Here is a 230,686-nt window from a genome sequence, read left to right as displayed (position 1 = left end):
AAGCTTTGTTACTCCTCTTCCTAGCCGGTCAGAAAGTGCTTGGGCAATTTCTTCATATTCATCCGAAATAACCATCGCAGCTTTTGTATCATCAAATCCTTGAATAACCGCATCAATTGCTTTACTTGCAATATAATAGGTAAGAATTGAAAACATTGCTTGTTCCCAACCTAAAACAAAACCAGCCCAAGAGAAAATGAAGACATTAATAAACATCACAAATTCTCCAACAGAAAAGGGGATTTTTTTAGTAAGCAGGATGCCTAATATTTCTGTACCGTCTAATGCACCTGAATTTCTAATGACAATGCCAACACCTGCACCTAGCAATAACCCTCCAAAAACTGTAGCAAGTAGCGGCTGGGTGGTAATTGGTTCAAAGTGTTCAAGCAAAAACTCAATGATTGCGAGCATAATGATTGAATAAAGGGAAGAAATACAGAAGTTTTTCCCAATATATTTATAGCCAGCAAATAAAAAAGGTAGGTTGATAATAAAGACAAGGATTCCGAAGTTTAAGCCATAACTATATTTAAGAATCAGTGAAATTCCAATAACTCCACCATCAATAATTGTATTTGGAGCTAAAAATAAATCAATTGCGATTGCTGCAAAACCTGCACCTATTGTTAGCATCAAATATCGAATGATTAAGTGGGCGGTACTTTCTTTTTTATGGGTTTTTACCATGAGTAGATCACCTTTCAACAAACTTTATTAAAAAAATTATCTCATTCTTAACGGACAGTTAGACTCCCCCTCAAGCTTAGGAGAATGCGAGGAAGATAGGTGGGAGATCAACTAACTGCCCGTTAAGATCCGATTGGTTCAACTAACCATCAGTGGGGGATGACGGAAAAAAAACACTGATGGAAGTTTCACTTTATCATTTTATATAGTATCAGAAAAAAAACGATAAAAAAAATTTAGAAGAACAAATAGTATTTAATATTGCATAATAACAATTCGAACGATACAATATTAACATAGTACATTTTAATTCTAGGTAGGTGAAATTATGTTTAACAGAGAGTTAGTAAAAGGTAGTACATCCTTAATACTTCTTCAGTTATTAGCAGAAAAGGAAATGTATGGATATGAACTAGTAAAAGAGATGGAGAAAAGAAGTGACTATTCCTTGCAAGTCAAAGAAGGGACATTATACCCAGCGCTACATAAATTAGAAAAACAAGAATATGTGAAATCTTTCTGGAAGGAATCAGAAAAGGGGCCAGCGAGAAAGTATTACCAAATTACAGTGGCTGGTGAGCAAATATTAGAGCAAAAAACAGCGGAATGGAAAAACTTTGTGCAAACGATTGATAAAGTCATTGGGAGAAAAGGCGTATGATTGCTTCAAAAGAATCCTACATGCAACAGCTGCGGGATTTACTAAAAGAGCATGAACAATCAGAAGAAATATGTAGGGAATATGAACTTCATCTAGCGGATATGTTAGAAGATATTGTTTTAGAAAAACAATATACAGAACAAGAAGCAATCACCATCGCAATAGAAAGATTAGGATTCCCAAAGGAAATTGCTGCATTGTATCAAGAAGAGCTAACGATGACTGCCAAAAAAACGCAATGGAACTTCTTTTTTGCAAATTTGTTTTTCTTTGTAGGAGGTATTGGGTTGACGGTAATTTATCATCACCTATCTAATCCAACAATCAGCAAATTATGGTTATTCCTAACAAGTATTCCGTTTTTTCTTATTATGCTTTATTTATTCTTTTGGCTTTTGCTTGGATATGAAGTGGGCAAGGAATTTGGACTTGGCGGAAAAAAACTATTAATGAAGACCTTTTGCATTTCGTTAGTTCCTAATCTTTTACTTATGTGTTCCGTTGTCTTTAAGATCATTCCGTCAACAATATTTGATCCATTATTAACACCAGAATTTATCCTTATCTGTATTTCTTTTACGATTATGTTATATCCAATATGTTTTCTCGCATTTCGCTATGGAACAACGAGATCGGTATAAGTTGTTCTTTTGCATCCTACCTAGTATTACTGTGCAATGAAATTCTATTTATTTTTTATTTGACTATATAGAATAACTATGTAAGGGGAGAATAAAATGAACAAGAAAAATTTTATTTATTTCATAGGTTGTTTTTTACTTGCAATTATTGCTGAAGTGACATTGTTTACAGAGACAATCGGTATTTCTCTTAGTATTTTTGTTGTTGTCTTTTATGTTTTTTATTTTTATCTAACGAGGAAACAAACACATACACATCGTCTAATAGGCATTTACATATTCGTATGCATATGGTTACTAACATTATCATTTGTTTTTATTGGTAATCCTTATTTTTATCCCTTAAATCTTTTAGTTGTTTTTATTTTAATTGGATTTCACACTGTGTTAATTACAAGTCCCGCTTTTCTTCATTGGAGTAATATAGACGCCTTTCTTTATATTCAAAAGAAAGTATCTTCCTTTTTTAAATTAGGAAAATATTTAACCTTTCTTGTTCGAAAATCGGTAAAAAGACGTGCCAATGAAAGGGATTATGTAGCAATGAAAAGAATATTATTAGGAATTGTTATTGTTATGCCAATTTTGATAATACTGATTTTCCTGCTCAGTATGTCAGATCAGCATTTTAGTACGATGGTCGAAACAATAATTACCTGGCTTGTTTCTTTTAAAGTAGATGAAATAAGTACGTTAATACGAATTGGTTTTATCTTTGTTTTTCTATTACTATTAATGAAAACAATTAGTAAGAAGTCGATTATCATCCCAAAAGAGAGAAAGGTTAAACAAGGAAGATGGGAACAAGCAACTTTATTAACAATTTTACTTTCTATTAATGGACTGTATATATTTTATACCGTCATACAATTTCAATATTTCTTCAATGATGTATTAATAAATGGTTTCACCTATGCAACCTATGCGAGAAGGGGGTTCTTTGAACTTATTATCGTAACAGTTATTAATATATCCATTATTTTATTAGTAAACAGATTTGCTAAAAACCGTACTCTTTTCTTAAAAATAGTTTTATCCTCTTTAATTGTTTTTAGCTTTATCATTCTTTTGTCTGCTCATTTACGATTGTCTTTATATGAACAGGCGTATGGCTATACGTATTTACGTTTGTTTTCTCATTCTTTCATTATCTTTTTAGCGGTATTTTTCTCGTTTACACTAATAAAAATTTGGGTGGAGAAACTTCAACTTATACGCTTTTTCTTATTGTTGTCCCTATTATATTATTGTGGACTAAATGTAATGGATATCGATCGATTAATCGTCAGCAAGAATTTGCAGCGCTTTGACGAAACAAATTTAATTGATTTTTCCTATATAGATGCATTATCATATTCAACCATTCCAGTTTTAGTGGATTATTACGAAAGCAATCCGGAAATGAAAAGTGTAAAACATTTATTGCTTGCTAAAAAGGAACTCCTTCAGCAGAAGAAACAAAAATGGCAGAGCTATAATATTGTGGAAGACCGTGCTAGAAAGTTGCTTGGAAAAATCGATTTTGATAAGAAAATTTCTGAAAATCAAAATGTAAAAAATAACAATTAGAGGAAGAATAATTATTTTTTTATGACCCGTATCTTTTTCGCTATCTCAAACGTTCTATATATAAACAGTAAAAGGAGGGATGTATTAATGAGGAGGGAAATACAAAATATAGACGATTTATATCAAAAACTTGATCATTATTGCAAGTACCTTTCGCTGGATAAATGGGAGCGGGAAGATTTAATCCAGGATGCTATTTTAAAAGCGCTGGAGAATTATAAAGAGAAAGATATTACACCTGCTTTGCTTAAAAAAATTGCCAATAATCAATTGATTGATAAGATAAGAAAAAAGCAAGAAATGATTGGAATCAAAACAAACGAAACAGGAATAGAAAAAAACAGTTTAACTTCCATGATGCTGGCAGAATTACTAGCTGAAAAACTGACATTTAAACAAGGAATTGTTTATATGCTCGTAGAAGGATTTCAATTTCGCTTAAAAGAAGTTGGCGAATTGTTAAATATGACAGAAACTGCTGTGAAATCGATATTATTTCGGGCCAGAAATCAAGTGAAAAAAGAAAATACAATAGTGAAAGTTCCTTATGATGAAAATAAGGAAATCATTCGAAGCATGTACTATGAAGTACTAAAGAAAGAAGATCCAGCTATTCTAATTAATTCTATCTATAAAGACATCATTTTAGTGAAAAAAGCGAAAAAATATTTGTCTCACCAAACAATGCTTATGGCAGCTTAAAAAAATTATCGGTACGGGAGGCTATAAAAATGAGTACAATTCCTTATGTAATTGAACAATCAGCAAATGGAGAAAGATCCTATGATATTTATTCTCGGCTTTTGAAGGATAGAATTATCATGCTTGGGGATGAAATCAATGACCAAGTAGCTAATAACATTGTGGCTCAACTGCTATTTCTCGCAGCAGAAGATCCGGAAAAAGATATTTCTTTATATATTAATAGTCCTGGTGGCTCAACTTCTGCTGGCTTTGCTATTTATGATACGATGCACTATATTAAACCAGATGTTCGTACAATTTGCACAGGCATGGCTGCATCCTTTGGGGCGTTACTGCTTCTCGCAGGTGAGAAAGGAAAAAGATATGCTTTACCGAATAGCGAAATTATGATACATCAGCCGCTTGGAGGAACGAGGGGACAGGCGACCGAAATTGAAATATCAGCGAAAAGGATATTAAAGTTGAAAGAACATATTAATCAAATTATTGCAGATAAAACTGGTCAAACTATTGAAAAAATTGCCAATGATACGGAAAGAGATTATTTTATGAGTGCAGGGGAAGCCAAAAATTATGGGATTGTGGATGAGATAATTACTGCAAAATAAAAAAGGAAGAAGGTATCCGTTTATTAGTGGATGCCTTTTTTAATGCTTTTAAGGGAACTAGCGCCTAGTCTCTTTTCATGTATAATAGAAAGAGAAAATAAAATATTAGGTTGGAAAGTTAAAGGTGGCAAAATGGAAATTGTAACAGTGCAAATTGAAACACCATTTGAAAAAAATTTACTAAATGGTAATCCCTTAATATATAAAGACGCTATTGCGACTAACCTTGATTTAGAAGAAGGGCAAATTATAGATGTTGTAACGAAAAAGAATAAATTTATCGGCAGAGGCTATTACGCCATTCAAAATAAGGGAATTGGTTGGATTTTAACTAGAGAAAAGAACAAGTCAATTGACCGTACTTTTTTTGAAGAACAATTAAAGAAAGCGATTGATAAAAGAGTTACCTATTTTAAAGATACAGAAACAACTGCTTTCCGTATTTTTAATGGGGAAGGCGATGGAATAGGCGGATTCTCTGTAGATCTCTATCAAAATTATCTTCTAATACAATGGTATAGTATTGGAATATACAAATACAAAAGCTTGATTGTTGAATCTTTACTGCACCTCTTAGATGTGGAGGGAATTTATGAGAAAAAAAGATTTGACGATAATGGAACTTATATGGAAGATGATGATTTTGTCGCTGGGAAAAAGGGCGATTTTCCAATCACTATTTTAGAAAACGGTGTTAAATATTCGGTGAATTTAAATGAAGGTGCAATGACAGGGATTTTTTTAGATCAAAAAGATGTTCGTAAAACTATCCGTGATAAATACGCGAGAGGAAAGAATGTCCTTAATACCTTTTCCTATACAGGTGCATTTTCAGTCGCGGCAGCTGTTGGTGGCAGTGTATCGACAACGAGTGTCGATTTAGCAAATCGGAGTAAACAAAAAACAGCGGATAATTTTCTGTTAAATGGAATCGACGTATCCAAGCAAAAAATTATGGTAGAAGATGTTTTTCATTATTTTAAATACGCTGTAAAGAAACAACTTTCCTTCGATATGGTTATATTAGATCCACCAAGTTTCGCTCGTTCAAAAAAGCATACGTTTCGAGCTGCAAAAGACTATACGAATTTATTAAGGGAAGCAATTGCCATTACGAATCAAAATGGAATTATTGTTGCTTCCACTAATTGTGCAACCTTTGATATGAAAAAGTTCAGAAGTTTTATTGAAGCAGCTTTTAATCAGCAAAAAGAAAGGTATCAAATTGTTGAGCAATTCGGCTTACCCAATGATTTTGCGAATATTAAAGAAGTAAAGGAAAGCAATTATCTAAAAGTTGTTTTTATAAAAAAATTGAAATGATATTTTAGGATATTATTTTAACGTTGAGATCCAAAAAAAGGATTTTGCTTCTATGATGCGAAATCCTTTTTTTTATAAAAAGAAGGGTTTACGTTGTGAAGAAACACTTGTAATCTAATAAAGAAAGATTACTTTTTTTAGGCTTTGCCCTAAATAAAATATTTTTGTTTAAAAAGGAGAAACAGTGAATGACGATTAAAGCAATTCTTTTTGACTTGGATGATACGTTATTATGGGATAAAAAAAGTGTACAAGAAGCTTTCTTAAAGACTTGTAAATTGGCAGAAGAAAGATATAATATTTCAGCTGAACGTTTAGAAGAAGCGGTACGAAAAGAAGCAAGAGCTTTATATGAAGGCTATGATACCTATGCATTTACGAAAATGATAGGTATTAATCCATTTGAAGGACTTTGGGGAGAGTTTCTAGAAGAACATGATTTCTTTCCAAAAATGAGAGAGCTTATTCCTGTTTATCAAAAAGAAGCATGGACAAAAGGATTGTTAACATTAGGGATCCATGATCACAACTTCGGTGAAGAACTAGCTAAAGCTTTTCCAGAGAACAGAAAGAAATCACCTTATGTTTTTGAAGAAACATTTTCAGTTCTTGATCAATTAAAGGGGAAATATTCTTTATTATTATTAACGAACGGATCTCCTCATTTGCAAAATACAAAGCTATCCATCACACCAGAGATTTCTCCTTATTTCGATTATATTGTTATTTCTGGAGATTTTGGGAGAGGAAAGCCTGATCCTTCCATCTTTGAGCATGCCGTTTCTCTAGTAGGTGTAGACAAATCAGAATGCTTGATGGTTGGTGATAATTTAATGACAGATATTTTAGGGGCAAACCGTACGGGAATTAAGTCAGTCTGGATTAATCGTGAAAATGTTATAAACCAAGAAATCCAGCCAACATATGAAATTCATCATCTTCAGGAATTATTCTCTATATTGAAACAAAAAGAATAAAAGTCTGGTAATCATAAGGAGTGTTTTATTGTTCCTTGTGGTTACACAGACTTTTTCATTTTTTATATAGCGAATCTTTAGTCTAATTTTCTGACCGGTCGTTTGGCAAGATATGTCTATATGGAACAGGTGACGCTAAAATAACAGAGGTATTAATGGTGCCGTATGGAATTAGACGATCAACCAAGTTTCTCATTCCGTCTATTCCAGAAACAGCTGCTTTAATTATATAACTCACAGTACCGGTTACGCGATGGCATTCAATAATATCCGTTTCTGTTTTGATAAACTCCTCAAATGCATGAGGCTCTTCTTTTAGTTCACTAATTTGAATAAATAATAGTGTTTCTCTCCCTAACTTTGCAGGAGATATTCTTGCGCTAAATTCTAAAATAATCCCTTTTTCTTGCAGTCTTAATAACCTTTCCGAAACGCTTGGACGGCTTAAAGCTAATTTTTTGGATAAATCACTAACTGTAATTCTTGCATCTTCCTGTAAAATTTTAAGTAGTTGTATGTCAACTTTATCCATTTTAACGAATGCTCCTTTTTGCAAATTGAATGTAATCGCACAAATATTCATGCGAAATTGAAGATGTACAAGATAATTACATTCATATTGGTATGTAAAAATGCTTCGATATATTCTATCATTATATATGTAAGAATTACACCCAAAAAACCACATGTTTATAGGATTTCATCAATGAATCCTCGTTTACCTTCCACTTATAATCATTACTATAGGAGTGTATGTAGTTGAAAAAAATAATTGTTATGATGTTTGGATGTTTAATTACATCATTTGGTCTGTATTTATTAAAAGGATCTGCGATTGTCACTGGAGGAACAGCAGGACTTGCATTAAGTGTATCTTATTTGCTACCTATTTCTTTTTCCATCTTATTTACTTTAATAAACATTCCATTTTATATTTTATCTTATTTTAAAATGGGCAAAAAATTTACTTTGTCCACCATATTAGCGGTTTCGTTAGTTACTTTCTTTTCTTATTTACTTTCCCTCATTCTTCCGCCATTTGCCCTTTATCCTTTATTAGGTTCCATGATCGGTGGTGTTATTATTGGAATAGGAACAATTATTTTGTTTATGAATGGTTCGTCCTTAGGGGGCGCACAAATTCTCTCTATTACGCTTCAAAAACAATTTAATTGGAATATGGGGAAAACAAATTTTATTTTTGATACAATCGTTATTTTAATTGGCTTGTATAGTGTTGGACTAGTTAGAGGCCTATACAGCATTGTATCAGTATTTATTATTTCCTTTATGATGAGTACTTTTAAGGAAAAAATAGCACATCGAAATACAAGCAAAAGTAATATAGAAAAAGTTCCTACAGTTGTTGAAACACAGTCTGTTTAACGGCAAAATAAAGAGGCTGGGACATAAGTATTCCAGCCAAGGATAATTCCGAACAATTATACGAAGATGCTAATGAATGTTCCGTATAATTGTTCGGGCTTTTATTTGTTTTTCAAAGGATGTTTCCATGAAGTTTGGTGCGATTCCCCGCAGCCGGAATACACTTCGCTTTCCATGGGGCTCGCGCTGAGCCGCTTCGGCCTGTGGCCTGCAGGGTCTCAGACTGTCTCGCTAATCCCATAGGAGTCTTCGTGTATTCCGGCTGCTCTGTTTTTCCAACTAATTATATTTCCTCTTGTAAAAAGTATGCGAAAGCAGCCGCTATTTACTAGCTATATTAGAAATTGTTCGTCTTTACAGAGTATCTATTTAGTTATGTCCCATCCTCTATTTTTATAAAGTTTATTATAAAGGAAAAATTAATTGACAGTGATAATCATTTTCATTTAAAATAATAACAAATAAACGAAAAGAATAGGAAGGTGTAAGATATAATGAAAAATGATTTCATTGTTTTAGCTCCATTTCAATATATGATCGAATGTACCTGTCCTAGACCTGAACATTCATTCATTCTAGATTTACATAAAGGTGATATCATTACGGTTACTGAGGAAAGAAAGTACGTTGATTCACTTGGCTGGCTTTTACTTGTCATGATAAAGGATTATAGTTTTTTCATGTTTGTGGATGAAATCGAAGAATTTATCTCCAGTAAAAAGATTACATCTTTACTGGACATGGAATTGAGAATGAATTATTTAGAATATAAAGTAAATGAGTCTTTAGATGGCTTGAATAAAGAGCAATTTGATTTATTTGCAAGTGAACTTAATGATTTAAAATCTATTCAAAAAGATCTTGCGGTGATCTAGCGTTATAAATGGTAAAGTAGCAATTCCAATCTGTTGTTGGGTTGCTTTTTATTTTGGGTACTTAAGATTATGAATGTTAGCTGTTGGTATGTTTGGCTGCTACGTTTGTAGTAATTCTAAGAAATTTCTCTAAAAAGTCTTGATTATTTGCAAACGCCGGAATAGGAGATTACAATAGAGTGGTATTAGAAGAAGGCAAATGTTTGCTTAGGAGGATTATTAGAATGAAAGTCAAAATAAACAGACACGCGGTAAAAGTTCTCAATCAAATGCTAGAAAAGGCTGAAGAAGGAGAAATGATTCGCGTATACATAACTGAGAATCATGGAAACCATGCTCATTATGATCTGAAATTGGACCAAAAGACTGAGCATGATGAAATTGTTCAATCTGATAAGGACATTCCTATTTTATTGGATACAAGAGAGGCAGAGTTCTTGGATGGTGTATGGATTCAATATTTCCATGTTCCACAACCAGGTTTTACAATTTATAATCCATCAAAAGAACATCATCATCATTAAAAAAAGGAAGTGGAGACACTTCCTTTTTTTTGGCTGTTTTCTAAAAGATTGTTGCTTTCTCAATAGAAAAAATCAATTAATGAGTAAATCTGAGCAGCCTGAATACACGTAGACTCCTGTGGGATTAGCGAGACAGCCTGAGACCCTGCAGGCCAAAGGCAGACCGCGGCTCAGCGCGAGCCCCACGGAAAGCGGAGTGTATTCAGGCTGCGGGTCATAGCAACAAAATTTACGAAAACAGCCTTTTTTTACACTTCCTAAAAATTAATTTCTCAAAAACGATATTTCCATCCTGGTTATTATATGCTAATGTTTTCTACTAAATGGAACCTGTACTAAATAAAATCCGTCAAATTTAAATAACTTTACGCAAAAAGGTTTACACATTTAAATATTTAGGTTATATACATTATGTAACCAAAATTATGAGATTCAAGTAAATATAATGAATAGCCTATTTATTTCCATAAATACTCAAAAATAGATTGAAAATACTCTGTTTTTTGTTATCGATGAATAATTGATATAAATATTAGATAAATTATTCGAAATCTATCTTTTCTATCTATTAATTATTGATTTTTGTTAATGAATTTTTAAAAGATTAGTGATAGGATTAATGGTAATAAAGTATTTATGTAAAAAAATTTAGATTAAGGGATGGTAATCTAATGACAACAACGATAAAAGGAAATGAGAGCAGTTTACCTTTACGGAAAGATGTCAAACACCTTGGTAATATTCTTGGTGAAGTGCTTATCCACCATGGTGGCCAAGAATTATTAGAAAAGGTAGAGGTAATTCGTAAGTTAGCAAAAGAACTGCGCGAAACAAATAATGAACATACATATAACCAATTAAAGCTTGAAATGGAAAAATTAGATAAACCTGTTCGCCGACAAGTAATTCGTGCGTTTTCGAAATATTTCCATTTAGTGAATGTTGCTGAATTAAATCATCGCATTCGTCGAAGAAGAGAATATCAATTGAGTCAAGAAAAAGGCGTACAGCCGTATTCAATTGATCGTGCAATAATGGCATTTAAACAAAAGGATTTATCGGAAGAAACGATTCAAGAGGTGTTAAATACTCTTTCGCTAGAACTAATCATTACTGCACATCCAACAGAATCAACAAAACGTACAATTTTAGAGATTCAAAAAAGAATTGCTACTATCATGAAACAGCTTGATAATCCAATGTTAACGAAAAAAGAGCGACAACAGTTAGACGAAGATCTTTTTGAAGAAATCACGATTATGTGGCAAACAGATGAGCTTCGTCAAGAACGTCCTACTGTAATGGATGAAGTAAGAAATGGGCTTTATTATTTCGATCAGACTTTGTTTGATGTTTTGCCAGAAATTCATCAAGAAGTTCAGGATGCGCTCCTCGAAAACTATCCTAACTTTGAGTGGAAAGTACCTAATTTCCTATGGTTTGGTTCTTGGATCGGGGGAGACCGAGATGGTAATCCGAATGTAACTCCGGATGTTACATGGCAAACACTTCATAAACAAAATGAATTGGTAATTCAGAAATACATGGATGCAGTTGACGAATTAATGAAGAAATTTAGCCATTCTACCAATCGTGTAAAAGTTAGCTCAAAGCTAATTCAATCCATTATAGAGGAAGAACAGTTATATTTGACTCCTGAAAAAAAATGGCCGGTTGAAAAAGAAGTTTATCGCAGAAAGTTTTCAGTAATTTTGGAAAGATTAAGGGAATATGGGAAGTCTGATAAAGGCTATGTGAAAGTACAAGAGCTATTAGATGATTTATTTTTAATCCAAGAAAGTTTTGCGTTGCATCAACCTAAAGCACATCAGCAAAAGGATTTACAAAAAATGATTCGTCAGGTTCAACTGTTTGGATTCCATTTAGCAACATTGGATATTCGTAATCATAGTGGGGAGCATGAAGCTGCTATTGATGAGATTTTACGTAAAGTTGGCATAACAGATGATTATAAAAACTTACCGGAAAACGAAAAGTTGCGCATACTTGAAACTGTCTTAAATGATCCACGTCCGATTCTTTTATTAAATGAGGATTATTCAGATGAAACACAGGAAATGATTAGTACATTTTCCATGATAAGAGAGGCGCATAAGAAATTTGGAGAACGTGCTATTAATGTATACTTAGTAAGTATGACTCGTTCACCAAGTGATATTCTAGAAGTGCTTGTATTAGCAAAAGAAGCTGGAATTTATCGCTTACATGCAGATGGCACGGTTGAGAGTCGTTTAAATGTTGCACCATTGTTAGAAACGATTGATGACTTAGTTGCTGGACCTGAAATTATTGAAACATTATTCCGTATGCCCGTTTATCGAGAGCACTTAAGACAGCATAATGATCAACAGGAAATTATGTTAGGATATTCTGATGGTAGTAAAGATGGCGGTACCTTAACAGCGAATTGGAAATTATACAAAGCACAGCGTGAAATTCATGAAATGGCAAGTAACTATCAAATCGGCTTAAAGTTTTTCCATGGTCGTGGTGGTTCGCTTGGTCGTGGTGGCGGTCCATTAAATAAAAGTATCCTTTCTCAACCAGCTGAAACATTAGGAGATGGGGTAAAAATCACGGAACAAGGGGAAGTATTATCTTCGCGTTATTTATTGGAAGATATCGCTTTTAGAAGCTTAGAGCAAGCAACTTCCACTTTGCTTATGGCAATTGCCCATATATCAAAGGATATTAGCGAGCATAAAGAGGAAAGAAGTCTTTGGGAAGATTGCATGGAAGAAATTTCTGCTATTTCTCTTGCTAAATATCAATCGTTAGTATTTAATGATCCTGATTTTATGACTTATTTTAAAGAAGCAACACCTTTAAATGAAATAGGTAATTTAAAAATTGGTTCGAGACCAATGAGTAGAAAAAATAAAACAACGTTTGACAATTTACGTGCAATTCCATGGGTATTTGCTTGGACGCAAAGCAGACAACTACTTCCAGCTTGGTATGCGTCTGGTACAGGACTTTCTGAATTCGCCCAACAAAAGCCAGGCAATCTTGAAATTCTAAAGCAAATGTATGCGAAGTGGCCATTCTTCCGCTCAACAATCGATAATTTACAGATGGCTTTAATGAAGGCAGATTTAACAACTGCTAGAGAATATTCTTCTCTTGTTGAGGATGAAGCAATTGGGAATCGTATTTATCAAATTATTAAAGAAGAATATAATAAAACAAAAACGATCTTGCTAGAAATAACAGGAATTGAAGAATTACTTGATCACACTCCTTCTATTCAAGAATCAGTTTATAGAAGAAATCCATATGTAGATCCATTGAATTTCTTCCAAGTAGAGTTAATTAAACAGCTTCGTGAACAGGAAATTCCAGATAAGGAATTATTGAACCAAGTTCTTTTAACAATTAATGGTATTGCTGCCGGTTTACGTAATACAGGTTGATTTAGAAATAGAGAAGGCAATATAAACAGACTGGGACAAAACAAAATATAAGTGTATTCAGGCTGCGGGTGATCACCACAAACCTTCTTTCTTAAAATGAATAATACCCCAAACGGATTATACGAACTTTTCTTAGCATGTACGTATAATCGTTTGGGGTTATTTGGTTGAAAATACTTATGTCCCAGCTTCTTTTTTGACCTTTAAAAAAATATAAGTTTTAAAGCAAATTTGTGTCTAGCTGTAAGTACTTTGGAGCTGATGTGTATGTGATTAAATTATTTATATGCTGCTAAAAATTCTTCAACTTGTTCAGGTGTTTTTGCATTAGCACTATGTAAATGACCGATTTTTTCGCCGTTTTTAAAAATTAGTAGGCTTGGTATTCCCATTACATCGTATTTTTCAGCTATTTCTGGCAGTTCATCTTTATTTAGGGTATACCATGTTTTGTCATTATTTGCTTCAACGATATCGTCAATGAACATATCCATTCTTGTACAATCTGGACACCAAGTCGTAAAAAACTTTACAATATTTATTTCTCCATTATTAATAATTTCTTCAAATACATCTACTGTTTTAATTTCTTTCATTTTTAAACTCCTCATTTTAAAATATTCCTTTTAACTATTAATAAGTTATTATTATTTATTATACACATTGCACACACTTATTTCCTGCAAAAATGCTTCCTTTTTTATTTTTATATGAAAGACAAGCATTTTATTTGCATTATGACGTTAGAAAGATAAGAATATACAAAGTAGGAGATTAAGGCTGCGAAGAGATAGATATCGAAAAGAAGTTATATTGCCATTATAAAGTGAAACTTCCATCATGGGGGAGTTTCCTTCCTCCCCCATGATGGTTAGGTGAACCAATCGGACCGGACAGTTGATCTCCCAGTTATCTTCCTCGTGTACTCATAAACTTGAGGCGGGAGTCTTACTGTTCGTTAAGAGTGGGATAAAATTATGCGAAAGCAGCTATTTTTGGACAGTTTTTTTCGTTATAATAAACGAGATGTTGTCATATGATAAAAAGGGTCAATTTTACGGTTTCAAGTAAGAGGAGGTTACAAATGAGCTCAACAAAAATAAACATTGCACCAGTGGAAAATACGTACATACGGTTAATATTAGCAATCGAAAATATGGATAAAGAAAAATTAGTAGATCTAGGTGATTCCTATTTACTGAAACTGAATAAGAAAAATAAAAGCGGTAACGAGCTGCACTTTTCCATGCTATTTAATAAAAAGCTAATGAACAAAGTAGCTCGAAGTACGAATCCAACTGTTAATATTACGAAGAATAAAAATCTTATTTCTCTTGAAATTACTATAATGCTTGATTTAACAGAGCCAACGAAAGAAGATAATTACTACTGGATTAAAAAAGAGTTCGCAACCACGCCAGCTTTTGAAATCTCCTACAAAATGAACGAAGAATATTTTGATAAAAAAGTTTTACAGCATCTAAATAAACAGGATGCTAGTGAAGAAAGTACAGAAGTTTAAAAAGGATCGGTCTCTTAACTTGAGACCGATCCTTTGGTTTAAAAGAGTATTTCCAATTATTCTGTAATTAATCCTAGCCATTTTAAACCATTGTATATTCCTGAATCTGTCACAGAAGTTGTTTTATGTTTTGCATACGAGAACAACATCTCGTGAGCATTTCCCATTGCGAAGCCTTCTCCGACTACTTGGAGCATTTCTTTGTCGTTAAGGCCATCTCCAAAGGCAATGGAAGATGCTTTTTCGATGTCCAATTTTTTTAGAATAAGGGATACGGCAAATCCTTTATTGACTTTATCGCTAATGACATCATAAGAATGCCTGAATCCATCAATGTTTACTTGCGAAAGGTGAACGTCAGGGAATGCTTCGTATAAAGCAATATCTTCTTCTTTTAAGTTTACAACGGTTATTCCAAGGATGTTTTCTTTTTCATCTGTCGTAAAGGCTCTATTCTTCTTTAGATGGAATTTTGCACTAAATTGTTTCGTCATTTCTCCTTCAGGATGTGAAAGTAGATTATGAGTATTTGTATATAAAATTAGTTCATTTCCTTTTTCGTTTGCAATCTCTAAGTATTTGGTTACTAAGTCAGGGCTCATTGGTTGTCTAAATACATCTTTACCATTATGTATAGCGTAAGCGCCATTGTATCCGATAAACGATTGAATGGCAAGTGTTTCACCAATATTGGAAATTTCATGTAGTGGTCTACCCGTTGCTAAAAAGACTTCTAATCCTTTTTCTTTCATTAATTGTACTGCTATTTTCGTTGAATCTTGAATCGTATCTTCCGGTGTTAAGATGGTTCCGTCAATATCAAGAAATAAAATTTTATAATTTGTAGACATTTTTACCTCCAGTTAATACATACTATTACGTTTCTCCATACCATACTATCATATAAAAAGCGCAAAAGAAAAAGAGTAACCAAAAATTGAAAAATTTTTTGATTACTCTTTAAGTATTTATACATAAGATTTATCGTTATATACTTATGTAAAAATCAAGAAAAAATTCTCCACCATTGACGCCTTTTTTCTTGAGAGGCAGCAGTATGGCGAAAGGTTTGTACTAATTCTTGAAAATTTCTTTCTCTTTGTTTGATTTCTTTATTCATTTGTTCTCTTTCTAACCGGAGAGTTTCCATTAAATATTGATCATTTTCATTTAACTGTTCCACTGTTTTATTTAATTCTTCGTTCGATTTAGAAAGATGTTCAATCATTGATTTAATTTCCTTAGTGGAAGAAACATTTGATGTCCATTGTTTGGAATATGTTTTTCTTTCCGCTTTTGATATTTGAGAAAGTTTCTTGATTTTAGACTGAATTTCTTCATATCCCGTTGCTGTTTTTTCCGTATTTTTATGTAATAGTTCAGAAAACTCTTCCAAATGTTCGCTAGTTTTCTCCTGTGTTTTGTTCACTGAATTTGTAATATGATGAATTGTTTCTTCACTGCCAGCTTTAATTTCCTTCGTAATTGTTTCTAATACTTCTTTTTTAAGCCCATTACGGATCTCATCTTTGACTTCTTCTAGAAAATCTTGCTTGTAATTTTCCAAGGAAGAAAGAAGGATGCGGAAATTTTGTTCAGCAGTAGGTGATGGTGTAGATTCTATAGACTGAGCCGAATCTATTTCCTTTTTATTAACAACTTCGAAGCTTGTCTGTTCATCGTCTGCTTCCTTTTTTGGTTTTTGAACTTCTTCGTCTTTAGGTCTGTTTATGAGCATCGTCAATGTTTCTTTGACTTCTGCTGTTTTCCGTTTTTCTTTATATAAATTTTTTACTTCATGAAGTAATGTAATTTCTTTTTCTGTATAAATACGTGCCCCGGTTTTAGTTCTAGGTATCACGATAATTCCTTGTAACTCCTTTTCCCATTGTTTTAACTTAGTTGGCGTTGCAGTAAGTTTTTTAGATGCTTCTCTAATCGTATATGCTTTCATTTCTCTCTCTCCTTTGTTATATATCAACGTAATATATATGCCTCTTTATGTATTTATTTAGAGAATCGTGATGTAAATTCCTGCAACAAGACAAAAGCTATCAAAACTTCTAAATTGTTGACAATTTTCCCGATTTTTCTATTTTAGGAAATCATTTTGTTTGATGCTTTCTTCCTCTTGGTGTAGTTCTTTTCGTTAATGTATAAACTAAGAGAATCGAAAGGAATGCTGGGAGTAAAGGGGAGACAACCATATGAAAAAGAAATTTTTAATTATTCTTTCCGTCACACTTATCCTTTTTATGCAAATAAACGCAAAACATATAGAAGCAAATAGTGCGATTGTTGATGAATCAACCGTTAAACTGCGAATTTTGGAAACAACCGATATTCATTCTTACCTATTGGATTATAATTATGAGAAAAAAAAGAAAACGATTGAATTCGGATATAACCGAGTTGCTAGTTTAATCGTACAGGCAAAAAAAGAGCAAAGAAATACTCTATTGTTTGATGTTGGTGATGTCATAAAAGGAAGTCCATTAGCGGAGTATGTAGCAAGTTCCCCTATGTTTTATTCAACGGATATTCATCCGGCCTACAAAAGTATGAATTTAATGGGATATGATGCAGCAACAGTAGGTAATCATGAATTTAATTTTGGGTTGGACTTTTTATTAAACACATTAATGGGTGCTGATTTTCCCTATACAAATGCGAATATTTATGTGGATGATCGAAACGGCTACGAACAGGATGATATTCATTTTTTTCAACCGTATTTATTATTGGATAAAATGGTTGTAGCTGAAAAAGGAAAAATGGAAAATTTAAAAGTTGGAGTAATCGGATTGATCACTCCAATAACACAGGAATGGGATAAGGAACATTTTAAAGATAAACTTATTATAAAAAATATGCGTAAAACAGCAGAAGAAATCATTCCGCAAATGAAAAAAGAAGGGGCAGATTTAATCATTGCCTTAGTACATGCAGGCTTATATTCTGATCAGGATTATTGGCCAAAATCAGGTAATAACGTAAGAGATATTAGTAAGGTGGAAGGAATCGATGTTATCCTTTATGGACATTCACATGGCATTTTTCCAGTAAAGGGAGAAAAAGGACCAAAAGGAGTTAATCATGAAAAGGGATTGATTAATGGAAAACCAGCAGTGCAAGCAGGAAACTGGGGAAATCATCTTGGTATTATTGATTTAACACTTAGAAAAAAGAAGGGGAAGTGGGTGATAGCAGATTCAAAATCAACAGCAAAGCCAATTATTCGGATTATCAAAAAGAAGAAAATATCAATTGTATCGCCAATGCCGCAAATTGAATACATCCTTTCCCGTTATCAACATGATACATTGGAGTATATGAACAGCAAGGATTTATTGAATCATTTAGATTAAAACTATATTTGAAAACGAGGTTATACAAGCAATAAAGTTGAAGGGGGAATAAACAAGTACAAAATGTTATTATTTCATTTTGTACTTGTTTTTGTGTATGATAATTCTATAGATATTTTTGTTTAGCTCGTAATAGTTGGAGGGAATTGCAGTGAAAACAACCATGAATTTGGTTAATAAAGAAAAAATTAAACAGATATTAAAAGAGATGGTCGATGATGCATATGAAAATATAAAGGGAGAAGAGGTTCTACTTTGCATGGAATGCTGTGACGTCGATTTATATATTGCTGCAGATTCTTGTGAACCTTTTCTGGAAGCAGTTAGAGAAAATTTTGCATTAGATGAATTAGGCGAAATTATTGATAGGGAAGCTTATCATATTTTAATGAGGGAACTGGATGAATATTATGTGGATTTGCATATAAATTCAGGATACTATGATTACTTTCCAGCAGGCAACTATAAAGTAAACGGAAGGGAAGAGGAGTCAGAAACAAATATCCTCGCCCCAAAAGGAGTATTTTACGCACCCTTTGAAGAGGCGGTTATTAAATAAGAAAGTTTTCTAAAAAAATGCTGTTTTTTATCAGAAAAATGAATGAGTTGGAAAAATAAAACAGTCGGAATACAAGTAGACACCATGGGATTAGCAAGACAGTCTGAGACCCTGGAGGCTCATTGCGAACCCCACGGAAAGTGTATTCCGGCTCCGGGTTATTAGCAACAAATTTTCGAAAACAGCCTTAAATAAAGAAAATTCCATCAGCGGAGACTTCATCCTCCATTGGTGGTTAGTTATATTTTCCCATTTCATGCGTTTTTTTCCGCTTTTCATATTTATGAATCGAGTGAGGCCAATTTAAAATCCCATCATCTTTATCAAATTCAATGATAATATCGGATACGCCCTTTTCTGTGAGGATTTGTTTTTCAATTCGTTGTCTGATTTTATCAACTTGCTCGACCGTTAACTTACTATCGATTTCGATGCTAAGTTCGACATGAAAATCTTCTCCCTCTTTATAAACAGCAAGGCCTTGAATATCTCGTACATCTGGATCTTTCATAGCAATATTGCCGATTACACCTTGCATCTCCAAGTCAGCTTCACCAATTGCACCTGCGGCATTATCCAAGAATACTTTACCGACCACAATAAACATAAAGATTCCAATAATGATGGATACAATGCCTTCCGCTTGCTTAAAGTTTGTGTACTCCGATACGATTACTGCTAGGATTGCTAATATTCCTCCTGCTGTTGCCACGGAATCCTCTAAGAATACCAATTTAGTTGCTGGTTTTGCTGATTTCAAATAGGTAAAGCTAGAAGTGAATAATTGTAAGCCTCTAGTTTTTAAGCCAGCTGTTGTAACGATTTCTCTCATTGCCTTTATTAATACGGTAAACTCTAAGCAAACAGATATGGAAAGGACAATGATAACAAGAAAAAAGCCAGTCGATTCCTGTGGTCTAATAATATGGTCAATTCCTTCACGCACTGTTTCATATGCCATAATACCGACGATAAGAACAGCAAACAATAAAACAATATTGACAAGTCTGCCGAATCCACCAGGGAATCGTTTTGTAGGTGCTTTTTTACTCAAGGCAGAACCAATAAATACAAAAAACTGATTGGCTGCATCTCCAAGAGAGTGCATCGTTTCTGCAAACATTGCAACATTACCAGTGAGAAAATAAGCAACTCCTTTTAATAAAGAAATAATGGTATTTACAAGAGCCGCAAGGAGAGCGGAACGATTGCCGTTCTTTAATAACAATATCAATTCCTTCATTATCTTTAGTACCCTTCTTCCCTACCTATGATGCAGTCATAGCCAAATAAAAAGAGAACTTCCCTCTATATACAACCAATTAATAAATGGTTTTATGTTTATGGGAAGTCTCTATTAGCTTCTATAATTGTAAATATTACAATTAACAGAAGTCTTTTTGTAAGTCTTTGGTGCTATCACACGATTGTTGAATATGTATGTCTAAGAAGTAATAATAGTGGTTAAGTTTTAAGCTAATTCGCTTTTTTCAACTGCACTATTCCAATCAGGAAAATAATGTAGCGCATGGCGCATTAAATCTGGATGGCTTTGTTTTACTTTCTTTTTATTCATATTCATGCCACTTGTACGTAATTGTTGAATAGCCAACATTACTTCATCAGCAGTCATGTTAAGATCCATTGACTTACCTCCTTTTGATTTTGTTCTTATTGTTTACAAGTAATAAGAAAAATATACGATAGATAATAATATTTCTTGGGAAAGCGCAAAATACGCTATTCGAAGACAAATGATGACTAATTCTCGCAAAAATGATCGAATAACTATACAAATATACCACTTGATTGTACGAATGAGTGTTCATTCGCTATAATTGGGAGGGATATAGAAAATAGAAGGACGTGATTTAAAAAGTGAATAGGAAAATATTGCTTATGTTTCCTTTAATTGTACTAATTATTAGTTTTATAGGAATAAATACAGTTTCTGCCCATGCTTATATAACAAATTCCAATCCTAGTGAAAATGAAATATTAGAGGAAGCTCCAGAAAAAGTGTACATAGAATTTAATGAAAAAATTCAAACTGGTTTTACAATATTAAATGTTTTAAACTCATCAGGGGAAAGAGTTGATCAGAAGAATATTGTGATTAACCCCGATACGGAAAAATCAATCGAAGTGGATTTAAAACCAGAGTTACCTAACGATATTTATACAGTAGAATGGAGAGTAGTTTCGGCGGATGGACACTCTGTTTCCGGGATGCTTCCGTTTAGTATTGGTGAATTGCCTAAGGGGGCATCATTTCCAACACAACAGGAGAATGGGAATTTAACAACATTCATTAGTATGATGATAAATAAAGGTTTCCTTTATATCGGATTTTCTTTATATATGGGACTTTTCTTATTTTATACGATTTGGTTTCAGAAAAAAAACTTGTCCAGCACATTAATAAAACGAACAAAAACAGTTTCTATGACTGCAATCATATTGCTTGCGATTAGTATTTTCACTTTCCTTGTAATACAAACACAAAGTTATGCAGGTGGTGGCATAGTAGCTTCCATAAAACCTACCAATTTATTAGAAACATTGTCAAGTACGAAAGAAGGAACCATTTGGATTATCCAAATTATCCTTTTAGCTATCCTTTTTGTAGGACAACGATCTATTTGGACAAAAGAAAGTTACTTCGAAAGAAAACACTGGTTTATTCCAGGGTTGGCTTTTTTAGGTATTATGGCTTCGAAGGCGTTTCTTGGTCATCCTTCCAGTTCACCATATGAAACAGTAGCAATTTTGTTTGATTTTTCTCATTTATTAGCAGCATCCATATGGCTTGGCGGAATGCTTGTTATTGTACTCTTTTTGAGAGAAGGGATATTTGCTAAAGAAGGCGAAGGTCATGACATGTACTGGGCAACGATGGAAAAGTACTCCTTATGGGCTCTTTTCTCAGTTGCAGTTTTAGCTATTTCGGGAGTAATAAATGCTTCTTTATTAATCCCTGATTTTCATTCACTAGTAAGTACGGCATACGGAAAAACCTTGTTAATTAAAATTGGTTTGCTTGTATTTATGCTTATATTTGGAGCGTATCACTTGGTTAGTAGAATTCTATTAGGAAAGAAAGATTTCTATAAAAAATCAATAAAAATTGAAATCGGTCTAGGTATCTTAATATTACTTGTGACTAGTGCATTTACACAAATTCAAACACCAACCTTGCCAATTGATTTGCCTTTTTATAAAGAAGCAGAACTTGGTGGTTATAATGAAAATATTAGTTTATCGATTACACCGAAAAAGACTGGTGTGCAAAATCAATATGAAGTATTTGTATTTGATAATAATCGCAATCCAATCGATCCAATCGAACAAATTACGATTACGTTAAAGCATGGAGAAAAAGAAACTTCATTTCCTCTAACACAGGAAAAGGAAGGACACTATTTTGCAGAAAATCTCCAATTAAATCAGCCAGGAAAATGGGATGTGGAAATACATGTTTTGACCGATGAATTAGAATCGCTGGACTTTTCTTATCCTATCCAAGTAAGATAATGTTTCATTGATAGAATAATCGGGAATGGAAATAGGCAAGTATTTCTCGGGAAAGCGCAGAATCAGACAGGATTTTTAAATTAAACAGTCGTTTTATGGCGAAAAATAGAGGAAGTCGGCGGTTTTAGTAATAAACAAGTCCCCACAGATGTGGGGACTTGTTTATTACTGATTAGAATTAGAACTCCAATTTGTATGGAGCGCACTTTTTTTAACAACGGAATTATACAATCGATAACCAACAATTCCAGCGATAAACGTAAGAATGATATCTTTTACTAACGGAAGAACCATCCAACTCCACAATAGTTGATAAGTAAAGCCTTCTGGTGCAGCATACCAAAGTTTATATGCCATATACATCCAGCTAGTTCCGATTATGTAATTAATGATTAAACCGATGAATCCGCTAAAAATATAGACAGGAACAGATTGTTTTCTTTCAACTATTAATCCAACAAAGAAAGCAGTAATGATAAAAGCTAAAATAAATCCGAAAGATGGTTTTGTAATCGTAATAAGACCACCTGATATACCTGCGAAAATTGGAATGCCGATGAGACCAACGAGCATATAAACAATCATTGCAACACTACCGAGTCTTTTTCCTAAAAGTAATCCTGCAAGGATAGCAAAAAATGTTTGAAGGGTCACTGGAACACCTCCAATTACTAGAAAACTTGCTACATTCGCACCAACTGCCATAAAAGCAACAAATAAGGCAATCATCGTAATATCAATTGTTTTCCACTGTTTCAAGCTTGTCACTCCCTTTTATAATATTTACTTTATTTACTATACTTCCCGAAATAATTTATGTCAACCTAAAAATAATTTAGTTAACATATTAAACGTACATAATTTCTCATTCCATGTTCATACTAAAAATATGATGAAAGGAGATGATTGCATGAAAAAAATAAAGTTTCCATTCATAGGCATCTTATTGCTGAGTGTATTTCTTATGCAGTTACTTCCTCTACAAACAGAAGCAGAAGCATTACCTTCTTATGTTAAATGGGGCAGAATTGCCATGACAAAGGCTCAAGAAAAATACCCTAATAGTGAGGTTACCGATTATCTGCATGTTGGTAAGGAAGATAAAAAAGGAACTTCAGTGGAAAAGTTTAAGCTTATTGTAAAGCAGGATCAAAAAGAAATAGGTGTATTTGTCAACTTAACTTTTGATACGCGAACAGAACGTTTATTATCAGTTGAAATGAAAGAAACCCAACCTTAATATCCAAAGAACTCTCTAAAAGAATTGGTTTTAGGGAGTTTTTTTGTTTTAATGGAAGAAAGAGAAAGGTGGGGGAGAGTTATGATTGTTGGAAAGGTACATAAAATGATGCGTTATCCTGTAAAATCTTTTACCGGAGAAAGTATTTCGAAAGCACGAATCATGTCTTATGGTATATATGGGGATAGAAGTCATGCTTTTATCGATAAGTCGAGTAAGGACAAGCATTTAACGATTACTCAATATCCTAAAATGGTTACATACAAAGCAGCGTTTATAGGGGATGATTGTTTAGAAGCTTTTCCTAAAATGAAAATTAGTGCAAGCGATGGTTCGGAATACAATTGGGATGATTCAGCTTTATTAGAAAGGCTGGAAAAAGAAACAAATCGAACGTTGGAAACAATCACCTATTCTCCAAACTATGTTCCGTTCCCGGCAATTGAAGAAGACAATATTTTGTTAATCTCTACACAGGCACTATCCGAATTATCTTCTTCGTATGGTGAAGTAATTGATGAAAGGAGATTTAGAGGGAATATCTTATATGATTTACAAAATAGTATGAAGGAAGAAGACTTGATAGGAAAACAAATAAAAATTGGTACAGAAGTAATTCTTGAAATCAACAAGTATTGTGAAAGATGTATGATTATTACGGTCGATCCCGAAACAGGCACAAGGCAACCAAAGTTATTGAAACAACTTGTGAAAGACCAAAATAATCATTTTGGTCTCTATGCGAGTGTCATTCAAACCGGAACTATCTATGCTGGCGATGTAATTTCTATCTAATCAGAAGGATTAAGAAGGGACTGTGGACTTACGTCTGCAGTTTTTTATCCCACTCTTAACGGACAATAAGATTCCCTCCTCAAGCTTATGAGAATACGAGGAAGATAGGCGGGAGATCAACTGTCCGTAAAGGTCCGATTGGTTCAACTAACCATCAGTGGGGAGGAAGGAAAACCCCCTCTGATGGAAGTTTCACTTTATATAGACATAGAAATCAAAAATAATTCCATAAAGAACTAACAGCCTTATTAATCAAACGATTGATTAATAAGGCTGTTTTTAAATAAGGCTGTTTTCGTAAAGTTATACACTTCGCTTTCCGTGGGGCGAAGCTTGAGTCTCCTCACCGGGGTCTCAGACTGTCGCGCTAATCCCCGTGACGTCTTCGTGTATTCCGGCTGCTCCATTTTTCCTACTAATTCTTTTTCCTATTGAAAAAACACAATCCTTTAGTAATATATTGCTATCAGTCCTTAAAATATGATATAGTTACCTAGGTAATTAATTTTAGATCGGAGAAAGAGATGAACACGACTCATGAATTATTCCATTCTATCCAGCAGCTTGCAAGGCAATTTACAAAACACTTAAATACAGCATTAGAGCCCTTTGATATTTATAGTTCGGAATGGGCAATTTTGTTTGTATTAAAAAAGAACGGTCCGCTTACTCAAAAGGAAATTGCTGAATATTTATCCATAGAAGCACCACCTGTAACACGTACGGTGAAAAAGCTGGTTGAGAAAAAATATGTGCTTCAAGTAAAGGGAGAAGACAAACGCACGAACAAAGTGTTTTTGACGGACGTAGCATTACAAAAGTACGAAGAATGGGAAGTCGCTGTTTTACAGGCAAACCAAGAATTGCTTGCACAATTGCCAGTTGATTCTTGGGTATATTTGCAACAAACTATTTCGCAGTGGTCTCAATCATTAGCAAGCAAGGAGGAAAAAAATTGAATAAAGAACCATTATGGACAAAGGGGTTTATCCAAATATGGATAAGTAACTTTTTTTTATTTATGACGTTTTATTTTTTATTAGTATCATTACCAATTTATGCGATTCGAGAACTGAATGGAAAGCAGTCAACAGCAGGATTGATCGTTACGGTCTTCATAATTACTGCGATAATCATTCGACCAATAGCAGGTAATTTAATGCAAAAGTTTGGAAAGAAGGCCATATTTATAACATCCTTACTTATTTTCTTACTTGCCGCAATTTTTTATTTATTTACTGATTCTATTGAAGGTTTACTTGTGGTTCGTGCCTTGCACGGGATTGGATTTGGGATGGCTACCACTGCAACTGGAACCATTGTTGCAGACATTTTGCCGAGTTCCAGAAGAGGAGAGGGCATGGGGTATTATTCCATGAGTATGAACTTAGCAATGGTTGTTGGTCCTTTTATTGGATTGCAAGCTATTAACTCATGGGGAAATACAACACTATTTACATTAGCGCTTATTTTTGCATTTTTAGCTATTTTAACAGGTGGGTTCATGAAATTTGAGCCAGTGGTAGAAACGGAAACGGTCGAGAAAGAAAATAATAGTAAGAAGGGATTTAAATTCGAGCAAATCATGGAAAATACAGCGGTGAAAATTAGTATCGTTGCTGCGATGTTTGGAATCGTTTATTCGTCCATTCTTTCCTTTGTTTCTGTCTATGCAGAAAATATAGGGCTTGTTAGTGTATCCGGTTATTTCTTTGTAGTTTATGCAATTTTTATGCTTATGGCAAGACCTTTTGCAGGAAAATGGTTTGATCGATATGGAGCAAATAAAATCGTTTATCCATGCATCGTATTATTTGCTATTGGAATGATTGTCCTTGGAATGGCTCAATCAGAATGGATGTTTTTACTTTCTGCAGCATTAATTGGCTTAGGATATGGCTCTATGTTCCCATGTCTACAAACAATCGCCATCCAAAAAGCAGCTCCACAGAGACGGGGACTTGCAACAGCAACATTCTTATCAATTTTTGATATCGGGATTGGCTTTGGTTCATATATTGTCGGAATTATTGGCGACGCAATCGGCTTAAATACTTTTTATTCTTTAAGTAGCATTTATATTTTGATTGGTATTGTTTTTTATTACTATTTACACGGGAAAATGATTGGAAAAGAAACAATCGTAACCAAGAAAGAAAAATATAATACAGGTGCATAAATTAAGAAGGCTCTCTTTTTTCGAAACGGTAATGTTTCTCGAAAAGAGAGCCTTCTTTTGATATTTTTATTTAGCCTTTTTGACAATCTTAGTAACGGTTTTGCTGACATTCCCAGCTTTATCTTTTGCTGTTATATTCAGGGAGGTTTTTTCCTTTTGTTTCTTTTTTTTAATGGAAAATACCCCTTTGTTATCTGCTTTTCCTTCTGCCAAAACTTTATTTTTAATTTTAATGGTTATCGTTGCATTTGCTTCAGCTTTGCCTGTAATCTTTGTTGTTTTAGTAGTAACATTGTTTACACTTGGAGCAGCAGGAGCTATTTTATCAGCAACCGTAATTGTTTTTTGTTTGCTTGCATTTTTTGCTTTATCTGTAGCAGTTAGGCTGATCTTGGTGTTCGCTTTTTGCTTTTTGATTTTAATCGTATACTTTCCATTCTTATCAGCAATAGCAGAACCGAGCGTAGTTTTTCCGACTTTAGCTGTAACGGTAGAACCAGTCTCTGCTTTACCGGAAATTTTATCAGACTTATTACTAATCGTTCCATTTACAGATGGTACAGAAGGAGGCGTGTTATCAATCACTTTAATTGTTGTTGCTTTACTTTTATTTTTCGCTCCATCTGTAGCTGTTACGGAAACAACTGTGTTTCGTTTTTGCTTTTTGATTTTTATAGCAAATTTTCCGTTTAAGTCTGCATTTCCATTACCAATCGCATTTCCATTTACAGTTGCGGAAATACTAGCAAAAGCCTCACTCGTTCCTTTCAGCACTACATCATTATCGCCAAGTTTTTGAACGGTAGGAGCGCTTGGTGCTTTTGTGTCATTTTGAACCGTTGTTCGAATGGATGTACTAGCCTTCCCATCTTTACTTGAAAAATGGATATAAAGAAGTTGGTTTGTTTGAGTCAGCGGTATTTCTGCTGCAAATTTCCCGTTTTTATCAGTTGTAGCCGAATAAGTTTTACTGCCCAGTTTTACACTTATTACACTTCCTTGTTCAGCTGTACCTGTAAGTAATCGAGTACTATTATAAATCGGTGCAACCTTAGCTTTTAATTGCAAGGCACTAAAAGCAGAATAGGCATTTAATCTGCCCCAACCAGATACTTTATCAAAGCCTACTGGATAGCTATCTACAGGAAAGTCCTCAGGAAATTCTTCCATATACTCGTTTTCAGGATTGTCATTTTCTTTAAAGATAATGGATGTAGCTGTATCTGTTAAATATTTTTCTACTTCTTTCGGTTTTAGGTTTCCGTTTAAAGAGAGCAGTAATCCAGCCACAGCAGCAACGTGTGGGGTAGCCATAGAAGTACCACTGTAAAGCACTAAATTACCATTAGGAACAAGACTTGGAATATTAGAACCTGGTGCTACTAGATCCAGCTCTTTTCCATAGCTTGAATAATCGGCAACGATGTCTAAATCATTTGAGGCACCAACTGCCGTAACATATTGAGAAGAACCTGGATAATCAAGACCTTCATAGCCTCCATTTCCACTAGCGGCAATGATAGTGACGTTTTTGCTATAGGCGTATTGAAGCATCGATTCAAGCACTCTGCTATACCCACCGCCTAAACTCATATTAATTACTTTTGCGCCATGATCTACTGCATATTTAATTCCTTTAGCAATTTGTTCTGTATCCCCCGAACCTGAGGCGTCTAATATTTTTACCGGCATTATTTTTGCATTGGAATGGATGCCAGACATGGAAAAAGCATTATTTATGCCAGCAGCGATAATACCACTTACATGGGTTCCATGATTATTGTCATCATATACATTCGTTGATTCATTGATAAAATTATAGCCAGCAGTAATTTTATTTTTAAAGTCAGCTAAAGAAGCATCGACACCAGTATCTAATACAGCGATTGTCGTTTGTTTCATGTTAGAAGATTGCTGAAGCTGATATAGTTTTTCGAATTGTATATCAGCCCCTTTTTTCCCATTTGTTTGTGCTGTATTTTTTAATGACCATTGATAAGGGGCAGACACATCACTTGGCAAAGTCAATAATGAATATTGTTGCACTGGCTCTATATACTCGACTTCTTTGGCTTGCTCCATTTTGTTAATGAGAGTATTAGCACTTTTGGCCGTATATTTACCTTGATCTAATTCAATTGTAAACATGCCGTCTGCAATTTGTTCTGTGCCTTCTAAACCATTAATCGTTTGTGCGGTTGCTTTACCTAGACTGTTTTTTAAGGAAGAAACAGTTCTTCCTGCTTTCATTTTGACGATAAATTTATTATTCATTTCTTTGTTGCTAATAGTGGAACTAGAAGCCCCTAATGTCTTAAAAATATCGGCAATGGTTTTGCCTTCTAATTTCGACAAATCTATTTTTTTAGCTATTTTTTCCATTTTTGTTTGTAAAGCAGCAGGTGATGCTTCGTTAGCAATAGCATATAAATTATTTATTGCCTTTGCTTCGTTTTTGCTTATCTTGTAATTGCTAGTTGTCCCATTTTCTAGCAAGTTAGTGAAAATTGGTTTTAATGTTGTTAAATTTGTTAATACTTCTTGTCGCAATGTTTTATTAAATATCATTTTTGCTGTCAGAAAAGGAGAGACTTGATAATATAAGCTAGAAAGATTTGTCCCATTTTCTGTAGATGATAAAATGGTATCTCGAATGGTTCGTAATTGTGTAAGCAATGTTCGATTATCTTTTGTATCCAGCATGCTTAATTCGACTGGACATGCTTCTTCCACTTCAACGGTAGGTGCCAACTTTGTATCCTTTACTATTAAGGAAAAATCTCCATTTGTTTCAGGGAACTCATCCTCGTCTATGTATTCCTCATCCTCTAAGTTGGAATAATAGTCTACTCTAATATAATATGGTCCATCCCATGCAATTGGAAAATAGATTACGCCTGCATAGTCAATAAAGCTAACTGTGTTATATTGGCTAAAAGTATTACTTAATTGCGCATTTTCTTTACTAGAATAGACAGAAATATTCATTTCTTCCGTAGAATTTAATTTAATCTCTAAATGAGTTGCGTTTTTTACGACTGATGCAGGATCAATCAGAAACCATTTTACATTTTCATCTGCTTGAAAAGATGATGTTATTTCTTTTCCAATGGAAAGAGTTTCAGCATGGGTGATGTTTTCCATCGCTTTTGCTTCTTTCATCGGTAGGATGTTAAAAACTAATGAAACAATTAGTAATAAAGCAAAAAAAGATTTCCAATTACACTTTTTCATAAATTTCCCCCTATAGGTGATATCGTATTGTCAAAACTTTTATAGTAAATAGGTTATTAAATCCTATCTGAGAGGGCTTTATAAGCAAAAAAATTGCCACCCCCTGAATTCTAAGGATAATTGAGGTTACGACACTCTCAACAACCTAGAAAAGGAAGTGACAATTTGTACCCTCAAATTATAACCTATTTATTAACTTTTATAAACTATCAAGAACAACTAATTCGAACATTGCTTACTTTATTGATTGGTAAGAGTATGTTTGATAAGCCTACTGAACAGCCAGTAAATAAACCATATCGAAAACTTCAAGTGGACGACCTTCCGGTCATTGAAGTTCTGGAACAGCTTGATTATCGAGTTCTTCTTAGTGAATATCTAGAGAAGAACGGGAAACCACTTAAACCTGTTCAAAGGCGTAAGAATGCAAAAGTTTCCGTACCTAAATCCATGAACTGCCCAAAGTGTGGTGCTCCATCAGATTATCTTTATGCCAACAATGGAGATAAAGGCCAGTATCAATGCAAGGTGTGTACAGAGCTCTTCAGTGAAAAGAACCGTTATTCTAAGGAAGCCATCCTGAAGTGTCCTCATTGTTCCAAAACTCTCGAGAAAATAAAAGAAAGAAAAGATTTTCACGTGTTTAAGTGCAAGAACAATGACTGTTCTTATTATCAAAAGAAGCTCAATGGGATGACTTCAAAAGAAAAGAAAAGGTTCAAAAAGGACCCTCAAGCATTTAAATTAAGATACATTTTCCGTCAGTTTCATATCGATTTCCAGCCGTTATCCAAGGAATCACCAGAACTGCCGGCCGTTGACTTATCAAAGATTTATGCATCACCACATACATTAGGATTAATCCTAACCTATCATGTAAACTATGGCCTTTCGGCCCGTAAAACAGCTGCGATTATGCAGGACGTACACGGAGTGATGATTTCACATCAGACTGTATTGAACTACGAAAATAGCGTAGCTTTATTACTTAAACCTTATGTGGATCACTATCCCTATGAACTTTCAGACCAATTCTGCGGTGATGAAACGTATATCAGAGTAAACGGTCGATGGCATTATTTATTTTTCTTTTTTGACGCCGTGAAAAAGATTATTCTTTCGTATCCGGTGTCGCCTAATCGAGACACAGCAACAGCCATTCGAGCAATTGATGAGGTCTTAATCAAGATGAAAGAGATTCCAGAAAATCTGACCTTTGTGGTAGACGGGAATCCAATCTATCTTTTAGCCCAACATTTCTTCGCTCAACATGGGATTTCATTCGATGTGAAGCAGGTCATTGGATTAACCAATGAGGACCCTGTTTCGACCGAATATAGACCACTGAAACAAATAATTGAGAGACTTAACCGCACCTTTAAGGGCAATTATCGCTCCACTCATGGATTCGGCTCTGAACATGGTTCCATTTCATACGTCACCTTATTTACGGCCTACTTTAACTTTTTGCGTCCGCATGCCGCCTTAGAAGGAAAAGTGCCCGTAGTGAATCCAGAACTCAAGGGGCTTCCAACAATGCCAGCACGTTGGACAAAGCTCATTGGATTAGCACAACAATGGATAGTAGAACAAAGACAAGCCTAACTTTTTGTTTAGCTGAGCCCTTAAGCTAATTCAGCAATCGGCGGAGCGAACTCTTGACAAACCGAACTTGCCAATGGTTTAAAATGGAAACAACCAAGGGCTTATTTGGTATGCCTTCTTTTGTTCCCTTCGCCCTTGTTAAACAATCCTCAAACCATTGGCGTGTTTGTCAAGAGCGATTGCGGCGCATCTCCATCCAGTAAATAGGAGAGAAACTAACCCTTTAGGTAGTTTTCATAAATCTTTTGACACTACCGGTGATATATTACAAATCTATTAAATCACCTTTCTATCATTTTGTCCTCTTATTTTTTGTATTTTTAGCAAAAAATGTATATCTTTTTTTGTAATCTACTAGGAAAATTCCCACTAATTTTTTGCTTTTATTTTCTATTTTTGAAAATCGAAACCGTTTTATTACGGAATATGTTAGAATAGTTTTGTAAATATTGTAAAGAAGGAGTTCCATTATCAAATGAACGAGCCATTATTTTTTAAACCAGTATTTAAAGAAAGAATTTGGGGAGGTACTGCGCTCCGTAGCTTTGGTTATGATATACCGAGTGAAATAACAGGGGAATGCTGGGCGTTTTCCGCACATCCGCACGGACAAAGTATGGTTAAGAACGGACCGCTAGCAGGTAAAAATTTAGAAGAATTATGGGAAAATCATCGTGAGCTTTTTGGAAATATAGATGGTGATCGTTTTCCATTATTAACAAAAATATTAGATGCAAATCAAGACTTATCTGTACAAGTCCATCCGAATGATGATTATGCAAAAGTTCATGAAAATGGGGAGCTTGGGAAAACAGAATGTTGGTATATTATTGATTGTCAGGATGGGGCAGAAATCATCTTTGGCCATCATGCAAACACAAAAGAAGAATTAAAAGCGATGATAGCTGAAAACAGATGGGATGAGCTATTAAACAAGGTACCAGTAAAGAAAGGCGATTTCTTCTTTGTACCTAGTGGAACAATTCATGCTATTGGAGAAGGTATTATCATACTTGAAACACAGCAAAACTCAGATACAACTTATCGTGTCTATGATTATGATCGTACAGATAGTGAAGGTAATAAAAGGGAATTACATATTGAGCAATCAATTAATGTAACAACAGTCCCACACCAATTAGCAGCAACTTCTCCAACCGTTGAGCAAAAAGGAGATTTGGAAATTACCAACTTTGTTGAATGCGATTATTTTACAGTTGAAAAATGGGCATTAGATGGAAAAGCAAATAGAGAGCAAGAGCAATCTTTCTTATTATGTAGCGTAATTGAGGGAGACGGCTCTCTAGAAAAGGATGGGAAAGAATTTGCTTTCCAAAAAGGAGATCATTTCTTGCTGCCAAATAAATTTGGTGCATTTGAATTAAATGGGAAAGCAGAGTTAATTGTTTCCTATATTTAAAAGTAGTTTGTTTAGATAAATAAAAAGAGTGTCTAGTTGACACTCTTTTTATTTATTTAGAGATCTAATTTAGACCAATATCCTAATTTCACATGTCTATTCGTATTGGTTTTCTTTTTTCAAATGTATAATAGGAAGAGAAACCAGCTTCTTTTGCTAAATTAAGTGCTTCTGTGAAGCCTGCGCCAACATCTTCTTTTTTATGGGAATCAGAGCCAATCGTTAGTATTTCGCCTCCTAATTCTTTATATAACTTTAAAACTTCTAGAAATGGCAATGATTCATTTAATTTTGTTCTCCAACCAGAAGTATTAATTTCTAATCCAATTCCTCTTTTTATAGCCATTTTTAATATGGAACTAATAATTTCTTGATAGTCTGCAAAGGTATATATTCCTCTTGTAGCATGCGCATATCGTTTCATTAAGTCAAAATGTGCAAGCACATCGATATCTGCATATGTAACTAATTCATACATCTCTTTAAAATAGGCGAGATAAATATCCTCGTTTGGGTGTGCGTTCATATATTTACGAAGTGTTAGACCAGCAAGATTATGAACAGAGCCGAGTACATAATCAAAAGGAATTGTTGATAAAACAGCTTTATATTGTTCGCGCATTAAATGTGGTTCGCATAATTCAATTCCTATCTTTATTAGAAGTTGATCTTCATAAATAACTTGGCATTTCTGGATATCTGCTAGGTAGTTTGGCCAATTCATATGTCCATAGGTAGGAGCATTTGGATTGACCGAAAAGTGTTCCGTAAAACAAATTTCTTGCACTCCTTTAGTTATTGCCTCTTTGCAAATTTCCATCATTATTGCTTTCGAATCAAAAGAATGATTGGAATGGTGATGGTAATCAATATAATACATAAGAATCTCCTTTTTATAGACCATTTTATCCCACTCTTAACGGACAGTAAGACTCAACCATAAGCTTATGAGAATACTAGGAAGATAGGTGGGAGACCAGCTGTCCGTAAAGGTTCGATTGTCTCAACTAACCATCAGTGGGGGAGGAAGGAAATACCCCACTGATGGAAGTTTCCCTGTATTTGACCAGTAGATAATATTTTCTCTATAGTCTATTTTATCATAATGTTTTTTTAAAACATGAATTGCCAAGGAAGTAACTTTCCTTTATGATGAAAAAAAGATTTCAGAAAATTGTTGTTTTAAACTTACTAAACAGGTAGGAATAATATATAATGAATAATTATCATGTGTAATTAGGGGGAAGTGGAGATGACTGAGGTAAAGACAATCAAATGGAAGGACGATGATCTCATACTGTCTGTCGATTATCCAAATAAAATCTACAACGAATATAAAGTAATAATTATCTGCCATGGGTTGATTGGCAGTAGAGTTGGAGTAGACCGACTGTTTGTTAAGGCAAGTAATTTACTTACTGAAATGGGCTATTTAGTGATTCGATTTGATTATAAGGGATGTGGAGAATCTAGTGGTGAATATGGCAGGAATCGATTGTCCGATTTAATTGACCAGACAGAAGCAATGATTCAATTTGCGTATGATGAGCTCTCGATAAAAGAACTTATTTTACTAGGGCATAGTCTTGGTGGCGCAGTCGCATTATTCACTGCAATCAACAATTCGCGCGTTAGCCGTTTAATTCAGTGGGCTGCTGTTGGGAAACCAGCATTTGATATTAAACGAATATTTGGAGAGGAAAGGTTGTCCGAATTAGCAGAAAAAGAAGTAGTTGATTTTTATGGTTATTCGTTTTACCAAACATATTTTGATTCTTTATCGGATTATTTCCCGTTAGAAAGCTGTCGACAGTTTTCTGGAGATGTTCTTATAGCGCACGGAACAGCAGATAAGGATATTCCGTATCAGTATTTGAATGAATATAAACAAGAGTATTTACGAAGAGATAAAGGAACGGTTGAAACATTACTTATTGAAAATGGAGAGCATACATTTTCATCCTCAAGTCAATTTAATCAATTAATAAATGGAACGATCAAGTGGTTAGAAGGTAACTAATTAAAAAAACGCAGATGGATAGATTCAGCATCCATTTGCGTTTTTTTAAGTGAAAATAATTATTTTACTTATTTTAGTTTGTTATTGTGGAAACTTTTAAGTAAATAACTTAAAATAGAAAGAGAAGAAATGAATTTGAGGGGATAATATGGCACAAGAACAAAGATTAATAGACATTGTTCACTATTTAAATCAGCATGAAAAAATTACTGTGGAAGAAATTTGTTCCCTCTTTCACGTTTCTCGTGATACAGCTAGACGTGATTTAGTAAAGCTTGAAGAGGAACAGGCAATTATTCGAACAAGAGGTGGTGCACTATTACCTAAAGTTCATCGGAAAGTAGATAATTATCATAATCGATTGAAATCCGTTTCAGAAGAAAAGAAAGCTATTGGAAAAATAGCGGCATCCTTTGTTAGAGATAATGACCATATTATTCTAGATGCTTCTACGACCGTTCAGGCAATGGGAAATTATATTAACCAAGAATGTACGGTGATCACAAACTCCATTAATTTGGCTGATATTTTATCAGATAAACAATTGCCGAAAATTCACTTATTAGGTGGAGTAATGCAAAAAGAACATCGATATTTATATGGAAATTCTGTAATTCAGCGATTAGATAAATATTATGTAGATAAAGTGTTCATCGGTATTGTCGGTATATCCGAAAAAGGACTTACTATTGTCGACGAAGAAGATGGCGCAGTTAAAAAGAAGATGATGAAACAAGCAAAGCAAGTCATTGTAGTAGGGGATAATAGCAAGATTGGCATTACCGACTTTTATCAGTTTGCTAAGCTTTCCGATATTGATCTCTTTATCACAGATAAAGAACCTGAAGACTGGTTTATAGAATTACTAAACGAAAATGGTGTTGAATTATTGGTGGCAAACAGAAGGGATGGAGAAGCATGATTTCATGTATCGTAACAGATTTAGATGGAACACTTTTAAATCATGAAAGCAAAATTAGTCCTCAAAATGTGGAAAGTTTGAAAATGGCACAAGAAAAAGGCGTAGAAGTGATTGTAGCAACAGGGAGAAACTATCCAGATGTTATCGAAATTTTTAAAGATACCGGTTTAAAAACATGGATAATTGCGGCTAATGGGGCAACGATTCATGACCCTGAAGGCAACCGTTTTGATCATGTACCCATGGATAAACAGAAAGCGATGAAATTATTGCAATGGTTGGAAGAAAGAGATTATTATTATGAGGTTTTTAGTAATGATTATCTATATTCGCCACAACGAGGGAGACAATTAATTGAAATAGAGCTTGATCGACTTTGTACAGCTAATCCAGAAATTAGTCGAGCAGAACTAGAGAAACATGCAATTACCCAATTTTCACAAACAGGTTTTTCGTATATTAATAGTTATAAGGAAATAGAAATGCCTACTATTGATGTATACAATATTTTAGCCTTTTCCTTTGATAAACAAAAATTGGATGCAGGTTGGGAAACATTCAAAGATGATCCATCGATTACACTCGTGACATCTGGTACGTATAATTTTGAATTTGAGCATAAGGATGCATCAAAAGGGAATGCATTAGTAAAACTAGCAAAACATTTAGGTGTTCCATTAAAAGATATATTAGCAATGGGTGATAGTATGAATGATTTATCAATGTTAGAAAAAGTCGGCTATCCAGTTGCTATGGGGAACGCAAGAGAAGATGTAAAAAATGCTTCAATTGAAATTGCTGAAACGAATGATGAGCATGGCGTAGCTAATACGGTTAAGCGACTTGTTTTATCTTCAATTGCTATATAATTTATAAAAAAGATTTTTAGAAACTTAAATGGAATTTTCATGCGTTGCTTGGAGTGGAAAGCAACATCTCTATTCAAAGGGACTAATAAATATACTATATCCAAACTTCTATTTCTAAAATTCAGGGGTTTGTCTACAGTCTGAAAGAAGAAGGCGAATCCTTCTTCTTTTTTTATACCATTTAAAAACATATTCCCGAAAGAAATGATAATTATCGACTAGTAATCGTTTTTTCTAGAACTATTGCGCCTATTAGTAGGGGTTCAGCACTATTTTTTTTAGCGATTTTGAGATATAATAAGTAGGTAGTAAAAAATATAGTATCTACTACTAATAGTAGATGATATAATTTAAAATGATGATTTTATTGTGGCTTATTAAAATCTTACATATAGTGAAAGATCACATAAATAAACATGAAGTTATTTTGCACATAAAGGAGAAAGAAAAAATGTATGCATTTACGAGTCGATTTGCAAATGTTGTTTTAAAAATTTTTGGGAGAACAAAAGTAATTAATAAAAATAAATTACCGAAGGATACTGGTTATGTCGTAGCTTGTTCCCATATAGGATGGGTCGATGTTGTGGCACTCGGTACTTCTTTGTTACCAAATGAAATTCATTTCATGGCAAAAAAAGAGTTATTTGCTAAACCTCAATCAGCTAAATTTTTTTATAGCATAAATGCCTTTCCAGTTGATAGAGAGAATCCTGGTCCCAGCAGTATTAAAACGCCAGTTAAACTACTAAAGGAAAAGAAGATTATCGGGATTTTTCCTAGTGGCACTAGGACTTCAGAGGATGTCCCTTTAAAAAAGGGTGCTGCTACAATCGCTAATTTGGCAAGGGTACCAATTGTTCCAGCTGCATATAGTGGTCCAACTGATTTAAAAGGACTGTTAAGGGGAAAAAAAATACATGTTATATTTGGTGATCCAATTTCCTTAAAAAATGAGGATGGAACAAAGAAAGATCCAGCTGATATTACTAAAGAATTAAGTGATGTAATGGCCCAATTACAAAATGAATTAGATAAAAGAGGCGGTCAGAAATGATGAATCTACAGAAAGTAAAGGATATACTAAGTCGTTATCCTCTGCCTCTAGTAGATGAAATATTAGAGTTAAAAGAAGGACAAATGGCTGTTGGGGTTAAGCAAATCAATAAGGAAGACACATTTGCAACAGGGCAAAACCCAAATAATCCAATTATGCCAGGCGTCCTTATTATTGAAGCGATTGCGCAAGTTACGGCAGTAGCTATTCATAGTGAAGAAAAACATAGTAATAAATTTGCTCTTCTAGCAGGGATAAATCATTCTAGAATACGAAAAGCGGTTTTTCCGGGTGATGAGCTGTGCATGGAAGTCATGGTAGAAAAGGTGAAAAATAGCTTTGCGAAGGCAAAAGGAAAAGCGACCGTAGCTGGCGAACTGATTTGCGAGGCGGAGTTTCTTTTTGCATTTCAGTAATATAAAAAGCCACTTTACTAAAAGATTATAGTTAAAGTGGCTTTTTATATTGGCTGTCATCTTATCTTCATCAGTAAATTTTACGCATTCAAATAATTTACAAAACTTCAAATCATTCATTAAAATAATTACATTTCCCTATCAAATATTTCATAGATTACAAGACTATTCTTTAGTAGATTGGCATATATCTGTAATGAGAAAGGGGATGTACTTATTATGCAAACCTCCAAAACACGTACATTAATTCAATATTTGAATACAACAATATTAGGAATTATCCTAATGTTTATCCTTATTGCAGGAATCACGACCTCTATTTTTTCCTTCAAATTGACTTCAGATAATGTTGCCAGTATTTTAAAATCGGTAAATTCAACAGAAATTTACACGGAAATATTTCATAGTGAAAATCATCTATTTCCAAAATCAGATGGGAAAGGACTTTCTCTTGGAAATATCTTGTTCCAAATAGCAACTAATATTCGTTTAGATGATACGCGTACACTTTTAGGTAGAGAATTACCTGCTTTGACTTCTTTTCATACAGAAATTGTTGTCGCAGAAGAAGGGACAAGCCTTGCTAATCTACCATTTGAGTCTACTCCTTCAGAAGAACTTATGAAAAATCCGAAAGAAGTGGATGAAGAAAAAGTAGAGAAGGAAGAAAAACCATCAGAGAATAAAGCACCAGTTGCTACTCCTAAAAATAAAACGGTGTTAGTCTACAATACTCATAATTTAGAAGCCTATCTACCACTTTTAAAGAATGCGAATGAAAATGAAGCAGTAAGTTCGGATGAACGAGCAAATGTGGTTGGATTGAGTAATAAACTAAGTAATCTATTGCAAGACGAAGGAATTGGAGTTCAATTAGATAAAACAAATATTAACCAAAAACTTCTTGATAGAGGTTGGAACTTTTTTTCATCTTATGCGGTTTCAAAAGAGGTAGTTGAGACAGCAGTTAGTGAAAATAAACATTTAAACTATTTAATTGATATACACCGAGATTCTGCAAGAAAGAAAACTACTACAGCAACAATTGATGGAAACAGCTATGCAAAATTGCTTTTTATTATTGGTGATGCGAACAAAGGTTATGAAAAAAATCAGGAATTTGCGAAAAAGCTTCATGCAGAATTGGATAAGAAGTATCCTGGTATTTCTAGAGGCGTATTCTTAAAAGGAAAAGAAGAAGGGAATGGGGTATATAATCAGGACTTCTCTGATCGTGCTATTCTTCTAGAAGTCGGTGGAATAGACAATACACAAGCAGAATTGAATCGCAGTATTGAAGCATTTTCCGAGATTTTCAGCAAAGTATACTGGGAAGAAAATGACGCAACACAGCAATAATGTAAAAAAAGATGATCCTCATTTTAGGTTCATCTTTTTTTACAGACAAGAAAATATAAGGTTTCTTAAGTCAATTTGGTATTTAGTTTAAGCTCCAATCGGTTTGTAAAGTCCCTGCTATTCCTTTTCATAAGTAAAATCAGCTCAACGACCGTTACCGTGTTTATTTTATCGCAGAAAATGTCTGTCCCTCCATGAAATGTAACTAAATGGGTGCACTTCGCTTTTCTTATTAGTCAAGCCTATTTTTGTTCTTTTTCCTGTAAATATTGTTTATATCTTCTTAGCGCTGCTTCACTTGTTAAATGAAACTGCTGCATTACGTTCTCATCGCACACACCGTTTGCTAGTTCCTCTAAAATTGCTGTATTTCGGAAATTAACAGCTGAAATTTTTCGCAAACCAGCTCTTCTTACTTCATCTTTAATCATTTCTTGAATTGCACGGACAGACAATCCTTTTGGCTTTTGTCGATCATAATCGTATTGAAAGGAATAAGAAATATTGTTGAAAGCGACAAAAACGGGATCGTTGGAATAATACTTTGGCCGAAACGATTCTGGAATAGAAAAATAGTAATCTCGTAATTTTGCCATAATGTCGTGAGGAAGGGAAAGAATTAATCGAGTTGTGTCTCTACTAAGCGTAAGCTCACCTTGTGCAAGGTTTAAATCCTTCATCTTGATACTATGTAGATCAAAAGGTGTAAGACCAAAAGTTCGTAACAATGCTACAATTGTCCAATTTCTTGTCAACAGATAATTTCGAGCTGATTTTTTTGTAACTTCTGCATCTTTTGTTAATAGCATTTGCGCTAGTAGGCTATATTCATTTTGGGTTATAAAATCTTTGTCCGTTAGAGTACGTAATGGGGCAGCTTCAGCTAGTTTGTGAATTTCATGAGCGCAGATACATTGGTGATAAATCATTAATCGACTAAGAACAGATGCTAGCCTACGTATAGTAGCTTGCGACAATTGCTTTTCCTTTAAATAATGAAAGTAGGCGCGAATATCATCAGCTCGTAATGCTTTTATTGTTTCAAATTTAGTGTTTTCTTTGTAGATATCGAGCCAGCTGAAAAATTTCTTTAAGTCAGATTCGTACTGTTTTAATGTAAGTTTGCTTCGTCCAGATTGGTTTAAATTCTCCATATAATCAAGTGCATAATCAGGCAAGGTAATCATCATATATGTTCCATCCTTCTTATGAATTTTTTTCAAACAATCCGAAATGCAATAACCTCTCTTCTTATTTTAACATAGGTTAAAGAAGGAGAGAGAAAGGGGATTTTTAAATTGATCAGAATTAAAGTTGGTGAATCTATATACCATTATAATACTGAATTGGAGCATTATTTTTCAAAGATAAAGAATCATATCATTGGAAATAACTTAACCTTTTCTACACCTTATGGAACTAAAAAGCTGCTATATGCTGACTGGACAGCAAGTGGCAGATTATATAAAACGATTGAAGAAAAGATTACACATAAATTAGGTCCCTATGTTGCTAATACGCATACAGAATCAAATATTACAGGTACGTATATGACAAAAGCGTATAAGGAAGCAAAACGAATCATTAAAAAACACGTTCATGCAGGTGAGAATGATATTATATTGTTTGATGGTTTTGGCATGACAGCAGTAGTCAACAAATTACAAAGAATTATAGGATTAAAAAATTCATGTGCTAAAAAGGAAAAAATAGCTGTGGTCTTTGTCACACATATGGAACATCATTCAAATTACTTATCTTGGCTCGAGACAAATGCTGATGTCATCATGGTTAAACCGAACAAAAAGGGCGATGTAGATATAGACCATTTAGAATCATTGCTAGTGGAATATAAAGACATCCCATTAAAAATCGGGGCATTTACTGCCTGTTCCAATGTGACTGGAAGAAAAACAAATTATCACGTGCTTGCGAAAATCATGCATAAGCATAAAGGCTATTGCTTTGTCGATTTTGCAGCATCTGCCCCTTATGTATCGATTAATATGCATCCGGCTAATAAAGAGGAAAGATTGGACGCTATTTATTTCTCTCCCCATAAATTTTTAGGTGGTCCTGGCACTAGCGGCGTATTAGTGATGGCAAAGGAACTTATTTATTCAAGCATACCAGATCATCCAGGCGGAGGAACAGTAGATTTCACAAATGAATGGGGAGATATTTTATACAAAAAGGATGACGAAGAAAGAGAGGATGGGGGAACACCTGGGTTTCTACAGGCAATTAAATCTGCACTCTGTATTCAACTAAAAGAAGAAATGGGAGTAGAAAGAATAGAACAAAGGGAGAAGGAATTAGTACATCTAGCAATAACAGAACTAAAAAAATTGAATAAAGTTCGAATTTTAGAAGAGGAAAATGAAGATAGGTTAGGGATTATTTCGATTATTTGCGAAGATATTCATTATGATTTAGTCGTGAAGTTACTTAATGATCGCTTTGGCATTCAAGTAAGAGGTGGTTGTTCATGTGCGGGGCCTTATGGACATTATTTACTACCGATTACGCATAAACAATCCAAAGAATTAAGTAAGGAAATACAAGATGGGGATTTTTCGCACAAGCCAGGCTGGGTTCGAATTTCCCTACATCCTACGATGAGTAACGAGGATGTGTATTATATTGTAGCTGCGATTAAAAAGATTATAATCTATCAGGAAGAATGGAAGAGAGATTATGTTACGAAGCCGTCAAGTTGTGAGTATCAATCAGTCAAAAGAAACGAGATGGATTTGAAGGATTTGTTTACCGTGTGACTTTTTAGAAGCTTATCGCTAAACAAGAAAGTTTTTCAAGCTGACTATATTATATATTAGAAAAAATACATCTAAAAATAATAACTATGGCGAGCAAATTTTTACTGATTAAAGGATGAATCATATTAATTAGAGGCAAAACGGCAACCCAAACAATTTAAGAAAGTGTTTGGGTAATTTCTTTTGAAAAAAAAGAAAAATTCTGTATTTAATAAAAATACATATTTGAAGAACGATTTATGCTATAATAAATTTAATTTGATAAAAAGCAAACCACAAGGGGAGCGTAATGCTGAGAGTGATCCATTGATCTGACCCTTCGAACCTGTTAGTTAATGCTAACGTAGGAATGTGGGAAGAATGTATATAGTAGAAACTATATGATTCATTTCGCGCGTAAGTTCTCCTTTTGGTCTGCACAAAAAAGGAGATTTTTTTATGAAAAATATGAAATTAGTTGTCATGATAGAAGTGGCGATCATGGCTGCAATTGCACTTATTCTCGATTTATTGCCATCTATTCCTGTATTTAATACTTCAATTTCTTTTGCAATGGTACCTATTTTTATCGTTGCATTCCGTTGGGGCTTTAAAGCAAGTACGATCGCAGGATTTTTATGGGGGCTTTTACAGATTGTTGTTGGTGATCTGCAAGCATTAGGCTTTTGGCAAGTTATTTTAGAGTACTTATTCGCGTTTGCTTGTATTGGATTTGCTGGTTTATTTGCTTCCTCTATACAAAATGCTTTAAAAACGAAGCAAAAGGGATTAGCAATTGGTTTAATTATTTTGGCTGTAGTCGTTGGGGGTTTTACTCGCTATATTTGGCATTTTATCGCAGGAGTAACTATTTGGGCAAGTTATGCGCCAGAAGGAATGTCGCCATTTATCAATTCCTTGATAGTAAACGGTGGATCTTATTTAGGAGCAACCATTCTATGTTCAATCGTACTTGTACTTTTATTAATTTCAGCTCCACGTATCGTACTTGATAGACCATCAACTGGTATATCAAGAAATTAAAGATGAATAGTAAATAATTTGACGTTCCTTTAGGAGCGTCTTTTGTTTTAATGTGGTATAATATTCCAAAAAACAGGAGGCGTAATGAAAAAATATAAAGATAGTTTTGCACTAGCGTCGCATTAAAATAATTCAAAGCCCTTTATAAATCTGAATTTTCTGCAATATTATTCATGCACAAAAAAATCCTTTATAATGGTTGGGTGGTAGTAAACCATCCAAATCCAAAATAAAGGACATACGCATGGATAAGTTTACACGAAAAACATCATTTGAACAATGGCTTTCACCGATTTCCTCCACAAAACTAGAGGAACTTGTGGAAGCCTATCAATTAAATTACTATACAAAGAAGCTGTACATTGCTTCATTCTTGAAATTACTCGTATTCGCACAACTCAACGAAACCGAAAGTCTACGTGCGGTTAGTGATACGTTATTCTCGGATGACCTACAAAAAGCAACCGAACTAGAATCAATTAGCTTTTCGCAACTGGGACGCCGGCTAAATCAAGTGCCGACAGAGGTGTTCCAGCAGGTGTTTCTAGATTTAGTCGCGCAAATTCATAAGAAAACGCATTTTGAAAAGCGACGGAAAATGACAACACCACTGAAAATCATCGACTCAAGTACGTTACCATTGAACCTGAACAATCATAAATGGGCTGAATTCCGCAAAACAAAATCAGGCATTAAGCTCCATTTACGTCTTGTTTACTTAGAAAAGGGCTGTTCATACCCGGATAAAGCGGTGTTAACGAATGCGATTGAACATGATCGAGGTCAGCTAGAAGTACTTGTTGACGACAAAGAGTGCATGTATGTTTTTGACCGTGGTTACTTGGATTACAAGCAATTTGACCGTATGACAGACGACGGGTATTTCTTTGTCTCACGCTTACGAAAAAACGCCGTTACACATCAAATCGAGAAATTTCACCTTCCAAAAAATTCAACTGTTTTATCAGATGAAATGATTTCTTTGGGCACAGCACAAAGTCGGGCTGGTAATGAGTTTCGACTACTGAAAGTGATGGATTCAAAAGGGAATGAGCTGCACCTCATCACGAATCGTTTCGACTTAAATGCGGATGAACTCGCTGAACTGTACAAATCACGCTGGGCAATCGAGCTGTTTTTCAAGTGGATGAAACAACACTTGAACATCAAAAAGTTCTACGGACAAAGCGAACAAGCTGTCCATAATCAAGTGTACATCGCGATGATTGTCTACTGTTTAAACGTACTGGCTCAGTTGGGTACAAACAGTTCACGGACGTACTTACAAATTAGTCGGTTGTTAAAAGCAGCACCGTGGAAATCCGCACACATTTGGATTCGAAAAATAGCAGGAAGAGCTGTCCCGTAAAGGTTTAACCGTCTCTGTCGCCCTCGCCAAAGGTTATAGTGAAAAAATGGATGATTACTACCTCTGTTCACGTGTCTTCATTTTTCTTCTCAAACGGAAAAATAATAAAACAGAAAATTCAGTCAATATTTATGCGACGTTAGTGATAGTTTTGTATTTTATTTTTTACTAATCATCTTTTTTATTATTTATTTTAGAACACTAGTGTTGCATAAATATTGTCGCAATTTTCAGTCTGATTATCCTCCTTGTTTAGAGCCAAAAAGGTAAATACCTATTCAAAGGTGGCTCCATCCATTTGGGTTTTTTTTACAATTAGACTTGTGCGACAACAACAATTTGCTTATTAAGGGATGGCTTTCCCTTCAATCTTTCGAAGCCAGATATGGGCTGGTTTCCACAATGCAGCCCTTAAATAACGGCTAATTTGTAAGGTTTTTCGCTTACTTCTTGTTTCAAGTTGTACGAGAACATGTAGGCAAAAAACAATCAGTGCGATAAACACTTGGTTTTGAATCGCCCATTCACTTTGACCGTAGAACTTTTTGATGCTGAGATGCTGTTTGATCCATTTAAAGAACAACTCAATTGCCCACCGTGATTTGTACATCTCTGAAATTTCTTCGGCACTCAAATCAAAACGATTGGTAATTAAATGCAGTTCATTTCCTTTTGAATCCATCACTTTTAGAAGACGAAAGTAATTTTCAGCACGGTTTTGAGTCGTACCAATCAACACCATTTGATCTGACAAAACAGCTGAATTCTCGGGTAGTTTAAAATTATAAACTTCCCGTATGACTGCGTTTTTCCGTAGCCTTGAAAGAAAAAAGTAACCATCATCTGTCATTCGGTCAAAGCGCTCGTAATCTAGGTAGCCACGGTCAAACACATACATGCATTCTTTATCATCAACCATGATTTCAAGCTGACCACGATCATGTTCTTTTGCCGTTGTTAAAACAGCCTTTTCAGGATAGGAACTCCCTTTTTCCATAAACACAAGTCTCAAATGCAACTTGACACCCGCTTTTGTTTTGCGGAACTTTGCCCATTTATGATTGGTCAAATTAAGTGGCAATGTGCTTGAATCAATGATTTTTAACGGCATAATAAGCTTTGTATAATGTGTTTTTGCATGAATTTGTGCGACTAAATCAAGGAAAAGCCTTTGAAATAAATCTGGATTTATACCGTTTAATCGGCGTGAGAGCTGAGAAATACTGATTGAATCAAGATCAATGCCTTTTTGTAGTTGGTCGTCGAAAAGACAATCGCTTAGCTCATGCAAACTTTCGACTTCTTGTAGCTGTGCAAAAAGGAGTAATTTTAGAAATGAGTCTGTTTTTAGTTTTTTCGTATAGTAATCTAATTTCAACGTTTTCACGGTTTCTTCAAAAAGTTGAAGATTTATTGGTGAAAACCATTGTCCAAATGAAGTTTTTCGTGTAATCTTGTCCATGAGTTGGTCCTTTTTTAGTGGATTTGGACGGGTTACCACCTGACTTATCCATTATAAAGGACTTTTTCTTTGCATAAAATAATAAAATGGAACATTTTGAGTATTTTTAATAGTAAAAATAAATTAATGCAACACTAGTGATTTTAGAATAGTCTATTATTTCTATCCCACTCTTAACGGACAGTACGACTCCCCCTCAAGCATATGAGAATACGAGGAAGATAGGTGGGAGATCAACTGTCCGTAAAGGTCCGATTGGTTCAACTAACCATCAGTGGGGGATGAAGAAAACCCCCACTGATGGAAGTTTCACTTTATAATAAATGGATTGACTATACAATCGCTACAGATATTTTTCTTATCCTATTTTTAGCAATCGTAATAATGCCGTTATCGGCAATAAGTACCCACCATTTTATAAAGATAATAAAAAATTAGGAGAAAAAAGATGATTAAGTTAAAAAACGGACTGGAAATACAGGTGCGAAAATATCAAGAAGATGATTTCCCATCTATACACGCATTAAATAGAGAAGAACAGTGGAATAACTTAGTAGCCAAAAAAGAAGATACAATATCCGCTTGGAATCATTCTAATATTGCTTATGTTGCAATGTTAGATGATAAAATAATCGGCTATATTAGGGGGATGACAGATCAATCAATTACTATGTATATTTGTGAATTGCTAATTGATCAGACATATAGGAGCTTAGGGATTGGACATAATTTATTATACTATGTCCATCGTTTATATCCAAATACTAGAGTAGAAATGCTGGCATCCAGTACGTCACATACCTATTATGAAACCAAAGGTTATCGTGCTTTTTATGGATTTCGAAAGAACTTTACTGAATATAAGTGAATCTTGTTCTACATTAGGATCGGATATAATGAGGAAGTATAATTATTTGATTAATATGGGGAGAGCCATCTGTCAATGTCTGGTGGTTCTTTTTTTGTCGAAATCTGTGTTAATATGAAACTAGCTCTGTTTTCATTACGGCTATTATTCTAGTAATTGAAACAGCAAAAGGACTACTTCAAGGAGGTACAAATGACACAAATAAATTATTCCTTTCAAAAAAAAACGCCAAATAAAAAACTCTTTATTGGTTTTATTCTAGCTGTATTATTAGTTGTAATCTCTACTATCCTGTTAATTTTTTACCCATTCGGTAATAAAGATAAGATAAATTACTTTCAAGGAGAAAACCCTATCTTCTTAAATGGGGAACAGATCGGCAATGCAATCTTTGATAAGGATACGGTATATTTACCTTTAAAAATATGGCAAGAAAAAATAGATGACAGCATTACGTATGATGAAAATAGTAATTCCGTTATTGTGACGACAAAAGATAAAGTGATTCAATTTCCATCCGATTCCGTTTCCTATTATGTAAATGATAAAAATACGGAGCTTTCTTTTCATCCATTAAGAGATGAGGATGGAACGATTTATGTTGCACTTGATCCATTAGCAAGTTTTTATCCAATCGAATACACCATTTTAGATGATAAGCATGTTGTTCTTTTAGAAGAAAATGGCCAAGAAAGAGCGGATGGGATATTTACATCTAAAAAGGTGAGAAAAGATTTCACAAGATTGCGTTCAGAAGCAACATTATACTCTCCTTATACAGATGACTTAGCTCCTGGTGAGCATATAACAATTGAAAAAGAAGAAGAAGACTTTTATTTTGTTAGAAAAGAGAATGGAATCGCTGGATTTGTGAAAAAGAAATATGTTGAAAAAGGTAAATCAGCGGTTGTTCAAGTAGAATTAGAACAGAAGGAACCAAAACTGAATAAAATCAACGGTCCTATCCAATTAACTTGGGAAGCCGTATACTCTAGAAATCCAGATACTTCAAGCATTCCAAAAATGAACGGTGTAAATGTTGTTTCTCCCACTTGGTTTAAGCTGTCGGGAGATGACGGCAATGTTAGTAATCTAGGATCAAAAGCATACGTAGATTGGGCGCATAAACAAGGCTATCAAGTATGGGGATTGTTTTCTAATAATTTTGATCCTGATAATACACATGAAGTATTGAAGGATTATCAGAAAAGGCAAGCAATAATTAGACAACTTTTAGTCTATAGTGAAATGTATAATTTAGATGGGATTAACATTGATATTGAAAATGTTCGCGAAGAAGATGGTAAATATGTCACTCAGTTTGTGAGAGAAGCAACGCCATATTTACATGAGGCGGGAATTACAGTGTCCATGGACATTACGTTTATCGCTGGCGGAAATTATTCTGCATTTTTACAGCGTGACCACCTAGCTGAAATCGTCGATTATTTAGTTGTAATGGCATATGATGAGCACTGGGCGACAAGTCCAATTGCTGGGAGTGTAGCGAGTTTCCCTTGGGTAGAGGCTAATTTAGAAACCTTACTCGATATTGTTCCAAATGATAAGCTCGTTTTAGGTGTACCTTTATATGCTCGTTTATGGGAAGAGAAGGAAAGCGGAGAAATATCTTCTAAGGCACTTTCAATGGCAAAGGTCGAGGAATGGTTAGAAAAGTATAAAGTGACACCAACGTACGATGAAGTTAGCGGTCAAAACTATGGGGAATATTTTGACGAGAAAACAAAATCTACCTATAAAATTTGGCTGGAAGATGAACTATCTTTAGCAAAAAGAGCCGAATTAGTAGAAAAATATGAGTTAGCTGGACTTGCAAGTTGGTCCCGCACTTTTGCAAACGAAACAGCATGGAATGCACTATCCTTAGAAACAAAGAAACAGTAACGAAGAAACCACTTTCTTTTGAGGAAAGTGGTTTTTGCATTTTATACACTATATTTGGAAATAAATGCTTGTTGTGAGGTTCATTTTAATTATAATATGGATTTAACCGTTAAGTAATGATGAAGTTAACAAGAAGGAGCATATTTATGAATAAATCCAAGGATAATTTAACTAGTAACTTATTAGAAAACTTGTCTTTTATATTTGATCAAAATCAGGATAGAGAAAAGGCCATACCGATGGAAAAATATATGAAGAATCATTTCAAGTTTTTAGGTATTAAAACACCGGAACGAAGAGCGCTGATGAAACAGTTTTTTTCAGAAACAGACCTTTTAAAGTTAGACTTTCAGCAAAATTTTGTGCAAAGTTTGTGGGAGAAAAAGGAGCGTGAATACCAATATGCAGCGTTAGATTATATAAACAAATCACTGAAAAAAATAAGTAAGCAGGACCTCCCCTTATTTGAAAAGTTGATTATGACGAAATCTTGGTGGGATACAGTTGATAGCATTGCTCCTCATGCCGTTGGTCATATTGCAAAGATCGCTCCAGAAGTGAAGGATGAAGTAATAGAGACTTGGGCTTATGGAGATCATTTATGGCTGCGAAGAGCTTCTATACTATTTCAGCTTAAATATAAAGAAGATACAGAAGAAAGTCGCCTGTACCGATATATCTTGCATAATGCATCAAGTAAGGAATTCTTTATTCAAAAAGCGATTGGCTGGAGTTTAAGGGAATACTCAAAAACCAATCCAGAATCAGTTAGACAGTTTATTCACGAACATAGTTTATCTAAGTTAAGTATACGTGAAGGCAGTAAATATATTTAATTAAATGCAACTTTCTTTAGAAAACTAGAAAAATTTGCTATTGTTAAAGTGGCATGTAGGAATGCTTTCTGTAGTTTTTTCTTCCCTGATTTGGGGAAACGTATAAAAAATGATAGAAAAAGGAGCGGTTAAAATGGCTATTAATAATCCAAGTCGTGAAGAAATTGGTGAAATTTTAAAAAAAGCAAAGAGAATTGCGGTTGTTGGTTTAAGTGATAATCCTTCTAGGACCTCTTATATGGTTTCAGAAGCAATGAAAAATGCTGGATATGAAATTATTCCTGTTAATCCAACTGTAGACGAGGTACTTGGAGTTAAAGCGGTTAAGCAGTTAACAGATATTGAAGGACATGTCGATATTGTCAATGTATTTAGAAGATCTGAATATTTGCCAGAGGTTGCAGCTGAGTTCGAAAAAATAGATGCAGATGTATTTTGGGCACAATTGGGACTAGTACATGAAGAAACGTTTGATGATTTAAAAGAAAAAGGGTATACGGTAATCATGGATCGTTGCATTAAAGTCGAACATGCGATGACAAAATAATAAAAAAAGGCAGAGTGATTTGAACTGACCTAGCGAAATGAGACATATATAAAACACCTAACCATTATTAAATTTAACACTTTTCGACTAATTTGATATTGGTTCTTTACTGGAAATAATTCAGGCACTTTGTCACTTTACTTGGAGCCTCTGCGGGCATAGATTCTTTAGCCAGGAAGCCAGCTATCTTCAATAGAATCTGGCTTAGCCTAATTAGGCTATCATGCCCGCCACTCCAAATAAAGTGCACGTCTTTTTTACATGATAAGTGAACCCTAATCCCCATTAAGCTGCATTTAACCCAAATTCTTTTGGAGTTAAGTAGCCTAATTTTGCTTGAATTCTATCTTCATTATAATGATGAATATATCCTTCTACTCTAGAAATAACCTCTAAATTCGATAACGTATTAAACTTACAATACTGAAATTCCTCGGCTTTTAGATTTGAATGAAAAGATTCAATCACCGCATCTCTAAAGCCCCTAAATGAACTTGGACAGTAAGAGTAATAAGTATTATACTACTTAATGTACCAAGGAGGCTGACAACATGAAACGAACAAAACACTCAAAAGATTTCAAATTACAAGTCGTAAAAGAAGCCACTGAGACCGGCAATAATTCCTTAGTAGCCCGTCGATATGAACTGAATCCCAACATGGTAAGTCGTTGGATTCGTGAATATAAAGACGGCAAATACGGTGAAGTAGATGTTGCTGTACTGCCAGATCTTGATTCTAAAGAGTTATCCAAGGAAAATGAAAAACTTAAAATAATTTTAGGTGAAAAAGACCTTGAAATCGCTATTCTACGAGACCTTATAAAAAAGAAAAACCCTCACTTGCTGAAAAACTTGAAGTAGCCGATAATTGGATTCAAAAAGGCTACCCAATCGCAAAAGTGCTGAAAATTATCGGTATTTCTCGATCCACATATTATTATCAAAAGAACTATCGTGTGGAAGAGAAAAAAGTAAGTGAGGGACGTCCAGCACCCGGTTATTCCATCAAAGAGGACGGTCAAAAAGTATCAGACGAACAAATCAAAGAATACCTACTTGAAGAAATTGCAGGTGATGCCTTTAACTATGGCTACCGCAAATTAACTAAATTACTTCGTCGAAAATACAATCTCATAATCAATAAGAAAAAGGTTTATCGATTATGCAAAGAACTAGATATTTTACGCCCACAACGGCAAAAGAAAGTCTCATATCCTAGAAAACTAGCTCGAAATCGTACGATTAAGAGTTCGAATCAATTGTGGGAGATTGATATTAAATATGGCTACATCGAAGGTGAAGATCGATTCTTCTTTGTATTATCGATCATCGATGTTTATGATCGCAGTATTGTCGAATACTATATGGGATTAAGCTGCACGGCAAAAGACCTAAAGCAAACACTTTTACGGGCATTATTCAAACGCCAACAGATTAATGAATTGGAAAAACCTGTGATTCGAACAGATAATGGACCACAGTTTATTTCCCATACCTTTGAGGAATTTTGTGAAAAATATACACTAGAACATGAAAGAATTCCGCCAAAAACTCCAAATATGAATGCTCACATTGAGTCTTTTCATAGAATTTTTGAGGATGATTGTTTATCAAGATGGCAGTTCGAGACGTATGCACAAGCCTATGAGGCAGTCTCAGAGTTTATGGTGTTTTATAACGAAAGACGCATGCATTCTAGCATTTTAGACTTATCGCCAAATGAATTTTATGAAAAGCAACAATGTGAAAACATGAAAATCAAAGAGGTACGGGTTTAATCGCCCCTTCCATTTTTTCTTCCTTTTGTCCCAAAGTTTATTTCAGCCATTGCTGGAATGGAATCAAGGGCGACGCTAGTCGGGCGCAGCCTTTACCCTTGAAGGAGTGGAGGAAATGGCTATCCTCTCAAAAGGACAAAAGGAAATGAAATACAATGTAATTTTAAGATAAAGCGAGATTAAGAGAGATACTGTCCAAAATACGGGGGTTAATCCGGCATTATCCCAACAGTTTCCTCTTCTGGACATACTACTTATCATATGATTTTCTTTCACATAATTTTGAAAGGTATATGAAGTATACACACTTCCTTGATCAGAATGAATTATAACTCCTTCTGGCTGATACCGCTTATCTAGAGCTTCCTCCAAAGTATCAATTACTAAAGGTGTTTGTTGATGGTTATAAACCTTATAAGCTATGATTTCATTATTGTACAAATCCATAATTGGAGACAGATATAGAGTCTCGCTACCATATTGAATATACGTAATATCCGTTACCCACTTCTCATTTGGTTTACATGCGCTAAAATCTCGATTAATAATATTAGGTGCGATTACTTCACTCTCTCCTTGTGATTTCCATCTACGTTTCGGCTTCACCCTACACTGCAAATGATACTTCTGCATAATCTTTTGAACTGTATTCCTATTGAGATGAATATGATGATCTCGCTTTAAAATAGCTCTAATTTTACGGTGACCATTTCTATATTTTGTAGCCTTACAGATTTCAATAATCAGCTCTTCATGCTCATTTTTATGTTCCCCAAAACCTTTTGTCCAACGGTAATAACTAGAACGAGGAACCTCCAATACTTTTAAAATGGAGGTAACACTATATTTTTCTCGAAATTGTTCAACCAATTGTACTACTATCCTTTTATCGACACCTTTCTCATCGCCAAATACTTTTTTAAGATTTCATTCTCCATCTTTAGGTGAGTAAGTTGATTATTAATTCGCTCATCCTTGCTTAAAGATTCCGGACCATGTCCGAATGTGTATTGTTTACCGATTGGTTGGTCAAACCGATAAATCTCCCCATTTTCATACCATCTCATCCATGTTTCAACTTGAGATTTATTCTTAATTCCATACTTACCCATAATTTCTCTTGTTGTTAATTTCCCTTCAAGCTTGTCCCTTACTACCGCCCATTTGATTTCACTTGTATAAATATTTTTGCCCATGCAAAAACACCTCCGATTAATATTCCATACTTATTTCAAGTATGGCCATTATGGAGGTGTTTTATATTGTCTCACTAATTTAGGTTAGTCCAATTAAGAAAAAATCATTCTGCCTTTTTTTATTATTTTATAAAGGAATAGTGAATAAAATTGGTTAATTTGAATGGATAAAACGCTGTCATTCGCTAAAAATGCACATTGTTTTTCGAAACTTATTCGTTTTTCCAAAGAATCTGTGTTAACATAATATAGATAAAAAGAGGGAATCCTCTTTAAAAAAGTTCTTTTGCTTTTGCGATGATTGGTATAATATTGGTTTTGCCGGGAAAAAATCGAAAGATAAAATTTGAAAAAAAACGTGGAAAATGTAATTATGTGCTACAATACGATACGAGAACGAATGTTCTGTTTCGGGAATTGGTATCAACAACTGTTTATAATAATTCAATATAATTGAAAGAAAAAAGAAGGTTGAAAGAAAAGCCTTCTTTTAAGCTCGTCTAACAAGAAAAGAAGTTATCCGATAAATTTTTTTGATTTTAGAGGATAATTAGTTTTTTAGACGAATACATAAACAATTGTTCGACATGATACATAGAAAGATAATATGTCGGATTTGTAGAAGTGAAAGGGGTATGTCAGTGGCAAAGAATCAGCAAGCATTCGAATATAATGATGATGCCATTCAAGTGTTAGAAGGTTTAGAAGCTGTAAGAAAACGTCCTGGTATGTATATCGGGAGTACAGATTCTAGAGGTTTGCATCATCTTGTATATGAAATTGTAGATAACGCAGTCGATGAAGCACTGGCTGGATTTGGAGATACGATTATTGTAAAAATTCATCGTGACAATTCCATAAGTGTTAAAGATAGAGGACGTGGAATGCCGACTGGAATGCATAAGATTGGAAAGCCAACTCCTGAAGTTATCTTTACCATTCTTCATGCTGGAGGAAAATTTGGACAAGGTGGCTACAAAACAAGTGGTGGTCTACATGGCGTAGGGGCTTCGGTAGTTAACGCATTATCAGAATGGGTTGTTGTAAAGATAAAGCGTGATGGCTTTATTTATGAACAACGTTTTGAAAATGGCGGCAAACCTGTCACAACATTAGAAAAAGTCGGAAAAACAAATCAAACTGGAACAACGATTCACTTTAAGCCAGATCCAGCGATTTTTTCAACGACTACTTATAACTATGAAACGCTTTGTGAGCGATTAAGAGAATCTGCCTTTTTATTAAAAGGATTAAGAATTGAAATTATTGATGAAAGAAACAATGAGCAAAGTGTCTTTCATTATGAAAATGGAATCGAAGCATTTGTTGAATACTTAAACGAAGAGAAAGATACACTTCATCCAGTAGTTAGCCTTGAGGGTGAAAGTAATGGAATTGAAGTAGAATATGCTTTTCAATTCAACGATGGCTATTCAGAAAATGTTTTGTCATTTGTTAATAATGTCCGCACGAAAGACGGCGGTACACATGAGGCTGGTGCCAAAACAGCAATGACTCGGATGTTTAATGAATATGCACGTAAAGTTAGTCTTCTCAAAGAAAAGGATAAAAACTTAGATGGTTCTGATATTCGTGAGGGTCTATCTGCAATAGTTTCCGTGCGAGTACCAGAAGACTTACTACAATTCGAGGGACAAACAAAAGGAAAATTAGGGACTAGTGAAGCAAGATCTGCTGTAGATGCCGTTGTATCGGAACACTTAGCCTATTTCTTTGAAGAAAACCCTGAAGTCAGTTCGCTTTTAATTAAAAAATCGATTAAAGCAGCACAAGCAAGAGAAGCAGCTCGAAAAGCAAGAGAAGAAGCAAGAAGTGGGAAAAAGCGTAAGCGCGGCGAAGCGGTTCTTTCGGGTAAGCTCACACCTGCCCAATCGAAAAATCCACAGAAAAATGAATTATATTTAGTGGAAGGAGATTCGGCGGGTGGTTCAGCAAAACAAGGAAGAGATCGTCGCTTCCAAGCAGTACTGCCTCTTCGTGGGAAAGTAATCAATACGGAAAAAGCAAAGCTTGCAGATATCTTTAAAAATGAAGAGATTAATACAATTATTCATGCGATCGGCGCAGGCGTTGGTGCGGACTTTAATGTAGAAGACACTAACTATGACAAAGTCATTATTATGACAGATGCGGATACAGATGGGGCACATATTCAAGTACTTCTATTAACGTTTTTCTATCGTTATATGAAACCACTTGTAGAAGCTGGTAAAGTATACATCGCCCTACCACCTCTATACAAGGTAAGTAAAGGTTCTGGAAAAAAAGAAGTAATCGAATACTCATGGAGTGACGATGACTTGCAAGATGCGATTAAAAAAATCGGCAAAGGTTATATTTTGCAGCGATATAAAGGACTTGGCGAGATGAATGCCGATCAATTATGGGAAACAACCATGAATCCGGAAACTAGAACGTTAATACGTGTTAAAATAGATGATCTTGCACGAGCGGAACGTCGTGTAACAACTTTAATGGGTGATAAAGTAGAACCACGGAGAAAATGGATTGAAGCAAATGTTGCATTCGGATTAGAAGAAGAAGGTAACATTCTGGAAAACGAAAATATTATGGTCACTGAGGAGGAGAGCCCATCATGAGTTCATTAGAGCAATACCGTGATTTGCCTTTGGAGGATGTTCTCGGTGATCGTTTTGGACGGTATAGTAAATACATCATCCAAGAGCGGGCTTTACCTGATGCACGGGATGGACTAAAGCCTGTTCAGCGTCGAATTCTTTATGCTATGCATGAAGAAGGTAATACACATGAGAAAAACTTTCGAAAATCAGCAAAAACAGTCGGTAACGTTATCGGTAATTACCATCCACATGGAGATTCATCCGTTTATGAAGCTATGGTGCGTATGAGTCAAGAGTGGAAGGTTCGGAATGTTTTAATTGAAATGCACGGAAATAACGGAAGTATTGACGGAGATCCACCGGCAGCAATGCGTTATACGGAAGCAAGACTTTCGGCAATTTCTGCAGAATTACTGCGTGATATCGAAAAAAGAACCGTAGATTTCATTCCAAACTTTGATGATACATCGAATGAGCCAACTGTCTTGCCAGCAAAATTTCCAAACCTTTTAGTCAATGGCTCGACAGGTATTTCAGCAGGATATGCAACAGATATACCTCCCCATCATTTAGGTGAAGTAATTGATGGTGTAATTGAGCGAATGGATTCGCCAAATTGCACAGTAGAAGACATTATGAAGCATATCAAAGGTCCAGATTTTCCAACAGGCGGAATTATCCAAGGGGTAGAAGGCATTAAAAAAGCGTATGAGACCGGTAAAGGAAAAATCATTGTCCGTGGAAAAACCGATATTGAAACATTACGAGGCGGTAAACAGCAAATCGTGATTACGGAAGTTCCTTATGAGTTAAATAAAAGCAATCTCGTTAAAAAGATCGATGAATTGCGATTAGACCGAAAAGTCGAAGGGATTGCAGAAGTAAGAGATGAAACAGATCGAACAGGCTTACGAATTGTCATCGAGCTAAAAAAAGAAGTCGACGCAAATGGAATTTTAAATTTCTTATTTAAAAATACAGATTTACAAATTACGTACAGCTTTAATATGGTTGCCATTTACAACAAGCGTCCAAAGCTTATGGGCATTATTGCATTATTAGATGCGTATATAGAGCATCAAAAAGAAACAATTAAGCGTCGTACAGAATTTGATCTGCAAAAAGCAAAGGATCGTCAACATATTGTAGATGGATTAATAAAAGCATTGTCAATTCTAGATGAAGTCATTGCAACTATCCGTGCATCAAAGGATAAACGAGATGCGAAAAATAACTTGATTGCCGCCTTTCAATTTACTGAGCCACAAGCAGAAGCAATCGTGTCACTACAATTATATCGTTTAACAAATACAGATATAACAGCATTACAAGCAGAAGCAGAAGACTTAGCGAATAAAATTGACGAGTGGACTGCTATATTAGCAAGTGAAAAGAAATTGCTTTCCGTTATCAAAAAAGAACTAAAAGACGTGAAAAAGCGCTTTGTAAGCGAAAGACGTACATTAATCCAAGATGAAATTGAAGAAATCAAAATCAATCTGGAAGTATTAGTAGCAAGTGAAGACGTTATTGTAACGGTTACAAAAGATGGCTATATTAAACGTACGAGTCAACGTTCTTATGCAGCAAGCAATGGTCAAGATTTTGGCATGAAGGATACAGATAGAATTCTTGCTAAAATCGATGTAAATACAACTGAAGTTGTGTTATTGTTCACAGACAAAGGCAACTATTTATATTTACCAGTTCATGAATTGCCTGATATTCGTTGGAAAGATTTAGGTCAACATATTTCAAATATTATTCCGATTGATCGAGATGAATCGATTATTAAGGCAATGCCAATTAAGGACTTTGAAAGACCTCAATACCTGCTTTTCTTTACGAAAAATGGTATGGCAAAGAAAACAGAATTGATTAACTATAAAGCACAGCGTTACTCAAAACCATTAGTAGCTATTAATCTTAAAGGTGACGATGAAGTAGTTGATGTCCATCTTACAAATGGTAAACAAGAAGTGTTAATTGCCACACATATTGGTTATGCACTACGATTCCATGAAGAAGAAATTAATATCGTTGGTGCTAGAGCAGCTGGTGTCAAAGGCATTAATCTAAAAGATAATGATTATGTCATAGCTGGTAAGGTTATTACGAATCCTCAAAAAGAAAGTGTCGTTATCATGACACAGCGTGGTTCGATAAAGAAAATGAAGCTAACTGAATTTGAGTTCTCTGGAAGAGCAAAACGAGGTTTAATCATGCTTCGTGAATTAAAAGCGAACCCGCATCGAGTTGTTGGTATGGCTATACTTGAAGCACAAGATACTGTTTATCTTCAAACAGAAAAAGGAGAAATAGAATCTGTTAAAGTTGGCGAGCTCCGCTTTAATGATCGTTATTCAAATGGTTCCTTTGTTATTGATGAAACAGAAGCAGGCAAAATTGTAGAATTGTGGGAAGAAAAAATTACTCACGATGAAGCGTAAATAAAATAGTTTGAGGGGTTCCCAATTTGCAAAATGTCTTTGCAGGTTGGGAATCTTTTTTTTGAGAGTATTTGGTTTTGATTGTAGAGAAAGCAGCAATTTTAGAGCGGGAGGGATAATGAGGTATACAGTAGTAAATGAATGAAAACCACTTTTGCCAAGAACGATAAGAAAAATGGCGTTCATCAGACGAATGAAAACCACTTTTGCCAAGAACGATAAGAAAAATGGCGTTCATCAGACGAATGAAAACCACTTTTGCCAAGAACGATAAGAAAAATGGCGTTCATCAGACGAATGAAAACCACTTTTGCCAAGAACGATAAGAAAAATGGCGTTCATCAGACGAATGAAAACCACTTTTGCCAAGAACGATAAGAAAAATGGCGTTCATCAGACGAATGAAAACCACTTTTGCCAAGAACGATAAGAAAAATGGCGTTCATCAGACGAATGAAAACCACTTTTGCCAAGAAAGATAGGAAAATAGCGTTCATCAGACGAATGAAAACCACTTTTGCCAAGAAAGATAGGAAAATAGCATTCATCAGACGAATGAAAACCACTTTTATTAAAAATATCAGGAAAAAGGGAGTTCGTCCCTCCTCCATCCAATGTCACTATACCTTATGTAATATTTAAATAACAAATATCCCGTTATTTTATAAATTTTCTTTTCCTTACTTACATGATTTTACCAAAAAAGGACATCCTAAAAAGTATTAAGATGTAGGGAGGTTTTAGCATGAGAAGAGAATTACTTGTTGCTTTATGTGCTTTCTTTTTAATGACTTTAACTGCTATTACTGGTGTATATGCAATGGAGAAGGATGAGAAAACAAACAAATTAATCTTTGAAGAAAAAACGGATATAACAAATGACGACCAAGAAGAAATGATTCAATTAAAAGGAGATGGATCGGATCAGCCTGAAAATAGCAATTTCTTTAAGGAATTGTTACTAAAGGTCACGAAGGAAAAAGATAAGCCAGCGATATTAACTGTAGAAGGTGGATTTGATCCTAAATTACATATCATCGATATCAATGACGATCACCAGAAAGAATTATTGCTGACTGTTTCTGCGAATGAGAGAGGAACAGAAAAAAACTTTTATTTCTTTCAGCTACAGGAAAATAATATAGTAGAATTGCAAAAGCCAGAGTTGGCTTCAGTTGAAAGTCAGTTTAAAGATGCATATAAAGCAGAATTAAAAATAAATAAAGAAAAGACATATATCTTTGACTTATATGATCGCAGAAATCACTATGAAAAGCTTGGACTTTACCATAAAGGAAGATTAAATGAACCAACTGAATTAATTCTTTCCCCCTTTTCTGAGCTAAAGGTAACGAGATATAATAATCAAACTGCAATTAAAGGGAAACAGAGAATAAGTGGGTTAGCAACGGTTGATACGATTGGTTATTTAGAAACTTGGTGGACTTGGAATAAAGAGGATTGGGTTTTACAAAAAGTCAAAGTGAAGGAAATTAGTTATAAAGGAAACTAATGTTAACAAAAATAAAATAGATCCTTCATTTTATTGGAAAATAAGTAGTATAATGAAAGTACTTATTTTTAGAAAGGATCGAAATCATGTCATTACTTTTCTTATGTTTAACCGCTATACTTGGAGGATGGGTGTTTCAAGTATGTCAACTTCCGCTTTCTTGGCTGCTTGGCCCCATGTTCGGTACAATTCTTTATGTCCGCCTTGCAAAACATTCTCCGAAACTACCTTTCTCTTTTCGAGATATAGGACTTCTTGTCATTGGATATATCATCGGAAAACAATTCACAAAACAAACACTAATAGAAATGGGAATTCACCTACCTTCTATGCTTTTAATGACTGTTGTCATGATTGCCTTTAGTTTAATTCTTGCCTTTATTACCTCTAAATTAACGCATAGTAATTTAAAATCGACGGTTGCTGGTTGTATTCCAGGTGGACTTTCCCAAATGGTTGCCATTAGTTCCGAAATTAAAGGAATCGATCTTACCGTAGTAACGATTATTCAAATCAGTAGAATTTTATCTGTTATGATTCTCGTGCCACTACTTGTATATAGTCCAATATTGTATGGAAACCAAGCGATTGCTACGGTAACAGCTGCTGTAGAAAGCGCAAGTTATCATTGGGTGATTTTTCTGCTCCTTTTCTTTTGCTATCTCATCGCAAATTTAGTGAAAAAATGCAAATTCCCTGCACCTTTTATGATTGGGCCGATGCTTCTTATTGCAACTATATCGATTGTCGGAGTTGATTTGCCAGCGATTCCAACTTCATTAACGAGTTTAGCGCAAATATTAGTAGGTATTGATCTTGGATTGCAAATTAAATTTGGTAATATCGAAAATAAAGCAAAATTTTTAAGCGTAGTAGCGGTAACGTCCTCATTACTTGTTCTTTTTTCTCTCATTCTTGGTTATATCCTTGTAAGTGTAGACCGTGATATCTCCTTATTGACTGCTTTTATTGGTCTCGCACCAGGTGGAATGGCAGAAATGGCGGTGTTAGGACAATCTGTTCACGCTAACCTACCGATTATTACGACCTATCAGTTATTTCGATTATTATTTATCTTGTTTTGTGTGCCAATCATTATGAAATGGGGATTTCAACGTGTAGAACAAAGATTAGAAGAGCGAAAAAGTTAATCGTGTTTATATTGTTTCAAACTTAGAAGTAGTAGCCCCAATAGTTACAAAATGGTCAGCTATTTTAATAGATTGGAAGGTTTTAAACTATAGGTTCAACGCTATTGGATTTTATAGAAAAAACGGGATTTGAAACAACTAGTATTAGATTTTTTAAGAGTTTTATGTCATATAGTGTCAATTATTTGATTACATGAATTCTAGTGTATATAAATGAATATTGGGGTTACAACTTGAAATACTTATTTTTTTATTAAGGGTGAGTTCGGTAATGAAATTAAATAATCCTATACGCGCGATATTTTTTGACCTAGGTTGGACAATTTTTCGACCTTTTACAGGTAATTGGAAAATTACTACAAAAGCTCTGGAGTATATTAATTTGGAAAACCTACATTCTATCTCCAAGGAAAGGCTTCATATAACATTTTTGAAAGCAAATGAATATTTGAAAATGGAAATTTACAAGACTGAATTGGAGGAACTTGAAAGGTATATGAATTATTATAAGACAATTGCTGACGAGCTACCTGAGATTAAATTAACATTACAACAAGCTGAAATCATTGCCTATGATAGAGTATATAACGATTCCAATTATATATTTTATGAGGATGCAAAAAAAACAATGGAAGCATTAAAAGAGAAGTATAAAATTGGGATTATATCTGACACCGATCCATCCATTATAAGAGTCCTCAAAAACGCAGGATTTTATGATTATTTTGATGATATGACGTTTAATTTTGAGCTTGGCGTGAATAAACCTAACCCAGTTATATTTGAACAAGCACTTAAAGGAATGAATGTACCAGCAAAAGAAACCGTATTTATTGATGATTATGAAATAAATTTAGATAGTGCTACTAACATTGGGATTCAGACAATATTAATCCTTTCAAGACCGAATGCTCAAAAAAGCTCAAGATATTTAACTATTAATAAGTTATCCGATTTATTGTTTATTTTATGAAAAATGTAACAATTGGTAGTTCACTCATCTTCGCTAATTTAAACAAATAAGCTGTGAATAATCTTTAAACATACATTAAAGTTACATTCAAAAAAAGACGAATCAGCCTAAATGCTATAAAATAGGATTGTAACATATAAACGAATTTTTTTAGAAGAAATAAGAAGAGGTGAATGAGTGGCATATCATGGTTCCTCCGTATATGACAATGAGCAATTTTTTGAAAATTATCGAGCAAGACGAAATCGAGATACAAGCCCTAATAATAATATAGAAAGGCCGATCTTATTTGAATTATTAGGAGAAGTTAAAGGCAAATCGATTCTCGATTTAGGATGTGGAGATGCTAAATTCGGGATAGAATTATTAGAAAAGGGTGCAGAAAAGTATACAGGTGTAGAAGGTTCAAAGAGAATGTTTGATGAAGCTTCCAGTCATCTAAATGGAACAAACGGTTACGTTAACCACTCCACATTAGAAGAATGGAATTTTACGAACTCCAAGACTGATTTGGTTGTTTCAAGGTTAGTATTTCACTATATAAAAGATTTATATAAGATATTTCAAGCTGTCTATAATAATTTAAACGATAATGGGAAATTTGTTTTTAGTGTACAACACCCGCTACTGCTGTCTTCTATAGAGAGTGCAACCTCTTCAGAAAAAAGAACAAATTGGATTGTAGATAATTATTTCTCAATGGGAGAAAGAACGGAGCCTTGGATAGGTAAGGATGTAGTAAAATATCATCGAACAATAGAGGAATATGTTCGAATGTTGAAACAAGCAGGCTTTAAAGTAACAGATTTACGGGAAGGAATGCCTAAACAAGAGCACTTTCAGCACGAAAAAGAGTTCGAAAGACGGAAAAGGATTCCGCTTTTCTTGATTTTATCCTGTGAAAAATAAAGAGAAAGAAAGGATGTTCGAAATGGAAAAGGAATTAAGGTTATATTTTATTAGACATGGAGAGACCCAATATAATATCGAGAGAAGAATGCAAGGGTTTTGTGATTCCCCGTTAACAGAAAATGGGATATTACAAGCGAAATCTGTAGGCGCTGGTTTAGTAGATGTTCCTTTTGAGGCTGCTTATGCGAGTGATAGTCAGAGAGTATTAGACACTGCTAAATTTGCTTTAGGTACTAGGAATATCAAAATAACAAAAGATGCTAGATTGAAAGAAATGAATTTTGGTATGTTGGAAGCAATGCTACAGACAGATATTATTACAGAGCATGGAGATATTCTTGAGAGACTATTTTCTTTTAAAGATGTGGAAAGTAAAGTGCAAGATGGCGAATCATTTACTGAATTATTAAATAGAACAAACGCTGCTGTTGCTGATATTATAGCTGCCCACAGAGATACCGGCGGAAACATAGCAGTCTTTTCTCATGGAGTAACTATTGGCTATTTAATGAAATCCCTTTTAAACACGGACGGATTTCCACACCATGACAATTGCTGTGTATCCGTTATTCTTGTAAAAGATGGTCAAATAATGGTGGAAAAAGTAGCGGATGCCTCTTTCCGTGACAGTGGAAAGTTAACTTTGAGCATGGAAAACTAAAAACGAAGAAAATAATTCCATGAGCTTCTATCAAAGTTTTCTCTATTTGTAGAGTCAAATAGAATGACCATTTACTACAATTTCATGCATAATAGGACCCTTATAGAAAGGAGGAGTTTTATGGTGAAAACTGCTCCAAATAAAATCCATATTATCGGGTCCGTAGGTAGTGGAAAGACAACATTGGCGAGGGATTTATCAAAGATGATGCAAATTCCTTATTATGAATTAGATAATGTCGTTTGGAAGCGAACGGAAAATGGTGATAGTAGAAGAACGGAAGAAGAAAGAAAAGAATTTTTACATTCAATCACAGAAACGGATAAATGGGTTATTGAAGGAGTTCATAGTGAACCATGGGTTAGCAAAAGTTTCTATCAAGCAGATATAATTATTTTCTTGGATACTAATTATGCTATTCGAACATATCGGATTATAAAAAGATTTTTTAAACAAAAGCTTGGTCTAGAAAAAGCAAATTATCAACCAAATTGGCAGATTTTCTTTAAAATGTTTAAATGGAATAAACACTTTGAGCAAGTAGGGAAACCTTATTTTTTTAAGACATATGAAAAGTATCAAAATAAAATCTTTGTAGTTAAGAATAATAAAGCTATTTATCGGAAATATTTTTTGAAAAGTGATTGACATTATGAATGGCCGGAAGCTCCAATTGCGGAAGAGACTGAAATTATTGCATTATGTGAAAGGATAATAATATATTTTAAAGAAGTTATGCTTGAGGAAGTGAAATATGGAATATAAATGGGTAGGTAGTGATAAGCATTTTGTTGATCAAATTAATATTCTTCAGCTAAAAAATAACTTAGTAGTTGGCCGATTTGGAGGGAATTCATCTTCAGGTCAATATAAAAATGAGGACGGTTGCTTAATCTGGATAGATGAACAAAATGATTGGGAACTAGTGACTCTCTTAGATGCACATGATACAGCGCAGAGTGCAGATTTAGTCATAAAAAGTATTGATGAAAAACGAAAAGAGATAAAAATGATTCTACAATTATCGTTAAATCAAGTGTTTCCACAAATTACTTCCTTTTTCTTAAACCATTTTTCCAACGAGGAATTTCTAGAAAAATGCAAAATGATTCAAGGAGAAACTGCATGCTTAATCGTTATACGAAAAGAAAACTTTCTATGGTGGTTATCGATTGGTGATTGCATCCTTGCATTAAATCATCCAGAACTTGCAAGATTAGGAGAATACCAGCAAAATCATCGAAGTTTTTATGAATGGATTGGCCAAAATAGTACCTTCCATCAAGGAGTGCCCTCTTATAGTTTAGGAGTGAAAGAATTAAGGAAAGGAAAAACACATATATTTCTGACTACAGATGGTCTTACTGAATGTCCCAACAGTGATTATTATACAATTGCCCCTATCTTTCACCCATTTGGAAAGCTAACTAATCAAGAAGGAGTCTATAGCTTATTAAAAGACATAAAAAAGAACAAAGTTCGTGATAGTACAACAATCATTTCTTGGTTCGTAACCAATAAAGAAGAGTCTACAATGCCAAGTGATTTAAATAGGTAAAAGAAATCACCTACTTCCCTTAAGTCAATAGATAAGAAAAAATACATCTTATTTTAAAGGATAAATAAGATGTATTTTATTTCAAATGTGTTATACTTAATTGGTGATAATGATTAATTAGTATAACTTATTCAAAGGGGCGAATTGAATGACTATATCAGTTGCGATTAATGGGTTTGGGAGAATTGGAAGAATGGTTCTTAGAAATGCAATTAATGACCAAAATATACATATTACTGCTATTAATGCTAGTTATTCATCTGAAACGATAGCACATTTAATAAAGTATGACACAATTCATGGCAAGTTCCATGGTAAAGTAGTTGCTATGGATGATTCGATTGTTATCAATGGACAAAAAATCCTGTTAGTGAATAACCGTAATCCAGAAAATTTACCTTGGAAGGAACTAGATATTGATATTGTTATAGAAGCGACAGGTAAATTTAATGCAAGAGACAAAGCAGCCTTGCATTTGAAAGCCGGCGCAAAAAAAGTTGTATTAACAGCACCTGGTGTAAATGCGGATGCAACCATTGTGATGGGTGTGAATGAAGAGACTTTAAATATTAATAAACATTACATTATTTCCAATGCTTCGTGTACGACCAATTGCTTAGGACCAGTCGTTAAGGTTATAGATGAGCATTTCAAGATAAAAAATGGATTAATGACGACCATTCATTCCTATACAAATGATCAAAATAATATTGATAATCCGCATAAGGATTTGCGCAGAGCAAGATCTTGCGGACAAAATATTATTCCAACTACAACAGGTGCTGCTAAAGCTTTAAAACAGATTCTTCCTCACTTAGAAGGAAAACTTCATGGAATGGCATTGCGAGTACCAACCCAGAATGTTTCACTAGTGGATTTAGTCGTTGATTTAGAGAAAAATGTAACGTCAGAAGCTATTAATCAAGTCTTTGAAGAAGCAGCAAAAGGAAAGCTTAAAGGTATCCTTGCTATTACCGATGAACCTTTAGTATCTGTTGACTTTAACACAACTACCCAATCAGCCACCATTGATGCTTTATCTACAATGGTTATAGGACAAAACAAAGTAAAGATCCTTGCATGGTATGACAATGAATGGGGCTATTCAAACCGAGTAGTAGATTTAGTAAAACTCGTTGGAAGTAAAATGCGTGTGGAGATGGATAGTCAAGCAGTCTAAGAGAAATCTAGATCAGTAACATAGAAAAAGGATAGTTGTACAAGGTTATTTACCAAACGTACAAACTTTCCTTTTTCTATGTTTTTCTGTTATCTTCCATACATTTCTTTTTCATAAAAACAAATAAAACGCATATTTATATTTAGGGATGAAAGGAGGAATTTTTAAATAGCAGAATTAGGGGAGGAATGAAATTGAAGATAAGACAAATTAAATCACAAGCGAGGCAATCATTAAGAGGCTCATGGGGAAAAGGTGTTTTATTAACCTTAATTTATTTCCTTATTAGTATCGTTGTAACGACATTAATAGAAATTTTATTTAGTGGCGGGATTCATAATTGGCTTTATCAAGACTATTCTCCGCTTGGCTCAGAATTAATCAATTTTATTATCTATATCTTGTATATCCCGCTCACAGTAGGTATTCTCTGGTTTTATTTAGGACTTGTACGCGCGGAAAAACCTGAAGTTCCTCAAGTTTTCAGTATTTACATAAATGCTAATCTTTCTTTAAAGCTTATTGGAACAAATATTATGATCGGCATTTTTACTTTTTTATGGACTTTATTGTTAGTTATTCCTGGTATTATTAAAGGTCTAGCATATTCACAGACATTGTATTTGTTTAAAGACAATCCAGAGTATGGAATCTTTGAAGCAATTACGGAAAGCAGAAGAAGAATGGATGGATACAAGTGGAAATACTTTTTATTAAACTTAAGCTTTATTGGATGGGGTCTGCTTTGTATACTTTCATTAGGAATCGGCTTTCTTTGGTTAGTTCCTTACATCTATACCTCTAATGCCACTTTTTATCATAATCATATTTCGGAAAAAGAGGTTATTGAACTTTAAAATATTCGTCTTACAAGCAAATATATTTCGCAATCAGATGACTGCTTTATTTAGGACTACAATCGTGGTCCTATTTTTTTTATGAATCTGGTATCCATCAAAGAAATTTTGTTTGTTTTATTTTAAAATAAAAACTTTCTTACATCTTTACTCGTATGTAATTGTAACAAGTGAGGGAGGATGTACAATGTCTCTTATAGATGTAGCGATACAATCGGCGGGATACGAGCAAAAGAAAGAAATTATTAAGGATATTGATTTTTCGATTGAGAAAGGAGAATTAGTTGGTTTAATTGGGCCGAATGGGGCTGGTAAAAGCACCACGATAAAGAGTCTATTAGGACTAATAGAACATATAGAAGGAAAGATATCATACATAGAGGACTTAAATTATTCTTATTTACCAGAACGACCCATTTTTTATGATGAATTAACATTATGGGAACATCTAGATTTTGTGGCAGCAGTGGAAGGATTAGAAGAAAAACAATACAAGCAAAAAGCAAATGAGTTACTAAATCAGTACAAACTATGGGACTACGCCCATGAAAATCCAACTAAATATTCTAAAGGGATGCAGCAAAAAGCGATGCTTATCCTTGCGATGATCACTAATCCTTTCCTTTATATTATTGATGAGCCATTTATGGGTCTTGATCCAAATGCAATGAAGCTTTTTTTTGAATCGATCGAAATGGAACGAAATCGTGGGGCTGGGATACTAATGTCTACCCATGTGTTAGACACAGCAGAAAAAATTTGTGATCGATTTCTTATAATACATAATGGTCACCTAGTTGCAAAAGGAACGTTAGAGGATATTCGGGGACTGTGTCAGTTACCGGATGGCTCTCTGTATGATTGTTTTCATTTGCTCGCAGAGGATAATGAAAGTGAATAGTAGAAAGCTATTTTTTTCACGGTTGATCAAGAATTGGCGCTATCAATGGAATGTGTTTCGATCCATTGCAGATTGGACGGTAATTATCTATATTCTTGTCCCTGCAGTTATTTTTTGTGGAATCATCTACCGTTCATGGTGGATTGAATTACCTGTTTGGATTCACAACATCCCTTTTATCATACCGTTTTTCTTTTTAGCCGTTCTTGCTTGGATTGGCCATATTCGTACCTATCTTGTCGAAGCGGATAAAGTATTTTTAGTAAAACAACTTGATTTGTTATGGAAATTAAAAATATTAAGTTATTGTAATTCCCTTTTTTGGCAAATCCTTGTTATGGGCGCAGGATTTCTATGCCTCTTACCGTTTTTGCTTCAATATTATTTGTTAAGCTGGCAGGAAATCCTTGTATTATTTGTCTATTTTAATACCTTACATTCTTGCTTTCTATTACTTAAATACCATATCAGAAAAATTGCTTCCATTTTTCAAAAAAGTTTCATTATGTTTTTCCTATTTTTGATATGTATTTGGTCTAGCCAATGGATTTATCGTATCGTTGCTAACCAATATTATGTTCCGGTTTATGTTATTTCAGGTATCCTTCTTATTTTGTCGATTTTCTTTAGTCTAAAAGCCTTACATAAGATAGGTTCTCTTGACTTACATATTGAAATGGAACAGGAACGTAAAACAAGCATGGTTCAGTTTATTTATTTGGCAGCACCTGAAATAGAAAAGCCAGTGATCATGAACAGAAAAAAGCCGCGTACATTCAAAAATTCTAAACGGATTTTTAAAAAACGCACACCATCTAACGGTTTTATCGAATTATTTATTAAAATTATTCTGCGTAATTCTAGTTATTTATATGGCTATTTTATGTTGATTAACAGTACAACATGGGCAATGATTATCGTACCGCCATTATGGCTAAAAATAATTATTTTTATCGGTTTTTCTATCATGATGTATGGATGGTTAATTAGTTTATGGAATAAAGTGTGTCAATACCATCCATTAATGAAAAAGTATATGGAAAGTGATGCCTTTTTTTCTGCAAGGAAAAAGGGCGTAATGGTAATGATTGCTCTTGCTTTAGGAATCGTATTCTTTTTTAACTATGTGGCTTGGTATGTTATGAAGATGGTAGGTGTTTAGATTGTTTAACTTTATTTCAATATTGGAGGTCATATTATGGAACCGAAATGGTTGCAATGGGGAAAACAGCTTCAAGCAATTGCACAAGCAGGTTTAACGTATTCGAAAGATGTATATGATTTGGAAAGATTTGAAGACATCAGGAAATTAAGCATGGAGATAATGTCGGAATATACAAAGATGGATACAACTAGTATACGCGAACTTTTTGCGAATGAAACAGGTTATGCAACTCCGAAGGTAGATATTAGAGCAGTAGTCTTTAAAGATGAGAAAATTTTGATGGTGAAAGAAAAGACAGATAAATCTTGGGCATTACCAGGAGGCTGGGGAGATATTGGCTTAACACCAGCAGAAGTAGCCGTTAAAGAAGTACGAGAAGAATCGGGATATCAAGTAAAAGCGGTAAAACTAATTGCTGTAATGGATAAGAAGTGCCATCCACATCCCCCTTCTCCATATCATGTGTATAAAATGTTTCTTCAGTGTGAGATTGTGGGAGGAGAGGCGAAGGAAGGAATAGAAACTAGTTCGGTCGAATTTTTTTCAGCAGATGCACTTCCTCCTTTATCGATTCCTAGAAATACGGAATCACAAATCCAATTAGCGTTTAAGCATCTTTATAACCCGGGAGAGGCTGTATATTTTGATTGATTACCTAATTTGTCTTAACTAAAATCAATTGGTTGATTTGTAATTTTTAAATAATTAAAATAAGAGAGAAATGAAAAAAATTAGAGGATGGATTATTATGAAAGAAAAAGAAATACAACAATTTCGTCAATCAGACCATGAGATTGATCCCATTTTTTTAAATCGATGGTCTCCCCGTTCATTTTTAAAAAAAGAAGTACCAGAAGAAATGCTAATGCGCTTGTTTGAGGCTGCTCGTTGGGCACCTTCTGCCAATAATTTGCAGCCATGGCGTTTTATTATTGCTCGAACACCAGAAGAACGAGCACTATTCCATTCATTTATTTTTGAAAGAAATTTAGAATGGTGTAAAAATGCTCCAGTATTAGCAGTGCTTATTTCGGATAAACAGAACGGAATGCATGCTTTTGACAGTGGGACAGCATGGGGCTTCTTATCTTTGCAGGCTATTAAAGAAGGTTTGAAAACACATGCGATTGGTGGATTTGATAAGGCAAAGGCTCGAGAAGTCTTAAATATTCCAGAAGAATTTGATATTCAAGTAACTATCGCAATAGGGTATCAAGGCGAAAAAGAGGCATTGTCTGAAGACTTTCAAGCACGAGAGCAACCATCTAATCGTCGTCCTTTATCCGAATCGATTTTAGAAGGGAAGTATAAATAATAAAAAAACAGACGCACTAATGATACAAATGCGTCTGTTTTTTTAGCAAAGACTAATATGATGTTTATTTATTAAATCTTGTAGGGTTGGTCGTTCGTTTCCCTCGCGTCCAATTACATGTGTCGCTGTAATGAGAGAATTTAGCACAGCTTCTTCAGTAGCTTCTCCAACTGCTCTAAAAGCTTTATCTATATCCTCTTCATGAATTGTTGATACAGGCACACTCGAATATGGATTTTCGTGCGGAATTTTTGTGGCTGTAGAAAAACCAATTACTACTTCACCGCTGCCTGTCGTAATGATGGAACCAGTACGAGCGAGTCCAGTGACAGCACGCTTAATAATGCGATTTAATTGTCTCTCTGAAACAGGAAGATCTGTTGCGACTATTATAATGACTGATCCCTTATCCTTATCATTTTTTGCTTGAATAAGATGCTCTTTTAGTTCCTGCCCAATTGGCTTTCCAGCTATCACTAAATCGCTCAATATTCCGAAATTAGTCAAGGTTAAGACACCCAATGTATAGCTACCATGTTTCATATCTATTATACGTGATGACGTACCAATTCCTCCCTTTAAGGAGTAACATAACATGCCGCGACCTGCTCCAATTGAACCTTCCTCAAACGTAGGTGAGGCATTGACAATCGCATCGAAAACATGTTGTTTGGTGATATTTCTTGCTCTTATATCATTCAGGAACATATCATTACATTCACAAACAATCGGATTAACGGTTCCTGTAGTCTTACCGATTTCCGTATTATTATCTAGCATATATTCAATTAATGCATCTGCAGCAGCACCAATGCTTAATGTATTTGTTAAAAGGATAGGGGTTTCGATTGTTCCTAATTCATTTATTTGCATCAAACCCATCGTTTTTCCAAAGCCATTAATAACATGACTTGAAGCAATTACCTTTTCCTTAAATACGTTTCCTTGATGTGGCAATATTGTTGTAACACCTGTTTGTGTATCACCATTTTTTAAGGTAACATGGCCAACTGTAACGCCATCGACATCTGTAATGGCATTTTTGCTTCCAGTTTTTAGTTTACCTATCGTAACTCCATAATCCCGTATCCGCTTTTGTTTGATCATAAATAACCTACCTTCCGTATTGATAGTATTATTTTTTCAAAATGAAAGAAATTTATCAAGTTTTTCACAAACTCATTCGAAATAATTTATAAAAACAGTCGTTTCATCTTGTAAGTGTTTATTAGGAGCGAAAATGGCGAGAGAAACAGCAAGACGAATGGAATATGATATAAAGCTTTAATATGATGAAAACAATAAATGATAAAGATTGCTGGTGAAGCAGTCTTTTTTGTACTTTCCTTCTTTAAATGCTTGCTAAACAATACACTATTCAAAATAAGAACAAATGTTCTCTCATGGTAAAAAACGAATAAAACGGAATGAAAATGAAAGAAAAAGAATAATAAGTTTGACAAAACTTAATAAAACGGAATAATATAAATTTAGATTTTAATGAGAAAGGGTAGCATATGTTAGCGGAGGAAAGAAGACAAAGAATTTTAGAAATTATAGCAAGAGATGGCAAAGTAATCGCCAAAGATTTAGCAGCTAAATTTGAAATGTCCCTTGATTCGATAAGAAGAGACTTATCCATTATGGAAGAACAAGGATTACTGCAAAAAACATATGGTGGTGCCATTCTTCCTGAACCAACACCTAAAGTGCGGACAATGTCGCAACCAGATGCAATTAGATACGGAGCAGGTGCTCCACATGAAAATGCTATATCTAAATTAGCAGCTTCCTGCATTAAAAAAAATGATACTGTTTTTATTGGAGGAGCAGGTATTCATTATGGAATGATGAAATATTTGCCAACTGATTTCCCTTATACAATCATTACCAATTCTCTAAAAATTGCCGAACATATTAGAACACGAGAGAATATTAGTTCCTATTTAATCGGTGGAAAGCTAAGGGGTGTTTCATCTGGTAGTATGATAGATTGTCTGGCTATGGAAATGATGCGTAAATTTTCTTTGGATATTTGTTTTTTAACAGGAGGAGGAATTAACGTAAAAGGTATTAGTACTTCTACTCCTGAAGCTGCAGCATTTGCACAGACAGTTTCCAGTGTTGCCAAAAAAGTGGTATGCTTAGCACCACATGAAAAGATAGGAATTGAAATGTTTATGCAATCCGTACCAATAGAGGATATTGATATCTTCATTACAGATTTAGGCGCTCAGGAAAAAACAATCCAGGAGATAAAAGAGAAGAGACTGAAAGTAATCTTTGCTGATTTACATTAGTTAGAAAGAACGGAATAGGAGATTCATAATGAGATGGATGAAGATAGAAGGACCTTCAAAGCTAGAAGGATCCCTAACAGTACCAGGATCGAAAAATAGTTCACTAGCGATTCTTGCTGCAGCATGCTTAGCTAGTGAGCCAGTAACGTTAAAGAATATCCCAAATATTGCAGATTTTCGTGTATTGCGTGAAATTGGGGAAGAAATTGGATGTGTCATGAATCGAGATATTCTAGGAGATGTTCATATTGACCCAACTAATATAAATAACCCCATTATTGAACCAGAAAAGTCTGGTAAATTTAGAACAGCCTATTATTTTATTGGTGCATTACTTGCTAAATTTGGGAAAGTGTCCCTTGGCTATCCAGGTGGAGATGATTTTGTAAGCAGACCAATTGATCAACATATAAAAGCATTCGAGAAAATGGGAGCTACCTTTACTTTCCATAAAGATTATTATATTGTAGAGGCTACTCGATTAAATGGCGCAACCATTTATTTTGATACAATAACTTCAGGCGCAACCGTTAATAGTACGCTAGCAGCAGTACTAGCTGAAGGAGAAACGATCTTATTAAATGCGGCAAGAGATCCAGAAGTAACGGATACAGCATTATTTTTAAATCAAATGGGTGCAAAAATTACAGGCGCTGGTACGGATACAATTAAAATTAAAGGTGTTAAACAATTAAATGGCTGTAGCTACAGTGTTATTCCCGATCGACTTATTGCAGGAGCTTTTCTCATATCTTCTGGGATTACAGGAGGCACTATTACAGTAGAAGATATCATTCCTGAGCATCTTACATCCTGTCTTACAAAATTAAAAGAAATTGGTGTAGGCATTGAAATAAAGGAAAATAATATTACGTCCTTTTTGGACGGAAGAATTAATGCGACAAGAGTAAGAACTGCTATGTTTCCAGGATTTCCTACAGACTTACAGCAGCCTTTAACCGTATTACTAACACAAGCGAATGGAAGAAGTGTACTGCGGGAAACCGTTTATCCAAACCGATTTAATCATGTATATCAGTTGAATAAAATGGGTGCTAGTATAGAGGTAGCAAATGGAGTAGCGCATATAAAAGGGAAGTCTTCGTTACAAGGCGCATTAGTTAATGCTTCGGATGTTCGTGCAGGAATATGTCTTATGCTTGCAGGAGTAATTGCGGAAGGAACGACAACGATTACAGGAATCGAACATATTGAACGTGGCTACGATGAAGCAGTTACAGCATTTAATAGCCTAGGTGCAAATATTTCATTACATCAGTCTGATGAAATAACCGATGATCTAATGATTGCAGAAGTAAAAAAAATTAATTAGTATATCGAAATTGTATAATCTCACATACTTTAATATAATGATAGATAGATAATAATAACTCTAGCTGATTGGAAAAACCAAAGGCATCCTTTTTAGAGGATACCTTTGGTTTTTTTTCGTTTGTTAGACAATTAATTCTTTCTATGTATCTTGTAAATGTGTAATGAATAATTTTATATTGGAGGAAAACGATGTCTTATAGCTATGTTTCACATTTAGAATGTCCAAAATGCCAGGCTGTGTTAGAGGTGACAGAGGTTCAGCAGCTTTGCGCCTGTGGCTCTCCTTTGTTAGTTCGTTATGATTTAGAGAAAGTAAAGGAGCATGTTTCGAAGGAAAGCATCGGAAGACGACCAACTAGTTTGTGGCGCTATCATGAACTTTTACCAGTTAGTGCAAAAGAGAATATAGTTACATTAGGAGAAGGATGGACGCCGTTAGAAAAAATGCCCCAATTAGGAAAGCATTATCAGCTATCTAATTTATACATAAAGGATGAAGGGATTATTCCAACTGGTTCTTTTAAAACAAGAGGGGCAAGTGTAGGAATTTCCAAAGCGAAAGAGCTCGGGGTTAAACAACTTGCCATGCCGACAAATGGAAATGCTGGCGCTGCATGGGCCCTTTATGCAGCAAAGGCAAACATTAAAGCAACCATTGTTATGCCTGTAGACGCACCTGCAATAACTAGAAAAGAAGTGTTTATTTCTGGAGGAGATTTGCATTTAGTCGATGGACTTATTAGTGATGCTGGCAAAATCGTCGGCAAATTAGTCGCAGATAAAGGGGTATATGATGCTTCTACCTTGAAAGAGCCTTACCGTATCGAAGGAAAGAAAACAATGGGTTATGAGATTGTAGAACAATTTGGTTGGAATGTACCTGATGTTATTTTATATCCAACTGGTGGAGGTGTCGGTATTATTGGCATTTACAAAGCTTTAAAAGAAATGCAAGAGCTCGGCTGGATTTCAGATAATAAACTTCCTAGACTTGTAGCTGTTCAAGCGGAAGGGTGTTCCCCTATTGTGGAAGCTTGGAAAAATGGCGAGACAGAATCTGCTTTTTTTGAAAACTCAGAGACCTGTGCTTTTGGAATAAATGTACCAAAAGCTTTAGGAGATTTCCTTGTGCTAGAAAGCTTATATCATACAAATGGCTGCGCGATTGCTGTTTCAGAAACCGAATTACTTACTGCACAAAAACTAGTTGCTGAGCTTGAAGGTAATTTTATCTGTCCAGAAGGTGCGGCAACCTTTGCCGCTGCTGAAAAGTTAAGAAAAGAAGGGTGGATAAAGGAAGAGGAAGTCGTCGTTTGTTTAAATACTGGTGCAGGAATAAAATATCCAGAAACGGTAGAACTAGCAAATATCCCGACTTTACAGCCAGGAGAGTTTATTGAAAGATAATCCAAGCAAGCTTATTTCATTCTTATTAAAGGGTTAAAAATAACCGCCATTTGTATAGGCGGTTATTTTTAACCCTTTATTTCGGCATTTTATATTGATATTCTACTTCATCCATTGTTTCGTTATACTCCACATATAAGTCATGGCCATTAAAAAACCAAACATCTGTTTCTTCAACATAGAACTGAATCTCTTCTACTGTGACACTAGATATCGCATCAACTGGAGCCTCTATAGAAAATCCTAATGAAAAGTTCTCTTGAACTGGACTATTTCCATATATCATCGGATAAAAGCGCACATGACTTCCCGCTTGTAAACCAACTTCATCCTTAAACCATGTTAACGCAGCATTGCTAATGTGTATATTCAATGTATGTTTCCTCCTTAATAATAAAATGCTGTATTTTCTATTCATTTTCTATCATATCATTTCATTACCTAACAATGTAAATGCTTTATATTTATAAAACTATGTATTATTTCTAAAATCTTTTAGCTGATAAGAAAAGTTAGGAGGGAGGTGAGAGAAGAATTTAAATTTAATGGATAAGATTGGATTTAACGCTGAGTGAGAAATAATCACTTGTCTTATTAATTATTTGAAAAGCAGGATTTAAAAATAACGATTCTAATATCCAGGATAGTTAGAAACTAGTAGAGGCATAAAACTAATTAGTTTTAAACATGGAAATTTTGGGGTATTTATCAAATAATTCTTTATTATTACAAAAAAATAGTTATAATGATAAGGAGTAATATAAAGGAGGATACAAATTGAAGATTTCAGAAATTAAGTATGATGCAAGCGGTGTTTGTCAAGATAGTTGTCGCATTTAACTTGTTTACTAGTGTAAGAACGTAAGGGTAACTACCGCGCTTTGCTTGGTGGCCTTCTCATCAAAGAACAGAATTCATTCTGTTCTTTGATGAGAAGGGAATGGGTAGTTCAAGCTCAGTCGCAGTGGGGCTATTTTGTTCCATCCTTTTCTATCTTGTCCTTTATTGGGTTTAAAGCCACTGAATCATGTGCACTCCAGTCTCTAGTTGAGCGCGTCCAACGTTCTGGATGCTTTTGTTTCGCTAGTTCATAAACTTCTTTGCGCTTTTTCAGTATCCCAATATGCGCACCTGTGTGGCATTGTTCTGGCGTCACAAAATTTATACCACTGTGTAAATGTATACAGTTATACCAATTCACAAATCTTAATGCCCATTCACGTGCAGCCTCAAGTGTTTCAAAGCCTCTGTACGGGAATTCAGGTCGATATTTCAGAGTCCGAAACATTGCTTCAGAATAGGGATTGTCATTACTTACTCTTGGTCTTGAATAAGAGCTTTGGATCCCTAATTTTTCAAGTAATACCTGAAATGTTGCGGCTTTCATGGGACTGCCATTATCGGAATGTAAAACGAGTGGTTTACCTTGGATTTTTTCACTAATAATCGTCTTCTTCATTAAATCTTCAGCGTGTTTTGCCTCCTCTGACTCCCAAATCTCCCAACCTACGATTTTTCTACTAAAAATATCGATAATTAAGTAGAGTCGATAAAACAAGCCTTTCACCGGCCCTTTTAACCACGTTATATCCCATGTCCATACCTGGTTTGGGGCTACTGCTAAATGACTTTCTGGTAATCTACCCTCGGGCTTTTTGCTTCTTCCCCGATGATTTTGCATTTTATGCTCACGAAGAACTCTATAAAAGCTAGATTCGGAGGCGATATAAATGCATTGATCTGCTAATTTTGGCACGATTTGAGTAGGCGGTAGGTCTACAAATTCCTCTTTTTTAACAACCTCCAGTATCTCTTGTTTTTCCTCTATCGTTAATTTATTTTTTGGCTCTGGACGTAACGCAATAGGGCGTTGATCCTCCTTGATTCCACCTTCTGAAATCCAGCGTTCATAGGTGCGAACGCTAATGTTCAATTCTTTACACGCCGGGGCTAATCGCGCACCATTTTGGTTTGCTTCTTGGATGAGTTCTACTGCTAGTGCGCGATCTGACGGGCTGATCATTCGTCCTCTTGGTCCCCCCAGATCGCTTGGGCCTTTTTTCTTAATAGTAATAAGGCTGCAGCTTCTGCCAATGCTTTTTCTTTTTTACGCAAATCTTTCTCTAATGCCTTTCCTCGCTTTTTCTCCTCTTTTAATTCTTGATTTAACTGCTTTGTTTGACTAGATTCTCGCCCATTTGCATTAAGGCATGAATCTCGCCATGCGTCAATCTGTTCTTTATAAAGTCCCTTTTTTCGACAATACTCCGCTAGCTCCGCACCATTCATTGAGTATGTTTCCATAACTATGAGAAACTTATCTTCACTGCTCCAGTGTTCAGAACTTTGTCCATCTCCGGGTGTGGGGTTTCCAGATGATCTAGCCTCTTTTCTCCACTTGTAAAGCGTGGGTTCAGTAATGCCCAACTCTTCACTTAATTGGCCAACCGATTCATTAGTGGGGGGCATCATTCTCTTAATAATTGATGCTTTCTCTTCCTTTGTATAACGTTTACCATTATTACTTTTCATGTCGATCAACCTCCGTGTATGATTTAAACTATACACTAAAGTTCCCTACGACATCTATCCTAACAGAGGGGGCAAGACAATCATTGAAAGGAGAATGGGGAAAGGTAGTAGGACTTACTTTCTTATATCTTGTTTTAAGTGCTGGTATAAATCTCTCGATTGAAATATATGCTAGTGGCGGATTCATAAACTGGTTAAATCAAGAATACACACCACCACTTGCATCGATATTAACTGCCATTATTAGTGTTATATTAATACCTTTATCTATAGCAATAGTATGGTTTTATCTAGATCTTGTTAGAGAAAAAAATGCGGAGATTTCACAAGTTTTCACTATTTATACAGACGTAAAGGTAATGTTAAAAGTGATAGGTGCGTCTATCATGGTAGGTATTTTTACTTTTTTATGGTCCTTATTATTAATAATTCCTGGAATTATTAAAGGTCTAGCATATTCACAAACTTTTATGTTATTAAAAGATCATCCAGAATATTCGATTTTCGAAGCAATTACAGAAAGCAGAAGAAGAATGCATGGATACAAGTGGAAATATTTCTTATTAAATTTAAGCTTTATTGGTTGGGGCATTTTATGTCTAATTTCATTAGGGATAGGTTTTTTATGGTTAACTCCATATGTTTATGCATCTAATGCAACTTTTTATCAGAATTTAATTGCTGATACCGATGAAAAAGAAATACTTTAATTTTAATAATGAATTTCTACAACAACCGAAAAACATTGTCACAATGATGATTTTCGGTTGTTGTATTTTTAATTGAAGGTGAAGGTTAATAATAAAAAAAATTTAATTTTGTCTCACTATCTAAAGTATACTTTAATATGAGATGTGATTTAGCGAGTTTTAAATTGCTGTGTATAATATATATTATGTTCGGGGCGTTATAATAAATATAAGAATATAGTAAAACTACATTCTCTCTACTCTATTCTTATACTGTTTATCTTTAATATTAGTTAAATCAATAAATTTCGTACTATATTCAATGATATCATTCATATATAATTGGTGTGATTTTGCAAATTGTTTTGCATCTTCAAGCAATTGCTTATCATAAGTTGTTTTATACTGAACACGATCTTTTGGTCTAGATTCCTTAGAGAATTCTACAATTCCGGTTGTTAATAAATTTTTAAGTCCGTTTTCAATTAAATAATTAATATGTGTATCGTATTCTTCAGACATTCGATTTAATTTATTAATGATTTCTTTACTAATATTAGTTCTGAATTTAATCCTTGTTTGATCTGTTTCTTGAATCAATTTTCCGTTTACTAATCTCCACAAAATGGTAATCCTCCTATAATAATGAATATTTCTTGTGTTTGCTGTTAATCCTTAGATCCAACTCTCTTTAAAATCCTCTATATATTTTCTAATATTTGTAGGCGTTTTGCCTGTTACTTTTTCATAATCATGCTTAATTCCTTTTGCAAGGCCAAGTTTTGTCTGCATATGAACACCAACGACAACATTTACAAATCCTTCATCTTCACCTATTTTCTTCATATATTCCCTAAATTCTTTGACTGATGGGTTTGTATATTGAATTTTTACTCCAAGCACTTCGGTCATTATACTTGCAACATCAAAAAAGTCGAGAGCTTCATTCCCTGTTACGGCATAAATTTGGTTTTTATGCTTTCCTTCATTAACTAGCGTTAAAGCAGAGATTTCAGCAAGATCTCTAGTATCAATAAAGCTTGTTTTCCCTTTACCTGCTGGAACAAAGATACGTTGTCTTTCTTTAATTTCCTTACAAAGAAAATCATTTAAATTTTGCATAAAATATCCGGCGCGAACAAATGTATAAGGTATGTTATAGCTTTTTATTAGCTTTTCCATTTTGTAATGGTGGATAAATGGCATGAATTGGACGTCTTTTAACGATAAATAGGTAATGTGTTTAATCTCTTTATCCTTTGCCTTTTCTAAAAAAGTAGCGAATGGAAGGTTTTCACCAGGTGGGTACATTAAAAAAATGCGGTCAATATTTTCAAGAGCCCCATCAAATGTAGTTGGATCTGAAAAATCAAGACTAACGTATTCATATATATCACCAAACTTAGCTCTAGCTCTTTCAACATTTCGAACCCCACATAATATTGGTATATCTATGTCTTTTAAATAGTTAGCAACCTGTAATCCAACTTTTCCCGTAAAACCTGTTACTAAAATCTTCATCATATATCTCCCCTGTTGTTATAACTATCTATTCTATCTGAGATCTTATTTAACATGCGTATTGTGTTTAATAGCTCTTCTTCAGAAAAATCATGCAAAATGTATTGATACAACTCAACATGCTCTCTTTTTTTGCTTTGTACAAGTTTTTTTCCTTTTTCAGATAAAACTAAAGTGACAACTCTTCGGTCTATTTTACTTCGGTTCCTTTCAATTAATCCTAAGTTTTCAAGCTTATCAGCAATGCCAGTTGCAGCACCTGATGTCACACCAAAATGCTCTGATATTTCCCTTGTTCTAATTTCACCTTTATTTTGAATCATAAAAAGAAATATCATTAAGTTATGGGTAATCACTCCTTCATCTCTAGGCTTCATAATTGAAACACTTACTTCACTTGCTCTTTTTAATGAAGTTAATAAATTTTCAAAGATGTTCATACAATGGACCTTCCTTTATAAATACTTTAGTAACTAAGATACTTTATTTTTAAGTATATTACTAATTAAGATAATATTCAAGTTGTAACGGTAAGTAATGAAGATGATATCTTCAAGGATAATGATCAATGATCAAATAATGAAAGCCGGTGGAATCCTACGAAGAGTAAAATTCCACCGGCTTTTTCATCTCAGAGGAGGTCTTGTCCCAGTCTCATATGAATTGTTTTACCTATTAACTTTGATAAAATGATAAATTAAGGTTTTATAATCTTCTTTCACTCGAGGAATAGTTACACCAGCATAATTAAGTTCACTACCAGAATACATTCTACCAGTGTCCATTTCCTTATATGTTGCATAATCATCTAGATAATTAACAGGTAAATAGTTTACTGGTACAGCAGGACGAGCTACTCCGTTAAAATAAATGACTATTGCTTCTTCCTCATTTTTAAACATCCAAGCCGTTTCAAAATATTCTCCTGGGGACTTTAATCGATAAAATTCCCCAAATTGAAATAGTTTTCTATGCTGTTTATAAAAGGATATTTGGTTTTCTATTTCTGTGAGTTCCTCTTTTGATACATCCATTAAGTTAAGTTCATAACCAAAATTGGCACTCATTGCTACTAAACCTCTAGTTTCAAGAGAGGTTATCCTTCCTACTTGATGATTCGGTACAGGTGAAACATGTGCGGCCATCATAATGGGAGGATAAAGCAAACTGTATCCATATTGGATTTTTGTCCTACATAAGGCATCTGTATTATCGCTCGTCCAATTTTGGGCCATGTAATACATCATTCCAGGATCAAATCTTCCCCCTCCACTTGAACAATTTTCAAATAGTACATTGGGAAATTGTTTCACTAGCTTCTCGAGAATTCGATATAAGCCAAGTATATATCGATGACTTATCTCTCCTTGTTGATCTTTAGGGAAGGCTGCACTCCCAATATCGGTTAAATGACGGTTCATATCCCATTTAATATAATCAATTTTGCCTGTTTCTAAATGTTCTGTTAATACATTTATTAAAAAGTCTTGCACTTCACGATTTGATAAATCTAGGACTAGCTGTCTTCTTCCTTCTAAAGGTGAATATGCAGGGCTATGTATAACCCAATCAGAGTTTGCTTTAAATAGTTCGCTATTTCTTGAAATCATTTCTGGTTCAAACCATAAACCAAATTTCATTCCTTTATTTCTCACCATCTCAGCTAAGCCAGCTATTCCGTTCGGTAACTTTTCCTTATTCTCCTTCCAATCTCCAAGCGAGGAAGTATCATCCATTCTGTTGCCGAACCACCCATCATCTAAAACAAACATTTCCATGCCGACCTGTGATGCTAATTCAGCTAATTTTTCACATTTTTCTTCTGATATATCAAAGTAATTAGCTTCCCACGTATTTAATAGAATCGGTCGTTCGCGATTTCGAAAGGGCTTTGGACATAGATGTTCTTGATAGAGTTTATGAAAAGTGTTGCTCATATGATTTAATCCCTGATTAGAATAAACCATCACAGCTTCTGGTGTTTCAAATTTACCTCCAGGTGAAAGCTTCCATGAAAATCCTTCTGCATTTATGCCGAGCTGTACTCGTGATGAACCATATTGTTCTACTTCTACTTGTGCTTGAAAATTCCCACTATAAATGAGATGAAATGCACGTGCTTCTCCACTAAATTCATCTGTATTTGGGTTTAAAAGTGCTAAAAATGGTTGATGTTGTGGACTACTTACACCACGAGTACTTTCTATTTTTTGAATACCATTATGCAATCTCCTTCTGCTAATGTTTGCCTCATTCGTATGGGACCCGTAAAGAGTTAACAAATCAAAAGTAGTTGACGCGATATCTACTTGAAGACTTCCTGCATTGTCAAGGAATACTTCTTGATTACCGTAATTTAAGAATGTTACATGTCGTGTTATTACAGGTAGTTGTTCATAAAGATGATAGAAAAGCTTCATTTCCAACTTCTGAATATCATCATAAAGGGTAATAGTCAGTGTAGTAACTTCTGAATCTTTGCCTTCTAATGTGGGTAACCCCTCTATGCGCTTTTTCCCAGTTTGAATTTCGAATTTCTTATAAGAAAAATCTGTTCGTGTATGATTCGTATGAGAACGTATTGTATAATTCGAGATTCGGTGATCACCGCTTTGTTGCGTACTTGTTTCCAGAGGTAGTGCATTTAAGCTAAACACTCTCTCATCAGGAATTGGATTAGTTGCAAAACCACGATCAATCATTTGAAGCTGGGTGCTGCCATTAAAACTTTCTAATCTTCTACCCCAATAACGATGGGTGACGTATTTTTCTTTTTCTATTGAAATCACATAACTCAATATTTCGTTTTGTAGATGGAGTGTTTTTCCATCTTTTTCAAGAAAAATAGGCAAATTAATACCTCCTATAAACAAGTTGTTTCTTTCTATCTCAATTGGTTTCTTATAATCTAGTACATAGATTACTTAAGGTTATTTGTTTACTGATGGGATTAACGTGATTGCTTTTTCTCCAACAGTCAGTTCTGCATCGACCATGCTTTTAACCTCTTCATAAGCTTTGGAATTCGTGACAATTATCATCACAGTAGAATCAAAACCGGCTTCGTGAATCTTCTCGATATCAAATTCGCCAAGCAAGTCCCCTTTCTTTAACTTCTGACCTTGCTTAACATAGGTTTTGAACCCTTCCCCTGCTAATTTTACTGTGTCTATCCCGATATGCAAAAGAATCTCTGCTCCCTTTTCCGTTTGAATGCCATAAGCATGTTTGGAATCGTTTGTAACAGTTAGAATACCTTCAGCTGGGGCATATATTTTGCCGATTCGAGGGATAATAGCAATTCCTTTTCCCATTGCGCCTGAAGCGAAAACTGGATCATTTACAGTAGCTAAATCAATAGCCTTCCCCTCAACCGGAGCAGCGATTTCTTCGTTTGTTGCTATATTAGTAACAGGAGTAGTGCTTCTTTCTGTTGTACTGGTACTTCCAGTATTAATAGATGAAACTTTTAATTTATTTCGCCCATAAATCATTGTTGCTACGAATGCGAGTATAAAACTAATTAATATTCCAACCATAAACATTGGAATTGATTTTGGAGCTATTGCAATGAAACCAATTAATCCTGCAGGACCTAAAGATACATTACGTACTCCTGTAAAGCCCATGAATGCTGCTCCTATACCAGCTGCAACCAAAGCAATAAAAAATGGGAATTTCAATTTTAAGTTAATCCCAAACATCGCTGGTTCAGTTATACCTAACATAGCTGAAAAAGATGCTGATGATGCTAGCCCTTTTTGTTTTTGATTTTTTGATATAAAGAAAATAGCTAAACATGCCGCTCCTTGTGCTACGTTAGCAGCAGAAGCTATCGGAAAAAGAAAACTTCCGCCTGTTTTGGCAATATCTGCAAGTAGTTGTGTCTCAATTGCTGGGAAGGATTGATGCAAGCCTGTTAATACAACTGCAGAATAACCCAAACCAAATAATCCATACCCTACTCCACCAAGCGTATCGATTAACCAGAGCAACCCATCTGTTAATTGATTTGAAACACCACGTAATAAAGGTCCAACAAATGCGAATGTAACAAATCCTGTAATAATCACGGATAATAATGGTGTAAAAGTAAAATCGATTGCATTGTTTAAATGTTTATGGAAGAACTTTTCAAGTGTTGCCAAAATCCAAGCAACTCCAATTACCGGCAATACTTGACCTTGATAACCCGCTTGAGCAATTTGCAAGCCAAAGACATCCCAATATGGCATCTGTCCCGTAGCTAATGCCTCTGCTACGCCATAACCATTTACTAAATTAGGCATAACAAGCATCATACCTGCTGCTGCACCAAGGTAAGGATTTCCTCCAAAACGTTTTGTTGCGGAAAAACCAATTAAAATAGGCAAGAAGGCAAAGGGAGCTGAAGCCATTAAGTTAACAATATCTGCAAAACCTTGTATACCTGGTATCATCTCTACAATCGATTGTGGACCAAACAAACCTTGTCCAGTTAAAACATTATTTAAAGCCATCAATAAACCACCAGCTACTAAAGCAGGTATTAGCGGTACGAAGATATCAGATAATAGCTTTACTAGTTTCATTACAGGATTGGTTTCTTTTTTCTCCGTAACCTCTTTCAACTCTTCTTTTGTAGCTTCGCCAACACCTGTGATAGTAATTAATTCTTTATAAACAACATTTACATCACCAGGACCGACGATGATTTGGTATTGGCCATTTGCTTTAAAAGTTCCCTTTAAATCAGGATCCTCATCCAAAGAGATTTGATCGATCTGCTTCGTATCTTTAACAACTAAGCGTAGTCTTGTTGCGCAGTGTGTAGCAGCAATTAAGTTGTTTTCCCCTAAAGCTTTTGCTATCCGTTCTGCCACTTCTCTGTGTTTCATGTGAATTCCCCTTTCTATTAAATCGCTTTCAAAACCTTTTGCACGATAAACTTAACACCATTTTTATTTTGTGTCAAACGTTTATCATATATTTGAATATTTTTTTATAAATACTCTTAAATATTGTTATAAAACAAGGAAAACGTTTGACATATATTTAGAGGCGTTTTAAAATTCCATTAAGTAACCTAAGGATTTATAACGGAGGAGTTTAACTTACATGACAGAAATTATTAGCAAATGGACACGGGAACTTAGATATAAACCTTATTCTGAATGGGATGATGAATATGTGGTAGCTTTAACAAATTCAGTAGCCAGTTCTAAATGGCGAACTGGCTATCATATTGAGCCAAAAACTGGACTATTAAATGATCCGAATGGCTTCTCTTTCTTTAATGGCAAATGGCAGCTATTTTTTCAATACTACCCATTCGGGGCTGCTCATGGCCTAAAAAGTTGGTATCACTTAGAAAGTGAAGATCTCATTCATTGGGAAGAAAAAGGGATTGCCCTACAATCTGACAATAATTATGACTCTCATGGAGTATATTCTGGCTCAGCTTATCCAATCGATGAGGAAAAGCTATTCCTATTTTACACAGGCAATGTTAGAGATGATAATTGGAATCGTTTTACCTTTCAAAATGGTGCTTTTATGTATACAGACGGAACTATCGAAAAATTTGACAATCCATTAGTTAACCAGCCGGAAGAAACAACAGATCATTTTAGAGATCCCCAAATCTTTCGTTATCAAAATCAATTCTATATGATTATTGGTGCACAGAAACAATCAGATAAAACAGGAGCTATTTTTCTCTATAAAGCATTATCAAATAATATAAAGAACTGGAACTTAATTGGGGAATTGACTTTTTCTCGTTCTGAGCTCGGTTTTATGATTGAATGCCCTACCCTTATTTTTATTAAGGAGGTTCCTGTCTTACTTTTCTGTCCACAAGGGTTATCACAATCAATACACCCATACGAAAATATCTATCCGAATATGTACATTATTGGAGAAACATTTGAGCCTACTAATGCAGCAATTACCAATGCTACAAGTCTGCAAAATCTAGATGAAGGCTTTGAAGTCTATGCAACACAGGCATTTAATGCACCTGATGGGAGAGCTCTGTCTGTTAGTTGGATTGGTTTACCAGAAATAAGCTATCCGACTGATAAGGAAGGCTATCAAGGTATGTTGAGTTTAGTGAAAGAACTGACCTTGCATAATGGTAAACTGAAACAATATCCAGTAGATGAAACAAAAAGTTTGCGTCAAATAGAGCATATATTTCATCGTTCACTTGACACAAAAACCAATCGTTTTGAATTAGAATTGACGATACCCAAAAATGAAATCGTCGAACTAAAACTCTTTTCAAATGCTGATGAAACCCGCTATTTAGCCTTTACACTCGATTCAGTAAATGGTAAAGTTTCTGTAGATAGAGAATTTGCAGGCGAGCGCTTTGGAGAAGAATATGGCTTTAAACGAGAAGCGTTTGTTACCAAAAAGGAAGAAATGAAAATAAATCTATTTGCTGATACTTCTGTTTTTGAGTGCTTTGTAAATGAGGGTGAACGGGTTATTTCTGGGCGTGTTTTTCCAGATGAATCACAAACATTTGTTTACCTTCATTCTAAAATAGATCTCAGCGGAAAACTATGGAGACTAAATAATCAGAAGAGGTAGAATAAAATGGTTGCAAAATTAACCGATGTAGCCAAGTTAGCTGGAGTGAGTCCTACAACGGTAAGCCGTGTTATCAATAAAAAAGGCTATCTTTCAGAAAAAACAATAGCTAAAGTTCATGAAGCGATGAAAGAGCTTCATTATCATCCCAATAATCTAGCGCGCAGTTTACAAGGGAAGTCCACAAAACTAGTAGGATTAATCTTCCCTGCCTTGAATAATGTGTTTTATGCAGAACTAATCGATCACTTAGAGCGAGAGCTGTTTAATATGGGATATAAGACAATTCAATGCAATAGTGAACATAATTCGGATAAAGAACGTGAATATATTCAGATGCTCCAAGCAAATCAAGTGGAAGGAATAATTGCTGGTGCTCATAATCTAAACCATGATGATTATACAAATATCAAGGCACCTATTATTAGTTTTGACCGTTTTCTTGCATCAAGTATACCGATTGTGAGCAGTGACAATTATCAAGGTGGTGTTTTAGCTACTCGTTCTTTAATAAACCACGGTATTCAAAAAATAATCATGTTAACGGGAAGCAATGATATTAAATCGCCAACCCACTTGCGTACTAAAGGGTATATAGATGAGATGAATAAAGCTGGTTTAGATCCCAAAGTAATTTCAATAAACGGAAGCTTTACTCCCTTAAGAAAATCAGTAGAGATATCTAAAATGCTTAAGTCAGAACAGCCAGAAGGAATCTTTTGCTCAGATGACATGAAAGCTCTTTTAGTTATAAATGAAGCGGAAAAACTTGGTTTATCAGCACCTAAAGACTTTAAACTTGTTGGTTATGATGGAACCTCTTTTATTGAAAACTATTTTCCTAAACTAACTACTGTCAAACAGCCTCTCGGAGAATTAGCTAAACTTTGTGTAGAACTACTTATACAGAAGATAGAAGGAGACAATAATCAAGAGGATCGTTATGAAATTCCCGTAAAACTAATAAGTGGGCAAACAAGTTGATCTTTCATCTCGTTTGCCCATTTATTTTATCAGATACGATATCCATTATTCTTTTATTGTTTCTTCTCCTTTTCAAATGTGTAATGATAAAGAAATGAAAATCTTGCTAACGCTGAGTTCCAGTCTATATTTTGTTTATTGCTAATGGCATAAAGTAAATTATGAAAAACTGGTTGTAATCCGTAAAATTTACTAACTCTGTCAAACAATGATTCCGATGGCTCCGTAGATTGATAATGAGCTAATACATCTCTTGTAAACTTTGGGCCAAACGACCAATAGATTCCTGCAAAATCAAAGGCGGGATCTCCTATTTGAGCATCAGTAAAATCGATGACACCAGTTATCCTCTCCTTTCGTTCCTGATAAATTATGTTTGATATGGTTAAGTCACCATGAATAACTACTTTTTTATTAAGTGAATCTGGATAATCATCTAGGAAATCATCAAATATATGGCTAATTTGTTCTTGTTGTTGGTTGCTTAAAAAAGGAAATAATTCTTTCTTAATGTTACCGTATAAGTCTTTCCAATACGTTAATGTGTGGATGGTTGTTAGATTTGTTCCCTCTAATTCTAATAAATGAATACTATGTAATTTCGTTAGAAAATCACCTATTCATTTTGCATTCTCCTTATTTTTAATTAATCAAGCATCAAAGCTATTTTCCCGTCTACATTTTCTATTAAAGTATTTACATCTGCATATCCCCAATACCGTACATACATGACGATATTTCCTCTAGAAGCAAATACTTCTTTCAAACTAAATTCCGGATCCTCATGCACTATTAACAGATCAAAATCAGAATGCTTTATTTGCACATAGTCTTCTCTGCTATAAGTAAACCGTTCTCTACTTATTAAGTCATCTATTAAATTGTCTGTTAGCCCTGTTATTCTCAACTGAAAAATTCTTGTATCCATACTGGGAGTATATTCACCGCTCCCATCTTCCCACCTTTTTCCTGGTACCACTCCGTTTTCATTTGTCTCATATTGTAATGGTGCTAAAGGGCTCCATTTAGGGGTAGCGTCAGGAAAATGCGGATTTACAACGTTAAGGAAACCAAAATATAAAAAGTCTAATTTCTCGGTGTTATAAGTGAAAAATTAGGCTTTAGTTACTTCATTAAAGCGCCTGATTGTTGAAGACTAAAGTTTATATTCACCAAGAAAATTGATGTGCTCTTATCCTAACAAATTTTATTTAGGACTTACATGTATGCCTTCACTCTCTCGCCAATCTGCGTAAAGTATACGCTTTACATTATCATATCCATTGGTAGTTAATTGGTTATCTAACCACTGTTGATCAAATCCGAGTTCATGTAAATTATCCCATAAAATTTCCCCATCTATAATTAACGATGTTGGGAGGTCTACTGGACTTTCTGGAAGATTGAGATCTTGCTTGTCTGGTTTTTGATACTTGGATTTTAATAATAAACTTATTTGCCCATTAGCTTCCAATATACCGTATTTGACTTCGCGAACTGAAAAGACATTATTTTGACGGAGTATACTCAATACTTGATTTACATCCAATTTGTTCTTTGTAAGTAACTTTCTGTCCATAACACCATCTCGAATGATGATGTTAGGATTGCCTAATAAGAGAGAACGTGTCGATTTATTTTTTAGAGTCATAAACTCTATTCCCAACATAAGAAACGTCCACAATCCGATGGCATATAAAAAATGAAAAATCCCTACCTTATCTTCATAAATGGTATTTCCTAAAAAATCTCCAAGTACTAACACAAAAACTAAGTGAAACGGGGTTAACTGATAGATGGATGTTCTGCCTGTTATGATAATGATAAAAAATAAAGTGGCAAAACCAACGATGACTTTGATCGTCAGTAAACCAATATTAACTTCTTCCAAAGTTTTTTCCTCCAATTTAAATTTTACTTAGTTGTAAGATCTTCGGATTAACCCCCGAATTTTGGACAATAACTCTCTTATTCTTTCATTTCCTCAGTTTTTTATTTTATAGATTTCTTTCATTATTCTTCAAAAAGGCCATGTTGCTTGACATGGAGCCTCTGCGGGCATGATTCTCCTGCCAAGAAGCCAGCTGTTTTACAACATTGGCATCGCCGAACGAGGCTATCATGCCCGCCACTCCAAATCAAGCTGATGCTTTGAATGAATACATCCATTACACCCGAACCTCCTTGATCACCAATGAATCTTGTTTTTGATAGAATTCCTTTGGTGACAAATCTAGTATACTAGAATGCATACGTCTCTCGTTGTAGAACTCCATAAAATTCATGACTTCTTGATATGCTTCTGTGTAGGTTTCAAACTGCCATCTGGATAGGCAATCGTCCTCAAAAATGCGATGGAAAGACTCAATATGAGCATTCATATTTGGTGTTCTTGGTGGAATTCTTTCGTGCTCAATTTTGGAATCTTCACAAAACTTTTCAAAAGTATGGGAAATAAACTGCGGTCCATTGTCTGTTCGGATTACAGGTTTTTCCAATTCATCATATTGTTGGCGTTTTAATAATGCCCTTTTCAGTGTCTGTTTGACATCATCTCCAGTGCAGCTTAATCCCATATGATAGGTAATGATGCCCCTGTCATAAACATCGATGATGGACATGACAAAGAAAAAGCGATCCTCACCTTCGATAAAGCCATATTTAATGTCAGCTTCCCATAGCTGATTAGATCTTGTAATAATGCGATTTCTTGCTAGTTTCCTAGGGTATGAGACTTTCTTTTGGCGCTGTGGGCGTAAGATGCCCAATTCTTTACAAATCCGGTATACTTTTTTCTTGTTAATTTTAAGTTTGTATTTTCGCCTTAAGACCTTAGTGAGTTTGCGATAACCATAGTTATAGCAATCACCGGCAATCTCTTCTAGTAGAAATTCTTTAATCTGTTCGTCTGATATCTTTTGACCGTCCTCTTGGATCGAATAACCTGGTGCTGGACGTCCCTCACTTACTTTTTTCTCCTCAACACGATAATTCTTTTGATAATAGTATGTGGATCGAGGAATACCTATGATTTTAAGCACCTTTGAAATCGAGTAGCCTTTTTGAATCCATTTGTTAGCTACTTCATGCTTTTCAGCAAGTGAGGGTTTTTCTTTTTTATAAGATCCCTCAGGATCGCTATTTCAAGGTCTTTTTCACCTAATAACATTTTAAGTTTTTCATTTTCTTTGGATAATTCTTTGGAGTCTATATCTGGCAGCACAGCCACATCTACTTCACCAAATTTACCATCTTTGTATTCACGAACCCAGCGACTAACCATATTGGGATTCAGATCATACCGGCGAGCTACAAGGGTATTCTTCCCTGTGTCTTGGGCTTCCTTGATGACTTGTAATTTAAATTCTTTAGAATGTTTTATTCGTTTCATGATGTCAGCCTCCTTGGTACATTAAGCAGTATAATAAATATTACTCTTATTGTCCAAGTTCATTTTGGGGCTTATGAGATCTTGAGGTTTAGATAAAGAGGCTAGTTTTAGTATTAAAGCTCGAGTTACAATTCCAACCATGATGTAATATATGAATGAATATCTGTATCTCCACTCTAAATAATTAACAAGTTTGACCCACTCGCAAAAGGGTTCACCTATATAGGCATATGTTAGTGCCATAATGATCTGGGCTAAAATAAAAGATTTCCATGTTCTAAAATATTGATATAACAACATGTAAGCTACAGGTACCATTGAAAAATCAAAAGGAAAGGCCCAGGGAATAAAAGGTAGGAATGCAATGGGGTAATCCCAAAAACTGTACTGTGCACCAACTACATCTAATAAGGTTGTTGTCAAGATAATTATGGTACCAAATAACAAAATTTCTAAAATAATGTCTCGTTTAACAAGTTTAGCCCATATAACCCAAGGCACAACTAAAAAAACGACTAGTATCCACCATTCCCAAGTTAAAAACTCATTTTTTAGCCAACTATTTAATTCTAAATGATAGAGCTTATCTTCTAATAAACGTATTTCCTTAAGATTTTCAAATATATTATCTATTGATATCACCTCTATATTTAAATGAAAAGGTAACAGATATTTTTGAATTCAAACTCTTTGAGCTGCCTTTTTAGTATTACCGTTTTTTAGTAATGAATTTCCATCGTAAATAAGAAAAAACCCATGTTGGAAGTTCTTTTTCAAATAAGTCAGAAATATATTAAAAACAAAGTTAAATCTAGATTTAAGATAGAACAATAAAAACAGGATACATCAACTTATAATAATGGAGAAAGCACGCGAGCACCCTGTTCAACAATGCGCTCGGTCAGGGATCGTTGCAACAAGTCTTCAATTCTTAATGGTACAGAATCAGTAAGATCCCTCTCGAACTGCTCTGTGAGTTCCCTTGCCACATCAGCACTGTACACGACTTGACACACCTCATAATTCAGGCGAAAACTTCTCATATCATAGTTTGCTGAGCCTACGGCAGCAATCTCCTCATCGATGGTCAACACCTTCGCATGTATCATTCCTTTGTCGTACTGGTAGATTTGAACTCCAGCTTCTATAAGTTCTCCGTAATAAGTACGGCTTGCAAGACCCACGATTTTTTGATTATTGTGGCGAGGAACCAGCAATCTTACACGGACACCACGAGTTACTGCTGTCTTTAATGCCATGATAATATCCGTTTCTGGTACAAAATAGGGAGTTGTTATATCAATAGTCTTGGTCGCCTGTGTTATACATATAAAGTAAGCTTGACGAATAACTGGGGTAGGAATTCCAGGGTTTCCTTCCAACGTATGGATGTACGCTTTTTGCAATTCTCCTGTCTTTGTTTGGGTATTGTCTGTTTTACCTTCTATAGGCCATAACTCAGATCCGAATTCGGCAGGCCATCTTGAAAGATCTATGCTGCCGGTTGGATTGATTTCCTTTGATTTATATTTTGGGATTTTAGTGGCCTTTTTCGTTGCCTCAGATTTTGTTTTTGACTTTATCCGTTCTGGTACAGCGATATTCCAATGAACGTCGAAGATAGTCTGCAAGTCGCCTGTTGCTTCCCCTATAATTTGCAAATGAGTGTCCCTCCAAAATCCTACGTCTGGCTTTAATCCTGTATATTCATACCCAACGTTCATACCGCCAGTAAAGGATTCCTTTCTGTCAATCGTCACAATCTTACAATGATCCCGATAATTCCAATTGGACAAAATCCAGGGAAATCGCAGAGGAAATATTGTCCTGCATTCTATCCCTGCTTCAACCATCTGCCGGATTTTTTCACGCGGGAATTTATAACTCCCCAAGCTATCTCTCATAAAACGAACCTGCACTCCATTTAATGCTTTTTCGATTAGCAGTTCTGTGATTCGATTACCAATTTGGTCGTTCCGATAGATGAAATATTCCAGATCAATGGTTTCTTGGGCTTTTTGTAGGGATTCGATAAGTTGTTCATATTTTGCTATCCCATTGTTAAACACTTGGACTTGGCCCATTCGAAGCCCATTCACAGTGAAATGCCGTAAAGCATTGGTAATTACCGATGCTGAAGCACCGAATGTCTCAGGTAATTTGTTAGATTCATTTTTAGAAGAGGTCAATCTTTTCCGATGAATAATCTTGGGATTTGATGTGCTAAGATATAGCCAGAAACCAATGATAGGCAAAACAAGGACGATTATTATCCAATTCAAAGCCTTGGCAGGACGACGAACTTCCCAAATTGCTATGAATAAGATAAAGAACGTATTTAACAGGTATAGATAAAAAATCCACTCCAACTGGAATCCCTCCTTCTGTTTCTCTTATCATGTACAAACTATGTAACCAGTATACGTATGGAATATGAAGGGATTGTCTGTTATATATTATGGACTACCTTTATAAGAACTTGTATAAGATATTAAGAACGAAAAAAAGAGAATTAAGGTTGGGAAAGTTCTGACATCAAGAAAGGCTTAATGATCTGGGCACTGTCCTAACTAGAGACTTAGTGATTTTGAAAATTACCATCTGGTAAATTCCTAAATATAGGTATAATTTTTTATAAATTTGGAAAATGAAATTGGTAAATGCAATAAGGAGTAAATAAGAGAAAACATTAATTTATATTGGGAGGAAATCGTCTTAAAATTAGTCGTTAACATCTTTTTTGTTAATGTTTAATGAATGATCGGTATCTCTAACAGCAGCATAAAAAAAATCTTTGATTTGAAGATATCACTTTGCCTTTAGTTCTTCCTTTAATCACTTTTCATTTTTGTTGATAAATTTTAATTTACGCTTTTGCACTTTCCCTTCAATGACAACGACTATGGGTAATCCGCGGTATTCCACTTTCATATGTAAATCTTTTGGAGTAATAGGAACTAATTCTTTTCTTGGAAAAATGCTAATTTCACCTGTTGCTTCCAAAATCGCATATTCATTATCGTGAATATCCGGATATCCTGTTGTTCTTAAATTAGACAACAGCTCAGGTAAAGGATATCTACTTTCCTTTAAATTTCGATTAAGATAAAAAAGAATCGCTCCAAAATCATGAGGGGTAAGTTGGGATAGAGCTGATTTCCCTAAAATATTTACTGCTACAATAAACACAATATAGATAAAAATAACTTTAACTAAAAAAATAGACACTTCTAACACCTCGTAAAAAAATTCACCTTAGTCCGAAATTGGACTAAGGTTTTTAAACTTATTTCAATTAAAAATGGTATCTTTTTTTCGTCATGTATGAATCTAAGCTAAATCCTTATCCTTTTAAAATAGGGGTCACTTTATCAATGGCTTCTTGTAATTTTTCACTGTTTAACCTATACATTTGTTTGGCGTCTTTTGATTCCGTTCCAAGAGCAAATAGTTCTAAGTCTGCTTGACATTTTTTCAAGGTTGAAAGAATTAAGGGTCTTTCTTGTGGGGGGGCGACTTGTAATTTATCGTCAAACAGATCAATCGTTAACTCTCCGTAAGAATTAACCTGTCCCAGAAATACATTTTCAATCGTTACCCCTAGTTTTTCTAATTCAGTTTGTAGCCAAGCCCGACTTCGTCCAATCGTGGCTAGTGGTTCATCCATTATTGTACCATCCATAATAATGGTCTGAGGCTCCTTGATTGAAGCAACCTTCAAGTTTATATCCTTTGCTGTTAAAGGTTGATTTTCTTTCTTTAGCATCACAGATAAATCACCTGTTGCCTCTAAAACAGCAAATTCTACATCAGAGACTTGAAAGACATCCTTCCTGCGAAGTAGCTCTAACAGTTCATCTGTCGTATATCTTTCCTTTTTTAAATTATCTTCCATAATCTTCCCATCTTTGATAAATACAGTTGCTTTTCCTTCTATAAAATTGCGAAATCCTTTCCTTTTTAAGGAAATTAAACCAGTGAAAAAGGGAATAGCCGCAAAAATGACAATTCCAATAATTCCGTGAAAAATCTTCCGTTCAAGTCCCGTAGCCACTTCTGCACCAATACTTCCAATAGACATACCGGTGACATATTCAAAGAAAGATAGTTCTGAAATTTGCTTTTTCCCTAACCATTTTGTAATGAAAAATAAAACAGCAACAAATAATGCTGAGCGTACAGCTATATCTAACCATTCAGGCACTGCTTACACCCCCTGTAAATATAGTTTTTCTAGAAACCTTTGTACTGAAGTTCCTCTCCTTCTAGTTCTCCTACTCTTTTTTTTAAATCTTTTGTTACTTCGTGTACTACCATCATAGCCTCATGCAAAGTTCGCTTCGATTCATCATCAAGAGTCCGTAATGCTAAACTTGAGAGACTTGCTTCTACCCCTTTTAGACTGGCAAAACACTGTTTAACATCTGATCCTACTGTCATCCTAATTCTCCTTATCCTTTTGGCTTAAAAATTAAAGCTCCTATCATGCCGAAAACAATGGCAGCTGAAATACCAGAACTAGTTACTTCAAACATTCCTGTCAGTACACCAACTAACCCATGTTTTTCTGCTTCCTGCATCGCACCATGAACAAGCGAATTCCCAAAACTTGTAATCGGAACGGTAGCCCCTGCCCCAGCAAAATCAATCAAAGGCTCGTATAGTCCAAATCCATCTAAAAGAGCCCCAATCACTACAAGAGCACTTAAGGTATGACCTGGTGTCAATTTAAATACATCAAACATAATTTGCCCAATGATACAAATTAAACCGCCTACGACAAAAGCCCAAAAATAGATCATGTTAATTGTTCACCTCCGTATTCAATTGACACTGCATGGGCGATACAAGGAATTGTTTCATTTTGCTGAAAGGACAACGGTGAAAGCAAAGCACCTGTAGCCACAACTAACATTCGTTTAAATTCACCTTTTTTCATGCGGTTTAATAAATGCCCATAAACTACCGTTGCTGAACAGCCTGCACCGCTTGCTCCTGCAAGAACGGGTTGTCCTTCCCGATAAATCATAAGGCCACAATCTTGGTATTGTTCTTCACTAATAGGAGTTCCATGCTTTTTAAATAGATCCATGGACACTTCCTGTCCGATTTGGCCAAGGTCACCGGTTACAATTAAATCGTAATAAGATGGCTCAACATTTCGTTCCTTTAAATGGGCTTCAATGGTATCAACCGCAGCTGGCGCCATAGCTCCTCCCATGTTAAATGGATCTGTCAATCCCATATCGATTACACGACCAATTGTGGCAGATGTGACATGAGGTCCTTCCCCAGAATCACTTAATAGGGCTGCACCTGCACCAGTAACCGTCCATTGTGCCGTAGGTGGCTTTTGTCCACCATACTCAGTTGGATACCGAAATTGTTTTTCAACAGCTGTATCATGACTGGAAGCTCCTGTTAACAAATATTTCGCTCCTTTTGTATTTACAATATAAGCACCTAGAGCCAGTCCTTCCATCGAGGTAGAGCAAGCACCGAATAAGCCAAAATAAGGAGCTCCAATCGTTCTGCTAGCGAAACTTGTTGGGGTGATTTGATTGATTAAGTCCCCAGCTAGGATAAATTGAACTTGATCCTTTTGTATGCCCCCTTTTTCCATGGCTTTTTGGCAAGCCTCTTCAAAAAGGATTTTATGTGCTTTCTCATAGGAATCCTGCCCAAGCCATAAATCAGCATGAAGAGTATCGAAATCATCTGGGATAGCACCATTGGCTTCAAATGGTCCACCAACGGTTCCAGTGGAGATAATGACAGGCTTTTGTTCGAAGATCCATGTACGATGACCTGCTAGCATTATAAACCACCCCATCTGATTAAAATTGTTTTAATTAAGGCAATGATAAAAGCAGAAAACACACCAAATAAAATGACAGAACCGGCTAGTTTAAACATATTGCCGCCTACGCCCAGTACAAATCCTTCGGTTCGATGTTCAATGGCAGGTGATATGACCGCATTGCCAAAACCTGTTACAGGTACAGCTGTTCCAGCCCCACCAAATTGGGCCATTCGATCATATACGCCAAAACCAGTAAGAAGCATTGTAATAAAAATTAACGTACCCACCGTCGGATTTCCGGCCGTTTGCTCAGTAAAATCGAAATAATAAATGTAAAAGTCTGAAATAAGCTGACCAATCAAACAAATAAGTCCACCGGTTAAAAAGGCCTTAATACAATTTTTAACAACCGGTCTTTTGATCTCTCGTTGTTTTTGCAATTTTTGATATTCCTGTTGCACAGGAGTAAGTTGTTTCTTTTGATTGTTAGACATAACTCGATCCTTCCTCTTTAGGTTTGTTCCTTCATAAGACTTTTCAGTTTGTTCAAATCATTTTTTAAGTTCTTCTTATTCATATCGTTTTTTTTCAGTCTTTGCTCGACCTTTTCAAGCTCCCAGAATATTTTTTTATCAGTCGAAACAAAAACTTTATAGTCGGGATACTTTTTTTCTAAGTCGGATTTTACTGACTTCTCGATACTCTTTAATCGAAATCGATCAAAATTCTCAACTTTAATCGCTGCCATAAGCTCTTTATCAGTATTCACAGCTTTTACGTCTGTAATATCTTCCTTGGCAATTATCTTTTCTTTCGCATGATTGGCAACGGATTGATCAATTGGCTTACTTGTATGTACTTGTGAAATACCAAAAGTACTATTACCTTGAGTAAATTCATTTTGATTACCATTACATCCTGATGCGAAACCAATGACCATTATAATAAAAAGTAGGTTTTTCAATGTGGTTATTTTATCTTTCAAAAAAACACCTCCATTTTTTTTCATTATTTGAACAGCTGAAAAAAGGTTGGTTAAGAGGCCAACCTTTTTTCGCCTTACTAATTACTGTTGTTTGTATTGAGGTTCTTCTTGTTCGATTTGTTGAACACGTGGTTCAATGCTGTCTACAACGGATTGGGTTTGCTTAGCTGCATCTTGGTAAAGTTGCTTAGCTTGTTGATTATCTGTACTAAGAGCAAATGTTTCAAAGCTAGCTTGAGCACTTTTCAATCCTGCTAGAGCTGTTTTAACGTCATTTATTACTGTCATGATAATTTCCTCCTTGAATTTTTTTTACTCTTTTATTTTGCTTTATGGAGAATTTTTTATTCAATGATTTTTGGGAAATTTAAATCTAAATTATTTTTGACGTATAGCTCCATTTTTTCGATAATAACCCCTTTTCCATATCCCCATCATTTCTTCTATTTCTCGTTGACAGCAATAGCTCTTATAACTTTTCATTTTTTCTTTTCTCAACTTCAATTTCTTTTACACCCCTACCTTTATAAAATAAGATGATTGTATTTCCTGAAAGGACTAATATTTTTCCCATTTTTCGGATATTATCCCAAAGTTTTAAGAGTTTCTCCCTCTTAATCATCCTATTTATGGGTATTTAACATTGAAAATGTAATAACAAAGATAAACGCATGCATTTGTCGCCGTATTAAGGTTTGTCTAATACATAAAAAGGAACTGTTTTGTTATTAAACATCAAATTTTTCATACATTTTAGAAGGTGAAAAAATGACAACAAAACAAAAAAGGAAATCCTTTCAACGTTTAACGTTAAAACCAAAAAAGGACATTGAAGAAATAAAATTTGGGATTAATCTGAGAGAAAAAGGGTAATAACTGACAAGAAACCAACCTCTTAAACTAGACACAATAATGGTTTAACGCTGTCCATTATGATGTATTGGTTCTACGATCCTTCTATCCATATTCTGTATAAAATAATTTTTTTAACAGACACTATAAAAAACGTTGAAGGAAATGATAAGAATGACAGAGCGTAATAATAATGAGAGCTTGCCAGGTTATGAAAAAATTAAATCGATTCTTAATGAATCACCCGACTTGAATTGTCGAAAGATTGAAGCTGGACAAGTGGGGATTCATATTATTTTCATGAAGAATTTAATTAAGCCAGAGATTCTAAATGAATATGTCATTAAATACATTGAACAACTTTCTGTAGAATACTTACATTACACCTATTTAATGAAAAACATTCCTATAGAAGAAATAATGGTAAATATAGAGGAACAAGAAGTTATCTCTTCCCTATTAAATGGATTTGCTTATATTTATTTCTTAGAAGAGAAAAAGGGATTCATGGTGAACTGCGCAAATCCCATTGAACGCTCTATTGAGAAAGCAGAAACAGAATCGTTAGTATATGGACCTAAAATTTCGTTCACTGAATCATTAACTTCTAACGTTAAGATAATCAGACAAAATCTAAATGATTATAATTTGTGCACGGATGAAATAAAGATTGGGGAACGCGTTCAAAAGCAAGTAAGAATTGTATATATAAAAGATATTGCGAACGATGACACTCTTCAGACACTTAAGGAAAGGATTAAACAATTAAAAACGGATAATATAAGTGACAGTGCCGTTTTGGCTCAATGCCTAGAAGATAATCATTACTCTTTATTTCCACAATTTATATTAACAGAGCTGCCCGATCGATTCATCTACTCGATTATAAACGGGCGAATTGGTGTTTTTATAGATGGTAGCCCAGTAGGGATTATAGGTCCTGCTAATTTTTTCTCATTTTTCGAATCAACAGAAGATATCTATTTGAGATGGTCTTTAAGTACATTTATTCGTTTTATCCGATTTTTTGCTATGGTAGGTTCTATTTTTTTAACAGCCATTTATGTGGCTGCCATGACTTATCATTTTGAACTCATACCATCTAAATTGTTATTTATCATTGGACTATCACGTTCACAAGTTCCTTTTCCGCCCTTATTAGAAGCACTCTTACTAGAATTGTTAATTGAGTTACTTAGAGAAGCTGGTGCCCGCCTTCCTTCAAAAGTAGGACAAACAATGGGAATTGTAGGAGGTATTATCATTAGCCAAGCAACGGTTGAGGCAGGATTAACTAGCAATATTTTAATTATCATTGTTGCATTTAGTGCATTAGGGGCATTTTCGGCTCCTATTTATGAAATGGGCACTGCTGTCAGAATTGCTAGATTTCCAATCATTATTTTAGCAGGTGTTTGGGGGTTAAATGGAATCATTTTTGGTATATGTATTCTAATGGTTCACTTGTTAAAATTAACTTCTTTAAATAAACCTTATCTTGCACCTCTATATCCGCTAAGAATGAAAGATTTGCAATATTTTTTAATACGTCTCCCCCACCATTTTTATATGAGGCGACCGTTAGTAAATCGACCAAAAGACTCCATTCGCCTAAAGGAACGATTAAGAAATATAACAGATTTAGATGAATTTTGAGGTGCAAAATGAAATCAAATATACGATTTGTTAACGCCTTTATGGCGTTTTATATCATACACACTTCGCAAATTGGTATGGGAATTCTTGGAGTTCCAAGAATTGTGTATCTAGAATCAAAAAAAGATGCTTGGATATCCATTTTACTATCTGGTTTATTCGTTAGCTTGATTACATGGTTAATGATTTCTATCCTAAAAAAAAATGAAGGTGGTACTCTTTTTGAAATTCATGAACATATATTCGGACGCTTGATTGGTAGTATTTTTAACTTCCTTATTGTCATTTACTTTATTGCCGTCCATTATTCGATTACCATTAGTCATGTCGAGTTGTCACTAACATGGGGATATGAAGGTGTCTATGAATGGGTCGGGGTATTGGCTTTATTAATATTAACCATTTATGCTGTATCCGGCGGATTTAGAGTAGTGACCGGTGTTTGCTTCTTATCCTTTTTATTGACTATATGGCTGCTATTTGTTGTGTACCAACCACTTCAAACCATAAACCTAACTAGGATTTTACCTATTATGACGACAACTCCTTCAGAAATTATGAAAGGAGTTTTCAAGAGCAGTTATACAATGTTAGGTTTCGAGACGTTATTTTTTATTTTTCCATTTATAAAGGAGAAAAATAAACTACAGCTGTTTAGTCAAATAGCAGTCTGGTTTACGACCATTCTTGTTTTAATAACAACTGTTGTTTCTATTTTATTTTTTAGCGCGAAAGAATTAGAGAAGAATGTATGGCCTGTTGTCAGCATGATTAGCACGGTCCATTTTCCATTTATTGAGCGCTTTGAATTTGTTGCGGTTCCATTATGGATTTTAGTTATTTTTCCAAACCTATGTATCACTCTGTATATTTCTTCCATGGGTATTAAACAGATTTTTCATATAAAACAGAAATATGGAATATGGCTCATCTCCATTATCCCTTTTATCTGCAGTTTTTTAATTACTAAAAGAGTAGATAATAATTATTTTTTTGATCAAATTGGCAAAATTGGATTTTTTCTGTGGTTTATCTATCCGATTTTCTTGTATGGAATAACCATTATAAAATCAAAAATCAATACTCGTTCCAGAAGGAGTTGAAAGAATGAAAAAAATTGTTATTCTGCTGTGTTCTCTTCTTTGTACTGCATGTATGGCCCCTGAAAAAATAATAGAAATGCAAGGAATTTCAACGATTATTGGTTTTGACTTGCTTGATGACAATACATACAAAGGCACTATCAGTTTGTTACAATTTGACCGAAAAGAAGAAAAGACAAGTGTAACCCTTTCTGCCGACGGAACGACTAATAAACAAATCAGACAAAAAATAGAGGAACAGACAAGCCATGATATTACGTCTGGTCAATTAAGGACCATACTGTTTAATAAAAATATGGCAGAAACAGTAGGAATTTCTTCTTTTCTGGATACTATGCAACGAGATAGCAGTATCAGTTATTTAATCTTTTTGGCCATTACTGATAATGCTGAGGAGACGATTAAAAATAAAAACTATGAAGAATATCCCGAAATGGGATCCTATATCTATCAACTATTGGATAAACACGAAAAGAAAGAAATGTTAGTCAACTCCAACTTACATGATTTTATAACCACACTATATGAAATTGGTATCGATCCTACCCTACCCATGATAAAAAATGCAAATGGGGTAGCACCTTCTATAGATGGTGTTGCATTATTCAAAGAAGATAAAATTGTTGGATCTATTTCGTTGATAAACACCCTTTACATAAAATTATTCACAAATAATAAGGCATTTTTAGGGGATATAACTGTAGAGATTGCTGCTGAAGAACTAGAGAAAAGAGGTATGGCCGAACTCAACCTTCCTAAAAGTGATATTTATAAGATTACACTTCATCCAATAAAGTACAAAGGAAACATTGAAATAAAGAACGAAGAATTGGTTCATTTAAATGCAACGATTTCCGTTTCAACATTAGAATTTCAACCATCTATTTCTGTGAAAAATAAAGATTCACTAAACAAAATGGAGCAACTAATTGGTGAAGCCCTAAACAAAGAATTTGGATATATACTTGAGGAATTTAAAAATTTAAATACGGATCCCATTGGCATCGGAAGAAAAATAAGAAGTGTTAGAAAATATTCCTATTTAACTGAGGAAGATTTAAGACAAAAATATTCAGCACTAAAGATAAAACCAAATATAAAGGTGGAAATTAAGCGAACTGGAACAGTTGATTAACATATTTTTAGGAACAAAAGCGCTAACACCGACTTAACACGACCCAAGTGTTGATGAACTCCAACATGGTTTTTTTCTTATTTACGATGGAAATTCATTACTAAAAAACGGTAATACTAAAAAGGCAGCTCAAAGAGTTTGAATTCAAAAATATCTGTTACCTTTTCATTTAAATATAGAGGTGATATCAATAGATAATATATTTGAAAATCTTAAGGAAATACATTTATTAGAAGATAAGCTCTATCATTTAGAATTAAATGGTTGGCTAAAAATGAGTTTTTAACTTGGGAATGGTGGATACTAGTCGTTTTTTTAGTTGTGCCTTGGGTTATATGGGCTAAACTTGTTAAACGAGACATTATTTTAGAAATTTTGTTATTTGGTACCATAATTATCTTGACAACAACCTTATTAGATGTAGTTGGTGCACAATACAGTTTTTGGGATTACCCATTGCATTCCTACCTTTTATTCCTAGGGCCTTTCCTTTTGATTTTTCAATGGTACCTGTAGCTTACATGTTGTTATATCAATATTTTAGAAGATGGAAATCTTTTATTTTAGCCCAGATCATTATGGCACTAACATATGCCTATATAGGTGAACCCTTTTGCGAGTGGGTCAAACTTGTTAATTATTTAGAGTGGAGATACAGATATTCATTCATATATTACATCATGGTTGGAATTGTAACTCGAGCTTTAATACTAAAACTAGCCTCTTTATCTAAACCTCAAGATCTTACAACTAAGTAAAATTTAAATTGGAGGAAAAAACGTTGGAAGAAGTCAATATTGGTTTACTGACGATCAAAGTCATCGTTGGTTTTGCCACTTTATTTTTTATCATTATCATAACAGGCAGAACATCCATCTATCAGTTAACCCCGTTTCACTTAGTTTTTGTGTTAGTACTTGGAGATTTTTTAGGAAATACCATTTATGAAGATAAGGTAGGGATTTTTCATTTTTTATATGCCATCGGATTGTGGACGTTTCTTATGTTGGGAATAGAGTTTATGACTCTAAAAAATAAATCGACACGTTCTCTCTTATTAGGCAATCCTAACATCATCATTCGAGATGGTGTTATGGACAGAAAGTTACTTACAAAGAACAAATTGGATGTAAATCAAGTATTGAGTATACTCCGTCAAAATAATGTCTTTTCAGTTCGCGAAGTCAAATACGGTATATTGGAAGCTAATGGGCAAATAAGTTTATTATTAAAATCCAAGTATCAAAAACCAGACAAGCAAGATCTCAATCTTCCAGAAAGTCCAGTAGACCTCCCAACATCGTTAATTATAGATGGGGAAATTTTATGGGATAATTTACATGAACTCGGATTTGATCAACAGTGGTTAGATAACCAATTAACTACCAATGGATATGATAATGTAAAGCGTATACTTTACGCAGATTGGCGAGAGAGTGAAGGCATACATGTAAGTCCTAAATAAAATTTGTTAGGATAAGAGCATTTCTTGGTGAATATAAACTTTAGTCTTCAACAATCAGGCTGTTTTTTGCAAGCAAAAAGTGCAGAAAAATGCAGCGAAATTTACATAGGCTTGCAGCTAGTGTTTACATTAAATTCCATCTTGTGTTTTGATTGAAGAAAGTGCATTTTTCAACCGGTAACTTTCCCCGGTGAACGCAATGACATGGGCGTGATGCACTAATCTATCCACCAGGGCAGAAGTTAAACGATTATCCCCAAAAACTCGATTCCATTGACCAAATTCCAGATTAGAGGTTACAATCACACTCTTATGCTCATAACAGTCCGCAATAATGTGAAACAATAATTCTGATCCTTGCTTTTGAAAAGGGACGTATCCCAATTCATCTAGTATAAGCAAATCGCACTTCTCAATCTGGCGTTTTATCTTGTGTAAAGAACCTCCTTTCATCGCTTCCTCTAATTGGCCGACTAAATCAGCTACTCGGAAGAAACGGACCTCATACCCCATTTCACAAGCCTTTACTCCCAAAGCCATTCCCAAGTGCGTTTTACCTTTATGTAAAGCTTTACATAAAGGAAATTATCGAAAGATATTGTTTATGGAAAGAAATAAGCTTAAATCCAGACTTTTAGGAAGATTTATGTTTATTTCTTTCCATAATTCACCACAATGGATGATGTTTAAAAATATTATCTAGGTGGTGCCTTATGAATGAAAAAACTCCTGTTGAGGAACTAGTTTTCAATGTATTAGCAGAACTTGAGAGACTGAATTATTCCTATAATTCGATCTGTGGATATCGAGCATTTTATAAGCGTGTTGTTGCTTTCGCAACAGAAAAGAAAGAGAAATATTATTCTGAAGAACTAGGTAGTGAATTCTTAAAAGTAAAGTATGACTGCACTATCAATTATTATGTTGAAGCAATGCCGAAATTTTTAAGAGGCCCTATTCGAAGAATTAGAGTCCTTGGTGATTATCAGTTGCATGGAGTCATAATACGGAGGATATTTAAAAAGCCAGGTTATGTAAAACCAAGTCAATTCGAAAAAGAACTAGTTGCGTACGAAAAAGAATGTGCTGAAAACGAGTATTCAAAAAGAGGACTTCGTACACGTATGCAAAGACTGTACTTTTTCATACATTATCTAGATGCACGTGGTATTCAAAATGTTAATGAGATCACAGGTGAAACCATATCTGATTATGTCAAAACAATCTTTGCACATCATGAAAAAAGTATGGCATCAATTTTGACGACGCTAAGAGTATTCTTACGTTTTCTTTTTCTTAATCAAAATACGCAGGAAGACCTTTCATTAAAAGTACCAAAACAAAAGAAATACTATTATCCACCTATACCTTCGGTATGGAAACAAGAAGACGTAGTCTCAATGCTTGAAAACATTGATAGAGGAAATCCAACTGGAAAAAGGGATTATGCCATCCTTCTCCTAGTAGCACGTCTTGGAATTCGAGCAGGAGACATTAAATCCTTAAAACTTACAGATCTTGATTGGGAAAATAAAACCATAGTACTAAAACAGAATAAAACCAAAAGAATGGTTTCTTATCCAATACTTAATGATATTGGTTGGGCATTGATTGACTATCTAAAGGAAGCTCGTCCAGTAAGTGATTCACCATTTGTTTTTTTACGGATGAATGCACCGTATGAGGCATTTGGTAGAGATGCCAATCTACATAACATTATAACTAAGCATACAAGAAAGGCTGGTATCACTGTCTCGAAGGAAAAACGCCATGGTTTACATTCACTTAGGCATACATTAGCAAGTTCTCTCCTAGAACAAGGTACCCCTCTCCCTGTAATCTCAGAAGTTCTTGGGCATATCAACTCAAGATCTACGGCAGTATATTTACAAACTGATATCAAAAGTTTAAGAAAATGTGCTCTAGATCCAGAGGAGGTATTTAAAAATGACTCAAGATAAAGTTATTTTTACAAGCAATCTTAGCGAGCTTTTAAACGGATATGTAAAGGAACAGAGAGCTATTGGTTATAAATATATTAAAGGTGCTTCTCTATTGAAATATCTTGATATTTTTCTCGTCGAAAGTCACTTGACCGAGAAACGGCTTACTAAAGAAATAGTATTACAATGGACTAGAAAGAAACCGAATGAGACTGATAGTACTAGAAGCGGAAGAATTTCAATAGTTAGAGGCTTTGCAAAATACATGGTTCGACTTGGGTATGAAGCTTATATTTATCCAGCTGCAGCTGTGACAATTACAAGATATTCTTATATGCCACATATTTTTACTGAAGATGAAATGAGAGATTTATTTATTGTTTGTGATAATGCTCCAGTTTCTAAAGCATCACCTAATAGAAATATTGTCCTACAGCTACTAATAAGAATGTTATATGGATGTGGTCTTAGAATCTCAGAAGCTCTAAAGTTGAAACTAGATGATGTTGATTTAGAAAACGGAACTCTATTAGTTCGAAAAGCCAAACTCGGTAAGGAAAGACTTGTTCCAATGGCAGAAACATTGACAGAGCAATGCCGTCAGTACTCACATAAGGTTCATAGTTATGGGTCCTCTGAAGATTACTTTTTTCCATCACCATATGGCGGGCATTATAAGGAGGGTACTGTATATAAGCTCTTCAGGGATTTACTATGGAAAGCTGGAATATCCCATAGTGGTAAAGGCCCAAGACTTCATGATCTAAGGCATACTTTTTCTGTTCATTGTTTAAAGAAGTGGGTACTAAATGGAGAGGATTTAACAAATCTCCTTCCCTATCTTTCTACTTACTTAGGTCATGTCGATTTAAGAGGTACCCAACATTATCTAAGACTTACAGCTGAATTATATCCAACGATTACTGCTTCTATTGAAGAACACTATTCAACCTTAATACCGGAGGTATTTTTTCATGAAGCAGACTGATTTCGCTAAGACTTTGACTCGCTATTTATCGCAATATCTTCCAGGACAGAGAAATGTCAGTACAAATACAATCAAGTCATATCGGGACACGTTTAAACAGATACTGAAATTTTGTGATACGGAATTACAAATCAGCCCCGAATCCTTGACTTTTAATATGATAAAATCCGATACCATACAAGACTTTCTAGTTTGGCTTGAAAAGACAAAAGAGATAAGCATTAATACACGTAATCAACGTTTAGCAGCTATTCACAGTTTCTATCGATATGTGCAGATGGAAAATCCAGAAAATATGTTTGAGTGCCAGAAAATATTATGTATCCCATTCAAAAAGAGAGAAATAAAGCCAATAGATTATCTGACACAAGAAAGTCTAAAGGTTTTATTTGAACAACCGAACACAAATACAGCTAAGGGTCGTCGTGATTTAATTATTATGGCCCTTCTTTATGACACAGGAGCACGAATACAGGAATTAATCGATTTAAAAGTTGGAAATATTCGTCTAGCTAAACCAGCTACTGTTTTATTGATGGGGAAAGGTGGCAAGGCAAGATACGTTCCTATCATGGGGAAAACTAGAGATTTATTAGAAAACTATCTTAAAGAGAATTATTTGTTGGAAAATGGTAAACAAAATCATCCATTATTTTATAATAGTGCCCGCCAGCCCTTTACACGGCCGGGAATAACATATATTTTGGAGAAATATTTAATAAAAGCCAAGGAATTACATTCAGAAATAATGTTCCCAGATAAATTGAAACCTCATATGATGAGACACACTAAGGCTATGCATCTATTAGAAGCTGGGGTTAACCTTATTTATATTAGGGACTTATTAGGGCATGTCAATGTAAGTACAACTGAACATTATGCCAGAACTAACTCTCAAATGAAGAGGAAAGCGTTGGAGGCAGTCTATATGGAAGTTGTTAAGCAGAATGTTCCCGTTTGGGATGAAAATAAGGATTTAATGAATTGGTTAAAGGAACTCTGTAAATAAAATGTTATGGAAAGATTTTAGATGAAGGAACTACAGTATTGTAGAAAATTGTTTAGAGTCTTTCCATAAGCATAAACTTTCGATAATTACCTACACCTGGTGGCCCTAATAAAATCAAATTGTACAGCTGTTCTATCCAAGTTAAATCTTTTAATCTATTTAGTTGTTTGTTGCTTAAAGACTTTTGTTCTTTTAAATTAAACTCCTCAAGTGTTTTGCTGAAAGGAAAAGTTGCCCACTTTAATCGGTTGTTTAGTTGCTTTTCTTCTCTTCGAGTTTGCTCATAAGAAGTGACATCTAACAGGAATTGAGTAAATGAAAGGTCTTTTTGCTCAGCTTCTCTGATCAAATGGGGGAGATGCTTGGCAGTTTCAACGAGTCTTAACCCTTTCATTATGTCTTGTAATTGTTGGATTTGGCTCATCGCTATTCAACCTCCATTAAAACCGTGTAAGTATCTACTTTTCTTTTGTATGCTTCTGTTTCTAAAACCCATTCTGATAGCCTGTTCAAATTCTTAACTTCTTTCTTTTTATCAATAACTGTTTCATGTACCTGGCGCTGACGTTTCACATATGCAATGATATCGCCAAAATCAGTTGCACTGTATAATTTCCTTTTTAAACACTCTGCTAACGCTTTAGTCAGTACTTCGTTATCGATACCTTTTGTTTCGCGCAAGATGATTTGCAACTGGTCTTTAATGTAACGAGGATTTTTTTCCCTAACCTTCTCTAAATATTTAAAGGCTAGTTCTTTATCTTCAAATCTCTCAGCCACTGTATTAATGAATGCTCCAACACCTTTGTACGATCCCTACTATGTTTTTTATCTTTTATTAACAGCCCTTTCCCTTCGGGAATTGAATGTTTTGCAATAATTTCGCCAGTATCAGGTATATAAATAACTAATTCTTTAGTCTCCGTTTCCTTGATACATACTTTTTCATATTTGTTATAAGTTCCAAGTGGAAGAGAGTACCGATTAGATTGGTAACGAATAGTATTGTCCTTATGAACACATCTTGCTATACTTATCTCATAGTTATTTTGAATATCTATATTTTGGGAGACTGGTTTTAAGTGTTGCTTTTCCAGGAGGAACACTTCGAATGGTCTCTTTTTTGTTGTATTGTGTATTTTATAGTTACCCGTTCTGTTCAGCCATTCCCATCCTTGCTCATTCCAAGAGTCGATGTTATGAAACACTCTATGTTTGGCATAGTTTTGTTTGATAAATCCAACTACATTTTCTATTCTTCCCTTACTCTCAGGGTCAGCTTTTCTACAAACCCGAAGGTTTATTCCTCTGGATTCTCTATACTGCTGAAATTCTTTAGTTAAAATTAGATCTCCACCATTTTCGCTAACAACAATTAAACTATCTTGGTCATAAACGATCTCATTGGTCATTCCTCCATACCATTTAAACGCGTTCTCATGGGCTTGTATAACATCCCGTGTTGTAAATGGTCTATCCAACCACTCTTTATACTTTTGTCTAGAATGTGATAAGACAAAAGCTATAAAGTTGAGTTTGGCTTCCTTATTATCAACAGTTTTTTGTCTCGTATGACCAAAATCTACTTGCATTTGTTCTCCCATTGGGGGATCAGGAATTGCCTCATACATTCGAGGAGATGTTTCCTTATTTATTTTGTATTCTTCTCTTAATGCTTTTACATATGTTCTTACTGTACTTTCTCCAACAGTTAGATCTTTATATTTCTCTAAAAGCCAATCATAAACTTGTGCTGCTGACATATCCGGATGCATTCTCAACCAAGATAAAATCAGTTCTTTATATGGATCTAATTTTTTCTTTTTATACTGAAGAGAATCAACCCATTCCGCCATCTCCGAAGGAGATCTCTTTAAGTGCCTGTAAACAGTTGTTCGAGAAACCCCTAACTTTTCAGCTATCTTTGTCTGACTAAATCCTTGCTTTAATAATTGCTTTATCTCCATGTACATTTCCCACTTATCCACCTTCGCTAACCTCCACTGCAAGTATGAACTATGATCATTTTACAGTGATAGGTTGATATTTTTTGCTGGTATATTTGGGTAAATAAGCGTTTCATCTTATCAAGCAAAAACTGTACACTTTATTCTAGCAGTCACATCTCATTAATTTAAATAATTTAACTTGCCTATAAAGGAAATAAACATAAATGATTTTAGTTTTGCACGAATTATTTCGTCAGCTCAAGGAAACTTACCTTATTACACAATAAATAAAAAAACGGAGTGAACTAAAAAGGGATTTATATATATATGGGATCAAGGGAGTAATAGTAACTTTACTGAAGTTTAAATTATTTTTTACTTATGGGATTTCGGAGCATTAAAGTACCTAAAGAATTACTTTCTTTAGATACTTTAATGCCTTTTAAGAAAGGGGGAAAGTGGAGGCGATTATCCCCTAATAAATGAAGTATTCCCTAATATATTTAATTTTTCCTCTGCATTCTTATTCTTAACCTTAAAACCCCGACATATTATTAGATTAAAAATGAGAAAAGGTGATTGTTATTTTTCAGAAATTAATAGCTACTCTTATTGGAAGTCTGTTATTAGGAGTTGGTGTGAATGGGTTTCTAGTTCCTCATCATTTAATAGATGGTGGAATCCTTGGGATCGCACTATTACTTCATTATTTTTTTAAATTTCCAACTGGTATTATAATGGTGGGGTTAAGTATCCCTATTTGTATATTTTCCTCAATAAATAAAAAAGAGTATTTTTTTAGTAGTTTGCAAGGCTTATTGGTTTCGTCCTTATTTATTGATTTACTTGTTCCTCTTCGTTCTCAATTTTTTATTCCCCAACTTGCAAGCGCACTAATTGGAGGTGCAATAATTGGAGTTGGTGTTGGTCTAATGCTGCGATATAAGACAAGCACTGGAGGAACTGACTTACTAGCTGAAATTATTTCTGAAACTTTTTCGTTAAATATTGCACTTGTAATCATACTGATAGATGGAATTATTGTGTTGGCATGTCTGGCTTTATTAAAATTAGATACCTTCATTTATTCATGTATAGCTATTACCTCTGTGGGTTTAATAACATCCTTAATTAAAGGAAAATAATTTTTTATTGAGAGTCCCAACAACAAACGTGGAAACATACGCTAAGCAATATCGACATGAAGAAAGCCGATTTTTCCTACGGTGTAGTTAATGGGATGGGAATAATAAGCCTATAAGATTAGTGTTATGATTGTTTTTTTTAATTACATAAGTCTATTGTTGATGGGTATTTTAAAATTATTAGTTTATATTGCGGAGGAGTTTTATGAGGAAAAAAATTCGCTAATACTAATAGTGTTTTTAAGTACTTTCATTTTAACAATTACGGATCTTATTGGACCATTTAATACTATTGGCTCTGGTACAGCAGCCTTAAAGGAGAAAAATGATGAACTTTACAAAGAAATTAAAGTGTATAGAGAGGAACATAAAATTGAACCGATTGATGCAAAAGTCGATAGAGTGTGGAAGGCAATTCCTGGATACAATGGATTGGATGTAGATATTGAATCTAGTTATAAAAAAATGAAATCAGATGGTAATTTTCACAAAAACAAAGTTGTTTATAAGGAAAAACCTCCAAATGTCCATTTAGAAAATCTAGCACCCATCCCGATTTATAAAGGAAATCCAGAAAAGCCTATGGTGGCGTTATTAATAAATGTTGCTTGGGGTAATGAGTACATTCCAACGATCCTTACCACACTAAAGGAATCCAAGGTCAAGGCGACATTTTTTTTCGATGGTAGCTGGGTTAAAAAGAATCCTGACCTAGCTAAGATGATCTATCGGGAAGGCCATGAAATTGGAAATCATGCTTATAGTCATCTAGATCTTAAGAAGCGATCTAAAAGTGATACCATACAAGAGTTAGAAAAGACGAATGCTCTCATTGAAGAAACCATTGGCATAAAACCGAAGTGGTTCGCACCTCCCAGCGGTTTGACAAACCCTCTGAGGATCTTCCAGTAAGAAGATCCTTTTTTGCTGCTTACTCAATTAATGTACCTTTTAGTTAAGTTAGTATTTTACAATCTTTCTTAGGTAAATACGGTTACTAAAAAGTTTATTTTAGTTTTTATAAATATTCGAATCTTTTCCTCAACGAGGACTATAAACGCTTTCACATGTTCCAAGCGCTGGTTCATAAAAACAATGTTGTTTAAATTGACCAGTAAAAGGTTGGTCATACCATGTTGGAGGACACGGACCATATGGATTAAAGTACCAAAGAGCATATTTCGCTGGGTGATCTCTCCAATATTCCAAATTCTTTCTTGCTAATCTTCTTTCAGATTCTCTTGCTCTTTGATAAAATACATTACCTTTTTGAACAGCTTCAAAAGAGTAATTTCCTCCTTGTACGTGAAAAATGACATCTCTAATTGTTCTTAATTCCTTAAAGTCAGCACAATCTGCTACAACACGGTTAACAATGACATTTCCAACATATAGCATTCCTTGTGGTCCTTCGCCTTCAGCTTCTGCTCTCATCATCCTTGCCATTAAATCGACGTCTGCATTTCGGTAAGCTACTCTTGCCATTTTTCCACCTCAAAAATACAGTATGAAAAAAAGAATGCATTTATGTCCTTGTTTATAAAATAAGAATACTTGGTTTTTAGGCCCAGTACCAGCGTTGCTGTAACCAGGGGCAAAGTAATAATTAAAGAAGTACACGACTTGGATTTGCTGTTTCCCTAAAATTTTTTCAATACCAGGGTCGTTTTCCAAAAGGAAGGCAGGAAATAAATCAAGATATTATTGAATACGTTGCAAAGCAAGTAGGAGTACCTGCAGATTCCTTTCAAGAATATGATTGGAATGGACGCTCTATAAAATATCACCGTGCTCAAATCCGGGAATTTATGGGGTTTCGAGAGAGTACATCTGAAGATATGGGACAAATAAAGTTATGGCTACAAACGAACATTTTACCTCAAGAAATGCAAATGGACCGGGTTCGAGAACATGTCCTTCACCACCTCAGACAACAACAGCTTATTCCTCCGACTCATTACCAACTAGAACGAAATATTAAATCAGCTATTCGTCAATATGAAGAACATATTTCACACACCATTTTCATGCAGCTTTCAGAACATTCCAAAACCCAATTAGATGCCTTTATACGCACCTGCTCCCATACAGAACTATTAGAAGAGAATGAAACCATTCTTAGTTTTCGAGAACTTGTATCTGATCCTGGAAGAATCGGATTAGATAGTTTATTACAAGAAATCGCAAAGCTACGAACCGTAAGGAATATACAACTTCCTTATGACTTGTTTAATGGGATACCACCTAAAATGATCCGATCATATAGACAACGTGCCGTCTCTGAAGATATTCGAGAATTACGCAGGCATCCCGACTCTATCCGATACACGTTATTAGCAGCTTTCTTCTGGTGTAGAGGAAGAGAAATAACGGATAATTTAGTGGAACTTATTATTCAGATTGTTAATCGTATTGGAGCTCGTGCAGAACGAAAAGTCGAAAAAGAGTTTTTACGCGATTTCCGTAAGGGTTTGTTGATGTCAATGAAAAAACGTGTTAAGAATCGAAAAAGAAAGCTTGTATGTACCTGTGAAATACTTAAATCGTTATTATTTTCACCCAACTGATTCTGGCTTCCGTTACATCCTGATTCTATTCCGATAACCGTTAATACTAAAAGACTGATCTTTAATTTGTTTTATTTTATATATCATGAAAAATCACCTCTGTGTTTTATCCATTATTGAGAGAGTAAAAAAGGTTGGTTTACTCGACCAACCTTTTTTGTCTTTTTAATTATTGTTGTTTGTATTGAGGTTCTTCTTGTTCGATTTGTTGAACGCGTGGTTCAACGCTTTGTAAAACCGATTGGGTTTGTTTAGCAGCATCTTGGTAAAGCTGCTTCGCTTGTTCATTATCTGTACTAAGAGCAAATGTTTCAAAGCTAGCTTGAGCGCTTTTTAATCCGGCTAAAGCTGTTTTAACGTCATTTATGACTGTCATGAATAACACCTCCTATTATTTTTTTTTGAAACCTTTCTTAGAATGTTTGAAGATAGAAATATTTATTCATAGAAAGTTTTTAAAATTCGAATTATATTTTTATTCACTAGTGTTGCATAAATATTGTCGCAATTTTCAGTCTCATTATCCTCCTTGTTTAGAGCCAAAAAGGTAAATACCTATTCAAAGGTGGCTCCATCCATTTGGTTTTTTTTTACAATTAGACTTGTGCGACAACAACAATTTGCTTATTAAGGGATGGCTTTCCCTTCAATCTTTCGAAGCCAGATATGGGCTGGTTTCCACAATGCAGCCCTTAAATAACGGCTAATTTGTAAGGTTTTTCGCTTACTTCTTGTTTCAAGTTGTACGAGAACATGTAGGCAAAAAACAATCAGTGCGATAAACACTTGGTTTTGAATCGCCCATTCACTTTGACCGTAGAACTTTTTGATGCTGAGATGCTGTTTGATCCATTTAAAGAACAACTCAATTGCCCACCGTGATTTGTACATCTCTGAAATTTCTTCGGCACTCAAATCAAAACGATTGGTAATTAAATGCAGTTCATTTCCTTTTGAATCCATCACTTTTAGAAGACGAAAGTAATTTTCAGCACGGTTTTGAGTCGTACCAATCAACACCATTTGATCTGACAAAACAGCTGAATTCTCGGGTAGTTTAAAATTATAAACTTCCCGTATGACTGCGTTTTTCCGTAGCCTTGAAAGAAAAAAGTAACCATCATCTGTCATTCGGTCAAAGCGCTCGTAATCTAGGTAGCCACGGTCAAACACATACATGCATTCTTTATCATCAACCATGATTTCAAGCTGACCACGATCATGTTCTTTTGCCGTTGTTAAAACAGCCTTTTCAGGATAGGAACTCCCTTTTTCCATAAACACAAGTCTCAAATGCAACTTGACACCCGCTTTTGTTTTGCGGAACTTTGCCCATTTATGATTGGTCAAATTAAGTGGCAATGTGCTTGAATCAATGATTTTTAACGGCATAATAAGCTTTGTATAATGTGTTTTTGCATGAATTTGTGCGACTAAATCAAGGAAAAGCCTTTGAAATAAATCTGGATTTATACCGTTTAATCGGCGTGAGAGCTGAGAAATACTGATTGAATCAAGATCAATGCCTTTTTGTAGTTGGTCGTCGAAAAGACAATCGCTTAGCTCATGCAAACTTTCGACTTCAGTCAAGTCCATAAGATTGTGTAAATTCATTCCTTCGGCATACGATGTTCATCAGTTCTTTTGTTTTTGGTATCAAGAAGGGGTACCCCTTCTTGATACCAAAAATTCGCGCGCTTCGCTCCTATTTATTGCTCACAGGTAATTTTCTTTTGCTTAGTATTTCTTCATAGTCCATTAACACAGCTCCGATTAATCGAAATGCTGATTGGGTGTTAGGAAATATTCTTATTACTTTTTCTCGTCTTCTCACTTCTTCGTTTATTCTTTCTAGTGAGTTTGTACTGCGAATGTGCTTGTGGTAATGGGTTTCCTCATTTAAATATTGTATGGCATCCTCAAATCCTTCATCGAGAATCCCTATTACTTTTTCTAGCTTTCCATTTCCTCCATACTGCTCTATAAATATTTGTTTATATTTTCTAGCTTCATGCACACTAGCTACTTCAAATATTCTCTTTATAGATAACTTTACTTCTTCCATATTCTTTTTAGGTAGCTGATCAAAGAGGTTTCTTTTAAAATGTACTGTGCAGCGTTGCCAGGTAGTTCCTAAAAACTCTTCCGCTATTACCTTTTTAAGCCCTTTGTGGGCATCCGATATAATCATTTTTGGTGATTGCAGTCCACGAGATAGTAAATACTGAAAGAACCTTCCCCAAGCTTCATAACTTTCTGTATGATCCACTTTTAAGCCGAGTATTTCTCTTTGATTGTCACTATTTATCGCCGTTGCGATATAGACAGCCTTTGATACAACCCGTTGATTTTCCCTCACCTTGATGTACATGGCATCTACAAATATATAAGGATAATACATGGTGTTAAGCGGCCTATTCGCCCACTGATTGACGATTGGATCAAGCTTCTCCGTTAAACTAGATACGAATGATTTGGAGACCGTTTCTCCACACAGTTGTTCCACAATATTTTTAACTTTTCTTGTAGAAACACCATTCACTACCATTTCAAGCATAGCCAATACAAAAGCTTGGTCACATCTAGCATAGCGTTCAAAAACACTGGTTGAAAAATCACCATTCCGTGTTCGTGGAACTCTTAGAGTAATCTTTCCGATGCTTAGTAATAAATCTCGTTCATAATAACCGTTACGGTAGTCTTTTCGATTTATGGTACGTTTGTATGGATCAGCTTGTAGATGATCATCCCGTTCTTGTTCCATGAATTCATTTAACACCAACACAATGGACGCTTTTATTACTGCATCAATATCAGAATTCATAACGGATTCTTTTAAATCGTTAATATTTAGGTTAAACTGTAAATGAGTCATAATTAATTCCTCCACACTGTTTTCGTCACTGATAACATTGTTGCCAAAAGGAATTAATTTGACTCTTTTCTTTTTACACAATTATACGGACTTAATCTTCGACTTCTTGTAGCTGTGCAAAAAGGAGTAATTTTAGAAATGAGTCTGTTTTTAGTTTTTTCGTATAGTAATCTAATTTCAACGTTTTCACGGTTTCTTCAAAAAGTTGAAGATTTATTGGTGAAAACCATTGTCCAAATGAAGTTTTTCGTGTAATCTTGTCCATGAGTTGGTCCTTTTTTAGTGGATTTGGACGGGTTACCACCTGACTTATCCATTATAAAGGACTTTTTCTTTGCATAAAATAATAAAATTGAACATTTTGAGTATTTTTAATAGTAAAAATAAATTAATGCAACACTAGTGTTGTAATATAAATATTTTAAAACATGAGGATTTTTGAAATCGAGTGAAATATAAAATGGAGGAATATATTTTAGGTGAAGTTTTTTTGGGTTTACTGACAATCAAAGTCATAGTAGGTTTTGTCACCTTATTTTTTATCATTATCATAACCGGTAGAACATCAATCTCTTAGTTAACCCCGTTTCACTTAGTTTTTGTATTAGTGCTTGGAGATTTTTTAGGAAATACCATTTATGAAAATAAGGTAGGGATTTTTCACTTTTTATATGCCATCGGATTGTGGACGCTTCTCATGTTGGGGATAGAGTTCTTGATTCTAAAAAATAAATCGACACGTTCTCTCTTATTGGGCATATAATTACATAACTGTGGGTTTTTGGTCATTTAAAATCAGGATAAAATTGGAAGTTATAAAAAATATTCTTATACATCATTCTAATAAAGTAAAAATTAAAGGCGGCGTTATTTATAACAGTAAAAAATGACGCAAAGACAGGGCTAGCTTCGAAACATTTGCAATCAACAAGCTAAGCAGCTTTACCAAGAGGCTACACACTCAATCCGTTCTACACAGCGTTGAACCACGCGTTCAACAAATCGAACAAGAAGAACCGCAATAAGCCCAAGATGGAAGCCAAGCTTCCCAAGGCAGTACGCAAGGAGCACAAAATCAATAAGGAAATGAGTTTACAAGCAAAAATAATGAACAACAAGTAAGACAACAAAACAAACAAGCCCAGTCTCATAAAAAAATAACTGAAGCACACGTTCGTAAAAATTACAATTCTAAGCTTTATGTCGCAACATTCTTGATATATTACAGAGAGCGAATAAAAACTAAGCTTTCTTACCAAGAGTTGTTTTATAAAAAATATAAAAGGAGCAAGTGTTATGCGATTACCCGAAGACTTTATAAGAGCTAGGCATAAAAAAGAAGGGTTAAGTTTAGATCAATGCTTTTCAAATCCTATCATACATAGGGAGATACATGGGAATAAGGTATTCGTTCCATTGGATTTAAAGAGAATTTGGAATCAATAAAAGTTTTTAGCAATGAAATATAGCAACCGTTTTGATTATAAGGCTATTTTATATATAAGGGATCCCACCAACAAAAAGCGCTTAAAACATACGCTAAGCATAATTCGTCATGAATAAAGCCGATTTTTCCTCAACTTACGAGAAATAATCGGCTTTATGGATAAGGGGACAATCGATTGTCAAAATGAATCCATTCCTAAATACTATTTAAAAACCGGTTGATGTGAAACCATTACCATAATCTAAAAAAAGAGTATTATTCGGGGTGACACAAAAATAATTTATTCAAGTGGATTAACGGACTAGTGCGCCTAATATATGTGATATATATAAAGATATCTTACCATAGTGTAACGGGAGGGTAGTGATTTAGTACAGGATATCTGATGTTAAAAAGACTCCGGCAGGAGGAACGCCGATCTGATATATAGGAGGTTCAGTGAGTGCTGTATCAGTTGTAGCAATCCAAGTTCCGTACTCACCTGCAAGCAAAGAGGGAGGTTTCATAATAAACCGTCCACTTAAAACGAAATGACGAATTCTAATCGAGGGATCATCAAATATAATTAAGTTACCAAAAAATGAGGCATATGGTGAATCAAAACTTATTTGTTTGGTGTTTTCTTCCCAATACCCATTAATTTGAATAGGTGTACCACGAAAATTAATTGTACCAGATACTTTATTATTACCTGTAATAGAATTAATGATGAGTACTCCCCAAATAATGGGTCGACCGGCTATAGAAGCCGAAATACCCCATTTTGATGGAAAAGGTATACTAACCATGAGTTTCTGTGCAGTTTGCAAAAGTTGATTCCTCGTTTCGTAATAATCATAAATACAAGAGTTTAAAGTTTAATTTCTATCTATACATCAGAGTGTTAAAAAAAGAAAGAAAGTCTAATAAATTATTTTAATATTTATTCATTTTGAATCTTCCATATTCGGTTTCGAACATTTCATTTACTTCCCAAGATTCAAAGGTTTTATAAGCTGTTTGTTGATCAAAGCCTTTTCCCAGAAGGTAGGCCATTGCGGCAATTTCAGTTAGCGCATGTTCATAGGAAGTAAGAGCAACTTCTTTTAGACCATAATCAACAAAAGGCTTTATTGCCATTAATGTTTCACTTTTCAAATCCTGATCCGAATTTTCTCTCTCATCGGATTCATTACCCTCTAGATTTGGATGTGCTTCTTTGTATAGCACCTCCCACTGTTCATACAGACTTGTAGCTGACTCAAAGTCCTCAGAGTCTACTGTTAAATTTTTTTGTAATTTACTCATTAAATTACGCCATGTCTCTTCCCATTCCTCTAAAGTTCTTAAGTCAAAGAGTTTTGAGAACTTCGGTTTCACACTTTCCCAATGAACATAAATGTCGCTACACCATCCCAATAAATATTTATAGTTTTCCGTTTGGGCTTCCATTTTTTTATCACCCTTTTTAAATTTTTTCACTTCTAAAAAAAGAAGCAATATCGCGTGTAAAATGAGGTTAAATACCTTTTAAAACCAATTTACAGTTCTATGGTATGTTTCACTTATGTCCCTAGACTAGGCATTTGTCTCATTTAACAAAATAAATTTTGTTTTCTTTCCGAACGGATAAATATGTTGCATTCTGCAAGTATAATTTTCCTTTGCAAACAAGGCCGGTGTTAAAAGTATAAAGGCATTTTTAAAACGTTCTTAACAAACAGATAAAGAGCAGGTAAGCTGAGGAACTTGATAAAAACCTGAAGGGGTTCCGTCAGGAAAATACGGATTTACAACGTTAAACTATTTTTTGGGAAACAAAAACCTTGCTTCCCCAACGCTAAGCAGAAGAAGCAAGGTGAGTTAATAATTTCACTTGCCAGATCACGAGGTGGATTCACCATGTTCATGTAATTTATATCTTCCAGGGTAAACAATATTCACCTCAACCTTTACATGGCGCAGGGAATCTTGGTTTAAAACGAGTTGCTGTTTTCCTGTGGCAATGCTCTTCCATTGATGTGGATGTTTGCGATACAAAGATTCGCCCAAATTGTAAATATCTATACCCTCTTTAAAAGCAGTTTGATACGTTTTGCGGATTTGCTCCTCTATTTTTTCCTGAGCCATTTGTGTGAGTTCCTTTTCGGTAAGGTCCGTATGCAATTCATTGATCCCCGCCTTCACTTTTACTGAAATATCGAAATACGCCTTGTTCAATTTCACAATAGGAGTCACTTCATATTTGGGTTTTTCTGCGACAAGAACAGCCGCAAGCTTCTCTTCGGTAAACAAATCAAGAGGTACTCGGATCGTGTGAGTACTTAGCCAGGGCATTCCCGACAAATCCTTAAGATCCATTCGTCCATAATAATTGTTTAGATCATATACTTGTACGCCTGAATATCTAAGCAGCTCTTTTGGTTTATTACTTTCCTGCCATTGACCTTTGCGAAGCGATAATTCCGGTATATAACTGGTTCTAGCCTTTTCGTTTGAGTCCAGTACAAATTGTTGCAGGCGGACCGGAGCAAGGATAGAGAACTGTCTGAAACTTTGCTCGGGATTGTGAAGAATGGATGCCTTTGGCGATAATCTAAAAAATGGAGTTGCCAGCAAGATTTCTTCAAGAGGCTCTCTTGTACTAAACAGCCAGGCCAAGTATCTTATTTCACGATAACGGTTGATCAATTCCAGCACTTCTCCGACTTTGTTTTCCTTCATCAATCTCTCGCTGAACAAGATGGCAGAGATTTGTCCCCAGTTTAAGCGCTGTTGTGATGTACTGTACAAATCATTTGCCGCCTCTGTAAACGAGGAACCTTCGCCTTTGCCCACCCAAACCGGGGGCTGCTCCGCTTTTTGCTGTCCCTCCAGCTTGGCCACTGTCAAGAAATCAAGCAATTGCACATATAAGGTGTATTGGCCATCGACATAGTCTATTCCAACAGCCGTAGCATAGTTCATGTTTTGCACTTCATATCTGCTCCAGCAACCGGTTAGGGTGAGAAGAAGGAAAAGTGCAACCATACTTTTATATCTCCTCATTTTTGCTTATCCCCTTGTCTTGTAGAATCTCGTGTCTTCAACATGTCCGGTCGAGTGTTTCGCCATGGCCAAGGTAATCGAAACAAAGCGTTGGCCAAGTCTTTAAATGGAGGTGATATTGGGGCCAAGTAAGGCAAGCCGCATGAACGCAATGAGGCTAAATGGCTGAGCACAATAAATAATCCAAGAAAGAAGCCATAAATGCCAAGCGTGGCAGACAGAATGAAAAGAAAAAAGCGTAAGGTACTAATCGTTCCAGCCAATGATAGGCTCGATAAAGTTGAACCAAAGATTTGTGTAATTGCTCCGATGACAACGATACCTGGGGATAAGAATCCAGCACGAATGGCTGCATCCCCCAGGATAAGTCCTCCTACAACTGTTACCGTGGACCCGACCGCAGAAGGCAATCGGATACCAGCTTCCCGCAATATTTCTAAGAAGAGAAGTGCAATAAACATTTCAACTGCCACATCAAAAGATTCCCAACCGGTTAATCCCCAAAGTGGCAAGCAGATAATAGGGCAGCTGATCTTGATGATAGGAAAGAATGGCAACAAAAAATGCAGGAAGCAGTAGCGATACGGACAAACCAAGTAAACGAAGCGTTTGACCAAATGTAGTTGACAAAGCAGTAAAGTGGATATCTTCGGGTGCTTTCACAAGCAAAAATAAATTGGCAGGCGCAATCAACGCAGCCGGTGTACCATCCACAATCAACGCTACACGGCCATTTAGCATACAGTTAACGGTAAAGTCTGGTCTTCCTGTATACCCCATCAAAGGAAATAATGCTTTTGTCGGTTCCATTAATTCTTCTAGCTGAGTGGCGCTAAACGCTCCGTCAATGTGAAGATCATCTAATTTATTCTTTATATCTTGAACAATCTTAGGATCAACAATGTCACGCATGTATAGAATCGCAACGGTTGTTTTCGTGCGAACGCCTACTTTTTTCGTTTCATAAACCATGCTGGTTGATTTGATTCGTTTCCGAATTAACGCCACATTGACTCCCAGTTCCTCCACAAATCCATCCTTTGGCCCCCGTACCGAGACCTCAATACTGGATTCTTCCGGATTTCGCGCGGGTTTTTTTGAGATATCGAGGGAGAACAAGGAACGTAGGGTCGGAGTATACAAAAGCAGTATGCCTTCAAAAATATCCGTTTCGGCCGTTTGCTCCCACTCTTCAAGCGTAACGAGTTCTAATTGTAATTGACTCGACTCGGCTATTTCCTCCTGATGATGAAAACCATTGTTTTCATAAAATCGGGTCAAATGAGGAAGCGCAGTTTCATGAATGAACGTTTGGTTGTCACTTAAACCCTCACAATAAAGCAACAGGATTCTCGATTGTTCATCATTAGGGTTTAATTTGTAAACATGGTGCTTAACATCTTGACACATTTTAAAGTGTTGGATGAGTGATTGTTCATTAAGTGGTTGCAAGACGGTTGCCTCTGTATTAGGCGTTGGCCTCTTGCTTTCTGCCCCCTGATTTCCAAATAATCTTATCATTCGTCGGAATAGTTTATTCATCCTAGCTAGTCACTCCTTTTGGCTAATTCTTGAGATGATTATTCGACCGATATACAGGATCAAGGTCCCTGCTGTAAAGATACAAAATGAAGGAAAATAAAATCTTCCTAACGAGTCTAGAAAAGCCATGTCGCTCATCGGCAGCAAAATGGCAACAAGCATGGCCAATGCGCCAAATAACACGGGTAACCATCTGCGTTTTTGTAAATTCCACAATTCTCCCAAGAGATAGATAGAAAGGGACACACGAATAAATGTACCGGATAGCCACTGATAAATCGAAAAAAAATTGACATGCTCCACATATTCTCCCAGTCTCACGATTCTCCATTGAGCGTAAGCGGGGTATCTTTGGTTAGCCGCTTCATCAGGGCCAAATATAGCAATCGATCCCATTAATGGTCCTAACGTAAGTCCTGTAAGGATGAAGCACATCAACATCAAGCTTTTAAATCCTGTTTTTTTTGTTAATTTGTGCTGAATCAGCAACATCAAGAAAGACAACTCCAGCAATCCCCCGGCAACGTAAGGAACACCTTTCCATAATGGAGTTGTCCCGTTTTCTAACAAAGGAAAAAGCAGGGTATAATCTTTAAACTGAAAATTGGCAATCGCCACAAGATGACCTAGAATAACAACAAATGGCAACAATATTCCGCTCACAATTGCAATTGTACGGAGTCCTTGAAAAGCAGCAAAGAAGCTTGCAACAAGTGTGGTTCCCGCAAGAACTAGTATCGGTGTTTGCGGCAAGTAAGATGCGATTGTCCATGTTAGAGTATCTTTTAAGGAAATAAAGCCCATGAGCCATAATAACAAACTATAAATAATTACTAAGATTGCAGATAAAAACTTTCCAAAGTGCTGATCTAGCCACTTTTTCATGTGTTGATTGTTCATGTTTTGAATGATGTAGTTCAAGCAACCAATCCAAACAGGTGAAGCGACAAAAACAAGAAGCACTACGAGCCAGGCATCTCGCTTTGATGCTTCGAGTAGTAAAGGGATAATAATCACGTGGTTCATTAATCCAACCGAAAGCATAATAATCATGTATGACTGAATAGGAGTAATCTTAGGAAAAAACTCACCTCAAATCCAACAATTGGAAATAGAAACATCATGAGCTATAATTCCCTCAACAACTTCGTTCTATTCATCTGATATTAAGCTAGTCCTGGCTTATATCGGCCGGACTAACTTAGAGCAAGAAAAAAATGCTAAGCCCGTCACATCAAAGACTTAGCGTATATTTTGTTCATCCAGCCTAGTTATCCATTTTGATAAAACTTTAACGTGCTCGCAGTCAAGCAACCGTTTTCCCAACGAAACTACACATTTTCAATAATAATCCTTTGTGCTGTTCTCAGGTTGCGTTTTACAGTTCTCAACACATTTTCTTCTTCTGCGTAAGCACCTACTTGCACACCGTCAACAATTACACGTTTAATAGCCATATTTGCTTTTCAGATTAGTCGATTTTCTCTTCAAATTAAACGCGCGTGCTAACCCATTAACATGCCCTTGGGCAACCGCTTGCCGCCAATTCGGGTCTCTTAATTTTTGGGCATCGCTTGCATGATCAATAAATCCGTTCTCCGTTAATAAAGCGGGCATTCTGGTTTCTCGCAGTACATGGAAATCGGCCTTTTTTTTACCACGGTTATGCAAGTTATTTACTTTGACAATTTCTTCATGCATAATGTCCCGAATTAACGCTGTTCTCGATGAATCAGACAAACTGTTATGAATATAATCTTCATACCCATGAGCTGAACCGTTAAATGCATTAACGTGGATGGATAGAAAATAATCTGCACCCCAAGCATTCGCATCATCTGTACGTTCTTTCAAGCTGCGCGTAATATCTGCTGTTCTACTCATTTTAATTTGCAGGCCTTCATAATGGTTTTCCAAGAGATTTCGGATGCTATGGGAAATATTTAAGGTAATTTCTTTTTCCTGCATCCCATTGCCAATAGCTCCTGGGTCCACTCCCCCGTGACCAGGATCTAAATATAATTTAAACATTTTACACCACCTCGTACAAATACAATATGATCGAAGAGTAACGGAGGTATAGGCATTCGTCTGAGGTACATATAAAAATAGGTGATGATAGGCATTACATTTCATTGAATCAGATGATTTATTTTAAAGCTAAGAAATTTTCCAAATGCGAGACCATATGTATGAGCAGCAGGAATTAATGTTCCATATTTTTCGTGGGTCAGGCAAACTCTTGTTCATCTAGACAGTAGGCTGATTGATTATTGATGCTTCTTTCTTAACAAAACACCTAAGTGATTCTCTGTGCATATACTGTATCATTACTACAGGATTATGATTAAATACAACTCAATCCATACATAAAATAATCAAGGAGAGGTTAATTTTGAAAATTCCAAAGACAGCCAAATTTAGTATCCCCTTTCCATCCGTATGGGGGATTGATGCTTCTATTGCGGGGAGATCCATTATTAGAGGTATACTTACCATTGATTCCATTGTAGACAACAAAGTAGTAGGTACAGTTAATTTTCGTGGTATACCTATTCCGATTAATGGGTATTGGGACGAAAGTGCTAAACAAATAAGTTTCGATTCACCATATGCCTCCTTTTTTGGCAACTTGACAATATTTGATGAGACCGCTATAAGCATTCGGCATTTCATTTTAAGTGGACGGTTTATAATGAAACCTCCCTCATTGCTGGCTGGTGAATACGGAAATTGGATTGCTACAACCTTTACAACCCGTTTGGGACCTCCCATATATACTAATGTTTTACCACCTGCTGGTGCCTTTTCAGTCTCAAGTATGCTCTTGGGACAGCAATTTTTTTAATTAGACCATGACTTTATAAAAACAACCTTCGTTTGTGATTGACTAAGGTTGTTTTTTGTAAAGTGTTCTCGAAAAATACAGCCTTGCTTTAAATCTGAGTTTAGCGTATATCTCCGTTAAAATGTACTCGGAACCCTTTGATGATCGTGCCTAGTTAGATAAACAAATATTGATACTTCCTTATAGAAATAGCCTGCTTGGTTAGGTACGTTGTTTCACAATCCCCGGAAATTTTTAATATAAGTAATGAATGCTTATTTTTTTCCTTCCGATAGCTTTCTATATAAAGAAGCTCTAGATACATTTGTAATTTCACAAATTTGATTTACAGTCATTTTCCTTCTTTATATAGCTTTACTGCATAATTTATTCCTGCGTGATTTTTATGATATTTCTTTAACCGTCCTTTAAACTTCCCTTCTTTCTTTGCGAGCTCAATTCCTTCACGCTGACGCATACGAATAAGGTCTCGCTCTAATTGGTTAACACCAGCTATTTCCGTAATTAAGAATTGGCTATATGGATTATTTTCTGATAAATCTAGCCATGTATCCTTAAGTGATTTTAAGCTTGCCTTTTTATTTCGTATTAAATCAATCAATTCAAATAAATCTTGCGTACTTCGAGTGATCCGAGTTAAATCTGTAACATAAATAATGTCACCTTCCTGTAAATCCTCTAACATTTTTTGAAGTTGTTCACGATCTTTTGTGGCTCCTGAAATTTTTTCTTCATAAATAATATCCATTCCAATTTCGTTCAATTGCCGAAATTGCCTTGAAGGATTTTGGCTAGTCGAACTGACGCGTACATAACCGATTTTCTGCAAAATTTCACCTCGTTTTTGAGACAAGTCTTATGAGACACTCTTAACTATGATTTCATCAGTCTACTATACTTGTATCAAGAGAGTACACTCTATTGATACATAATTGAGATAATAAATTGAAAAATACAGAAATGGGATGATACTGAATGAAAATTGCGAGAGGTAGAGAATTGCTTACACCGGAACATAGACAGGGTTTTATGCAAATCCATGAAGATGAATAGATATTGGGGACCTAAATCACCTTTTCCAAACGTGATTTAGAAATAATTAATAAGCGAAGGAGAGAAGAAAACCGTTTAGGGTTTGCTGTTCAATTAGCTGTTCTTCGGTATCCCGGTTGGCCATACACCCATATCAAAAGTATCCCAGATACAGTCATACATTATATATCGAAACAAATCGGTACCACTCCATCTTCGCTAAGTCATTATCTTCAAAGAGAAAATGCACTTTGGGATCATTTGAAAGAAATACTAAGTGAATACAACTTTGTAACTTTTACCCTAAAATAATATCGAATAACATTTAAGCATCTTCATCAATTAGCTTTGGAAAACGGTGATGCCATTTATTACATGAATGCATATATTTTCTAAGAAAAAACAAAATCATACTGCCTGCTATCACTACACTTGAAAGAATGGTGTGGGAGGCGAGAGAAATGGCTGAAAAGAAGCTGTTTAATACAGTTAGTCAATCTCTAACAAGTGAGCAAAAAGAAAAGCTTGAAGAAATCATTACTTCGCAACATTCATCCGATTCCAATAAAACGATACTGGGTTGGTTAAAGGAACCACCGGGTCATCCTTCATCCGAAACATTTCTAAAAGTAATAGAACGACTCGAATACATACGAGGTATGGAATTAGAAACGGTACAAATTAATCATTTGCATCGCAATCGCTTGTTACAGCTATCTCGCTAAGGTTCAAGATATGAGCCTTATGCGTTCCGTGACTTTCAAGAAAATAAACGATACTCGATGTCTATTTATTACACCTTACTCAGGATTTAACGGATAAAGCCTTTGAAATTCATGACAGACAAATACTCAGTCTGTTATCAAAAGGAAGTAAGGCTCAAGAAGAAATTCAGAAACAAAACGGGAAAAAGCTGAATGAGAAGGTTATACACTATACGAACATCGGACAAGCTTTAATCAAAGCAAAACGGGAAAAACTAGACGTTTTTGAGGTTTTAGAATCGGTTATTGAATGGAATTCTTTTGTTTCTTCAGTGGAAGAAGCTCAGGAGCTTGCACGTCCTGCCGACTATGACTATTTAGACTTACTGCAAAAACGATTTTATTCTCTTAGAAAATATACGCCAACCCTATTAAGGGTATTGGAATTTCATTCCACAAAGGCGAATAAGCCACTTTTACAAGCTGTAGAGATTATACGAGGAATGAACGAATCTGGGAAGCGAAAAGTGCCTGATAACTCACCTGTGGATTTTATTTCAAAACGGTGGAAAAAGCATTTATACGAGGATGATGGTACAACAATCAATCGGCATTACTATGAAATGGCTGTTTTAACAGAACTTCGGGAGCATATTCAGGCAGGAGATGTTTCTATTATGGGCATTAGACAATATAGAGATTTTGAGGAATATTTGTTTTCCGAAGATACATGGAATCAAACGAAGGAGAATACAAGATTATCGGTTAGTTTATCATTCAAGGATTATATTACAGAGAGAACTAGCAGCCTTAATGGGAGGTTACAGTGGTTAGCTGCTAATTCCAACAAGTTAGATGGAGTTTCTCTTGAAAAAGGAAAGCTGTCACTTGCACGATTAGAAAAAGATGTTCCAGAAGAAGCAAAGAAATTTAGTGCAAGCCTGTATCAGATGCTACCAAGAATAAAATTAACCGATTTACTTATGGATGTTGCCCATATAACAGGATTTCATGAACAATTTACACATGCTTCTAACAAACGAAAACCAGATAAAGAAGAAACAATCATTATTATGGCTGCTCTTTTAGGAATGGGAATGAATATTGGCTTGAGCAAAATGGCTGAAGCAACACCCGGGCTTACATATAAGCAACTAGCCAATGTGTCTCAATGGCGCATGTATGAAGACGCAATGAATAAAGCCCAAGCTGTATTAGTAAATTTTCATCACAAGCTATAATTGTCTTCTTATTGGGGAGACGGCACAACATCTTCGTCAGATGGTATGAGAATGCAGCTAGGAATTTCATCACTACATACAGATGCAAATCCACATTATGGAACGGGGAAAGGAGCCACCATCTACCGTTTCACTAGTGATCAATTTTCTTCTTACTACACAAAGATCATTCATACTAATTCAAGGGATGCGATTCATGTTTTGGATGGTTTGTTGCACCATGAGACGGATCTAAATATAGTAGGCATTATACAGACACGGCTGGTTACACAGACCAAATATTCGGACTGACCCATTTATTAGGATTTAAATTTGCTCCAAGAATAAGAGATTTATCAGATTCAAAATTATTTACAATAGATAAAGCAAGCGAATCTCCAAAATTAGAAGCCATTTTACGTGGACAAATAAATACAAAGGTCATTAAAGAAAATTATGAAGATGTTTTGCGATTAGCTCATTCTATAAGGGAAGGAACAGTTTCAGCATCCCTTATTATGGGGAAACTAGGTTCCTATTCAAGAAAAAACAGCTTAGCTACCGCCTTGCGTGAGATGGGCCGAATAGAAAAAACGATCTTTATTTTGAATTATATATCGGATGAATCATTAAGAAGAAAAATACAACGAGGATTGAATAAAGGAGAAGCCATGAATGGATTGGCAAGGGCTATTTTCTTTGGAAAACAAGGTGAGCTTAGGGAACGAACCATATAGCATCAATTGCAAAGAGCCAGTGCCTTAAACATCATTATCAATGCCATCAGTATCTAGAATACTTTACATCTAACAAAGGCAGTTGAATATCAAAAACGGTCAGGTAGTTTTAATGAAGAATTATTGCACCATATGTCACCTCTAGGTTGGGAACATATTAATTTACTTGGAGAATACCATTTTAATTCGGAGAAAATGGTCTCGTTAGATTCTTTAAGACCCTTGAAACTTTCTTAACGTTGTTAAAACTGGGGGAATAGTCGGGGAAATGGGGTTAGCGTTGTAAATCCGCATTTTCCTGACTGTACCCCATTTATAAGACTAGCGATTGCTCCAATCAACCTTGTTATTCATATAGGACGAATCACCACGCATTAAAGCTATATTGTCTTCTACGTCGGCTAATCTGACAAACGGTAAATGATCGCTCTCTAAAGGTAATGTTTTTGTTTCCTCTTTTACAAGCTGTAGAAATGGAATGAGTGCACTAAATACTGCAGCAACTGAAAATAGTAAGCCAATGATAGAATTAAAGCGATAGTGCTTTTTCCAAGGTGCATCGTGGTCAATGGGGTTTCCACTTAATAAGTTTTTTCGTAAAGCACGGATAGAAATGGCTGCTTGTAAGGAGGTCAATACAGTATATCCAATGATTATGGTTAAAAGGGTTTGTTGTAAAGCGAAGCCTTCCATTAAAACTAAAGTAGGTGTTTTATCAAGAAACCATATAGCAGCTAGCATACAGGTCATAAAAACTATAGCAATTGTACCTATCCAAGCGTTTGACCCTAACTTTTTATCAAATTTTTTTAAAGTATAGGCCTGTTCTGCTGGATCTGTATGAAGTTCTGGTGCATTACGTTCATTTGGTGATGAAAAAACGTGAAAATATTGATAGCTTGTTACATAATCCCATCCACTATCAGCATAATTGCAGTTGTTCTGGAGAAAGACTCCTTTTTGTTGAAACATCTATTCTATATTTTGTTTTTTTCGTTTCCCCTTTTTCGAACTTGGCAAAATATAAACCCATCTTTTTCAAATGATAGCCCTTATTTGCCATATCTGTAAACCAACATTCATGTTCTCCGATTCGCCAACAATTACTGGGTCTGAGTTTTCGAACTGTTTTTTTCAAAGTATTCACCTCTCTAAAATTTTTCCATCTAGAATTAATGCTTTTAAACGATTAAATTCTTGCCGAAGAGCATGCTCCCCATCTTCTGTAATTTGATATGTCTTTCTTCTGCCATCATCTTCTGCTAATGAGATTAATCCATCTTTTTGCATGCGGGAGAGTACTCCGTATAAAGTTCCTGGCCCCATTTTCAATCGCCCATTTGATACTTCTGTTATTGCTTGCATAAGCTGATACCCATGATTAGGATGCATTAAGGCAAGAAGAACATAATACATTGCTTCTGTCATCGGTCCTCCGTTATATGCCATTGATTCTATTCCTTCTTTCCATTTAATAAGTATTATGTATTACGATATATCGCTTAACATAATAATACTCTTTCCAATATTTGTTGTAAATATAAAAAGATAACCTCCATTTTTTACGTTGGGAGGTTATCCAATATTTGGCTTCATATAAAATGAATATCTTTGTGATTATTATTGATAAGCTTTTATTCCAAGAAGTTCATCCAACCCTACAATTTTGAATCCACGCTCTTGAACCGCTTTAATTATTTTTGGCAACGCTTTGGCTGTTTCTGTTTTTTCTGAATCAGAATGCATCAAAATAATATCGCCATTACGCAAAATATCTGTTACATTTTTAATTATATTTTCTGCTTCCATTTGAGACCAATCAAGTGTATCGATCGACCAAATAATAATGGAATATCCCTTGGTTGTCGCATTGTCTATTAACATTTCATTTGTTTCTCCATAAGGTGGCCGTATCATCGCTGGTTCTTTTCCGATAATGGAATAAATGGCATTACCTGCTTGCGTAATTTCATTTATTTGTTTTTCCTTGGTTAAAGTAGTCAAATCGACATGATGATAACTATGACTTAATATTACATTTCCGTTATCATAAGCATTTTTAACTACTTGCGGATACTTTTCTGCTTCACTGCCAATAAAGAAAAAATTCCCTGTCACTTTATAGTTATGCAAGATATTAATAACTTGAGGTGTAACATTATTGTCGGGTCCATCATCAAATGTTAGCGAAATTTTCTTTTCATTTGGTCCGTTTACATATAAATTGGGTTGATTTTCTTTCCATTTCACGATGTCATTCCTCCAATTTTGCATCGTATTCCAAGCATTCGTCGTTAACTGATTGGAGTTACCTTTAATATCTAAAATATAGTTATCCTCATTTGGCAGAACAATAGTTTGATTATAAACAGATAAATGGTCAACCTTTTCTGTTTCATTAGAAAGGATGAACTTAAGCTGGACCTCTTCTGAAAAGGAGTAAACTAAAATTTGTTCTCCCTTTCCCGCTCTAATCTCTGCAGGTTCTCCTAATACTTTTTTTAAATCAGATAAACTAATGGTTTTCAACTGTTTATTATAGGAGCGAATATCATAAATCTTTCCCTCTGCAGTAAAGCCAAACACGGTATTCTTATCGTCATAGGTTGCGTAATAACCGTTCCCAACATGATCCGTTTTGGCTGGCCCTGGCCCTCCCCAATGGCTTTTTACCTCTTGCATGGTACTTGAAAATACATTAAAGGAGCTTGAATCTGCTTCTCCCTTTTTTGCGTGATTAACAATAATGGACAAATATTCGGCAGTAAGATCACTATTTTTTTGTTCTTGTTTCGTCGCACTTTGTTGAAGAGTCTCTGATTCCTTCGTTTTCTGTGCGCTACATCCCACAATGAAAATGAACTGAAAAATAACTACTACACTAAGCAAATGTTTTACCTTCAGTTCCCCTCCACTTCCCTTCAAATTATTGGTTACCTCCTCTTAATGTAAAGGGTATGGCAACTATTTGCAATGAATAAAAGAACCACATCTACAACCCTATTTTTGGTTCTCATCTGATTTTAATAATTGTTCCTTATAATGAGAAACTCATGTACTCATACCAAAAAGTAGGTGTTCCTAGAAAATGAATGTTGAAACATTATTACAATTAAATACGATTTTTATAAGTATTATTATTGAGGCATTGCCCTTTATCCTAATAGGAGTTCTTATTTCTGGAATCATTCAAATCTTTGTTTCAGAAGAACTTATTGCAAAAATCATCCCGAAGAATCCAATTCTTGCGATTCTAAGTGCTTCTTTAGTAGGGAGTATTATCCCAGCATGTGAATGTGGAATTATTCCCATTACGCGGCGTTTAATTTTAAAAGGTGTTCCTGTACCTGCGAGTATCGCCTTTATGTTAACTGGTCCGATTATTAACCCAGTGGTGATTTTCTCTACGTATGTGGCGTTCGGAAATAGCTGGAGAATGGTTATTCTTCGCTCTGTGCTTGCGCTTATTTGTTCTATTCTTGTTGGTCTTATTCTTCATAAGACGGTAAAACAATCTCCATTGAAAAATAACAAAATAGAACATATACATTTTCATTCCTTCAAGGAGCGGATCGACGCAATGTTCAAGCATTCAATCGATGAATTTTTCTCTGTAGGAAAATACTTAGTTATTGGCTCGTTTATTGCTGCAGCTGTGCAAACATTCGTGAAAACCTCCACCCTTGTTTCGATAGGAACGGGTCAGGCTTCCTCGCATCTAGTTATGATGGGACTTGGCTTTATATTAAGTCTTTGTTCCCAAGCAGATGCATTTGTGGCAGCGAGTTTTAGAAACAGCTTTTCGGAAGGCTCCATCCTTGCTTTCCTTATATTTGGTCCAATGTTAGATATTAAAAATACATTAATGTTGTTAAGCACATTTAAAGCAAAGTTTGTCATGTTATTAACTGGTGTAATTACAGCAATTGTATTTCTTGTAACAATTTTCCTATAAAGAGGTGAAAAAATCATGCTTCGGGTATTTGTGTTAATTGGCTTCACTTATTTATTTTTACATTTACATGCAACCGGCGATATTTCGAAATATATTAATATGAAATATTCGTATATTTCCGAGTCTGCTATTTATATATTTGTTCTCTTTACAATTATATCTGTCTATAACTATGTGAAAAAAGATAAACATAGCCATGATGGGACATGTGATCAATGTGGTCATGATCATTCCCATGAAGAAAATAGCTGGTGGAAGCGTGGATTAACGATTATAACTTTGCTGATTCCTGTTATAACTGGTTTAATACTGCCAGTAGCAACCCTTGATTCTAATATCGTCGAAAAAAAGGGATTATATTTCCCTGCATATGATGAAGACGATGAATATAGCCAGCATCAATTCCTACAGCCAAATACAAGCAGCTATTATGGCAAAGAAGGATATGCAGAAGTAATGGATAAAGGTTTGGATAAAATAAAGAATCTCAAAGAAATTACTTTAGGTGAAGATAATTTTTTAAATGATTTAGAAACCATTTATAATTATCCAGGTGAATTTATGGGTAGACAAGTTACTATCACAGGTTTTTCTTATCATGAAGAAGATTTAACGAATAATCAGTTGTTCTTGTTACGCTTTGGCATTATTCACTGTATTGCAGATGCTGGGGTGTTTGGAATGCTGCTTGATATTCCAGAAGAGATGAAGGCAGATAATGATCAGTGGTTACAAGTAACGGGAAAATTGGAAACAATCTATTATCAACCATTTAAGAAAACTATACCTATTCTTAAAGTGACAGATTGGAAATCAATAAATCAGCCAAATGATCCATATGTATATAGACAATATTAAATAAAAAGGGAATGTTCGTTTGTTCGCAACATTCCCTTTTTATTTATATATTGTTCGCTAAATCTCTTGTATTCAGTCATGAAAGGTTCAAGTATATTTCTCCATTCGGATATCATCCCACATTTTATCTTGGTAAAAGGTAAATTGTTTGTTTTTGCCGATTTCTTGATAGCCCAGCTTTTGATACAACTTATGGGCATTTTTATTAAATTCAAATACACCGAGCTCAATTCTTTTGAGACCTTGTTTTTTTATCTCTTCTTCCAAGTATTTCAGTGAAATAGAGCCGACACCTCTCCCTCTCGCTATTTCTTCACCAATGGTGATGGCAATCCATGCTGTTCCTCGTTCCTTTTTATATAAATGCATCGGATCCACTGTGTAATTCATTTCTCCAATCAGTATGTCTCCAAGATAAATTTCATACATTTGATATTTCGTTAGGCGTTTTTTTATTTCTTCTTTTGTAATCAGTACATAGCTTTCTATATCATCTTGATTTCTGCAAGGATGAATTAATGGGACTAATTTTGGGTCATTCTCCCATTTATTTAAACTGGCTATTAGTTTATCTGTTGGCACACCTATTTTTTTAAAGGAAATTTTCATCTATGGTTCCCTCACCTTTGTATAGTCTTCTCTTATTATAAGCGAAGACACAGGAACTTTGTTCGTATTTTTTGCAGGAAAGAAAGGATAAGTTTTTTGAAGTCGATATGGTAACTATCTTCGAACAGCAAAGAGCTGATGGGCTTCATAATCGTTCATCTTGCTTCAACCCTACGATCCATGATTCCCTCCACTTTTCTTTTGAATTGTCCTAAATGTTGCACTATGTTTTTTGTTCTATTTTATTTTGTTTACCCATATTTATTGTATGATGAAAAAACTTTGTTAAAGGAGTGACGTCGATAGATGGTTACCATTCACTTTTTTGAGAATAGTACGAATGTATTGACCCAATTACGGCAGGAAATACCAAATATTGATCAACAAGTGAAGATTAAAGGCCGTAAAGGTAAGGTACTGTCCATTAATCAAGTAAAAGACCATGTATATCAGGTCAATATAGAATTTGAAAAAATCGTAAAAAAGGCAGCTGTTGCAGCAGATAATAAAAAAAGAAGACGCTAGAATTTGGAGAAGCCATTTTTTTAGGCTTCTCTTTGTTTATTCTAAGTGAGTATTTCTTGTTTCTATTTAAGATACATAATTCCTAAAGAACAACAAACCATAAAAGTAAACTATGTTCTAAAGGAGAGGATCTTATGCTAAGTAATAAAGTCAGTCGTGTTGCATTAATTGGTACAGGTTTTGTTGGTTCTAGCTATGCTTTTGCATTAATGAATCAAGGGATTGTCGATGAGTTATTATTAATCGATCTCAATAAAGATAAAGCTTATGGTGATGTAATGGATTTGAATCATGGGAAGGTATTTGCTCCTAATCCAATAAACATTAAATATGGTGAGTATAAAGATTGTACAGACATGGATCTAGTTGTCATCTGTGCTGGAGCAAATCAAAAGCCTGGAGAAACTCGACTTGATTTAGTTGAAAAGAATTTAAAAATCTTTAAATCGATTGTCGATCAAGTAATGGAAAGTGGCTTCCATGGAATATTCTTAGTTGCAACAAACCCAGTAGATATTTTGACTTATGCTACTTGGAGATACAGTGGCTTGCCGAAAAACCAAGTTATTGGCTCTGGAACGATATTAGATACTGCTCGATTCCGCTTTTTGCTTGGAGATTACTTTAAAGTTGCTCCAACCAATGTTCATGCCTATATTATAGGGGAACATGGTGACAGCGAGCTTCCAGCTTATAGTTCTGCCGATGTTGCTGGTATTCCTGTATATAAGTTAATGCAAAGAGCTGCTCATTATAAAATGGAAGATTTAGACGAAATTTTTGTTAATGTACGTGATGCAGCTTATAAAATCATTGAAGGAAAAGGTGCTACTTATTATGGGATTGCAATGGGGCTTGTGAGAATAACAAAAGCAATCTTAAGTAATGAGAATAGTGTCTTAACTGTTTCCACCTATTTAGATGGCCAATACGGGGAAAAAGATGTCTATATTGGTGTTCCTGCGGTTATAAATCGCGAGGGTATACGTGAGATCGTTGAATTGGAATTAGCGGAAGATGAACAACAAAAATTTCATAAAAGTGCAAGTGTTTTAAAAGATATTCTTAAACCCCATTTTAGCTAAGCACTGAATTCAGATCAAAATGCTTCTGAAGGTATTACTTCCCATACAAAAAGCCCACACTCAATAAACCTAATTTACATACTTTATATGGTAAGTAAATTAGGAAAGGTGTGACAGAATGAATTGGAAGAAATACCTTCTTATAGCAGCTGCTACTTTCTTGATTCTTTTTTCTGGAATTGTTACTGTTTTGCTTTTTCAAAGTAAGGTCGAAGCAGACAAAGAACAAAGCAATGCAGTTAATTCACACGGTACTGCTACAACGGAAAGCAACCAAGGCAATGTTAATATTTCAGTAACGAACAATATACAAAATATAGTAAGTGGTGAATCAAAAGCAACGATTGAAAATAAGGTGAAAAATGATATTCAGGACAAAGATGCTTCCATTAATAATAAAATTGAAAATCAGTCAGAAAACGAAGCATCGGTAACAATCAATAATGCTATCGAGAATATTTTAAAAGGTCAGGTTAATGGAACAACAAATAATAATATTACTAATAATATCCTTTCTAATGGCAAAACAGAATTAGCGAATAATCTTTTAAATAATTTAGATTTAAATGTAGATGTTAATGTCTCCAATGAAGTCAATACAAATGGAAAACAAGAAGCTTCCAACAATGATAAGGAAGATACAAGTAATAATGATGATGGCAATAAAAATGAAGAGAATAACGGTAGTGATTCAAACGGAAATAAGGAAGAAGATAAGGAAACTTCCTATTTATGGGGCATTGATTCTGCAAGTGAAACAACAGAAGATTTTTATGCTTGTGTAAGAGATAATTTCGGTGATCCGAAAGTCGTTGCGCGCTATTTAGGAACAAATGAAGGGGTATCACATGGATTAACCTCGGAACAAGTTGATTTAATTCATTCTAATGAAGCGGATATCTTGCTTATTTATAATGGTTTTACCGATGCAACAGGCTTTGAAAATGGGGTAAATGAAGCGAAAAAAGCGGTCGAATTAGCACAAGAACTTGGTGCTCCAGATGGAGTCGCTATTTTTGCGGATATTGAGCGAAATTATCCTGTTGATGCTGCCTTTATTGAAGGTTGGTATGACGAGGTAAGCAAGTCAGCCTATGAACCTGCTATTTATGGTATTTTTGATTCAGGAGAGGCACTTACAAATGCTTTTAATAAGGCCGCTGAAAATAAAGGAGAAATAAAAGAGAACACGTATTTATGGTCTGCTTCACCAAACATTGGGATTACAACAGAAGAAGAAGCACCAGAGTATAATGTAGACGCACCAGAGGGTTCCCTTGCTTACGGCTGGCAATACGGTATTAATGATGAAACATGCAATATAGATACTAATTTGTTTAACAGTAACCTAACAGATGTATTATGGAAACATTAAATAAAGTAACATCTTACTAACGAGTCTTCGGAAAGTAAGATGTTTTTTATAAAGAGAAGCAACAGGTATTTACTTACTTGATGCTTCTCTTTATTAGTTGATCAACACAAGATCACAACAAACTTTACGAAAAGCAGCCTAGATTTTATCTCTCTTTTTTAATTGTTTGGAAGAAGTTCTTGGACGGATAAATAAAGAACTAGTAAATGAACTTAAAAGGATTGCACTTAGCACGATCATTCCAACACTTATTGTAACCTTTTCTATTAAGTAAATGGAAAATACGGGGGCAATGGAAGCCCCTATAAATAAAATAACGGTATAGCAGGTAATAGCTAAGTTCTTGTGTTTACCTCCCCATTCATGGATAAGCGCTATATTCGCAGGAATGGACACAGAGATTCCTCCGATAAATAAAATAATCGCGATGCCGATTAACCACTTAGAACCTAAAAAGGCTAAGATGCAAATAGAGAAAATGGCAATTAATAGGCCTGATCGCAAAACGAGTTGCTTACCATAAAGTTTGATCAAAAAATTAGATGCGAGTGTAAAAAAGACGCCGATCATTCCAACTAATTTTAGATTGAAAATTGTTGTTGGCGTAAATGCCTGTTCTTTAAGAAAGGGATCGATGAATGTAGAGAAGGAAACATAGGAAAACAGTAATGTTGCTGTTATCCAATAGCAGAGGTAAATGTGCTTTTTCGCGAGTAGTTCTTTCATTTGTAAAATAATATTTTGGTTTTCCACTTGTATTTGATGATTGCTGGTCTTTGGCAAATGATAAAAAATAAAAATCAGCATGAGGAAATAGAGAATTCCAAAAACAATAAATACTGCTTGCCAATTCCATAAGTTAAGAACGGAACTACTAATAAATGGCCCAATGATTCCAGCAAGCAAGAATCCGGTATTGATCCATGCTATAGCAAGCACCTTTTTTTCAACTGGAAACCACTCCAAAGCAAATCCGAGTGCGTTAGGAGCAAAAGAAGCAGCGATAAAGCCTTGTATACCTCTAAAAATAAGAAAAAGTACATAATTAGGAGATAGAGAAATGAATGGTGTAATGAAAGTCATTCCGATAAAGCATACTAAAAAAAGATGATATCGCTGCACTTTGACTGACAGCAATCCAAAGAAAATTAATCCTACCGCATAGCAAAAAGAAAATATACTGCTGCTCCAACCACTGTGAAGAGGTTGGATTTTGTATGTAGCCATTAAAGCGTTTAATAAAGGGATTGTTACATACAAACTGGAAACAACAAGTAACCCGCCAAAGAAAAGCGTTCTTAATGTTACTCTTTGCTCCCGCTTTTCTTTAGATTCTTCCGTAAAATAGAATGAGTTCATTTCCTGCCTCCTTTATTTGGAGATACACTATCTTAAGTATATTAGGGTTCACAGAAAGTTATTATCGATTGCGTCTCCATCCACCATTAATTTCAAGTCGAAATCGCATAAAGTCATTAATTAATCTGGCGGTCTTTCCTTCTTGATTACGTTCCCTTATCTTTGATTGAACACAGCGTAGTAATCTTTCATCACAATAGCGACAAGATCCGTACGCTTCTACACATTGATCATGTCTGTGGCAGCAGGAATCAACATAGTTTATTGGAGCACCAGGTCCACTGCATCCTGGTCCACAATAGCGATAACCACTAGGCAGGCAAATTTTAATTGTATTTTTTTTGCTTCTTTTCTTTTGCATTATTCATTCCCCTTTCCATATAGATTATGAAGCTTGTATGAAATGGTATGGGGAAACAATCTATATAGGAAGTAGAAAACAGAAGATTGTGTTTTAACCAAAAATAAAAAAGCTTGTCCAATAGAGTAAACCCCTTTTGGACAAGCTTTTTATCAGCTTTGCTTTTTGAAGATAGTGGAAATAATATCATCGGTCGACATATCGCTTTTGATTTTAAACGATCCAAGTTTTAAATAATTCGCTACCCCTTTTTTCTCTACTTTTTGTGAGAATTGTAGTGGCGTTTCTTTAATAAACTTCTCTTCATTTAAAATACTTCCAACATCATAGCTAGTCATACCGCTTGTAACTCGAATAGTAATTGTTTTTACTTCCTCTTTTTTCTCTTCTTCTTTATTATCATCTTTCTTTTCATCAGAAGAATTAGATTCAGATGCTTGTTTTTTTAGCTCTTCTTCTTTTTGTTTGGCTTCCTCAGATGTTTGAACAACATAGCCGCTGCTCGTTAAAATTTCTTTCATTTCTTCCACAGTTGGTGTGTTGGCTACATCGCCATCCACTTTTTCTACCTTTTCGACATTGTTATTTTCTTCTGCATTAACAGAATCATCTTTAGTAGAAAAATAGACAATTCCACTAACAGAAGTTGCTAAAAGTAATCCAGCTGCGAAACTTGTAATTATTGTTGGTTTCATTGTAAAACACTTCTCCTTTCCTCTTTTGCAAGTAAGTAAGGAGCTAACATCTCTTCTACTTCAGCTTGAGTAAGCTTCTTTTGAGCGGCAATAGTTTCAACTGAATACTTTCGTCTATGCAAGTCAAGTACTTCTCTTAAAACAGTGCGGTCTTTGGAAGCTAGCTGAACGCCTGCTTCTTTTTCCATAATTTCTATGTCTAACTCAAGATTGCGTATTTGTTTTTGCAACTGTGCTATTTCTTCCATCACAGAAAGGTGAATTACATCTATTTCACGTTGTTCTGATTTTGACGTTTGTTTTGCTTTTATAACGGAAGTAATGAGCAAAATGGCTGCTGCAATAAACAAAATGGCTAATGTCCATTCCATTTTAAAGATCCTCCCTCTTTCAGAATCCACTTTCCTAAGTATCTATTATACATTCTTTTTTAATTTTTTTCGATCATATTCTACAAAATCCTTCAATAGTTAGACAAGTTGGGATAATTATGCAACTTTTATTATATGAATATAGTTGAAAACATGCTTTAAAACAATAGATTTATGCTATTTGAAAGTGCTCGTTTCAAAATTGATTTACCACTTTAGGTATATAGTCTTATAAAAAAAGATTCATAGGCAAATGCCTATGAATCTTTTTTAATTTGTATGTGTAATTTGAAAACCGTTTTTTCCCGTTTTCTTCATATGATACATAATCTTATCAGCATTTTGCATTAATGTTTCTACATCTTTTCCATGATTTGGATAGATGCTAATTCCGATACTGCATGTAATCGAATAAAGTTTATTATCCATTCTAAGCGGGTGACTGAAAATAGCCACTAGCCTTTGAGCGTAATTTTCTAACTCTTGTTCTGTGTTCATGCCTTCTATTAGAAGAATAAATTCGTCTCCTCCTAAACGACAAAGGAAATCTTGTTCTCTTACTGAACCTTTCATTCTTGAAGCGATTAGCTTTAGAGCTCGATCCCCATATTTGTGTCCAAGTGTATCATTAATTTGTTTGAAATCATCAATATCGATGAATAGCAAGGCAAATGTATGTATCTCGTCTCTGTCCTCCAATAAATTAGAAAGGGTTTTATATAAATAACGTCGATTAGGTAGCTCTGTCAAGGAATCATATAATGCTTGCCGCTTTATAATTGTTTCATAAGCCTTTCTTTCTGAAATATCTCTTGCGATAGTTGAGAGGAAATGAACATTTTGATGGCTTGCTTTATGACTTACGATTGTTTGGGATACAGGTATTTGTTTTCCAAATGAGTTAAAAAGGGTATTTTCTCCCTTCCATATACTTTTCTCTTTAGAAAGTTCATTTTCATTATGTTCTACAAACTTATTCGTCCATAGTTGTGCATTAACAGATTGAAGATTTTCAACTCCCTCTGGAATACCTAGAAAGTTTCTAGCTGAGGGATTTAAATAGGTCGTATTTCCATTGCTATCAGCTGTTGCAATAAAATCAGGAGAAGCTTCAATGATATCTAGCAATTGTTGTTGACGCACTTGATTCTTCTTCCATAAGGTAATGTCACGGTTTATACCTCTATATCCGATTGTTTTGTTCTTCTCATTTAGTACGGGCTTTGCATTGGCCTCAATAAATACGTCATAACCATCCCGATGAATCATCGTAAAATCAAGATTATGTAAGCTGCTATTCTTCTCCTTAGCAGTTGAAATAATTGCTTTTAAAGTTTCGACTTCATCGGTTTTAATAAATAAAAACACTGATTTTCCAAGTAGTTCATTAGCTGAATACCCTAATGTTTCTTCTACTATCGAATTGGAATACGTAAATTCCCAATGTTCATTTATTTGCCAAATCCAGTCACTAACCTGCTCTACTAGCATCTGAAAAAAATCAAGAGATGGCATATCATTATCTTTCCTACCATTCATAGTTAAGTCTCCTACTAAAGAATAATTATATAGGCAAATGGGTATTTTCTGTATTTTCTATTATTTAACTATTATATCATTATTAGTCTATTATTAAAAGATTGCTTTGAAATCAAGAGAAATGTGTGCTATTTAATTTTGCTTTCATATGACATTATAACCGATATTTAAAAAAGTTTGCTAAATATGTGGTACATGCGATTGAGTCAAGTTTTTGTGGGAGTTTTTTTAGCTCCCTTTTTTATAAAGTAAAACCTCTAAGTTTGTATCCGCTTTCCAATTGGTTTTGTTCTTCCAACTGTTGATTCTCTCATTTTTTAAAAACCTTTTAATCCCTGTAAGGCAAAGTGAACGGGTTTTCCAATCGCTTGATTTAAGTATGGCATGTTCTGACGCACGGTTTCTGTTACTAATTTTGTGGGTATTTTTCTTTTCGCTCGATGCTCTTTCTTTGATTTTTCCGTGGCTTTTTCCCATTTCCCATATATCGTTTGGATGGATAGGTCATCCTTCAATCCAATCCACAAGCGCGCCATGCTCATGACCCCTTTTTTGCTCCATGCTCTTCCATTCTTTAATCGTTTGGCTAATTGATTCATCATCGCCTCTGCACTTCCCATTGGACGATACGCTGTCGTGTCCACACCTTTTTCCTGTAACCAACTACGGTAATCTTTTATGGTTTCCTGATGATGCGTTAAAAAGGCAAGGAAATGCTCTAGTTTTTCTTCTTTTTCTGGTGTATCCATTGTTCCTACTGCGCTATTCAACTCTAGAAGTAATGTTTCTACCTGGTAGTTTCTTAACGCTCTTTTCATGTAGCGGTATCGAGGATGGCTCTTCATTAGTTGCTTCATCGAACGAGCGACATGAAAACGGTCCATGGTGAAAAAGGCGCGTTCCCGAAAATACTCCCGACATGCCGTTATCCAGCCTGCTCCATCACCATTAATAATAAGCAAGGTTTGGGTAGGATCATACGCATAATGATTCTGTAAGAACGTTTCAAAGGCTTCCCAAAAGGGTTCTTTTCCTTCATAAAGAAAATGCCTTTTATTTCGGAGCCTGATTCGCTTTCCGTTTTCTTTCCATCCCTCGTGTACAGCGGCGAATTTCAACTCCCATCCACGCTTTTTCTTTTCTTGACTCTTCACATATAATCCATCTACTTCGACAAACAATACCTTTTGAAAAGGGCGTTTTTCCTTAGCGGGAAGTACGCTTGTTTGAAGAAGATGTTGCCGTAATGCTTCGTGGCTCATCGCCGAATAGCCTAAAAATTGTTCGAACGTTTCCACCGCCTTTCGATAGGAGGAGCCATTCGTCGCTAGTTCTAACCCCCATTCTTCTAGTAGCGGACTAAATCCCTTATTCCCCTGAAACTGTAAATAGTGATCTAATAGACAAATATATTTTTTAGTCACACGATCAAAATAATAATTACGCTTCAGCTCCACAGCTCCAAACGCTGTATCTAATCGTATTTCTCGTTTATCACGTAAAGCAAATCTTCTTTTGTCTCGTTGCTTGGCAATCTCTTGATCCCAATTTTCTAACGTTTGAATAAGGATTTCTTGAAACGTCATTTGTAGTGTTCGAAATAAAGTTTTTTCCAATTCTTTTAATGATGGCATTTTTATGTTACATTGATTCATGAGAGCCTCTCCTTTTCGTAGTTTTCTAGTCAAACTCTACTTTACAAAAGGAAGCTCTCTTTTTTAATACTTAATTTTTTCCAGCTACCGCGCTTTCGCTTGGTGGCCTTTTTGTCTAGTTGGGGGACTCGTCCCCCAACTAGACAAAAAGGATATTTATTCTCCCACAAACATTTTACTCATACGGTACATGCTTCCCCTTCTGAATACCTTTAATATAGACGTTATATTAGGGGGCTCTTTGATGGATAGTATTTTGTATTATATTGCCTTAGGTTTGTCACTAGCAGCGCCTATTGGTCCTGTAAATGCTGCTGTTATAAATAGAGGACTTAGATATGGGTTTCGCCATGCTTGGATTCTCTCGCTAGGATCTCTGTTGGGTGATGTATTCTTTATTATTCTTGTATACTTTGGAGTTGCAAAATTAGCAAATATCCCAATCGTTCAAACATTTTTATGGCTATTTGGTGCATTTGTCCTCATTTACACTGGAATCGAAGGCGTCATGACAAAAACGAATACAATCTCGCGAAGTAGTAAAGATAATAATTCTATGTTTCGCTCATTTATCACCGGTTTGCTTATGAGTATCATGAATCCTTTATCTATAATTTTTTGGTTAGGTATATACGGTTCTATCTTAGCTTCAACCATACATAATTTTAGTACAAGCACTGTTCTTCTCTATACTGGCTGTATGTTATTTGGTGTAGCCATTTGGGATCTAACGGTATCCATTTTAGCTAGTTTTTTCCGAAATGTTGTCTCTGAACAATTAATTACTTTTGTGAGCAGAATTTCAGGCCTAATTTTGGTGCTTTTTGGCGGTTATTTTGGAATGCGGGGAATTCAATTCTTTTTATAATATATTTTGCTAAAATGATTATATTTAAAGGGCTGTTTTCTAAAGGATTGTTGTTTTTTCAATAGGAAAAAAGAATTAATAGGAAAATTGGAGCAGCAGGAATACACGAAGACACCACGGGGATTAGCGAGACAGTCTGAGACCCCGGAGTGATGATACTGAGCAGGCTCAAGCTTAGTCCCATGGAAAGCGAAGTGAATTCCGGCTGCGGGTAATCGCAACAAACTTTACGAAAACAGCCATTTAAAAAAGAATTTCCTCAACTTATTTATAATAGGTTGAGGAAAAACCTCCAATTGCCCATCTTAGTTAGCTAGCTTTTGTTTTTACTAGACTTTGTAATTGTTCCATTACATTTTCAGTAACAATACCGCCATGATAGCATACTACTTGTTTAATAGGATACGCTAAAAATTTTTCTATTGATTGAATCGCAAGTTCCATATCTGGCGTACTTACCGGATTAGGAGGCTGAAGATGCCCATTTGTAGCAAGTAAGGTATCCCCAGCAATTAAAGTACCTGATTTTTTATGAAATAAACTAATATGACCTGGGGTATGGCCCGGAGTATGAATAATTTCTATCCCGCCATTAATATCTAAGGTTTGAGCATCTTCTAATGAAACAGTAACCTGTGCTTTTGGGGGATGGAGATAAGTGAATTTTAAGAAATCTGATAATTCCTCCCATTGTTCTTCAGTGAATTTAGCAGGATTTGTTTTTAATAATGGTAAATCACCCTCTATATATGGAATTTCTTCTTTATGTGCATAGATTGTTAAGTGTTGCGTACAGGCAGTTAATATTTCTGGCAGGCTTCCAATATGATTAATATCTTGGTGTGTTATCAAAATTCCAGTTAAATCTTCCAAAGATTTATTTGCTTTATCCATGACAAGATTTATTTCTTCCATATAACCTGGCATTCCAGTATCGATTAACAATGTTTGTTTTTCATCCCATATAAGGGTTGGGTGAATGACAAAGGAATCTTTTTCAATCGTCAAAGTCTCTATTCCTTTTAATTCTGCCATAGTATTGTTCCCCATCTCTGATTGTTTTTTTATAAGTATAGCGGTTTCGTTTTAAATAGTAAAACATTAATTAAATAAGAAAGAAGATGTTTTTGAATTGGAAAAGCCGCTCTGTGAATAGAGCGGCTTTGATTTTGTTATTTCATCAGTTTACACATATTATTGGTGAATTCAACTGGATCTTCAATCGATAACCCTTCAATTAACAATGCTTGGTTATAGAGAAGATTTGTGTAGAGCGTTACTTTATCTTTATCATTTTCAAACGCATCTTTTAATGATTGGAAAATTTCATGGTTTTTGTTAATTTCTAAGACTTTATCTGCTTTAATGTTTTGATTATCTGGCATCATGCTTAGGACCTTTTCCATTTCAATCGAAACTTCCCCTTCAGCTGTTAAGCAAACAGGATGTGATTTTAAGCGTGTGGAAACTTTTACGTTTTTTACTTTATCGGAAAGAATGTCCTTCATATAATCGAATAATGCTTTATTTTCTTCCGTTACTTCTTTTTCCTCTTTTTCTTCTTCTTGGTCAAGACCTAAATCACCGCTAGATACAGATTTAAACTCTTTCTCTTTATAAGTAGCAATCATTTTAATTGCAAATTCATCAATGTCATCAGTTAAATACAGAATTTCATAGCCTTTATCTGCTACTAATTCTGTTTGTGGAAGCTTCTCTATACGATCGATAGAATCACCAGTTGCATAATAAATGAATTTTTGATCTTCTGGCATTCTTTCTACATATTCATCTAACGATACTAATTTTTTTTCTTTAGATGAATAGAATAATAGTAAATCCTGAAGCATCTCTTTATTCATTCCAAAATCATTATAGACACCGAATTTGATTTGTCTTCCGAATGATTGATAGAAGGATTCGTATTTTTCCCTTTCATCCTTCAGAAGGCTAAGGAGTTGACTTTTGATTTTCTTTGTTAAGTTCTTTTCAATACGTTTTAACTGGCGATCTTGCTGCAGCATTTCTCTAGAAATATTAAGCGATAAATCTTCAGAATCGACCATACCTTTCACAAAGCTAAAGTAATCTGGTAGCAAGTCACCGCATTTTTCCATAATTAAGACACCATTTGAATAGAGCTCTAGTCCCTTTTCGTACTCTTTCGAATAATAATCGAACGGTGTTTTTTCCGGAATATATAAAATCGCGTTATAACGAATAGCCCCATCTACACTAACATGAATATGCTTTAATGGTTTATCATAGCCATAGCGTTTTTCTTCATAGAAATTTTGGTAGTCTTCTTCTGTTAATTCGCTCTTATTCTTTCTCCAAATTGGAACCATACTGTTGATGATTTGTTCTTCTATGATTTCCTCATATTCATTTTCTGTGCCCTCTTTTAATTTGCTAGAAGTCACATCCATTTTAATTGGATAACGAATAAAATCAGAGTATTTTTTAATAATTGTTTTTAAACGATATTCCTCAAGAAATTCATCATACTGATCGTCTTCTGTATTATCTTTCATTTTAAGGATGATATCTGTACCAATTGTGTCTTTATCTGTTTCTTCAATTGTATATCCATCCGCGCCTTTAGAGAACCATTTATAGGAAGTATCGCTATTTAATGATTTTGTAATCACTGTTACTTCATCTGCTACCATAAATGCAGCATAGAAGCCAACACCGAATTGACCAATAATGTCATGTCCATCTTTTGCTTCATTTTCCATTTTAAAGGATAAGGAACCACTCTTCGCAATCGTACCTAAGTTCGTTTCTAACTCTTCCTTCGTCATCCCAATACCAGTATCAGAAATAGTTAATGTACGATTTTCTTTATCTGCTTTAATTTTAATAAAATAATTATCTTTTTCAAAATTAATAGTGTCATCTGTTAAGGCTTTATAATAAATCTTGTCAATCGCATCACTCGCATTAGAAATCAATTCTCGTAGGAAAACTTCTTTTTGAGAATAAATAGAGTTAATCATCATTTCTAATAATCGTTTCGATTCCGCTTTAAATTCTTTTGTTTCGATCATTTTCCGCACCCTTTCTGTTTGATTACTATGTAATAATATTAGCACTTAAGAGTCTTGAGTGCTAATATATTAATTAAATATCATATTTTATCTACCATGTCAATAATTAGGATATTAGTTGTAGAAATTGTGTGGTAGAGTTTTAAGATTAGATTTTAAGCTGGATGAGTGCTTAGAATGGGATAAAAGTGGTGATTTACGAGTAGTAGTAGGGTTTTATTCCGGTATATCAGCCAAAATAGCTTGGATATCAGCCAAAATTCCGATATATCAGCCAATACTGCTTGGATATCAGCCAAAATTTTGATATATCAGCCAAAATAGCTTGGATATCAGCCAAAATTCCGATATATCAGCCAATACTGCTTGGATATCAGCCAAAATTTCGATATATCAGCCAACACTGCTTGGATATCAGCCAAAATTCCGATATATCAGCCAACACAACTTGGATATCAGCCAAAATTCCGATATATCAGCCAACACAACTTGGATATCAGACAAAGCCTCACCACTACATTCATAAAAAAGACCACCCAACCTTGGGTAGCCTATTTTAAAAGAAAATCAATATGGATCAGAAGGATGAGACATGCTTTCTGCTTCACCTACTGCTTTCTCCATTTTATCTTGATTGGATTTCAATACTTTTTTAATGCCTTCTGCGATTCTTTTTCCGTAATCCGGATCACATTTTGTACAGTTTTCAATCATAATCTCTTGAATTTCTTTTCGGCAGTTTGCTAAAGCATTGGAAAGATTGGAAATCAGTTCCTCTCTTTCAAAATCAGTAAATCTTCGGTATGTTTCTCCAGCTTGGCCAAAGTTATTTTCGCGAGAAATTGATTCTCGCTGTAATTTCCCTTCGACATAAGGCTCATGTTCTTTACCAGGGTTTTTCGCTTCTTTTAATCCACCAATCGTTGACGGTTCATAATTTATATGTGGGTTTTGGTGTTTGCCAAATTCAGTTCGGAAGTCCATTTGACCCCCTTCTTGATTTGTTGCAACATGTTTCTTTGGTCGGTTAATTGGTAATTGTAAATAATTGGAGCCAACGCGGTATCTTTGTGTATCAGAGTAAGAAAAGGTTCTCCCTTGTAATAGTTTATCATCTGAGAAGTCTAATCCATCAACAAGAACACCTGTACCGAATGCGGACTGCTCTACTTCCACAAAATAGTTTTCTGGATTTTTATTGAGAACCATTTTACCTACAGGTAGCCAAGGGGAATCTTCTTTATACCATAATTTTGTTGGATCAAGTGGATCATAATCCAGCTCAGGATGCTCGTCATCCTCCATGATTTGTACGAATAATTCCCATTCAGGGTAATCGCCATTTTCAATAGCTTCATATAAATCTTGCGTGGCATGGCTATAATTCATCGCTTGGATTTTATCCGCTTCTTTTTGGGTTAAATTTTTTATTCCTTGTTTCGGCTCCCAATGATATTTTACCAATACAGCTTTTCCTTCTTCATTTACCCATTTATAAGCATGCACACCAGAACCTTGCATATGGCGATAGCTTGCAGGGATACCCCATGGGGAGAATAAAAAAGTAATCATATGCATTGATTCAGGAGATTGAGACAGAAAATCAAACATTCTTTCTGGATCCGAAAGGTTTGTGACAGGATCTGGTCGAAAAGAATGGACCATATCAGGGAATTTTAAAGGATCACGAATAAAGAATATCTTAAGGTTATTGCCAACTAAATCCCAATTTCCATCTTCCGTGTAAAACTTAATGGCAAATCCTCGAGGATCTCTTAAAGTTTCAGGAGAATGTAATCCATGTACCACTGTAGAAAAACGGACAAATAAAGGCGTTTTCTTCCCTTTTTCTTGAAAAAGTTTAGCCCGAGTGTACTTGGAAATTGGCTCATCTCCAACAGTACCATAGCTTTCAAAATAGCCATGCGCCCCAGCGCCTCGCGCATGAACGATTCTTTCCGGAATTTTTTCTCTGTCAAAATGACTTATTTTTTCGAGAAAATCATAATTTTCCAGTGTAGTTGGCCCGCGGCTTCCAACTGTCCTAACATTCTGGTTGTTTGTAACAGGGTGGCCTTGGCGATTCGTTAATTCATCTTCTTGGTGTTGATTGTGCCTTTGCTCATCTTTCATTAACTTGCATACCTCCTTTTTATGTACTTCACTAGTTTTTCCAGATTAAAGAATGGGTATGCATAGTAAATAATAAAGAACCACATTTTTATCATGTGGTTCTTAAAGAAGCAGAGACATACCAGGTGCATCATGTTCTCTTTCTGCAAAGCCTAATTTTTTATAAAAAGGATGCTTACCTTTAGCAGAAAATAATTGGATTGATTGGATACCTGATTCTTTACATTTATAAATTAGTTTCTCAATAACTTGTTTTCCTAGTCCGTTTCCTTGTTCGTCTGGGTGAACCATGACATCACAAATTAATGATTGATATACACCATCAGAAATCATCCGACCAAAAGCGATTAGCTTTTGATCATTATAGATGGAGATAGAATACCAGCTATTCTTAGCTGCTTCATATAATTGTTCACGTGTATAATTACCTTTTTTATTTTTTAATAAGCCGCTGTCCTCATGTAATCGGGCAAATTGAGAGAATGATGGTAGTTCTTCCGTAATTAGATAATCCATGATAATATTTTCCCCTTTATATCCGTATCTTCATAATAATATTTATACATTATTATGAATTAATATTCAATCATTTTTTCGAAAAAAGCATATCTTTTTCTAGATATGCTTAATGGTATATTAGGTTGTCTTTTTCTCCTGTTTCCCTTTCCAAATTATCCAAATAAAATATCCTAACATGATTGCTATCAAAGTAGCAGAAGATATAATGGACTTTGTTTCTTTAGAAAAAGAAAGAGGTTCTACTATGACTATTGGAAGGTATATAATCACTGGGAAAAATATAATCCATGTTTTACTCCACCATGCAAACCAGCATATATAAGCAAATGGTATAATAAAGAAAATGGTTTGTTTGGCTAAAGTATCCATCATAAAAATGGGTCCATAATTATTTCCATAAAACGTCAATCCAAAAAATAGCCCTGTCAATAATATTTGTATAAGAAACAACAAGCCGAATGTCTTTTTGTTGGATACACTTCTTGAAGAAATAAATCGAAAAACGACAACATACAAACCAAGCATGAATAAACAGATAAATATTGAACCGATACCAACAAATAAGGAAATTTGATTTTCACCTAGGATAATTTTTCCGATAAGCGTGTATGCAATTAAACAAATGAATACATGCGGTAAAAGTTTCCCCCATTCCTTGAGATCTGTCTGCATTTCGCTAGCTAAGCTCTCCATATATTCTTTTGGGGATTCTCCTGTTACCTCATGGATATTCTTCCCATTTGCTTCTGCTTCTCGTAAATGATCGGTTAATTCTTCGACAATCTCGTTAATTTCTTTATCTTTCTTACCAGAAGAAAGTAAATATAGATGTAGGTTGTCAATAAATGCTGCTGCTTCTCTCGATAGTTTCATTTATTTCTCCTCCTTTATCTCTTTTAATAAACAATGCACACTTGTTGCAAGCTCTGTCCAAGTGTCAGCAAATTCAGCTAAAACTTCTTCCCCTTTATCGGTAAGAGAATAATACTTACGCTTTGGACCAGATGGAGATGCTTTTGTTTCAACTGTCACAAGCTCTTCTTTTTTCATCCGTAATAGGACTGGATAGATACTTCCTTCACTGATCATCGTAAATCCATAAGCCTCTAATTTTTCAATCATTTCATAGCCATAAATCTCCCCTTTGGAAATAATCGCGAGCAAGCATCCTTCCAAAACTCCCTTTAACATTTGACTTTTTGACATCGGAAAGTATCCTTTCTTTCTAACTATATGGTTATACAACATAGTTAGTATTTTGCAATACAAGATAGTTTGATTTCTTTAATATTAGCATATAGTATTTTGCGATGCAAGATAGATTTTTAAAATTAGGCTTATCCTTTTCATTTAGGTTTCATAGTGGACTTCCACTCCTTCATACAGTAAGGAGAAGGAGGTGAAGTAGTGAAAAAAGTTATTAATATTTTCTTCATTCCCTTTCTGCTTCTGTTTACAGCTTGTTCAGCAGATCCAGTGAAAGAAGATTTAGTTCAATATATCAATGAAGATATGAAAACGGCCTTTGAATTAGAGGTTAAAGCGGTATCCGCGTATGATTCCGTTTCTGGAATTCATTATTCGGATGACTGGACGATGTATGATACAATCCAAACTACTGTAATCCCGAATTATAATGAATTTATTAAAGAATTGAATCGGGTAAAAGTGGAAACAGAGGAATTAAGAGAAATACATGAAATATATATAGAGGGCGCTGATATACAGTATAATGCCTTTGTAAAAATACTTACAGCGCTAGAAACACAGGATATCGCTCTTGTAGAAGAAGCGAATTCCATGCTTGAGGAAGCACGCAAATTGATTCGTCAGTACATTAATGAATTAGAAAAACTTGCAAAAGAGCATGAGGTGGAATGGGATGATAGTACGGTGAATGAATCACTATAGCATAATCCATTTCAAAAAAATCCCGGTAAAGTAAACTATAACCGTTTACTTTATCGGGATATATTTGTCCACTTTTTAATTTGTATTATTTAACCCACTTATACTATCTTGTAAAGGTTCGAAAAGTACAACTAACCATCAGTCGGAGATGAAGTAATCCCTGATTAATGGAAGGTTTCTTTTAAAAGGACTTTTTTTCTTTACCTCTATTTACTTTGTTATAGAAAAGAATTCCGCTTAATAGTAATAATACCCCGAAACTAAACGTCTTAATATCAGCAGTTCCTGCAATAATCACCCAAATAGAATAAATGGATGCAATCAATCCAATAACAAAGTCTACTCTTCTCGCTTTTAGAGAGTCATATGTTTCACCAGAGATAACCAATTTTAATTGGAAGAAAGACGAGATTAAATAAGGAACAAGATAACTTAGTGTTGCAATATAAATAACAAAATCAAATGCCTGCGAAATACTTCTTGAAATAGTGGAGAAAATAAATAATTGTCCTAAAAGATTGGTAACAATTAAAGAGAATGTTGGTATTCCCTTTTTATTTTCTTTTAAGAAGGCAGGAATGAATATACCTTGTTTTGCGGCTGCATAAGGTACTTCTGCGCTTAACATAATCCAACCAATTGTCGACCCAAATAACTAATTAAGCCGATCGCTGCAAGTACTTTACCAGCAATTGGTCCTAATACAGCTTCAATCGCATCAATTAAAGGTTTTTGAGAAGCAATTAACTGATCTTGTGACAGAATTCCCATTACAAGTGTGCTGATTCCAATGTAAATCGCTAAAGCAATTAACAAACCAAAAATCGTTGCTTTTTTCACATCTGATTGTTTTTTTGCTCTCGAAGCAAATACAACGGCAGACTCCACACCGATAAATGCCCATAAAGTTGTAATTGCTGCACTGTTAATTTGTCCAAATAGTCCAACAGAGTTTCCAGCTGCATTTATTTTCGGTTCCACAAACGGAAGGATGTTACTTTTCTCAAAAGCGAATAAAGCAATGATAATAAATAACATAAATCCAATTACTTTGGCAGAAGTAGCCAATATGTTCAATCTGCCGGCATTTTCTAATCCGTTTAAGATGATGAAATGAGTTCCCCACAATAAGATTGTACACACAAGGAAGGTTAACGCATTTCCTACATATAATGTGAAAGAACCAACATCTAGTAAAACTGCTTCACTTGTTAAAACGGGGAAAAAGGTTGATAAATAGCCGGCAAAAGTAGTAATAATAGCGATATTACCAGCAAGGTTTCCGATCCAGTAGCCCCATGTAGACATAAAACCAGCTAAAGTCGATTTCTTTGATCCTGGTTTAAATAGCTCTTTTGCATAAATTTGTGGACCGCCGGTTAAATTTGGCTTGCGAATCGCCAAATTACCAAATACTAATGCGGTAACTAACACACCGAAACCTGTTAATAGCCAAGCAAGGATTACCCCAGCTGGACTTGCTACTTCTGCTAATGAACGAGGAAGCATAAAGATTCCTGATCCAACCATATTTCCAACGACTAAGGATATTAATACCCCTAATCCTAATTTCCCTTTCGTACTCATTGTTGTCTCCTTTATGATGTATTTGCTCATGTTTGACATAGGAGATTTACTTTGAAGCCTTATATCTAAATACAATAAAATGTATTTTTATTATTTCCAAGGCATAAAAAAACACACCTCTAAAATGGTGTGAAGTTAGAAAACACCATCAGATAAAAAGGATAGTTCATCATAGTAAGATCCTATGACAGTCCTGCACCTATTCGTATGCAGTCCCAGCTACTATTATCAGAGAATAATAGTGCTTCGGCGATTTTTCCTTTCAAAAACAATCAATAAGCTCTCTGGCTCTCCCTTTTATTACTTATAAAAATCGCGACCTCTACCTCATCTTGAGCTGATAAGGATTTTTGTTATGAAATTATATGTACTAGGTTACGAGATATACTTATGATTGTCAATGGATATATAAATAGAGAGAACTATTGTTAAATTCAAAATTATTGAATCTAAACTTATACATTTTAGAACAAGCTTTCTATAAATAGTTATTTACCTATTATTTTTTCCCAAATTATAGTTCTTCGAAACAAAACCAGCTCTGTTTTTTTGAACAGAGCTGGTTTTGTGTAAACTTATAAAGTTGTAATAATCGGTTTATCTTTGGTAATAATGACAGTATGCTCATATTGGGCAACAAAGCTTTTTTCTTTAGTAGAGAATGTCCATCCATCATTTTTCTCATACACTTCTTCAGAACCTGTTGATATAAATGGTTCAAAAGCGATAACCATTCCCTCACGAAGTAATTCCGTATCCCATGAATCGAAATAATTAAGAATATGATCTGGCTTTTCGTGAAGGGATGTTCCAATTCCATGACCAGTCAGATTTTTGATTACTGTAAACCCGTTCTTCTTAGCTGTGTTGTAGACAAATTTTCCGATTCGATTCTTTTTTGCTCCTGGTTTAAAACACTTAAGTCCTTCTTCGAAAGCTTCTTGTGCAACTTCGCAAAGCTTTATGAGTTTAGGATCACCATTTCCAACAACAAATGATTTTCCTGTGTCTGCAAAATAACCATTTTTACTTGCAGATACATCAATATTGACTAAATCCCCTTCTTGAATGATGCGATCTCCTGGTATACCATGAGCAACCTCATCATTTACAGATATGCAAGTATAACCTGGGAAATCGTACATATCTTGAGGAGCAGAAACTGCACCGTGTTCAGCAAATAGCTTGCCTGCTAAATCGTCTAATTCTTTCGTCGTTACTCCTGGTATTGTTTTTTTTATTAATTCCTCTCTGATAATGCTTACGACTTTTCCAATTTCTTTTAAACCGTTAATGTCTTGTTCGCTCTTTACTATCATTTAAATTCTCCTTGTATAGATCAGTTCTCGATTCTTATTCGCGTATACTATTATATGCTAAATTGAGTACTAAGTAAAAGGAATAAACCGAGATAACAACTATTCAGACATCAAGTTGAGAAGGGCAGAAAAAAATACGAGTAGCTAACCTACTCGTATTTTTTTGATCATTCCCCTTTGTATTCACCGGTATTTTTCAAAGCTTTTTCTTTTTTGACTTTGTCTTTATGAATTTTATTTGTTGCTGCGCTACCCATTTCATGAGCAAATTCTTCATTTAGCACAGCAGAATCAAATCCTTTTTTATTCTTTTGTTGTGGGTCTGATTTTTTATTTTTCTTGGCCATTTTGAACCCTCCTTTTATCCTCTTTATTATGGAGAAGGAAGAGTTAAAATATGCATTTATTTCCCTACTATTACTTGGTACGTTTGTTTTGATAATATCTTGATCTATCTGTCTCCTTTTTCTTTAGTAAAGCATCTTCTTCCAATAGAGGTAAGAAAGTCTTATAACTATTTGAATTAATCCACATATCATTTATCCCTTCTACATAGCATGTACAAGAAAGGATGTGGGGGAGGTGGATGTTCAGTATAACAATACTGCTTATTTATATAATATTAGCGTTTACATTATCTGCGCCGATTGGTCCAGTAAATTCTGCGAGAATTGATAAAGGAATTAAAAATGGTTTTTGGCATGCTTGGATTGTTGGCTTTGGGTCTATGCTTGCTGATGGGCTATTTATGGGAATGGTTTATATGAGAATGGTTCATTTCCTTGAAATAGATATCGTTCAAATATTCCTATGGCTTTTTGGTGGATTTATTTTAATTTATACTGGAATGGAGAGTGTAATTGGTGCTCAAAACCTCAAGCTTGATTCGCTTAGGGGAAAAGATTCTTTATTTAAATGCTTTTTAACCGGGTTCGTAATGTTTATAACTAGCCCGCTATCTATTTTATTTTGGCTAGGAATATATGGATCTGTTCTAGCTAAAACTGCTCAAGAAAATGGGACTAGTTCCTTGTTGATTTATAGTAGCATGATTTTTCTTGGGCTTACTTTATGGGATTTAATTGTAGCAGCCTTAACAAATGGTTTCAGGGGCTTATTACACTCGCAACATTGAGAGGAATTTCGATTATTTCTGGTGTTTCGTTAGTTTTATTTGGCTTGTATTTTGGCTATCAGGGAATTATGAAATTATTCTTTTCTTCTTAATAAAGGGTTGTTTTCGTAAAGTTTGTTGCTATACTTGCAGCCGAAATACGCTTCGCTTTCTGTGGGACTCGCGCTAATTCCCGTGGAGTCTATGTGTATTCCGGCTGCTCTATTTTTCCACCTTATTCATTTTTTTGATTAAAAAACAACCTAGTAAAAAAGGGGTCTTAGTTATATTACCTATTGCAGACTAAGTCCCCCCTTGATTCTAATCAGCTAATCCCCAAACAGACACACTCTTAGCATTTACAGGAAAGTCACCATAACCATCTTCACCAATTTTTACGCGCTCTTTTCGTGTATTCGTAAAATCAATCCACTCTTCCCCACTTCGAGCTTCACCAACAAACATTTTTTTACTACTTTCATCTTTATTGGAAATGACGACTGCACAACCGGATCTTTCTATTTTTGTTTCACCATGGCGAACCCATCCAATTACATGAGCATTATCAAAATAATCGTCTTGTGGGCCGTAGGCTTTTTTCTTGCGTACATATAATAAGGGATCTATTGCAGCTTTTTTTCCTTCAATTGAATGCTCTCCGCTAATTCCAAAATAATCTCCATAGAAAATTGTCGGATAGCCATCTTTTCGAAGTAAAATAAGACTATAGGCTATTTGCTTAAACCAATCACCTACCCAAGATTCTAACGCTTCGCCTGGCTGTGTATCATGATTATCAACAAATGTAACACAGTTAAGCGGATTTTCCTTTACTAATGTACCATCAAAAATGGTAGAAAGATCGTAGTCGCTTCCTACAATAGAAGCAGTATGCAATTTATAATGTAGTGGAACATCAAACAAATCAATTTTATAATCCATTTGTTCCAAAAATTCCTGGCATTCATTGATTTCTGCTTTCCAAAATTCTCCTACAAAATAAAAATCTTCTTTTTCTTTTAGTAAGGAAGTGGCGAATTTTTTAATGAATTCGTGGTTAATATGTTTGATTGCATCTAATCGATAACCATCACATTTCACTGTTTCATAAAGCCATTTTCCCCATGTAATCATCTCATTTTGTACAAGTTCATTATTATAATCAATATTGGCAAACATTAAATAATCGTAATTTCCAAATTCATCATCTACATTTGTATTCCACATCTTATTGTCACCGATAATTCTAAAGACCCCTGCTTTTTTTTCTTTGTTATCATAATCTGTACCGTTAAAATATTGAAAATTCCACTTGAATGGTGAATACGTTTCTCCTCTTCCAGGGAAAGTAAATTTCGTCCATGCTTCTATATCATGCGGCTCAGAAATTTCTTCTTCTCTGTTTTCAGGATTTACTTCAATCGCTTTAAATGTTTCTTTTTCATCTGCAGCAGCCTTATGATTCATAACTACGTCGACATATACTTGTATTCCAACATTATGACATGCTTTTATTGCTTCTAATAATTCCTTTTTTGTTCCATACTTTGTCCGAACGGCTCCCTTTTGATCGAACTCTCCTAAATCATAAACATCATAAACACCATAACCATTGTCGTCTTTGGAAGCCCCTTTCGTAACAGGTGGAATCCAAACGGAATCAATTCCCGCTTCTTTCAATTCTCCTGCTTGCTCTTTCAAACGATTCCAATGTTGTCCATCTGCATCTAAATGCCATTCAAAATATTGCATCAATGTTTTGTTCTCCATTTATCTTGTCTCCTACTCCAAATAATTTGTAGCTTTTCTCACATAATGATGGATAAGCTTTGTATGAAGTAATACTACCCACTATTCTCTCTTTTCAAGCGTACTTAAGAAATTGTATGGGGCGATTAGTCGATAATAATAATCGATTGTTGTTTTCATATAATTTTTAGTAAGTAAGCAGTCTAAATGAAAAAACATAAAGAAAACTAACCATCATTGTGATTCTCATCCTCAATGATGGTTAGTTTTACTTCTCGGATCTTTACATGCAGTAAGACCTCCACCTAGATTCCTTGACTTTCCGCAGCTCGCAGTTGGACCATACTATCCGTTAATAGTGTCATTAATATTTTAATAATGAAATTGTGCGATTAATTTTTTTAAATGGTCAGCTGTCTCAGCAAGGCTGCTTGCTGAAGCGTGCACTTCTTCGAATGATGCTAGCTGTTCCTCGGTAGATGCAGATATTTCTTCTGATAATTCAGCATTTTGCTTACTAAATAAAATTAATGCTTCAAAGGTTTGGGCAAGTATTTTAATATGTTTATAAACCTCCTCAGAGGAAATAGTGACATCCTCGATAAAAGGTGCTGTTTCATTCATGCTAGTAGATATAGCGTTGAATTTCTTTTTGACAGAAGACATAATTGATAGTCCTCCATCGACTTGCTTATGTACGATATTCATCCTGTTGATCGTAGAGTGTGTATCAGATTGAATTCCTTTAACTAAATGTTCAATTTCCGTTGCGGAATGATGGGTAGTCTCTGCTAATTTTCTAATTTCCTCTGCTACGACAGAAAAACCTTTTCCACTTTCTCCTGCTCTTGCTGCTTCAATCGCAGCATTTAATGCTAATAAATTTGTCTGGTTAGCTATAGAGCTTATTAATTGAATAATTGCTTCCACTTCTTTGGAACGCTTATTTAGTTCATCTATTTGTTTATCTGATTTAACGACAGAATCAACAATTAATTGCATTTGTTCCTCTGCCTGATTAATAGCTAGTTCGCCTTCCTTTGCTTTCTCCACCGTCATGGAACCTAACTTAGATAAGTACAGGGAATTTTCTCTTATTAATCCCGTTCTTTCTGTAATATCTTTTAATTTTGTTGTATTTGTTTCAATTTGTTGTTTTTGATGATCTGCTTTTGATGCAATTTCCTGTGTAACAGACACTAAATCTTCTACCACTTTTGTTGAGGAAGAAGAACTTGCGGTAAGATTATCGCTTGATGCAGCAACTTGAGTGATGCTTTTTTCCATATGTATGATTAGTTGCTTTAAATTTTCTTGCATTTGTTGAAAAGATTTTGTTAGATGACCAATTTCGTCTGTCCTTCTAACTTCCATTTGCTGTGTTAAATCGCCCTTCCCAACAAGACCCGCTTTTTCTCTTAGTAGATTCAACGGTTTAAGAATGGATTGGATGTTAAAATAAATAAGAATAGAACCGATGCAAAGAAATACAAAAATAGCCAAGAAGGATGCTTTTAAAATTGGTGAGGAAGCATTAGAAACCTCATTTGAATACATGGATCCGGCAATCTTCCATCCAGTAAGATTATTGGTGAGATAAGTAAGTTTTTTCTCTTTGTTATCCAGGGTATATGTAAAAGTACCATTCTCTTTAAGTTTCATCTGTTGAATATAGTTTTCTGTGCCGATTTCACCGATTTTTTCTGTTGGATGTGCCATATAAGCATTATTTTTGTCTATAAGAAATACATATCCTTCTTTTCCTATTGTGATATTGTTCACAATTGTTTGTATAGAACTAAGTTTGATTTTTAAACCGACTACCTTGTCTCCATCCTCTGTACTACCAGCGATTGTAACGACCATTTCATTTGTACTCGCAGATATATATGGATCGGAAATATAAATTTCATCTGGCCTTTCCTCTGCTCTGATAAACCATTCACTAGCTGTTGGATCATAATTGTCTGCTACTTTTCCTTCTGGCTTCTGAACATATTTTCCTTTTTTCGTGGCATAAAATATGCTGTCAATATCATCATAAAAATATTGATAGTTTTCAAGGGTAGCATTAATAAAATCATCTGATACAGCGTTATTTATATCTCCCCAATCTTTTCGAAGCTTGTCCACTTGCTTCATCTTCGTTGAGAGCTCTGTCGTAATATTCTCATCTAATTGTTTTATCTGTTGGTAAGCATTGTCCATTATTTCATGCTCTAGTTGATTTTTTGAATTGAAATAAGAAAAGATACCAATGAAAATAGTGGGAATAAACAGTAGAAGAAAAAAGCTAGTGTATAATCTCTTTTTAATCGTTATTCTGTTCTGAAATAGGTCGAATTTTTTTCTCATTTTCGATTAATAGCTCCTTTATGTATGAAAGTAGGACTTATTTATTATAATGGAAATTTTTCCACCTATAACGAAAAGAGGAAATTTGTCATAAATACGCCTTAATTAATAGGAAAAAAGACCTTACTTTCTCTAATGTTCAAAGTGAAAGTAAGGTCTTTTCCTAGTTAAATTATTTGTTTTTTTGAAATTCCTCTTTGATTGCTGCCAATAATTCTTTATCTGTAAGGATTTCTAGGCCTGTAAGTGCCATTGATTTTGCTCCTAGAATCATCGCATCTCTTCCTTGATCTGTCATCGCAGCTTCTCTGAATTCATGTGTATGGCAAGCATATGCTTCATTACAGATTTTCACGTATGGATGAATGGAAGGAACTACTTGGCTTACATTTCCCATATCAAGAGAACCTGATCCATCTCGTTGTTCGTGAATATCAGTTTCTTCTACTCCTAAAGAGATAAGCTGCTTTGTAAATACAGCAGATAAAGTCTGATTAGTAATCATGTCATCATAGGAGAATTCATAAAAACTAGATTTAACCGTAGCTCCTGTTTGCAGTGCAGCACCTTCTGCACATTGTTTGACTTTTTCTACTAATATATTTACATCTTCTCTTTTCCCAGCTCGCACATAAAACTGTGCTACTGCATAATCAGGCACAATATTTGCAGCTTTTCCGCCTTCTGTGATGACACCATGAATACGGGCATCAGGCTTTATATGCTGTCTTAAAGCATTGATACTATTAAATGTGTGTAATACAGCATCTAGGGCATTAATACCTAAGTGAGGGCTTGCAGCAGCATGTGCTGACTTTCCAAAAAATTCAAACTGGATAGCATCCATTGCAAGGGAATCACCACTCTTCAAATAATTGTCTAGTGGGTGAACCATCATCGCTACATCTAATTCTTCGAAAATTCCTGCTTCCGCCATTGTTACTTTCCCGCCTTTTGTTTCTTCAGCAGGTGTTCCGTACACAATAACTTTTCCTCCTGTTTCTGAAAGAACTTTGCTAAGACCAATTCCAGCAGCTATCCCCATTGTTCCGATTAAATTATGTCCACATGCATGACCTAATTCAGGTAAGGCATCATACTCTGCCATAAAGCCAATCACAGGACCGATTTTACCACTATCAAAGGTTGCTTTAAAAGCAGTAGGTAAATCACAAATTCCTGTTTCTACAGCGAATTGATGTTCTTTCAATGTATCAGTTAATATTTTGCAAGCTTTAAATTCCTCATGACCTAATTCAGGATTTTCGCCAATATAAATACTTATATTTTTAAATATCGATTCATTTTCATTAATTGCATCTAAGATGATTTGTTTCATCATTTTCGCACCTTTCTATCTTTCTACATTACTAGTTTACCAATTTTCTATGAAAAAGCTACTAAAAAATGTTTAAAAATAATTGTAAAAGTATATTTATGCATTATGGGTTAGACATTTACTTTAAATTGATAGGAACTATCCACAAAAAAACCGGTACATCCCTTATCGTAAAGATGCCCAGCGAATTTTTTGATTTATTTTATACCACTTATACTGTCCGTAAAGGTCTGATTGGTTCAACTAACCATCAGCTGGGGAGGAAGAAAACCCTTACTGATGGCAGTTTCACTTTATATTTTTTCCATAAAAAATCTCATTCATTTCCTCTGTAAGTTTTTCCGTTATAAAGATGCGATCTGATGTAGATAGTTCATCTTCTTTATAGCCAAATAAATAATTATTTAAGTCAAATTGTTTCAACTTACATTTTGTATGAAAAATGTTTTCTTGATAAATATTTACATCAATCATATCAAATTGAGACTTCACATCGTCTGGAATATAGTTTTGAATGGAATTAATATCGTGATCGATAAAGAGTTTGTGCCCCTGTATATCCCGGGTAAATCCTCTTACTCGATAGTCCATAATCATAATGTCGGTATCAAAAGAATAGATTAAATAGTTTAATGCTTTTAAAGGCGAGATTTCACCACATGTAGAAACATCGATATCGGCACGAAAGGTACTGATTCCTTCATCTGGATGATATTCAGGATATGTATGTACCGTTATATGGCTTTTGTCGAGATGCATAACGACTGAGCCTGGAAGTGGTCCTGGTGATTCCTCAAAAACTTCCTTAGGTGCTTCTGTTACTGGTCCCTCTGAAACAAGTAGAGTGACGCTAGCTCCTTGTGGTTCATAGTCTTGTTTTGCGACATTTAATACATGCGCACCGATAATATCCGAAACATTTTTTAAAATTTTTGTTAGTCGATCTGCATTATATTGTTCGTCAATATATTGGAGATAAGCTTCCCGTTCACTTTTCGTTCGGGTATAACAGATATCGTACATATTAAAACTTAATGATTTCGTTAAATTGTTAAATCCGTGTAACTCTATACGCTGCTGAGGTGTTAAACTCATGTTTATCCCCCTTTTCCTAACATGTGAGTATTGTTATGTTACCCGAACAGGGAGTGGATTAACCAAAAAAATCACTATTCTCTCTTTCGTTAAAACGAGAGGTTAGTGATCATTTGGATTTTTAGAACATACTTAAATCATATTTTTTTGCGAGGATTTCTAATAACTTTAATCCTGCCACACTGTTACCTTTATCGTCCAAAGCAGGACCTGAAATTCCGATGCCGAAACGAGCTGGAACTGCTCCTAATATTCCGCCAGAAACACCACTTTTTGCTGGAATTCCGACTCGGACGGCAAATTCACCAGATGCATTGTACATTCCGCATGTTACCATAAATGTTTTGCAGATACGCGCAATAGAGGATGGCATTAATTGTTTGTTTGTTATTGGTTCTTTGCCATCTAAAGCGAAAACTATGCCAATTCGCGCTAAATCTAAACAGTTCACTTCAATAGAGCATTGCTTTGTGTATAAGTCTAATAATTCCTCTACATCTTCATTTATAATGCTGTGTTGTTTCATAAAAAAACACAGTGCTCTATTTAAATGAGAGGTTTCAAATTCGGATTTAGCCACCTCTTTTGAATAACTTATTTCTTGATTTCCCGACAGAAGTTTGACGAAATCAATGATTTTCTGAAATCGTTCTTCTACTGAACTACCTTTAATCATATGGGTAACAGCAAGTGCCCCAGCATTGATCATTGGGTTAAGCGGTTTTGATGGATTACTCATTTCTAGCTTAACAATTGAGTTAAAGGGATCCCCCGTTGGCTCATAGCCAACTTTGCTGAAAACGAATTCTTCCCCTGATTCTATGAGTGCTAGTGCTAATGTGATGACTTTTGAGATACTTTGTAAGGTGATTTTCTTATGAATGCAGCCTGCTGAATAGCAAGTACCGTCAGAATGATAAATTGCTACAGATAAATCAGCTGGATTGGCTTTACTAAGTGCGGGGATATAATCGGCAACCTTCCCTTTACTTGAATATTGTTTTGCTTCTAACAGAATGTTTTCTAATTCTTCATTTGATTGACAAGGCATTTATTCACCAACTTTACTACAGATTTTTGCATACATTTTACCAATATGAGTTTAGTATACCCTTAGAAATGTAAAAAGAAAATGGTTACTATCTAAAGATATAATCTTTCCAATTCAGTTGGTGTTAATGCTTTGCTATAGAAATACCCTTGGACTATATCGCATTGATTATCCTTAAGAAAATCGATTTGATCCTTTGTTTCTACACCCTCAGCGATTACAATGAAATTCATATTATGTCCCATATCAATAATAACCTTTGCTAAAGAACCTTTATGTCTTGGATGGCTGATATCATCAATAAAAGTTTTATCAATTTTAATCGTATCAATAGGCAGTGATCTTAAATAACTTAAAGAGGAATACCCTTTTCCAAAATCATCAATTGATATTTGAAATCCTAGTCTTTTTATATTATCTAATTCTCCTTTTGCTAATTCGATATTTTGCATGATGCTTTCCGTAATCTCTAATTCAATTTTTGCTGTATTTACTTGTAATCTTATTACTTCTTGCTGAAGAAAGGGAAGGAAATCAATATACTGAAATTGGCGAGCTGAAATATTTATAGCCATTTTTACATCTTTCTTTCCATTTGAGTCCCATTGCTTTTTTTGTGTAAATGCTTGTGTTATTACCCATTCGCCAATTGATAATATTAAATTTGATTCTTCGGCGATTGGAATAAATTCATCTGGAGACAAATAACCATATACTCCCATTGATGGAAGTTTCACTTTATTAGTTATCTTGTTCTTTTATTTGAGAATTTATTTTTATTAGAATAGGATGGGTGTGTTTGAGGAAAGCGAAAAAAAGGTAAACAGCAGGAATTACGCAAGCCTTCCTGCTATTTACCCTATAGCTCTAAGAAAGATTTGTTGTTTCTACTTGAATTCGAGGAGTATTCCATGTATCGAACCATTTTTTTGTAGCGGCAATAATGATAATAATCCCTAATATTAGCATGATGATGGAAAGCACAGCATTTAGCACATTATAACCTGCTGCTTCTGGATTTAAATAAACGTTCTTCACCATCCAAACACCGGCGTAATTTACGGTTACGAATAAATAGGCCATTGGGATTAAACATGTAAGCATATATCTTCGCTTATCAGCCATTTTTAGTATAACGGTTGCGCCAATAATAAGGCCGATTGTTGCCATTAGCTGATTGGATACACCAAATAGTGCCCAGACAGAGCTAATATCACCAGAGAATAAGAGGTATCCCCACATAATACATGCCAATGCGCTTGCAAAAATGGAACCAGGTAACCAATCTACTCTCTTAAGCGGTTTGTAAAATTCTCCGAGAAAGTCTTGAATTAAATAGCGTGCAGTTCTCGTTCCAGCATCAATGGCCGTTAGAATAAATACCGCTTCAAACATAATTACAAACTGGAAGAAATAAGAAGCAAGATGAGAGAACCAAGAGATTTCTGTGAATATATAGGACATTCCAACGGCTAATGTAACCGCACCACCAGTTCTGCCTTCTAAATCAATGCCGATTTCACGACTTAATTCTGGCAAGTTTGAAACACTCATCCCAAGTGTTTGAAAAACCTCTGGTGAGGAGTTTATCGCGAAATAATCACCAGGATGTAGAGCTGTAGCAGCAATAAGCGCCATAATACCTACCAAACATTCTACAAGCATCGCACCAAAGCCCACGACTTTAATATCGCTCCACTTATCAAGCATTTTCGGTGTTGTACCTGAGCCAACAAATGCATGGAATCCGGAAATAGCGCCACATGCAATCGTTATGGAAATGAAAGGCCATACTGGCCCTGCAATAACTGGTCCACCGCCATTTACAAATTCCGTAAATGCAGGAAATTCAATAGCTGGGTTGATGATAAACACACCGATAATAAGAGCAATAAACACGCCGATTTTCATAAAGCTACTTAAATAATCCCGAGGAGCCAATAGTAGCCAAACAGGAAGTGCAGCTGCAAAAAATGCATAAATAGGAAGAATAATAGCAAGTGTTTTTGTATCAAGTGTTAGCCAATCCCCAAGTACTGTACCTTGAATCATCGGTCCGACAAATACACCGATCATTAATAAGATGAAGCCAATAGTCGTACATAGTTTCAAGTTTCCCGTCTTTTTATAAAATATCCCCACTCCCATAGCAATCGGAATGGTGATTCCTACCGAGAACGTGCCCCAAGGATTTCTCTCTAAAGCATGCAGCACTACCATGGATAAACCGGCCATTGTAATTGTAATGATAAATAGCATCGCAAGACCTGTACAGAAACCCGCGACTGGGCCAAGTTCATCTTTTGCTACTTCAGATAAAGATTTCCCTTTTTTTCGCATACTAGCAAATAATACGACAGCATCATGAACAGCTCCCCCGATAACAGCACCAATCAAGAGCCAAATTAATCCAGGCAAATAGCCGAATTGTGCTGCAAGAATAGGTCCTACAAGTGGCCCAGCTGCAGCAATGGCTGCAAAATGATGTCCAAAGGTTACCCACTTATTTGTTGGTACGTAATCTTTGCCGTCATTTAATTCATGGGCAGGAGTTTTTTCCTTATCATTTAGTTTCAATACTTTTACCGCCATAAAGGTCCCGTATAAACGATAAGCAATCATTAAAATACATGCAGATGCTATTACGATTGTAACCGCATTCATTTTTATCTACCTCCTTTAATGGTTTTATTATAAAAAATGAAAAGGAGGAAAAAGCGTTTTCATGATAAAATGCAGAGAAATGATTTTGAAATGCAAAACTGACTGGATAAAATACAATGGTTTTATCCAGTCGGTTAAGTTATGTATTTCGAAAAGAATGAGGTTAAAATCCAAATAACAGCTTAATCTCTTTTGTATAGTTTCTACTTAATGGCACTTTCTCTCCATTATCCATACATAATAAATAGGTTGAGTTAAACCATGGTTCAATTTCGCTAATTTTTTCTTTATTAACCAAATAAGAACGATGTACTTTCATGATTGGGCTGTTTACTAATTTTTGTTCTAATTGCGTTAAAGTAAAGGTAATGACTAATTGCTCTTCTTCCGTAACAAGCAATGTTTTGCCATTTTGTGCACTAATATAGACAATCTTATTTAAATCAATGATCTTAATTCTGTCATTTGTCGTGACGGCTAATTTATTTTTTTGTATTGGAGTAGTGCTTTGGTTATTTTTTGATGTGTCATTCTTTTTCGTGCCTCTCCTATTTTGCAGTTTTACAATGGTTTGATTTATGCGTTCTTCTTCAAACGGCTTTAATAAATAGTCAACAGCATTCACATCAAAAGCTCGAAGTGCATACTCATCAAAAGCCGTAGCAAAGACTATTTCTGGTGCATTTCGTTTTTCTTTTATGCGCTCTGCTAAATTCATTCCGTTTTCTTCTCCAAGCTGGATATCTAAAAAAATAACATCTATTTCTTGATCATCTATTACTTGTAAAGCAGTATCTAAATCATCACATTCTGCCACTATCTCCATTTTATTGCTTCTTTTTAAAAGATACCTTAATTCATCTCTTGCTAATGGTTCGTCTTCCACTATTAATGCTTTAATCATCTACTCCCCTCCAGATCGTTGGTTCCTTAGATGGTAATGTAATCATCACCTTTGTTCCTCTATTCCATTCACTTTCAATCGTAAATCTCCCTTTATCTCCATATATCTTTTTCACTCTTTCCTGGATATTCCAAAGTGCAGTACCAGTACCAGTGCTAGAGGTGATATTTTTTTGACCAATCATGTAAAGAGTATCTTCACTCATGCCTTTGCCATCATCTTCTGTTATTAACACCATCTTGTCGTTATCTTTATAAGCACATATCGTTATCGTTCCTACTGTACCTTTTGAAAAAGCATGCCGAATCGAATTTTCTACTAAAGGCTGTAAAGTAAAAGGCGGAATAAGAACTTTTTTTAATTCAGACTCCACGGATTCATTTAAAATAAATTTATCAGGAAATCTAGCTTCTTCTAATGCTAAAAAGGCATGGACATGTTCTAATTCCTGACTTAAAGGGATTAACATATTTTTGGAACCTTGGATGTTACTGCGGAAATAGGTACTTAATTTGTGAATCATCTGCCGAGCCTTTTCCCCATCTGTGCGGATAAGCGCCGAAATTGTGTTCATGCTGTTAAAGAGAAAATGAGGATGGACTTGTGCTTGCAGTGCTTTAATTTCTGCATCCTTCAACAACTTTTGTTGTAGCTCTGCCTCTGCTAATTCAAGCTGTAAGGAAAATAACTTACTCAATCCTTCAGCTAATGTATATTCTACTAATTGAATGTTTTTAGGATTGGCAAAATAAAGTTTTAATGTGCCGACTGTTTTATTATTTGCTTTTAAGGGTAATAGAATGGCTGCGTGTAGTGGGCAGGCTTGATTGCTACACTGTATTTCATCTTTATTTTTGGCGATTAATATATTTCCTTCTCTTAACACTCTTTCTGTTAGTTTCGTAGACGTTTTTTCTAAAGGAATATGGTGATCTCCACCAAGGCCTTCATGTGCCAAAACAATCGACTTATTTGTTATAGACACAGCATCAGCATTGGTTGCTTTTAACATAATTTTAGCAACCTGTTTGCTAGATTCCGGGTTTAGCCCTTGCCGAAAGTAAGCTAAGGTAGATTGTGCAATATTTAAGGCAATATTTGTTTGTGCTGCTTTTGTTTTTTCCTCTTCTAAGAGAATGTTTTGAATAATATAAATAAAAATTAGCATCCCAAAGCCATTAATGACAATCATAGGAAAGGCAATAATCTTAACTAGTTCGAGTGCAAGTTGGAATGGCGACGCAATCAAAAGGATAAATACCATTTGAATAATTTCCATCGCAATGCCGATAATCACTGCTTTGCTGGCAGAATCTTGTTTAATGGAGTATTTCTTACCGATTAAGCCGGTCAATAACCCTGCCATGATGGTAGACAAGCCACAGGCTAATGCAGTAAAACCGCCTAATGTTAAGCGATGAAGACCAGCTATTAATCCCACGCCTAAACCTACTAATGGCCCACCAACCAATCCACCAATAGCAACACCCATAATTCTTGTGTTGGCAATAGCACTTGAAACATCTAATTCATGCTGCCATGTATGCGTGCTAATGCTTCCTTTTAATATTTCTACTCCAGTATAGTTACTAATAACTCCGAAGGCGCCAAAGATGAAAATTAAAGATAGTTTATCTTGCCATTGTGATTCATTATGGATAATGGAACGGAAAATCTTGATCCTCGACAATAAGAAGGCAAAGATAACTAAAATACCGACTCGTTCAATCATTAGTGGAAGTAGCTGTAGCAATATATTCCCCACCTTCCTATTTTACTCAACATCATTATAGTAAATTACAAGATTTATAGAAAGCCTTTTCAAGAGGTTTATAAGAAATTCTGTATATTTTTATTTCGACTCACTCGTATGATATGATTAACCAATAGGTGTGAAAGGTTGGATGATTATATGGCAGGAAAAAAATATTACGTAGTATGGAATGGCAGAAAAGCAGGGATTTTTTCTACTTGGGCGGAATGCGAAAGACAGACAAAAGGATTTAAAGGAGCATCATTTAAATCCTTTCCAACATTAGAGGAAGCAGAAAAAGCTTTTAATGAAGGTGGAAATGTAACAAAAACTGCTTCAAAAAGTACTACTTCTAAAAAGCAGGCTAGCACTTCTTTTGAGGCTATTGAGGAAAATAGTATATCAGTAGATGCGGCGTGTAGTGGAAATCCTGGCTTGATGGAATATCGAGGAGTAAATACGAAAACAGGAGAAGTTCTCTTTCACTATGGTCCTGTATTCGGTACCAATAATATTGGGGAATTTTTAGGGATTGTCCATGCATTAAGTCTACTGCAAAAACAAGGTAAGAACACAACTATATACAGCGACAGTATGACAGCATTATCTTGGGTTCGTAATAAAAAAGCAAATACTACATTAGTAAGAGATAAACGAACAGAGGAATTATGGAAATTAATGGAGCGCGCAGAAAAATGGCTAAAAGAAAACAGTTATTCAAATAAGATTTTAAAATGGGATACCAATAAGTATGGGGAGATTAAGGCCGACTTTGGTCGCAAATAACGAACTTTTTGTCCGATATGATAGCGTAAAATAAGCTTCTCATAAAAAAATACGATGAAGAAGCTGGGACATAAGTATTTTCAACCCAATACCCCCAAACGATTATACGTACATGCTAAGAAAGTTCGTATAATTGTTTAGGGTTTTATTTATTTTAAGAAAGAAGGTTTGTGGTGATCCCCGCAGCCTGAATATACTTCGCTTTCCATGGGGCAAGCGCCAGCCTCCCCGTTCCTGCAGGGTCTTGGACTTTCTCGCAGCTCCCATAGGAGTCTGCATGTATTCAGGCTGCTTTGTATTTCCTACTCATTATATTTTCTTTTAAAAAAATGATGGAACGAGTTGGTTTCGCTACTAAATGAGAGATTGTTCGTCTTTATCTATTATATATTTTGTTCTATCCCAGCCTCTTGTTGTGATTGAAATCTTGATTTTAACTACTTCTTATCTTAAAAGGGATAGATATTCAAAAGCAGTTAATCCATATACACTTTTAAAGTGTCTATTTAAATGGGTTAAATCAACAAAACCGCATTCTGTTACGGCTGCATATATATCTTTATTTTGTTCAATTAGCTGTTTTGCATATTCTACTTTACTATTTAGGAAATATTGGTAGGGAGAGGTTCCAGTATGAGTCTTAAACAATCTAATAAACTGAAATTTTGATAACTGGAGCTCTTTACATATCTCTTCTAACTTAAGTACATTTGCTAAGTTACTATGAATCATATCTTTTGCTTTTCTAATTAACACATTGTCTTTCTTAATGGATGAAGATGGATTTGTTTGTATAAGTCTATCTGTAAGTGAAAGTAGTAATTCAGCACACAGGGCCTCCTCTTTTTCGTTTAAAATTGCATGGGACAGCTTTAAAATTTTTTCTTCAAGTTGAACATCATAAATAATAGGTTGTGAAAATTGAATCAGTTCCTTTTTCTCTAATGCCTCTAATAGTAATTTTGGATCCAAATAGAGCATTACATAATCAAGACCTGTTTTATCATGGGCCATTCCGTCATGTGCCTGTTCTGGGTTGAAAAGCATTACTCCATTTGGATAAGATAACTGTAAACTACCATCTAAGGTATAGTGTTGAATTCCTCGCAATGTTACCCCTATCGCATATTCTTTATGAGCATGTTTTTTATAAGTAAAATCACGCATACTTGCTGATAGTGCCGTAATGCCAGCTGCTTTTTTATACAAAAATCTATCCATATTGTTCACCTCATAAAAGCTTGCCTACATCCAGTTCATTATTCCAGAATAAGCTAAAAATATTGCCATTAATATATTCACGATTTTCTTATGCCGCTGTAAAAAGCGCTTAAAGATTGTACCAAATAAAACCCATGTAATAAAAGCTAAAAATCCAATGATAGTGATCACAATAACTCCCATTGTTATGGCAGGTAGTTGCATATAGTTTGGCAATATAAAACTGGGAATCACGGTAATAGTAAAAAGAACTACCTTTGGATTAAAAAACTGCATAAGGAAACCTGACTTAAAGCTAGCTGAATGTTCAACGTTTTCTTTCGAAGAATCAGCTTTATATAGTTGATAAGCCAAATAAAACATATAAAAACTTCCTAGTATCTGCATACCGATAATTATTTTTGGGATGACCTCTATAAGCATAGAGTTTAACATAGCTGATAATACAAGTAGCAAACCAAAGGCAATAGTTGCGCCATATGTATATTCTAAAGCTTTTTTCGTTCCTTTATTATGCACGGTAGATAAAATGACAATATTAGTAGGTCCTGGTGTAAAAGTAACAATAACACAGTATAGTAAAAAAGCTGTAAAATCCATGAGCAAACTCCTTTCTTATGATTCTCATGGCATTATACAACGTCTTATTCATAAGCATATAGTACATTATTGCAGGTGAAAAACATGTTTAATTCCTTATTTAGCAAATAGTAGCTCTTATTTCTTTTTTACTAATTATTCACATTGATCTGATAGTATTATAGAATAGGTTATAGAAAGTAGCTACCATTATAGGGTTACTTCCCGTCCAAGCGGGGAATAAATGATTGTTTACATAGGAGTGAATGTTTTTGGCAAAGAAAGTTTATTTTAATCATGACGCTGGTATTGATGATCTAGTTTCTCTATTTCTTCTTCTTCAAATGGATGAAGTGGAGTTAATCGGTGTTTCCGTTATCCCGGCAGATGGCTATTTAGAGCCTGGTATCAGTGCTAGTAGAAAGATTATTGATCGATTTGGAAATGGAGCAATTGAAGTTGCTAGATCCAATTCTCGTGGAGTTAATCCTTTTCCGAAAGACTGGAGAATGCATACTTTTTATGTTGATGCCCTTCCGATATTAAATGAAAGTGGTGTTGTAAATGCACCTGAAAGCGAACTTTCTGCACATGAGCATTTAATCAAAGCAGTAAGGGAAAATCCTGACAAAACAACGCTTCTGTTTACTGGACCGCTAACTGATTTAGCAAGAGCTATTGAGATTGCCCCAGACATTCAAGCGAAAATTGACAAATTAGTATGGATGGGTGGAACATTTTTAGAGGTCGGAAATGTACAAGAACCTGAGCATGACGGTACTGCTGAATGGAATGCTTTCTGGGATCCTTGGGCAGTAGCAACCGTTTGGGCTAGCGATTTAAAAATTGAAATGGTTGCTTTAGAAAGTACAAATCAAGTACCATTAACCATCTCTGTACGTAACCAGTGGGCGTCCTTAAGAAGATTCACAGGTGTAGATTTTGTTGGCCAATGTTATGCAGCCTGTCCACCTCTTGTCCATGTTGAAACGAATTCAACCTATTATCTATGGGATGTGTTAACTACAGCAACAATTGGCAAAAAAGAACTTGTTAAAATGAAAGAAGTAAAATCAATCGCATTAACAGAAGCTCCATCCCAAGGGAGAACATTAATAAGTGAAGACGGTCGACCTGTTTCTGTTGTGTATGATGTAAATAGGGATGACTTTTTTGAATATATTACAGATTTGGCGAAGACTGCTAAAAAGGACTAATTAAAAAACCTATTTTTATGAAGTTTGTTTCTATTACTCGCAAGCTGAATAATTGATTTCCCCTTAAGAAAACAACAATTTATAGAAAATAGCCATTAAAAAAGACCATTTCCTCGTCCTATTTTTTTGAAAGTAGGAACAGTGTAATGGTCTTTTTACATTAATATTCTGCTAATGTTTCAATTATCCGATCTTCAATGTCTTTTCCTTTTTCTTCATCGACAAGGTGATTTAATAAAATAGAGAATATATATTTTTTCCCATCTTTACTCTCCATATAGCCAGACAATGAACTTACAGCGGTAAGCGTTCCAGTTTTAGCTAATACTTTCCCTTTTGTGTTATCAGAATTCAATCTATGTTGAAGCGTTCCGCCAACCATCCGATCTTCATTACCTGAAATCGGTAATGACTGACTGAAAGTTGGAAACCATGGCTCTGCCTGTACTTCATATAAAAGCATGCTTAGATCATCGGCAGATATAAAATCTATTGGAGAAATACCTGATCCGTCACGAATAAGCATATTATTTGGGTCAAGGTGGAAAGCCACTAATTCTTCTTCTAGTACCTCAATTCCCCTTTTAAAACTACCTTCCCCTTTCTTAACCACGCCCATTTCTTTAATTAGCGTCTCTGCGATTGTATTATTACTTAGTTTCATAAATGGAATAAGTAACTCAGAAAGTGGAATCGAAGAATGAGTTGTAATTATGGAAGCAATTTGTGGTGTCTTTCCTTTTTTGACCGTCCCTTTCCAGTGAATTCCTTCTTTCTTTAATGCTTGTTGAAACACGTCTAACGTGTATCTTGTAGGGTTATTAACGGAAATCCACTCTTTTTTTACGGAAGCGTTAATTGGTAGTCTTCCTGTAACAGTAACAACTTTACTGTTATGGTTCCTTTTTACTTTTAAGCTTGTTGCTGATTCTTTCGCACCTGTTTTGGCGTTATTTACAATGTTAATTTCATTTGTGTTAGGGAATGTATCTATTACGACCGGATCGCTTTCGTTTTTTCCAGGTTTTATTTCAAGTAATACAGTGCCAGCATCATATTCTTTATCTGGTGAAAGCGTTAATGCAGAGATTGGAGCGCCATAATAAGTGGTTTCATCGCTCCATGCTAAATCGATGGAATATGGCATGTCATCATACCACGAATCATCGCCTATAATATCCCCATCAATATAACGAATTCCTTTCTTTTTTATATCCTTAGATAGCTTGTCTAGATCTGATGCTAGGAGACTTGTATCACCATTTCCTTTTATGTATAAATTTCCTTTTAAACGGCCTTTATCCACCCTTCCATCTCCATAAATTTCCGTGATAAATTGATAATCTTCCCCTAAGACTTTTAAAGCGGCTGCCGAAGTCAATAACTTCATATTGGATGCAGGGGTTAAACGCAAATCACTCATATGTTCAAAAAGAATAGTTCCTGTTTCTTGATCCCGTATGCTAATTCCTGCTAAACTTCCCTTTAATTCAGGTTCTGTATTTAAAAGTGATTCCAATGCGGTAGATAATGTTGCTTTTTTATGATTTTCTGCTGCCAATGCTATCGGAGATAAAGGAATAGGTGTGCTGCCAGACAGGAAAATGGATAATAGTATTATAAGAAATAGTCCCTTTTTCAATAAAGGCATTTTCTCACTCCTTATCATTTCATTGTTCATTCATGGATAAGTTGGGCTAAAAGAATAGTCTGTCCTCTTTTTAATAATTTAATCCTATTATATGCAGTCAGATTCTTAAAACTGACAGCCAGGACAATAAAAGCACTTTTTCGATGATATTTTTATCAACACTATTTTGTTCTTGCAGCGTGGACATATTTCTCCTTCTCTATCATATACTTTGCAACGTTCATCATAACTACCAGTTTTTTTATCGCCTACATAAAGTGGATGCTCCATATATCCTCCTATTGTAGTTGCTGATTTTAATGTTTGCAGCATGGAACGATAGAGCTTTCTATGTTCTGTTTCCTTTAACTTTTCTAGTTTTCTCATCGGCAAAATTTGTGCCTCATAACATATTTCATCAGAATAACAATTGCCAATTCCTGAAATGAAGTGTTGGTCTACTAATTTAAGCTTTATCGTTCCTTTTCTTTCCTTAAGTATATTTAGGAAAATTTCTTCTGTAAATTGAGGTTCTAACGGTTCTGGGTCAAGATCGCTTAGCATTTTGTTGCATTCTTCTTTCGTCAATAAATGAAGATACCCTAATCTTAATCCAATAAAGTATAAATGTTCTGCTCCAAATGATAACTGGACTTGAATGGTTCGTTTGGGCTTTTCCTCTTCACTCCCATAAAACATCCACCCACCAAGCATTAAATGTAATAAGAGAACCTTTTGATTAGATAGATGGAATAGTAAGTGTTTTGCTCTTCTTTCGACTTGAATAATGGAAGCATTGTTTAATTGGTTAATAAAAGATTGGGCTGGCATATTTATAGATTTATCTCGATTAATCGTAATAGAGGTAATCGGTCGACTAATAATTAATTCATTTAAGAGGATTTTATAGTTTTCCATTTCTGGCAATTCAGGCATCGTATCTTCTCTCCTTTGTATTTCCTTCTTATTTTTTTCCAGAATGATGAAAAACTATTTATCAAAAAAACAAAAAAACCATAGATAGCAGAAAAATTTCTTCTCTACTTATCTATGGTTTTCAGATTATTTTGTTGCATTCGTTTGTTTTTCTATGCGATAACCAAGTGCTTCAATCGCATAATCAATGCCTTGCTTCTAGGGTCAGTCCTGAATTTTACAAGTAAAAGCCCTATAAAAATCAACGAGGCATAATCATTTTGTGGATGTACTTACTAAATGATTATGCAGACAACTTTTCATTTAATGCAAATAAAAATAAATAAGCTAATTTTAATGCTTCCCCAATTTCCATCTCTTTTCGGAACCCACTAATTTTTTCTAAAGAAAAATTGAAATCCCAAAGGCCATCATTTCCATTGAACATTAAATGGTAAGAGGAATCATCTCCTGTTAAATGATTTTCCAAAAACGTTCGAATCTCCTTTTCTGCCTTTTTAGGACATTTTAACCCACATAAAATTTCGTATGTATCAAAAACAGAATCAACTTCTAAAGACATAGAATCAACGGAAACAATGTCAAATGCTTTCGTCTCTACATAGAGGTAAAATTCTATATTTCTCTCTAAATAACGTACTTCTTCTTTTAGAATCGTTTTTTGAACATTTTCTGTCACTACTTCGTCGGTTTCTTTATTGGCAAGCTCCATATACAAATCAGAAAAACGTTCAGCTGTATGTTCAACCACTATATTTTCGTCTATAAGACCTTCTTTTTTAACATAATTCAATTCCTCTTCAAAAAGAACTATTTTTTCTTCCGTTTGTAATTTTCTTTCCTCTAAATACTTATTCATTTCTTTTTTTAGCATGGTATGAACTCCTTTCACTATCACAACTATAGATTTTTGTACCAAAATTAAATTTTATCCGGCAATAAGACCCTTACCATAAGCTTGCGAAAAATCGAAGAAGCTAGGGGTTGAAACGTTCTCGTCAAGGTCGGATAGTGCAACTAACCATCAGCGGGGGATATGGAAAAACTCCCACTGATGGAAGTTTTCTTTATCTTTTTCCCGTTCGCTTTGTTGGTTTTGTCCATTTTTTTGTTGGAGATTGAGTTGAATTTGCTCTATTCTTACTGTTATTTGAAAATGGTTTACGTTTACTGTCACTTCCCTTTTTATCTGATGTGGCTGAGCGGGAAGATTCATCTTTATTTTTAGTAGAACTTTGTTTTTTGTAAGTCTTTTTCTGTGGTTTCTTTTCCATTCCTTTTTTATCTGAATCAGATTTTTTAGGTTGTTGGATTTTTTCGATTTTAATATCTAATTGATTTTCTATTGAATCTAACAAAGGTCTATCATCAGAGGAATAAAAGGTAACCGCATATCCTTCGGTGCCAGCTCTTCCCGTTCTGCCTATTCGATGAACGTAGGACTCTGCATCTTGAGGAATATCGTAATTATAAACATGTGTAATTCCATCAATATCTAACCCTCTTGCAGCAACATCTGTCGCAATTAATAATTGGAATTTTCCATCCCGAAATGCTTTCATTACTTGCTCTCTTTTTGTTTGAGACAAGTCACCATGCAATTGACCGCAGCTAAATTTATTTGCGAGCAATACTTCATATAATTTTGTTACACGACGCTTTGTTCGGCAAAAAATTACGGCCATATAAGGATTTGCTTCCTTAACTAAGGTCATTAACGTTCCCTGCTTGGCGCGATCAGTTGTATGTATACTTACTTGCTTAACGGTTTTTGCAGGTCCTTGTTTTGCTTCCACGGTAAAATATTCCGCATTTTTCGTATATTTCTTCGCAAGCTTTTCAACGTCCTTTGAAATGGTTGCAGAAAATAACATTGTTTGTCTTGATGTAGGGATATGTCTCATAATATAGCTAATCTCATCTAAAAATCCAATATGAAGCATTTGGTCTGCTTCATCTAGTACAAAATAGGAGATTTTACTTAGATCAATCGTTCCTCGTTTTATATGATCAATTAATCTACCTGGTGTAGCTACAACAATTGATACGTCTTTCTGTAAGACTTTCAATTGCTTGTCCACGTCTTGTCCTCCGTAAACAGCTAGAACCTTTACTGTCTCTTGTTTCATTTTCATGATTTCATCTGTTATTTGAATAGCAAGTTCTCTAGTTGGCGTTAAAATTAGCGTTTGAACGTGGTTTGCATCGGCATCCATTTTTTCTAGTATCGGTAGTACAAAAGCAAATGTCTTTCCTGTTCCTGTTTGTGCTTGCGCAATTAAATCTCCACCTTTAAGGAGTGGTGGAATCACCTTTGTTTGAATAGGGGTTGGATGTTTAATTCCTTGTTTTTTGAGCTTTTCAATGGTTGATGGAGACAATCCGATGTCTGTAAATGATTGCATTGTTATACCTACTTTCCCTTCGTATATACGATTTCTATTTTCTTATTTTGGCTTTTTCTACTGAAATTATCAGTTGAAATCTTCTTTGCAAAATGAAAAGACTACAAGCAGAGACGAACATGCAAACTCTACTTGTAGCCTGGCATATGCATATATTAATAGCGATTTAATTCTTTTATAATTTCCTCTAAGGCATCTTGGCTTTTGTTCTTTTCCATTTTTTCAATCATTACTTGCTTGTTTTCTTGAATTTGTTTTAAGGTGTTAAGGAAATGGTCTTTCGTTAAAGCTTCCTCTTCTATCATATAGGAGTAGCCATTTTCCGTAAAGACTTTCCCATTTAATATTTGATCGCCTCTACTTTGCTGTTTTGTTAATGGAATAATAAGCATCGGTATTTTTAATGCAAGAAATTCAAAAATCGAGTTTGATCCACCTCTTGTAACGACCACTTCTGTAGCAGCTAAAATATCAGCTAATTCTTCATAAACATACTCAAATTGTTGATAGCCTTTTATCCCAGTATGCTTTTCTGAAAGATTTCCTTTGCCACATAGATGAACGATTTGATACGTTTGTAATAGTGTTTCTAAATTATCACGAACCACTTCATTTATTTTCTTTGCTCCTAGACTTCCTCCCATAATGGTAAGGATCGGTTTCTGACTTGTAAATCCAAGAGCGAGTCTCCCTTTTGATACAGAACCAGTGAGAATTTCTTTGCGAATCGGAGACCCGATTGCTTTGCTTTTTTCTTTTGGTAAATAGCGTAAAGTCTCTTCGAAAGAGGTGAATATTTTCGATGCAAATCGCACCGATAATTTATTTGCCAACCCAGGTGTTAAATCACTTTCATGGAGTATAACGGGAATCTTAAGTTGGCGGGCTGCGATAACAACTGGTACGGATACAAATCCACCTTTTGAAAAAACAACATTTGGTTTAATTTTTTTCAGTACTTTTCTAGCGTCATAACAGCCTTTTATTACTTTAAAAATATCTTTAATATTCTCTTTAGATATATATCTTCTTAACTTTCCACTAGAAATGGGATGATAGGGTATATCAATTTTTTCGATTAAATCCTTTTCGATTCCTGCTTTACTACCGATATAAGCTATATCCCAATCTTGCTTGTTTAACTCATTAATAATGGCAATATTAGGCGTAACGTGGCCTGCTGAGCCCCCACCTGTAAACACAATTTTCTTCAAAATGTATTCGACTCCTATTCTTTGGTTCATTTTCGCAGCGAAAAAGCCAGATGTTATCTTTTTCGAATCTGGCTTCTAACTAGTTTAAATATATGATGGTTACACTAATTTCAGAATCTCTTCAATGGCGTATGCAACCCCATCATCATTATTACTTTTTGTAATATCACTTGCTCTTTTTTTGATTTCCTCAGGTGCATTTTCCATGGCAAATGATCTTGTAGAAACTTCAAATTGTGTTATATCATTCCCTCCATCTCCAAAGGAATAAACCTCATTAAAGGTAAGATTTCGAAGGTTTTCATAGCGACGAATTGCTTTTCCCTTTTGTGCTTCACTTGAGGTGATTTCACAGTTATTTGGAAAGGAGGATGAAAACGAAATAGTCTCCTGTTTTCTTAATACTTCTTTTACTTTATCAATTTTTTCTAATTGTGTTTCATCAACAACAGCTACTAATTTATATATTTTGAGATCTTTTAAGTGTAAAATAGCCTCATAATCTTGCTGATCAAACAGCGCTTGAATCTCATCCCAAGACTTTCCTCTTAACAGAGGAAGAGTACCAGGAAAACCGCCTTGGTTCGTATAAACAAGAACACCAACTTCAAGTTTTTGTAGTGTTTGTAGTAAGGTTTGATACAAATCAAGTGAGATTTCCGTTTCATAAAGAAGTTTTCCTGTTTCATCATACATCATACTGCCATTTAAGCAAAAAATCGGTAGCTCTAATTCCTTCACTCCTCTTACTTTTATAACATCTGCGTATTGTCGTCCTGTATTTAAAATAACATCTATATGATGTTGCTTAAGTTTTCGAATAACGTTTCTATTTGCTTCTGATATTTGATGATGGTCATCCAATAAAGTTCCGTCTAAATCAATGGATACACATTTCATTTTTCTTTTCCCCCTAGCAATTGCAACAATTGATCCTTCCATTATTGTAGCATAAATTTTTCGTTTTTTTCTTTTTCTCTATATTGTTTTCGAAGCTTTTCATACTACTAATAATTAGTATGGTTTTTTATTTGTATCTAATGGTTCTAATATGGATTCAATATCTGCCCTTTTTGGCTCTAAAAATGGTGGTAGTGCTAGAGATTCACCTAGATGTTCCAGTTCTTCATCTGTCGCAAAACCAGGTCCATCTGTTGCAATTTCAAATAAGATACCATTTGGTTCTCTGAAATAAAGAGACTTAAAATAAAAACGATCTACAAAACCTGAATTTTGAAAACGTGCATCATTTATTTTTTAAATCCATTGATAGAGTTCGTCTTCATTGTCCGCCCGTAAAGCTACGTGATGAACACCGCCTCTGCCAAGTCGCTGTACTTTCAAGTCAGTGCGTTCCTCTAGGTGAATTTCCGCCCCAGAACCTCCCTCACCAGTTTCGAACACCATTATAGGTTGTTGATTCTCAATTGTGGATGGAAAGCTATTTTTTAAGCGAAATCCCAGCAAATCTGTTAATACGCGAATAGTCGATTCTGTGCGGCGTACAGTTAATTGTACGGGCCCAAGTCCTGTAATCGCAAATTCTGTTGGAACTGGACTTTTATCCCATGGAATACCGGATTTTACACCGTTATCGTTTTCATCGGATACTAAGAAAAAGCGTTGTGTTTCAAAGTCTCTAAATTCTAACGTTAATCTGCCTGCTCTTTCGCTAATTTCTCCATGTTTTACACCATAATCATCGAAGCGTTTCAGCCAAAATTCTAACGCTTTATTACTTGGAACACGTAAAGAAGTTGCAGAAATGCTGCTCACTCCTTCTCTGTTGGGGGCCATATGTGGAATTTCAAAAAAAGTCAACTCTGTTCCCGGATTCCCCTGTTCATCTCCATAAAATAAATGATAGACAGATGGATTATCTTGATTAACTGTTTTCTTTATAAGGCGAAGACCTAAAATATCGGTATAAAATGGATAGTTCTCTTTTGCTTTCGCTGTCATGGCAGAAACGTGATGAATTCCTTTTAAATTCATATGAAGTTTCCTCCTTCTATGTATGTATGAATAACTTTCTACTTTTTTGAAAGTTATAATCTAACTATAGGTACAAGGAAATGATAGTTGCAGACGAAAAAGGGCATCTGCACCATAGTGAAGTGTTTTTACTCATCTTTCAACAATGGTAGCATTAATAGGATGCCCGTTTATTTAGGGTTATATTTGTATATCAAGTTGTACTGGACAATGATCGCTTCCCATTACATCGCAATGAATATTAACATCTGTTATATTGTCTTTTAGTTGATTAGAAACGATAAAATAGTCGATTCTCCAGCCGATATTTCTTTCCCTTACTTTAGCCATATAGCTCCACCATGTGTACACATCTGTTCGCTCTGGATATAAATGTCTAAAGCTATCAACAAATCCTAATTCCAATAAACTGGTCATTTCATTTCTTTCTTCTGTTGTGAATCCTGAATTCCCTATATTTGGTTTCGGATTTTTTAAATCAATTTCTTGATGAGCAACGTTTAAATCACCACAATAAATGACTGGTTTGATTGCCTCTAATGATAAAATATATTGTTTTAGTTGCTTTTCCCATCCTACTCGATAAGATAATCTACTTAAATCACGTTTCGAATTAGGTGTATAAACATTTAATAGAAAGAAGTTTTCAAATTCTAAGGTAATGGCTCTTCCTTCTAATTCTTCAAAATCTTCTCCAACTCCATATGTTACAGCAAGCGGTTTTTCTTTTGTGAAGACAGCAGTCCCTGAATAGCCTTTTCTTTCTGCATAATTCCAAAACTGATGGTAGCCCTCTAACTCTAATTTAATTTGTCCTTCTTGTAGTTTTGTTTCTTGCAGGCAAAAGATATCTGCATCTATTTGTTGAAAGAAATCTATAAAGCCTTTCTTCACACAGGCTCTAATTCCATTCACATTCCAAGTTACTAATTTCATCTAATTCTCCTCACTATATCAATCTTCTAATAAATAAGACTATCATGAAATAGAGATTCGATAAAGGATAATATCTTGGCAGAAAAAGTTCCTATCCATTCTTATATTTAGTGAGTTTAACTAAGTTGTATTACCACGTGATTATTTGTAATGCTGGATGCAAATAAATTAATAACTAATTTAGTTATTGGAGAACTGCTAAATAAAATAGTAAATCGCCTAGTTACACTAGCCTTTGACTTTTATGCTGTAACATGGCAATTTACCTTGTTTTTTAATTAACATAATGTTATTATGATAAACTCAATTGCCCTTTACTAAATTTTCGGTAGAATGCTGATAAAGAAGTTGATTAATTCCTTCCTTTATTTCATTTCCGTACATTGGCATTCCATGTCCTGAATATAAAATATGTGGATCAAGTGCTAATAATTTTTCTATTGATGTGAAGCTAGTTTCTACATTCGGTGTGAAGTATGCTGGCGGTCCATGAATTTCTTTTTTCTGCATTAACACGGCAAATAACGACTCTTGTCTAACGGTAATAAGTGCATCCCCTGCTAATAGCAGACCGTCTTTTTCTCTAAATAGGGAGATATGACCATCCGTATGTCCCGGTGTATGGAGCCATTTCCATCCTTCTAAAAAGTATAAGGAATCTTCAGCTGAAATCACTTTTATATTGGAATGAAAAGCAATTCCATCGCGTGGATAAAGTGGGGAAAGAAAAGACATCATCCCCTTTTCTTTAAATGGTGTTGGAGGAGGATATTTTTTCTCACTTTCTAAATAGGACATTTCTTTTTCATGAATATATACGGGAACATCCCATTCTCTCACTAATGTTTGCAGTGCTCCGATATGGTCGAAATGTGCATGTGTTAAAATAATTGCTAACGGTTTTTTATCTTTAAAAAGCTTCTTTGAATTTTTCAAAATGAATGGAGCAGAAAATGGAACTCCTGTATCAATAAGTACCCACTCTTCCTTTGTTTCCCCTAATCCAGCAATATACGCAATATTGGCTATGGCTGTTCGATAGCCATAAACATTTTCTGCAATCTTCATCTAAGGAGACCTCCTTCTTACTTATAGTGTGACCAAATGAAAGAAAGAAACACATCGATTTTTCCTCTTTGTTAATCCTGCCTTCGTAGTGTAAATATGACTTGTAAGAGAAAATGATTGATAATTCAAATGAAACAGTGTACTATACAGTTAATTAAATAGTTATGGTTACACATTAAGTGTGATCGCCTTCGGGGTCGGGTGAAATTCCCAACCGGCGGTGATGAGTATCGGTATACTCTAAGCCCGTGACCCGTTTTATATTTAATATTGACTCCTACTATTCATTTGTTAATAATATTTTTAGCAGTGAATCAGTTTACATATGGTCAATACATAAAACGGTGGATTTGGTGAGAAACCAAAGCCGACAGTATAGTCTGGATGGGAGAAGGCAAAATTCATGACCAAAGTATATGCTTTATAGAATTCGTCAAGGAAGTTTTTTCTTGTCTGCTATAGGTTTGTTTTGTTATATTTTTTACGGTTTGTTCAACCAAATTGCCACATATTTATACTTGTAATATGGAGAGTAGCGGCAATCGGCAGCGACTGGTAGCCAATATAACGTAAAACAATTTAGCCTTTCTATAATGCAATATGTTTATTTAAGTATACAATGACCCCGTATAATTTTTTTATACGGGGTTTTTTATTTGGTATTTTATTTAAAGTTTAGTTTATCTAAGTTGGTATGGCAGAAACTTATGCTCGATGCCCCTTATTAAACTTTAATTGATACATGTAAATATTTTTTGACCCCAATACACTATTTAAGAGCTTCGATTTTTCTAGAAAGGAGGAACTTCCTTTGTTTACAGGGCTAGTGGAAGAATTAGGTGTTGTGAAGCATAGTAAAAAAACGGGACATACAATTTCTCTTTCGATTCAAGCTGACCGAATTATGGAAGATATAAAAATTGGTGACAGTATTGCAGTAAATGGTGCTTGTTTAACGGTTACTTCCTTTAACAAAGGATGGTTTACAGTGGATGTGATGCCAAATACTTTCTATGACACGACATTGCAGCATCTTAAAAATGGTCAATCCGTCAACCTTGAACGTGCTATGCTAGCTAATGGTAGATTTGGTGGACATTTTGTTTCAGGTCATGTTGATTGCACAGGAACCATTTTGTCTACAGAAAATATAGAAAATAGCACATTAGTAGAAATTCGCATCCCGGAAGACAAGGTTCATCTGACAATGGAGAAAGGTTCAATCACAATTGATGGAACTAGTTTAACCATCTTTAAAACGACAGCTAACTCCATCTTTGTCTCACTAATTCCGCATACTTCTATCGTTAGCATTATTGGGCATAAGCGAAAAGGTGATCTTGTAAATATTGAGTTTGACCTTTTGGCCAAATATTTTCATTCGCTTATGGCGAGATCCAAAGAACCACTCATAAAAACAGAGTCAAAACTGAACGCTTCATTTTTAAAAGAAAATGGCTTTTTTTAAAAACAATTTACAGTGAAAGGAAGAAAACAATGTTTGATTCCATTGAAGATGCTTTATCAGATTTAACAAAAGGCAAAGTGGTTATTGTTTGTGATGATGAGGACCGGGAAAACGAAGGTGATTTCATTGGGTTGGCGGATCATGTCAGCCCAGAAATGATTAATTTTATGGCAAAAGAAGGTCGTGGGTTAATCTGTGTACCAATTCCGCAAAATCTCGCTACTAAACTTGATCTCCCTCCAATGGTAACAAGCAGCAGTGATCCGCGAAAGACTGCTTTTACCATTAGTATAGATCATAAGGAGACTTCAACGGGAATTAGTGCACATGAACGCGCCTTCACCATAAGCAAAATGGTTGATTCAAACGCAATCGCTGATGACTTTACTAGACCTGGTCATATCTTCCCTTTGATAGCAAAGGATGGTGGTGTGCTAAAGCGGAACGGACATACGGAAGCTGCTGTTGATTTGGCGATCCTTGCTGGAGCAACCCCTATCGGCATTATTTGTGAAATTTTAAAAGAAGATGGAACAATGGCAAGAGTAAACGATCTGCATCTATTGGCTAAAAAATGGGCTCTAAAAATGATTACGATTCAAGATTTAATTCAGTATAAAAAAAGTTTATTACAAGAGGTGGAGTAAAAAATGAAACAAGTATTTGAAGGAAATTTAATTGGAACTGGCTTAAAAATCGGAATTGTTGTATCGCGTTTTAATGAATTTATCACGACAAGACTTTTATCTGGAGCGGAAGATGCTCTTAGCCGTCATGGTGTGAATGAAGACGATATTTCAGTTATGTGGGTACCTGGTGTATATGAAATACCTTTAGCAGCAAAAAAATTGGCTGCGTCTGGTAAATATGATGCAATCATTACAATTGGGACTGTTATTCGCGGAGCAACACCACATTTTGACTATGTAAGTAATGAAGTAGCAAAAGGAGTGGCTAATGTTTCTTTAAGTACAGAGGTCCCTGTTATCTTCGGAGTCCTTACTACTGAAAATATTGAGCAAGCGATTGAAAGAGCCGGTACGAAAGCTGGAAATAAAGGGTATGAGGCTGCTGTTAACGCCATTGAAATGGGTAATTTATATAATCAGTTAACAAACGCTTAAAAGAAAGAATAAAAAGGCTGGGACATAAGTATTCCAGCCATAGATAAACCCGAACAACTATCAAAGAATCCTAAATGGTTGTTCGGGTTTTATTAGTTTTATAAAAGGTTGTTTCAGTACAGTTAGTGTTAATATCCGCAGCCTGAATACACTTCGCTTTCCATGGGGCGAGCGCCGAGCCGCTTCGGCCTCTGGCCTGCAGGGTCTCGGACTTTCTCGCAGCTCCCATAGGAGTCTACGTGTATTCAGGCTGCTCCATATTTCCTACTAATTCATTTTTTCTAAAAAAACAATATTTTTTAGGGTATTGCCTTTAAAAACGGAGTGGAATGGAGCGGAAGACACTCGACTCCTGCGGGAAGTAGAGCAAAACCTAAGACCCCACAGGCTTTAGCCGAGGAGGCTTAGGTTGCTCCCCGCGGAAAGCGAGTTTCTGTAGCGCAATGGAACGAATTAGTTTTTACACTTGACTATATTTAAAAACATAAATAACCATTGTATAAAAGAAACCTTTATTTAAGAGATAAATTAGAGATTGTTCGTCTTTACAGATTGGCTATTTAGTTTTGTCCCAGCCTCTTTATCATTGTTATTAAAGTTGGAAATAAGAAATCAACATTCCTCCAATGGCTCCCGTAATAACGATTATCCATGGTGGCGATTTCCAATAGACTAGCATCGAAAACAAAACAGCAGCAAAGGCAAAATCTGTTGCATTTAAAATACTACTAGTCCATATGGGATGATAAAATGCAGAAATCAAAATCCCAACAACAGCAGCGTTTACTCCCAATAAAGCACTTTGAATCTTAGCATTCTTGCATAAAGTGTTCCAAAATGGAAGCACCCCGATAATTAATAGAAAAGCGGGCAAAAATATCGCAAATGTCGCAAAGATTCCCCCACCCCATCCATTAATGACTGTTCCGATATATGCGGCGAATGTAAATAATGGACCTGGAACAGCTTGGGTTGCACCGTATCCTGCAAGAAACGCTTCTTCACTTAGCCATTCACTTGGAACAAATTCACGCTCTAATAGAGGTAATACTACATGTCCTCCTCCAAAAACAAGAGAGCCAGATCGGTAAAAACTATCAAACATTGCGATCCACGGGTAAGCAAATATCTCACGAATAACTGGTAATAGGAATAAAAGAACAAAAAATAATCCTAAACAAAAACTAGCAAATTTTTTTGAAATGGGAAAGGAAATATATTCATGACTTTGTTCGATCGATTGTTGCTTATATAGGAAATGACCGATTACAGATGCTAGTATAATAACCCCTATTTGCGAAAAGACACTTTGCCATAATAATGTGATTACTAATGCGAAGAGTGCTATCGTCTTTCTTTGCAAGTCGGGTGTTAAATTCTTCGCCATACCGAGTATTGCATGGGCAACAATAGCAACTGCGACCATTTTAAGGCCATGAATCCAACCAGCATTTTCTATATCTAAACCTTCTATCAAACTTGCAAATATTATTAATCCAATCACGGATGGAAGTGTAAATCCTAAAAAGGAGATAATTCCGCCAATCAGTCCTCCCCGAATAATTCCTATCCCTATTCCTACTTGACTACTGGCAGGACCAGGGAGAAATTGGCAAAGAGCTACTAAATCGGCATAGCTTTTTTCATCTAACCATTTCCTACGACGGACATATTCATCATGAAAATAACCTAAATGAGCTATGGGACCGCCAAATGAGGTAAACCCTAACTTTGTGGAAATAAGTAAAATTTCTAAAAAAGTTTTACTTTTCTTCGACTGTTTTGCTTTCTCCAATGATAAGCCTCCAATAACAATTAGTATCTTTATCATATAGGATGAAAGATATTTGACCAAGTTAAGCAAAAGAAACTTTACAAAAAATTTATAAAGTGAAACTTTCATCAGTGTGGGTTTTCCTTCATCTCCCACTATCTTCCTCGTATTTTCCTAAGCATGAGCAGGGAGTCTTACTGTCCGTTAAGAGTAGGATAAAAAAAGCTAATGACGATTTCATCAGTGTATCAAATCGTCATTAGCTTTAAGTTTACATAATATTATTATCATAAACCCTCTATTGCTTTACTTACTGCTATTGTTAATTCTTCTGCTATTTCCTCTAATTTAGGTTGCATGAGGTTATTGGTGACAGTTGGAAAAGTACCTGTAGAGTTAATCTCTAAAAAACCAGTCATTCTTGTACGATTCGCATCTTTTTCTTCAACCATAAAATAGCCATTTCCATCAAAATGATCATTGATCCCTTGCAGCTGAAAGGTAACTTTGGAAGGTTCTTTCCATTCTAGTATGGTTACTTCCATCTCTACTTTTTTCTTAAAGAGTCCCATATCAATTTTAAACTCCCAAGTTGAAACCTTTTCGTTGATAATGTGATGATTAATATATCCAGGCACCAATGGAGCCCAGTTGTTCATGGAGCGAACAAAATCCCATACTTTTTTCGCATTTGCACGGACGATAATTGAATGTTTCTTACTTGGCATGAAAACACTTCCCTTATCTTTCATTGACAGACGAATCCCTTCTCCCATTTACAAGCTCATTAAAACTAGCTTTGCCGTAAAAAATAGGGATTGCATTTTTATCACCCATCAAAACTATATATATTCTGCCAAATGTCCGAATATGAGTATAAAATAAGTTAACATAATATATTTATAGTAACCTTATAAGTAATCGGATATTTCTAAATCCATCGCTTTCTCTTTTTGGGAATCAGAGACATGGGTATACTTTTGAGTCGTATTTAAATTCGTGTGACCAAGCAGTTCCTGTACAGTCCTGATGTCTCGACCATCTCGAACTAAATGTGTAGCAAAACTATGTCTTAATTTATGGCTGGAGATTCCTTTTTCCTTCCATTTTAATTCTGGATATTCCTTTGACATCTCATCAATAATTCGCTCTGTAATTTCCTGAATCCTCCTTCTGGAAATTCGCTTTCCTCTCCGCGAGATAAAGAGTGCATCCTCCTGCCCTTTCATCGGAAAAATCCTATTTTCTTCTATATATACATATAATTCTTCCATTAACTTTTTCGGTAAGGGTATGTATCGTGACTTATTCCCTTTTCCTAACACATGGATCCCTCTATTTTGATGTATAGAAGACAAATTAAGAGAATGTATTTCCATTACTCGTAAGCCTGCAAATGCCATTAATCCGAGGATCACTTTATTGCGTCGTTGATGCTGTTTTTGCGATACTTTTTCAACCATATCAAAAAATGATTTTAATTCATCCTTTTCTAGGTAGCTTGGTAGTTTTCCCTTCTGTTCTTTTGCACTCTCCAAATCGATTGCTGGATTTTTTTGCACAAGTTCATAATCTACTAGACATTTATAAAAGGAACGAATCGCTGTTAATCTTCTATTTCTTGAAGTAGATGAATTTGCTCGCTTTGTTTTTAACTCATTCATAAATAACGTTATTTGTAATTTCTTTACTAAATTTAAATCGATGTATTCTTCTTTTTTTCGCGTAATAAATTCTAAAAAGAAATAAATATCGCGCAAATAATTTTCAATAGTAAATCCACTATAGTCCTTATTATCCATCTCCGTCCGAAAAAGGGTCAATTCCTCTTCATACCAAGAAGACAGCGTTTCTTTTGTAATCATATATATGGCCACCTAATCTGTAAAATAGTAAGTTTAGTATACTATATTTCTATAAAAACCGCACATAAGAGATATTATGCGCGGTAATGATGATAAAACTCCTACAAAAGAATTATTAATAAATTTGAATGCAATTACCTATAGTGTTTTTTCGTTTAAATTGGGATAATTAGGAATAATGATAAGAGGTGGTAGTTTGAAGATTTTATTTCTTTTGCTAAGCCTATTAAATTTTCTCGATGGAATATTCACTTTTCTTGGAATCCAATTTAATCATATATCTGAATCAAATCCGATTATGAATCACTTATGGGAAATTTCTCCTTTCTTATTCCTTTTGTTAAAAATTTGTTTATCTTTATTTCTCTTTTACCTAGCAATCTATTTTTATAGTAAAAATACTCGTACCTGGATTTTTCTCCTATTTATTCCATTAGCATTATATTCTTCCGTTATGGTTTTGCATATTGTTTGGATGACGAATATTTAGTTTACAATAATTTTATTATGTAATTTAAAGTCCTCCTTTCTTTTTACTAGAATAACCATTAAAATAATAATATACAAACAGTAAGGAGTTAGGATTATGAGTGTACATAAAGAAATTACCAAACATGTAGAACAAGTCAATTCTCGTGTCAATCATTTTAAGCAATTAGATCAGCTACGTGAATCCTATATTGAAGAAGCGATACTGCTTTGTAAAGCTGGGGAGAATTTTTCGGTTGATAAAATAAATGATGTAACCGAGCAAATGAATGAATTAGCTAGACTTGGTGTTGTTCCATCAAGAAAAAAGGTTACTAAAGCAATGGTAGTAGAATTTACTACTCGTTCTATATAAAGTGAAACTTCCATCAGTGGGGGTTTTCTTTCATCCCCCCACTGATGGTTAGTTGAACCAATCGGACCTTTACGGACAGTTGATCTCCCACCTACTCTCATATGCTTGAGGTGGCCTTCTTAGTCTTACTATCCGTTAAGAGTGGGATAAAATAAAAACAACCTTGTTTGCTCGTGAAGTTCACGGCCAAGGCTGTTTTTTATACTCAAATATTCTAGTAATTCTCTATGACTGGATAAAAACGAAGGATTGCTTTTCCAATAACTGCTTCTTCAGAGATACAACCAAGTTGTCGACTATCGGTACTTTTTTGCCGATTATCACCAAGTACAAAAATATGTCCCTTTGGTACTTTTATCTTGAGATTTTCCGTTAATTTTTGATTAGGGAGTAAATGTTTCTTTTTTTCCTGTAAGTAAGGCTCATCATATTTATGACCGTTTATATAAAGAGCGTCATCCTGAATCTCGATGGTATCGTCTGGTAAGCCGATTACTCTTTTTATATAGTCCTCCTTCTCAATCGGTGAATGGAAAACGATTGTATCAAAGTGCTTTATTTGCCCCACTTTAGAAACGATAATTCGATCTTGATTCTCATATGTCGGTTGCATGGATTGCCCTACTACTTTTACAGGGGTAAAGATAAAGTTCCGGCATATAAAAACGAATACTAATGCACTAATAAGCGCAATAATCCATGACTTTAGTTCTTTATTAAACTCTGCATTCATGTAGATATTCCTTCCCCCCTTTCCTATACAATCATTATCAATTCACCATTTTATACATTAGAATATCGTCTACATATTCATTTTCAGCTATTTTAAACTCCTTTATTTTGCGACCTTCTTCTATAAATCCCATACGTTTATAGAAAGATATCGCTCGATAATTTGTTGAGAAAACTCTTAAAGGAATTTAATTCCATTATAACATATGATTTGTTTCCATTACTCTTGCTGTTTTCTTTTTTTTCTAAAAATAATCCAAACAATTACAATAACTGCAACTGGAATTAGAATCGGAGATAATCCAATAGCGAGTACTACTACACTTGATAAGAAGGAGATAACCCCGTTTATTGTACTGACAAACTGGCTTTTCGCTTTTTGCCAAGTATTTAAGGAGTCGCTATTTTTGATGTTTCCGACCTTTACTAACTCTTCTTCTAATTGAATGGTAACAGTGGAATAGTCGACATTATTTTTTAAGTATTTCATTCTCCCTAAGATTTGCTCTTTTTGCTCTTGTACAGTGGCTAGGTCGTTTGATATTTTCAGAAGATCTTCTGTTTTCTCTGCCTGGTCCATTAACGTTAATAGTCGTTTTTCTACTGCTTCTTTGGCTTTTAACCGAGACTCAAGATCAACAAATTCCTCTGTGACATCATTACTGCTTATATTTTTTTCGATTACTTTTATACTATTTTTTTCCACTTCATTAATATAGGATTGGAAATTCGCTTGTGGAACTTTCACAATAATCGATCCATTAATATAATCAGTGCCACTATTGTAAATAGATGATTGTACTACATAACCGTCAAGTTCGGTTGCTTTTTTCTGAATTTCTTCTTCTACTTGATGATAGTCCTTAACTTGTAAGGATAAATTAGCATTGTAAATCATCATGCGGTCATTTTCTGTTATTTCTGTTCCACTAGTATTCTTAATCTCTTTATCAGCGGATGCTAATTGGTCTTCCGTCACTTCTCCTTCATGAGAATCCATTTGTGCTATTTCATTATTTGCAGCTTTCTCCGTACTATCTGCGCTTTTATTTTCTGATTCTTGGCTGCTACATCCTGCCATTAAAAGTAGAAAAAATAGAATGCCAATAAAGGAAGTTCTATACTTTTTCATCCTTCATACCTCCTAAGTTTAGTTACTCATTAGACGGATATTAAAATAATAAGTTTCAATATTATTACATATTTATTACAAAGCTGCTTCGTAAAGTTTTCTTTCTTAAAGAAAACAAAAATTTTACAATCAACTGGATATACGCTAACACCAATTCTCTATTCTGTGTATATGATAATACAAGTTTACTTTCGGTGATAATTACTTTTGATGAACATACAATGGTATAAAATGAGTTGGAAATATGCTTAGATGGAGGGATTTTTGTGGAGTTAGACAGGCACAAGGAAATAACCTTTCAAAACTTGCAAGAAAAAAATATGACGTTTGATATTGTTTTTCAACGTATCCTTTCCTTTATGTCTAGAAATCCGGCTGGAAATTATCAATTGATGATTGGTACAGATTCCCAAGTGCATGCGAAGCATACCACCTTTATTACAGGAATTGTGATTATGAATAAAGGGAAGGGTGCATGGGCATGTATCAGAAAAGTTGTTTTACCGAGAAAAGTATTAAGACTTCATGAGAAAATTTCCTATGAGACGACGTTAACCGAAGAAATTGTTAGTCTTTTTACCGAAAATAAGAAAAACCAGTTAATAGATGTTGTGCTTCCTTTTGTTTATCAAGGAGCAACTTTCTCTATTGAAGGACATATTGATATTGGAGCAGGTCGGAGAAATAAAACACGAGATTTTGTAAATGAAATGGTAGCAAGAATTGAATCAATTGGGATTGAACCAAAAATAAAACCAGATTCATTTGTTGCTTCCAGTTATGCCAATAAATACACAAAGTAGTCTCTTCTTGCATTAAAATAACCTGTCCTAAAGCAGAACAGGTCTAAACAATTAATCTTCTTTTGTTGCAGCAATCTCTTCGGAAACTTTTTTGTTCTTATTAATAAAATGAATGATAAAGGTGATGATAAACGCAGCAATTAGAATCGCAAAAAATACATAATGATCTAATTCAAAACCAAAGATACTTGCGAACATTTTCGCCGCGATTATACCAATTAAAACAAAAGCAGTATTCTCTAATTCTGGTACTTTTTCAATTAAAACTAAGAATAATTTAGCGACCGTTCTCATCATTAAAATCCCAAGCATTCCACCAATTAAGAGGATCCAAATTTCATTTGATACAGCAAGTGAGGCTAATATGCTATCAACGGAAAAAGCTAAATCCATTAATTCTACAGAAATAACGGTAGCCCAGAATACTCCGAAAAGTCTTATTGTCCAACTATTTTTTTTCATCGCTGAAGCATCCTCGTCACCATCACCAAGCCAGAAATGCTTAATTACAATCCAAGCTAAGTATGCTGCTCCAACTACTTTAATCCATGTAAAGTGGATTAAATAAACGCCTATTCCAATAAAGAAAAACCGGAAAAAATAGGCTCCAAATAAACCATACGTTAATGCTTTTTTTTGTTTGTCAGGCGGTAAATGTTTAACCATCACCGCTAAAACGAGTGCGTTATCCGCTGATAATAAGCCTTCTAAAATGACTAACGATCCAATTAATCCCCATGAAACTGGATCTGTTAATACTTCTTCCCACATCTCCCAATCAAAAAATGAAGCATAGGTTGATAATATTTGATGTAAAACGTCCACTTAAAAAGCCTCCATTATATATATGTAATGATATGGAAGCTATTATACTCCTATCATTTTCAGATAGCAACTTTATTTAAGATATTCCCATTATTCTTCATAAATCATCTTTACGGTCATACCACCATCTACCATGAGGTTTGTCCCTGTAATAAAATTATTTTGCGGATTAGTTAAAAATAGACAAGCCCTCGCAATATCTTCTGGTTTACCTACTCTTTTTGACAAATGCTGTTCATGATCGATTTCGCGAAGATTTTCATAGTCTTTTGTTTCAATCCATCCTGGTGAAATACTATTTACTGTTATATGTGCGTCTGCAAGACTATTTGCTAATGCATGTGTAATGGCCATAATACCACCTTTGCTAGCACTATAGCTTTCCGTATTAGGCTCAGACATATATGCTCTACTAGATGACATATTGATAATCGAGCCTTTAGAGTCCTGATCTCGCATGATTTTTGCGACTTCTCTTGAACAAAGAAACACGCTGCGGAGATTTGTATTTATTACATCATCCCATTCTTCAATCGTTAAATCGTAAAACGATTTAAAAACTCCTTTGCCCACATTGTTTATCAGAATATCAATCTTTCCAAACTTCGTTTTTGTTGTATGAACAAGATGAATGATTTCCGTTTCGCTTCGTACATCTGTTTTGATAAATAATGCTTTTTCCTTTTGTTCAATAGAATCAAGAAGTTGCTTCCCTTGGCTTTCATCTATATCTGCCAGCACAACATATGCTTCTTCCTGCAAATAAGCTTTTGCAATTGCTTTACCGATTCCATTACTAGCACCAGTAACAATTACAACTTTATCTTTGAACATCCTATTCGCCCTCCATCCATATAAAAAAAAGCAAGCTAATTTCTCAGCCTGCCTCTTTGTATTTATTCTTCAGTGATTTCTACTTTTTCCATTACATCGCCATTTCTCATCGCCTTAACAGTAGAGATTCCAGATGTAACTTGTCCAAATACAGTATGAACACCATTTAAATGTGGTTGTGGGTCATGAACGATAAAGAATTGGCTGCCACCTGTGTCACGACCAGCATGTGCCATAGAAAAAGCGCCTTCAACATGTTTATGAGGATTTCCTTCTGTTTCACATTTGATTGTGTATCCAGGACCACCTGTTCCATTACCATTCGGGTCTCCGCCTTGGCTTACGAACCCAGGAATAACACGGTGGAAAGTTAGACCATTATAGAACCCTTTTTTAATAAGTTCTACAAAATTAGCTACTGTTCCAGGAGCTTCATTTGGATATAATTCAAATTCAATTTTTTCACCATTTTGCATTAGTATGTATCCTTTTGTTGCCATGTTCAACATCTCCTTATTTCAAAATCAACTTTTATCATATCATCTTTTGCTAGAGAAAGAAAATATTACGTCCCTATTATCGATTATTCTTTTACTGGTTCCTCATAATCAATTCCTTTTGTATCTACAGTAACTTGTTTCATCTTCATTTCTTTTAATGGCTTATCGTTATTCTCATCTCTATCTGTAGAGACAATTTTATCGACGACATCCATTCCTTCTATTACCTTACCGAACGGTGCGTATTCGCCATCCAAATGAGGTGCATCTGCGACCATAATAAAGAATTGAGATCCGGCTGAATCTGGCATTTGAGATCTTGCCATACTGATAACGCCTCTTTCATGCTTTAAGTCGTTTTCAAAACCATTCTCCGAAAACTCTCCTTTAATAGAATATCCAGGACCACCTGTTCCATTTCCCTTTGGATCGCCACCTTGAATCATAAAATCGGGAATGACGCGATGAAAAATCAGCCCATCATAAAAGCCTTGATTTACTAATGAAATAAAATTATTCACTGTATTTGGCGCTTTATCTGGATAAAGTTCTACTTTAATTTTCGAATCATCCTCCATAATAATAGTAACGATAGGGTATTCGTCTGAGGAAATCGCTTTTCCTTGTGATTTTTCTCCTTCATTTAGTGGTTCCGTGTTCTTCGTTCCACATCCTGAGAGTAATAATAAAAGGATGGATAAACTAAAGAATAGCATCATCCAACCAGTCCGTTTTCTACACACCATGACTTTTCCTCCTATGCTTAGATTCCTCCCTATTTTAGCGAAATCTTCTTTTCTGCACAATAAATAACCTTTAATAAAGAAAGTTAAAAAAGAGGCTGGGACATAAGTATTCCAGCCATAGATAAACCCGAACAACTATCAAAGAATCCTAAATGGTTGTTCGGGTTTTATTAGTTTTATAAAAGGTTGTTTCAGTACAGTTAGTGTTAATATCCGCAGCCTGAATACACTTCGCTTTCCATGGGGCGAGCGCCGAGCCGCTTCGGCCTCTGGCCTGCAGGGTCTCGGACTTTCTCGCAGCTCCCATAGGAGTCTACGTGTATTCAGGCTGCTCCATATTTCCTACTAATTCATTTTTTCTAAAAAAACAATATTTTTTAGGGTATTGCCTTTAAAAACGGAGTGGAATGGAGCGGAAGACACTCGACTCCTGCGGGAAGTAGAGCAAAACCTAAGACCCCACAGGCTTTAGCCGAGGAGGCTTAGGTTGCTCCCCGCGGAAAGCGAGTTTCTGTAGCGCAATGGAACGAATTAGTTTTTACACTTGACTATATTTAAAAACATAAATAACCATTGTATAAAAGAAACCTTTATTTAAGAGATAAATTAGAGATTGTTCGTCTTTACAGATTGGCTATTTAGTTTTGTCCCAGCCTCTTTGTGATTACGTTAAAGATTTTAATAGATAACTAGCTAAATATGGAGAATGAATACGGACTGCAAGGGAAGGTGGCTTGCTTTTATTCACCAATTCTGATGGAAAGCCAAACCAAACTACCTTTTGATCGATAACGACCATGGGAAATGGTATTTCAGAAGTAGATACGATCTTTGCCCGACCGAAAAGCTGCTTCCACTCTTGTGTTAAGATTTCTTTCCGTTGGGGAATGGATAAAAACACCTCGCTTTTTGAGCGCTCCATGTCTTTTTTTAATAATTCTATCCTCTGTCCATGCGTCCAAAATAACTTTGGATTCTTTTTTTGAATCCACTCGCCAATTTGTTGATTAGTTATCACACTATTAACCATTTCCTGATGGTTGACAAGCTGACGAATCGTTTTTCTATTATCAATTGTCGTTTTCATATAATGTCTGTTTACTATATGAATAAATTTTCCTTTAGCCCTACTTATCGCAACATTAATTAAACGCTCACTCTCTTTTCCTGTTAAAAGCATTCCTGGTCGTGAAAGTGGATTACCTTCCACACTATCAAAGATAATTACATCTCTCTCGCTGCCTTGAAAACGATGAACTGTTGCTATTGTTAAGCGCTTTTCTTCGAGTGCTTCAGGGAAAAATTCATATGCCATTGCTTCTACTATTTCAGCTTGAGCTCGATATGGTGTAACATAGCCAATACTAGTTCTTTTCTCACTTAATGCCTCATTGATAACTTGTAAAGCTAGTAAAAGATGCATATAATTCACTCGTGATTTCGAGCCTTTTTCAAAAGTTGCATAAACTCCGAAATGACTAGAATCTAGTAAGACACTTGCGCTCCCCTTGAAAGGTGGTTTGTCAGCAATGGATTTTCTTTTCTTCTCCACGTGCTTATGATCCCCTACCAATGAATGATAGATATATTTATTAGTAAATTCTGAGATGCTTGGATGCATTCGTCTTTGCTCGTTTAGTAGTAAAAGTTGGGGATGCAATGATGAACGATGCACAGTATTTGCTACACCTGTTGCATGAAAGACATCTTCCTTTAACCATTTGTCTACCAATGCATGGCGACTTGATGCAATCGGTGGTAGTTGTTTAAAGTCTCCACATATAATGATTCGTTTTGCAAGGGATGCAGCAAAAGCCACTTGTGGAATATATGCCATGCTGGCTTCATCTAAAATGACTAAATCGTATTCATCTTCATAAATGGCAGGATCTGTCGCTGCTTTGGCTAATGTAGTACCCACAATCTTCGCTTTTTGCATAAATTGTAATTCTCTTTTACGGATTTTTTCCATGACACTTGCCAATCTTTCTTCCATTTCTAACAGCTGAGAAGAATCTCTGACTGTAAACGAACTTGCAAGATCTTGTTTAAGCTTACGTTTTTCTTCGATAAACTGTTGTCTTTGCTTTGCAAGATCCATATCTTTTTTATCAAGCAAAGAGCTAGATGTAATTTGCTCTTGTTCCAGATTGCCATTGCTGTTATTTCCCCCGTATCGCAGGATATCGCCCAGTTTAAAACGGCCTTTTTCTTTTATCGTTGAGGTTATTTCTGTCAGTAGTACATCAACTGCCTGATTACTTTGGGCTAAAAGCAGTATTCTTTTCCCTTTCCAATAACGTTGTAATGCCACTCTTGCAAGTGTGTACGTTTTTCCTGTTCCTGGTGGTCCCCATACAAAAGAGACTTGATTATACTTACATCTAAGCGAAAGCTCATGAACATTATTTTTTAGCTCTTCACTAGGATGCTTAGTTGCTTCGCTAGGATGCATTAATTTTACTATTCTACTAAGCTTCCGTTTATTCTTTTTTATCAAATCAAAGCGAATTTGCAGCTGTTCTAAAAGTTCCCAGGGATCATGGGACAAATAGGCTTCAGCAATATCCTCACCAATCATCTTTTCTAAAATGACTAAAAGGCTCTTACCATCTGCCGATAATACTCGTCCTTTAACTGCCAGAGATCCCCAGTGGATGATTACATTTGAGCCAATGGGAACCTTTAGATTGCCGATACTTTCAAAATAATAGGTATAATCATTTTCTGTATTTAATCGTATCCCATTATATAAAGCAACTTTAGATTGACTATATTTTTTTAAATAATTTATTTCTATTTGCAGCGCTTGTTGCCACTGTTTGATTGTAGTGATAATGTTTGTCATTTTTCACTCTAATTCCTTTTCTTAAAAAATCGATTTTTCTATTATAGCACTTAAAAGAAAAGAAGGATAGAAACAGGAAAATCCAGTTCTCTCCTTCTTGCTTAATTTTTTTCTTCCATTTGTTTTTCTATATATTCATCGATTTTTGTATCTAACCGTTCTAAACTTTTTAATGCGCGTTCTTTTGTTATCTTACGATAGTGATGATGGCCACCAGGCTCCTCGTCCTTCTCATCAGCTAATTTGACTATTTTTTGCAGTGGTGATAGAGTGACCGATCCTCCTGGAATAAAACTATCTGTATGAAAAAGGACCGCTAACGCTATTTCTTTTGCTTTTACAGGATTTTCTCCTAAACGAATTAATAATTTATGCGCTCTTTCCGCACCCTTAATTGGATGAATGTCATTTTGTCTATATAATTTATAATCCCATTTTCCATCTTTATACCAGGTGTAATGACCCATGTCATGTAAAAATCCGGCTTTAGCTGCATTATCGACATCGACATTTGATTCTTTTGCCATTTCAAAAGCATGATAAGCAACTGCCAGAGCATGAGCTAAACCTGATCGGGTAATATATTTTTGGGCAATATGATGGTTATAAATATCAATAAGCTTAACATCTCTCATCTCCGACACTTCCTTTCTTTATAAAAACCTCCCTACAAGAGAGAATTTATTTTCTTATTTGCTTTCTCCTACCCCTATTAAACCGATTAAAAAAGTATTTTTCCTATTATATTATATTTTTTATAAAATGATAATAAAAAACACCTAAATATGCGAATTTACTTGCCTTTTAAGTGAAAAGTGTTTTCTTTAATTAATTTGTTTAGTTTTTAAATTTTTATAATATTTTGAATAGGTTGTGATATGGGAGAGTATACAAAAAGATGTGATCTATCGTCCATCACATCTTTTTGTATTTTTATGCATTTACAGTAGGTAAAATGGAAGCTCCCATTAAGTATTCATCTACTTTTCTAGCAACTTCTCTTCCTTCGTTAATTGCCCACACAATCAAACTTTGGCCTCTTCGTGCATCTCCAGCTGCAAAAACACCTTCAATATTTGTTGTAAAATCACCGTATACTGCAGCAACTTTGCGGTTCGATGTTTCTAGACCAAAATGCTTTAATACAGGTTGTTCTGGTCCTTCAAAGCCGATTGCGATAAAAACTAATTGTGCTGGCCAAATTTTTTCCGTACCTGGAATCTCTTTAAATATAAACGTTCCGTCTTCTTGCTTTACTTTTTCCATCGAAACTGTGTGTAATTCTTTTAATCTTCCATCTTCGTCTTTTACCAGCTTTTTCGTTTGAATGCCATACTGTCTTGGATCTTCGCCAAATTTTTGTTCAGCTTCTTCATACGCATAATCTAAGGTGAAAATATTTGGGGCAGCTGGCCACATATTCTCACTTGTTCGCACAACGCCTAGCTTTGGATGTTTACCAAATTGAACAACGCTTTTGCAGTTTTGACGAAGGGCAGTCGCTACACAATCAGCACCTGTATCACCACCGCCAATAACAATAACATCTTTTCCCGCAGCATCGATGAAGTTTTTGTATTGAAAATTAGAATCTAATAAACTTTTCGTAACGCCAGATAAATAGTCCATTGCAAAGTGAACACCCTCTGCATCTCTGCCTTCCATCACTAAATCCCTTTGTTTTTGAGCACCAGTACATAGAATGACTGCATCATACTTTTCTCTTAACTGTGAAGCTGTTATGTCTTTTCCTACCTCTGTATTGGTAATAAAATCAATACCCTCTTGTGTTAGTAACTTCACTCTTCGCTCTACTTCTTTTTTCTCGATTTTCATATTCGGTATGCCATACATTAATAATCCGCCAGGTCTATCCGCTCTTTCATATACTGTTACAGAATGCCCTGCTTGATTTAATTGATCTGCACTTGCAAGCCCGGCTGGTCCCGATCCAATGATCGCAACTTTCTTTCCTGTTCTCCTTGCAGGAATACGCGGTTGAATCCAGCCGTTTTCAAACCCTTTATTAATAATAGTTCGTTCAATATTTTTAATCGCAACTGCTGGGTCAGATATAGCAACCGTACAAGATCCTTCACATGGAGCTGGACAAGCACTGCCGGTAAACTCAGGAAAGTTATTCGTTTTTAATAATCTCTCTAAGGCTTCTTTCCATCGCCCTCTATAGACTAAATCGTTCCACTCAGGAATTAAGTTATGGATTGGACAACCTGATGTAGTTCCCGCAATTTCCATCCCTATATGGCAGAATGGTGTTGCACAGTCCATACATCGTGCTCCTTGTCTTTGAAGTACCTCATCAGAGAAAGGAGCAGAATATTTTTTAAAATCTTTTAGGCGGGAAAGCGGATTTCTTTCTTCCGCTTCCTCCCGATTAAATTCGATGAATCCAGTTGCTTTCCCCATCCTGTTCTCTCCTTTCTACTGCACTAATACGGTTATTTTATTTGTTTGTTTTTTTTTGTCTTGTTTGGAATTATTCTCAAATGCTTCCATTGCAGCTGCCTCTTCTGACAGGCCGCCTTCCAACCCTTTTTGAATATTTGCAATCATTCGTTTATAGTCTTTCGGAATCACTTTCACAAACTGTTGTACGTATTTATCCCAATTAGCAAGCACTTGTTGAGCTGCTAAACTATCTGTTAGTTCCATATGTTTTTCAAGGAGCCCTTTTATTCTCTCTATTTCTGCTCGTTCTTCTAACATTTCAAAGATAATCATTTCTTTATTGCATAATGCTTTAAATTGTTCAGCATCTTTAGATAATACATAGGCTACTCCACCTGACATACCAGCTGCAAAGTTTTTCCCTACATCTCCTAATATGACCACTTCTCCACCAGTCATATATTCTAAGCCGTGGTCACCTATGCCTTCTACAACTATACTCGCCCCACTGTTACGAACAGCAAATCGCTCTCCTGCTTTTCCGTTAATAAAAGCTTCCCCACTTGTTGCACCGTAAAAAGCCACATTTCCAATAATGACATTATCTTTGGCGTCAAAGGAATTGACAGATGGTGCTTTTGCGACAATTCTTCCGCCTGATAACCCTTTTCCAATATAGTCGTTTGCATCACCGGTTAAATATAAACTCATGCCTTTAGGGATAAAAGCACCAAAGCTTTGGCCTGCTGAACCGGTGAAATGTAAATTAATTGTATTTTCTGGAAGACCTTCTTCCCCATATAGCTTCGATACTTCACTACCTACGATAGTGCCTGTTACGCGATTTGTATTTCTGATTGTATAATGCAAATCCAACATTTCTTTATTAATGATTGCTTTTTGAACGGCTGGAAGAATTTTTTGAATATCTAAGCTTTCATCAATTTTATGATTTTGTGGTGTTTCAAACGTTCTAGGTCCATCCACTTGATATAAAAGCTTCGATAAATCTAAATCTTTTGCTTTCCAATGTGTTTTTGCTTCTTCGCTGACTTTTAGTACATCTGTTCTACCAACCATTTCTTCCACTGTGCGGAATCCTAATTGTGCCATCAGCTCACGTACTTCTTCAGCGACAAAACGCATGAAGTTAACGATATGATCTGGATCGCCAGCAAATTTATAGCGTAATTCTGGATTTTGTGTTGCGATACCTACTGGACATGTATCTAAGTGACAAGCACGCATCATCACACATCCCATAACAATTAGCGGAGCTGTTGCAAAGCCAAATTCTTCTGCTCCCATAAGAGCTGCAAGCACAACGTCTTTCCCTGTCATGAGCTTACCATCAGTTTCCAAAACAACACGATTTCGTAAACCATTTAGCATAAGTGTTTGATGCGCTTCTGCTAAACCTAATTCCCATGGAAGACCCGTATGTTTAATACTTGTTTTAGGTGATGCTCCTGTTCCCCCGTCATATCCACTTACGACGATTACGTCTGCTGCCCCTTTTGCAACGCCAGCAGCAATCGTACCAATACCGCCTTTTGAAACTAATTTAACGGAAATACGTGCATCTCTATTGGCATTTTTCAAATCATGAATTAGTTGAGCCAAATCCTCGATCGAATAAATATCATGATGCGGCGGTGGGGAAATTAATCCTACACCTGGTGTGGAACCACGGACCTCTGCAACCCACGGATATACTTTATTACCTGGTAATTGCCCGCCTTCACCTGGTTTTGCACCTTGCGCCATTTTAATTTGCAATTCTTTGGCGTTAATTAAATAATGACTTTTTACACCGAATCGTCCCGAAGCAATCTGCTTAATATTACTTCTTCTGTTGTCACCATTTTCATCTATCATATAGCGGGATGGATCTTCTCCACCTTCTCCACTGTTACTACTTGCGCCTAATCTGTTCATCGCAATTGCTAATGTTTCATGTGCTTCCTTACTTAACGATCCAAAAGACATTGCACCAGTCTTGAATCGTTTTACAATGGATTCGACTGATTCCACTTCATTAATATCAATCGGCTGTCTAGTAGCATTAAAAGCTAATAAATTTCGTAAAAAACTCATGCTTTCTTCGTTGGCTGCTTCAGAGAATTGTTTGAATAATGAGTAATCCCCTTTTCGACATGCCCATTGTAAAGTATGAATGGTTTTCGGATTAAAGGCATGATGTTCCCCGCCTTTTCTCCATTGAAAGTCACTGCCGGAATCTAGCGTTTCATCAATCGATTCTTGATAGCCTAATTGATGCCTTTTCGATGCCTCTTCTGCAATAGTATTTAAACCAATACCACCAAGCTGTGATACAGTGCCTGTAAAGTATCGATCAATTACTTCTTTACCGATGCCAACAGCTTCAAAAATTTGTGCTCCTCGATAGCTTTGTACAGTAGATATACCCATTTTCGACATTACTTTTACGACACCTTCTGTAATCACTGTATTATATCTTGCTACCGTTTCTTCATATGAAAGGGATAGAATCCCATCTTCTATAGCTTGATTGTAGGTCGCATACACTAAATATGGATTAATCGCATCTGCACCGAAACCAATTAAACTTGCAAAATGATGAACTTCCCTTACTTCTCCAGACTCTACAATAATACTTGCTTTCGTACGAAGTCCTTTTTTAATTAAGTCTTGATGCAATGCACTTACAGCAAGTAAAACCGGAATCGCTTTTTCTTCCTTGTTCATTGTTCGGTCTGATAGGATAAGCAAAGATACACCTTGTGCAATTGCTTCTTCTGCTTTTTCTACGAGAAGATTTAAACTACTTTCTAAGTTATCTGTAAACAAGGCATCTAGAGTTCTTGCCGTGAATTTTGAAGACGTATTGGCTCGTAATTGCTCTACATTACTATTTGATAAAATAGGTGTTTTTAATTGGATTCGATAACAATTACTTGCATCAGGATGTAATAAATCACCTTCGGCTCCTAACCAAGAAAGCGTTGATGTAACTAAGTGTTCCCGAATCGCATCAATCGGCGGGTTAGTAACTTGCGCAAATAGCTGTTTAAAATAGTTAAATAAGGATTGTGGCTTATTAGATAACACGGCTAGTGGTGTATCATTGCCCATTGAGCCAATTGGGTCTTTTCCCTCTAAAACAACTGGAAGCAAATTCTTTTGGACATCTTCATACGTATAGCCAAAAGCTTTTTGTCTTGCAAGTAAATCAGCGAATGTTTCTGCTTTTTCTTCTTTTGTTTCCTCTAATCGAATGACTTCTTCTAACCAATCAGCGTATGGATGCTCGGAAGCAATCGTATTTTTCAATTCCTCATCAGAAACAATACGTCCTTCTTCAAGATCAATTAATAGCATTTTCCCTGGACTTAAACGCTCTTTATAAAGGACATTTTCTTCTTCGACTGGTACAACTCCAACTTCTGAAGAAAATACGATATAGTCATCTTTCGTTACATAATATCTCGCCGGACGTAAGCCATTACGGTCAAGAATAGCACCGATTTGTTTTCCATCTGTGAATGTAATGGCCATTGGACCATCCCAAGGTTCCATTAAGCTACTGTGATACTCATAAAAATCTCTTTTTCCCTTTGTTATATGCGGATTTTCTGTCCAAGGCTCTGGAATCATCATCATTGCTGCATGAGCAGGTGTGCGTCCCGATAAGATAAAGAATTCTAATGCATTATCAAATACAGAAGAATCACTTCCGTTAGCATCCAAAATTGGCAGAACCCTTTGTAAATCCTCTCCAAAAACTTCTGACACAAATTGCTGCTCTCTTGCTTTCATCCAGTTAAAGTTTCCCCGTAATGTATTAATCTCACCGTTATGAATTAAATATCGATTGGGATGCGCTCTTTCCCAGCTAGGAAATGTATTGGTACTAAAGCGAGAGTGGACAATCGCAAAAGCAGATACAAAAGTTGGATCTTGCACATCTAAGTAAAAGCTTTCTACTTGATCAGATGTTAATAATCCTTTATAAACAATCGTGCTGGAAGATAAACTTGCAAAGTAAAATTCTTTTCCTTCCGTTCTACCCCAATTTTCCGCTAATTTGCGGATAATATATAGTTTCCGTTCAAAAGCTAATTTATCTTTGTTTGCTTGATTTGATTGAATGAATACTTGGCGAACAACCGGACAGCTTTTCTGTGCGACTTTTCCGATTTTTCTGAAATCTGTAGGTACAGTTCTCCATCCTAAAAGTTCTTGGCCAACTTCTGCAATATATTCGTTAATTTTTGATTCAATTAAGTCTCTATTAGGATCTTCTTTGGAAAAAAAGATCATACCAACAGCATATTTGCCGCTCTCTGGAAGAGCAATATTTTCTAACTCTTTTCGAAAAAAGGCATCAGGTATTTGCACCATTAAGCCAGCCCCATCTCCAGTTAATGGATCACTTCCTTGCCCGCCACGATGATCCAATTTACAAAGCATACTTAAACCTTTTTTTACAATGTCATGTGTCGCTTCCCCTTTTATATGAGCGTACAGTCCGATTCCACACGCATCATGTTCAAATTCCGGTCTATATAAGCCCTGTGCTTTTTCCATTTGGTTGTACGTCATTTCAACCACCCCTGTCAGATTTTCTAACAACTTTTTCAATTCAGATAATTTAATTATACTATACAAATTCATATGTACAATATATCATTTAGATAGAACTAATCTAAAAATTAGATGATAAAAAGTGCAGGCACTGAGACAAAAACCATACAAACTAGTCAACTAAGTGAACCAAGTTCTGCTACAATGGCACTAACTAAGGCTTAAGGTATTTTTTTGTGTTTACTTATGCCTTGAAAGTTTGTTAGGTGAGACTATTTAAACACAGCAGGATTTAGTTTAATTTTATCCTACTCTTGATGGAGAGTAAGCCCGCTCAAACAAAGGAAAATCGATGAGTGTTGAAGCTCTCCCGTAAAGATCCCATAAGTGCAACTAACCATCATAATTAATAAAAAAGAAGGTCGTTAAAATGGAACTTAGACAATTAAAATACTTTATTGAGGTAGCGGAAAGGGAACATGTTTCAGAGGCTGCTGAACATCTTCATGTTGCTCAATCTGCTGTTAGTCGCCAAATTGCAAATTTAGAAGATGAATTAGGCGTTCAATTATTCGAACGAGAAGGTAGAAACGTAAAATTAACTTCGATTGGAAAAATTTTTTTAACCCATTCTCTTTCCATCATTAAGTCGGTTGATCAAGCTATTGAACAAGTAAATGCCTATTTGGATCCCGAAAGAGGTTCCATTAAAATAGGCTTTCCAACTAGTCTTGCTAGTCATTTGCTGCCAACCGTTATTTCTGCCTTTAAAGAAAAACACCCGCATGTAAAATTTCACTTGAGGCAGGGCTCTTATCATTTTTTAACCGAAGGAGTAAAAAACAGAGATTTAGATTTAGCCTTCTTAGGTCCTGTTCCAACAGACGACTTTTTATTAACGGGAAACATTCTGTTTACAGAAAAAATCTTTGCCTTATTGCCAAGTAACCATGTGTTAAGTGAAAGAAGAGCACTTAGATTACGTGATTTGCGTAATGATCAATTTGTTTTATTTCCAGAAGGGTATATATTGCAAAAAATCGCTTTTGATGCGTGTAAACAAGAAGGGTTTTTACCAAATATAAATGCAGAAGGCGAGGATTTAGATGCGATAAAAGGATTAGTTTCTGCAGGAATGGGTGTGACACTTTTACCAGAAAGTACTTTCTATGACAATGTTCCAAAGTTTACAGTGAAAATTCCAATTGAAGACCCCATTATTAGCCGAACGGTTGGTATTATCGTCCCAAGCAATCGGGAATCTCCTCCATCTGTTCAAACCTTTCGCAGATTTATCATCGACTTTTTTACTATATTAGAAAAATACCAGTAATAAAAGCAACAAGAAGGGTCAAATCTTTTAAAAAAAATTTTGACCCTTCTTTTCACCCGTTTTTTATTTTCCTAAAACTTCCTTCACTAAAGAATGGAAAATAGTAAGTGCATGATCAATTGGTTCTGGTGTAGTCAAATCGACGCCTGTTTTCTTAAGCAGTTCAAGAGGGTAATCAGAACTTCCACTTTTTAAAAAGTTTAAATAGTTTTCTACGTCCTCTTTCTTTCCTTCTAAAAGTTTGTCTGCAATATTAATAGCAGAAGCAAATCCGGTCGCATACTTATATACATAAAATGGTCGATAAAAATGAGGGATCCTCGACCAGCCATACTTCACTTGCTCATCTACTACTAAATCACTCCCATTGTATGCTTTAAATAATTCCTCATAGGTTGTATTGAAAAAATCCAAGGAAAGCGGCAATCCATTCTCAGCTTGCTCATGGACAGTTTTTTCGAATTCACTAAACATTACTTGAGTAAAAAATGTTCCTTTAAAGCTATCGATAAAATGATGTAGTAAATGCTCTCTTTTATCTGGATCTTTTTCTATTTTTAATAAATGCCTAATTAGCAAAACTTCATTAACCGTAGAAGCCACTTCTGCTACAAAAATGCTATATCCTGCACTTATTTGCGGCTGATGCTTGCTACTAAAATAAGAATGCATACCATGCCCACATTCATGAGCTAAAGTAAATAGACTATCTAAATCGTCTCGATGGTTAAGAAGAATATATGGGTGCACACCGTATAAACCTAAATTATATGCACCTGATCGTTTTCCTGGTGTTTCCCGCACATCTAAGTAACGCTTCTCTTTAAAGCTTTTTAATACAGAAATATAGTCTTCCCCTAACGGCTGTAAGGCATCAAGCATTATTTGGAACGCTTTATCGTAGCTGATTTCTTCTTTTGCTGCTTCTCCAACTAGTGGCACACTTAAATCATAGGCATGGAGCTCTTCAATCTGCAGTCGCTCTTTACGAAAATTCATATAGTCATCCAAATAAGGTAAGTTTTTTCTAGTTGTACGAATTAAATTATTGTACACTTCAACAGGAACTTGATCACCGAATAAGCTTTTTTCCAAGGCTGAAGGATAATTTCTTAGCTTTGCCGTTTTTACATTATTTTTTATTGCTGCACTAAAAGTAGCAGCTATCGTATTTTTTAGACCAATATAGGGCTTATAATACGCTAGATAAGCTTCTTTTCTTACTTCTCTATCTTCATTTTCGATTCGTTTCGCATACATTCCCCTTGTTAATTCAACCTTTTCTCCATTGTCATTTGTTACTTCTCCAAAGGTTATATCCGCATTGTTGATCATCCCGAAAACATTGCTAGGAACAGCTAATGATTCCCCGAGTTCTGATAAGATTTCTTCTTTTTCCTTGCTTAAAACATGTTTTTTATAGCGAAAGGATTCCAATAAATCCTTTTCGAAATAAGCTAATCCCTCTTCTTCTTTTATGTATGCTTTTAGTTCTTTTTCATCTAACGATAATAAATAGGGCATAAAAAAGGATGTGGCACTGCTATATTTTTGGCCGACATAACGTGTTTTTTCAATAAGGCTTTGTGCATGGGTATTACGCGTGTCTAAATCTAACAGCAGCATTCCGTATGCGTAAACTTTTCGATAAATAAAACTAACTTCCTCCGATAAAGATAGGTAAGTTAATAAGTTAGCTCCATTGGTAATTTTTCCATTGAATGCTTTAAGCCCATCAATTTTTTCCTTTACCGCTTCTAAATCCTTTTCCCACTCTTCTTCTGATTCATATATATCGCCTAAATTCCACTTTTCAAAAATTGCGACTTCTTCCCTTGTTTTAAATAGTTGCATAAACTTCCTCCCAGTTTTTCTATTGACTGTTTTTGTCTAGTTTGCTGCCTGTAATCTTAGACTAAATAGATTAGACTTTAAGTATATGCAGTAATCATACATAGAATTATCCTTTCGTGTAAAGTAGAAACGTTTCTATCCGCATTTTGGCATTTTCTTGTTAACAATTTTTATAAAGAAATTATATATATAAAGAGTCGTGATATAGAGACTTCCCCTGCGATATTATCATGTTAACTTCAAAGAAAAAGCTTGCTAAACTTCAAGTAACTATGTTATATTAATCAAGCGATGAGCTATATTGAATAAGTCAATGAACGTTATTACGCTATGTGGAGCGTAGTTTATTGCCTCAATACGTAGGATACATTTAAGTATCCCAGAAACTGCCGATAAACTTATGTTTATCGGCAGTTTCTATATTATACAACTTATTATCAATTCCAAATAAAAAGCTATCCTTTTTCACAGGTAAAGACCTCACTAAATTTCTTAGATGAAATATAGTAAGGTCTAACCTTTTAGGATAGCGGTTATGATTATTATTATAATTTTACTATGGTTTATTAAGTAGTTAATTGATTTAACTCTTCCGTTAAGCGATAAAATAATTCTCTGTCACCAGCGATCAATGTTTCATCAATTTGTCTTTTTAGTTCTACTTTTCGAAAATCGTAAAGGGCTTTTTCTAAGACCATTTCAGCAAATAAAGAATCAACAACATTTCCTACAGACTGTTTTGGTGCATTTAATAAATACTTTTCCATTCGAATCAACCCCTTGTTCTTTTTTATAGTATAGCAGTAATTTTCTGATAATTCAAATACTTTTTTGAGGTAATTTATTCCTTTTAAAAAATATAACAAGCTACTTACTTTAACAAGTTCCCATCATTAAGGATTATAAACATAAAATAAAGAAATCTTCCCATCATTGGTGATTTTCTTTATTGAAATTATGAATTCAGCAAGAAATCCTGCTGTCGCAAACTCCGTTATTATTTTGATATTGGCTATTTCCAAATTTTCATGTATTCTTGATAGAGATTAAGAAAGGGGAAAATAGAAATGGCCTATAAAATGATCGTATTAGATATGGATGATACATTATTAACAGATGAACATATAATTTCTGAAGCAACAAAAAAAGCACTTATGCTTGCCCAAGAACATGGTGTAAAGGTAGTTCTTGCATCGGGAAGACCAACATATGCCATGCAGGAAGCTGCAAAAGAGCTAAAGCTTGCGGAATATGGTAGTTTTATTCTTTCATTCAATGGAGCGAAGATAATAAATTGTAAAACGGGTGAAGAACTGTTTAGCAGCACACTTGCTCCAAAAACCGTTCATCAGCTTTTTGATTTAAGCGAAAGAGAAAATGTATGGATTCATACGTATATGGAAGATGAAATCATTACACAACAAAATAATCCATTCACGGAAATCGAAGCACAAATAACAGGATTACCTATAAAAACAGTCGCAGATTTCAAGGAAACTGTTTCTTCTCCTGTTGTAAAGGTATTGATGGTAAAAGAAGAGGATCACTTAAAAGTAGTAGAAGCTAAATTACAAGCAGAGTTAGCAGAACATTTAAGTGTGATGCGCTCCAAGCCATTCTTCCTTGAGTTTACTGAATTAGGAGTTACAAAAGGGACAAGTCTAGCGTTTCTTATCGAAAAGCTTGGCATTACTAGAGAAGAAGTTATTGCCATCGGGGATAGCTATAATGATGTTGCAATGATTGAATTTGCAGGTCTCGGCGTAGCAATGGGTAATGCGCCAGATGATGTGAAGGAACTTGCAAATTTTGTCACAGATACGAATAATAACGATGGAGTTGCTAAAGTTATCAATACATTTATTTTAGAGCCTTTAGCTGCTGCTAAGCAATTAAACTAAGAAAGAAGCTGGGACATAACAAAATATATAATGCGTACAGACGAAGCCGAAGTGGCTTGGCGCTCGCACCATGGAAAGCGAAGTGTATTCAGTCTGCGGGTGATCAGCCCAAACCTTTTTTCTTAAAATGAATAAACCCCAAACAGTTATACGAATCTTTCTTTGCATGTACGTATAATCGTTCGGGGTTATTTGGTTAAAAATACTATGTCCAGCACTTTTCTTATATAGATTATCTAATTATTATCGTGCAATATGAAAAAGGGTTTTTATTCTTCCTCATCAGGATCATTAAAGACTTTAATCGTTTTAAAAGCCAAATTTATTTTAAAGTGAAGATTCCAATTACTGCGAAGAACCTCTATCTCATGGTCTTGAACAGAAACACATAAGACAACGTCCCCATCCCAATCCATTAATACATATTCGTTTTGGTTAGAGAAAAGTTTATAGTCTTTATGTGCTATTAAATTCCATCCAAAATTTAGCGTGTGGCTTTTATTCGCCATTAAGATGCTCCTTTATTTTCCTTGGAAAAGGAATTATTTCACTTCAACGGTCCATCCAAATGGATCTTCTTGTCTTCCATTTTGGATGTTAGTGATCGTATCATATAATTTTGTTGCTAATTCGCCTGTTTCTCCGTTATTAAGAACAATTTTTTCTTCATTCCAGAAAAATTCACCTATTGGAGAAATAACGGCTGCTGTACCAGTACCAAATGCTTCTTCTAATTCACCTTTTTTATGAGCTTCGAATATTTCTGCAATCGTAACTTTTCTTTCCGTTACAGGAATATTCCAATATTGTAGCAACTCCATAATACTGCTTCTTGTTACACCTTCTAAAATACTGCCATTTAATTGTGGGGTTACTACTTCTCCATTAATTTTGAAGAATACGTTCATTGCCCCTACTTCTTCAATATATTTCTTTTCCACGCCATCTAACCAAAGAACTTGAGAGTAGCCTTTTTCTGTCGCAATTTGCTGTGCTTTTAAGCTTGCGGCATAGTTACCAGCCGTTTTTGCTGAACCAGTACCACCAGCAACAGCGCGTACATATTCATTTTCTACAAAGATTTTTACAGGCTTAACACCTTCTTTATAATACGAACCTACAGGAGATAAAATGATCATAAATTTGTAGCTAATAGATGCTGCCACTCCTAAAAATGGTTGAGTGGAAATAATAAATGGTCTTATGTATAAAGAAGTTCCTTCCCCATTTGGAATCCATTCTTTGTCGATATTAATTAATTGTTTTAATGCATTTAATGCAAACTCTTCATCTATTTCTGGAATACAAAGTCTGTCATTTGATTTATTTAAACGCTCCATATTCTTTTCTGGTCTAAATAAAAGGACTTTTCCTTCTTTTGTTAAATAAGCTTTTAATCCTTCAAAAACTGCTTGGCCATAGTGGAAAATAACAGAAGCAGGATCTAAAGTAATTGGTTGGTAAGGAAGAATTTGTGCATCATGCCATCCTTTATCGACTGAATAATCCATCATAAACATATGGTCAGTGAACACTTTACCAAATACTAATGTAGAAGGATCCGGTTTTGGTTTCTTTTCTTTTGCTAATGTTACAGTGATTGTTTGTTCTGTCACGTTCCATTCTCCTTATCTTAAACATTATTTCTATTTATTATAACGCAAAGTTCTGATAGAGAAAGCAGTTTTAGTAAAAAGTTATAAAATATTTTTGAGAAACATCGATATCATCTGTTTCTATCGGCAAAATAAAGATAACTTCTATCAATCGGTGTTTTTCTTCATCCCCTACAGACGGTTAGTTGCACTTATCGGACCTTTCCAGGCAGTTATCCCTCACGTAGCTTTCTAGATTTTCCGCAGCTTAAGCTTAGCGGATTACTGCCCATTAAGAGTGGGATAACACAAAAAAACAACCATAATCTACACGAATGTACATTTGGTTGCCTATACTAATTCCAATGCTTTGTTTCTTCTAATAGTTCATCAATCTCTATGTCGATTAAATTCCAAGTGGATATATCTTGCTCTAAATCGGTTGTATTTGTTAAAATTTCGTCGATGTCGGTTCTAATTAAATGCATGATAGCCTCCTTTAAAACCGTTTAATTCTGTCTAGAGTTTATGTTAAATAGCATTTTCCATGATGGAAACGGTTATGTATATTATAGCAGTATTAACGTTTACATATAATAAAGATGCTTTACAAATTGATTACATGTTCGGTACAAAACAATGAAAAACATAATTAGAAGGAGATATTGCCAGAACATGATATAATTATAACTTATTAATATTGATGCTGTTTTATATTATAGGTATAAAGGGAAAGTAGTTAAAATACAGCGATATTCGTTACTTTTGGTCTATCTATATTAATAACCTTATTTGCTTGATTTATTCGTATTTTATTTGGTTATAATGGGTAGACAACGGGAGGTTTTAAAATGACAAAACTATTAAAATGGGTTATTACCATTCTGATCATATACGGAGCTTATAATTTTTATTTTAAAGAGAGCAAAAATAATGCAGTAACTGAACAATCTCCTACGTTAGAAAATAGTATCAATCAAAATTCAATTACTTCCTTTATTCAATCAGTTACAAAGGAATTAGGTAATTTAAAATCGCTCTTTAATGACGCTCAAGATATTCTTCCTGACTGGAATGTAGAAGAAAATGCTGAAGAAATAGCAAAACCAGAGTTAGTCACACCAAAGGATCATCCTTTTTCGATCTATAATATTTCTCTTGGGGATAATAAACAGGCAGTTGAAAAAACGCTTGGTAGCCCCCAACGAGTAACTACTAATGAATATGGAATCTCCTGGTTTACGTATCATCATAATTATCAAAATTTTGTTATGATAGGCTATGACGAAAATAATCAAGTAGCTGCCTTATATACAAATCAAGATTTAATCGCTTCTACTAACGGCATTAAAAAGGGAACAGAAAAAGCAAAAGTGTTAGAAACATTAGGAGAACCGCTAACAGAATTAAGAAAAGGGCTTGTTTCTTACAAAATGACGAATGACAGAGATTATGAGATGTTCTCGCTTGATGGTTCCTATGTTACAGTATTTTTTGATAAACATGAGAATAACACAGTAACTGCCCTTCAAATCGTAAGTTCTTCTATAGAAGAAAATCGGAAGGATTTTTATGTGGATGGCAGTGAGGAACTGAAAGAAGGATTTGAATACCAATTATTTGATTTGACAAATGCGAGTCGAGTTAATAACCATTTAAAGCCTTTATCATGGGATGAAGCAGTCAAAGAAACAGCCCGCAAGCATAGTTTAGATATGGCGGAAAATAATTATTTTAGTCATACTAATTTAGAAGGTGAGTCTCCGTTTGACCGGATGCTGAACGATGGCATTCGATATAGCATGGCAGGAGAAAATTTAGCCTACGGACAGAATAGCAGTATATTTGCCCATGAAGGCTTAATGAACTCCATGGGTCATCGGGAAAATATTCTCCAAAAAGATTTTGCCTTCCTAGGCATAGGAGTCGCCTTCAATAACAATGCTCAACCATACTATACAGAAAACTTTCTTACAAAATAAAACCAACCGGTCTATTCGACTTGGTTGGTTTTTCTTCTATTCTTTCATTTAATATTTAAAAATAAACGGTTAATTCAAACAGAATGTGCGAGGCTAATGTAGAATAAAATGTTCCATCTCGCTCATCGAAAAGTGAGCATCCCGAGTGAATTCATCCTTATTTGAAAATGCACTTTACACAATTAAATTACCAATCATCCAAATTAAGAAAAAACTAATCACAATCGATAAATTGGCAGCAGTTCCGACAAAATGTTGATTATATTTAAACTCCACACTATATGGAAGAACACTTGATGCCATCGGTAAAATTAAACCAATCAAGATCGTATAACGAAACATATCTTCTGCTGGCCATAAAAGATAAGCAAGTATCCCTAAAAATAAGCCAGTACCATATCGAATCCCAAGTACTCTTCCAATCCCCTTCCAATGCTTCTTTTCAAAAGAAAAATTCAAATAAATACCAAGTAGCAATAAAGATAGTGGCATATTTGCCTTTGAAATAGTGGACGTTACTTCAATCACCTGATGTGGCATATGAATACCAGTTATATTAATGAAGAAAATAAAAACATAGGTCATTAACGGAATGGACTTTCCTAATTTTCCTACTACCTGCTTCGTTGTCATTACTGTCCCTTCTTGTGAATAATAGCTACCAATTAAATAGCTAATCCCAAAGGTAACGAGTGCATTTCCAATATCAAACATGCCAAAATATTTAATCCCTTCAGCACCCCAAATCCCTTGAACTAAAGGATAGGCAAAGATACCAATATTAAATCCTGGAATAAGCATGCCTAGCATCCCTTTTTCCTTGTTTGCTTCCTTTCGAAATAAAAAAAGGCCAATAATCGAAATAAGAACTCCATAAAATAACCCTAAAAATACTAATATAAGCAATGACTTTTCAATAATCACGTTATGTAAGGTAGAGATAATCAAGCACGGTAGAGTGATATTAAAGATTATTCGTGCTAACCCTTCCCCATCCTTTTCTTTAATAATATTTCTCTGTTTAAAGAAATAACCAATTGCAATGATAATCACTGAATAAAAAAATTGGGTATTGAAATTTTCCATTTCTCTAAATTCCCCTAACTATGCAACAAATTTCCAATGAAACTACTATACTACTAATCAGAATGCTTGCAAAGGCTTAGACGGAAAAAAACTTGATACGAGATAAGAAAATTTCTTATCCATCGTATCAAGTTCTAGTTAAAACGTCATTTTAAAAACTACTGCTTTCTGTTACTGTTTTATTTAGTTCTTTTAATCTACGAATATCTAAACGAATTAACAAAGAAACAGCTAGTGATACAATAAAAAGACACGAAAATACCAGTAATGTTCCTTGATAGCTTCCTGTAGTATCCCGAATCCATGACACAATGCTAGGTCCTGCAACACCTGCTGCTGACCAAGCAGTAAGAATATAGCCATGAATAGCACCTAACTGCTTTGTTCCAAATAAATCACCAATATAGGCAGGAATTGATGCAAATCCTCCACCATAGCAGGACATAATAATAAATACGATGATAGAAAAAGCGATATAATGATGTAAATGCGGCAGAGCAAAGAATGCTACTACTTGGATTGCGAAAAACAAGGTATAGACATTTGGTCTGCCAATATAATCAGAAATGGTTGCCCATGCAATTCTACCAAACCCGTTAAATACACCCATAATCCCTACTAGTGTCGCAGCACCAGCTACGGATAATCCTGCTAATTCCTGCCCCATTGGAGAAGCGACTGCAAGGATGGCAATTCCACAAGTGATATTGATAAACAACATAATCCATAATGCCCAAAATCTTTTTGTTTTTACCGCTTCATTTGCAGTTAATTGGGATAAATCTTCTTTTACCTTGATTTGACCAGTTTCCATCGATTGTTTAAATCCAATTGGCATGTACCCTTTAGGTGGTGCCTCTAAATATTGTGCAGAACATAAAATGATTACAAAATAGATTGCACCTAGAATATAGAAAGTATTCGATATACCTACTGTATTAATCAAATGATTCATAACAGGGCTGCTTATCATAGAAGCAAATCCGAATCCCATAATTGCTAGCCCTGTTGCTAATCCTCTACGATCGGGAAACCACTTAACCAGCGTTGATACAGGTGTAATATAGCCAACTCCTAATCCGATTCCGCCAAACATACCATAAGTGATATAAAGTAGAGGTAAAGATTCAATACTGGTGGCAAATCCAGCACCTACCATTCCTAATCCAAACAAAACAGCAGAAAGCCTACCTGAAGCACGAGGACCATATTTTTCAACAAAATGACCGAGAAATGCTGCTGATAAACCTAAAAATAAAATAGCGATACTAAACGTCCAAGAAATACTAGTTAAGCTCCAGTTGTATTGAGATTCAAGCGGTTTTGTAAACACACTCCATGCATATACAGATCCAATTGAAATATGAATACCAACTGCAGATAAAGCGATTAGCCAACGATTTTTTGTTTTCATTTTTGTTATACCCCTAATATGTTATTTGCCGATCATTAATAATTAATTAGTTAATAGAGTTATAGCTTATAATCAATAGCTAGTAATTCCGCTGCTTTTCGGACACCATCTAATGCTAATTCAACGGTTTCATTTGTATGCAATACTACTGCCATTCTTCTTCCCTTTGTCGTCTTTGGTTTACCGAATACACGGACTTGTGTGTTTTCAACAGATAAAGCTTCTTTTATTCCAGTTATGGAGTATGTTTCACTTTCTTTTATTGCTTTTAATGTCTTACTCGCACCAGGAGCATGCAATTTCACACCTGTAACAGGGTAACCGAGAATCGCTCTTACATGTAAAGCAAATTCGGAAAGATCTTGTGTTATCATTGTTACCATCCCTGTATCGTGAGGTCTAGGGGAAACTTCACTAAAATAGACACCGTTCGCTGTTAAAAATAATTCCACACCAAATAGTCCATATCCACCTAAGCTATCCGTTATTTTCTTAGCAATCTCTTCTGCCTCAGCCAGTTGTTCATCTGACATAAAATGAGGTTGCCAAGATTCAATATAATCCCCATCTTTTTGTATATGTCCAATGGGAGGACAGTAAGTTGTGCCATTAACCGAACGGACTGTCAAAAGGGTTATTTCTGATTCAAATACAATAAACTCTTCTATAATTACTCGTGTTTTTTTCCCTCTTTCGCCATTGACTGCTTCCTGCCATGATGCTTCGATTTCATCCACACTTCGGCAAATACTTTGCCCTTTACCAGATGAACTCATAACCGGCTTAATGACACAAGGAAATCCAATAGTATGTACTGCTTCTTCCAGTTCTTCTATGCTATTTGCAAAGGCATACTTTGCTGTAGGCAAGTTCAATGTCTCGCTTGCCAATCTTCTAATTCCTTCGCGGTCCATCGTTAAATATGTAGCATGGGCAGTTGGAACTACTGTATAGCCCTCTTTTTCTAAATCTAGTAGTGTCTTCGTTGCAATCGCCTCAATTTCAGGAACAATATAATCAGGCTTTTCCTTTTCGATAACCGCTCTTAATTGGTCACCATCAAGCATATCTATTGTGTAAGAACGATGTGCAACATGACTCGCTGGCGCATGGTCATATCGATCAACAGCAATCGTTTCGACACCTAAACGCTGTGCCTCAATGATAACTTCCTTCCCTAACTCTCCAGAACCTAAAACAATGATTTTTTTTGCTTGTGAAGTATTTGGTGCTCCTACCATGATGCCACTCCCCCTAAATAATAAATTATTCCTTTATTCAGCATAATAACGTAAAATTATTGTCTATTCAAGCATTTTTTTCTTAATTTCCGAACATTAAGAGGTTGAACGTTATAATAATTCGGTTTTATTCCGTCGGAAAAATCGCTTACTTTTAATAATTCAACTTTTTTATTTAGAGTAAGCACAAAAAAAGCATTAGAAATTTCCAATGCTTTTCAAGCGTAACCTAAAGTGAAACTTCCATCAGTAGGGTTTTCCTTCCTCTTCCACTGATGGTTAGTTGAACGAATCGGACCTTTACGGACAGTTGATCTCCCTCATATTCTCATAAACTTTGAGGTGGGAGTCTTACTGTCCGTTAAGAGTGGGATAAAGAAAGCTTTCGAGGGAGTACTTCATTAAAGATATTTTTTTATTTTGGGCTAGATATCTTATTACCCTTAAGAGTTGAATAAACGATTTGACCTTGACTTATCGTTGCTTTTACTCGTCCACGAAATGTTTTTCCAATATAAGGACTTAACTTATTTTTATAATATAAATCTTCTTTTTGTAAGGTAAACTGTTCATTTAAATCAACGATTGCTATATCACCATCACTCCCTATGGAAAAACTACCTTTATTAGGAAATATTCCAAATCTTTTTGCTGGATTAGCACTTGTGATTTTTGCAATCATTTCTAACGGTATACCTCTTTTCCAATAGCCTTCTTCTAATAAAACAGATAGAGTCGTTTGGCATCCTGAAATTCCTCCCCACGCCTCTAATAGAGTCCCTTCTTTCATAGAAACCAGTGACGGGGAATGATCTGAACCAATCACATCTATTTCCCCCTTACCAATCGCCGCCCAAAGGTTATCTATTTCCTGTTTAGTTCGTAATGGTGGAGCACATTTTGCAACCGAACCAAGTTTCTCTAAGTCATTTACTGTTAGCGATAAATAGTGTGGACAAGTTTCCACACTTATATCTACTCCTTTTGCTTTAGCTGCTAATATCGGTTTCAAAACCTTGGAGCTACTTATATGAACGATATGTACTTTACATTTTGTTACTTCTGCATAAGCGATAATACGTTGAACTGCTTCTATTTCAGAGTAAATTGGTCTCGCATTTGCAAAGGCTAAAGCAGAATGATCCCTTCGACTAATAATCTCCTCACTCAAAAAACTGGTGATTGTATCACTTTCAGCATGTACTGCTAAAATACTTTGTAGTTCGGCGATTTTTTTCATAGATTGCAGTAAAGTCCGGTCATCTGAGAATTGAAAATCTTCTATTCCGCTATTGGACATAAAAGCTTTAAAGCCAATCACCCCACATTGGTAAAGTTTTTCTAGTTCGTCTAGATTACCAGGTACCACTCCACCCCATAATCGATAATCAATAAGTGATTTTTCTTTGGCAAGCGCATCTTTTTGTAGAAATGCCTCCTTCGTTGTAGTGGGAGGATGACTGTTTAATGGCATATCAAAGAATAAGGTTGATCCACCAGCTGCTAAACTTTTACTTCCCGTCTTAAAGCCTTCCCATTCACTTCTTCCAGGTTCATTGAAATGCACGTGGGTGTCAATAACACCGGGAAATAAATATAGTCCATCTGCATCTATGCTGTGTTTTCCTTGGTTTGGCATAATATGTGCATCAATTTCTACTATTTTCCCTTCTTTTATCCCTACATTAGCTTTTATTTGCTTTTCCTCATTAACAATCATTCCATTTTTGATTACTAAATCATATTCCCACAAATTCATTCAACTCCCTCGATAGGTTTGATATCCCCAGCCAGATAATAATAAAGGAATGTGATAATGCACTTGTGTTTTGTCTGTATAGAAACGAATCGGAATCGAAGTTAAAAAATTATTTTTACCTTCTGCTCTTTGAAAATACTCTTTAACCAAAAATACTAATTCATATTCCCCATCTTCCACTTTTTCTAATAATACAGTCTCTACTCTGCCATCCTCATTTGTTAGTCCGTTTGCTATAAATGTTCTAGTCGAATTTGTTATTTCCCATAACTCTACTTTAATTCCAGCACCTGGTTTTCCTTGAGTTAAATCCAAAACATGGGTTGTAATTCCTGTTTTCATCCTATGCTCCTCGTTCTTCTGTTTGTAGTTTGACGATGTCGTCTAATCGGAATTTCGCTATCGCAAATATTTGCGTTAATGCTGTTTGAAATTCTTCTTCTTTTGTATGGTTAATCCTATTCTTCATCGACTGGTAAATCGTTTCCTTTGTATGTCCCTTTACAGCTAGGATAAAGGGAAAACCGAATTTATTAGCATAGGATTTATTTAATGAAGCAAATTCTTTATATTCTTCTTCTGAAAGAGAATCAAGTCCTGCTCCTATTTGTTCTTTAACAGAAGAATCGGTCATCTTCAATTTCCCTCCTAAATCTGGATGTGCTCGAATTAATTCCAACTGATCACCGATCGGTGCCTCTGTTACTGCCTGTACCATTAATTGATGAAGCGTATTTAAGTTCGGAAAAGGGCGATAATCCCAAGTTTTATTTGCAATCCAAGGACTATGTTCAAACACCCAACCAATTTTTTCGATAAATTCTTGACGATTCATTTTATTTATTGCTGCTATTGAATACATATCTCCATTCCTTCCACTATCGGTTGATTAATTCTTTTGTGTTAATAAATCGACTGCTCGCAGAATTCCTTCGTATCCTGTACATCGACAAAGATTTCCGGATAATGCTGTAAGGACTTCCTCCTTTGTTGGTTGCTCTTTCTCATCTAGCAAACTTTTTAACGCCATAACCATCCCAGGGGTGCAATAACCACATTGAAGGGCTCCAGCTTGTAAAAACGCCTCTTGAATAGGATGTAGCCTATCTTCTGCTAAACTTTCAATCGAGAAAATTTCCGCATCTTCTATCTGATAAGCCATTATTAAGCAGGAATTAACTAATTTTCCGTTCATAATAACAGAACAAGCTCCACATCTGCCTACTTCACATGCTATTTTCGTTCCTGTTAGCGCTAAACAATCACGAAGAATATCGACTAGACGAAAAGTTGGAGGGAGTGTTAACTCTATTAGTTTTCCATTGATTTTAAAGCTTGTTGTTTTTTCGGTTATTTTATTTGTATCCATCTTACTCCTCCTAACCTATTAAAGCCTTTTGTTCGATTGCTTTTAAAATCTCATCTGGTTGCACAGGCAATCGATTCAACCAAAGTCCTGTAGCATCATGAATAGCGGAAACAATAGCTGGTGCAACTGCAACAGTCCCTATTTCTCCTACGCCTCTTGGTCCATATGTGTCACCGTTAACTAATCCTTCAATTGCAAAGACATTTGTTTCCTTTGGGATATCTAAAATCGTTGGGATTAGATAAGTGTCTAGGTTTTCTGTCATATATCGTCCATTTTCCATGACAGCATCTTCCATGAGTGTGAATCCCAGCCCCATATTTGCTCCACCTTCAATTTGCCCTAAATAGCCCATTGGATTGACAACGGGTCCTGCTGAAATAACATGGTCCATTTTCGTAACTGCCACTCTGCCTGTTAATAGATCTACTTCTACTTCTGCAGCCACACCAGCAAAAGTATATAAAAAATGACCGCCATCAATAGCATGGGGAGTAGTAGGAAAATGATAACTAGTAAAGACAGTTGGAAGTTCTTCTAAAGACGTCGCTAGCTCTCGATATGTTAGTATAAGTCGCTGCGGCTTTTCTGGTTGTTCACAGAACCAAATCCCACTTTTACCAAGAGAGAGCTTCTCTTTCGTCATGTTAGTTTGTTTTTCTGCTGCATTTAACATTTTTTCGATAAAAGCTGCTTTTAATTTAGCAATACCTAGCCACACCATATTGGTTCCTCTTGAGGCAGTTGATGATCCCGAATGGGGAACTTTCGCCGTATCTCCAATAACGATTGCTACATCACTAGAATCACAGTTAAAAGTTTCGGTCATAATCATATCTATCGTTGGAATCAAACCTTGCCCACATTCTTCAAAGCCAAAAGAAACCTCTAATTTACCAGCACTATTTAAGGATAAGCGTGCACCAGATGGGTCTGGCCTACCATAACCAAGACCTCCGCCATGCATCGTAATACTGTAGCCTCTCCCTTTTATCTTCCATTGACCTGAAGGAATCGTAGCTGTATTTTTTTGTAGAATCGGAGATTTAATGATTTCTGTAAGAACAGCTTTCGCTCCATCAGTTGGAACAATCTGCTGTTCAACTGGACCAGGGTCCATTGTTTGTCGTAAGTTTTTTAAACGAAGCTCGGTTGGATTTATGCCTGATTTTTCTGCTATACGTTCCATTTGTGTTTCTAAAGCAAAGGTTATTTGATTTCCGCCGAATCCTCGAAATTCACCTGCCACACCATTGTTCGTATAAACAGAATACCCTTCGACCTCCACATTCTCGATGCGGTATGGACCAGCACTATGCTCTACAGCAAAGTCTAAAACGGCTGGTCCTAATGTAGCATAGGCCCCAGTATCTGCAATTATTTTTACTTGATGAGCAATTAGATTACCAGACTCGTCGCTTCCAGTCTTCATAAATATTTTCATCGGATGTCTTTTTAAACCAGCTTTGATTGAAACTCTTCTAGATTGATGAATTTTTACAGGTCGTTTTGTTTTTAAGGCTAAAATACTAATATATGGCTGTATATTCAGTTCATCCTTGCCTCCGAATGACCCTCCAATTGGACTGGAAATTATCCTAATCTTTTCAGGAATAATATCTAGAATTCTAGAAAGCTGCAATTGATCTTTAAATCCATGCTGTGTCGGTGCGTATATGGTTAATCCACCATCCTCATCAGGAACAGCTACACCGCCTTCTGTTTCCATATACACATGCATTTGTCTAGGTGTATGGTACGACTCTTCTACAATGATTGCACACCGATTAAACACTTCTTCTAACTTCGCCTCTCCTTTCTTAAAAGCAGCTTTATGAAGAAGATTACCGCCCTTGTGTAATTTTACAGCTGATTTATCTAATGCTAATTCCGGATCTGTTACTGTTTGTAATGGACTATATGTTACTTTAATTAACGAAATTGCTTTTTGTGCAATTTCTTTTGTTTCTGCAGCTACTGCCGCGATAGCATCACCGACATATCTCACTTTATCGACACAAAACACTGGCTGATCCTGAATTACTATTCCAAAGCCATTTAAGCCTGGGACATCCTTATACGTAATAATAGCCGTAACTCCTGTGAGATCTTCTGCTTCTTTTGTATCAATTGATTCAATTTTTGCATGAGGATGTTCACTTCTCAAGATCGCACCATAGAGCATTTGTGGGAACACCATATCGGTCAAATATTTCAGTTTTCCTGTTACTTTTGGTTCCCCATCCCTTCTTTTTTTCCATCTAACGCCTGCACTTGTAATATCAAGAACCATATGACTTACTCCTTTCTCTGGCGATTTAGGAAGTCTTTTATAGTGGCAATAAATAGGTTTGCAGCAACCTGTTTACGATATTCCTCTGTTACAAAAGGATCAGTGTAAGAAGAAAAATCTGCTTGGATGACTTTATTTAAGTGCTTCCAGTCAGTTGTTTCTCCACCATTTATAAGCTCTTTCTCCGTTTCTGTAAGTCGACAAGGAAGATGTGCCCCTCCACCAATCGATAGTCTTGCTGTTTTAATAATTGTATCTTGAAACTCCAGATAACCCGCGACAGAAATAATCGCTGCTGTAAAGCTCTCTCGCCTTCCAATTTTTCTAAAAAAAGAATAGGTTGATATATTGGTAACATGTATAGGTATGAAGATGTTTGTTAGTAATTCAGAAGATGACGGGTGCGGTTTTACTAGCCATTCTCTTAATGGAATTATATATTCATGTTTACCATTGAAAAACGATAACTGTGCCTGTAAAACCAGCAAGACTGAGATTGTATCACCAATTTTACTGCAAATATTTCCACCTATTGTTCCGCGATTTCGTACAGCAGGAGCTGCAATCTTTTCACAAGCTTCTGTAAGGATAGATGCGTTTCTTTGAACTAACTGGTTATTCAAACAATCTGCTATTGTCATGGCGGCCCCGATCTTTAAGTATCGCTGTCCATTTATATCTGTTTCAGTTATTCCTTTTAATGGCTGTAATTTTTCCGTGCTAATAAGGTGTACTGGCTTTTCCACTCCGGCTTCCCAATTTATTTGGAGAATCGTACCGCCGGATATAATAAGACTATTTGGATTAGATAGATTGCTAACATCTGATAATACATAAGGGATCTCGACAGTTATTGGATAAGCGTCAGCAGAGATTTTCATCTTATTTCCTCCTTACTAGCGCATTGTAATAATCTATTTTCGTATCGATATCAATAAAGAATAATTCTTCAGAAAATTCAATTTTTCCACCTTGTATCTTACCATTGTTTATTATTTTCCTTGCCCCCATATCTCCTTCTAACAGCTTTATTTTTGAATATACTGATGGAAGAAAAAGAATAGGTGGCATTAACACACCATTATACATACTAGCTGCAAACTCTTCAGATGAATGTATAGGAGTGTTTACTATTTTTCTAATCATCTCTTCGGTAATGAAGGGCTGATCAGCTAAACATACTAAGATTTTATCTGCTTGTTTTTCGACGGCTACTTCAAATCCCTTCTTTAAAGAAAAGGACTGCCCTCTATTTGCATCCTTACAGCGAATTATATCTCCTTTCTCTCCATTTAAACTCCTTTTATTTTCTATTGAAATCCAATTGACTGGATCAGTTGGTTTAACAATAACGAAAACATAATCGATAAATGGAGCAGTCAGCAATACGGACAATGCAGTATTGCCAACTGTTTCGTTTCCGAAGGCGAGCGACAGTTTATTTTCTCCCATCCTACTACTTTTTCCTGCAGCTAAATAAATCGCTGTAATCATAGCTGCTCTCTTGCAACAGCTTTTTTTTCATTTTTTGTCTTAATCAATTCTGCTATAATGCTAATTGCAATTTCTTCGGGACTTTCTGAATAAATTGGTAAACCAACTGGATAGTGAATCCAATCTGGCTTTATTATTCCTGCTAATAATCTTTCAGACCTTTTTCTTGATCCCAGTAACCCAAAGTATTTCACCTTTCTTTGTAGCAAATACTTCACTATTTCTTGATCTTTCATAAAGCTGTGACTCATGGTGATAACATAATCATTTTCCGTGGGATTTATTTCTTCCATCACTTTTGAGGGAGTACCTATATGATATTCCTTCGCATATGGGATTGTTTCTTCTGAACAATAAGCTTGACGCCAGTCAGATAAAATAACATAGAATCCAGCCTTGCTGGCAAAATAGACAACAGGCTTGACGTCTGGTCCAGCTCCGTAAATGATTAATTTTGGTCGTGGATATAATATCTGATTGAATATTAATCGATCCTCTGTATCTAAAGAAACAATTGAAGTATTCTCTTCCTCTATATTAGTTTTGAGTGAATTTTCAATATATTTATTTACCTTATTAAAAACTTTAACAAGTTTTACCTTGTGTCCATTTTGCAAAAGAGAGTTTAATTGTAGAAAAACATTCCTTGTTTCAAATGTGATCGGTTCAACCAAAATATAAATTTTTCCATCACACCCTACCCCCTGCCCCCACGATAAATCATCTTCAGAACGTAAGTCGTATTCCATTAGAAAGGCCTCATCTGATTCTTGCATAGCTATTCTGGCCAACAAATCCTGTTCGACACAGCCACCAGTTAGTAAGCCTTTCTCCATGCCTTTATCTGATATCAGCATCATCGTTCCTTCTTTGCGATAAGCTGACCCTTCTACTTTTACAATCGTGGCTAAATAACTATGACACTCCGTTACAAGGACTGAATCAATAACAGAATAATGATCGGAAGACATGCGCATTCCTCCAAAAGGATAATTTTCCAAAATAACGACTGTTAACTTTTATTACATCTCATGTTATTACATCATATTAATGGCTTCATTTTTATATGTCATTGGACTAATTATATAATTAATTATTTGCTCATTAGATATTTTGACCAAATTTTCTAAATTATTAATCAACTTAACTCTTTCTCCTTATAACTTATTCTCGGTGAACTAATGTATGGATGATAATACGAAACAACGCTTGTATAATATAAGCTCCGTAAATATAACAATTACTATAAGAACTGAATTGGTACAAGACACTTTATAAATACAGTAAATTATATTTTACTTGCTTAGTATATTTACATTTTCATGAATATCAACTATAATGCACGTAGCTTGAATAAAAATACATTCTTCTTTTCGTCTTTCTTATTTATACTTTTATTCAATTAAATGAGGTGGACTATGAATAAAGAAATAATCAAATTTATTAGGAAAAATTACGAAATGACACAGAGAGACTTTGCCCGTGTTCTAAATTGTAGCTTTGCATTAATTGCATTGGTGGAAGTCGGAAAGCGAAGAGTTAGTAAAGATCTAGAAAATAAGATTAGACAAACATTTAATATTGACGATCAAGATATCGCATCCATTACATCCATATTAACAGAAATAAGTAAAGGAATTCCTCCCTTTATGTAATTTTCCAAGAAGAAAATAGAAAGTACTTACAGTCCCAATGATTCATTCGATGTAGATATTTTCTATTTTCTTCTATTTCAAAATTATTTCACGGTGCACTCTTTCTCCCCCATCCAAATAGGATAAAGAAGGATGAAAGGAGGAGTAAAATGCCCACAAATAACCCGGTTAATCCGTCCTCAAAGGTTTATCTTCCGAAACTTCCTGCTGAAACGTTAAATAATCAATCCCATTTCCAGCAAAATTTTTTACAAGATTACTTATTAAATCAACGTATCCAAAGTGAACATTTAACTACATTATTAAAGAGTTTTCAGGAAGAATCTTTCGAAAGACAGGAGAACCATTTTAGGCAAATCAGTGAAATTGATTATAAATTAGAGCTCAACGATTCTATTTCACAAGATTTATTAGAAAAACTTGCTGTACTAGATAAGGAAACTTCAAAAATCGAAGAACAACTAGACTTTCTTGCCCAACTCGCACAAGAGCAAAAGGAAATAACGAGCGAAGAAACCCTTCGTCAAACTGCTTTATTCGATCAATTGCTGTTTCAAGAAAAGGACATTTCTACAATCTCAAGTAAAATGGATAATTTTAATCACCTTGCTACAGAGATGAAAACGAAATTAGATGAAACAGAATCGAGTTATCAACAAATATCCGAAAAGCTAGATATCCAAGAAATATTTCATCAAACACTTCTACAAAGTATGGAAGAAACAAATGGAAATGTGAATAAACTGAGCAGACAAATCGAACATGTGAAAGAAATTCTTTTTGAACGTGTTCACTATTTAGCCGAAAAAATTGAAAACAATGTAAAAAGCATAGCCCAGCCAATTCAACGCTTCTTTCTTCATTCTGAAAAAGACAAAACTATTAAGAAGTAAGTAAGCAAATAAAAAGACTGTCTGTAAGGATATCACCTTTCAACTAAGTGAAAGGTGAATCTTTACGAACAGTCCTTTTTTTACTTAATCAAGTATTTTTACAGATACTTGCTTTCTTCCCCAGTTTAACGCTTCAGACTTTGTTGCTACATGTACGTCGATTTTCTTGCCTTTTATTGCTCCGCCGGTATCTCCAGCTATCGCTGTACCGTACCCTTCTACATATACTGTCGAACCTAGTGGAATGACGCTAGGATCAACGGAGATCAGCTTTTTGTTTGGATTATCTTTTAAATTTATGCCAGTCGCAGTGACACCAGAACAGCCTTTGCAATCTGCTGTATATGCAGTAGCTTCCACCGTGATTTCTTTTGATTTTGCAGTTGTATTCGTATTTGCATTTGTTGTATTTTCTGCTTTTACGGCTTTGTTAACAGTTGTTGTATTGGTTTTACTGCTTGTGGAACCATTATTTTTTGAAACAATCAATACGTCATCTTTATGTATTGTATCGCTTTTTAATTTATTCCATTCTTTTAATTGATCAACTGTTGTATTATATTTTTGAGAGATTTTCCAAAGATTATCTCCTGCTTTTACTTTATGTTTTTTCTCTTCTTGAATCGTTAGTGTATCATTTACTTTAATGATGTCACTATCTAAATCATTCCATTTCTTTATATCATTAATACTCACGTTTTTTTCTTGTGAAATAGACCAAAGCGTATCTCCTTTTTCTACTTTGATTTCCTCCGCACCTACAAACGGAGCAGCTGTTGTAAGTATCGACGCACAAGTTAGAATAGAAAAGATTTTTTTCATTTTATACCTCCTTGAATAGCTCCAGTTGAGCTAACAGGTATAATCTTATCATGAAAAAGCTCAAAAAAAAGAACAGGTAGTTGATAATTCGATTACGTATATGACAATCCAATAACAAACACAATACGAATCGTCAGAATAATCAATTAACAAATGCCTGTTTTGTGATGAAAAATTGATGTTATTTTAATCCACTGAAGGTAATGTGATATGGAAGCTTGTTCCTTTATTTTGTTCACTATCAATATATACCTTGCCATTTAGATTTTCAATAATTTTAAAACTAACCATTAATCCTAGTCCGTTACCGTCTTTTTTTGTCGTGAAGAACGGTTCGCCTAGTTTTTTTATTTGTTCTTTGGACATACCTATTCCACTATCTTTTATCATAATGGTAATGTCTTCGTCCTCTCTTTTCACGGTAATCTCAATAGAACCACCGTTCGGCATTGCTTCTACAGCATTTTTTATAAAATTCAAGAAAACCTGCTTTAATTTATTTTCATCGCACTCTACAAAGAGATTTGGCTCTTCATAGATACGATTCAACTTAATTTTACTTTTTCGCAGCTGATAATCTAAAATAGAAACAACATTATCAATAATTGGAAGAAGTGGCTTCCTTTCTAACACAGAAACAGTTGGCTTTGAAAGAAGCATAAACTCTTCTACAATGGAGTTTACTCTTTCAATTTCATCTAGAATGATATCGAAATATTCCTGTCTATCCTTTTCTGTTTCATCCATACTTAAAAACTCAGCATAACCTTTTATAGACGTTAGTGGATTACGAATCTCGTGGGCAACACCAGCTGCCAATTGTCCGACAGCTGCCAACTTATCTTGTCGATGAAGAACTTCCTCTGTTCTTTTCTTTTCCGTAATATCATTCCTAATAGCTAAATATTGATAAGGTTTATTATTTTTATCTAGAAACGGCACGATAGTTGTATCCACCCAATAATAGGTACCATCTTTTCGTTTATTGCGGATTTCCCCTTTCCATATTTCGCCTTGCGCTATTGTCTGCCAAACGTTTCGGAAAAACTCTTTCGAATGATAACCTGAATTAACAATGCGGTGTGTTTTCCCTATTAATTCCTCTCGAGTATAGCCAGATATCTCACAGAATTTAGAATTAACCTTTGTAATAATCCCTCTTTTATCGGTAAAAGCAATGATGCTTGATTGCTCTAAAGCATATGTTATATCACTAACTTCACGAACAGACTCTTCCAATTGAAGCTGCACATTTTTTTGCTCTGTTATATCTCGCCGAATGGCAACATACTGATATGGGGATCCCTCTTTATTTAAAAAAGGAACGATTACAGTATCAACCCAATAAAGTGTACCATCTTTTGCTTTATTAAGTATTTCGCCTCTCCATATCTCCCCTTTGTTGATGGTGTTCCATAGTTCACGAAAAAATTCAGGCGAATGATGGCCCGAATTAACAATACGATGATTTTGTCCAAGTAATTCCTCTCTACTATACTTGGAAAGTTCAACAAATTTATCGTTTGCATAAGTAATCATGCCGTTATTATCTGTAAAGGCAACGATGGCGGATTCATCCAGTGCATGCTGCATATCTCTAACATCGATTGTCCCAACATCTATTCGCTCTCCGATTAATGTACTTGTACCAATTAATCCACCTAAAACTAAGACAGACACAAATAATGCAATATAAATGATAAAACTGCTTTCGTAAGAATCTTTTGCAACTGAAATTTCTGGTGCACTTATGTTACTTAAAAGAATAAAATGACTAACCATACATACACTTGTCATTAATAAACTACATAATGGTCGAATCCATTTTTTTAGTAATACAGGTATATTGACCGGATAAAAAGAAAGCCAAATAGAAAGCCAGAAACCTATATATAATAGTATAAAACTGATGAATAATTGCGGAATTTGATAGTACACCATACTACCTATTGAGTAAAATCCTATGATTGAAACGGATAATAAAGATAGACTAAAAAAGAAAGCCGATACATAAATTCTTCTTTTCTTTTTCTCCTTGTCCAATAAGGCATAAAACGCCATTCCACTAAAACAAATACCAACTACCATCGATAAGATCGTGATCGGGATATTATAGTTTGCGGTTGCATATACATTGGTAATCATCATGTCAATAAAACTCAATATCCAAAATCCAAATCCTATTGTAAATGTACTTGCTAGAAATAAAAATCTACTATTTTTCTCCCTGTTCTTCACTAATTGAAACAAGTCAAAGGAAGAATAGCATGCCATATAGACGATTAGGATGCTAATAAAAATCAAAATGGAGTTAAACAACAAAAATCCTCCTAATCTATTCCAAAAAATAACACACCCTTAAAGTTCCGGAAATGGACTATCTTTAAGTTTGCATTCTATTTGATTGTAAATCAAATAAAACAGATAAGAAAGTATTTTTCTATAAATCATTCACAAAATAGTCACATTA

The 230,686-nt window shown here is 35.0% G+C and carries 207 protein-coding genes, 13 pseudogenes and 3 riboswitches (1 of these 223 only partly in view); of the genes and pseudogenes, 92 read left to right on the top strand and 128 right to left on the bottom strand.

The window, feature by feature from the left end:
* Nucleotides 1-690, bottom strand: the 5' portion of a protein-coding gene (locus NST60_RS20385; protein ID WP_016203632.1) for a YitT family protein. Its footprint begins 177 nt before the window's first position; the window shows 690 of its 867 coding nt (coding positions 1-690); its start codon is at nucleotides 688-690; its stop codon lies beyond the left edge, outside the window.
* Nucleotides 691-1,018: 328 nt separating this feature from the next.
* On the opposite strand from NST60_RS20385, the gene NST60_RS20380 reads away from it, so the two are divergent.
* From NST60_RS20380 to NST60_RS20350, 7 genes are all read left to right on the top strand, one after another.
* Nucleotides 1,019-1,351 (top strand): PadR family transcriptional regulator, encoded by a 333-nt coding sequence (locus NST60_RS20380; RefSeq protein ID WP_016203633.1) that lies wholly within the window; start codon nucleotides 1,019-1,021, stop codon nucleotides 1,349-1,351.
* Complete coding sequence (locus NST60_RS20375; protein ID WP_101731097.1) at nucleotides 1,348-1,992, top strand: permease prefix domain 1-containing protein; 645 nt, start codon at nucleotides 1,348-1,350, stop codon at nucleotides 1,990-1,992. Before NST60_RS20380 ends, NST60_RS20375 begins: the two co-directional genes overlap by 4 nt.
* A gap of 96 nt (nucleotides 1,993-2,088) precedes the next feature.
* On the top strand, nucleotides 2,089-3,561 hold the full coding sequence (locus NST60_RS20370) for a DUF4153 domain-containing protein (protein ID WP_169188656.1): 1,473 nt from the start codon (nucleotides 2,089-2,091) through the stop codon (nucleotides 3,559-3,561).
* Nucleotides 3,562-3,648: 87 nt separating this feature from the next.
* Entirely contained in the window at nucleotides 3,649-4,263 is a 615-nt protein-coding gene (locus NST60_RS20365) for a sigma factor (RefSeq protein ID WP_169188655.1), read from the top strand.
* A gap of 29 nt (nucleotides 4,264-4,292) precedes the next feature.
* A complete protein-coding gene (clpP, locus tag NST60_RS20360; protein WP_341100024.1) occupies nucleotides 4,293-4,874 on the top strand; it encodes an ATP-dependent Clp endopeptidase proteolytic subunit ClpP in 582 nt (193 codons plus the stop codon).
* A 132-nt stretch (nucleotides 4,875-5,006) separates the two neighbouring features.
* Nucleotides 5,007-6,197, top strand: a complete 1,191-nt coding sequence (locus NST60_RS20355; RefSeq protein ID WP_040343599.1) for a class I SAM-dependent rRNA methyltransferase — start codon at nucleotides 5,007-5,009, stop codon at nucleotides 6,195-6,197.
* A 188-nt stretch (nucleotides 6,198-6,385) separates the two neighbouring features.
* Nucleotides 6,386-7,174 (top strand): HAD family hydrolase, encoded by a 789-nt coding sequence (locus tag NST60_RS20350; RefSeq protein ID WP_016203640.1) that lies wholly within the window; start codon nucleotides 6,386-6,388, stop codon nucleotides 7,172-7,174.
* An 82-nt stretch (nucleotides 7,175-7,256) separates the two neighbouring features.
* Here the strand turns inward: NST60_RS20350 and NST60_RS20345 are convergent, their stop codons facing one another.
* Complete coding sequence (locus NST60_RS20345) at nucleotides 7,257-7,706, bottom strand: Lrp/AsnC family transcriptional regulator (RefSeq protein WP_016203641.1); 450 nt, start codon at nucleotides 7,704-7,706, stop codon at nucleotides 7,257-7,259.
* A gap of 227 nt (nucleotides 7,707-7,933) precedes the next feature.
* On the opposite strand from NST60_RS20345, the gene NST60_RS20340 reads away from it, so the two are divergent.
* The 4 genes from NST60_RS20340 to ppc all read left to right on the top strand — a co-directional run bounded on the left by NST60_RS20340 (nucleotide 7,934) and on the right by ppc (nucleotide 13,393).
* The gene (locus NST60_RS20340; RefSeq protein WP_328021222.1) at nucleotides 7,934-8,560 is read left to right on the top strand and encodes a YitT family protein; all 627 of its coding nucleotides are present in this window, start codon (nucleotides 7,934-7,936) and stop codon (nucleotides 8,558-8,560) included.
* Between the two features lie 494 nt (nucleotides 8,561-9,054).
* Nucleotides 9,055-9,435, top strand: a complete 381-nt coding sequence (locus NST60_RS20335) for a hypothetical protein (RefSeq protein ID WP_016205505.1) — start codon at nucleotides 9,055-9,057, stop codon at nucleotides 9,433-9,435.
* Between the two features lie 224 nt (nucleotides 9,436-9,659).
* Complete coding sequence (locus NST60_RS20330; RefSeq protein ID WP_016205504.1) at nucleotides 9,660-9,959, top strand: HesB/YadR/YfhF-family protein; 300 nt, start codon at nucleotides 9,660-9,662, stop codon at nucleotides 9,957-9,959.
* A 671-nt stretch (nucleotides 9,960-10,630) separates the two neighbouring features.
* Entirely contained in the window at nucleotides 10,631-13,393 is a 2,763-nt protein-coding gene (gene ppc / locus NST60_RS20325; RefSeq protein ID WP_169188653.1) for a phosphoenolpyruvate carboxylase, read from the top strand.
* 278 nt (nucleotides 13,394-13,671) lie between these two features.
* On the opposite strand, the gene NST60_RS20320 is transcribed toward ppc, so the two are convergent.
* Nucleotides 13,672-13,989 carry a thioredoxin family protein gene (locus NST60_RS20320; protein ID WP_016203643.1) on the bottom strand — a complete coding sequence of 106 codons (318 nt, stop codon included), beginning with the start codon at nucleotides 13,987-13,989 and terminating at the stop codon, nucleotides 13,672-13,674.
* Between the two features lie 488 nt (nucleotides 13,990-14,477).
* Here NST60_RS20320 and NST60_RS20315 point away from each other — a divergent pair, with 488 nt between their 5' ends.
* Nucleotides 14,478-14,915 carry a hypothetical protein gene (locus NST60_RS20315; RefSeq protein ID WP_016203644.1) on the top strand — a complete coding sequence of 146 codons (438 nt, stop codon included), beginning with the start codon at nucleotides 14,478-14,480 and terminating at the stop codon, nucleotides 14,913-14,915.
* 56 nt (nucleotides 14,916-14,971) lie between these two features.
* On the opposite strand, the gene NST60_RS20310 is transcribed toward NST60_RS20315, so the two are convergent.
* Both NST60_RS20310 and NST60_RS20305 read right to left on the bottom strand, forming a co-directional pair.
* Complete coding sequence (locus tag NST60_RS20310) at nucleotides 14,972-15,766, bottom strand: HAD family hydrolase (RefSeq protein WP_016203645.1); 795 nt, start codon at nucleotides 15,764-15,766, stop codon at nucleotides 14,972-14,974.
* Nucleotides 15,767-15,921: 155 nt separating this feature from the next.
* The gene (locus NST60_RS20305) at nucleotides 15,922-16,869 is read right to left on the bottom strand and encodes a MerR family transcriptional regulator (protein ID WP_016203646.1); all 948 of its coding nucleotides are present in this window, start codon (nucleotides 16,867-16,869) and stop codon (nucleotides 15,922-15,924) included.
* A 253-nt stretch (nucleotides 16,870-17,122) separates the two neighbouring features.
* On the opposite strand from NST60_RS20305, the gene NST60_RS20300 reads away from it, so the two are divergent.
* Nucleotides 17,123-18,283, top strand: coding sequence for a metallophosphoesterase (locus tag NST60_RS20300; protein ID WP_016203647.1), 1,161 nt, complete (start codon nucleotides 17,123-17,125; stop codon nucleotides 18,281-18,283).
* 151 nt (nucleotides 18,284-18,434) lie between these two features.
* Complete coding sequence (locus tag NST60_RS20295) at nucleotides 18,435-18,842, top strand: hypothetical protein (RefSeq protein ID WP_016203648.1); 408 nt, start codon at nucleotides 18,435-18,437, stop codon at nucleotides 18,840-18,842.
* 235 nt (nucleotides 18,843-19,077) lie between these two features.
* On the opposite strand, the gene NST60_RS20290 is transcribed toward NST60_RS20295, so the two are convergent.
* Nucleotides 19,078-20,085 (bottom strand): cation diffusion facilitator family transporter, encoded by a 1,008-nt coding sequence (locus tag NST60_RS20290; protein ID WP_341100020.1) that lies wholly within the window; start codon nucleotides 20,083-20,085, stop codon nucleotides 19,078-19,080.
* 228 nt (nucleotides 20,086-20,313) lie between these two features.
* On the bottom strand, nucleotides 20,314-20,487 hold the full coding sequence (locus NST60_RS20285; RefSeq protein ID WP_016203650.1) for a hypothetical protein: 174 nt from the start codon (nucleotides 20,485-20,487) through the stop codon (nucleotides 20,314-20,316).
* Between the two features lie 254 nt (nucleotides 20,488-20,741).
* On the opposite strand from NST60_RS20285, the gene NST60_RS20280 reads away from it, so the two are divergent.
* Nucleotides 20,742-22,376: a copper resistance CopC/CopD family protein gene (locus tag NST60_RS20280; RefSeq protein ID WP_016203651.1), complete on the top strand. Its 1,635-nt coding sequence runs from the start codon at nucleotides 20,742-20,744 to the stop codon at nucleotides 22,374-22,376.
* Between the two features lie 165 nt (nucleotides 22,377-22,541).
* Here the strand turns inward: NST60_RS20280 and NST60_RS20275 are convergent, their stop codons facing one another.
* A complete protein-coding gene (locus NST60_RS20275) occupies nucleotides 22,542-23,135 on the bottom strand; it encodes a biotin transporter BioY (RefSeq protein WP_016203652.1) in 594 nt (197 codons plus the stop codon).
* Between the two features lie 151 nt (nucleotides 23,136-23,286).
* Between NST60_RS20275 and NST60_RS20270 the strand changes: the two genes are divergently transcribed.
* The 4 genes from NST60_RS20270 to NST60_RS20255 all read left to right on the top strand — a co-directional run bounded on the left by NST60_RS20270 (nucleotide 23,287) and on the right by NST60_RS20255 (nucleotide 26,590).
* Nucleotides 23,287-23,616 carry a DUF3889 domain-containing protein gene (locus tag NST60_RS20270; protein ID WP_016203653.1) on the top strand — a complete coding sequence of 110 codons (330 nt, stop codon included), beginning with the start codon at nucleotides 23,287-23,289 and terminating at the stop codon, nucleotides 23,614-23,616.
* An 81-nt stretch (nucleotides 23,617-23,697) separates the two neighbouring features.
* The gene (locus tag NST60_RS20265; RefSeq protein ID WP_040343607.1) at nucleotides 23,698-24,411 is read left to right on the top strand and encodes an MOSC domain-containing protein; all 714 of its coding nucleotides are present in this window, start codon (nucleotides 23,698-23,700) and stop codon (nucleotides 24,409-24,411) included.
* A 524-nt stretch (nucleotides 24,412-24,935) separates the two neighbouring features.
* A complete protein-coding gene (locus NST60_RS20260) occupies nucleotides 24,936-25,370 on the top strand; it encodes a MarR family winged helix-turn-helix transcriptional regulator (protein ID WP_016203655.1) in 435 nt (144 codons plus the stop codon).
* Nucleotides 25,367-26,590 carry an MFS transporter gene (locus tag NST60_RS20255; RefSeq protein WP_016203656.1) on the top strand — a complete coding sequence of 408 codons (1,224 nt, stop codon included), beginning with the start codon at nucleotides 25,367-25,369 and terminating at the stop codon, nucleotides 26,588-26,590. The genes NST60_RS20260 and NST60_RS20255 overlap by 4 nt, the downstream gene beginning before the upstream one ends.
* Before the next feature lie 66 nt (nucleotides 26,591-26,656).
* On the opposite strand, the gene NST60_RS20250 is transcribed toward NST60_RS20255, so the two are convergent.
* Entirely contained in the window at nucleotides 26,657-29,824 is a 3,168-nt protein-coding gene (locus tag NST60_RS20250) for a S8 family peptidase (protein WP_341100017.1), read from the bottom strand.
* 165 nt (nucleotides 29,825-29,989) lie between these two features.
* Between NST60_RS20250 and NST60_RS20245 the strand changes: the two genes are divergently transcribed.
* Nucleotides 29,990-31,429, top strand: a complete 1,440-nt coding sequence (locus NST60_RS20245; RefSeq protein ID WP_169187685.1) for a DDE-type integrase/transposase/recombinase — start codon at nucleotides 29,990-29,992, stop codon at nucleotides 31,427-31,429.
* 475 nt (nucleotides 31,430-31,904) lie between these two features.
* Nucleotides 31,905-32,849, top strand: a complete 945-nt coding sequence (manA, locus tag NST60_RS20240) for a mannose-6-phosphate isomerase, class I (RefSeq protein ID WP_169188651.1) — start codon at nucleotides 31,905-31,907, stop codon at nucleotides 32,847-32,849.
* A gap of 88 nt (nucleotides 32,850-32,937) precedes the next feature.
* On the opposite strand, the gene NST60_RS20235 is transcribed toward manA, so the two are convergent.
* Nucleotides 32,938-33,729 carry a histidinol-phosphatase HisJ family protein gene (locus NST60_RS20235; protein ID WP_101731110.1) on the bottom strand — a complete coding sequence of 264 codons (792 nt, stop codon included), beginning with the start codon at nucleotides 33,727-33,729 and terminating at the stop codon, nucleotides 32,938-32,940.
* 372 nt (nucleotides 33,730-34,101) lie between these two features.
* Between NST60_RS20235 and NST60_RS20230 the strand changes: the two genes are divergently transcribed.
* The 6 genes from NST60_RS20230 (at nucleotide 34,102) to spoIIP (ending at nucleotide 39,492) form a co-directional block, all read left to right on the top strand.
* Nucleotides 34,102-34,869 (top strand): alpha/beta hydrolase family protein, encoded by a 768-nt coding sequence (locus tag NST60_RS20230; protein ID WP_254415275.1) that lies wholly within the window; start codon nucleotides 34,102-34,104, stop codon nucleotides 34,867-34,869.
* 148 nt (nucleotides 34,870-35,017) lie between these two features.
* Nucleotides 35,018-35,791 carry a DeoR/GlpR family DNA-binding transcription regulator gene (locus NST60_RS20225; protein ID WP_016205400.1) on the top strand — a complete coding sequence of 258 codons (774 nt, stop codon included), beginning with the start codon at nucleotides 35,018-35,020 and terminating at the stop codon, nucleotides 35,789-35,791.
* Nucleotides 35,788-36,660, top strand: a complete 873-nt coding sequence (locus tag NST60_RS20220) for an HAD family hydrolase (RefSeq protein WP_341100016.1) — start codon at nucleotides 35,788-35,790, stop codon at nucleotides 36,658-36,660. Before NST60_RS20225 ends, NST60_RS20220 begins: the two co-directional genes overlap by 4 nt.
* Nucleotides 36,661-37,111: 451 nt before the next feature.
* Nucleotides 37,112-37,717: a lysophospholipid acyltransferase family protein gene (locus NST60_RS20215; protein ID WP_101731111.1), complete on the top strand. Its 606-nt coding sequence runs from the start codon at nucleotides 37,112-37,114 to the stop codon at nucleotides 37,715-37,717.
* The gene (gene fabZ / locus NST60_RS20210; RefSeq protein ID WP_040344370.1) at nucleotides 37,714-38,133 is read left to right on the top strand and encodes a 3-hydroxyacyl-ACP dehydratase FabZ; all 420 of its coding nucleotides are present in this window, start codon (nucleotides 37,714-37,716) and stop codon (nucleotides 38,131-38,133) included. The genes NST60_RS20215 and fabZ overlap by 4 nt, the downstream gene beginning before the upstream one ends.
* 219 nt (nucleotides 38,134-38,352) lie before the next feature.
* Complete coding sequence (spoIIP, locus tag NST60_RS20205) at nucleotides 38,353-39,492, top strand: stage II sporulation protein P (RefSeq protein WP_224428332.1); 1,140 nt, start codon at nucleotides 38,353-38,355, stop codon at nucleotides 39,490-39,492.
* Nucleotides 39,493-39,734: 242 nt separating this feature from the next.
* Here spoIIP and NST60_RS20200 read toward each other — a convergent pair whose 3' ends face one another.
* Nucleotides 39,735-40,682: a tyrosine-type recombinase/integrase gene (locus NST60_RS20200; RefSeq protein WP_341100015.1), complete on the bottom strand. Its 948-nt coding sequence runs from the start codon at nucleotides 40,680-40,682 to the stop codon at nucleotides 39,735-39,737.
* A gap of 108 nt (nucleotides 40,683-40,790) precedes the next feature.
* On the opposite strand from NST60_RS20200, the gene NST60_RS20195 reads away from it, so the two are divergent.
* From NST60_RS20195 to NST60_RS20185, 3 genes are all read left to right on the top strand, one after another.
* Entirely contained in the window at nucleotides 40,791-42,269 is a 1,479-nt protein-coding gene (locus NST60_RS20195; protein WP_169188650.1) for an aminotransferase class V-fold PLP-dependent enzyme, read from the top strand.
* 268 nt (nucleotides 42,270-42,537) lie between these two features.
* Nucleotides 42,538-42,636: riboswitch (TPP riboswitch) on the top strand.
* A gap of 71 nt (nucleotides 42,637-42,707) precedes the next feature.
* Complete coding sequence (thiT, locus tag NST60_RS20190) at nucleotides 42,708-43,292, top strand: energy-coupled thiamine transporter ThiT (protein ID WP_016205499.1); 585 nt, start codon at nucleotides 42,708-42,710, stop codon at nucleotides 43,290-43,292.
* 244 nt (nucleotides 43,293-43,536) lie between these two features.
* Nucleotides 43,537-44,661, top strand: a complete 1,125-nt coding sequence (locus NST60_RS20185) for an IS4 family transposase (protein WP_036180785.1) — start codon at nucleotides 43,537-43,539, stop codon at nucleotides 44,659-44,661.
* A gap of 346 nt (nucleotides 44,662-45,007) precedes the next feature.
* Here the strand turns inward: NST60_RS20185 and NST60_RS20180 are convergent, their stop codons facing one another.
* Complete coding sequence (locus NST60_RS20180; protein WP_016201461.1) at nucleotides 45,008-46,123, bottom strand: IS4 family transposase; 1,116 nt, start codon at nucleotides 46,121-46,123, stop codon at nucleotides 45,008-45,010.
* Nucleotides 46,124-46,571: 448 nt separating this feature from the next.
* Between NST60_RS20180 and NST60_RS20175 the strand changes: the two genes are divergently transcribed.
* The 4 genes from NST60_RS20175 to NST60_RS20160 all read left to right on the top strand — a co-directional run bounded on the left by NST60_RS20175 (nucleotide 46,572) and on the right by NST60_RS20160 (nucleotide 50,279).
* Nucleotides 46,572-46,991, top strand: coding sequence for a GNAT family N-acetyltransferase (locus NST60_RS20175; RefSeq protein WP_016203659.1), 420 nt, complete (start codon nucleotides 46,572-46,574; stop codon nucleotides 46,989-46,991).
* A 192-nt stretch (nucleotides 46,992-47,183) separates the two neighbouring features.
* Nucleotides 47,184-48,896, top strand: coding sequence for a glycosyl hydrolase family 18 protein (locus NST60_RS20170; RefSeq protein ID WP_169188649.1), 1,713 nt, complete (start codon nucleotides 47,184-47,186; stop codon nucleotides 48,894-48,896).
* A gap of 146 nt (nucleotides 48,897-49,042) precedes the next feature.
* The gene (locus NST60_RS20165) at nucleotides 49,043-49,732 is read left to right on the top strand and encodes a DNA alkylation repair protein (RefSeq protein WP_016203660.1); all 690 of its coding nucleotides are present in this window, start codon (nucleotides 49,043-49,045) and stop codon (nucleotides 49,730-49,732) included.
* Between the two features lie 133 nt (nucleotides 49,733-49,865).
* Nucleotides 49,866-50,279: a CoA-binding protein gene (locus tag NST60_RS20160; protein ID WP_101731117.1), complete on the top strand. Its 414-nt coding sequence runs from the start codon at nucleotides 49,866-49,868 to the stop codon at nucleotides 50,277-50,279.
* Nucleotides 50,280-50,564: 285 nt separating this feature from the next.
* Here NST60_RS20160 and NST60_RS20155 read toward each other — a convergent pair whose 3' ends face one another.
* A complete protein-coding gene (locus NST60_RS20155) occupies nucleotides 50,565-50,747 on the bottom strand; it encodes an IS3 family transposase (RefSeq protein ID WP_341100011.1) in 183 nt (60 codons plus the stop codon).
* An 83-nt stretch (nucleotides 50,748-50,830) separates the two neighbouring features.
* Between NST60_RS20155 and NST60_RS26865 the strand changes: the two genes are divergently transcribed.
* Together NST60_RS26865 and NST60_RS20150 are read left to right on the top strand one after the other, a co-directional pair.
* Nucleotides 50,831-51,142: a transposase gene (locus tag NST60_RS26865; RefSeq protein ID WP_445304417.1), complete on the top strand. Its 312-nt coding sequence runs from the start codon at nucleotides 50,831-50,833 to the stop codon at nucleotides 51,140-51,142.
* A 38-nt stretch (nucleotides 51,143-51,180) separates the two neighbouring features.
* Nucleotides 51,181-52,059 carry an IS3 family transposase gene (locus NST60_RS20150; RefSeq protein WP_445304416.1) on the top strand — a complete coding sequence of 293 codons (879 nt, stop codon included), beginning with the start codon at nucleotides 51,181-51,183 and terminating at the stop codon, nucleotides 52,057-52,059.
* A 75-nt stretch (nucleotides 52,060-52,134) separates the two neighbouring features.
* On the opposite strand, the gene NST60_RS20145 is transcribed toward NST60_RS20150, so the two are convergent.
* Both NST60_RS20145 and NST60_RS20140 read right to left on the bottom strand, forming a co-directional pair.
* On the bottom strand, nucleotides 52,135-52,929 hold the full coding sequence (locus NST60_RS20145) for an IS3 family transposase (RefSeq protein WP_341100010.1): 795 nt from the start codon (nucleotides 52,927-52,929) through the stop codon (nucleotides 52,135-52,137).
* An 8-nt stretch (nucleotides 52,930-52,937) separates the two neighbouring features.
* The gene (locus tag NST60_RS20140; protein WP_101729091.1) at nucleotides 52,938-53,255 is read right to left on the bottom strand and encodes a helix-turn-helix domain-containing protein; all 318 of its coding nucleotides are present in this window, start codon (nucleotides 53,253-53,255) and stop codon (nucleotides 52,938-52,940) included.
* Nucleotides 53,256-53,896: 641 nt separating this feature from the next.
* Here NST60_RS20140 and parE point away from each other — a divergent pair.
* The 15 genes from parE (at nucleotide 53,897) to NST60_RS20065 (ending at nucleotide 70,494) form a co-directional block, all read left to right on the top strand.
* Nucleotides 53,897-55,876, top strand: coding sequence for a DNA topoisomerase IV subunit B (parE, locus tag NST60_RS20135; protein ID WP_016203662.1), 1,980 nt, complete (start codon nucleotides 53,897-53,899; stop codon nucleotides 55,874-55,876).
* A complete protein-coding gene (gene parC, locus NST60_RS20130) occupies nucleotides 55,873-58,308 on the top strand; it encodes a DNA topoisomerase IV subunit A (protein ID WP_016203663.1) in 2,436 nt (811 codons plus the stop codon). The genes parE and parC overlap by 4 nt, the downstream gene beginning before the upstream one ends.
* 745 nt (nucleotides 58,309-59,053) lie before the next feature.
* The gene (locus NST60_RS20125; protein WP_224427934.1) at nucleotides 59,054-59,821 is read left to right on the top strand and encodes a hypothetical protein; all 768 of its coding nucleotides are present in this window, start codon (nucleotides 59,054-59,056) and stop codon (nucleotides 59,819-59,821) included.
* An 86-nt stretch (nucleotides 59,822-59,907) separates the two neighbouring features.
* Nucleotides 59,908-60,972, top strand: a complete 1,065-nt coding sequence (locus tag NST60_RS20120) for an AbrB family transcriptional regulator (RefSeq protein WP_224427935.1) — start codon at nucleotides 59,908-59,910, stop codon at nucleotides 60,970-60,972.
* A gap of 271 nt (nucleotides 60,973-61,243) precedes the next feature.
* On the top strand, nucleotides 61,244-61,945 hold the full coding sequence (locus tag NST60_RS20115) for an HAD family hydrolase (RefSeq protein ID WP_224427936.1): 702 nt from the start codon (nucleotides 61,244-61,246) through the stop codon (nucleotides 61,943-61,945).
* Between the two features lie 177 nt (nucleotides 61,946-62,122).
* Nucleotides 62,123-62,854, top strand: coding sequence for a class I SAM-dependent DNA methyltransferase (locus NST60_RS20110; RefSeq protein WP_224427937.1), 732 nt, complete (start codon nucleotides 62,123-62,125; stop codon nucleotides 62,852-62,854).
* 22 nt (nucleotides 62,855-62,876) lie between these two features.
* A complete protein-coding gene (locus NST60_RS20105; protein WP_169188644.1) occupies nucleotides 62,877-63,518 on the top strand; it encodes a histidine phosphatase family protein in 642 nt (213 codons plus the stop codon).
* Between the two features lie 120 nt (nucleotides 63,519-63,638).
* A complete protein-coding gene (locus NST60_RS20100; RefSeq protein ID WP_016203669.1) occupies nucleotides 63,639-64,166 on the top strand; it encodes an AAA family ATPase in 528 nt (175 codons plus the stop codon).
* A gap of 106 nt (nucleotides 64,167-64,272) precedes the next feature.
* Nucleotides 64,273-65,076, top strand: a complete 804-nt coding sequence (locus NST60_RS20095; protein WP_016203670.1) for a protein phosphatase 2C domain-containing protein — start codon at nucleotides 64,273-64,275, stop codon at nucleotides 65,074-65,076.
* A gap of 148 nt (nucleotides 65,077-65,224) precedes the next feature.
* Nucleotides 65,225-66,256: a glyceraldehyde-3-phosphate dehydrogenase gene (locus NST60_RS20090; protein WP_016203671.1), complete on the top strand. Its 1,032-nt coding sequence runs from the start codon at nucleotides 65,225-65,227 to the stop codon at nucleotides 66,254-66,256.
* A gap of 188 nt (nucleotides 66,257-66,444) precedes the next feature.
* Nucleotides 66,445-67,113 (top strand): DUF975 family protein, encoded by a 669-nt coding sequence (locus NST60_RS20085; RefSeq protein ID WP_319005182.1) that lies wholly within the window; start codon nucleotides 66,445-66,447, stop codon nucleotides 67,111-67,113.
* 187 nt (nucleotides 67,114-67,300) lie between these two features.
* Nucleotides 67,301-68,014: an ABC transporter ATP-binding protein gene (locus NST60_RS20080; RefSeq protein ID WP_341100007.1), complete on the top strand. Its 714-nt coding sequence runs from the start codon at nucleotides 67,301-67,303 to the stop codon at nucleotides 68,012-68,014.
* Nucleotides 68,007-69,176, top strand: a complete 1,170-nt coding sequence (locus NST60_RS20075; RefSeq protein WP_341100006.1) for an ABC transporter permease — start codon at nucleotides 68,007-68,009, stop codon at nucleotides 69,174-69,176. The genes NST60_RS20080 and NST60_RS20075 overlap by 8 nt, the downstream gene beginning before the upstream one ends.
* Nucleotides 69,177-69,212: 36 nt before the next feature.
* Entirely contained in the window at nucleotides 69,213-69,830 is a 618-nt protein-coding gene (locus NST60_RS20070) for an NUDIX hydrolase (RefSeq protein WP_016203675.1), read from the top strand.
* A 97-nt stretch (nucleotides 69,831-69,927) separates the two neighbouring features.
* Entirely contained in the window at nucleotides 69,928-70,494 is a 567-nt protein-coding gene (locus NST60_RS20065) for a nitroreductase family protein (RefSeq protein ID WP_101731124.1), read from the top strand.
* A gap of 42 nt (nucleotides 70,495-70,536) precedes the next feature.
* On the opposite strand, the gene NST60_RS20060 is transcribed toward NST60_RS20065, so the two are convergent.
* The gene (locus tag NST60_RS20060; protein WP_169188640.1) at nucleotides 70,537-71,601 is read right to left on the bottom strand and encodes a DmpA family aminopeptidase; all 1,065 of its coding nucleotides are present in this window, start codon (nucleotides 71,599-71,601) and stop codon (nucleotides 70,537-70,539) included.
* A 410-nt stretch (nucleotides 71,602-72,011) separates the two neighbouring features.
* On the opposite strand from NST60_RS20060, the gene NST60_RS20055 reads away from it, so the two are divergent.
* The 3 genes from NST60_RS20055 to NST60_RS20045 all read left to right on the top strand — a co-directional run bounded on the left by NST60_RS20055 (nucleotide 72,012) and on the right by NST60_RS20045 (nucleotide 75,536).
* Entirely contained in the window at nucleotides 72,012-72,794 is a 783-nt protein-coding gene (locus NST60_RS20055) for a DeoR/GlpR family DNA-binding transcription regulator (RefSeq protein ID WP_169188639.1), read from the top strand.
* Between the two features lie 28 nt (nucleotides 72,795-72,822).
* A complete protein-coding gene (gene murA / locus NST60_RS20050; RefSeq protein WP_169188638.1) occupies nucleotides 72,823-74,127 on the top strand; it encodes a UDP-N-acetylglucosamine 1-carboxyvinyltransferase in 1,305 nt (434 codons plus the stop codon).
* Nucleotides 74,128-74,318: 191 nt separating this feature from the next.
* Nucleotides 74,319-75,536: a threonine synthase gene (locus tag NST60_RS20045; protein ID WP_169188637.1), complete on the top strand. Its 1,218-nt coding sequence runs from the start codon at nucleotides 74,319-74,321 to the stop codon at nucleotides 75,534-75,536.
* A gap of 76 nt (nucleotides 75,537-75,612) precedes the next feature.
* On the opposite strand, the gene NST60_RS20040 is transcribed toward NST60_RS20045, so the two are convergent.
* On the bottom strand, nucleotides 75,613-75,909 hold the full coding sequence (locus tag NST60_RS20040; RefSeq protein ID WP_101731129.1) for a HesB/YadR/YfhF family protein: 297 nt from the start codon (nucleotides 75,907-75,909) through the stop codon (nucleotides 75,613-75,615).
* 597 nt (nucleotides 75,910-76,506) lie between these two features.
* Nucleotides 76,507-78,068: pseudogene (locus tag NST60_RS20035) on the bottom strand (IS3 family transposase).
* Nucleotides 78,069-78,082: 14 nt separating this feature from the next.
* On the opposite strand from NST60_RS20035, the gene NST60_RS20030 reads away from it, so the two are divergent.
* Nucleotides 78,083-78,778, top strand: a complete 696-nt coding sequence (locus NST60_RS20030) for a DUF975 family protein (protein WP_341100005.1) — start codon at nucleotides 78,083-78,085, stop codon at nucleotides 78,776-78,778.
* A gap of 225 nt (nucleotides 78,779-79,003) precedes the next feature.
* Here NST60_RS20030 and NST60_RS20025 read toward each other — a convergent pair whose 3' ends face one another.
* From NST60_RS20025 to NST60_RS20005, 5 genes are all read right to left on the bottom strand, one after another.
* On the bottom strand, nucleotides 79,004-79,381 hold the full coding sequence (locus NST60_RS20025; protein ID WP_016203684.1) for a hypothetical protein: 378 nt from the start codon (nucleotides 79,379-79,381) through the stop codon (nucleotides 79,004-79,006).
* Nucleotides 79,382-79,432: 51 nt separating this feature from the next.
* Nucleotides 79,433-80,278, bottom strand: coding sequence for an SDR family oxidoreductase (locus NST60_RS20020; protein WP_341100321.1), 846 nt, complete (start codon nucleotides 80,276-80,278; stop codon nucleotides 79,433-79,435).
* On the bottom strand, nucleotides 80,278-80,718 hold the full coding sequence (locus NST60_RS20015) for a MarR family winged helix-turn-helix transcriptional regulator (RefSeq protein WP_016203686.1): 441 nt from the start codon (nucleotides 80,716-80,718) through the stop codon (nucleotides 80,278-80,280). The genes NST60_RS20020 and NST60_RS20015 overlap by 1 nt, the downstream gene beginning before the upstream one ends.
* Before the next feature lie 228 nt (nucleotides 80,719-80,946).
* A complete protein-coding gene (locus tag NST60_RS20010) occupies nucleotides 80,947-83,130 on the bottom strand; it encodes an alpha-galactosidase (protein WP_169188636.1) in 2,184 nt (727 codons plus the stop codon).
* Between the two features lie 78 nt (nucleotides 83,131-83,208).
* On the bottom strand, nucleotides 83,209-85,155 hold the full coding sequence (locus NST60_RS20005; protein ID WP_169188635.1) for a sucrose-specific PTS transporter subunit IIBC: 1,947 nt from the start codon (nucleotides 85,153-85,155) through the stop codon (nucleotides 83,209-83,211).
* Nucleotides 85,156-85,375: 220 nt separating this feature from the next.
* Between NST60_RS20005 and NST60_RS20000 the strand changes: the two genes are divergently transcribed.
* The gene (locus NST60_RS20000; protein WP_101731133.1) at nucleotides 85,376-86,857 is read left to right on the top strand and encodes a sucrose-6-phosphate hydrolase; all 1,482 of its coding nucleotides are present in this window, start codon (nucleotides 85,376-85,378) and stop codon (nucleotides 86,855-86,857) included.
* 6 nt (nucleotides 86,858-86,863) lie between these two features.
* Nucleotides 86,864-87,841: a LacI family DNA-binding transcriptional regulator gene (locus NST60_RS19995; RefSeq protein ID WP_224427944.1), complete on the top strand. Its 978-nt coding sequence runs from the start codon at nucleotides 86,864-86,866 to the stop codon at nucleotides 87,839-87,841.
* A gap of 53 nt (nucleotides 87,842-87,894) precedes the next feature.
* Here NST60_RS19995 and NST60_RS26860 read toward each other — a convergent pair whose 3' ends face one another.
* The 16 genes and pseudogenes from NST60_RS26860 to NST60_RS19925 all read right to left on the bottom strand — a co-directional run bounded on the left by NST60_RS26860 (nucleotide 87,895) and on the right by NST60_RS19925 (nucleotide 98,308).
* Nucleotides 87,895-88,461 (bottom strand): aminoglycoside phosphotransferase family protein, encoded by a 567-nt coding sequence (locus tag NST60_RS26860; RefSeq protein WP_169189679.1) that lies wholly within the window; start codon nucleotides 88,459-88,461, stop codon nucleotides 87,895-87,897.
* Nucleotides 88,462-88,487: 26 nt separating this feature from the next.
* Nucleotides 88,488-88,769: a hypothetical protein gene (locus NST60_RS19990; RefSeq protein ID WP_205835613.1), complete on the bottom strand. Its 282-nt coding sequence runs from the start codon at nucleotides 88,767-88,769 to the stop codon at nucleotides 88,488-88,490.
* Nucleotides 88,770-89,048: 279 nt separating this feature from the next.
* Complete coding sequence (locus tag NST60_RS19985) at nucleotides 89,049-89,732, bottom strand: DUF421 domain-containing protein (RefSeq protein ID WP_097159208.1); 684 nt, start codon at nucleotides 89,730-89,732, stop codon at nucleotides 89,049-89,051.
* Between the two features lie 106 nt (nucleotides 89,733-89,838).
* The gene (locus NST60_RS19980) at nucleotides 89,839-89,964 is read right to left on the bottom strand and encodes a hypothetical protein (RefSeq protein ID WP_263479876.1); all 126 of its coding nucleotides are present in this window, start codon (nucleotides 89,962-89,964) and stop codon (nucleotides 89,839-89,841) included.
* 45 nt (nucleotides 89,965-90,009) lie between these two features.
* A complete protein-coding gene (locus tag NST60_RS19975; protein WP_040344397.1) occupies nucleotides 90,010-90,909 on the bottom strand; it encodes an IS3 family transposase in 900 nt (299 codons plus the stop codon).
* A gap of 11 nt (nucleotides 90,910-90,920) precedes the next feature.
* Nucleotides 90,921-91,232: a transposase gene (locus NST60_RS26855; protein WP_016205489.1), complete on the bottom strand. Its 312-nt coding sequence runs from the start codon at nucleotides 91,230-91,232 to the stop codon at nucleotides 90,921-90,923.
* A gap of 21 nt (nucleotides 91,233-91,253) precedes the next feature.
* Nucleotides 91,254-91,874: a CBO0543 family protein gene (locus NST60_RS19970; RefSeq protein WP_341100004.1), complete on the bottom strand. Its 621-nt coding sequence runs from the start codon at nucleotides 91,872-91,874 to the stop codon at nucleotides 91,254-91,256.
* A gap of 209 nt (nucleotides 91,875-92,083) precedes the next feature.
* Nucleotides 92,084-93,601 (bottom strand): phospholipase D-like domain-containing protein, encoded by a 1,518-nt coding sequence (locus tag NST60_RS19965; protein ID WP_341100003.1) that lies wholly within the window; start codon nucleotides 93,599-93,601, stop codon nucleotides 92,084-92,086.
* 352 nt (nucleotides 93,602-93,953) lie between these two features.
* Nucleotides 93,954-94,460 (bottom strand): annotated as a pseudogene (locus NST60_RS19960) (DUF421 domain-containing protein).
* A 115-nt stretch (nucleotides 94,461-94,575) separates the two neighbouring features.
* Entirely contained in the window at nucleotides 94,576-95,436 is an 861-nt protein-coding gene (locus NST60_RS19955; protein ID WP_341100002.1) for a DUF421 domain-containing protein, read from the bottom strand.
* A gap of 29 nt (nucleotides 95,437-95,465) precedes the next feature.
* Complete coding sequence (locus NST60_RS19950; protein ID WP_009336483.1) at nucleotides 95,466-95,672, bottom strand: DUF1657 domain-containing protein; 207 nt, start codon at nucleotides 95,670-95,672, stop codon at nucleotides 95,466-95,468.
* A gap of 11 nt (nucleotides 95,673-95,683) precedes the next feature.
* A complete protein-coding gene (gene spoVAE, locus NST60_RS19945; RefSeq protein WP_098797242.1) occupies nucleotides 95,684-96,034 on the bottom strand; it encodes a stage V sporulation protein AE in 351 nt (116 codons plus the stop codon).
* The gene (gene spoVAD / locus NST60_RS19940; RefSeq protein WP_061794311.1) at nucleotides 96,031-97,050 is read right to left on the bottom strand and encodes a stage V sporulation protein AD; all 1,020 of its coding nucleotides are present in this window, start codon (nucleotides 97,048-97,050) and stop codon (nucleotides 96,031-96,033) included. Before spoVAD ends, spoVAE begins: the two co-directional genes overlap by 4 nt.
* Nucleotides 97,050-97,529, bottom strand: a complete 480-nt coding sequence (spoVAC, locus tag NST60_RS19935; protein ID WP_066235783.1) for a stage V sporulation protein AC — start codon at nucleotides 97,527-97,529, stop codon at nucleotides 97,050-97,052. Before spoVAC ends, spoVAD begins: the two co-directional genes overlap by 1 nt.
* 17 nt (nucleotides 97,530-97,546) lie before the next feature.
* Nucleotides 97,547-98,020 carry a YhcN/YlaJ family sporulation lipoprotein gene (locus tag NST60_RS19930; protein WP_066235784.1) on the bottom strand — a complete coding sequence of 158 codons (474 nt, stop codon included), beginning with the start codon at nucleotides 98,018-98,020 and terminating at the stop codon, nucleotides 97,547-97,549.
* 81 nt (nucleotides 98,021-98,101) lie between these two features.
* Nucleotides 98,102-98,308, bottom strand: coding sequence for a DUF1657 domain-containing protein (locus NST60_RS19925; protein ID WP_013352384.1), 207 nt, complete (start codon nucleotides 98,306-98,308; stop codon nucleotides 98,102-98,104).
* Between the two features lie 738 nt (nucleotides 98,309-99,046).
* Between NST60_RS19925 and NST60_RS19920 the strand changes: the two genes are divergently transcribed.
* The 5 genes from NST60_RS19920 to NST60_RS19900 all read left to right on the top strand — a co-directional run bounded on the left by NST60_RS19920 (nucleotide 99,047) and on the right by NST60_RS19900 (nucleotide 104,231).
* Nucleotides 99,047-100,528, top strand: coding sequence for a spore germination protein (locus NST60_RS19920; protein WP_341100001.1), 1,482 nt, complete (start codon nucleotides 99,047-99,049; stop codon nucleotides 100,526-100,528).
* Between the two features lie 8 nt (nucleotides 100,529-100,536).
* Complete coding sequence (locus NST60_RS19915; protein WP_341098595.1) at nucleotides 100,537-101,631, top strand: GerAB/ArcD/ProY family transporter; 1,095 nt, start codon at nucleotides 100,537-100,539, stop codon at nucleotides 101,629-101,631.
* Nucleotides 101,632-101,635: 4 nt separating this feature from the next.
* The gene (locus NST60_RS19910; RefSeq protein WP_341100000.1) at nucleotides 101,636-102,766 is read left to right on the top strand and encodes a Ger(x)C family spore germination protein; all 1,131 of its coding nucleotides are present in this window, start codon (nucleotides 101,636-101,638) and stop codon (nucleotides 102,764-102,766) included.
* A 443-nt stretch (nucleotides 102,767-103,209) separates the two neighbouring features.
* Nucleotides 103,210-103,524, top strand: coding sequence for a CBO0543 family protein (locus tag NST60_RS19905; RefSeq protein ID WP_283950795.1), 315 nt, complete (start codon nucleotides 103,210-103,212; stop codon nucleotides 103,522-103,524).
* A gap of 23 nt (nucleotides 103,525-103,547) precedes the next feature.
* Complete coding sequence (locus NST60_RS19900; protein ID WP_097159208.1) at nucleotides 103,548-104,231, top strand: DUF421 domain-containing protein; 684 nt, start codon at nucleotides 103,548-103,550, stop codon at nucleotides 104,229-104,231.
* A gap of 129 nt (nucleotides 104,232-104,360) precedes the next feature.
* Here the strand turns inward: NST60_RS19900 and NST60_RS19895 are convergent.
* A pseudogene (locus NST60_RS19895) lies at nucleotides 104,361-104,789 on the bottom strand (ATP-binding protein); the annotation flags it as partial.
* A 155-nt stretch (nucleotides 104,790-104,944) separates the two neighbouring features.
* On the opposite strand from NST60_RS19895, the gene NST60_RS19890 reads away from it, so the two are divergent.
* The 3 genes from NST60_RS19890 to NST60_RS19880 are packed head-to-tail and all read left to right on the top strand — an operon-like array spanning nucleotide 104,945 to nucleotide 108,171.
* Nucleotides 104,945-106,192, top strand: a complete 1,248-nt coding sequence (locus NST60_RS19890) for a site-specific integrase (RefSeq protein ID WP_169188629.1) — start codon at nucleotides 104,945-104,947, stop codon at nucleotides 106,190-106,192.
* A complete protein-coding gene (locus NST60_RS19885; RefSeq protein ID WP_169188628.1) occupies nucleotides 106,179-107,162 on the top strand; it encodes a tyrosine-type recombinase/integrase in 984 nt (327 codons plus the stop codon). Before NST60_RS19890 ends, NST60_RS19885 begins: the two co-directional genes overlap by 14 nt.
* Nucleotides 107,149-108,171 (top strand): site-specific integrase, encoded by a 1,023-nt coding sequence (locus NST60_RS19880; RefSeq protein WP_016205460.1) that lies wholly within the window; start codon nucleotides 107,149-107,151, stop codon nucleotides 108,169-108,171. Before NST60_RS19885 ends, NST60_RS19880 begins: the two co-directional genes overlap by 14 nt.
* 52 nt (nucleotides 108,172-108,223) lie before the next feature.
* On the opposite strand, the gene NST60_RS19875 is transcribed toward NST60_RS19880, so the two are convergent.
* The 3 genes from NST60_RS19875 to istA are packed head-to-tail and all read right to left on the bottom strand — an operon-like array spanning nucleotide 108,224 to nucleotide 110,159.
* Nucleotides 108,224-108,595: an ATP-binding protein gene (locus NST60_RS19875; RefSeq protein ID WP_235678819.1), complete on the bottom strand. Its 372-nt coding sequence runs from the start codon at nucleotides 108,593-108,595 to the stop codon at nucleotides 108,224-108,226.
* Between the two features lie 2 nt (nucleotides 108,596-108,597).
* Entirely contained in the window at nucleotides 108,598-108,951 is a 354-nt protein-coding gene (locus NST60_RS19870) for a hypothetical protein (RefSeq protein ID WP_341099999.1), read from the bottom strand.
* Nucleotides 108,921-110,159, bottom strand: a complete 1,239-nt coding sequence (gene istA / locus NST60_RS19865; RefSeq protein ID WP_341099998.1) for an IS21 family transposase — start codon at nucleotides 110,157-110,159, stop codon at nucleotides 108,921-108,923. Before istA ends, NST60_RS19870 begins: the two co-directional genes overlap by 31 nt.
* A 536-nt stretch (nucleotides 110,160-110,695) precedes the next feature.
* Here istA and NST60_RS19860 point away from each other — a divergent pair.
* Together NST60_RS19860 and NST60_RS19855 are read left to right on the top strand one after the other, a co-directional pair.
* Nucleotides 110,696-111,265, top strand: a complete 570-nt coding sequence (locus NST60_RS19860) for a YitT family protein (protein ID WP_224428600.1) — start codon at nucleotides 110,696-110,698, stop codon at nucleotides 111,263-111,265.
* Between the two features lie 162 nt (nucleotides 111,266-111,427).
* Nucleotides 111,428-112,177 carry a polysaccharide deacetylase family protein gene (locus tag NST60_RS19855; RefSeq protein ID WP_081836613.1) on the top strand — a complete coding sequence of 250 codons (750 nt, stop codon included), beginning with the start codon at nucleotides 111,428-111,430 and terminating at the stop codon, nucleotides 112,175-112,177.
* 129 nt (nucleotides 112,178-112,306) lie between these two features.
* Here NST60_RS19855 and NST60_RS19850 read toward each other — a convergent pair whose 3' ends face one another.
* A complete protein-coding gene (locus NST60_RS19850; RefSeq protein WP_341099997.1) occupies nucleotides 112,307-112,750 on the bottom strand; it encodes a cell wall hydrolase in 444 nt (147 codons plus the stop codon).
* A 140-nt stretch (nucleotides 112,751-112,890) separates the two neighbouring features.
* Between NST60_RS19850 and NST60_RS19845 the strand changes: the two are divergent.
* A pseudogene (locus NST60_RS19845) lies at nucleotides 112,891-113,832 on the top strand (DUF4158 domain-containing protein); the annotation flags it as partial.
* A gap of 169 nt (nucleotides 113,833-114,001) precedes the next feature.
* Here NST60_RS19845 and NST60_RS19840 read toward each other — a convergent pair.
* The 4 genes and pseudogenes from NST60_RS19840 to NST60_RS19825 form a co-directional block, all read right to left on the bottom strand.
* Complete coding sequence (locus NST60_RS19840; protein WP_145582939.1) at nucleotides 114,002-114,208, bottom strand: DUF1657 domain-containing protein; 207 nt, start codon at nucleotides 114,206-114,208, stop codon at nucleotides 114,002-114,004.
* Between the two features lie 251 nt (nucleotides 114,209-114,459).
* Nucleotides 114,460-115,422 (bottom strand): annotated as a pseudogene (locus NST60_RS19835) (IS4 family transposase); the annotation flags it as partial.
* 115 nt (nucleotides 115,423-115,537) lie between these two features.
* The gene (locus tag NST60_RS19830; RefSeq protein WP_169188624.1) at nucleotides 115,538-116,707 is read right to left on the bottom strand and encodes an IS256 family transposase; all 1,170 of its coding nucleotides are present in this window, start codon (nucleotides 116,705-116,707) and stop codon (nucleotides 115,538-115,540) included.
* A 97-nt stretch (nucleotides 116,708-116,804) separates the two neighbouring features.
* A pseudogene (locus NST60_RS19825) lies at nucleotides 116,805-116,972 on the bottom strand (DUF4372 domain-containing protein); the annotation flags it as partial.
* A gap of 342 nt (nucleotides 116,973-117,314) precedes the next feature.
* Between NST60_RS19825 and NST60_RS19820 the strand changes: the two are divergent.
* Nucleotides 117,315-117,470 (top strand): hypothetical protein, encoded by a 156-nt coding sequence (locus NST60_RS19820; RefSeq protein ID WP_325949652.1) that lies wholly within the window; start codon nucleotides 117,315-117,317, stop codon nucleotides 117,468-117,470.
* Between the two features lie 1,052 nt (nucleotides 117,471-118,522).
* On the opposite strand, the gene NST60_RS19810 is transcribed toward NST60_RS19820, so the two are convergent.
* From NST60_RS19810 to NST60_RS19780, 7 genes and pseudogenes are all read right to left on the bottom strand, one after another.
* The gene (locus tag NST60_RS19810; RefSeq protein WP_407939814.1) at nucleotides 118,523-118,963 is read right to left on the bottom strand and encodes a hypothetical protein; all 441 of its coding nucleotides are present in this window, start codon (nucleotides 118,961-118,963) and stop codon (nucleotides 118,523-118,525) included.
* Nucleotides 118,964-119,069: 106 nt separating this feature from the next.
* The gene (locus NST60_RS19805; protein ID WP_224428086.1) at nucleotides 119,070-119,585 is read right to left on the bottom strand and encodes a hypothetical protein; all 516 of its coding nucleotides are present in this window, start codon (nucleotides 119,583-119,585) and stop codon (nucleotides 119,070-119,072) included.
* 432 nt (nucleotides 119,586-120,017) lie between these two features.
* Nucleotides 120,018-121,163 (bottom strand): Ger(x)C family spore germination protein, encoded by a 1,146-nt coding sequence (locus tag NST60_RS19800; protein WP_169188623.1) that lies wholly within the window; start codon nucleotides 121,161-121,163, stop codon nucleotides 120,018-120,020.
* A gap of 14 nt (nucleotides 121,164-121,177) precedes the next feature.
* Nucleotides 121,178-121,654, bottom strand: a complete 477-nt coding sequence (locus NST60_RS19795) for a spore germination protein (protein ID WP_328823009.1) — start codon at nucleotides 121,652-121,654, stop codon at nucleotides 121,178-121,180.
* Nucleotide 121,655: 1 nt separating this feature from the next.
* Nucleotides 121,656-122,723, bottom strand: a complete 1,068-nt coding sequence (locus NST60_RS19790; RefSeq protein ID WP_341099996.1) for a spore germination protein — start codon at nucleotides 122,721-122,723, stop codon at nucleotides 121,656-121,658.
* 9 nt (nucleotides 122,724-122,732) lie between these two features.
* Nucleotides 122,733-123,776 carry a GerAB/ArcD/ProY family transporter gene (locus NST60_RS19785; protein WP_169188622.1) on the bottom strand — a complete coding sequence of 348 codons (1,044 nt, stop codon included), beginning with the start codon at nucleotides 123,774-123,776 and terminating at the stop codon, nucleotides 122,733-122,735.
* A 278-nt stretch (nucleotides 123,777-124,054) separates the two neighbouring features.
* Nucleotides 124,055-124,754 (bottom strand): annotated as a pseudogene (locus NST60_RS19780) (N-acetylmuramoyl-L-alanine amidase family protein).
* 364 nt (nucleotides 124,755-125,118) lie between these two features.
* Here NST60_RS19780 and NST60_RS19775 point away from each other — a divergent pair.
* Nucleotides 125,119-125,571 (top strand): hypothetical protein, encoded by a 453-nt coding sequence (locus NST60_RS19775; protein WP_169188621.1) that lies wholly within the window; start codon nucleotides 125,119-125,121, stop codon nucleotides 125,569-125,571.
* 254 nt (nucleotides 125,572-125,825) lie between these two features.
* Here the strand turns inward: NST60_RS19775 and NST60_RS19770 are convergent.
* A pseudogene (locus NST60_RS19770) lies at nucleotides 125,826-126,400 on the bottom strand (recombinase family protein).
* A 146-nt stretch (nucleotides 126,401-126,546) separates the two neighbouring features.
* Between NST60_RS19770 and NST60_RS19765 the strand changes: the two are divergent.
* Nucleotides 126,547-129,501, top strand: a pseudogene (locus NST60_RS19765) (Tn3 family transposase).
* Nucleotides 129,502-129,585: 84 nt separating this feature from the next.
* Here NST60_RS19765 and NST60_RS19760 read toward each other — a convergent pair.
* The 4 genes from NST60_RS19760 to NST60_RS19745 form a co-directional block, all read right to left on the bottom strand.
* Nucleotides 129,586-130,236, bottom strand: coding sequence for a DUF2812 domain-containing protein (locus NST60_RS19760; protein WP_254415254.1), 651 nt, complete (start codon nucleotides 130,234-130,236; stop codon nucleotides 129,586-129,588).
* Nucleotides 130,187-130,297, bottom strand: a complete 111-nt coding sequence (locus NST60_RS19755; RefSeq protein WP_254416430.1) for a hypothetical protein — start codon at nucleotides 130,295-130,297, stop codon at nucleotides 130,187-130,189. The genes NST60_RS19760 and NST60_RS19755 overlap by 50 nt, the downstream gene beginning before the upstream one ends.
* Nucleotides 130,298-130,407: 110 nt before the next feature.
* Nucleotides 130,408-130,713 (bottom strand): PadR family transcriptional regulator, encoded by a 306-nt coding sequence (locus NST60_RS19750; RefSeq protein WP_016203694.1) that lies wholly within the window; start codon nucleotides 130,711-130,713, stop codon nucleotides 130,408-130,410.
* Between the two features lie 171 nt (nucleotides 130,714-130,884).
* Nucleotides 130,885-132,189, bottom strand: a complete 1,305-nt coding sequence (locus tag NST60_RS19745; protein ID WP_169188620.1) for a polysaccharide deacetylase family protein — start codon at nucleotides 132,187-132,189, stop codon at nucleotides 130,885-130,887.
* A gap of 163 nt (nucleotides 132,190-132,352) precedes the next feature.
* On the opposite strand from NST60_RS19745, the gene NST60_RS19740 reads away from it, so the two are divergent.
* Nucleotides 132,353-133,219 carry a permease gene (locus NST60_RS19740; RefSeq protein ID WP_169188619.1) on the top strand — a complete coding sequence of 289 codons (867 nt, stop codon included), beginning with the start codon at nucleotides 132,353-132,355 and terminating at the stop codon, nucleotides 133,217-133,219.
* Between the two features lie 15 nt (nucleotides 133,220-133,234).
* The gene (locus NST60_RS19735; protein WP_101731137.1) at nucleotides 133,235-134,077 is read left to right on the top strand and encodes a TIGR03943 family putative permease subunit; all 843 of its coding nucleotides are present in this window, start codon (nucleotides 133,235-133,237) and stop codon (nucleotides 134,075-134,077) included.
* An 87-nt stretch (nucleotides 134,078-134,164) separates the two neighbouring features.
* Here NST60_RS19735 and NST60_RS19730 read toward each other — a convergent pair whose 3' ends face one another.
* A complete protein-coding gene (locus NST60_RS19730; RefSeq protein ID WP_169188617.1) occupies nucleotides 134,165-134,686 on the bottom strand; it encodes a GNAT family N-acetyltransferase in 522 nt (173 codons plus the stop codon).
* A gap of 306 nt (nucleotides 134,687-134,992) precedes the next feature.
* Here NST60_RS19730 and NST60_RS19725 point away from each other — a divergent pair, with 306 nt between their 5' ends.
* The 3 genes from NST60_RS19725 (at nucleotide 134,993) to NST60_RS19715 (ending at nucleotide 137,671) form a co-directional block, all read left to right on the top strand.
* A complete protein-coding gene (locus tag NST60_RS19725) occupies nucleotides 134,993-135,211 on the top strand; it encodes a hypothetical protein (RefSeq protein WP_016203699.1) in 219 nt (72 codons plus the stop codon).
* A gap of 134 nt (nucleotides 135,212-135,345) precedes the next feature.
* Nucleotides 135,346-136,296: an L-lactate dehydrogenase gene (locus NST60_RS19720; RefSeq protein WP_016203700.1), complete on the top strand. Its 951-nt coding sequence runs from the start codon at nucleotides 135,346-135,348 to the stop codon at nucleotides 136,294-136,296.
* Between the two features lie 118 nt (nucleotides 136,297-136,414).
* Nucleotides 136,415-137,671: a glycoside hydrolase domain-containing protein gene (locus NST60_RS19715; protein ID WP_341099995.1), complete on the top strand. Its 1,257-nt coding sequence runs from the start codon at nucleotides 136,415-136,417 to the stop codon at nucleotides 137,669-137,671.
* Between the two features lie 138 nt (nucleotides 137,672-137,809).
* Here the strand turns inward: NST60_RS19715 and NST60_RS19710 are convergent, their stop codons facing one another.
* From NST60_RS19710 to NST60_RS19685, 6 genes are all read right to left on the bottom strand, one after another.
* Nucleotides 137,810-139,030 carry an MFS transporter gene (locus NST60_RS19710; RefSeq protein WP_016203703.1) on the bottom strand — a complete coding sequence of 407 codons (1,221 nt, stop codon included), beginning with the start codon at nucleotides 139,028-139,030 and terminating at the stop codon, nucleotides 137,810-137,812.
* Between the two features lie 61 nt (nucleotides 139,031-139,091).
* Complete coding sequence (locus NST60_RS19705) at nucleotides 139,092-139,391, bottom strand: Parvovirus coat protein VP1-like protein (protein ID WP_341099994.1); 300 nt, start codon at nucleotides 139,389-139,391, stop codon at nucleotides 139,092-139,094.
* Nucleotides 139,392-139,543: 152 nt separating this feature from the next.
* Nucleotides 139,544-140,086, bottom strand: coding sequence for an aminodeoxychorismate lyase (locus NST60_RS19700; protein ID WP_016203705.1), 543 nt, complete (start codon nucleotides 140,084-140,086; stop codon nucleotides 139,544-139,546).
* The gene (locus tag NST60_RS19695) at nucleotides 140,083-140,457 is read right to left on the bottom strand and encodes a hypothetical protein (RefSeq protein WP_016203706.1); all 375 of its coding nucleotides are present in this window, start codon (nucleotides 140,455-140,457) and stop codon (nucleotides 140,083-140,085) included. The genes NST60_RS19700 and NST60_RS19695 overlap by 4 nt, the downstream gene beginning before the upstream one ends.
* A gap of 270 nt (nucleotides 140,458-140,727) precedes the next feature.
* Nucleotides 140,728-141,996 carry a sensor domain-containing protein gene (locus NST60_RS19690; protein WP_016203707.1) on the bottom strand — a complete coding sequence of 423 codons (1,269 nt, stop codon included), beginning with the start codon at nucleotides 141,994-141,996 and terminating at the stop codon, nucleotides 140,728-140,730.
* Between the two features lie 317 nt (nucleotides 141,997-142,313).
* The gene (locus NST60_RS19685; protein ID WP_169188335.1) at nucleotides 142,314-143,651 is read right to left on the bottom strand and encodes an ISLre2 family transposase; all 1,338 of its coding nucleotides are present in this window, start codon (nucleotides 143,649-143,651) and stop codon (nucleotides 142,314-142,316) included.
* 244 nt (nucleotides 143,652-143,895) lie between these two features.
* Here NST60_RS19685 and NST60_RS19680 point away from each other — a divergent pair, with 244 nt between their 5' ends.
* Nucleotides 143,896-144,519, top strand: coding sequence for a LysE family translocator (locus NST60_RS19680; RefSeq protein ID WP_101731140.1), 624 nt, complete (start codon nucleotides 143,896-143,898; stop codon nucleotides 144,517-144,519).
* A gap of 309 nt (nucleotides 144,520-144,828) precedes the next feature.
* Here the strand turns inward: NST60_RS19680 and NST60_RS19675 are convergent, their stop codons facing one another.
* The 6 genes from NST60_RS19675 to NST60_RS19650 all read right to left on the bottom strand — a co-directional run bounded on the left by NST60_RS19675 (nucleotide 144,829) and on the right by NST60_RS19650 (nucleotide 151,430).
* Nucleotides 144,829-145,554, bottom strand: a complete 726-nt coding sequence (locus NST60_RS19675) for an MBL fold metallo-hydrolase (RefSeq protein WP_016203709.1) — start codon at nucleotides 145,552-145,554, stop codon at nucleotides 144,829-144,831.
* A 137-nt stretch (nucleotides 145,555-145,691) separates the two neighbouring features.
* Nucleotides 145,692-147,569, bottom strand: a complete 1,878-nt coding sequence (gene htpG, locus NST60_RS19670) for a molecular chaperone HtpG (RefSeq protein WP_101731393.1) — start codon at nucleotides 147,567-147,569, stop codon at nucleotides 145,692-145,694.
* A 570-nt stretch (nucleotides 147,570-148,139) separates the two neighbouring features.
* Nucleotides 148,140-149,705, bottom strand: coding sequence for a catalase (locus tag NST60_RS19665; RefSeq protein ID WP_169188613.1), 1,566 nt, complete (start codon nucleotides 149,703-149,705; stop codon nucleotides 148,140-148,142).
* A 102-nt stretch (nucleotides 149,706-149,807) separates the two neighbouring features.
* On the bottom strand, nucleotides 149,808-150,221 hold the full coding sequence (locus NST60_RS19660; protein ID WP_169188612.1) for a GNAT family N-acetyltransferase: 414 nt from the start codon (nucleotides 150,219-150,221) through the stop codon (nucleotides 149,808-149,810).
* Between the two features lie 120 nt (nucleotides 150,222-150,341).
* Nucleotides 150,342-151,097 (bottom strand): DUF1129 family protein, encoded by a 756-nt coding sequence (locus NST60_RS19655; protein WP_169188611.1) that lies wholly within the window; start codon nucleotides 151,095-151,097, stop codon nucleotides 150,342-150,344.
* Nucleotides 151,098-151,430, bottom strand: a complete 333-nt coding sequence (locus NST60_RS19650) for a PadR family transcriptional regulator (protein ID WP_101731144.1) — start codon at nucleotides 151,428-151,430, stop codon at nucleotides 151,098-151,100.
* Between the two features lie 201 nt (nucleotides 151,431-151,631).
* Here NST60_RS19650 and NST60_RS19645 point away from each other — a divergent pair, with 201 nt between their 5' ends.
* Complete coding sequence (locus NST60_RS19645; RefSeq protein ID WP_101731145.1) at nucleotides 151,632-152,135, top strand: hypothetical protein; 504 nt, start codon at nucleotides 151,632-151,634, stop codon at nucleotides 152,133-152,135.
* 181 nt (nucleotides 152,136-152,316) lie between these two features.
* Here NST60_RS19645 and NST60_RS19640 read toward each other — a convergent pair.
* From NST60_RS19640 to NST60_RS19630, 3 genes and pseudogenes are all read right to left on the bottom strand, one after another.
* Nucleotides 152,317-153,722 (bottom strand): annotated as a pseudogene (locus NST60_RS19640) (amino acid permease).
* A 154-nt stretch (nucleotides 153,723-153,876) separates the two neighbouring features.
* A riboswitch (Lysine riboswitch) is annotated at nucleotides 153,877-154,055 on the bottom strand.
* 242 nt (nucleotides 154,056-154,297) lie between these two features.
* Complete coding sequence (map, locus tag NST60_RS19635) at nucleotides 154,298-155,041, bottom strand: type I methionyl aminopeptidase (RefSeq protein ID WP_224428201.1); 744 nt, start codon at nucleotides 155,039-155,041, stop codon at nucleotides 154,298-154,300.
* A gap of 167 nt (nucleotides 155,042-155,208) precedes the next feature.
* A complete protein-coding gene (locus NST60_RS19630) occupies nucleotides 155,209-155,388 on the bottom strand; it encodes a hypothetical protein (RefSeq protein WP_169188607.1) in 180 nt (59 codons plus the stop codon).
* A gap of 239 nt (nucleotides 155,389-155,627) precedes the next feature.
* On the opposite strand from NST60_RS19630, the pseudogene NST60_RS19625 reads away from it, so the two are divergent.
* Nucleotides 155,628-156,268: pseudogene (locus tag NST60_RS19625) on the top strand (LysE family transporter).
* Nucleotides 156,269-156,476: 208 nt separating this feature from the next.
* On the opposite strand, the gene NST60_RS19620 reads toward NST60_RS19625, so the two are convergent.
* The 9 genes from NST60_RS19620 to NST60_RS19580 form a co-directional block, all read right to left on the bottom strand.
* Nucleotides 156,477-157,925 (bottom strand): alpha-amylase, encoded by a 1,449-nt coding sequence (locus tag NST60_RS19620; RefSeq protein WP_254415245.1) that lies wholly within the window; start codon nucleotides 157,923-157,925, stop codon nucleotides 156,477-156,479.
* Between the two features lie 351 nt (nucleotides 157,926-158,276).
* Nucleotides 158,277-160,259, bottom strand: coding sequence for a methyl-accepting chemotaxis protein (locus NST60_RS19615; protein ID WP_169188605.1), 1,983 nt, complete (start codon nucleotides 160,257-160,259; stop codon nucleotides 158,277-158,279).
* Nucleotides 160,260-160,431: 172 nt separating this feature from the next.
* On the bottom strand, nucleotides 160,432-161,598 hold the full coding sequence (locus NST60_RS19610; RefSeq protein WP_341100315.1) for a M20 family metallopeptidase: 1,167 nt from the start codon (nucleotides 161,596-161,598) through the stop codon (nucleotides 160,432-160,434).
* Between the two features lie 288 nt (nucleotides 161,599-161,886).
* Nucleotides 161,887-162,693, bottom strand: coding sequence for an adenosylmethionine decarboxylase (gene speD / locus NST60_RS19605; protein ID WP_101731152.1), 807 nt, complete (start codon nucleotides 162,691-162,693; stop codon nucleotides 161,887-161,889).
* A 121-nt stretch (nucleotides 162,694-162,814) separates the two neighbouring features.
* Nucleotides 162,815-163,744 carry a glutaminase A gene (gene glsA, locus NST60_RS19600; RefSeq protein ID WP_169188603.1) on the bottom strand — a complete coding sequence of 310 codons (930 nt, stop codon included), beginning with the start codon at nucleotides 163,742-163,744 and terminating at the stop codon, nucleotides 162,815-162,817.
* Between the two features lie 92 nt (nucleotides 163,745-163,836).
* Nucleotides 163,837-164,481: an EAL domain-containing protein gene (locus tag NST60_RS19595; protein WP_169188602.1), complete on the bottom strand. Its 645-nt coding sequence runs from the start codon at nucleotides 164,479-164,481 to the stop codon at nucleotides 163,837-163,839.
* A 130-nt stretch (nucleotides 164,482-164,611) separates the two neighbouring features.
* Nucleotides 164,612-166,408 carry a carbon starvation protein CstA gene (gene cstA / locus NST60_RS19590; protein WP_254415167.1) on the bottom strand — a complete coding sequence of 599 codons (1,797 nt, stop codon included), beginning with the start codon at nucleotides 166,406-166,408 and terminating at the stop codon, nucleotides 164,612-164,614.
* A 163-nt stretch (nucleotides 166,409-166,571) separates the two neighbouring features.
* Nucleotides 166,572-167,312, bottom strand: coding sequence for a LytR/AlgR family response regulator transcription factor (locus tag NST60_RS19585; protein WP_016203727.1), 741 nt, complete (start codon nucleotides 167,310-167,312; stop codon nucleotides 166,572-166,574).
* Nucleotides 167,305-169,065 (bottom strand): sensor histidine kinase, encoded by a 1,761-nt coding sequence (locus NST60_RS19580; protein ID WP_016203728.1) that lies wholly within the window; start codon nucleotides 169,063-169,065, stop codon nucleotides 167,305-167,307. Before NST60_RS19580 ends, NST60_RS19585 begins: the two co-directional genes overlap by 8 nt.
* Nucleotides 169,066-169,224: 159 nt before the next feature.
* Between NST60_RS19580 and NST60_RS19575 the strand changes: the two genes are divergently transcribed.
* Nucleotides 169,225-169,851 carry a ribonuclease H1 domain-containing protein gene (locus tag NST60_RS19575; protein WP_169189678.1) on the top strand — a complete coding sequence of 209 codons (627 nt, stop codon included), beginning with the start codon at nucleotides 169,225-169,227 and terminating at the stop codon, nucleotides 169,849-169,851.
* A gap of 444 nt (nucleotides 169,852-170,295) precedes the next feature.
* Here the strand turns inward: NST60_RS19575 and NST60_RS19570 are convergent, their stop codons facing one another.
* Complete coding sequence (locus NST60_RS19570) at nucleotides 170,296-171,072, bottom strand: AraC family transcriptional regulator (protein ID WP_016203730.1); 777 nt, start codon at nucleotides 171,070-171,072, stop codon at nucleotides 170,296-170,298.
* Between the two features lie 24 nt (nucleotides 171,073-171,096).
* Nucleotides 171,097-171,672, bottom strand: a complete 576-nt coding sequence (locus NST60_RS19565) for a LysE family translocator (RefSeq protein WP_254415166.1) — start codon at nucleotides 171,670-171,672, stop codon at nucleotides 171,097-171,099.
* Nucleotides 171,673-171,923: 251 nt separating this feature from the next.
* Here NST60_RS19565 and NST60_RS19560 point away from each other — a divergent pair, with 251 nt between their 5' ends.
* Nucleotides 171,924-172,868, top strand: a complete 945-nt coding sequence (locus NST60_RS19560; protein ID WP_101731155.1) for a nucleoside hydrolase — start codon at nucleotides 171,924-171,926, stop codon at nucleotides 172,866-172,868.
* A gap of 160 nt (nucleotides 172,869-173,028) precedes the next feature.
* Here the strand turns inward: NST60_RS19560 and dacB are convergent, their stop codons facing one another.
* The 9 genes and pseudogenes from dacB to NST60_RS19515 all read right to left on the bottom strand — a co-directional run bounded on the left by dacB (nucleotide 173,029) and on the right by NST60_RS19515 (nucleotide 183,052).
* The gene (gene dacB, locus NST60_RS19555; protein WP_254415164.1) at nucleotides 173,029-174,519 is read right to left on the bottom strand and encodes a D-alanyl-D-alanine carboxypeptidase/D-alanyl-D-alanine endopeptidase; all 1,491 of its coding nucleotides are present in this window, start codon (nucleotides 174,517-174,519) and stop codon (nucleotides 173,029-173,031) included.
* A 105-nt stretch (nucleotides 174,520-174,624) separates the two neighbouring features.
* Nucleotides 174,625-175,434 carry an Fpg/Nei family DNA glycosylase gene (locus NST60_RS19550; protein WP_341099993.1) on the bottom strand — a complete coding sequence of 270 codons (810 nt, stop codon included), beginning with the start codon at nucleotides 175,432-175,434 and terminating at the stop codon, nucleotides 174,625-174,627.
* A gap of 283 nt (nucleotides 175,435-175,717) precedes the next feature.
* Nucleotides 175,718-176,308: a branched-chain amino acid aminotransferase gene (locus tag NST60_RS19545; protein WP_169188598.1), complete on the bottom strand. Its 591-nt coding sequence runs from the start codon at nucleotides 176,306-176,308 to the stop codon at nucleotides 175,718-175,720.
* A gap of 193 nt (nucleotides 176,309-176,501) precedes the next feature.
* Entirely contained in the window at nucleotides 176,502-177,839 is a 1,338-nt protein-coding gene (locus NST60_RS19540; protein WP_016203736.1) for a DEAD/DEAH box helicase, read from the bottom strand.
* Nucleotides 177,840-177,994: 155 nt separating this feature from the next.
* Entirely contained in the window at nucleotides 177,995-179,053 is a 1,059-nt protein-coding gene (locus tag NST60_RS19535; protein WP_016203737.1) for an undecaprenyldiphospho-muramoylpentapeptide beta-N-acetylglucosaminyltransferase, read from the bottom strand.
* Between the two features lie 99 nt (nucleotides 179,054-179,152).
* On the bottom strand, nucleotides 179,153-179,953 hold the full coding sequence (locus NST60_RS19530) for an HAD family hydrolase (protein WP_169189677.1): 801 nt from the start codon (nucleotides 179,951-179,953) through the stop codon (nucleotides 179,153-179,155).
* Nucleotides 179,954-180,067: 114 nt separating this feature from the next.
* Nucleotides 180,068-181,048 (bottom strand): annotated as a pseudogene (locus tag NST60_RS19525) (ring-cleaving dioxygenase).
* A 180-nt stretch (nucleotides 181,049-181,228) separates the two neighbouring features.
* Nucleotides 181,229-181,984, bottom strand: coding sequence for an exodeoxyribonuclease III (locus tag NST60_RS19520; protein ID WP_169188595.1), 756 nt, complete (start codon nucleotides 181,982-181,984; stop codon nucleotides 181,229-181,231).
* Between the two features lie 303 nt (nucleotides 181,985-182,287).
* A complete protein-coding gene (locus tag NST60_RS19515; protein WP_341099992.1) occupies nucleotides 182,288-183,052 on the bottom strand; it encodes an MBL fold metallo-hydrolase in 765 nt (254 codons plus the stop codon).
* Nucleotides 183,053-183,235: 183 nt separating this feature from the next.
* Nucleotides 183,236-183,452, top strand: a riboswitch (FMN riboswitch).
* 411 nt (nucleotides 183,453-183,863) lie between these two features.
* On the opposite strand from NST60_RS19515, the gene ribE reads away from it, so the two are divergent.
* From ribE to ribH, 3 genes are read left to right on the top strand one after another with little or no spacing between them, the layout of a single operon-like run.
* A complete protein-coding gene (ribE, locus tag NST60_RS19510; protein WP_016203743.1) occupies nucleotides 183,864-184,520 on the top strand; it encodes a riboflavin synthase in 657 nt (218 codons plus the stop codon).
* Between the two features lie 29 nt (nucleotides 184,521-184,549).
* Complete coding sequence (gene ribB, locus NST60_RS19505; RefSeq protein WP_016203744.1) at nucleotides 184,550-185,167, top strand: 3,4-dihydroxy-2-butanone-4-phosphate synthase; 618 nt, start codon at nucleotides 184,550-184,552, stop codon at nucleotides 185,165-185,167.
* A gap of 3 nt (nucleotides 185,168-185,170) precedes the next feature.
* Nucleotides 185,171-185,644, top strand: a complete 474-nt coding sequence (ribH, locus tag NST60_RS19500; RefSeq protein WP_016203745.1) for a 6,7-dimethyl-8-ribityllumazine synthase — start codon at nucleotides 185,171-185,173, stop codon at nucleotides 185,642-185,644.
* A 592-nt stretch (nucleotides 185,645-186,236) separates the two neighbouring features.
* On the opposite strand, the gene NST60_RS19495 is transcribed toward ribH, so the two are convergent.
* The 3 genes from NST60_RS19495 to NST60_RS19485 form a co-directional block, all read right to left on the bottom strand.
* Complete coding sequence (locus NST60_RS19495) at nucleotides 186,237-187,439, bottom strand: chromate transporter (protein ID WP_016203746.1); 1,203 nt, start codon at nucleotides 187,437-187,439, stop codon at nucleotides 186,237-186,239.
* A gap of 266 nt (nucleotides 187,440-187,705) precedes the next feature.
* Nucleotides 187,706-188,146 carry a CoxG family protein gene (locus tag NST60_RS19490; protein WP_341099991.1) on the bottom strand — a complete coding sequence of 147 codons (441 nt, stop codon included), beginning with the start codon at nucleotides 188,144-188,146 and terminating at the stop codon, nucleotides 187,706-187,708.
* A 183-nt stretch (nucleotides 188,147-188,329) separates the two neighbouring features.
* On the bottom strand, nucleotides 188,330-189,283 hold the full coding sequence (locus NST60_RS19485) for a tyrosine-type recombinase/integrase (protein ID WP_016203748.1): 954 nt from the start codon (nucleotides 189,281-189,283) through the stop codon (nucleotides 188,330-188,332).
* A 178-nt stretch (nucleotides 189,284-189,461) separates the two neighbouring features.
* On the opposite strand from NST60_RS19485, the gene NST60_RS26850 reads away from it, so the two are divergent.
* Together NST60_RS26850 and NST60_RS19480 are read left to right on the top strand one after the other, a co-directional pair.
* On the top strand, nucleotides 189,462-189,773 hold the full coding sequence (locus NST60_RS26850; protein ID WP_445304415.1) for a DUF5658 family protein: 312 nt from the start codon (nucleotides 189,462-189,464) through the stop codon (nucleotides 189,771-189,773).
* A 96-nt stretch (nucleotides 189,774-189,869) separates the two neighbouring features.
* Nucleotides 189,870-190,127: a DUF2533 family protein gene (locus tag NST60_RS19480; RefSeq protein WP_016203750.1), complete on the top strand. Its 258-nt coding sequence runs from the start codon at nucleotides 189,870-189,872 to the stop codon at nucleotides 190,125-190,127.
* Between the two features lie 214 nt (nucleotides 190,128-190,341).
* Here the strand turns inward: NST60_RS19480 and lepB are convergent, their stop codons facing one another.
* The 3 genes and pseudogenes from lepB to NST60_RS19465 all read right to left on the bottom strand — a co-directional run bounded on the left by lepB (nucleotide 190,342) and on the right by NST60_RS19465 (nucleotide 191,991).
* Complete coding sequence (gene lepB, locus NST60_RS19475; protein ID WP_101731163.1) at nucleotides 190,342-190,860, bottom strand: signal peptidase I; 519 nt, start codon at nucleotides 190,858-190,860, stop codon at nucleotides 190,342-190,344.
* Between the two features lie 37 nt (nucleotides 190,861-190,897).
* Nucleotides 190,898-191,047 (bottom strand): annotated as a pseudogene (locus NST60_RS19470) (GNAT family N-acetyltransferase); the annotation flags it as partial.
* 32 nt (nucleotides 191,048-191,079) lie between these two features.
* Entirely contained in the window at nucleotides 191,080-191,991 is a 912-nt protein-coding gene (locus NST60_RS19465) for a DUF4349 domain-containing protein (protein WP_169188594.1), read from the bottom strand.
* A 320-nt stretch (nucleotides 191,992-192,311) separates the two neighbouring features.
* On the opposite strand from NST60_RS19465, the gene NST60_RS19460 reads away from it, so the two are divergent.
* Nucleotides 192,312-192,794 (top strand): ribonuclease H-like YkuK family protein, encoded by a 483-nt coding sequence (locus tag NST60_RS19460; RefSeq protein ID WP_051993961.1) that lies wholly within the window; start codon nucleotides 192,312-192,314, stop codon nucleotides 192,792-192,794.
* A gap of 51 nt (nucleotides 192,795-192,845) precedes the next feature.
* On the opposite strand, the gene NST60_RS19455 is transcribed toward NST60_RS19460, so the two are convergent.
* From NST60_RS19455 to gltB, 8 genes are all read right to left on the bottom strand, one after another.
* On the bottom strand, nucleotides 192,846-193,619 hold the full coding sequence (locus NST60_RS19455; RefSeq protein WP_016203822.1) for a TerC family protein: 774 nt from the start codon (nucleotides 193,617-193,619) through the stop codon (nucleotides 192,846-192,848).
* Between the two features lie 90 nt (nucleotides 193,620-193,709).
* The gene (locus tag NST60_RS19450) at nucleotides 193,710-194,453 is read right to left on the bottom strand and encodes an SDR family NAD(P)-dependent oxidoreductase (RefSeq protein WP_212118233.1); all 744 of its coding nucleotides are present in this window, start codon (nucleotides 194,451-194,453) and stop codon (nucleotides 193,710-193,712) included.
* A 62-nt stretch (nucleotides 194,454-194,515) separates the two neighbouring features.
* Nucleotides 194,516-194,953, bottom strand: coding sequence for a peptidylprolyl isomerase (locus NST60_RS19445; RefSeq protein ID WP_016203820.1), 438 nt, complete (start codon nucleotides 194,951-194,953; stop codon nucleotides 194,516-194,518).
* Nucleotides 194,954-195,036: 83 nt separating this feature from the next.
* Nucleotides 195,037-195,699, bottom strand: coding sequence for a peptidylprolyl isomerase (locus NST60_RS19440; protein ID WP_040343696.1), 663 nt, complete (start codon nucleotides 195,697-195,699; stop codon nucleotides 195,037-195,039).
* Between the two features lie 664 nt (nucleotides 195,700-196,363).
* Nucleotides 196,364-198,547, bottom strand: coding sequence for an AAA domain-containing protein (locus NST60_RS19435; RefSeq protein WP_169188592.1), 2,184 nt, complete (start codon nucleotides 198,545-198,547; stop codon nucleotides 196,364-196,366).
* A gap of 101 nt (nucleotides 198,548-198,648) precedes the next feature.
* Nucleotides 198,649-199,182 carry an HD domain-containing protein gene (locus NST60_RS19430; RefSeq protein WP_101731166.1) on the bottom strand — a complete coding sequence of 178 codons (534 nt, stop codon included), beginning with the start codon at nucleotides 199,180-199,182 and terminating at the stop codon, nucleotides 198,649-198,651.
* A 298-nt stretch (nucleotides 199,183-199,480) separates the two neighbouring features.
* Nucleotides 199,481-200,974 (bottom strand): glutamate synthase small subunit, encoded by a 1,494-nt coding sequence (gene gltD, locus NST60_RS19425; RefSeq protein WP_341099990.1) that lies wholly within the window; start codon nucleotides 200,972-200,974, stop codon nucleotides 199,481-199,483.
* Between the two features lie 15 nt (nucleotides 200,975-200,989).
* Nucleotides 200,990-205,543 carry a glutamate synthase large subunit gene (gene gltB, locus NST60_RS19420; RefSeq protein ID WP_341099989.1) on the bottom strand — a complete coding sequence of 1,518 codons (4,554 nt, stop codon included), beginning with the start codon at nucleotides 205,541-205,543 and terminating at the stop codon, nucleotides 200,990-200,992.
* Between the two features lie 412 nt (nucleotides 205,544-205,955).
* Here gltB and NST60_RS19415 point away from each other — a divergent pair, with 412 nt between their 5' ends.
* Nucleotides 205,956-206,858 carry a LysR family transcriptional regulator gene (locus tag NST60_RS19415; protein WP_016203814.1) on the top strand — a complete coding sequence of 301 codons (903 nt, stop codon included), beginning with the start codon at nucleotides 205,956-205,958 and terminating at the stop codon, nucleotides 206,856-206,858.
* A 63-nt stretch (nucleotides 206,859-206,921) separates the two neighbouring features.
* On the opposite strand, the gene pepF is transcribed toward NST60_RS19415, so the two are convergent.
* Nucleotides 206,922-208,712 carry an oligoendopeptidase F gene (gene pepF / locus NST60_RS19410; protein ID WP_016203813.1) on the bottom strand — a complete coding sequence of 597 codons (1,791 nt, stop codon included), beginning with the start codon at nucleotides 208,710-208,712 and terminating at the stop codon, nucleotides 206,922-206,924.
* A 566-nt stretch (nucleotides 208,713-209,278) separates the two neighbouring features.
* Nucleotides 209,279-209,479: an IDEAL domain-containing protein gene (locus NST60_RS19405; protein WP_169188590.1), complete on the bottom strand. Its 201-nt coding sequence runs from the start codon at nucleotides 209,477-209,479 to the stop codon at nucleotides 209,279-209,281.
* 300 nt (nucleotides 209,480-209,779) lie between these two features.
* Here NST60_RS19405 and NST60_RS19400 point away from each other — a divergent pair, with 300 nt between their 5' ends.
* Complete coding sequence (locus tag NST60_RS19400) at nucleotides 209,780-210,613, top strand: Cof-type HAD-IIB family hydrolase (RefSeq protein ID WP_016203811.1); 834 nt, start codon at nucleotides 209,780-209,782, stop codon at nucleotides 210,611-210,613.
* Between the two features lie 269 nt (nucleotides 210,614-210,882).
* Here NST60_RS19400 and NST60_RS19395 read toward each other — a convergent pair whose 3' ends face one another.
* The 3 genes from NST60_RS19395 to NST60_RS19385 form a co-directional block, all read right to left on the bottom strand.
* Nucleotides 210,883-211,122 carry a hypothetical protein gene (locus NST60_RS19395; RefSeq protein WP_016203810.1) on the bottom strand — a complete coding sequence of 80 codons (240 nt, stop codon included), beginning with the start codon at nucleotides 211,120-211,122 and terminating at the stop codon, nucleotides 210,883-210,885.
* Between the two features lie 33 nt (nucleotides 211,123-211,155).
* Entirely contained in the window at nucleotides 211,156-212,229 is a 1,074-nt protein-coding gene (locus tag NST60_RS19390) for a branched-chain amino acid aminotransferase (RefSeq protein WP_101731169.1), read from the bottom strand.
* Nucleotides 212,230-212,564: 335 nt separating this feature from the next.
* Complete coding sequence (locus NST60_RS19385; protein ID WP_263479814.1) at nucleotides 212,565-212,696, bottom strand: hypothetical protein; 132 nt, start codon at nucleotides 212,694-212,696, stop codon at nucleotides 212,565-212,567.
* Nucleotides 212,697-213,059: 363 nt separating this feature from the next.
* Between NST60_RS19385 and NST60_RS19380 the strand changes: the two genes are divergently transcribed.
* Nucleotides 213,060-214,190 carry a CAP domain-containing protein gene (locus NST60_RS19380; protein WP_016203809.1) on the top strand — a complete coding sequence of 377 codons (1,131 nt, stop codon included), beginning with the start codon at nucleotides 213,060-213,062 and terminating at the stop codon, nucleotides 214,188-214,190.
* 174 nt (nucleotides 214,191-214,364) lie between these two features.
* Here the strand turns inward: NST60_RS19380 and NST60_RS19375 are convergent, their stop codons facing one another.
* The 11 genes from NST60_RS19375 to NST60_RS19325 all read right to left on the bottom strand — a co-directional run bounded on the left by NST60_RS19375 (nucleotide 214,365) and on the right by NST60_RS19325 (nucleotide 225,817).
* Nucleotides 214,365-215,276, bottom strand: a complete 912-nt coding sequence (locus tag NST60_RS19375) for an AEC family transporter (protein ID WP_169188589.1) — start codon at nucleotides 215,274-215,276, stop codon at nucleotides 214,365-214,367.
* A 151-nt stretch (nucleotides 215,277-215,427) separates the two neighbouring features.
* Nucleotides 215,428-216,690: an L-lactate MFS transporter gene (locus NST60_RS19370; protein ID WP_016203807.1), complete on the bottom strand. Its 1,263-nt coding sequence runs from the start codon at nucleotides 216,688-216,690 to the stop codon at nucleotides 215,428-215,430.
* Between the two features lie 59 nt (nucleotides 216,691-216,749).
* Nucleotides 216,750-217,931 carry a formate-dependent phosphoribosylglycinamide formyltransferase gene (gene purT, locus NST60_RS19365; protein WP_341099988.1) on the bottom strand — a complete coding sequence of 394 codons (1,182 nt, stop codon included), beginning with the start codon at nucleotides 217,929-217,931 and terminating at the stop codon, nucleotides 216,750-216,752.
* 415 nt (nucleotides 217,932-218,346) lie between these two features.
* On the bottom strand, nucleotides 218,347-219,690 hold the full coding sequence (locus tag NST60_RS19360) for an allantoinase (RefSeq protein ID WP_040343684.1): 1,344 nt from the start codon (nucleotides 219,688-219,690) through the stop codon (nucleotides 218,347-218,349).
* A complete protein-coding gene (uraH, locus tag NST60_RS19355) occupies nucleotides 219,691-220,032 on the bottom strand; it encodes a hydroxyisourate hydrolase (RefSeq protein WP_016203804.1) in 342 nt (113 codons plus the stop codon). It lies immediately after the preceding gene.
* A 1-nt stretch (nucleotide 220,033) separates the two neighbouring features.
* Nucleotides 220,034-220,552, bottom strand: a complete 519-nt coding sequence (gene uraD, locus NST60_RS19350) for a 2-oxo-4-hydroxy-4-carboxy-5-ureidoimidazoline decarboxylase (RefSeq protein WP_016203803.1) — start codon at nucleotides 220,550-220,552, stop codon at nucleotides 220,034-220,036.
* A 27-nt stretch (nucleotides 220,553-220,579) separates the two neighbouring features.
* On the bottom strand, nucleotides 220,580-221,059 hold the full coding sequence (locus tag NST60_RS19345; protein WP_016203802.1) for a (2Fe-2S)-binding protein: 480 nt from the start codon (nucleotides 221,057-221,059) through the stop codon (nucleotides 220,580-220,582).
* Between the two features lie 10 nt (nucleotides 221,060-221,069).
* Nucleotides 221,070-223,352: a xanthine dehydrogenase subunit D gene (pucD, locus tag NST60_RS19340; RefSeq protein WP_169188588.1), complete on the bottom strand. Its 2,283-nt coding sequence runs from the start codon at nucleotides 223,350-223,352 to the stop codon at nucleotides 221,070-221,072.
* A 5-nt stretch (nucleotides 223,353-223,357) separates the two neighbouring features.
* Nucleotides 223,358-224,233 (bottom strand): FAD binding domain-containing protein, encoded by an 876-nt coding sequence (locus NST60_RS19335; protein WP_016203801.1) that lies wholly within the window; start codon nucleotides 224,231-224,233, stop codon nucleotides 223,358-223,360.
* 1 nt (nucleotide 224,234) lies between these two features.
* Nucleotides 224,235-224,846, bottom strand: a complete 612-nt coding sequence (locus tag NST60_RS19330) for an NTP transferase domain-containing protein (protein ID WP_254415114.1) — start codon at nucleotides 224,844-224,846, stop codon at nucleotides 224,235-224,237.
* Nucleotides 224,843-225,817 (bottom strand): XdhC family protein, encoded by a 975-nt coding sequence (locus NST60_RS19325; RefSeq protein WP_328021354.1) that lies wholly within the window; start codon nucleotides 225,815-225,817, stop codon nucleotides 224,843-224,845. The genes NST60_RS19330 and NST60_RS19325 overlap by 4 nt, the downstream gene beginning before the upstream one ends.
* 447 nt (nucleotides 225,818-226,264) lie before the next feature.
* On the opposite strand from NST60_RS19325, the gene NST60_RS19320 reads away from it, so the two are divergent.
* Both NST60_RS19320 and NST60_RS19315 read left to right on the top strand, forming a co-directional pair.
* Nucleotides 226,265-226,501 (top strand): helix-turn-helix transcriptional regulator, encoded by a 237-nt coding sequence (locus NST60_RS19320; RefSeq protein ID WP_016203798.1) that lies wholly within the window; start codon nucleotides 226,265-226,267, stop codon nucleotides 226,499-226,501.
* 149 nt (nucleotides 226,502-226,650) lie between these two features.
* Nucleotides 226,651-227,394, top strand: coding sequence for a hypothetical protein (locus NST60_RS19315; protein ID WP_016203797.1), 744 nt, complete (start codon nucleotides 226,651-226,653; stop codon nucleotides 227,392-227,394).
* Between the two features lie 84 nt (nucleotides 227,395-227,478).
* Here NST60_RS19315 and NST60_RS19310 read toward each other — a convergent pair whose 3' ends face one another.
* Both NST60_RS19310 and NST60_RS19305 read right to left on the bottom strand, forming a co-directional pair.
* Nucleotides 227,479-228,216, bottom strand: a complete 738-nt coding sequence (locus tag NST60_RS19310; RefSeq protein ID WP_016203796.1) for a 3D domain-containing protein — start codon at nucleotides 228,214-228,216, stop codon at nucleotides 227,479-227,481.
* A 186-nt stretch (nucleotides 228,217-228,402) separates the two neighbouring features.
* Complete coding sequence (locus NST60_RS19305; protein WP_254415112.1) at nucleotides 228,403-230,535, bottom strand: PAS domain S-box protein; 2,133 nt, start codon at nucleotides 230,533-230,535, stop codon at nucleotides 228,403-228,405.
* Nucleotides 230,536-230,686 lie beyond the last annotated feature (151 nt).

The organism is Niallia sp. FSL W8-1348 (assembly GCF_038006745.1).
GTDB classification, from domain to species: domain Bacteria; phylum Bacillota; class Bacilli; order Bacillales; family Cytobacillaceae; genus Niallia; species Niallia alba.
The sequence above is the reverse complement of the archived record's forward strand: the minus strand, read 5'-3'. Positions and strand labels throughout refer to the sequence as shown.

Excerpts from the sequence above, each read along its gene's own strand:
- NST60_RS20225 (WP_016205400.1), top strand. The coding sequence starts at position 35,018 with ATGGCACAAGAACAAAGATTAATAGACATTGTTCACTATTTAAATCAG.
- NST60_RS20265 (WP_040343607.1), top strand. The coding sequence starts at position 23,698 with ATGATTGTTGGAAAGGTACATAAAATGATGCGTTATCCTGTAAAATCT.
- NST60_RS26850 (WP_445304415.1), top strand. The coding sequence starts at position 189,462 with ATGATAAGAGGTGGTAGTTTGAAGATTTTATTTCTTTTGCTAAGCCTA.
- NST60_RS19980 (WP_263479876.1), bottom strand. The coding sequence starts at position 89,964 with ATGATAGCCTCGTTCGGCGATGCCAATGTTGTAAAACAGCTGGCTTCT.
- NST60_RS19995 (WP_224427944.1), top strand. The coding sequence starts at position 86,864 with ATGGTTGCAAAATTAACCGATGTAGCCAAGTTAGCTGGAGTGAGTCCT.
- NST60_RS20380 (WP_016203633.1), top strand. The coding sequence starts at position 1,019 with ATGTTTAACAGAGAGTTAGTAAAAGGTAGTACATCCTTAATACTTCTT.
- NST60_RS19450 (WP_212118233.1), bottom strand. The coding sequence starts at position 194,453 with ATGTTCAAAGATAAAGTTGTAATTGTTACTGGTGCTAGTAATGGAATC.
- gltB (WP_341099989.1), bottom strand. The coding sequence starts at position 205,543 with ATGACGTACAACCAAATGGAAAAAGCACAGGGCTTATATAGACCGGAA.
- NST60_RS19855 (WP_081836613.1), top strand. The coding sequence starts at position 111,428 with ATGGGTATTTTAAAATTATTAGTTTATATTGCGGAGGAGTTTTATGAG.
- NST60_RS20370 (WP_169188656.1), top strand. The coding sequence starts at position 2,089 with ATGAACAAGAAAAATTTTATTTATTTCATAGGTTGTTTTTTACTTGCA.
- NST60_RS19830 (WP_169188624.1), bottom strand. The coding sequence starts at position 116,707 with ATGACTCATTTACAGTTTAACCTAAATATTAACGATTTAAAAGAATCC.
- NST60_RS20230 (WP_254415275.1), top strand. The coding sequence starts at position 34,102 with ATGACTGAGGTAAAGACAATCAAATGGAAGGACGATGATCTCATACTG.
- murA (WP_169188638.1), top strand. The coding sequence starts at position 72,823 with ATGAGATGGATGAAGATAGAAGGACCTTCAAAGCTAGAAGGATCCCTA.
- NST60_RS19345 (WP_016203802.1), bottom strand. The coding sequence starts at position 221,059 with ATGGATACAAATAAAATAACCGAAAAAACAACAAGCTTTAAAATCAAT.
- speD (WP_101731152.1), bottom strand. The coding sequence starts at position 162,693 with ATGAGTTTAACACCTCAGCAGCGTATAGAGTTACACGGATTTAACAAT.
- NST60_RS19545 (WP_169188598.1), bottom strand. The coding sequence starts at position 176,308 with ATGCTAAAAAAAGAAATGAATAAGTATTTAGAGGAAAGAAAATTACAA.
- NST60_RS19405 (WP_169188590.1), bottom strand. The coding sequence starts at position 209,479 with ATGGAAAAGTATTTATTAAATGCACCAAAACAGTCTGTAGGAAATGTT.
- fabZ (WP_040344370.1), top strand. The coding sequence starts at position 37,714 with ATGATGAATCTACAGAAAGTAAAGGATATACTAAGTCGTTATCCTCTG.
- NST60_RS20300 (WP_016203647.1), top strand. The coding sequence starts at position 17,123 with ATGAAAAAGAAATTTTTAATTATTCTTTCCGTCACACTTATCCTTTTT.
- NST60_RS20120 (WP_224427935.1), top strand. The coding sequence starts at position 59,908 with ATGTCATTACTTTTCTTATGTTTAACCGCTATACTTGGAGGATGGGTG.
- NST60_RS19610 (WP_341100315.1), bottom strand. The coding sequence starts at position 161,598 with ATGAAACAAATCATCTTAGATGCAATTAATGAAAATGAATCGATATTT.
- NST60_RS19730 (WP_169188617.1), bottom strand. The coding sequence starts at position 134,686 with ATGAAAATTTCCTTTAAAAAAATAGGTGTGCCAACAGATAAACTAATA.
- NST60_RS19740 (WP_169188619.1), top strand. The coding sequence starts at position 132,353 with ATGAATGTTGAAACATTATTACAATTAAATACGATTTTTATAAGTATT.
- map (WP_224428201.1), bottom strand. The coding sequence starts at position 155,041 with ATGATAGTAAAGAGCGAACAAGACATTAACGGTTTAAAAGAAATTGGA.
- NST60_RS19650 (WP_101731144.1), bottom strand. The coding sequence starts at position 151,430 with ATGTCAAAAAGTCAAATGTTAAAGGGAGTTTTGGAAGGATGCTTGCTC.
- pepF (WP_016203813.1), bottom strand. The coding sequence starts at position 208,712 with ATGCAACTATTTAAAACAAGGGAAGAAGTCGCAATTTTTGAAAAGTGG.
- dacB (WP_254415164.1), bottom strand. The coding sequence starts at position 174,519 with ATGCCTTTATTGAAAAAGGGACTATTTCTTATAATACTATTATCCATT.
- NST60_RS19515 (WP_341099992.1), bottom strand. The coding sequence starts at position 183,052 with ATGAAGATTGCAGAAAATGTTTATGGCTATCGAACAGCCATAGCCAAT.
- NST60_RS19660 (WP_169188612.1), bottom strand. The coding sequence starts at position 150,221 with ATGGATTATCTAATTACGGAAGAACTACCATCATTCTCTCAATTTGCC.
- NST60_RS19805 (WP_224428086.1), bottom strand. The coding sequence starts at position 119,585 with ATGGAAGCCCAAACGGAAAACTATAAATATTTATTGGGATGGTGTAGC.
- NST60_RS19675 (WP_016203709.1), bottom strand. The coding sequence starts at position 145,554 with ATGGCAGAATTAAAAGGAATAGAGACTTTGACGATTGAAAAAGATTCC.
- NST60_RS19620 (WP_254415245.1), bottom strand. The coding sequence starts at position 157,925 with ATGGAGAACAAAACATTGATGCAATATTTTGAATGGCATTTAGATGCA.
- NST60_RS19630 (WP_169188607.1), bottom strand. The coding sequence starts at position 155,388 with ATGGCCAAGAAAAATAAAAAATCAGACCCACAACAAAAGAATAAAAAA.
- NST60_RS20060 (WP_169188640.1), bottom strand. The coding sequence starts at position 71,601 with ATGATCAAACAAAAGCGGATACGGGATTATGGAGTTACGATAGGTAAA.
- purT (WP_341099988.1), bottom strand. The coding sequence starts at position 217,931 with ATGGTAGGAGCACCAAATACTTCACAAGCAAAAAAAATCATTGTTTTA.
- NST60_RS20170 (WP_169188649.1), top strand. The coding sequence starts at position 47,184 with ATGACACAAATAAATTATTCCTTTCAAAAAAAAACGCCAAATAAAAAA.
- ribH (WP_016203745.1), top strand. The coding sequence starts at position 185,171 with ATGAAACAAGTATTTGAAGGAAATTTAATTGGAACTGGCTTAAAAATC.
- NST60_RS20185 (WP_036180785.1), top strand. The coding sequence starts at position 43,537 with ATGGATAAGTTTACACGAAAAACATCATTTGAACAATGGCTTTCACCG.
- NST60_RS20365 (WP_169188655.1), top strand. The coding sequence starts at position 3,649 with ATGAGGAGGGAAATACAAAATATAGACGATTTATATCAAAAACTTGAT.
- NST60_RS19565 (WP_254415166.1), bottom strand. The coding sequence starts at position 171,672 with ATGGATTTTACAGCTTTTTTACTATACTGTGTTATTGTTACTTTTACA.
- spoIIP (WP_224428332.1), top strand. The coding sequence starts at position 38,353 with ATGCAAACCTCCAAAACACGTACATTAATTCAATATTTGAATACAACA.
- NST60_RS19550 (WP_341099993.1), bottom strand. The coding sequence starts at position 175,434 with ATGCCTGAATTGCCAGAAATGGAAAACTATAAAATCCTCTTAAATGAA.
- NST60_RS20335 (WP_016205505.1), top strand. The coding sequence starts at position 9,055 with ATGAAAAATGATTTCATTGTTTTAGCTCCATTTCAATATATGATCGAA.
- NST60_RS19720 (WP_016203700.1), top strand. The coding sequence starts at position 135,346 with ATGCTAAGTAATAAAGTCAGTCGTGTTGCATTAATTGGTACAGGTTTT.
- NST60_RS19375 (WP_169188589.1), bottom strand. The coding sequence starts at position 215,276 with ATGGAAAATTTCAATACCCAATTTTTTTATTCAGTGATTATCATTGCA.
- ppc (WP_169188653.1), top strand. The coding sequence starts at position 10,631 with ATGACAACAACGATAAAAGGAAATGAGAGCAGTTTACCTTTACGGAAA.
- NST60_RS19755 (WP_254416430.1), bottom strand. The coding sequence starts at position 130,297 with ATGGGTTTATATTTTGCCAAGTTCGAAAAAGGGGAAACGAAAAAAACA.
- uraH (WP_016203804.1), bottom strand. The coding sequence starts at position 220,032 with ATGAAAACAGGAATTACAACCCATGTTTTGGATTTAACTCAAGGAAAA.
- NST60_RS20015 (WP_016203686.1), bottom strand. The coding sequence starts at position 80,718 with ATGAACATCTTTGAAAATTTATTAACTTCATTAAAAAGAGCAAGTGAA.
- NST60_RS19530 (WP_169189677.1), bottom strand. The coding sequence starts at position 179,953 with ATGAAATGTGTATCCATTGATTTAGACGGAACTTTATTGGATGACCAT.
- NST60_RS20315 (WP_016203644.1), top strand. The coding sequence starts at position 14,478 with ATGAGCTCAACAAAAATAAACATTGCACCAGTGGAAAATACGTACATA.
- NST60_RS20375 (WP_101731097.1), top strand. The coding sequence starts at position 1,348 with ATGATTGCTTCAAAAGAATCCTACATGCAACAGCTGCGGGATTTACTA.
- NST60_RS20165 (WP_016203660.1), top strand. The coding sequence starts at position 49,043 with ATGAATAAATCCAAGGATAATTTAACTAGTAACTTATTAGAAAACTTG.
- NST60_RS19690 (WP_016203707.1), bottom strand. The coding sequence starts at position 141,996 with ATGAATGGTAGGAAAGATAATGATATGCCATCTCTTGATTTTTTTCAG.
- NST60_RS19665 (WP_169188613.1), bottom strand. The coding sequence starts at position 149,705 with ATGAAAGATGAGCAAAGGCACAATCAACACCAAGAAGATGAATTAACG.
- NST60_RS19735 (WP_101731137.1), top strand. The coding sequence starts at position 133,235 with ATGCTTCGGGTATTTGTGTTAATTGGCTTCACTTATTTATTTTTACAT.
- NST60_RS19520 (WP_169188595.1), bottom strand. The coding sequence starts at position 181,984 with ATGAAATTAGTAACTTGGAATGTGAATGGAATTAGAGCCTGTGTGAAG.
- NST60_RS19915 (WP_341098595.1), top strand. The coding sequence starts at position 100,537 with ATGAAATCAAATATACGATTTGTTAACGCCTTTATGGCGTTTTATATC.
- NST60_RS20115 (WP_224427936.1), top strand. The coding sequence starts at position 61,244 with ATGAAATTAAATAATCCTATACGCGCGATATTTTTTGACCTAGGTTGG.
- NST60_RS19705 (WP_341099994.1), bottom strand. The coding sequence starts at position 139,391 with ATGCAAAAGAAAAGAAGCAAAAAAAATACAATTAAAATTTGCCTGCCT.
- NST60_RS19685 (WP_169188335.1), bottom strand. The coding sequence starts at position 143,651 with ATGAATCAATGTAACATAAAAATGCCATCATTAAAAGAATTGGAAAAA.
- NST60_RS19570 (WP_016203730.1), bottom strand. The coding sequence starts at position 171,072 with ATGGATAGATTTTTGTATAAAAAAGCAGCTGGCATTACGGCACTATCA.
- NST60_RS20200 (WP_341100015.1), bottom strand. The coding sequence starts at position 40,682 with ATGATGATTACCTTGCCTGATTATGCACTTGATTATATGGAGAATTTA.
- NST60_RS19655 (WP_169188611.1), bottom strand. The coding sequence starts at position 151,097 with ATGAAACTATCGAGAGAAGCAGCAGCATTTATTGACAACCTACATCTA.
- spoVAC (WP_066235783.1), bottom strand. The coding sequence starts at position 97,529 with ATGTCTAACAATCAAAAGAAACAACTTACTCCTGTGCAACAGGAATAT.
- NST60_RS20220 (WP_341100016.1), top strand. The coding sequence starts at position 35,788 with ATGATTTCATGTATCGTAACAGATTTAGATGGAACACTTTTAAATCAT.
- NST60_RS20085 (WP_319005182.1), top strand. The coding sequence starts at position 66,445 with ATGAAATTGAAGATAAGACAAATTAAATCACAAGCGAGGCAATCATTA.
- NST60_RS19415 (WP_016203814.1), top strand. The coding sequence starts at position 205,956 with ATGGAACTTAGACAATTAAAATACTTTATTGAGGTAGCGGAAAGGGAA.
- NST60_RS26855 (WP_016205489.1), bottom strand. The coding sequence starts at position 91,232 with ATGAAACGAATAAAACATTCTAAAGAATTTAAATTACAAGTCATCAAG.
- NST60_RS19920 (WP_341100001.1), top strand. The coding sequence starts at position 99,047 with ATGACAGAGCGTAATAATAATGAGAGCTTGCCAGGTTATGAAAAAATT.
- NST60_RS19395 (WP_016203810.1), bottom strand. The coding sequence starts at position 211,122 with ATGGCGAATAAAAGCCACACGCTAAATTTTGGATGGAATTTAATAGCA.
- NST60_RS19575 (WP_169189678.1), top strand. The coding sequence starts at position 169,225 with ATGGCAGGAAAAAAATATTACGTAGTATGGAATGGCAGAAAAGCAGGG.
- NST60_RS20305 (WP_016203646.1), bottom strand. The coding sequence starts at position 16,869 with ATGAAAGCATATACGATTAGAGAAGCATCTAAAAAACTTACTGCAACG.
- NST60_RS19700 (WP_016203705.1), bottom strand. The coding sequence starts at position 140,086 with ATGAAACCAACAATAATTACAAGTTTCGCAGCTGGATTACTTTTAGCA.
- NST60_RS19885 (WP_169188628.1), top strand. The coding sequence starts at position 106,179 with ATGACTCAAGATAAAGTTATTTTTACAAGCAATCTTAGCGAGCTTTTA.
- NST60_RS19875 (WP_235678819.1), bottom strand. The coding sequence starts at position 108,595 with ATGAGCCAAATCCAACAATTACAAGACATAATGAAAGGGTTAAGACTC.
- NST60_RS20345 (WP_016203641.1), bottom strand. The coding sequence starts at position 7,706 with ATGGATAAAGTTGACATACAACTACTTAAAATTTTACAGGAAGATGCA.
- NST60_RS19335 (WP_016203801.1), bottom strand. The coding sequence starts at position 224,233 with ATGAAAATCTCTGCTGACGCTTATCCAATAACTGTCGAGATCCCTTAT.
- thiT (WP_016205499.1), top strand. The coding sequence starts at position 42,708 with ATGAAAAATATGAAATTAGTTGTCATGATAGAAGTGGCGATCATGGCT.
- NST60_RS19465 (WP_169188594.1), bottom strand. The coding sequence starts at position 191,991 with ATGAAAAAGTATAGAACTTCCTTTATTGGCATTCTATTTTTTCTACTT.
- NST60_RS19715 (WP_341099995.1), top strand. The coding sequence starts at position 136,415 with ATGAATTGGAAGAAATACCTTCTTATAGCAGCTGCTACTTTCTTGATT.
- NST60_RS20350 (WP_016203640.1), top strand. The coding sequence starts at position 6,386 with ATGACGATTAAAGCAATTCTTTTTGACTTGGATGATACGTTATTATGG.
- cstA (WP_254415167.1), bottom strand. The coding sequence starts at position 166,408 with ATGAATGCGGTTACAATCGTAATAGCATCTGCATGTATTTTAATGATT.
- NST60_RS19540 (WP_016203736.1), bottom strand. The coding sequence starts at position 177,839 with ATGCAATCATTTACAGACATCGGATTGTCTCCATCAACCATTGAAAAG.
- gltD (WP_341099990.1), bottom strand. The coding sequence starts at position 200,974 with ATGGGGAAAGCAACTGGATTCATCGAATTTAATCGGGAGGAAGCGGAA.
- NST60_RS19680 (WP_101731140.1), top strand. The coding sequence starts at position 143,896 with ATGGATAGTATTTTGTATTATATTGCCTTAGGTTTGTCACTAGCAGCG.
- NST60_RS19695 (WP_016203706.1), bottom strand. The coding sequence starts at position 140,457 with ATGGAATGGACATTAGCCATTTTGTTTATTGCAGCAGCCATTTTGCTC.
- NST60_RS20215 (WP_101731111.1), top strand. The coding sequence starts at position 37,112 with ATGTATGCATTTACGAGTCGATTTGCAAATGTTGTTTTAAAAATTTTT.
- spoVAE (WP_098797242.1), bottom strand. The coding sequence starts at position 96,034 with ATGATCTATTTTTGGGCTTTTGTCGTAGGCGGTTTAATTTGTATCATT.
- NST60_RS20020 (WP_341100321.1), bottom strand. The coding sequence starts at position 80,278 with ATGAAGATTTTAGTAACAGGTTTTACGGGAAAAGTTGGATTACAGGTT.
- ribB (WP_016203744.1), top strand. The coding sequence starts at position 184,550 with ATGTTTGATTCCATTGAAGATGCTTTATCAGATTTAACAAAAGGCAAA.
- NST60_RS19445 (WP_016203820.1), bottom strand. The coding sequence starts at position 194,953 with ATGGCAACAAAAGGATACATACTAATGCAAAATGGTGAAAAAATTGAA.
- NST60_RS20260 (WP_016203655.1), top strand. The coding sequence starts at position 24,936 with ATGAACACGACTCATGAATTATTCCATTCTATCCAGCAGCTTGCAAGG.
- NST60_RS19430 (WP_101731166.1), bottom strand. The coding sequence starts at position 199,182 with ATGAGAGATGTTAAGCTTATTGATATTTATAACCATCATATTGCCCAA.
- NST60_RS19385 (WP_263479814.1), bottom strand. The coding sequence starts at position 212,696 with ATGCATTTAATTAGAACCGACATCGACGAAATTTTAACAAATACAACC.
- NST60_RS19360 (WP_040343684.1), bottom strand. The coding sequence starts at position 219,690 with ATGAATTTGTGGGAATATGATTTAGTAATCAAAAATGGAATGATTGTT.
- lepB (WP_101731163.1), bottom strand. The coding sequence starts at position 190,860 with ATGAATGCAGAGTTTAATAAAGAACTAAAGTCATGGATTATTGCGCTT.
- NST60_RS20280 (WP_016203651.1), top strand. The coding sequence starts at position 20,742 with ATGTTTCCTTTAATTGTACTAATTATTAGTTTTATAGGAATAAATACA.
- NST60_RS20045 (WP_169188637.1), top strand. The coding sequence starts at position 74,319 with ATGTCTTATAGCTATGTTTCACATTTAGAATGTCCAAAATGCCAGGCT.
- NST60_RS19380 (WP_016203809.1), top strand. The coding sequence starts at position 213,060 with ATGACAAAACTATTAAAATGGGTTATTACCATTCTGATCATATACGGA.
- NST60_RS20160 (WP_101731117.1), top strand. The coding sequence starts at position 49,866 with ATGGCTATTAATAATCCAAGTCGTGAAGAAATTGGTGAAATTTTAAAA.
- NST60_RS20000 (WP_101731133.1), top strand. The coding sequence starts at position 85,376 with ATGACAGAAATTATTAGCAAATGGACACGGGAACTTAGATATAAACCT.
- NST60_RS20070 (WP_016203675.1), top strand. The coding sequence starts at position 69,213 with ATGGAACCGAAATGGTTGCAATGGGGAAAACAGCTTCAAGCAATTGCA.
- parC (WP_016203663.1), top strand. The coding sequence starts at position 55,873 with ATGAGTTCATTAGAGCAATACCGTGATTTGCCTTTGGAGGATGTTCTC.
- NST60_RS19725 (WP_016203699.1), top strand. The coding sequence starts at position 134,993 with ATGGTTACCATTCACTTTTTTGAGAATAGTACGAATGTATTGACCCAA.
- NST60_RS19890 (WP_169188629.1), top strand. The coding sequence starts at position 104,945 with ATGAATGAAAAAACTCCTGTTGAGGAACTAGTTTTCAATGTATTAGCA.
- uraD (WP_016203803.1), bottom strand. The coding sequence starts at position 220,552 with ATGTATTCAATAGCAGCAATAAATAAAATGAATCGTCAAGAATTTATC.
- pucD (WP_169188588.1), bottom strand. The coding sequence starts at position 223,352 with ATGGTTCTTGATATTACAAGTGCAGGCGTTAGATGGAAAAAAAGAAGG.
- NST60_RS20180 (WP_016201461.1), bottom strand. The coding sequence starts at position 46,123 with ATGGACAAGATTACACGAAAAACTTCATTTGGACAATGGTTTTCACCA.
- NST60_RS19710 (WP_016203703.1), bottom strand. The coding sequence starts at position 139,030 with ATGAACTCATTCTATTTTACGGAAGAATCTAAAGAAAAGCGGGAGCAA.
- NST60_RS20055 (WP_169188639.1), top strand. The coding sequence starts at position 72,012 with ATGTTAGCGGAGGAAAGAAGACAAAGAATTTTAGAAATTATAGCAAGA.
- NST60_RS20140 (WP_101729091.1), bottom strand. The coding sequence starts at position 53,255 with ATGGGCAAAAATATTTATACAAGTGAAATCAAATGGGCGGTAGTAAGG.
- NST60_RS19435 (WP_169188592.1), bottom strand. The coding sequence starts at position 198,547 with ATGACAAACATTATCACTACAATCAAACAGTGGCAACAAGCGCTGCAA.
- NST60_RS19320 (WP_016203798.1), top strand. The coding sequence starts at position 226,265 with ATGAATAAAGAAATAATCAAATTTATTAGGAAAAATTACGAAATGACA.
- NST60_RS19400 (WP_016203811.1), top strand. The coding sequence starts at position 209,780 with ATGGCCTATAAAATGATCGTATTAGATATGGATGATACATTATTAACA.
- NST60_RS20095 (WP_016203670.1), top strand. The coding sequence starts at position 64,273 with ATGGAATATAAATGGGTAGGTAGTGATAAGCATTTTGTTGATCAAATT.
- NST60_RS19910 (WP_341100000.1), top strand. The coding sequence starts at position 101,636 with ATGAAAAAAATTGTTATTCTGCTGTGTTCTCTTCTTTGTACTGCATGT.
- NST60_RS19485 (WP_016203748.1), bottom strand. The coding sequence starts at position 189,283 with ATGATTACAAAAGAAACGCTGTCTTCTTGGTATGAAGAGGAATTGACC.
- NST60_RS19785 (WP_169188622.1), bottom strand. The coding sequence starts at position 123,776 with ATGATTATTATGCTTTCGGTTGGATTAATGAACCACGTGATTATTATC.
- NST60_RS19585 (WP_016203727.1), bottom strand. The coding sequence starts at position 167,312 with ATGATTAAAGCATTAATAGTGGAAGACGAACCATTAGCAAGAGATGAA.
- NST60_RS19850 (WP_341099997.1), bottom strand. The coding sequence starts at position 112,750 with ATGGCAAGAGTAGCTTACCGAAATGCAGACGTCGATTTAATGGCAAGG.
- NST60_RS19440 (WP_040343696.1), bottom strand. The coding sequence starts at position 195,699 with ATGGTGTGTAGAAAACGGACTGGTTGGATGATGCTATTCTTTAGTTTA.
- NST60_RS20320 (WP_016203643.1), bottom strand. The coding sequence starts at position 13,989 with ATGAAAGAAATTAAAACAGTAGATGTATTTGAAGAAATTATTAATAAT.
- NST60_RS20310 (WP_016203645.1), bottom strand. The coding sequence starts at position 15,766 with ATGTCTACAAATTATAAAATTTTATTTCTTGATATTGACGGAACCATC.
- NST60_RS19750 (WP_016203694.1), bottom strand. The coding sequence starts at position 130,713 with ATGGCATATAACGGAGGACCGATGACAGAAGCAATGTATTATGTTCTT.
- NST60_RS20080 (WP_341100007.1), top strand. The coding sequence starts at position 67,301 with ATGTCTCTTATAGATGTAGCGATACAATCGGCGGGATACGAGCAAAAG.
- NST60_RS20100 (WP_016203669.1), top strand. The coding sequence starts at position 63,639 with ATGGTGAAAACTGCTCCAAATAAAATCCATATTATCGGGTCCGTAGGT.
- NST60_RS19990 (WP_205835613.1), bottom strand. The coding sequence starts at position 88,769 with ATGGATACAAGAATTTTTCAGTTGAGAATAACAGGGCTAACAGACAAT.
- NST60_RS19950 (WP_009336483.1), bottom strand. The coding sequence starts at position 95,672 with ATGACAGTAGGATCAGATGTTAAACAGTGTTTTGCCAGTCTAAAAGGG.
- NST60_RS20355 (WP_040343599.1), top strand. The coding sequence starts at position 5,007 with ATGGAAATTGTAACAGTGCAAATTGAAACACCATTTGAAAAAAATTTA.
- NST60_RS19480 (WP_016203750.1), top strand. The coding sequence starts at position 189,870 with ATGAGTGTACATAAAGAAATTACCAAACATGTAGAACAAGTCAATTCT.
- NST60_RS26865 (WP_445304417.1), top strand. The coding sequence starts at position 50,831 with ATGAAACGAACAAAACACTCAAAAGATTTCAAATTACAAGTCGTAAAA.
- NST60_RS19800 (WP_169188623.1), bottom strand. The coding sequence starts at position 121,163 with ATGGTTGCACTTTTCCTTCTTCTCACCCTAACCGGTTGCTGGAGCAGA.
- NST60_RS19615 (WP_169188605.1), bottom strand. The coding sequence starts at position 160,259 with ATGAGAAAAAAATTCGACCTATTTCAGAACAGAATAACGATTAAAAAG.
- NST60_RS20090 (WP_016203671.1), top strand. The coding sequence starts at position 65,225 with ATGACTATATCAGTTGCGATTAATGGGTTTGGGAGAATTGGAAGAATG.
- NST60_RS20065 (WP_101731124.1), top strand. The coding sequence starts at position 69,928 with ATGAAAGAAAAAGAAATACAACAATTTCGTCAATCAGACCATGAGATT.
- NST60_RS19790 (WP_341099996.1), bottom strand. The coding sequence starts at position 122,723 with ATGAATAAACTATTCCGACGAATGATAAGATTATTTGGAAATCAGGGG.
- NST60_RS20250 (WP_341100017.1), bottom strand. The coding sequence starts at position 29,824 with ATGAAAAAGTGTAATTGGAAATCTTTTTTTGCTTTATTACTAATTGTT.
- NST60_RS20105 (WP_169188644.1), top strand. The coding sequence starts at position 62,877 with ATGGAAAAGGAATTAAGGTTATATTTTATTAGACATGGAGAGACCCAA.
- clpP (WP_341100024.1), top strand. The coding sequence starts at position 4,293 with ATGAGTACAATTCCTTATGTAATTGAACAATCAGCAAATGGAGAAAGA.
- NST60_RS20005 (WP_169188635.1), bottom strand. The coding sequence starts at position 85,155 with ATGAAACACAGAGAAGTGGCAGAACGGATAGCAAAAGCTTTAGGGGAA.
- NST60_RS20330 (WP_016205504.1), top strand. The coding sequence starts at position 9,660 with ATGAAAGTCAAAATAAACAGACACGCGGTAAAAGTTCTCAATCAAATG.
- glsA (WP_169188603.1), bottom strand. The coding sequence starts at position 163,744 with ATGCCTTGTCAATCAAATGAAGAATTAGAAAACATTCTGTTAGAAGCA.
- NST60_RS19315 (WP_016203797.1), top strand. The coding sequence starts at position 226,651 with ATGCCCACAAATAACCCGGTTAATCCGTCCTCAAAGGTTTATCTTCCG.
- manA (WP_169188651.1), top strand. The coding sequence starts at position 31,905 with ATGAACGAGCCATTATTTTTTAAACCAGTATTTAAAGAAAGAATTTGG.
- NST60_RS19370 (WP_016203807.1), bottom strand. The coding sequence starts at position 216,690 with ATGAAAACAAAAAATCGTTGGCTAATCGCTTTATCTGCAGTTGGTATT.
- spoVAD (WP_061794311.1), bottom strand. The coding sequence starts at position 97,050 with ATGCTAGCAGGTCATCGTACATGGATCTTCGAACAAAAGCCTGTCATT.
- NST60_RS20175 (WP_016203659.1), top strand. The coding sequence starts at position 46,572 with ATGATTAAGTTAAAAAACGGACTGGAAATACAGGTGCGAAAATATCAA.
- NST60_RS19325 (WP_328021354.1), bottom strand. The coding sequence starts at position 225,817 with ATGTCTTCCGATCATTATTCTGTTATTGATTCAGTCCTTGTAACGGAG.
- NST60_RS19880 (WP_016205460.1), top strand. The coding sequence starts at position 107,149 with ATGAAGCAGACTGATTTCGCTAAGACTTTGACTCGCTATTTATCGCAA.
- NST60_RS20235 (WP_101731110.1), bottom strand. The coding sequence starts at position 33,729 with ATGTATTATATTGATTACCATCACCATTCCAATCATTCTTTTGATTCG.
- NST60_RS19760 (WP_254415254.1), bottom strand. The coding sequence starts at position 130,236 with ATGTTTCAACAAAAAGGAGTCTTTCTCCAGAACAACTGCAATTATGCT.
- NST60_RS20270 (WP_016203653.1), top strand. The coding sequence starts at position 23,287 with ATGAAAAAAATAAAGTTTCCATTCATAGGCATCTTATTGCTGAGTGTA.
- NST60_RS19840 (WP_145582939.1), bottom strand. The coding sequence starts at position 114,208 with ATGACAGTCATAAATGACGTTAAAACAGCTTTAGCCGGATTAAAAAGC.
- NST60_RS19330 (WP_254415114.1), bottom strand. The coding sequence starts at position 224,846 with ATGATTACAGCGATTTATTTAGCTGCAGGAAAAAGTAGTAGGATGGGA.
- NST60_RS19925 (WP_013352384.1), bottom strand. The coding sequence starts at position 98,308 with ATGACAGTAATAAATGACGTTAAAACAGCTCTAGCAGGATTGAAAAGT.
- NST60_RS20285 (WP_016203650.1), bottom strand. The coding sequence starts at position 20,487 with ATGGATCTTAACATGACTGCTGATGAAGTAATGTTGGCTATTCAACAA.
- NST60_RS19460 (WP_051993961.1), top strand. The coding sequence starts at position 192,312 with ATGACGTTTGATATTGTTTTTCAACGTATCCTTTCCTTTATGTCTAGA.
- NST60_RS19310 (WP_016203796.1), bottom strand. The coding sequence starts at position 228,216 with ATGAAAAAAATCTTTTCTATTCTAACTTGTGCGTCGATACTTACAACA.
- NST60_RS20125 (WP_224427934.1), top strand. The coding sequence starts at position 59,054 with ATGAGAAGAGAATTACTTGTTGCTTTATGTGCTTTCTTTTTAATGACT.
- NST60_RS20290 (WP_341100020.1), bottom strand. The coding sequence starts at position 20,085 with ATGAAGGAATTGATATTGTTATTAAAGAACGGCAATCGTTCCGCTCTC.
- NST60_RS19490 (WP_341099991.1), bottom strand. The coding sequence starts at position 188,146 with ATGCCAAGTAAGAAACATTCAATTATCGTCCGTGCAAATGCGAAAAAA.